The following is a 230,686-nucleotide window of genomic DNA, read 5'->3' on the forward strand; positions in this document are numbered from 1 at the left end:
CAGGCATAGAGTTGGAGGTGTTAATGTCGGGCAGAAGTATAGTTCCGAACGACCGACATGACGCCACCGGTAAATGCGCTCTATTGCCTGCGCATTCTAGCCGATAAGAAAATCAGCCTTATCGCGACCTTCAAGCCAGCTGGGCGCCCTGCCTCGACCAGTCCAAGTCTTACCGGAGACTGGGTCCCTGTATTTAGCGGGAACCGCGCCGCGTGGCTTTGACTCTGCTTTGACTCGTCCCAGGTCAGCGGCGGTAATGCCATGGGTTTGCATCAGTTCCTGAATTTTTTTCTTGGCTTCACTGAGCTCTTGTTGACGAGCAGCTTCAGCTTGCTTTTCCAATTCCTGAATTTGCGCTTTTAATTCAGCATACGTAGGCATCTATTAGCCTCATCCACATAAAAAGAAGAACCGGAATTTGCCACATAAAACCATATTCCTGCCCGACTATTCACACGTTCGGTGTCTCCATCTAACTGCGGTCGTGAGATAAGGACGGAACCTTGATACGTCGAGCCCCCTCTGCGGTTTCCGCTCGCTTTTCCTTTCAAAAACTGTCATGGCTTCATTCCTTCCCCGACGGCCGTTTAACCTGAAGATGTGGCATGCTTGCTATCTTGAGGACATCATTGGAGCAGGCATGGCAAGATTAGGTTTTGATAGACGCACAGGGCTTGTCTATGAAGGCATGGATGGTCCAACTCATCCTGTGTGGCCGACTCCGGCTCTATCCCAAGCAACTCTGATTGAGGGGCCAGCCGACTTACAACGTATTCCAAGCGATTTCGACGGTTTAGGCTGGGCCTTCATCGACGGCAGTTTCGACCCCGGCAGTCGAGTGCGCCGAGGGCGATTATTCCAGAAGTTTGGCCCCGTCAGCTGGGAGCCAACTCAGGTTGAAGCCCACCCTGCAATCAACTCTGACTTATTGAAAGCAGCCAACAACGGCGGCCGCGTCAGCAAGGAGCTGAGTGTCTACTACGAGTGCACTGACCTTCTTCAGAGGCGTAATCGTGGTGAAGGTCTCCAGCTCGCGCTGGGCCGGAAAGACGGTCATTCATTGTGGCGCATCCTTCAAACGGAACGAATCGCTTCGGGCGATGTGTTGGTTACGCTTCGAGCAGAGTCCGTGTTTGGTGTAATCTCAGAACTCGATTCTACCCAGATTGCTACCAACAGCTTGCCAGGGGTACAGGCGGCCTTGAACCGTGTCGTCAACTCAGCCTACCGAGAACTGCCGCAGTCAGTGGTTGACCACTGCCGAAATGCCGCGGTCATGCTTATCTCACGATGGATGCAGAAAGTGACTAGTTCTGCCAACCCCATTGAGCAAGACCTCGGTCAATGGATAAACGCAGTAAGACGGCAATTTGGCGAAGGTGAGCGGGTGGCGTTACGAAGCGCTCTTGAGACAATCAACCGGCTACACCCTCGAGGAAAAGACAATGAATCGTTCAAGCATTCATTGCGCCAGATTGACGAGCTTGATGCTGAGTATGCGCTTCATGCCTTGGGCTTCGTGATTCGAGAGGTAAACTGGGGACGATGACCTTGCCGTGGGGTCCGTTGTTGCGAGACGCTTGTTGCCCTGAAAGAAACTTGGGTTGGCCTGCGTCAGGTTGTGCCTGTGTTTGCGTTCGCATCGTCAGAGGAGCACGGTAGAGCTGACCCAGGCCCTCCATCCTGCTAAAATGTCGCGCTGTTTCATACAAAAGGTAGAGGATTTGCGGCTCGTGCCTATACACTACACTCCCGATTCCGCACAACAACATGACGTCTGCCCTTGACTCCTTACGGTTGCTCTCACGGGCTTATACCCGACCAATGTTCGCACAGCTTGCGCGCACGGGCGATACACGTGAGGTCAGCGAGCTTCTTAGTAAGCACGGTCTGGTAGAACAAGATGTTGAAACTCTCCGCCTGGACGAGTTGTTCGAGCGTGGCTGGGACCGGTTAGCCACGAGCTATCGGAACGAGTATGTCTACAAAAACGAACTCGCCACACGACTGGTCTTCAAGCGGCATAGCCCACGTACTGCCGGCTTCCAGGTCGAATTACGGGTCGGCGGCTCAATCGCCGATGTAGTAGTCGCAAATGGCACTACCACCGCGTACGAAATTAAAACTGAGTTTGATACCTCGAGACGCTTGACGTCACAGAGTGCCGACTATCTCAAAGCCTTTGATAAGGTGTACGTCGTCACTCACCCTGCACATGTGTCGCGCTATGAGCGTGAGCTCGACTCACGCGTCGGCCTCATTGTCCTATCGAATCAGCACTCGCTAACCCCCTACCGGGAAGCTGCTTCCAACAAAGACAACGTCGACCACTACACCATTTTTCGTTGCATGCGGCGTGAAGAGTACCTAACCGCTATCGAAACGGCCGTCGGGCCAGTGCCACCAATGCCAAACGGATTGATAGCTGCGCACTGCGAAGAACTGTTTCGTCAGCTTACGACTGAACAAGTGCATAAGTGTTTTGTAAAAGCATTAAAGATTCGTACAACCAACAAAACTGATGTAGACTTTATTACAAAGCTACCTCCGTCTTTACGTGCTTTAGGATACGCTACACCTCTTTCAGGGAGCCAGCGTGCTACGGTTTTAGGACTTCTAGCTAAGCCAGTACAGTTATCCTAGAGACGCATGCGCCCTCGGTGGTAGTTGCCCACTACCTTGGAGGCCGCTATGTATTTCCCTTACGTTTTTGGTCGCGCATCTGAACTCCTCGCGCTGCGTAGCACTAGTCAAAGCTGCTTGTCCTCTGGCCTCGTCGTGCCAATCGTAGAACCGGTAGTTGCGAAACCTGCCGCACTCATCAAGGCAATGACGGAAATCGGACAGCGCGGGCAAAGAGCCGTTATCGTTACCAACCCGTACCAAGGTGAACTCAAAGGCGGAGCCTCTGCAGGATGGCTCACTGTCGTGGACGCAACGTTCGGAGCCTCCCCTACACTCATCCCTGGCTTCATGTGCCGCCCGGGCGTGCCCTACGCAGAAGTTCAGGCATTCTTGACAAAATATGCGAACCGAGATGTCGCCATTCTCTACCTGAACTCTGGCTTGTCCGACGCTGCCGTTAATTCTCTGGCTCAAGTACCAAACGCCGCGTTTCACATTGTCCTGCAAGGGAAAGCGCCGAACTCTCATCTTGCGCTACTGCCTCACGCCAAAACGGTACACGTCACCGACAACTTCAACAAGCAACCCCGCAATGCTGACTACCATGGTCAAGAGCACTTTACCGACCATCATCGCTTGTACAGTCAGTTCGGCACCGGATTCGGCGACTACACTGTGACCGGGGCCGAATTCCAACCGGGCGGAGGCCCGCCAGGTGCCGTTGCTGTTCACCTTACCTACAAGTGCTCCAACGACGGCAATCTTTGGATGCAACACTTCGTCTCTGATGACGTGGACATTGGCGTCGGCACAACCGAAGGCAAATTCCTCCAGGCGGTTTCAAAGTTCGCTGGCCAGTACCACAGCCGCGTCGCCGAGTTCGGCTCTAACGGGGCAATCAACGACTACCTGCAAAATCATAATAATTCGCACTTCCCGGGCCTCGGAAAGAACAAAGAGCGGCAGATTCACCATCACATCGAGCGCGTAAACTACTTCTTATTGACTGGAAACTGATTTCGTTCGATGTGTCTATAGGGGGTGGGAGCACGCGCGCGTAGACGCACTAAGGACTGCATGCATAGGGATGTGGGAGACAGCATGGACGCGTTCCAACCATCTTGAGCGCATGGCGGTAGCAGGTGACACAACGGAAAGGGACCACCCTACGTACAAGCTTTCCTCTTGCGAAGTCGTTGACTAGACGGTTGATGTGTTGCGTACGACTGACAACTTTCGGGCTTTTTCGTTCTCATTCAGGGAAACGGTGCCGAGTGTCCCCAGGTGCTTGTAGTTGTTCGTGTTCTTCAGCTTCGGCGTCTTCTGGCAGATGACGTCGAACTCGTCCTTCAGCGCCATCCACGCCTGGTCGACGGCCTGCGGCGGGGTGTCCCACGATCCTTTGTCGCGTCCCTTGAATCCACGCGTCTTCGGCGACATCCCGTGCGGCACCGAGCGCTCGATGGCGCTGCGCAGCGAGCCCAGGTTGTCGGGCAGGTCGTTCGCGCTCAAGGTCGTCTTGGCGGCCATCATGCCGCAGCCGATATCGACGCCGACGGCGGCCGGGATCACGGCGCCCAGCGTCGGGATCACGCTGCCGATCGTCGAGCCCTTGCCCAGGTGGACGTCGGGCATCGCCGCCATGTGCTTGTAGATGAACGGCATGCGCGCCGTGTTGGCCAGCTGTTGTTTGGCACCTTCCTCGACCGGGACGCCGCGCGTCCACATCTTGACCGGACGGCCGCCGTCCACGTTCAGGACATCGTAGTGTTCGGATTTCATCGTTGCTCTCTCCATGTGTGTCTCGTTTGCTCTACCCCTTCCATTGCAAACGGCGTGCCACCTCCTCGTCGCGTCCTGAAGATGGCGCCAAGACGCTGATTATCCAGAACATTTATTGTTGGCCCGTCGCTGCGGTAGGCCGGACCTTCATGATAAATTTATCCTAATTTATAAAAATTTATATTCATGAAAAAGAAGAACACCGTGGTCATCGGCTTCATCGGCACCCAGCTCGACAACGGCAAGGGCAGCGCGCGCTGGGAGAAATGGCGGCCGACCGTCGCGTTGACCCAGCATGAGGATGTGGTCATCGACCGCCTGGAACTGCTGTACAACGGCGAGCCGACTCCGCTGCTCGACCAGGTCGTGCAGGACATCGGCACCGTATCGCCGGAAACCAGCATCGTGCCGCGCCGGGTGGATATCGACGATCCCTGGGATTTCGAGCAGGTCTACGGCGCCCTGTTCGACTTCGCGCGCGCCTATCCATTCGAGCCCGACCGGGAGGAATACTGGGTTCACATCACGACCGGCACGCACGTGGTCCAGATCTGCATGTTCCTGATGACCGAAGCGCGCTATTTCCCGGGTTGCCTGCTGCAGACGTCGCCACCGCGCCGGCATGCGCCCGGTGCGCCCGGCACGCTGGCGCTGATCGACCTCGACCTGTCGAAATATGACCAGATCGCCCGGCGCTTCTCGCGGGAACAGCAGGATGCCGTGGCGTTCCTGAAATCTGGCATCGCCACCCGCAACGTGCGCTTCAACACGATGATCGACGAGATCGAGCGCGTGGCGATCAAGTCGCGCGCACCGATCCTGTTGATGGGGCCCACCGGCGCCGGCAAATCATTCCTCGCGCGCCGCCTGTACGAGCTCAAGAAGACGCGCCGCCGAGCGGCTGGACGCTTCGTCGAGATCAATTGCGCGACGCTGCATGGCGACGGCGCGGGTTCGACGCTGTTCGGCCACGTCAAGGGCGCTTTCACGGGCGCGATGTCGGAGCGCAGCGGTCTGCTGCGCACGGCCGACAAGGGTGTGCTGTTCCTGGACGAGATCGGCGAACTGGGTCTCGATGAACAGGCCATGCTGCTCAAGGCGATCGAGGAGAAGCGTTTTCTGCCGGTCGGCGGCGACCACGAGGTGCACAGCGACTTCCAGCTGATCGCCGGCACCAATCGAGACCTGGGCCGCGAGGTCGCCCATGGCCGCTTCCGTGAAGACCTGTTTGCCAGGATTAATCTGTGGACGTATGAATTGCCGGGCCTCGTCGAGCGCGGCGAAGACATCGAACCGAACATCGAGTACCTGTTGCGCGAATTCGGCGCCGAACATGGGCAGATGGTCCGCTTCAACAAGGAGGCCCGCGACCGCTACATGCGGTTTGCGATGTCGCAGGAAGCGCGCTGGACGGGGAACTTCCGCGACCTCTCCGCGTCGATCACCCGCATGGCAACGCTGGCCGAGTCCGGCCGGATCAATGACGCCATCGTCGAGGACGAAATCAAGCGCTTGCGGCAGCTCTGGCGGCCCTTCCGCGACGTCGCCCAGGCAGCGACCGATCTCGACGCGCTGCTGGGCACGGACGCGGCGGCGCAGCTCGACCAGTTCGACGCACTGCAACTGCAGGCCGTGGTGGGGATCTGCCGCCAGTCGCAGTCGCTGTCGGACGCGGGCCGCAAGCTGTTCGCCGTCTCGCGCACGGCCAAGCGCCAGCCGAACGATGCTGACCGTCTCAAGAAGTATCTGGCGCGCTTCGGCCTGTCCTGGGACGACGTGCATGCTTGAGGGCAGCATGGCGCGGCGATTTCGCGGCCTGTACCGCCAATGCTGCGTTCTGTCGCAATCGACAGGTTGCCTACGAGGTGTTTGCCTATAGTGATTCCATCAGACCACTATTTGGAGACCCCGAACATGAACAACCTGATCAAGAGCGCCTTCCTCGCCACGACCCTGGCCCTGAGCGCGCATGCCCTGGCCGACGACCTCGTCCGCGAAAACCGCACCGTGGATGCGAACGTATCGAAGGTACGCCTGGGCGGCGTGATCCGCCTGAACCTGCACCAGGGACCGACGCCGTCGCTCGTGGTGTCCGGCGACCGCCGTTATGTGACGAAGGTAACGACCACGCAGCGCGGCGACACGCTCGTGATCGACATGGAAAACAACACCCGTTTCGAAGGCAACAGCAAGAACGAGTTGCGCGCCGATCTTACCGTGCCGAACCTGCGTGAATTCGTGTCGCAGGGCGTTGGATCGAGCGAGGTCTCCGGCTTCAGCGGCGACAAGCTGAAGCTCGCGCTGGACGGCGCCGGCGCCGTGCGCTTCACGGGACAATATCGCGACGTCGACGCGCGCCTGGGCGGCGTCGGCGGTCTCACGCTGAATCCCGGCCAGGCCGACCGCATCGAACTGCACCTGGGCGGCGCCGGCCATATCACCGTGGCCGGCCAGACCAAGGTCTTGCGCGCGCAACTGGGCGGCGTCGGCGGTCTCGACGCTCAACAATTACGCGCAGAAACCGTCGACCTGGATATGACCGGCCTCGGTGGCGCCAGCGTGTACGCGAAAACGGCGGCCAACGTCAATCTGAGCGGCATGGGCTCGGCCACCGTCTACGGCAAGCCGGCCACGCGCAACGCGACGACGAATGGCTTCGGCAAGGTGAGCTGGCAATAAGTCAGCGGATGACCGTGTCGTTCTTGACGGCCTTCACGCCGTTCACGCCACGCGCGATTTCCACGGCTTTCTGGGCGGATTCGCGCGAATCGACAAAGCCGCTCAGTTGCACCGTGCCCTTGAAGGTTTCCACCTGCACCTGGGTCGCCTTGACCGTCGGATCGGCGGCGAAGGCCGCTTTCACCTTGCCGGTGATCACGGAATCGTCGATGTATTCGCCCGTGCCTTCGCGGGTCGGCGTCGGCGCGCAGGCTGCGAGCGACACCAGCAGCGAGGTTGCGAGAACTGACTGGGCAATGGCGGACTGAAAACGAGTGAGCTTCATGGCGATTCTCCCGAGTTATCAAGAATTTTATTATTCCGAATTTCGGTGGAGCCTGTCGCCCGCTACTGTTGTGAAAACGGCACTGTCACGTTCAGGGGGCGTCGGCCCGGCCAGCCTGCGCCATCAGCGGACCCGTCGGCGGTCTTGCGACGATGCGCTGCAGCGGCAAATCGTGGCCGATGACGAGGCGCACGTCGGCGTGCCCTGGGAGGCCGAGCTCGACCGGCTCGCCCGTGCCGACATGCCGGGCCAGGCGTTCCGCCGCCATCCGGAACGCCGGCTGGTACTCGACGCGCGTCTGGCGCACGTCGAATCGTTTTTCATTCGTCAGGCGCACCACTTTCAGTCCCGGATCGCTCAGATGGCGCGATACGAGCCGCGCGAGGCCCTGGCGGCCGTTGCCGTTACTGATCTCGAGCCTGGCGACCGCTTCCGGCGCGAGCGGCTGGGCGGCCACGCCGGCGGCGGGCGCGCTGTGCAGCGCGGCGGCTTTTGCCGGTGTGCGGCGTAATTCGAGGATGCCGTCGTCCCTGCGGATCACTTCGACGGACGCCCATGCGTCGTCGTCGGAGCGCCGGTCGGTCCGGACCGCCTGCTCGATGGCCGGCAGGCGCGTGCCGCCGTTCGCCGTCGCATAATCGGCGCGGAAGTCGTGTTCGCGCAAGGCTTCGGCCTGGCGCAGCATCTGCTCGCCGCGCTCTTCCTGGCCTACCTTGAGCAGCGTCTCGCCCAGGTATTGCCAGGCGCGGTGGTTGAGCGGATCGAGCAGGCAGGCTTTTTCGAGCGCGACCTGGGCCGCGTCGAGGTCGCCGCTGAGCAGGTACGCATAGCCCAGGTTGGAAAACAGGAAAGCGGATGCGGGACCGGATGCCATGGTGACGTCACGGGTCAGATCGCGCCAGATCGGGATCGCGCGCGCGAAATCGCGCTGCTCGGCGTAGGCGATCGCCAGAGCGTTGCGCGCATTGACGTGCCTGGCGTCGACGCGCAGTGCGGCCTGGTAGGCGGCAATTGCGTCGCCGTAGCGGCGCGCGAGGTACAGGTTGCGGCCGTGCAGATAACTGTCGTCCGCCGCCGGGGATGCCGGCGGGCCGGCGTACGGCTGCGGCGGCGGACTGCTGCAGGCCAGCAGCAGCACGCCGCTGCACAACAATGGCAGGTTGTAGAGGCGGGTACGCGCGCGCATGACAATCTCCGTTCGTTCAGTTGGAATGACCGAGGGCGCTGCCGAAGAGCTTGGTAATCTGGATGCCGGCAGGCCCCAGCAGTACCAGCAACAGGGTCGGGAAGATGCAGAAGATGAGGGGAAACAACAGTTTCAACCCGATCTTGGCGGCCGCCTCTTCCGCCACGATGCGGCGCTTGCCGCGCAGCGTTTCCGAATACACGCGCAAGGCGTCGCCGATGCTGGTGCCGAAGCGCTCGGACTGGATCAGCATGGCGACGAGCGAGTCGACGTCGTCCAGCCCCACGCGCAGCGCGAAATTGCGCAACGCTTTTTCCTTGCTGAAGCCGGCGCGCATCTCCATCAGCACCAGTTGCAGTTCCTGGCCCAGCGTGACGCTCTTGATGTGGATCTCGGCGGCGACCTTGACAAACGCGCGCTCGAGGCTCAGGCCCGCCTCCACGCACACGGTGAGCAGGTCGAGCGCGTCGGGAATGTTCTCGAAGATGTCGCGCTTGCGGCGCTTGACGACGCGGTCGAGGATCGTGTTCGGCAGGTAGTAGCCGCACGTCGCCGCGAGCAGCAGCAGGAACAGAACGCCGAGCTCGGCAATGGTGGCGGGCACGAAAGCCAGTACGATGCCGACCAGCGCGGGCAGGCCCAGCGCGAGGGCCGTCTTCGATGCGAAGTACAGCGTCGGCGCCGCCGGGTTGCGCCAGCCGGCGTTCATGAAGCGCGTGCGCAGCGCCGACTTTTCCCAGCCCTCCTCCGGCACCGACAGTTTGGTGAGCGGCTTGGCGGCGCGCGCCACGCGTTCGATCCAGCCGCTGCGTTCCGTCTGGTCCTCGTTCGCACGGCCCATGAAGCTCGCCAGCCGGGCACGCAGTGCGGCGGGCGCGAACAGCACCGCCGCAAGCCACGCGAGGCAGCAGACGACCAAGAAGACGATCAACAGGAACAGCAACTGCGCGCGAGTCATCGATGTCTCCTCAGATGTGGATGCGGATCACCTTCTTCAGCCAGATCACGCCGATGATGATCATGACCAGCGCCGTCCAAAGCATGTTCACGCCCAGCGGATCGGTCCACAGCACCTTGACGTACGTGGGATTCACCAGTACCAGCATGCCCCCCACGGCAAACGGCAGCAGCCCGAGGATCCAGGCCGACATGCGCCCTTCGGCCGACAGGACGCGGACCTGCGCCGCCAGCCGCAGCCGGCCACGGATGATGTGGCCGATGTTGCTGAGGATCTCGGCCAGGTTCCCGCCGGTCTCGCGCTGGATCAGGATGGCGATGACGAGGTAACGCAGGTCGGTCAGTGGGATGCGCGCCGCCATGTTGTGCAACGCTTCGCCCAGCGGCACGCCGTAGTTGATTTCCTCGCGCGCGATGCGGAACTCGCCGCTGAGCGGTTCCGGCAATTCGTTGCCGACGATTTGCAGCACGTTTGAAAACGAGTGCCCCGCACGCAGCGCGCGCGCGATGAAGTCGGCGGCGTCGGGCAGTTGCTCCTCGATGCGCACGAGGCGGCGCATGCGCGCGCGCCGCACCAGCAGCAGCGGCACGTGGACGCACAGCAGGACGATCGCGAGGCGCACCGGCAGCGGCAGCGGCAGCGGCCACTGCATCACGAGGTAGGTGGCCGCCAGCATCGTCGCGACGGAGCACAGCAGGAAGCGCTCGACCGACCACGCGATGCCGGACTGCACCAGGAGCCTGTCGAGGCGGTGCGCGAAGCGGAAGCGCTGCAGCAGGCGGTCGACGAGATCGTGCCGGCCGAAGCGGCGCGACTTCAGGATCGAGATGCGTTCGGCGCTGCGGCCCTGGTTCCCCGACATCAGCTGCAGCCGGCGTGCGATCCGCTGGGCGCTGGCGCCATGCGTGCTCACCCACCATAGATAGACGCCTTCGATGCCGAGGATGACGGCGGCGAACAGGAAGACGATGAATCCGTAGAAGAGGATGTCCATGCGTGACTTTCGCGGCGATGCGGTTCAGGTGAACACGCGGTCGGGATCGAAGGTGTCATCGGGCACCGCGGCGCCGAACATGCGCAGCCGGTCGGCGAAGCGCGGCCGCACGCCGGTGGCGCAGAAATGCCCCTGCACCTTGCCGTCGGCGTCGATGCCCGTCTGCTCGAAGCGGAAGATTTCCTGCATCGAGATGATGTCGCCTTCCATGCCGGTGATTTCCTGCATGCTGACGACCTTGCGCGTGCCGTCGGCCAGGCGCGAGGCCTGCAGGATCACCGTGATGGCGGAAGCGATCTGCTGGCGGATGGCGCGCGGCGTCAGGCTCACGCCGGCCATGCCGACCATGTTTTCCAGCCGCGCCAGGGCGTCGCGCGGCGTGTTCGCGTGGATGGTCGCGAGCGAGCCTTCGTGGCCCGTGTTCATGGCCTGCAGCATGTCCAGCGCTTCCGGTCCGCGCACCTCGCCCAGGATGATGCGGTCCGGGCGCATGCGCAACGAGTTGCGCACGAGCGCGCGCTGCGTCACTTCGCCCTTCCCTTCGATGTTGGGGGGGCGCGTCTCGAGGCGCACGACGTGCGGCTGGCGCAGCTGGAGTTCGGCCGCATCCTCGATCGTCACGATGCGCTCGTTGCCCGGAATGAAGCCGGAGATCAGGTTCAGCATCGTCGTCTTGCCGCTGCCGGTGCCGCCCGAGATCAGGATGTTCACCTTGGCGAGGCCGAGGCTCTCGAGGACCTTGATCATCGGCGGCGTGACGCTTTTATAGTCGAGCAGGTTCTGTACCGTGAGCGGCGTCGCGCCGAAACGCCGGATCGACACCAGCGGCCCGTCGACCGCGAGCGGCGGGATGATCGCGTTGACGCGCGAACCGTCCGGCAGGCGCGCATCGACCATCGGACTCGATTCGTCCACGCGCCGGCCGACGCGCGAGACGATCTTCTCGATGATCTTCATGAGGTGCGCGTTGTCGTGGAACGACACGTCGGTCAGTTCCAGGCGGCCGCGCCGTTCGACGTACACCTTGTCGTAGGTGTTGACGAGGATGTCCGAGATGGTCGGATCGTTCAGCAGCGGTTCGAGCGGGCCGAAGCCGAGCATCTCATGCTGGATATCGAGCACGAGGTGGTGGCGCTCCTGCTGGTTCAGCACGATGCGCTCTTCCTCGATGATGCGCTGGACCAGCAGCGCCAGCTCGTGCTTGAACTGCTCGCTCGTCAGGCGCTTCAGGCGCTCCAGGTCGATCCGGTCGAGGATCATCTGGTGCATCGTTTTCTTCAGTTCCGCATAGGCTTGTTGCGCCGCAGCCGCTACGGGCTGATGCTGGCGCTCCTCGTCCGTCACGGACAGGCGTTCGCGCAGGGACATGGACGGCTCCTCGAAAAGATCAATCGTCTTCGCCGCGCCCGAACAGGCGGTCGAACAGACCCTTCGCCTCGGGAATGCGGCGTGCGGTCACCACTTCGACCAGGTCGGCCAGGCTGCGCGCGGCGGCGCTGCCGCGCGACAGCTGCAGCACCGGAATGCCCTGGTTGACGGAGTCGGTGACGGCGATGTAATCGTTGGGGACGGTGTGCAGTACTTCTGCGCCCAGCGCCGCGTGCAGGTCCGCCAGGCGCAGCTTGCCGCCCTTTTCGTAGCGGTTGACGATCAGGCGGATGTGGTCCGTCAGATAGCCGAGCGAGCGGAAGATGTCGAGCAGGCGCCGGGCGTCGCGGATGTCCGGCAGGGCCAGCTGCAGCACCGGGTAGATGGCGTCGGTGCTGTCGAGAGCGCGCAGCGACACCGCGTCGATCTGGCGCCCGACGTCGAGCAGGATGTAGTCGTAATGCTGGCGTGCGACGCGCAGGATCGTGTCGATGTGTTCGGGTTTCGCCTCGGTCGTCTGGCCCGGGTCGTCGGCGGCCGCCAGCACGCCGAAACCGGGCGCCACGTGGACGAGGCACGATTCCAGGAACGGCCCGTCGATGCGCGCGATCTGCTGGCACACGTCGGACAGCGTCATGGCCGGTCTCTGGTCCGACACGTACAGCGTGGCGTCGCCGAACTGGCGATGCAGGTCGATCAGCAGCACCTTCTTGTCCGCCAGCGTGGCCAGCGCGTAGCCGAAATTGGTGGAGATGAAGGTGGCGCCGCTGCCGCCCTTGCAGGCGATGAAGGCGAGTATCTTCCCGTCGCGCGTCGCGGCCACGCCGGCGCTGGCTGCAATACGGTCGATCGCCTCATGCAGCGCGCGGTGCACCAGCGGCAGTTGCAGCACTTCGCGCACGCCGGCGCGCATGGCGCGGATCAGGAGGTCGGGGTGATGATTGTCGGTCAGCAGCATGAAATGCGCTGCCGAGTAGTGGCGGGTCAGGCGTTCCAGCAGGTCGCCGTCGGCGGCATCCGCATCGCTGATATCGACGATGATCAGGCTCGGACCATCAGGCAGCGGACGATCGAGCGCATCGCGCAGGCTGGCGCGGCTGGCGGCGACATGCAGCGGCGGTACGCGTGCGGCACCCTGGGAGGCGATCTCCGCGTAAAGCTGGGTGTCGCGGCTGATCAGAAAGGCTTTCATCGTGGTCCTTGGGACGGCGTTCGGTCAAAATCATGTCATTGAAAAAGCGCGGACGACTCACTTGCTACCCACCCCGCCGACGACCAGTGCCTTGATCGGTTTCTCCGGTTCCTTGAACGAATTCTCGTAGCGCTCCTGGGCGATGACGGCGGCCTTGCCTTCCATGCCCGTGGCTGGATCCGTATTGGCCGCCGCGGCAGGATCGAGCATCTGCGCCGCCACGTTGGCCCGCACGGCCGTGCCGAAGTGTTCGTTGAAGCGCGGGGTTGTGTCGCACCCGTACAGCAGCATGCCCGACAGCGCCGCACATGCGATTCGCTTGCATCCGATGGCCATCGCTCTCTCCTATTTCAGTTCGAAGCCGCCCGCGCTTTGCGCAGGCGGTGCGGCCGGCGCCGGGGTCGACACGGCCGCCGTTGGCGTCGCCGGCGCCGGCCCTTCCAGGAAGCCGCCGAGCATCACGCCGGCGCGCGACGGCTCGCCCACCTTGTCGGTCGGGAGCGAGTAGCCGTTGCCGGACAGGGGCTTGACGAGGTGGGCGGTGATCACGAACACCAGCTCGGTGCGGTCCTGTTGATAATCCGCGCTGCGGAACAGGGCGCCCAGCACGGGCAGCTCGCCCAGCACCGGCAGTCCTTTCAGGTTGGCGACCAGGTTGCTCTTGATCAGGCCACCGATCGCGAAGCTCTGGCCGTCGTACAGCTGGACCGTGGTGGTGGCGCGGCGCGTCGTCACGACCGGCAGGATCGCAGTGCCGTTGAACCCCGTCGCCGACAGGCCGATACCTTCGCGCGACAGCTCAGACACCTCGGGCGCGACGCGCAGGTTGATGCGTCCGCCGCCCAGTACCGTCGGGGTAAAACGCAGGCCGACGCCGAATTCCTTCTCTTCCAGGGTTACCCGGTTGTTGTCCTGCGCGACCGGGATATAGAATTTACCGCCCACGAGGAACGTGCCTTCCTGGCCGCTGATCGCCATCACGTTCGGCTCGGCCAGCACGCGCACCAGGCCATCCTGCTTCTCGGCCGCGGCGGAGAAGTTTCGGTCGGCACTCTTGCCTACCGTGAGCGCTCCATGGGCCGTGCCAGTGATGAAATTCGACAGCAGCATGGCGCCCCAACTGCCGGAACTGAAGGTCCATCTGGCGCCGCCTTCCAGGCGGTCGAGCAGGCTCTTCGACACTTCGGCGATCTTGACTTCCAGTTGCACCTGCTGGGGCGCGCGCACGCCCAGCATATTGACCACCCGCGCGGTGGCCGCCGCCGCGCCGCCCTGGTTCTGGCTGTCGCGCTGGTTCTGACTCGCGGCGTCTTCCTTGTCGGGCACCGTCAGCCCGCGCAGCGGGCGCCGCACGTAGGCGGTGGCCAGTTCGACGGCACGCGCGGCAGCAACGGCATCGCTCACGGTGCCGGTCAACACGAGCGCATCGGATGCGGCCAGCACCTTGATGTCGTGCTCGTCCGGCATGGCGGTGGCCAGCATCGCCTGCAGGGCCGACGGGTCCATGGCCACGGTGATGTCGAGTACGCTGCACAGGCCGCTCTTGCCCTGGATGATCATGTTGGTCGTACCCACGTCGACGCCGGCGATGTACAGCGTGTCGGGCGCCACCATCAGCGCCTGCACGACGAGCGGATTGCCGACACTGCGGTGCTGGACCGGTTCGGGCAGGCGCATCAGGCTGGACTTGCCGATCTGCAGGGCCAGCTGGGCCGGTTTCGCGGCCTCACCCTTGCAATTGGGCCCGGCCTCGGCACGCAGCGGCGCGGCGCCGGTCGGGTTGTCTGCGGACTGGGCTTTCGATTTGGCGGCCGCCCCTGCGGGTCCGGCGACCGCCAGCGCCAGGCCGGCGACGAACAGGCAGCGAAACAGCGGTGATGGCGTCAAGCATCCGTTCATGGCTTTACCCTGGATGAAGTTCAGAAGCACTCCTGCGACATGCGCAGGCCGTTGAGCACGGTGACGCAATCACGCCGCACCGGCGCCGCCACCTTGACCAACGCCGGCGCGGGACGAGCCGTGGGTGCCGGCTTGGGCGCGGGCTTGCGCGGCGCCGGCGGCGGCGCCTCGGGCAGCAGCGTGAGCTTGGTCGCGCCTTCGGTACTGGCCGACTGCGGATCGACCTGGTTGCGCAGCGCCAGCGACAGCGTGCCCACGCTGCGCGCCAGGTCGAGCTTTTCGGCCTGCTCCGGCGTCACTTCCAGCGTGACCGCGTTGACGACCTTCGGCTTGGTCTCGTCGCGGTTGACTTCCTGGGCGACCGCCAGCACGAGGATCCGCTCCAGCACGATCTTCGAGATGTTCTGCTGGCGGGCATCGGTCCCGGGCGGCATGTCCTTCTGGGTGCTGACGATGATGTCGACGTAGTTGCCCGGCAGCGCGAAGCCCGCCACGCCGATCACGTCGTTCACGCGCACCGTGATCGCACGCTTGCCTTCCGTGATCAGTGCCGACAAGCCGCCGAGCGTGCCGGCCGGCGCCAGCTTGGTCTCGCTGACCGGCTCGCCCATCAGCAGGTTCGTCTTGAGAACGCGGCCGCCGAGTTTCTGCGGATCCGTGAAAGCACCTTTTGGCACGCTGTTGGCGGGCCAGTCGGCCAGCTTGAACATCTCGGGCGTCAGGCGCTGGCCGAGACTGATGTCGGCGGCGGCCACGACGATGCGACCGCTGCTGCTGCCCGGCTGCTTCAGCAGCCAGCGCGATGCGAACACGACGGCCGCGAATCCGAACAGGATCGCGACGGTCATGACGAGGATGGCACGCTTGTTCTTCATTTTTGAATCTCCGTCGCGCAAGCGATGAACATGCTGCGCCAGGCTTGCTCGACCGCCGCAACCGTGAGACGCGCTTCGGTCCCGGCGAAACCGGCGAAATCGGCGACCCGGTCGAGCAGTTCGCCCGGGTAGCAGGCCAGCAGCGCGCGCCCGGATTGCGGGTGCAGCCGCTCGATCAGGTGGTCGACCGCGGTGTCCTCGACATCGATGCGGCGCAGCCGGCACTGGCGGCACAACAGGGCGCGGTAGGCATTTGCCGACCAGGCGCCGATGTCGGCCTTGTAGCCGATACGGCGCAGCGCGGCGTCATCGAAAACGCTGGTCGGGGCCAGGTTGGTTGCGAACACCACGGCGGCATCGAACGGCACCAGTTCCGCCTGGCCGCCCTGCAGCGACAATTGATCAGTCCCGGCATCCAGCGGACCGATGAAGCGGTTCAGCAGCTCGGCCGCGGCGATGCGCTGGCGGCCCATGTCGTCGAGTACCAGCATCCCGTTGTTCGCCTGCAGGTGCGGCGGCGCGTGGTACACGCCCTGCTCCGCGTCATAGCGCAGGTCGAGCATGTCGCGCCCCAGTTCGGCGCCGACGTGGACGAGCGGACGCTGGCACACGGTCCAGCGCGCATCGCAACTGCGCCGTTCTTCCTGCTGGCGCGCGACCGGCGGCGGCGCCACGTGGACGGCGGGATCGTACAGGCGGATCACCTGGCGCCCGGCCATCAGTGCATACGGCACCGCGATAGGGCCCGGCAGCAGGCGCCCGAGCTTGCGCGCCAGCGTCGTCTTGCCGCCGCCGGACGGTCCGTACAACAGCAGCGAACGGCGCGCGTACAGCGCCGCGCCCAGCACGTCGCGCGCGGCCTGCGACAGGCCCTCGTCGCCCAGCGCACCCGCCAGTTGCGCGGGTGTGATGCGCTCCACGTCCGCATGGCGCAACGCCTGGCGTTCGACCACGGCGCGATACGATGCGAGCGTGACAGGAGCCGGGCCGACATAGCCGCAGCGCGCCATCGCGTCGGCGGCGCCGCGCTGGCCATACGCGGTCAGCTGGTATTGCATGTCGATGTCCGACTCGCCGCACCAGGCCACTTCCACCTGCTGTTCCGCGATCAGTGGATTGAGGACCTCGCGCAGCACGCTGATCGACAGCCGCAGCTTGCCGGCCAGATGGGTCAACGGGGTCTTGCCGCCGGCCTGGATTGCCTTGAGCACCAGGTCCGTCACGAAGCGCGGTTCGAGTCCGGTATCGCGCACGGTCTTTGCCTGGCGCGGCAGGACTGGCGCGATCTCCGGACCGCCCGCAGGCGCGAGCTGCGCGGCACGAAATCCCGCCGCGGTATTGTCTGTCGATAGCGTTTCAAACATCGGAACCCCCTTGCCTTGCTTGTTTTCCGAAACAGGTCAGAATGATTCTAGCGACCGGTCTTTTGGCCACCCTTGAGCTTTACCAAGAGCGGGCTCATCCATATTGAGTGACCAGAACGACGATCGTGCCGGCCGCGATGGCCAGCCCGTAGGGCATCGAACCGGCAGTTTGCGGGAGCGTCATGTCGGCTAATTTCGTGCCCGGTACGATGAGTCCGGACAGCAGGTGGCCGATGTTGACGAGGGCCAGTCGCAGGCGACTGCGCAGCAGTATCAGCAAGAGCGCCATCACCCCCCCGGCACACCATGTAAAAACGGCGATCTGGAATGCTTCGGCCGGACCGGTGAAGAAGCCGATCACGGCCATCATCTTGACGTCGCCCGCCGCCATTCCTCGCACCAGGTAGAACGGCAGGAAGATGACCAGGCCCAGCAGCATGCCGCCGACGGCGGACAGCAGGGCCGCGCCCGGTTCGGGGGACAGCAGGTGGAGGAACAGCGCACCGGTCATGCCGGCGAACAGAAGACGGTTCGGGATACGCCGCGTGGCCAGGTCGTTGACGGCGGCAATACTGACCATGAGCAGCAGCAGCGCATCGCGGTATTGGTCGATTTGCATGACGGCTCCCAAAAAAAAGCCCCCCGGGCTCGGGAACCCGGAGGGCTACCACGGCATGACGATTACGGGGTAACCAGCTTGCCTGCGACGTAGGTGAATACCCCTTCCACTTTCTCACCGACGGTTGTTGCCGCAGCAGCCATCGCCACGCCGATCAGGGCGGCGATCAAGCCATACTCGATGGCCGTTACACCGTTCTCGTCAGCAGCGAAGGTTTTGACTGCGGAGATGAAGTTGCTCATGACAAACTCCCATATGGTGGGTTAATAAGAACTGCTACTGGTCGGCGACGCTGGTCAAGTCACCACTTCCAGCTGACTTGCCACGTTCCGTGCCAGTGAGTTCACTATAAGTTTTGATGCCATACGGCAACTTGACCATCAACAACTTTGCTTCACGGAACTATTTTTTGTGCGATGGAATCAAAATCCCTCTAGTCTGGGGGAGCACGTTGCAGTTTGGTTTTGAGAAAATTCACTCAGGCTAAAAAAATTGCATTTGCATAATTGCTTAGAATGCAAAAACGCTATATCCTGTTTCGCTTGCTCTTTGTGAAACGCCTGATACCTGCGAACGCGACGGCAGCTGTGCCCAGCCTGCAGGTCGGTTGATTACATTGCTGAGAACGACATGGATTCGCTTCTGAAACACATGGTGGACATGACCGGCCACCGCGATCACGCGATGCTCGATATTTCCGTGATCTCGGCAGTGCAGGAGCTGGCGGGTGCGGCGCAGACGCGCATACTGGCCATCACGTCCGTGTCGGGACAGCAATACCTACGTGCGCGCGCGACCATCGTGCAGGGCGGTGCGGCGCGCCTGGAAGAATCGCAGGACGGCGTGCTGGGCGAACCGGTGGCCGCCCTCCCCGAACTCAAACGCTGCCTGGCCGAGCACCAAGCGAGCGCGGAAGCGATCACGGCCGACGGCATGCGCGTGCTGTGGCTGCCGATCTGGTTCGGCGACAAGGCCACGACGTGCCTGGAAATCCGCGACGACAAGGCGTTTTCGCACGAGACCGTGTACGTGATCGGTGGCATCGTTGGCGTCTACCGGAATTTCCAGAACCTGCTCGACTACAGCGAGCGCGATTCGCTGACCGGCCTGCTCAACCGCAAGACGTTCGACGACCAGCTGGCGCGCATGCTGCAGAATGCCCACGAACGGGATCCGCGCCTGCCGGGCCAGCCGGAGCGGCGCCAGCACCATGCCCAGGAAAAGCAATGGCTGGCCGTCGTCGACGTCGACCATTTCAAGGCCGTCAACGACAAGTTCGGTCACCTGTACGGCGACGAAGTGCTGATCCTGATCGCAAACCTGCTGCAATCGTCGTTCCGCGCCCAGGACCGCGTGTTCCGCTTCGGCGGCGAAGAGTTCGTCGTGCTGCTGCGCTCGACCACGCTCGACAATGCCTGGAAGATCATCGAGCGCTTCCGCATCAACGTCGAGAGCCATGTCTTCCCGCAGGTGGGACGGGTGACGGTCAGCGTCGGCTTCGTCAGCATCAGCGCATACGATTCGCCTGTGGTCACGCTGGGCCACGCCGACCAGGCGCTGTACTACGCGAAAAGCAATGGGCGCAACCGCGCCTGCCATTACGACGACCTCGTCGCGCACGGCCTGCTGCAGACCGTCGCCTCCAACGACACCGCCGAATTCTTCTGAGGCTCAGGCCACCTGCAGGAAACGCAGCGGGTCGACCTGCCATTTGTCGGGCGATTCGTGGCGCACGATCTTGTCGGCGCCCCCGAAGCCCACGCCACGCGCCAGGTCCACCGTCTCCGGCTTGATATAAGTCTGGCTCTTCGTGCTGTAGAACACGTTGACCTTGGGCGTGAGCAGACTCGTTTCGTGCGGCTCGACGACCACGGCCAGCCGGCCAGATTCCAGCAGGACGAGCGTCCCGACCGGATAAATGCCGACGCAACGCATGAATTCCTGCGTCAGCGCGGGATTGAAATGGAATTTGCTCCACTCGTACATCTTGCGCAGCGCCTCGGCCGCCGGGATGCCCTTGTGGTAGCAGCGATCGGCCGTGATGGCATCGTAGACGTCGACGATCGCGGCCATCTGCGCGAGCTCGCTGATCTCCTGTTCGCCCTGGCGGTCCGGATAACCCGTGCCGTCGCGCCGCTCGTGGTGGTGCAAGGTGATGTCGAGAGGGATCGGACCGATCCCGGACGAACGGCGCAGGATGTCGTAGCCGTCCCTGGGGTGGCGGCGCACGATCTCGAATTCCTCGTCGGTCAGGCGGCCCGGCTTGTTCAGGATGGCGTCCGGCACCAGGGCCTTGCCCGTATCGTGTAGCAGGCCGCCGAGACCGGCCTGGTACGTGGTCGCGGCATCCAGCTTGCGCGAACGGCAGAAGGCAACCAGCAGGGTGCAGACGCTGACCGAGTGCAGGAATGTGTAATCGTCCTTGGTCTTGATGGCGGACAGCCCCAGCAACGCGGATGAATTGCGCAGGATCGAGGCGGTGATGCTCTCGACCATTGGCGACACCTTGTCCATTTCCACCGCCTTGCCCAGGCGCGCATCCTGCATCACGGTCTTGACGAGGCCGGCGGCCTGGCGCCGGATCGCCAGGGCACGGCCGAATTCCTCGGCCAGCGTCGTGCGCAGCGGCGCCACCGGTTTGGCGGCGATCGCGGCAACCTCGGCCTCCGTTGCGGCTTCCGCTTCCGCCACCGTCGGCGCATCGGCCACGTCCAGGCCGCGCGTGCAGTCGATCGTCACGGAGCGGATGCCGGACGTCACGATCTTGCGGATCTCATCCTCGGAGGTGAGGAGGAAGCGGTTGCGGACGAAAGGATGCTCCATCCAGCCGCAATCGAGGTCATGGATGAACATCCCTACGCGCAACCGGGAAGAAGCGACTTTCTTGAGCATGGGCGTCCAGAAGGTGTGTGTTAATCTCGCCGCGACCGACGTCGTTCAAGTATAACAACTTGATCTCGGGAAACTTTTTAATAATAAACTTTTGGTTGCGTTTTGTAGCCATAAAGATACAAGTATTTGCAAGATGGAACTCCGTCAGCTGCGCTATTTCGTTGCCATCGTGGACCATGGGTCGCTGTCGCGTGCCGCACTGGTCCTGCACGTGGCGCAGCCGGCGCTGACCCAGCAATTGCGCCAGCTGGAAGAGGAATTGGGCGTGCAACTGCTGCATCGCTCGGCACAAGGCGTACTCAACACCGACGCCGGCAAAGTGTTCTACGAACATGCACAAGCCATCCTCAAGCAGGTGGCGGATGCGCAGGCCGCCGTCGTGCAATCGGCCGAACGGCCATCGGGCAGCGTCACGCTCGGCCTGCCGCACAGTATTTCGGACGCCCTCGCACTGCCGCTGTTGACGGCCATCCGCCAGCGCTACCCGGAAATCACGCTTCAGCTGACCGAGGAAATCACCGGCAGCCTCGCCGAGCAGTTGCGTGCCGGTCGCATCAACCTGGCCGTGCTGTTCGACGATGGCCAGCTCGGCAGCTTCACCGCCATTCCGCTCGTCGAGGAAGAACTGCGCTTCATCTGCCGCGCCGACGCGACCGCCGCGGCGGGCCATGACAGCCTGACCCTGCGCGATGCGTTGGACACCACCCTGATCCTGCCGGGCCTGCAGCATGGCGTGCGGCCGCGCATCGAAAGCACGGCGCGCGCCGCGGGCCTGGCCACACATGGCGTCATCGAAATCAACTCGATCGCGATCCTGAAATCGGCCATCCTCGCCGGCATGGGCGCCACCATCCTGCCCGTCGCGCCGGTGCTGACGGAGGTCGAACGCGGGGCCATGCGCGCGCTGGCCATCCGCGATCCCGCCATCGCGCGCACCGTCGTCCTGTGCACCTCGCGCAATATCCCGCTCACGAATGCGGCGGCGGCCGTCAGCCGCCTCGTGGTCCAGGTGGCGCACGATCTGTGCGCCGAGGGCCGCTGGATCGGCGCACGGAAAGTGTAGTCCGAGCCATCATTTTTTCTTATGGCTCCATCCCCATTCCGTATTTCCGTATACGTCAACTTGTCTCTACACTTGGTGTAACAGCCGCCAAAGCGGCACCCGGACCCATTCCGGCCAGCGCCTACCCGGCGCGCCTCCGGCACGGGTCCATCTGAAAACACAAAGTTTGGAGACACCATGCCTGACACCGTCCTGGGCCAGGGCGCATCCGCGTCCATCCCTGCCGTGCCCGCCGTTCCCGCCCCCCTCAAAGACGTCAGCCTCGACGACAAGTACACCGCCACCTCCGGCAAGATCTTCCTGTCCGGCATCCAGGCCCTCGTGCGCCTGCCGATGATCCAGAAACTGCGCGACGAGCAGGCCGGCCTGAACACCGCGGGCTTCGTCTCCGGCTACCGCGGCTCGCCGCTGGGCGGCTTGGACGAAAACCTGTGGAAGGCCAAGGGTCACCTGGAAGCGAAATCCATCCAGTTCGTGCCGGGCGTGAACGAGGACCTGGCCGCGACAGCCGTTCTGGGGTACGCAGACCGTGGACCTGATCGGCCCGGCGAAGTACGACGGCGTGTTCGCGATGTGGTACGCGAAAGGTCCGGGCGTGGACCGCTGCGGCGACGTCTTCAAGCACATGAACCATGCCGGCACGGCGCAGAACGGCGGCGTGCTGCTCGTCGCGGGCGACGACCACGGCGCCTATTCGTCGACCCTGCCGCACCAGTCCGACCATATTTTCGCCGCCTGCATGATCCCCGTGCTGTATCCGTCCAACGTGCAGGAATACCTGGACCTGGGCGTGCACGGCTGGGCGATGTCGCGCTTTTCCGGCCTGGCCGTCGCGTTCAAGGCGCTGGCCGACACGGTGGAATCCAGCGCCTCGGTCGACGCCGATCCGTTCCGCGTCGACGTGAAAATCCCGCAGGACTTCGCGATGCCGGAAGGCGGCCTGAATACGAAGCTCTCGTCCATCCCGCTGGGCCAGCAGGCGCGCAATCAGGAAGCCCTGATGCAAGACTACAAGATCTATGCGGCGCTCGCCTATGCGCGTGAAAACAAGCTGAATCGCACGACGATCGACAGCCCGGATGCGAAGCTCGGCATCATCGCGTCGGGTAAATCGTACGTGGACGTGCTGGAAGCGCTGGAAGAACTGGGCATCGACGAAGCGATGGCGGCACAAGTCGGCCTGCGCCTGTTCAAGGTGGCGATGATCTGGCCGCTGGAGCCGGAAGGCGTGCGCGAATTCGCGCAAGGCCTGGACGAGATCCTCGTCGTCGAAGAGAAGCGCCAGGTCGTCGAATACCAGCTCAAGGAACAGCTCTATAACTGGCGCGACGACGTGCGTCCGCGCGTGATCGGCAAGTTCGACGAAAAGGGAGAATGGGTCGCGCCGCGCGGCGAATGGCTGCTGCCGCCGAAGGCCGATTTCTCCGTCGCGCAGGTGGCGCGCGTGATCGCCGGCCGCATCACCCGCCTTGCCCTCGACGACCGCACGCGCGATTTGATCAAGGCCCGCCTCGCTTTCCTCGAAGCGAAGGACGCGGTCTTGAAAAAGGCCGTGACGACGCCGTTCCGCCCCGCTTTCTACTGCTCCGGCTGCCCGCACAACACGTCGACGAAGGTGCCGGAAGGGTCGTTCGCGCTGGCCGGCATCGGCTGCCACGTGATGGCCACGTCGATCTACCCGGAGATGAACAAGCTCACGACGCACATGGGCGGCGAAGGCGCGCCGTGGATCGGCCAGGCCGCGTTCTCCACGGTGCCGCACGTGTTCCAGAACCTGGGCGACGGCACCTATTTCCACTCGGGCTATCTCGCCGTGCGCGCCGCCATCGCGGCCAAGGTCAACATCACCTATAAAATCCTGTACAACGACGCAGTCGCGATGACGGGCGGCCAGCCGGTCGACGGCACCACGTCCGTGCCGCTGATCGCGCGCCAGATGGCGGCCGAAGGCGTCAAGCGCATCGCGCTCGTCACGGAAGACCTGTCGCGTTATGAAGACCGTTCCGCGCTGCCGGCGGAAGTGACGCTGTACGACCGCAGCAGGATGGACGACGTGCAGCGCGAGCTGCGCGAGATCCCCGGGGTGACGGTCCTGATCTACGACCAGACCTGCGCGGCCGAGAAACGGCGGCGCCGAAAAAAGGGCGAGTTCCCGGACGTGGCGAAACGCATGGTGATCAACGAGGCCGTGTGCGAAGGCTGCGGCGATTGCGGCGTGCAGTCGAACTGCGTCTCGATCCTGCCGAAGGAAACGGAATTCGGCCGCAAGCGCGCCATCGACCAGTCGGCGTGCAACAAGGATTATTCGTGCGCCAAGGGCTTCTGCCCGAGCTTCGCCACCGTCGAAGGGGGTACGCTGAAGAAGAACAAGGCCGGCGCCAGCAGGAAGGATGGCGATGATGGCTGGGGTCCGCTGCCGACGCCCGCCCTCCCCTCGATCGCGGCGCCCTACAACATCCTGATCAACGGCATCGGCGGCACCGGCGTCATCACCGTCGGCGCGCTGATGGGCATGGCGGCCCACCTCGAAGGCAAGGGTGCGTCCGTCCTGGACATGACGGGCATGAGCCAGAAGAACGGCTCCGTCACGTCGCACGTGAAGATCGCCGAGACGCCGGAACGCCTGCGCGCCCAGCGCATCGCGACCGGCGAGGCCGACCTCGTGCTGGGTTGCGACATGCTGACGGCCGGCGCGGCCGACGCCATCTCGAAGATGCGCCCGGGCCGCACGATGGTCGTCGTCAACCTGCACGAGCAGCCGACCGGCACCTTCGCCCAGCAGAGAGATTGGGAATTCCCGGCCGACCAGGTCCGTGCGCTGATCGTGGAAGCGGTCGGCGGCGAGGCCGGCGCAGACTTCCTCGACGCGACGAAGCTGGCGACGGCGCTGATGGGCGATTCGATCGCCGCCAACCTGTTCATGCTGGGCTATGCGTGGCAGAAGGGCCTCGTGCCGCTGTCGGAAGCATCGCTGCTGCGTGCCATCGAACTGAACGGCGTCGCCATCGCATCGAACCAGCGCAGCTTCCTGTGGGGGCGCCGCGCCGCCGTCGACCTGCAACGCGTCGAACGCACCGCGATCCCGGCGCAGCCGGTGTTGCTGCAAATGCCGCAGAGCCTCGACAGCGTGATCAGGAAACGCGTCGAATTCCTGACCGGTTACCAGGACGCGGCCTATGCGGCGCAGTACGAAACGCTGGTCGCGCGCGTGCGCGAACGCGAGTCGGCGCTCAAGCTGGGCAACAAGCTCTCGATGGCCGTGGCGAAATCGTATGCCAGGCTGATGGCCTACAAGGACGAGTACGAAGTGGCGCGCCTGTACACGGACGGCCGTTTCGTGGAACAGCTGCAAAGCCAGTTCGACGGCAAGTTCAGCGTGAAATTCAACCTGGCCCCGCCGCTGTTCGCGAAGAAGGATGCCAAGGGCCACCTCGTGAAAGCCGAATTCGGGTCGTGGATGTGGGGTGCGTTCAAGCTGCTCGCGAAGCTGAAAGGACTGCGCGGCACGGCGTTCGACGTGTTCGGCTACACGGCCGAGCGCAAGATGGAGCGCGCCCTCGTCACCGAATACCGTGACATGATCGAGGCGCAGCTGGCGTCGCTGGATGCCGCGAACCACGGCGTCGCCGTCGAGCTGGCGGCACTGCCGGAGCAGATCCGCGGTTTCGGGCACGTCAAGGAACAGGCCGTGGCCGAGTATCGGGCGCGCAGGCAGGAGCTACTTTCCGGCAGCATCAAAAAACGCGCGGCGTAATGCACGGTGGGCTCGGGGAGCCCACCCTACGGCAAGCAAGACGTAGGGTGGGCACCCCGTGCCCACCAAACGCACATCAATGAGCCATTCTTGACGTTTACGTTAACGTCATATACCGTACAAAGAACGTACAAAGAACCCCGGTTCGCTTCCGTTTTCCAAGGAACACCATGAACGACATCACGCCTTCCGCCAAGCTCGACCTGCCGGAGCACGCCAAACTGTCCAACAAAGTCCGCTTCGTCACCGCCGCCTCGCTGTTCGACGGCCACGACGCCTCGATCAACATCATGCGCCGCATCCTGCAGGCGAACGGCGCCGAAGTCGTGCACCTGGGCCATAATCGCTCGGTCGACGAGGTCGTCACCGCGGCGCTGGCCGAGGACGTGCAAGGCATCGCCATCTCCAGCTACCAGGGCGGCCACGTCGAATATTTTAAATACATGATCGACCTGCTGCGCCAGCGCGGCGGCGCCCACATCAAGGTGTTCGGTGGCGGCGGCGGCGTCATCGTCCCGCACGAGATCGAAGAACTGCATGCCTATGGCGTCACGCGCATCTTCTCGCCGGAAGACGGCCAGCGCATGGGCCTCGTCGGCATGATCCGCTCGATGCTGGAAGCGTGCGACGTCGACCTGTCGAGCTATGCGCCGACCACGCTCGAGCCGCTGCAGACGGGTCCGATCGAGCAGCGCCACCGCCCGCTCGCGCAACTGATCACGGCGCTGGAAAACGGCAAGGCGTCCAGCGACCTGCGCAAGCGCATCATGGACACGGCCGAGGGCCTCAAGGTGCCGGTGCTGGGCATCACGGGCACGGGCGGCGCCGGCAAATCGTCGCTGACGGATGAACTGATCCGCCGCATCCGCCTCGACCAGGGCGACCGCCTGAACATTGCCGTGATTTCCATCGACCCGTCGCGCCGCAAATCCGGCGGCGCGCTGCTGGGCGACCGCATCCGCATGAACGCGATCAATCCGTGGAACAAGGATGGGGAAATGCGGACACGCGTGTTCATGCGCTCGCTCGCCACGCGCGAGGCGGGTTCCGAGATTTCGCAGGCGCTGCCCGACGTGATCGCCGCGTGCAAGGTCGCGGGCTTCGATCTCGTCATCGTCGAGACGTCCGGCATCGGCCAGGGCGACGCCGCCATCGTGCCGCACGTGGACGTGTCGATGTACGTGATGACGCCGGAATTCGGCGCCGCGTCGCAGCTCGAGAAGATCGACATGCTGGACTTCGCCGACTTCATCGCCATCAACAAGTTCGACCGCAAGGGCGCCCAGGACGCGCTGCGCGACGTGGCCAAGCAGGTCCAGCGCAACAAGGAATTGTGGAGCAAGTCGCCGGACGAGATGCCCGTCTACGGCACGCAGGCCTCGCGCTTCAACGATGACGGTGTCACCGCGCTGTACCTCGGCCTACTGCCGGCGCTGGCGGAACTCGGCCTGAAGATAGCCACGCCGAAGCTGCCGAAACCCGCCACCAGATACTCGAGCGGCAGGAACGTGATCGTGCCGCCCGCGCGCGCGCGCTACCTGGCCGAGATCGCGGACACCGTGCGCGGCTACCACCGCAACGTCGGCAAGCAGGTCAAGCTCGCGCGCGAGCGCCAGCAGCTGACGGAGACGCAGCGCATGCTGGCCGCCGCCAACCGTGAGGTGGTCCTCGACGACCTGATCACGGAACGCGACAACGCGATGGAAGGCGAGGCGAAGAAGCTGCTCGCGTCCTGGCCGCAGCTGCAAGAGACTTATGCGGGCGACGAGCACGTCGTGAAAATCCGCGACAGGGAAATCCGCACGAACCTCACCTACACGACGCTGTCCGGCAACAAGGTGCGCAAGGTCGCCCTGCCTCGCTTCGAAGACCACGGCGAGATCCTGCGCTTCCTGATGCTGGAAAACGTGCCGGGCGCGTTCCCGTACACGGCCGGCGTGTTCCCCTTCAAACGCGAGGGCGAGGATCCGACGCGCATGTTCGCCGGCGAAGGCGACGCGTTCCGCACGAACCGCCGTTTCAAGCTCGTCTCGCAGGGCATGGACGCGAAACGCCTGTCGACGGCGTTCGACTCCGTCACCCTGTACGGCGCCGACCCGGCGCTGCGGCCGGACATCTACGGCAAGGTCGGCAACTCCGGCGTGTCGATCGCGACGCTCGACGACATGAAGGTGCTGTACGACGGCTTCGACCTGTGCAGCCCTGCTACGTCCGTGTCGATGACGATCAACGGCCCGGCGCCGACCATCCTCGCGATGTTCATGAACACCGCGATCGACCAGCAGCTCGACAGGTTCGAGCGCGACAACGGTCGCAAGCCGAACGCCGACGAAACCGCGACGATCCGTGCCTGGGTGCTGGCCAATGTGCGCGGCACCGTCCAGGCTGACATCCTGAAGGAAGACCAGGGCCAGAACACCTGCATCTTCTCGACCGAGTTCTCGCTGAAGGTCATGGGCGACATCCAGGAGTATTTCGTGCATCACCAGGTGCGCAATTTCTACTCGGTGTCGATCTCGGGCTACCACATCGCGGAAGCGGGCGCGAACCCGATCTCGCAGTTGGCCTTCACCCTGTCGAACGGGTTTACCTTCGTCGAAGCCTACCTCGCGCGCGGCATGCACATCGACGACTTCGCGCCGAACCTATCGTTCTTCTTTTCGAACGGCATGGACCCGGAATACACGGTGCTGGGCCGCGTGGCACGCCGCATCTGGGCCGTCGCGATGCGCGACAAGTACGGCGCGAACGACCGCTCGCAAAAGCTGAAGTACCACGTCCAGACATCGGGCCGCTCGCTGCACGCGCAGGAGATCGACTTCAACGACATCCGCACCACCCTGCAGGCGCTGATCGCGATCTACGACAACTGCAACTCGCTGCACACGAACGCCTACGACGAGGCGATCACGACGCCGACCGACGAATCCGTCCGCCGCGCGCTCGCGATCCAGCTGATCATCAACCGCGAATGGGGCCTGGCCAGGAACGAGAACCCGAACCAGGGCTCGTTCATCCTCGAGGAATTGACGGACCTCGTCGAGGAAGCCGTGCTGCAGGAATTCGAACGCATCGCCGAACGCGGCGGCGTGCTCGGCGCGATGGAAACGGGCTACCAGCGCGGCAAGATCCAGGAAGAGTCGATGCTGTACGAGCACCGCAAGCACGACGGGACACTCCCCATCATCGGCGTCAACACCTTCCGCAATCCGAAGGCGGCACAGGCCCCGGCGACGATCGAACTGGCCCGTTCCACCGACGACGAGAAGCAGTCGCAGCTCACGCGCCTGGAAGACTTCCACCGCCGCCATGCGGACGAGGCACCGGCCGCGCTGGCCGCGCTGCAACAGGCCGCCATCGACAACGAGAACGTGTTTGCCCGCCTGATGGACGCCGTACGCGTCTGCTCATTGGGCCAGATCACGACGGCCTTGTTCGAGGTGGGCGGACAGTATCGCCGCAATATGTAGTCCTGCCCTAGAATGGCTCCGGGGACCATCACCGGAGCCATGTATGCCGATCCAGCCGCAACAACTCGCCGCCCTCATGCGCGAAGTCGAACAGGAAGACCCGATCGACTTCGCGGACCTGCCCTTTCCCGAGGACGACTTGCGTGAACTCGTCGCCAACCACCTGTGCGAGATGGCCGCCTCGATGGAAAACTTCAGTACCGAAGACCGTTTGATGACCCTGCTGGCCGTGTCGGCCAAGCTCGTGCTCGAAAACCTTGTATTGCACGTGCAATTGTTGCGTCGCCATGGCTTGCCCGTCGGCGACAACGTCGAAGCCCTGCTGAGCCGGCTGCGCAAAGGCGAAAACGGCCCAGGATCGTAATATAGTCGTCATATTGTCGAGATATGACGTCAAATGTGACCGACTTCCACCACTTTGGTGGGGGGATTTGCAACACGACGGCAAACTTGTGCGTCTTTGTTAGTATTCCTTCAGGTATTATTGTTGAAGAGGAATCCGCACACCATTGCGGTTACGATACATATCTCGAGGAATGCCAGATGCCGCGTCACCCCAACAAGCTGAAACTTACCGCTGCCATCCTGTCCGGCGCGTTCATGGTCGCCGGGCTGTCCGCCTGCGGCCGCTCCACGCAGTCGACCGAGCAGCTGCTGACTGAAGCCAAGCAGTATCAGCAAAAAGGTGACCTGAAGTCGGCAATGATTCAGCTTAAGAATGCGGTCGAAAAAAGCCCGGAAAACGGCGAGGCGCGCATGGAGCTGGGCAACCTCCAACTCAACATGGGCGATTTCCCCTCGGCCGAGAAGGAATTCCGCAAGGCCCGCTCGAATGGGATCGCCGCCGACCGCGTGCTGCCCCAGCTGGCCAGGGCGATGTCGCAGCAAGGCAAGTTCAAGGAAATCCTCGACGAAGTCACGCCGGAAGTGGCCGCCAAATCGGCGCCGTTGTTGACGCTGCGCGGCGACGCCCTGCTGGCCACCGGCAAGCTCGACGAAGCCAAGCAGGCGTTCGAGCAAGCCCTGGCGCTGAACGCCAATGCCGGCGACGCCCTGCTCGGCCTGGCGCGCTACGCCGTCGCCAAGCAGGACAAGGACGCGGCCGCGCGTTACATCGACGAGGCCGTGGCCAAGGATCCGAAGAATGCGGATGTCTTCATGGCGCGCGGCTCGCTGCTGCGCACGCAGGGCAAGTCCGACGAGGCGCTCGCCGCCTTCGACCAGGCGCTGGCACTGAATCCGCACCATCGCACGGCCCACATCGAGAAAGCCTACGTCAACATCACCCGCGGCAAGTTCGCGGACGCAAAAGCGGAAATCGACGCGGCCGAGAAGAATGCGCCCGGCAATCTGCTCGTGACCTATACCCGCGCACTGTACGAATTCTCGCAAGGTAAGTATTCGGCTGCCCAGGATGCCCTGCAACGCGTACTGAAAGTCGCGCCCGATCACATGCCCAGCGTGCTGCTGGCCGGCGCATCGGAACTGAACCTCGGTGCCTTGCAACAAGCCGACCAGCACCTGCGCAAATACCTGGAATTCAATCCGGACGACGTGTACGCCCGCAAGCTGCTGGCCCAGGCCCAGCTCAAGAGCGCGCAACCGAACGACGCTGCCGCCACGCTCGCGCCGGCACTAAAGAACGCGGCGGACGATCCGCAGGTACTCGCGCTGGCCGGCGAAACCTATATGCAGGTGCGTGACTTCAACAAAGCCAGCGTCTACCTGGAAAAAGCCACGACGCTGGCACCGAAGGCGGCCGGCCTGCGTACCTCGCTCGGCCTGTCCAAGCTGGCCCAGGGCGATCAGGCGCGCGGCCTGTCCGAACTGCAGAAGGCCACGGAGCTCGACCCGAAGTCGGCGCAGGCGACGATGGCGCTGGTCCAGACGGAAATCAGCCTCAAGCATTACGACAAGGCGCTGGCCGCCATCGACGCGCTCGAAAAGCAACAGCCCGACAATCCGCAGGTGCTGACCCTGCGCGGCGCCGTCAACATGGTCAAGGGCGACGTGCCTGCCGCCCGTGCCGCGCTGGACAAGGCCGTGGCCCTGCAACCGACCTTCATCCCGGCCGTCCAGAACCTGGCACGCCTGGACCTCGTCGAGAAGAAACCCGACGCCGCCAAGCAGCGCTACGAAAAAGTCCTGCAGAAGGAACCGAACAACGTCGACGCGATGCGCGCCCTGGGCGAACTGGCGACGATGCAGAATCATCCCGAAGAAGCGACGTCGTGGTTCGAGAAGGCCAGCAATGTGAAGCCGGAAGCCGTCGGCCCGGCGCTCAACCTCGGCCGGCACTATCTGCGTACGGGACAGGCACAAAAAGCGCTGACGCTGGCACGCAAGGTCCAGACCGCCAACCCGACCAATCCCGAATTGGTGGAACTGCTGGGCCAGGCCCAGATCGCCAACAAGGACACGGCTGGGGCGCTGGAAACCTACAGCAAGCTCGTCAACCTGGCCCCGAAATCGGCCGCGCCGCACCTGCGCCTGGCCGGTGTGCACATGCTGATGCAGAACAATAATGCTGCGGCCGACGACCTGAAGCGCGCCATCGACCTGCAACCGAACCTGATCGCCGCCCGTCTCGCCCAGGTCGAGCTCGCCGTGCGCATGGGCCACGGGGACGAAGCGCTGGCCATGGCTCGCCAAATCCAGAAGATCGACGACAAGTCGCCCGTCGGCTACGCCACCGAAGGCGACGTGCTGATGTCGCAAAGGAAGCCGGCGCAGGCATTGCCCGCCTACGACAAGGCGTTCGCGATCGCCAAGGCGCCGGAAATCCTCATGAAATCCCTGCAGGCCATGACGCTGACCGGCAAGGGCAAGGAAGCGCAAGCCCGTGCAGCCCAATTCCTGAAGGACAACCCGAACGACATCCTGGTCGGCATGTACGTCGCCGAGAACCATCTGGTTGCCAAGGATTACAAGGCCGCGATCGCACGCCTGGAAGACATCGTCAAGCGCGCGCCGAACAATGCTGCCGCGCTGAACAACCTGGCGTATGCTTATCAGCAAGTGAAAGATCCGCGCGCACTTGCAACGGCCGAGCAGGCATATAAACTTGCTGAGAACAACGCCGGCATCATGGACACGCTGGGCTGGCTGCTGGTGGAACAGGGCAATACGGGCCGCGGCCTGCCGCTGCTGCAGAAAGCCAGCACCCTGGTGCCGAAGTCGTCGGAAGTGCGCTACCACCTTGCAGTGGGCCTGAGCAAATCGGGCGACAAGGCGGGCGCGCGCAAGGAGCTCGACAAGCTTCTGGCGGACGACAAATCGTTCGCCCAGGCCGATGAAGCGCGCGCATTGCTAAAGGCTTTGTAAGAAGCTAATATACATTAATAAATAAATAATAATCCACGCCCGGCACCGCCAGGGCGTAGGGCGACCAGAACTTCCGTTCGCAGTACGCGAACGTTTTTAAACAATTGGGGAATCCTGCGATGACGACTTTCGACGATTTCAAGGATCCAGAGGGTGGTTCGGCCGCATCCCTATCGGACGCTCATGATTTTGGTGATCGCGATAATATGACGCCCTCGCAATATGAGGATGTTATCGTGAACCACGATTCGTATGGAATCCGGCTTACCGATACTGCGGACGGGCGAAATTCGGCAAGTATGCTGATCAACAAGATGTATGCCTGGCGCGGTTATGCCGGTACCCATCAATTCAGCGACGACCCGAATCGCATTACCCTCACCGCCACCGACAAGGGTGACGTGGTCGGTACGCTCACGATTGGTATCGATTCGCCGATCGGCCTGATGGCGGACCAGATCTTCAAGGAGGAGCTGGACGCGCACCGCAACAAGGGTGCGCGCCTGTGCGAGTTCACGAAGCTGGCGTTCGACCCGTCGGTCCGCTCTAAAACGTCGCTGGCCAACCTGTTTCACCTGGCCGTGATCTATGCCCGCGACATCCACCAGTGCACGGATATCGTCATCGAAGTGAATCCGCGCCATCGCCGTTTTTACGAACGCATGCTCGGCTTCCAGCAAGAGGGCGAACTGAAAGTCAATCCGCGCGTCGAGGCACCGGCCTACCTGCTGCGGGTGAACCTGGAATTCGTGACGGAGCAGATCCAGAAATACGGTGGCACGTTCAGCGCCGATAACAACGTGTCCGAACGTTCGTTTTACCCTTATTTCTTCTCGCCGCGTGAAGAACGAGGCATCATCAACCGCCTCCTGCGCATGGACGAACAACACGCATAAAATGCGCTGTGCGTAGCAGATATCGGTGCTTTCGGCCGTTTTATCGATAAAACCGTTTTTCCTCATCAATGACAAATCCGTTCCGCTATGAACAGGCGTTTTCGCGCAATATCGGCTGGGTAACGCCTGCAGAACAGCAGACCCTGCGCGGCAAGCGTGTCGCCATTGCCGGCGGCGGCGGGGTCGGCGGCGTACACCTGCTCACCCTCGCTCGCCTGGGCGTGGCGAAGTTTCATATCGCCGACTTCGACACCTTCGACATCGTCAACTTCAACCGCCAGGTCGGCGCCATGATGTCGACGGTCGGCCAACCGAAGGCCGAAGTCCTGGCCCGCATGGCCAAGGACATCAATCCCGAAATCGACGTCAAGATCTTTCCTGACGGCGTCAACCAGGGCAATCTCGACCAATTCCTGGACGGCGTCGACCTCTACGTCGACGCACTCGACTTCTTTGCCTTCGACGCCCGCCAGCAGACGTTTGCCGCCTGCGCCCGCCTCGGCATCCCGGCCACGACGGCCGCGCCGCTGGGCATGGGTGCCGCCCTGCTGAATTTCATCCCGGGCCAGATGACGTTCGAAGAATATTTCCAATGGGGCGACCTGCCCGAACTGGACAAGGCCATTCGCTTCGTCGTCGGCCTGGCGCCGGCCGGCCTGCACCGCCCGTACCTCGTCGTGCCGGACGCCGTCAATTTCGCCGAGCGCCGCGGTCCCTCCACGTTCATGGCCTGCCAGCTATGCGCCGGCATCGTCGCCACCGAGGCGCTGAAGATCCTGCTGGGACGCGGCAAGGTCCTGGCCGCGCCGCACGGCGTGCAGTTCGACGCCTATCGTAACAAGCTGGCCCACACCTGGCGCCCGGGCGGCAACGGCAACCCGTTCCACCGCCTGATGATCGCCGTCGCCAAGCGTCAGATGACGCGCCAGCTCGCCGGGAAAGCGGTACAGGCATGAACCAGACCCTCCGCGACATCCTCGACCTGGCGCGCTGGGCGCCGAGCGGCGACAACACGCAGGTGTGGCGTTTCGAAGTGCTCGGCCCCGACCACGTGGCCGTGCACTTCCACGATACGCGCGAGGATACCGTGTACGACTTCCGCGGCCGCCCGAGCCAGATCTCGCACGGCACCCTGCTGGAAACGATGGCGATCGCCGCCACCGCCCACGGGCTGCGCGCCGAGATCACCCGGCGTCCGGACGACCAGGACCACCTGCCCGTGTTCGACGTACGCTTCGTGGCCGATCCCGCTGTGAAGCCGAGTCCGCTGCTGGGCGCCATCACGACCCGCAGCGTGCAGCGCCGCGCGATGAGCACGCGCCCCCTGCTGCCCGAGGAAAAACGTGCCCTCGAGGACAGCGTCGGCCCCGGCTACGAAGTGCGCTGGATCGAAGGCTTCAGCGGCAAACTGGCTGCGGCGCGCCTGATGTTTTCGAACGCCAAGCTGCGCCTGACGATGCCGGAAGCCTACGAGGTACACCGCCGCATCATCCACTGGAACGCACGCCACAGCCCCGACCGCGTGCCCGACCAGGCCCTGGGCGTCGATGCCGCCACCCTGCGCCTGATGAAATGGGCGATGGTCAGCTGGGGCCGCCTGTCGACGATGAACCGGCTGATGGGCACCTGGGCGCCGCGCCTGCAGATGGACCTCGTGCCGGGTCTGCGCTGCGCCGCCCACTTCGTCATCATGGCCAGGCACGCGCCGGAAACGGTCGAGGATCACGTCGCCGCCGGCCGCGCCGTGCAGCGTTTTTGGCTGACGCTGACCCACCTGGGCCTCGCGATGCAGCCGGAGATGACGCCCCTGATCTTTTCCGCCTACGTGCAGCATGGCGAGCCGTTCTCGACCGTCGACAAATTGCACCATTCGGCGCGGCAATTGCAGCAACGTCTGCACAAGCTGATCGGCACCGGCAACGGCCATCCGGTCTTCATGGGCCGGCTCGGCGCAGGTCCGGCGCCCCAGGCCCGTTCGCTGCGCAAGCCGCTCGAAGAACTGATGAAGTAAACCGGCGGCGCGGGATGTCCGCGCCGCCGGCGCCGTCCGCCTGGCACGTTCCCGCAACCATCTTTCTATCGATACCCCTATGGAACGTATCAAAATCCTGTTCTTTGCGGAAGCCGTGACGCTCGCCCACGTCGGCCGCCCCATCGCGCTCGCGCAATCTCTCGATCCCGCACGTTTCGACGTGCACGTCGCGTGCGCGGACGGCTACGAATTCTGCTTCAACGGGACGCAGTTCACCCGCTGGACCATCCACAGCATTCCGAGCCAGCAATTCCTCGACGCGCTCGCGGGCGGCAAGCCGGTGTACAGCACGGCGACGCTCGCCAGCTACGTCGAAGACGACCTGCGCGTGCTCGACGCGGTCCGTCCGGACATCGTCATCGGCGATTTCCGGCTGTCGCTCTCGGTCAGTGCACGGCTGCGCCGGATCCCGTACGTGTCGCTGATGAACGCCTACTGGAGCCCGTACGTCGTGCAGCATTACGCCGTGCCGCACATCCCGCTGACGCGCCTGCTGCCGATCCGCATCGCGAATGCGATCTTCCGCATGGCGCGTCCGGTCGCGTTCGCCTCGCATTCCGTGCCGCTGAACCGCGTACGCCGCCAGTACGGCCTGCCGTCGCTGGGTACCGACTTGCGCAAGGTGTATACGGACGCCGACTACAGCATGTACGCCGACGTCCCCGATCTCTTCCCGCCGAAGAGCCTGCCCCAGCAGCATGCCTACATCGGCCCCATCATCTGGGCGCCGCCGCTGGCCAAGCCGGACTGGTGGGATAAATTGCCGGAAGATAAGCCGATCGTCTACGTCACGCTCGGCAGTTCCGGCCAGGGCCGCCTGCTGCCGCTCGTGCTGGAAGCGCTGGCGCCGCTGCCGGTGACGGTCATCGCCGCCACGGCGGGCACGATCGACGTGGCCAGTGCGCCGACGAATGCGTTCGTTGCCCCTTATCTGCCGGGCGACCTGGCGGCCAAGCGCGCCAGCCTCGTCGTCTGCAACGGCGGCAGCCCGACCAGCCAGCAGGCGTTGGCCGCCGGCGTGCCGGTGCTCGGCATCGCCAGCAATCTCGACCAGTTCCTGAACATGAGCGGCGTCATCAAGGCCGGTGCTGGCGCCCTTCTGCGCGCCGACCGCTTCCGCGCCAAGAAACTGACGCGCCAGGTGCGCGCAATGCTCGACGATCCGGCGCTGAGGGCAGGCGCCCGTCGCGTGGCCGACGCCTTCTCCAACTATCCGGCGGCGCAACGCATGACGGCGTTTCTGGAAGGCGTACAGGCATTCCATCGCCATGCACCGACCACTTACGTGGAGGCCAATTCCGTTGCAACCGAGAATCAAAAAAGTGCGTTAACGAACGCTATTCAGTGACTGTCGGAATTTTTTACAGCAGCCCTCCCCCCGAATCGGGTATTTTTTTGCATTTATTCATAAGTCGTTGATTTAGAACAGCAGAACAACTCCTGGCACGGCATTTGCATTAGGGTTGGCATAAGCCGCATCAATGAACATGCGGTTTAACCGAACAAACCTAACACGCATCCACTTTTGGAGCCTAAATGAAGAATTCGTTCCGCAAACTGATCCCGGTCGCAGCCGCCCTTGGTCTGGTCTTCGCCGCATCGTCGGCACAAGCATTCACCCTGCAAAATGGTGCTGGCGTAACGTACGCATCCAACGTGAATAGCCTGGACTGGAACTCCACCGGCAGCGGCGTTGCCAAAGGCATCGCCAACGGCGTGGCACTGACGCAAGGCAATCCCTTTAATTTCCTGTATCAGGCGAACCTGTCGTCCGTTAATGGCCAGACCACTGGCAACTTCCGCGGCAACCTGGATTCGACCGCGGATGGCGTGGCGAACGACTCGTCGGCTTTCGAGTTCACGATCGTGGCAAAGCTGAGCGAATACGTGAAAACGTCGTCGGCCGATCCGGTCAACAAGACGGTGAGCGCAACCTTCGGCCTGAACAACACCGTCGGCGCCAACAAAGTGGCGATCTTCTACGACACCAAAGCCAACGCCTTCACCAGCGCCGGCACCGGCTTCGACGACGGCGTCATGGTTGCCCTGCTGACCGTCGACCCGGCCAGCACGCTCTCCACGTTCACCACCAACGTCGTCACCGGCAGCGGCCTGGGTTCGACCAAGATGACGGCTTCGATCATGGAAAGCGGCGACTTCATCAACCAGAACTATCTGAAGGGTCTGACGAACGTGAGCTTCAAGTTCGATTCGAACCTGAACCTGCCGGCACTCGACTCGATGACCAGCTCGTTCCACTCTGGCGCCGGCGGCAACACGGACCTGTTCCCGGCGTACGGTGTGACGCCGAACGACCTGGTGTTCAAGGTCGACGGCGCGACCTCCGTCGAGAACGGCCGCGTGCCGGAACCGGCAAGCATCATGCTGCTGGGTATGGGCATGCTGGGCCTGGTCGGCGCCAAGCGCCGCCGCGCTCCGAAGGCCTGATCCGGACAGGCATCGGCATCACGAAAACCGCGGCTACGGCCGCGGTTTTTTATTGTGCGCAACTTTCTTTATGATATGACCGATTTCCTTCACGCATTCTTTCCCAAAAACATCTAAAAACTTTACGCAAGGACACATAAAAAATCGGAATTTTTTACAGTTGGCCTACCCCGGACGCAAGTTTTCGACGTAAGCTTTTGATTTATAAAGAAAAGAAAAGACTGGCACGGGGTTTGCATTAAGTAGGAACAAGCCCGCAGAACGCGGCGCCTATACCGAACAACTTAATAAGCATCCACTTGGAGCCAACATGAAGATTTCGTTCCGCAAATTGATTCCGGTTGCAGCCGCACTCGGTTTCGCATTCGCTGCATCGTCGGCACAAGCATTCACTCTGCAAGACGGTAGCGGCGGTGTCTACGCTACCAACGTGACCAGCCTGGACTGGAACTCGACCGGCAGCGGCGTCGCCAAGGGGATCCCGAGCGCTCAGCAACTGACCGTAGGCAAACAATTCGACTTCCTGTATCAAGCCAACCTGTCCGCCGTCAATGGCAGCACGACCGCCAATTTCCGTGGCAACCTGGACTCGACCGCAGACGGCGCCCCGAACGACTCCTCGGCTTTCGAATTCACGATCGTGGCAAAGCTGAGCGAATTCGTGAAAACGTCCAGCACGGCGGGCACCACGCTGAACGCCAGCTTTGGCCTGAACAACACCCCGGGCGCGAATAAGGTCGCCATCTATTACGACACCCAAGCCAACGCCTTCACCAGCACCGGCACCGGTTTCGATGACGGCATCATGGTTGCCCTGCTGACCGTCGATCCGAACGTCACGCTGTCGACGTTCACCACCGACAGCGCTACCGGCGTCGGCATCGGTTCGACCAAGATGACCGCTGCGATCCTCGAGTCGGGCGACTTCATCAACCAGGACTACCTGGCTGGCCTGACGAGCGTGACGTTCAAATACGACTCGAACCTGAACCTGCCGGCCGGCGACTCGCTGACCAACGGCTTCCACAAAGGTGGCGACGCCCTGTTCCCGGACTACAGCGTGACGACGGACGACCTGGTGTTCAAGGTCGACGGCGCCTTCTCGGTCGAAAACGGCCGCGTGCCGGAACCGGCAAGCATCATGCTGCTGGGTATGGGCATGCTGGGCCTGGTCGGCGCCAAGCGCCGCCGCGCTCCGAAGGCCTGATCCGGACAGGCATCGGCACCATGCAAAACCGCGGCCTCGGCCGTAATGCCGTTCAGTTAAGACTGAACGGCATTTTTATTTAATCGTTGTAAACGCCGGGCATCGCTGTTAACCTTCGTCGCCATGTTCGACGACACTCTGCATTTTCTGGCAAATCATCTTGAGGCTCCCGACTGGGCAAGGTTGGGGGAGCATTTGCCATACGAATGGATCGAGCAGGCCGTCATGAGCACGGAAGCGACGAGTATCCGGCATCGTCGCCTGCCTGCCGAGCAGGTTGTATGGCTGATGGTGGCACTGGCTTTGTATCGGCACAAATCGATCAGCGAAGTGCTGGATGATCTTGGTTTGGCGCTACCGGACGCGCAGACGCCGTTCGTCAGCAAAAGCGCTGCGGCCCAAGCGCGCCAGCGCGTCGGACCTGAGCCCTTGAAGTGGCTATTCGAGCGCTCGGCAAGGCATTGGGTGACGCAGGACAGGATGGCTTACCTGTTCAAAGGACTGCAGCTGTTCGCCATGGACGGGACGACCTTGCGCACGCACGACACTGCGGAAAATCGCAACCACTTTGGCGCCCAGAGCTACGCCAGCGATACGGTCGCCAGCTATCCGCAAGTGCGCGGTGTCACCCTCACGTCGCTGCCCACGCACCTGGTGCATAGTGCCGCGTTCGGCCCATACTCGACCAATGAAATGCTGTACGCAAAGCAGCTTATCGAGGCTATTCCGGATGAATCGCTGACGGTCTTCGATCGAGGCTTTCTCTCGGCCGAAATCTTGTGCGGCCTGACAGGCAGCGGCGCCGAACGGCACTACATCATTCCAGCCAAATCGAACACCAAGTGGGAAGCGCTCGAAGCCGAAAGCGACGATATGTTGGTGCGCATGCGTGTGTCGCCCCAGGCCAGGGCCAAGTGCGCAGAATTGCCCGAGTTCTGGGAAGCGCGCGCGATCACCGTCGTCGACGCACAGGCCCGCAAACGCATCCTGCTGACCTCGCTGCGCGACCGTCGTCGCTACAAGCCAAGCGATATCGCCGCCTGTTACGACAAGCGCTGGGGGATTGAAACGAGCTACCGGGAGCTCAAGCAAACGATGCTCGGCACGGCACTGACGCTGCGCTCGAAAACAACGGATGGCGTATATCAGGAAATCTGGGGAACGCTTATTGCCTACAACCTGATCCGGCTCGAGATCGCCAAGGCTGCGCTGGCGGTGAAGTGCGAGCCGACCGAGGTCAGCTTCATCCGGGCATTCCACCTGATCCAATTCGAACTACACTGGGCCGGCGTCACGAGATCGTATGGAAAATTGCCTGCGTCGATGAGACACTTGCGGGAAAGGCTGGTTAGCCTCCTGAAAGACGAACGGCCCGGCCGCAAATGCGACCGGGCCGTCAAGGCAACGCCAAAGCGTTATGCCGTCCGGAAGGTCAAGAAGCTAGCTTAACTGAACGGCATTACGGCCTCGGCCGCGGTTTTTTTATGGGCGGACGGGTCAGGCTGCCTGTGTGTCGCTCTTCCCGCTGAGGAACGCTTTATGAAACAGATGCCGGGCCAGCAGCAGCGGCGGCATGCGCAGCCAGTTCCCGCGCACGTACAAGGCAAAGCGCGCCGCGTCGCTGAATGCGTCCGCGCAGCTTGCATGCAGCGGCAGCAGCGCGCGCGCGAACAAACGGTCCATCAGCCACAGCAGGGCCGCGTTCGGTCCCTCGGATGCCACCGCCGCCTGCACGGCCGGCGGGACGACGGTACCGAGCAGGCGCGGACAATACCGCAGCGCATAGAACAGCGGCCGCCCAAGCTCGAGCTCGCGAGCTCGCGCCGGCAACGTCTCCCAGAACCCGGGCGCCTGGCCGAACTGCGTCAGCAGGCGGTGCAGGTCGACGAGGTCGCGCAAGCCCTTGTCGAATTCGCCGTCGAAGAACAGGTGCACGGCGCTGTGCAGGACCATGTCGGCCGGCGACAACGTGGCCAGATGCGGTTCGCCCGGGATCGGACGAGCGCTCGCGCGCAACCTGGCCGGATCCGGGCGCACAGGGGCCGTTTCCGGCAGGATCGCGTGGTGCACGTCGATCGAGTTGCCGCGCCGGGCGTGCTGCATCGGCGGCAACTCGTGCATCCATTCCCGGTAGTAGCGCTGGTCGTAGGCATCGTGGTGCGTGGTGATCCAGCCATGCATCATCAGCGCCGCCTCGACCTCGGGCAGCCGCGCCTTCGGCACGAGAATGTCGATGTCGGAAAACAGGCGGCCGCGGCCGGCGTCCAGGCCCGCCATCGCGTATGCGGCGCCCTTGAGCAGGATCAGCGGCAGTCCCAGCCCGTCGAGCGCCCGGCCGATCTGGCGGACTTCGTAGCGGGCCGCCCTGGCATGTCCGGCGGCGCCCACGCGCGTCCACTCCAGGTGCGCGCGCGGTGCGGCGGGAACGGCATCGAGCAGGCCGGCATCTTCCAGCAGGACGAGCAGATACGCGTCGAGGTTGGCGGCGTCGGCCTGGCGCAGCAGCAGGTCCCAGCCGGCGTCGTCCAGTCCTTGCACGGTGCCCGGATCGCGCAACACGCGTATCAGCAGCGGCGTCATGCGTCCCCCAGCACCAGGCGTTCGAACAACGCCATCGCCTCGGGCAGGCTGCTGTAGCGGAACGTGTAGGCGTCGCTGGCGTCGATCAGCCCGCCGAGGGCCGTAAAGCCGCGCGCACCCAGCACCTGGTAGTTGAAACAGTTGTCGGCCACCTGCATGAAGGCGCGCGCCTTCGGCAGCGGATCCAATGCGATGGCGGCACCGGCCTCCCAGCGCGGGAACACGATGCATGCCGGGCGCGCGGGTTCGAGGGCGCGGGCGATGCTTGCTCCCGGCGCCTTCAGGTGGGCGATCGTTCCCTTGGTCGTTTCTTCCACGGGCCGGCTCAGTACGGCGTCCGGACGGAACGCACGGATGATGTCGATCGACGTATTCTTGAGGCTGACCGGGCGCGGCAGCGGCACGAGAACGCCGTCGTCGAGGCGCACGAGCGTCATCTCGTCCGACAGCAGCCGCCAGCCGTGGCCCAGCAGCGCGGCCGTCAGCGTGCTCTTGCCGGAGCCGGGCGGTGCCGGCAGGATGATGGCGCGGCCATGTTTCTCGAGCACGGCCGCGTGGACGATCAGGTAGCCGTGGGCGCGGTGGGAGACGCACCAGTTCATGGTCCATTCCAGCATCGGATACGCCTGCGCCAGCGGCAGGGGCTGGAACGGCGTGGTGCCGTCATAGGCGAAATGTACCTGCGACTTGTACCAGCGGCGCAAGCCGCCCGAACGCCGCAGTTCGAGGTGGAAGTCGACGAAGCCGCCCACAGGCTCGACGGGGTAATCCGCATACATCAGCGCGACGCTGTCGATCAAGGGCGCCACGTCGCTGCGGATGCTGTTGGTGAAGGGGCCGGTGCGCAACACGAGGCCGTCACCGGACAGGCGTGCCGCCAGTTCGGCGCGCGACAGCGAACCGACCGTCAGCATGGCTCGATCAGGTCCAGCCCGGCAAGCGCTGCCAGCATCTCGTCGATCAGGGAAACGAGGTCGTCGTCGCCGGCATCGAAGCGGTCGGCCAGGCGGCCGGCCAGCCCGACCGCATCGGCGGGCTCGTCACGCAGGGCGAACAACAGGTCGAGCGCGGCGCCATCCAGCAGGTGGGTATTGCCCGACAAGTCGTTGTACAGCACGGCTTCCCCATCCCATTCCCGGCAGGCCAGCGCCTGGCCAGGCATCAGACGCCACATGCGTTTCGCCGCTCTTATACGTCGTAAGGCGAGGGAGCGTGAATCGAGCTGAGGTAGTGTGCGACCTCGGCGGTGCCCCAGTACACGCTCGCCGTCGGGCTGAACCGGCCCGTGGACTGCAGCTCGTTCCACATGGTCTGCAGGTCTTCAACCTTCAGGAAGCCCACGTAACCCTGCAGGATATTAAGATAGGCAGTGACCAGGTGCATGCCAACGCGGTTGGTATCGAACGACTGGGGATTCAGCATATCCGACAGCTTGGCGCAGCCATAAGAACCCGGTTCATAATATTTGGCGCCAGACGTTTTCTTTGCGTAATAAGTATCCGTATAACGCGTCGGACAGGAGCCGCCACTGGTCACCGAAAAAACCCTGGAAAACATGAGATCGCGCGAGACTGGCCAGCCGCACTTGGGAGCCAGCCAGTAATCCGGCCCCATACCGCTGCACGCGGGCGCGGTATTGCCATAATGACTCGTCGACAAGCCGTCCGACAGCGAGCCCGAAGGCGATCTGCAGACCATCGACGCCATCGCCGATTTGCTTTCCAGCGTCGCAAGTACCCCCGCGCCCATGCCGGCTTTGGCCAGGCGACGGCGTGCCGCGCCCCGTTTGGTCAAGGACGGCGCCGGTTCGATCTTGTCGTTATCTTGATGTTCGGTAGCCACGTGCGTTCCCCAAAATGTTGTCGCTCACTGAGGGCGACCAGTACCTGATCAAGCAAGTTTTACGCCAACGTGGTTCCTGGAAGAAAAACTTACATTAAATCAGGTGCTTATTTTGGCGCCATACCACCCAGCAACCACTATTGTATGTTGGAACACTGGGTGGTGTAAAAAATATCGACGACTGATGTTATCAGAAGAAGCTTTCCGGGATGACGAGGACGTCGCCCGGACGCATCGGCACGTTGGCCGAGATGTCGCCATCCTTGATCAGGTCGTCCAGGCGGACGTTGAAGCGTTGTTGTTTGCCGTCCACGTTACGGATCAGGCTGGCGCGATTGCCCGCCGCGAATTCGGTGGTGCCGCCGACGGCGATCATCACGTCCATCAGGCTCATGTCGCGGCGATATGGCAGCGCCTGCGGCTTGGTCGCCTGGCCGATCACACGGATCTGTTCGGAGTAATTGCCGATGAAGTTCGTGACGACGACGGTGACGACCGGTTGCTGGATGTACTTGGCCAGGGCTTTTTCGATGTCACGCGCAAGCGCGGTCGACGTCTTGCCGGCAGCCGGCAGGTCCTCGACGAGCGGCGTCGTGATCTTGCCGTCCGGACGGACCGGCACCGACATCGACACTTCCGGGTTGCGCCAGACGATGATGTTGACGGCATCGCCCGGCCCGATCAGATATTGGGAATCGGTCACCTGCGTCTCGATCGGCTGTTGGCCACCACGCGTTGCGCAACCGCCCAGCGCCAGCACGCATGCAGCGGCGAGCACGATCGCCGAATATTTCCCCAGGTTCGCCTTGTACTTGCCCACGTCAGATCCCTTTCGGTAAAGCCATTGTTATAAAGCCATTAACAGATTGGTATTGTATAGCATAGTGCCAAATGAACAGACGCCGCACAATATAAATTGTTCATGGTCATGACGTGCTTGCGGCTTTTCTGCCTATTTTTTTCGCAACAAGTCCCGGACATGGTTCACCGGAATCGCATACGTGATCCCGCTCGGCGCCGAGATCGCCGTCTCCTTCAATCCCTTGACGAACACGGCATTGATCACGCCGAGCACCTTGCCGGTGGCGGGATCGTAGACGGGACTGCCGCTGTTGCCCGGATACGCCGTCCCGTCGAGCTGGAAGATATTGAAGGGTTCGCGTTGCAGTGCGGCGATCTGGCGCGGGTCGAGGCTGCGCGCGCCGAGCGACGGGCGGACGATGGGCGTGATCGCCGCGAGCGTCGCCCGGTGCGTGGCTGCATGCAGGCCCAAGGCCATGGCCAACGGAAAACCCGTCAATGCCAGTTCCTGGCCTTCCTGGACCGTATCCGAATCGCCCAGCTCGAGCGCAGGCAGCGGTGTGCCGGACAGGCGCAGGTGGGCCAGGTCGTGTTCATTGTCACGCGCCACCAGTTCGGCCGGGCGGAAGCGCACGCCTTCTCCGTCCGGCAAGACGATGCCGAGCTGTACCATTTTGCCGTCGGCCGGCGTGGCCGGTACGACGTGGGCATTGGTAATGACGTCCAGGCCGTCCCCGACGACGAAACCGGTACCGTTGAAGACGGTCGACGGGCTGCGGGTCCGCTCGAACGTACCGATACCGACGACCGAGCGTTTAATGACCGGCACGATGGGCCGCAGGTCGGTCGCCATCGACTGGCCAGGCAACACGCCTGCCGCCAACGCGCCTGCCGCCAGTAACGCCGTCAATCCGCGGCGGCGTGACCAGAATCTATTACGAAACGGCATCAACCGTGCACCCCCTTTTGCAATTTAGACATTACAATAAAGCGTTAGAATTTGAAAAATTGCTGAAACGTAAGTCTACGCGATGCGATCGCTCACCGTGCGCTCTCAGCGTTGAAGGCGTACAACGGTTTAACGATTTTTTATTAAATCCATGCTAATAATTCACGGATATTAAGCAAAAAAACCCACGGTCCTCAGCTTGCTCGGTGGCATTTGCGTTGCAGATGAGGCACTCCCGAATGAGCTCACCATATTTTTCTCGCGTGTAATTGCAATTGCTCGGGGTACAAGCGATCATGCGAGATGTTTGATTATTTTTTAGGCCCCTCTTCCCCACGGGTAACGGGCCGTTCATGGCGAGACTGACGAGATGGCAGAGATCACAGCCGTACTTCTAAACTTCCTCAAGGCGATTGGCAAATACCGTTGGCATGCCGTCGTCATCACCTGGGTTGTCGCATTGATCGGCTGGGCGGTGGTATTGCGCCTGCCCAATCAGTACGAAGCGTCGGCACGCGTGTATGTCGACACGCAAAGTATTCTGAAGCCACTGCTTTCGAATATGACGACCGTGCCCAACCTGGAGCAACAGGTCACGTTCATGCGCCGCACGCTGATCAGCCGCCCGAACGTCGAGCGCTTGATGCGCATGGTCGACCTCGACGTCAAGGCCAAGGACAGCAAGGAACACGACAAGATCGTCGATGAACTGATATCGCAGATCAAGATCACCGGCACGGAGCGCGACGACATTTATACGCTGACGTATATGTCCGACAATCCGAAACTGGGCAAGGACGTCGTGTCGTCCCTGCTCACCATCTTCGTCGAGGGCAGCTTCAGCGGCAAGAAACAGGATTCCGAAAAGGCGGTCCAGTTCATCGACGACCAGATCAAGACGTACGAGGAAAAACTGGCCGCGGCCGAAAATTCGCTGAAAGAGTTCAAGCTCAAGAACCTCGGCATGCTGCCGGGTGGCGGCAGCGGTACCGGCGACTTCGGCGGGCAGCTGCAAACGGCGACCGACCAGCTGAGCCAGGCCCGGCTGGAACTGGCCGAAGCGGAACAGGCGCGCAATGCGATCCGCCGCCAGATCGACGGCGAACCGGCCAAGCCGGGCACCGTGACGGTCGACCCGGCCCTCGTGGATCCGGAACTGGAATCGCGCATCGCACTGGCCCAGAAGAACCTGGACAACCTGCGCCTGCAATACACGGAACAGCATCCGGACGTGATCGCCAACCGCCGCCTGCTCGAGCAGCTGATGGCGCAGAAGGCCGATCTCGCCAAGAACAAGAAGCGCAGTCTCGACCCGGGCGCCAGCTACAGCCCGATGCTGCAGCAGCTGAACGTGTCGCTGTCGCAGGCCGAGGCCCGCGTGGCGTCGATGCGCGCCCGCGTCGCGGAATACGAGAATCGCGTGGCACGCCTGCGTAACCAGAGCACGACGGCGCCGGAAATCGAAGCGCAGTTCGCCCAGCTGAACCGCGACTACAACGTCAACCGCGAAAACTACCAGAAACTGGTCGAACGCCGCGAGTCGGCGCGCCTGTCGGGCGACCTGTCGTCCGCCACCGACATGCTGCAGTTCCGCGTGATCGATCCGCCGACCGTGCCGAACCACCCGAGTGGCCCGAACCGCCTGCGCCTGTTCTCGCTGGTGTTCGTCGGCGCCCTCGTCGCCGGCCTGGCCGTCGCGTTCCTGATGAGCCAACTGCGTCCGACCTTCCTGAGCCAGAGCACGCTGCGCGACGTGACCGGCCTGCCGGTGCTGGGTTCGATCGGCATGAACTGGACGCCGGAACAGACCGTCAAGCGCAAGCGCCGCCTCGTCGCTCTCGCGAGCTCGGTCCTGCTGCTGTTCGGCGCCTATGGCGTCGGGATGGCTGCCATCCTGGTCCGTCCCACGCTTTAAGATTAAGGAGTACACCGTGAGCATCATCGAAAAAGCGGCCAGCCGGATCGACCTGCAGCGCAACGCGCCCGCCGTCGCCAAGACGCCGGAAACGGCCACCGTCGACGTCGTCGAGGCGGACGCGCCTGTCGTAGCGCCCACTGTGCCGGCGCACGCGGCACCGGCTGCAGAAGCCGCCGCGGCCCAGGCAAGCGCAGCCGCCGCTGAAGCGCCTCCGGCGCAAAAATTCTCGACCCGCCGCGTGGAGCTGGACCTGAACCGCATGCGCGACCTGGGCATGGTCACCGCCGCCAGCGGCCGCACGCGCCTGCTGGAAGACTTCCGCGTCATCAAGCGTCCGCTGCTGCAGCGCGCCTTCGCCGAACGCGCGGAAGGCGAGAAGCCGGGCAACCTGATCATGGTGACGAGCTCGCTGCCGGGCGAAGGCAAGACCTATTGCGCGATCAACCTGGCGATGAGCATCGCGATGGAACTCGACCATACGGTGCTGCTCGTCGACGCCGACGTCGCGCGCCCGTCGGTGCTGCGCTCGCTCGGCCTGCCGGCGCACCGCGGCCTGATGGACATCCTGCTGGACGACAAGATCGACATGGCCGACGTCATGCTGCGCACCAACGTCGACACGCTGTCGATCCTGCCGGCCGGCACCAGCACCCCGCGCGCGACCGAGTTGCTGGCCAGCTCGGCCATGAGCTCGCTGGTGGACGAGATCGCCCACCGCTATCCGGACCGCGTCGTGATCTTCGACTCGCCGCCTCTGCTGCTGACGAGCGAATCGCGCGTGCTGGCCTCGCACATGGGCCAGATCGTCATGGTGGTCGAAGCCCAGACGACGACCCAGCACGCGGTCAAGGAAGCACTGCACCAGCTGGAAGGCTATCAAAACGTCAATCTCATCTATAACAAGACCAGGGAGTTCCCCGGCATCGAAGAAACGTATGACTATCACTACGGCTAATTTGTCCGTCCACCGGCCGGTCAAATGGCCACGCAGCGCCACCCTCCGGCTCACGCCGCTTGCAGTGGCGGCACTGTTGCTGTCGAACCAGGCGTGGGCACAATGGCGGGTCACCCCCACGATCCAGTTGCGCGAAACGTATTCCGACAACGCGAGCAACCAGGCGGACGATCAGGCCCACGGCAGCTTCATCAGCGAAGCGGCGCCCAGCCTGAGCATCACCGGCACCGGTCCGCGCCTGAAGGTCGCGGCGAGCGCGGAATGGCGCAAGTTCGCCTATAGCAACGACGACATCGGCAACACGCGCAACAGCGACCGCCGCTACCAGGCCACGGCCAATGCCATCGCCGTCAAGGACTGGCTGTACGTGGACACCAGCGCGAGCGGCTCGCGCCAGGCCGTGTCGGCGTTCGGCCCGCTGCCGAACAATTCGTACACGGCCAACAACGGCACGGACATCCGCACCTGGAGCATCAGCCCTTACGTGCGCCACCAGTTCGGCACGACGGCCACCCTGAACGCCCGCTACCAGCGCGATTCGGTCGAAGGCGGCACCGGCAGCGGTTTCGGCAACAGCCTGGCCAGCACGGGTGCGTTCGACGTGACCAGCGGTCCCGCATTCCCCGACCTCGGCTGGAACGTGCATTATTCGCACCAGGACATGAGCGCGCAGCGCACGGGCAAGACGACCAACGAGAACAGCCTCGCCGGCCTGCAGTACCGCGCCACGTCGCACCTGAGCCTGACCTCCAGCGTCGGCTACGACAAGTACGAATACCGCGCGCTCTCCGAAAAGACGCGCGGCCGCAGCTGGTCCGCCGGTTTCATCTGGCAACCGTCGACCCGCACGCGCATCGCGGCCACGGTCGGCCACCGTTACTTCGGCAACACGGGTTCGCTCGACGCCAGCTACCGCACGCCGCACACCGTGTGGACGGTGACCTATGCCGACATCGTCACGACGTCGCGCCAGCAATTCCTGCTGCCGGCCGCGGTCGATACGGCCGCCATGCTGGACCAGATGCTTGTCAGCCGCTATCCCGATCCGGTGCAGCGCCAGCAGATCGTGCAGGCCTATATCGCGCAGGCGGGCCTGCCGCCCACGCTGCCCAGCGCAGTCCCCTACCTGAGCAACCGCTACATGCGCAACAAGCGCCTGCAGGGCGGCGCCACGCTCCGCGGGGCGCGCAGCACGCTGCTGTTCACCGTGTTCAAGGAACGCATGAACGCCCTGTCGCTGCAGCAGGAAGACAGCACCCTGCTGCCGTCGCAGCTGAGCACCCTGAACGAGGACACGGACCAGAAAGGCGCCAGCGCGAGCGCCGACTACAAGCTGTCCTCGCGCACGTCGGCCCACGCGAGCCTGTACGGCGTGAACGTCAAGTCGCTGCGCACCGGCGTCACCAACGACATCCGCCAGGTGAGCATGGGACTGAGCAGCCGCTTCGACACCAAGACCACCGGATCGCTCGACCTGCGCCACTCGAAAGGCCGCGCCGGCGTATTCGACAACCGCGACTACCACGAGAACGCGATCGTGGCGACGCTTACCGTCCAGTATTGAGCCCGCGGAGGCATACGATGTACGAGTCTTTTTACGGATTATCCGCCAAACCTTTCCAGCTGCGCCCGGACCCGCATTTCTTCTTCGGCAGCAAAGGCCACAAGCGCGCCATGGCCTACCTCGAGTACGGCCTGTCGCAGGGCGAGGGCTTCATCGTCATCACCGGTGAAGTCGGCGCGGGCAAGACGACGCTCGTGCGCAACCTGTTCAACCGGCTGCCGTCCGACCAGATCGTGGCCGCCCACATCGTCAACACGCACCTCGATCCGGACGACACGCTGCGCATGGTCGTCTCGGCCTTCGGCCTGCCGTACGAGGGCGCCAGCAAGACGGACCTGCTCACGCGCCTGGAAAAATTCCTGTGCGACGTCGACCACCAGGGCAAGCGCGCCCTGCTCGTGATCGACGAAGCCCAGAACCTGTCCGCGCGCACGGTCGAAGAGCTGCGCATGCTGTCGAACTTCCAGACCGACGACAAATCGCTGCTGCAGACCTTCCTGCTCGGCCAGCCCGAATTCCGCGCCACCCTGCACAGTCCCGGCATGCAGCAGCTGCGCCAGCGCGTGATCGCCAGCTACCACCTGGGCCCGATGGATGCGCAGGAAACCCGCGCCTATGTCGAGCACCGCCTGACCACCGTCGGCTGGAAGGGCGACCCGGCGTTCGACGATGGCGCGCACGACGCGATCTATGCCTACAGCGGCGGCATCCCGCGCAAGGTCAACACGCTGATGGACCGCGTGCTGCTGATGGGCTTCCTGGAAGAGATGCACACGTTCGGCGAGCCGGACATCAATACCGTCGTCAAGGACATCAGCGAAGAATTCCAGGTGCCAGATCCGGCCGGCGCTCCGGCGGTCGGCACGCCGGCACCGGACACGCTGCCGGGCCACCTGCCCGACGACGATGGCGACGCGGACTACAAGACCGGACTGCGCACCATCGACCAGCGCATCGGCGAGCGCCGCGCCAGCAGCGTCGAAGTGCTCGACGAACGCATGATGCGCCTGGAGAAATCGATCGTTTCCGTGCTGTCGATCCTGAAGAAGATCGTCGCCACGCCCCACGGGGCGGTAACCCACCCTATGGATAATCAAGAATGAACATGGTCGAACTCGCCCCGCGGCCCGTGCCGGCCCCGGGACAACGCATCCGCAATGCGATGACCTGCGACGTCGAGGATTACTTCCAGGTCTCCGCGTTCGCCCCCTACATCGATCGCGCCAGCTGGCCGACGCGCGAATGCCGCGTCGAAGCCAACATGGATCGCATCCTCGGACTGTTCGAACGCCACGGCGTGCGCGCCACCTTCTTCACGCTGGGCTGGATCGCCGAGCGCTATCCGCAGGTGGTGAAACGCATCGTCGCCGCCGGCCACGAACTGGCCAGCCACGGCTACGGCCACCTGCGTGCCTCGGACCAGACCCGCGCCGAATTCGCCAACGACATCCGCTCGGCGAAAGCGCTGCTGGAAGACATCGGCGGCCAGGCCGTGCTGGGCTACCGCGCGCCCAGCTTCTCGATCGGCCGCGACAACCTGTGGGCGCTCGACGAGCTGCTCGACGCCGGCTACCGCTACAGCTCCAGCATCTACCCGGTCGTGCACGACCATTACGGCATGCCGGAAGCGCCGCGCTTCGCGTTCTACCCGAACGGCACCGACGGCCTGCTGGAAATCCCGATCACGACCGTGCAGATGATGGGCCGTAACCTGCCGGCCGGCGGCGGCGGCTACTTCCGCCTGCTGCCGTACGCGCTGTCGCGCTGGATGATGGCCAAGGTCAACCGCGAGGATGGCCAGCCCGCCCTGTTCTACTTCCACCCGTGGGAAGTCGACCCCGGCCAGCCGCGTCCCGAAGGCCTCGGCGCCAAGGCCCGCTTCCGCCATTACATCAACATCGACCGGATGGAACGCCGTATCGAATCCCTCGCGCGCGACTTCGCGTGGGACCGCATGGACAACATCTTCCTGAACCGCCCATGAACTCCATCATCGAAGCCGCACAGGCCAAACGGGCCGCTCCCGTCATGGCCTCCTTGCCCATGACCCTGCACGTGCTGCAGCCGCACGAATACGGCCGCTGGGACGCCTTCGTGCGCGCCTGCCCGGACGCCACCTTCTTCCACCTGTCCGGCTGGCAGAAGGTCATCGAAGGCTCGTTCGGCATCAAGACCTGGTTTTATTACGTGCAGCAGGACGGCCAGATCCTCGGCGTCCTCCCCCTCGCGGAAATCAGGAGCCGCCTGTTCGGCCACTCGCTGGGCGCGATGCCGTTCTGCGTGTACGGCGGCCCGGCCGCGACGAACGATGCGGCGCGCGCCATGCTCGACCAGGCCGCGCACGAACTCGCGCAGAAGCTCGGCGTCGGCCACCTGGAATACCGCGGCATGCAGCGCTTCCACCCGGACGACGCCAGCTGGCACACGAAGGAGTTGTACGTCACGTTCCGCAAGGAGATCACGGGCGACGACGAGGCCAACCTGAACGCCATCCCGCGCAAGCAGCGCGCGATGGTCCGCAAGGGCATCAAGCTGGGCCTGCGCGGCGAGGTCGACAGCAACGTCGACCGCATGTTCGAAGCCTATGCCCACAGCGTGCACCGCCTGGGCACGCCGGTGTTCCCGAAAAAATACTTCGCCATGCTGCAGGAAGTCTTCGGCGACGAGTGCGAAGTGCGCACCATCGTCACGGACGACAACCGCCTCGTGGCCGCCGTGCTGTCGTTCTACTGGCGCGACGAAGTCGTGCCCTATTACGGCGGCGGCATGGACCTCGCGCGCGAAGTGGCCGGCAACGACTTCATGTACTGGAACCTGATGCAGGCAGCAAGCGCGCGCGGCTGCCGGCTGTTCGACTTCGGCCGCAGCAAGCTGGGCACCGGCGCCTACGATTTTAAAAAGAACTGGGGCTTCACGGCGCAGCACCTGCCGTACGAGTACAAGCTGTACGGCGCGACCGCGCTGCCGGACAACAATCCGCTGAACCCGAAATACCAGCTGTTCATCAAGATGTGGAAGAAGCTGCCGCTGCCGGTGGCGAACTTCATGGGCCCCTACATCGTCCGTAACCTGGGGTAAGCGATGGAAGACCTGCTGCTGCTGATCCACCGGATCCCGTATCCGCCCAACAAGGGCGACAAGATCCGCTCGTACCACCTGCTCAAGCACCTGGCCCGGCACTACCACGTGCACCTGGCCACGTTCGTGGACGACCCCGACGACTGGCAGTACGTGCCGCATGTCGAGGCGCTGTGCGCCAGCAGCCATTTCGCCGGCATGAAGCCCCTGGTGGCGCGCGTGCGCAGCCTGCAGGCGCTGCTGAAGAACCGCTCGCTGTCGCTCGAATACTACCGCGACGCCTCGCTCGCGCGCTGGGTCGACGCCACCGTGGCGAAACACAAGATCGAGCGCGTGCTCGTGTTCTCGTCGGCGATGGCGCAGTACGCCGACCCGTACCGCTCGGCGCGCCGCGTCGTCGACTTCTGCGACGTCGACTCGGACAAGTGGAGACAGTACGCCGAACAGAAATCGTGGCCGATGAACTGGCTGTACCGCTACGAGGCGCGCCAGCTGCTGGCGTACGAACGCCGCGTGGCGCGCGACTACGACGCGTCGCTGTTCGTCTCGGCGCCGGAGGCGGACCTGTTCCGCCAGCTGGCGCCGGAAAGCACCGCCAAGATCGGCCACTTCAGCAACGGCGTCGACACCGACTACTTCTCGCCCGAGCAGCCGCATGCAAATCCGTACGCGCCGGACGAGCGCGCCCTCGTGTTCACCGGTGCGATGGATTACTGGCCGAACGTGGATGCCGTGCAGTGGTTCGCGGCCGACGTCTTCCCGCGACTGCGCGAACGCTTCGGCGACGTGAAGTTCTACATCGTCGGCTCGCGCCCGGCGCCGGCCGTGCAGGAACTGGCCAGGCTGCCGGGCGTCGTCGTGACGGGCACCGTGCCGGACGTGCGGCCGTATATCGCGCATGCCGCCGTGTCGGTGGCACCGCTGCGGATCGCGCGCGGCATCCAGAACAAGGTGCTGGAAGCGATGGCGATGGCGACGCCGGTCGTCGTGTCGCCGCAGGCGCTGGAAGGCATCGACGCCGTGCCGGGCAGCGAACTGGTACTGGCCGAGGATGCCGGCGCCTTCGTCGACGCCGTGAGCACCCTGCTGGCCGGCCAGGACAGCGCGGCCGCCGCGATCGGCGCCGCCGCCCGCGCCAAGGTCCAGCGCCGCTACAGCTGGTCCAGCAACCTGGCCTGTATTGGAGAGAGTCTCGAATGTTCCTGAAACCGCCGCCCGGCGTGATCAACGCCACTTCCGCTCCCATCTCGCGCCAGGGCACGGCGCTGATCGCGCTGGCCCTGCTCGCGCCGTTCCTGCTGTACCTGGGCACCGTGCGCTCGATCGTCTCGGTGTGGAACAGTTCCGAAACCTTCGCCCACGGCTACGTGATCCTGCCGATCAGCCTGTGGCTCATCTGGCGCCGGCGCGAGAATTTCAGCCTGTACCCGCCGCAGCCCTGGCCGCCCGCGCTGCTCCTGCTGGGCGTCCTCGGCGCCGGCTGGCTCGCGGCCCAGCTGGGCGAGGTGCAGGTCGTGTCGCAATACTCGTTCGTCGCGATGTTCCCCGTCGCCGCGCTGGCCCTGTTCGGCCCGCGCCTGGCCGGCTCGCTCGCCTTCCCCCTGCTGTTCCTGCTGTTCGCGGTGCCGTTCGGCGAAATCTTCGTGGGCCCGCTGATCCAGTTCACGGCCGACTTCACGGTGTGGGCCGTGCGCGCCACCGGCATCCCCGTGCTGCGCAGCGGCACGCGCTTCGAACTGCCGACCGGCAGCTGGTCCGTGGTGGAAGCCTGCAGCGGCGTGCGCTACCTGATTTCCTCGATCACGCTGGGCTGCCTGTACGCCTATCTCACCTACCGGTCCGCGCTCCGGCGCGCGTTGTTCATCGGCCTGTCGGTCATCGTCCCGGTCATCGCCAACGGCCTGCGCGCCTACATGATCGTGATGATCGGCCACCTGTCCGGCATGGAGCTGGCGACCGGCGTCGACCACATCATCTACGGCTGGCTGTTCTTCGGTCTCGTCATGTTCGTCATGTTCTGGATCGGCAGCTTCTGGCGCGAAGACACCGTCGCCACGCCGGCTTCCGCCTCCGCGACCGCGGCCACGTCCGCATCCGCGCCGCGCGCCGCCGGCACGCCACGCCGCCTGCCGGCGATGGTGATCGGCGTGCTGCTCGTGTGCGCGTTCTGGCCCGCGCTGGCGCTGGTGGGCGAGCGCGCCAACCACAACCCGGCCCCCGTGCGCCTGGCCGACGTCGCCGTGACGGCGCCGGCCGCGGCCGACTTCGCGGACTGGAAGCCCTTCTACATGGAACCGGATGCGCGTTTCCACCGCGCCTACCAGGCCGGCGGCGTGCCCGTCAGCCTGACCGTCCTGTACTACCGCAACCAGAACCCGGACAAGAACCTGATCAGCTCCATGAACCGCCTGAACGGCTACGAGGATGCCTGGCACGAGGTCGAAGGCACGTCGCGTGCCGAGACCGTCGCCGGCACGCCGGTCACGCTGCACGAAGGCATCCTGCGCACGCCGCAGAGCGCGATCATGGTCTGGTCGTTCAAATGGGTCGGCGGTCATTACACGGGCAGCGACCCAGTCGGCAAGCTGTGGCAGGCCGCGAACAAGGCGATGCTGCGCGGCGACGACGGCGCCGCCGTGATGCTCGCCGTCCCGTACGAGAACGACAAGGAGCGGGCACGCGCCGCGCTGCACCGCTTCCTGGCCGAACAGGGCCCGGCACTGGACCAGGCACTGAACGCGACCCGCACCCGCCAATAACACAACGCGACAACCAGAACGGAAAACGACCATGCGTGTACTGCACGTCCTCGACCACTCGATCCCGCTGCACAGCGGCTATACCTTCCGCACCCGTTCGATCCTGCGCGAACAACGCGCGCTCGGCTGGGAAACCTTCCACGTCACCGGCGCCAAGCAGAATTCCGGCGACATGCTGGAAGAAACCGTCGACGGCCTGCACTTCTACCGCACGCCGGAATCGAAGGGCGCGCTGGCGAAGATGCCCGTGCTGAACCAGGTGAACGTGATCGACGGCCTGGCCAAGCGCCTGGCCGAGATCATCCCGCTCGTGAAACCGGACGTCCTGCACGCGCACTCGCCGTCGCTGAACGCGATCGCCGCGCTGCGCGCCGGAAAGCGCTTCAACATCCCCGTCGTGTACGAAGTGCGCGCGTTCTGGGAAGACGCCGCCGTCGACCACGGCACCAGCACGGAGAACGGCCTGCGCTACCGCCTCACACGCGCGCTCGAGACCTATGCGCTGAAGCAGGCCGACGCCGTCACCACGATCTGCGAAGGCCTGCGCAAGGATATCGTCGCGCGCGGCGTCCCGGCCGACAAGGTCACGGTGATCCCGAATGCGGTCGACATCGAGAAATTCTCGATGGGCGGCACGCCCGACTTCGGACTGAAGGAACAGCTGGGCCTCGCCGGCTCGCGCCTGATCGGCTTCATCGGCTCGTTCTACGCCTACGAAGGCCTGGACGTGCTGCTGCGCGCCGTGCCGACGCTCGTCGCGCGCATGCCGGACCTGCGCGTGCTGCTCGTCGGCGGCGGCCCGCAGGATGCGCAATTGCGCCAGATGGCGAAAGACCTGAACATCGCCGACAAAATCGTGTTCACGGGCCGCGTGCCGCACGACCAGGTCAACAAGTACTACGACCTGCTCGACGTGCTCGTGTACCCGCGCCTGTCGATGCGCCTGACGGACCTCGTCACGCCGCTCAAGCCGCTGGAAGCGATGGCGCAGGGCCGCATCCTGGCCGCCTCCGACGTCGGCGGCCACCTCGAGCTGATCGCCGACGGCAAGACCGGCGTGCTGTTCCGCGCCGACGATCCGGACTCGCTGGCCGACAAGGTCGGCGCGCTGCTCGCCGCGCAGGACACGTGGCCGCAGCTGCGCCAGGCCGGCCGCCACTACGTCGAGACGGAACGCAACTGGAAAGCCAGCGTGGGCCGCTACCCCGCCATCTACGGTCGCCTGACGAAGAAGGCGCTGGCGGCATGATGGAACTGCGACGATGAATGCACCGGCTCCTGCACTCACCCCGGCCGGCGTCGACACCCGGCCGCTGGTCGTGCACCTCGTGTATTCGCTCGGCGTGGGCGGCCTGGAGACGCTGCTCGTCGACTGCATCAACCGCATGCCGGCGTGGCGCCACGCCGTCGTCTGCCTGACGACCTACACGTCGTTCGCCGACCGCATCGCCCGCCGCGACGTCGAACTGCACGCGCTCGGCAAGCCGCCGGGCCTCGGCCTCGGCACGCACCTGACGTTCTGGCGCCTGATGCGGCGCCTGCGCCCCACCGTGCTGCACACGTACAACCTGGCCGCGCTGGAATACGCGTTCACGGCGACGCTGGCCGGCGTCCCCGTGCGCATCCACGCGGAACACGGCCGCGACGCGAGCGACCCGCACGGCCTGAACCCGAAGCACAACTTCCTGCGCCGCCGCCTGGTGCCGTTCGTCGACCGCTTCATTCCCGTCTCCGAAGACCTGAACCGCTGGCTCGGCGACGTCGTGCGCATCCCCACCGCGAAGACGCTGTTCATCAAGAACGGCGTCGACACGGACAAGTATGCGCCCGGCGGCACGCCCGCGGCGGACGCGCCCTTCAGCGCGGACGACATCGTGATCGGCACCGTCGCGCGCGTGCAGGACGTCAAGAACCACCGCGCCCTCGTCGACGCGTTCGCGCGGCTGCGCAATCAGCTGCCTCGACTCGCGCCGCGCCTGAAGCTGGCGATCGTCGGCGACGGCCCGCTGCTGGCGGCCGTGCGCGAACAGGTCGCGCAGCTCGGTCTCGACGGCGCCGTGTGGCTGCCCGGCGCACGCGCCGACATCGCCGCGGTGCTGCACACGTTCTCGATCTTCGCCCTGCCCTCGCTGGCGGAAGGCACGCCCGTCTCGATGCTGGAAGCGATGGCATGCGGCCTGCCCGTCGTCGCCTCGCGCGTCGGCGGCATTCCGGAAGTCGTCGACGAAGGGGTGCAGGGCCTGCTGGTGCCGGTCGGCGACGTCGACGCATTGACGGCCGCGCTGGCGCGCTACGCCCAGGATGCCGACCTGCGTACCACCCACGGCGTTGCTGCCCGCGCGCGCGTGGAAGACCGTTTCAGCCTGCGCGCCATGGTGGCCGCGTACGGCGCGCTGTACGACGGACTTTGCCGAAACAAGGCACACTGACGCGTTACCGTTTCACCCTCTACAAGCAAGAAAGCCAACACCATGTGCGGAATAGTCGGAATCTTTGACACCCAGGGCAACCGGGAGATCGACCGCGAAGCGCTGCGGCGCATGAACGAAAGCCAGCACCATCGCGGTCCCGACGAAGGCGAGCTGTATCTGGAAAAAGCCCTGGGCATGGGCCACCGCCGCCTGTCCGTGATCGACGTGGCCACGGGCCAGCAGCCGTTCCTGAACGCCGCACGCGACGTGGCCCTCGTGTTCAACGGAGAAATCTACAACTACCGGCTGCTCCGCGACGAACTGGTCGCGCTGGGCCACGTGTTCCGCACGAAGTCGGACACGGAAGTCGTCATGAACGCGTGGATCGCATGGGGCGAGGACTGCGTGCGCCGGCTGCGCGGCATGTTCGCGTTCGCCGTATGGGACCGCAGGAAGCAGACGCTGTTCCTCGCGCGCGACCACGTGGGCGTGAAGCCGATGTTCTATTCGCTGCTGCCCAGCGGCCTGTTTGTGTTCGGCTCGGAACTGAAGTCGATCATGACCTTCCCCGAACTGTCGCGCAAGCTGAACCCGCGCGCCGTCGAGGATTACTTCGCCTACGGCTACGTGCCGGAGCCGAACACGATCTTCCACAACGCCTATAAACTCAGTCCCGGCCATTCGATCCTGCTGAAGGTCGGCGACCGTGCCGTGCAGCCGAAGCGCTGGTGGGATCTGTCGTTCAACGTCGCGCCGGCGCGGCCGGAAGCGGACGTCGAGGCGGAGCTGATCGACCGCGTGCGCGAAGCGGTGAAGAGCCAGATGGAAGCGGAGGTGCCGCTGGGCGCCTTCCTGTCCGGCGGCGTCGATTCCAGCGCCGTGGTCGCGATGATGGCCGGCGAGCGTGACGGCACGGTCAGCGAAGGCGTGACGACGTGCTCGATCGGCTTCGACGATCCGGAATTCGACGAGACCCAGTATGCGATGCAGGTGGCGCAGCGCTACCGCACGCACCACCACGCGCAGATCGTCGACAAGGACGACTACGGCCTGATCGACACGCTCGCGCATTTGTACGACGAACCGTTCGCCGACAGCTCCGCGATCCCGACCTACCGCGTGTGCCAGCTGGCGCGCCACCACGTGACGGTGGCGCTGTCGGGCGATGGCGGCGACGAGAACTTCGCGGGCTACCGCCGCTACCGCTTCGCGATGGCCGAGCACAGCGTGCGCTCGAAGGTGCCGGAAGCGATCAGGAAGCCGCTGTTCGGCACCCTGGGCAGCCTGTACCCGAAGGCCGACTGGGCACCGCGCGTGTTCCGCGCCAAGACGACGTTCGAGTCCATTGCGCGCGACCTGGTGGAGGGCTACTTCCACGGCGTGTCGCGCCTGCCGGACCGCCAGCGCGACCTGCTGTTCTCGGATACGTTCCGAAGCGACCTGCAAGGCTACCGCGCGATCGACGTGATGCGCGCGCACGCCAAGGAGGCGCCGACCGACGATCCGCTGTCGCTGATCCAGTACCTCGACTTCAAGACCTGGCTGCCGGGTGACATCCTGACGAAGGTCGACCGCGCCAGCATGGCCCACTCGCTGGAAGTGCGCGTGCCGCTGCTCGACCACGAATTCTGCGAATACGCGGCGACGCTGCCCCCGAGCCTGAAACTGCGCGGCGGCGAAGGCAAGTACATCCTGAAAAAATCGCTGGAACCGCACCTGCCGCACGACATCATGTACCGCGCCAAGAAGGGCTTCTCGATCCCGCTGGCGGCCTGGCTGCGCGGCCCGCTGCGCGACGCCGTGCGCGAGGCCGTGCTGGGCGCGCGCCTGGTCGATACCGGCATCTTCAACCGGCGCTACCTGGAAAAGCTGGTGGCCGAGCACCACGCCGGCACGGCCGATCACAGCGTGGCGTTGTGGTCGCTGATGATGTTCGACGCGTTCCTGCGGGTCAGCGCAGGGACATGAGGACGTAACATGCGCGACGTCATCCTTCTCATGGCGATGCTGGCCAGCATCCCGTTCGCACTCAAGCGCCCTATCGTGGGCGTGCTGGTGTATGCAGTCTTCAGCCTGATGAATCCACACAGGCTGACCTATGGCTTCGCCGGTACGTTTCCGTTCGCGATGATCATGGCGGTGGTCACGCTGCTGTCCGCCCTGTTTTCGAAAGAACAGAAAAAACTCCCGTTCACGCCGGTCGTCGTCCAGCTGACGATCGTGATCTTCTGGGTCACGCTGACGGCCGTGTTCGCGCTCAACCAGGCCGGTGCCTGGGATGAGTGGAATACCGTCATGAAGACGATGCTGATCGTCCTCCTGACGATTGCCGTCACCCGTACCGTCAACGACGCGAAGGCGCTGATCCTGACCGTCGCCGCGGCACTGGGCTTCTGGGGTTTCAAGGGCGGACTCTGGACCATCATGACGGGCGGCCATAATGGCCTGATCGGCCCGCAAGGCACCTATATCGGCGACAACAACACCCTGGCGCTGGCCATGGTGACAAGCATTCCGCTGATCGTAGCAGTGTCCTCGTTCGCGCCGACCAAATGGACGAAGCGCGCTGCCATCGCCGTCGCGATCCTTACCGGCGTCTCCGTCATCGGTTCGTATTCACGCGGCGCGCTGCTGGGCGGTACGGCGATGGCGCTGTTCCTGTGGCTGAAATCAACGTCGAAGGTCAAGACCGGCATGCTATTCGCACTGGCGATTCCGCTGCTCCTCGTCGCAATGCCGTCCGCCTGGATGGACCGGATGCATTCCATCGACAACTACAAGGAAGACGCCTCCGCGCTTGGCCGCATCAACTCCTGGGGCTTCGCGATCAACGTCGCCAACCACCTGCCGCTCGGCGGCGGCTTTGCCACGTTCACGCCGCAGATCTTCCAGCTGTACGCACCCGATCCCACTGTGTTCTTTGTCGCCCACAGTATCTACTTCCAGGTACTGGGGGAGCACGGCTACTTCGGCCTGATCCTGTACCTGCTGATGTTCTTCTTCGCGTGGCGCACCGGTTCGCGCATCGTGAAAAAGTGCGGCAAGGATCCGGAGCTCGCCTGGGCCGCTACGACCGCCCGGATGTGCCAGGTCAGCATCATCGGCTACATGACGGCGGGCGCGTTCCTCGCGATGGCCTATTACGACCTGCCGTACTATGTCCTGGCGATCCTCGTGTGCCTCGAGAAGGTGTTGTTCATCGCACCGCAGCCGGACAACACGCCGCCGCTGCGCCTGCCCTTCCTGTCGCGCCGCAAGGCGCAGGCGGGCGCCGGGAAGCTGGCGACGCCGGCCCCAACGCCCCGCAAGCGCTAGACCAGCACTTCCAGCGGCGCCGGGTGTCCCAGGAAGGCGCCCGGACTGGCCGTGGGGCCGTAGGCGCCCGACTGGAACACGACGATCAGGTCGCCGACCTGCGCATGCGCCAGCTCCATGCGGTCGGCCAGGATGTCGAGCGGGGTGCACAGCGGCCCCGTCACGCTGGCCGGGCCGCTGTCCACGGCCGCCATGCGGTTGCCCACGGCGACCGGATAATTCTTGCGGATGACCTGCCCCAGGTTGCCGGATGCGGCCAGGTGGTGGTGCATGCCGCCGTCCGTCACGAGGAAGACTTCGCCGCGCGAGACCTTGCGGTCGACGACGCGCGCCACGTACACGCCGCATTCGCCGACGAGGTAGCGCCCCAGTTCCAGCGCCAGCCGCGCCTGCGGCAGCGCCGCGGTCAGTTTTTCGACCTCGGGCGCCAGGCGCGCCGCGATCGGCGCCACGTCGAGCCGTTCCTCGCCCGGAAAATACGGGATGCCGAAGCCGCCGCCGATGTTCACCTGGCGCACGGGAACGGGCGCCGCCTCGGCCAGGCGCAGCGCGAGCGCGATGCTGCGCGCCTGCGCGTCGATGATGGCGTCGGCGCGCAGGCTCTGCGAACCGGCGAAGATGTGAAAGCCCTGGAAGTCGACATTCAGCGTCCCCGCCAGGCGCAGCACGCGCGGCACCTCTTCGGCGTCGATGCCGAACGGCTTGGCGCCGCCGCCCATCTTCATGCCGGAGGATTTCAGTTCAAAGTCGGGGTTCACGCGCAGCGCGATGCGCGGCGCGATGCCGAACGCGTCGCCGATGCGCGCGAGGGCGATCAGTTCGCGCTCCGATTCCACGTTCACGCAGACGCCGGCCGCGACGGCCTGCGCCAGCTCGTCCTCCTGCTTGGCCGGACCCGCGAAGCTGATGCGCGCCGGCGCCATGCCCGCATCCAGCGCCGTTTTCAGCTCGCCGCCGGACGCGACGTCGAGACCGTCGACGAGGCCCGCCATGTGCTGCACGAGCGCCGGCATCGGATTGGCCTTGATCGAGTAGTGCAGCAGGACGCCCTGCGGCAGCTGGGCGCGCAGGTCGCGCACGCGCTGCGTGCACAAGGCGCGGTCGTAGGCGAAGAACGGCGTGCGGCCCACGCGCTGCGCGAGCCGGGTCAGCGGAATGCCGCCGACCTGCAGGACGTCGTCGACGACGGGAAAGTGGATCTGCGGTGCGTGACGCGGTTTGTCGCGGTTACTGTCTGTCATGAGGCTTCGTTCGTGTGCAGGGTTTGGCGCAGCAAATTGCGGTCGATCTTGCCGTTCGGGTTGCGCGGCAGCGGGCCGGCGCGCAGGTCGATGCGGGCCGGGACCATGTAGGCCGGCAGGCGGCGCTTGCATTCGGCCAGCAGGGCGGCTCCGTCGATGGCCCCCTCCTCCACCGGCACGGCGATCACGGCGATCGCCTGGCCCAGTTGCGGATGGTCGATGCCGAAGGCGGCCACCTCGGCGACGAGGCCGGTCGCGTGCAGCACGGATTCGATCTCGGTGGGGCTGATGCGGTAGCCGGACACCTTGATCATGTCGTCGCTGCGGCCGATGAAATACAGGTAACCGTCGGCGTCGCGGCGCACCGTGTCGCCCGACCACACCGCGAGTTCCGGCACGGGCAGGCCCGGATCCTGGCCGGGCGCAGGGCGGAACCGCTGCGCCGTGCGCGCCGGGTCGTTCCAGTAGCCCAGCGCGACGAGTGCGCCGCGGTGCACGAGTTCACCCGGCTCGTCGGCATCGCAAGGCGTGCCGTCCGGGCGCACGACGAGGATCTCGGCGTTCGGGATCGCGCGGCCGATCGAATCGGGACGGCGCGCGACTTCCTCCGGCGGCAGGTACGTGGAGCGGAACGCTTCCGTCAAGCCGTACATCAGGAAGATCCGCGTGTCAGGCAGGATCTCGCGCAACGCCTGCACCGTCGGCACCGGCATGGCGCCGCCGGAATTCGTGATGAAGCGCAGCGTGCAACCGGCGGGCCATGCGAGGCGCGCCAGCGCGATCCACAGCGGCGGCACGGCGGCGAGGCCCGTGATGCGCTCGCGCGCAACCATCGTCACGATGTCCTTCGGGAACAGGTAGTTCATCAGCACGACACAGGCGCCGCGCAGGAAGGCCGTCGTCAGTTGCGACAGGCCGTAGTCGAAACTGAGCGGCAGCACGGCAAGCAGGCGGTCGTCGCTGCGCAGGTCCAGGTAGCTGGCCACGCTCTGCGCGCCCGCGACCATGTTCCGGTGCGACAGTACGACGCCCTTCGGCTGGCCCGTGCTGCCGGATGTGTACAGGATCGCGGCGACGTCGGTGTCGATGCGCCGGTGCGGCACGGCGTCCGCGCCGGCGCGTGTCGGCCACGCCAGCACCGGCAATGCTGCCGATGCTGACGCGGCGTCGCCGTCGGCCAGCAGCACGGCACGCAGGTCCGGACAACGATCCAGGACGGGTGCCAGCTGCGCGAGGCGTTCGGCCGTCGTGGCCAGCAGGCGCACGTTGCAGTCGGCGAGGATGTACGCGACCTGCTCGGGCTTGAGCAGCGGATTGACGGGCACGAAGACGCAGCCGGCGGCTGCGGCGCCGAACATGGCGGCCACGTTCTCGATACGCTTTTCCATGTACACGGCCACGCGCGCGCCGGGTTCCAGGCGTGCGTCCAGCAGCAGCGCGGCGACGGCGCGCACGTCATCGGCCAGCTGCGCATAGCTGCAGCGCCTGTCGCCGTACGCGAGCGCTTCGGCGGCGGGCGTGTGCGCCGCAGTCTCGAACAGGGAGTCGTGGATCAGGTGGTTCATCAAAGCCATGGGGTCTGCCAGCAGGCGTGATCGGGCAAATGCCAATCTTACCAGTTCGACCTACCGAGTCGTAGAGGAAGCGCTCGCATGAACCGCGCGTCACGGCAAGGGCAAACGGCCAGCGTCAGCAGGAACAGTCGTGCAGTCTTGTGCCCGAGCGTCGCTTGAAGCCGCATCAAAGCCGTCTTGCAGACCCCAGGTGTGTTGTTGTAAAGCCTCTCCCTGCACGTCTTGTCTACGGCACGCCCCTGATATGTTGTTAGGAATATGCGCCGTTATCCTATAGGACTAGACTTACATTTTCCCTACTGTTAGCATCTTTATATTCGTCCTTAGCAAACTGCAAAGAACGAGCCCGGACCGATATGCCCGCATCGCAGCCTCTCCTGTCCTGCCGAACCTCCTGACCGTCGAAAAACGCCTGCTACGTTCCGACGAGGTGTTCTGCGCGTGGTTGGCACCTGGAATCCGGTCACTTTGACCGCAGGGGCTGACCGGACTGATCGACGTAACGTAAAAAAATCGGTGATGTCTGCTGTCTTAGTCGGCAGTGCGATAGACAAGCAGCGCTCAAGACCCTGCAATTCCAAACACGAACTGAATATCGCTGAATCAGCAAGTCATCATCACGCAATCGGTTGTGCGGGGAAATTTCGAAACACTTTGACGTCGATAACTCAAGACGAACTGCATATGAAAATGCAAAGAAACTCCGAGCTCGCTACACCAGACACCAATGCAATGATTGCACGGGCTGCACCGTTGGTGGTCGACCTGGACGGCACGTTGACGCCGACCGACACACTTGTCGAGAGTGTCCTTCAGCTGATCAAACAGGCTCCGCTGAACCTCTTCCTGCTGCCCTTCTGGTTGTTGCGAGGAATAGCCTATTTCAAGGCAAAAGTCGCTGGTGCGACCACTTTTTCTGCGCGAAATCTGCCATATCGTGATGACCTCCTGCGCTTTCTTACCGAACAAAAGGCCGACGGGCGCCAGCTTGTGCTGGCCACGGCAGCCCATCAATCGATTGCCCACGCGGTCGCTACCCATATCGGGCTGTTCGATCTGGTGATCGCTTCAGACGCCAACTGCAATCTCAAGGGCGAACGTAAACTGGCGGCGATACGCGAACAGGTAGGTCACGCCTTTGTGTACGCCGGCGACAGCAAGGTCGATTTGCCGATCTGGCGTAGCGCCCATGCCGCCATACTGGTCGACGTCGGCGACAGCGTGTCGCATGCAGTCAGACAATCCGTTCCGACGGAACGGGAATTCCGCGCGGCGAAATCGCCACTGAAAACGTGGGCCAAGGCTTTGCGCGTGCATCAATGGCTGAAAAATCTGCTCATCTTCGTGCCGCTGTTGACTGCATTTTCGTTCTCAAGCACTGCGGCCGTGCTGACGGTTTTGTTGGCGTTTCTGTCGTTTTCGTTCGCTGCGTCCGCAACCTACATCGTCAACGATCTTTCGGACCTGAGCAGCGACCGCGCTCACGTCCGCAAGCGCGCGCGCCCGTTTGCCTCCTGTGCGATCAGAATCGTCGACGGCATCGGGGCCGCCATTGCGCTGATGAGCGGCGCATTCTTGCTCTCCACATTCGTGTCGCCAAGCTTTTCGCTGGTCCTGCTGACGTATGTGGTCATTACGACGGCCTATACGTGGCGCCTCAAAGAGTACGTTTTGCTCGATGTCCTGACATTGGCCGTTTTATATACCGTACGCATCGTTGCCGGTGCATTGGCCATCGGAGCCCCGATGAGCCCATGGCTACTCGCCTTTTCCGTATTCATATTCTTCAGCCTGGCGTTGGTCAAGCGCTGTTCGGAACTCGTTTCGCTTCGCTCCGCGGACATCGAAGCTGCCAAAGGGCGCGATTACCGGACTACCGATCTCGTCGTACTGTGGCCGCTGGGCGTTGCCGCAGCAATGTCGTCCGTCGTCATTTTCTGCCTGTTCGTTTCGGCGTCGGTAACGCGGGAACGCTACGCCACGCCCGAAGTGTTGTGGGTTGTCGCCCTGGGTCTGATTTACTGGCTGACACGACTGTGGATAAAGACGGCGCGCGGCGAAATGCATGACGATCCCATCGTCTACGCGCTCAAGAACCGCGGCAGTTGTCTGACCATCGCGATCTGCGTTGGCGCAATGGTGTTCGGGCATTTTGTCGAGATTTTGCCAAACTAATAGCACGATGCAGGAATTGTCATGAATATCCTCCTGATCGCCATTGGCAGCATAGCCCTGTCGGTAATGGCACAGTTTTCGTTGAAGGCCGGAATGTCGAGCGCAGTTGTTCGTGCAGCCTTGTCGAATGCCGACTACGTCCAGTCCGGCATTGCCATCTCGACCAATAAATTCGTCCTATTGGGATTCCTTTTGTATGGCGTCGGTGCGGTCGTGTGGCTGGCAGTTCTCTCAAGCTGGGAAGTCAGCAAAGCGTATCCTCTCGTTGGACTCGGGTTCGCGCTCTCGCTGATCATCGGCGTCTTTCTCGGCGAACAAGTCAGCGTCCCGCGCGTATGCGGCGCGCTGCTGATCTGTACTGGCGTTTTTGTGGTAAGCCGAAGCTGAGTTAACGACTCAAATTCCCTTGGGTCGAAATCACGAATTGGGACATTGAATCATGGCTCCCAACAAGAGTTTTAATTCACGTTATTTCTGGACGCGCATCTGCTTCGCGCTTGGCCTTCTTTTGCCGACCCTTGAATTACACAGCATTCCCGGTCGCACTGGGTCAAATTTCCGCATTTTTTATAACGCGGCGCTTCGATTCGGCAACAGCGCCATGAGCTTTACCTGTCCAATTCTATAAGGACGCTTCACGGCTTCCCTGTATCCGTCGCCTGCGGTTGATGTTTTTCGTGCCGTTTTTCCCAGTCGCCGACGGACTGGAGTTACAGAGTTCTCCTGTATCTGCCCGGATTTGCATCCATGCCAATCTGGGCCAACCTCAGCGAGACTAGCGATAAAGCCGTCATCATCTCGAACCTGGGGAAATAGACTGGTGTTGCTGTCCTTGGCAGCATTCTACGCCCAACTCAATTTGTCTCTCAGCACAAGACGCTTGCGCAAATAAGTACGATCGTTATCGAGGTCCTATAAATCAATCACCAGATAGGTTGCCGAGGCGGCGAACGAGAAAGCGGTGAAAGTGGGTAGGACTGAAAACACCTTCTCGATGTCAAAGAAGCTGAAACCGGTCAACAAAGGCACAAAGAGAAGCAAATTTTTTGCCCACTGGTGCATGCGCAACGCATGCATCCACTCCGCCCGCACAGTTGCGTCACGAACGAACTCGCGCTCAACCGAGGTCAAGTTGCGCACTTGAGAGCTAACGTTGGACGAGGTGCCGGCCAAAACTGCTCCTCTGGCCTGCGCCCATATTGGCAGATCCGCCTTGCAATCGCCGGCATAGACGAAATCCTCTGGATAATGATCTCGAATCGCAGCAAGCGTCTCTATACCTTTAAGGTTTGTCTGCTCGGCAGACGCAATAACAGTATCGAATATACCGAGACGACGTGCCTTCTCAGCATGAGGCACTCAATTAGAGGCTCGCGCAGAGGCAATTGCGTTAATGAAAACTGCGCACGCTCCGCAATTCTGGATTTCAACACAGCATGGCCTATTAGAAGCCAGAAGGCATGACAAGTGCACTGAATGGACATTGTTCAATCAGCCGCACGGCAGATTCAGCTGGTATAGCAGTTGGCGTGTCAGCAGCGGTTGTAAACTGATACAGGCAGCGATTGAAAACTGATACACCGATTTGAGAAGATGGCCGCTTTGCGGAGCGGCCTTGAAACCCAAAGAGGTGTACGTGGAAGTCAAGCTACTGAAGAAGCATGGGTTGAGCCTTCGGCAGATTGCCGCTGAAGTCGGCTGCGCAGTGAACACGGTGCGCCGGCATCTGGCTCTGGAGGCCGTGCCGAAGTACGAGCGCAAGGTCAAGCGCCAGACGAAGCTGGCGCAATTCGAGCGGTATCTGAGGGATCGGCAGCAGGCCGCCCAGCCCGATACGATTCCAGCCACGGTGCTGTACCGTGAGATCGCAGCGCGCGGCTACGAAGGCGGCATGAGCCAGCTGCGCGCCTTCATGCGCACGCTGCGCCCGACGCCGCCGGTAGATCCGGTGGTGCGTTTCGAGACGGCGATGGGCGAGCAGCTGCAGGTGGACTGGGTCGAGTTCCGCAAGGGCAGCGCGCCGCTGTATGCATTTTGCGCCACGCTCGGCTTTAGCCGGGCCAGCTATGTGGAGTTCGTCAGCAACATGAAGGTGGAAACCCTGATCGCTTGCCACGAGCGCGCTTTCGCTGCCTTCGGTGGCGTGACGCGGCGGGTCCTGTACGACAACATGAAGACGGTGGTACTGGAGCGCGACGCTTACGGCGAAGGCGAGCACCGCTTCCATGCCGGCTTCCTGGACTATGCCAGGCATAGCGGCTTTGTGATCAAGCTGTGCCAGCCGTACCGTGCCAAGACCAAGGGCAAGGTCGAACGCTTCAACGGTTATCTGCGCCGTTCGTTCTACGTGCCGCTGGTGAGCCGGCTGGCGCAGAGCGGCCAGAAGCTTGATGTCGTAACGGCCAACGTGGAAGTGGCTCACTGGTTGCAAGAAGTGGCCAATGCACGCATCCACGGCACCACCGGGGAGCCGCCAGCCGCGGCGTTGAAGCGGGAGTCGGAGCACCTGCAGCCACTGCCAGCACCGTGGCGGGCAGACATTGCGGCAGCCCGGCCGCAACCGGCAGTAACGGCGCCTGCGGCACCACGGCCGGCGGCAGTGGTGGAGCGGATCGCGCAACCTTCTCCGGTACAGCATCCGCTGCAGGTCTACGACGCGCTGCTGATGCGGGTATCGGAAGGAGTGGTGGCATGAATCTGCAGCATGAGCGGATCGCGGCGCTGTGCGAGAGCCTGAACCTGCCGTTCGTGGCGCAGGGCTACAGCGCCGCAACCCAGAAGGCAGCCAAGCAGGGAACGGCCTACAGCGACTTCCTGGAAGGCTTGCTGAGGGAGGAAGTAGCTGGACGCAATGTGCGCAAGCAAAGCACGCTGACCCGGCTGGCCGGATTCCCGGCAGTGAAGACGCTGGATGAGTTCAACTACGACTTTGCCAAGGGCGTCAAACGCAGCCAGGTCGAGGAGTTGGCCGGCCTGGGCTTCGTCGAACGGCATGAAAACGTGGTACTGGTCGGCCCCAGCGGCGTGGGCAAGACGCACTTGGCAATGGCCCTCGGTTACAAGGCCACGCAGGCCGGCATCAAGACGCGCTTCACGACGGCAGCCGACCTGTTGCTGGCGTTGACGACGGCGCACACGCAGAACAATCTGAAGGCGGTGATGCACCGCGCGATCAAGGCATATCGGCTCCTGATCATCGACGAGATCGGCTACTTGCCGATGAACCGGGAACAGGCCAATTTGTTCTTCCAGGTGATCGCGGCCATGTACGAGCGCAGCAGCCTGGTCGTGACCAGCAACCTGCCGTTCGGGCAATGGGACACGACCTTCGCGCAGGACACGACGCTGACTGCGGCCCTGCTCGACCGGTTGCTGCACCATGCGCATATCGTGCCGATTGCAGGGGAAAGCTATCGCTTGAAACACCAGCGACAGGCCGGAATGATGAGGGGGAACGACGTTGCAGAACTGGGCTGAACACGGACGGTGTTCGGCGACGGCGGTGTATCAGTTTTAAATCGCTGGCATGACGAAATCTGTATCAGTTTTCAATCGCCGTTGACATGGCGTTAATGTACCGTCAATATCGACCACTAAAGGACGGTCGTCGTGTCATTGCCCTCGTAAGTCCGCGTCAGAGTGACGAGCAATGATTACTTGTTGTATAGCGTAAGGAAGTCATCGTAAATCTTGCAAATTGAACGAAAATATACGAAAGCTTGCAGAAGTTTATTGCTACCAGGTTGCATCAAACATCGGCCGTCGATAATGGTTTTTTATCACCCTCCTCAGCCTGATCCATTGCAAGACCCCGGTCCAATGGCTGCTCTACCGTACTAGCGATGAGCACGACAAATCCAACAAAGAGAAGACTCAGGTTACGCATCTCTCCAGGTGCACAAAACAGCAGAAATAAGGGAAAATTGACGATGGCCGCGATTAAAAGATGGGCTCGAACCTTCGCCGGAGAGGTCGGCCATCCCCGAAGAATTACAGCAACGATGACAAACAACGTTCCAATGAAAGCACCGCTTGGCCCAACAAAACCATAGGTTACCTCCAATTGCGCGTATGTAGTTGGCAACAAATATTTATGGAGATTGTCGAAAAATTGGAAATGTGCAGCGCCGCCCCCAGCATCGAGGTACACCCACTTCACTATTGCATTTACCAATCCCGAGATGCCGACTGCCCCTGCCAGGATCAAAATAGCGGCTTTTTTTGACGAACGCGCACGAAGGAAAGGGTAAAGAGTCGGCAGAAAAAAGAAGAACGCCTCTTTATTCAATGTCGCGGGAATTGCCATCAAACAGAGGAGCAACAATTGATTACGCAACGCTAAAAGCACTGCCGCGCTAAAAAAGAACATCTCTGCGTAATCATAGAAATACCCACCGATAGTCTGAATAAATGGGAAAGCAAGCACAAATATGACCGGTATCGACGTCGCTGTCTGCATGCTAAACTTTAGCTCAAGCAGTACCTCACGCAAAACAAACAAGCTTGCGAGACAAAGTCCGAGACATAAGTGCATTACAACAATGTAACGAAAAGCATAACTGGGTTTTACAGATGAAGTCGCTCTGGTAAACGTCCGATAGGGGCCAAGTTTGTCAACCGCATACGCTTTTACATTGGCAGGAACAATACGGTCTACAACATTTGCGACCGTCGGCAACAATATACGATAAGCGAACGGCTTGATTGCAGTGTTATCAAATACCTGCTCGATACCGTACGTAGGCGCAGAGTCGCGCAGCGCCCATTTCCCAATAAATCCCGACATGCTCGCAGTTGCAGCTATCCAGTACAGGACCAGAAGAAGGGTATATGAAACCCAGCGGGAATTGATGGCTAATCGAGTCTTATACATATCGATGAATACGTCGCCTAAACTGGTTTGCATGAGCCGCAGGCCTGATTACCACGCTCATGGCTGAAAAATACCGTCTCGAACCCGGCCAAATGGCCATCACAATGTGACGTAGAATCTCTACGCCAAGTTAACAGATCGACCGACACTTGCAAAAATAAAAACGATTTATTGTAACATGGCACCTCTACTTTCAAGCAAAAATAAGTTTACGCTGCCCCCTCAAATCAAACATCGGCCCTAGCCATTCGACAATATAAGAACGTTAAAAAATAATGTAAAATTAGCTGATTTTGAAAAATATTTGACATTAATGAATATTAGATTGTTACAAATTTTTTGCCCGACATTCGAAGGCTAGATCTTTAGGATCAGAAAATCGACAGTACCTTTATAAGATGCTTAAAAAGAGGCCCGAGAGTGCCGCAAAAGTTGACGTTGTTGCGCTATTTATAAGGCGGGAGAGAGGTAAAGACGCCACTCGCATTGAAGCGCTGGTCTTCGGAATACCCTGTCCGCTGAAGCCCGGCTGGCCAAGCAGATACGCCGCGATGGAAATTACCGATGCAATGAGCGAGGTATGGGCCCGTGTTGCAGTCGCGAAGGAGTCGACAGCAAACAGAGCACGCCGCCGGTTGGAGCGCGTTTATAAGATCGTCGCCACGGCGAGTCTGTGCAGAGCAGTCAATTGGATCGATTGGCGCCGATAGCACATCCACGATGTCGCCTATTCGCGGTTTCGCGCTAAGTCAGGCCGGAACTACGTGTTGGCAGGTGCGGCATGATGAACATGCTGCGCAGATGTCTCATAGGGTCTGATCGTGCATGACTTTAAACTCTTCTTCCATCTCGGAGCACTTTTGCGCTGACGTGTCCTTCTCGGAGGCCGAGTTTAATGTTTTCTGCCAAGCCCAGCATGAGTCAATGAGGGCCCTTTGCTGGGCGGTATGCTGTACCTCAGGCGGCGATTCGATAACCAGATCGAGTCCGCAAAGAAGCACGGCAAGCACTGCGGGTACGCAAATGTTTTGTACGTTCGTTCTTAGACGCGTACCTGTGCACGAGGGGCACTCAGTTGCGTCTTTCGCATTGGCGCTGCAATGCTTGCACGAGATGAGTTCCATGCTGCACATACATGTTGGTGAAATGCACTAATTTCTCATGTGAATGATCTGATGTCAATATTTAAGATAAGTATCTGAAGTAGAGCAGGATTTTTATAGTCGTCCTGTCACATCTCTGCTTTCGCAGCTAGAAATGGCAACCGAGATCGAGGCGTTTCAATTCCCAAATCTCAGGGCAAGTGGCAACAGACAAAGAGGATTCGCAAGGCATCGTAGCCGCCCAGGACCAGATCGGCCACTCGACGGCCGCGATGACGAAACACTATGTTCGCTATCGAAAAGGCAAGCTAGTGAAGCCGGCAAACTAACGAAAATTCTTTCGCAAAGCGGAGCATGTTAAGCACCTTTCATAGGGAGATATGAGCCAAATATCCTACGGTTTGCGGAAAGAGAAATGAGGATAAGGGATTGAATTAAAAGGTTTTGGACGTGGACTTTACAGTCTTGGGTGCGATAGTCGAGCCCGACAACCAAACACGTTCGCGCCTCTACCGCGGTCTCGGATGCGCGACGGCCATGAGGTCGCTCTGTTCGAGCAAGGAATGTGCGTTGATGGCACCACCATGGGCGTAGCCGGAGGATGAGCCTGAACGCATCAATGACCTACCAGCTCGCGCGATAAGCGGACTTGAGGTGTTCGCACGTTGCGGATGAAAGCCTGTCCTGCGTGGAGGTAACGAGGGCGTGTGCTAGCCGCGGTGATGCTCGAGCAGGTCGGTTGCCGCAGCGCGATTCGCCCGACAGCGCGCCCACGTCTCATGAACATGCATGTATTTCCGGCGCGGAAACCTGCGGTGATCAATCCTTATGCTGGCTTGGGGGCTCGGCATAGTTTTGCATGCTCATCGCCGCCGAGTGGCTTGACGAGCCCATCACAACCGGAAGAGGCCAGGCAAGCAGACCGACACCCCATCGAACACTGCCGGATCGTGCAACTCAAACCATCCACAGACCTGCCGACAAGGCACCGCAAACATGCGAGCGGATGGAACCCGATTAGCTCGAAAGATACGAAAAAACCTCATAGAGGCATCAGGAAGCATGATATCGCAAACTGACACAATAAGAACGTTTATATTGCAAACTTAATAACTAATGACATTCCTTCGACAAAACCGGTATCGTACGCAGTCTTGACCAGCCGGCGCTGCCGGTCACGTTGACCCGCAACGGCAGAATAATGGAAAACAAAGCAACTTTTTCTCACTCGTCGAACGTGTTGCAACCGAATCTGTCGGTGTATCTGGACCTGCTCAGGTATTTTGCCGCGTTGATGGTCTATCTCTTCCACGCTGGCCACTTCTCCCACTACAAACTCCCGTTCTTCGGCACCTATGGCGGCCTGGGCGTCGCCGTGTTTTTCGTACTGTCCGGGTTCGTGATCGCGTTTTCTTCGACCGGCAAACGCCGGGACATCGTCGATTATTTCATTGCACGCTTCGCCCGCCTGTGGTCGGTCGCTCTGCCGGCAATTCTCCTCACCCTCGTCCTCGATACGGTGGGTCAATGGCTTGCGTTGTCGGCATATGCGCCGATGCAGCCGTATCCGGCCTACAAATGGATTGCGGCGTCCGGCATCACAGCGCTGTTCCTCAACGAAATCTGGTTCCTGGATATCTGGCTGGGAACGAACGGGCCGTTCTGGTCTTTGTCGTATGAATTTTGGTACTACGCGATTTTTGCGACGCTGATCTATTTCCGTGGATGGCAGCGCGTTGCCATGGCAGGTCTCGTGATGTGTATTGCCGGGCCCGGCATCATCATCGCCTTCCCGGTATGGCTGCTCGGCGTAGGTCTGTTCCATTTACTGCGCAAACACGTGTCAGCGGACAGGACTCGGCTGGGCCTTGGTGCTCTGCTTGTCTCCATCGTATGCCTCACCCTTTACGTCATGATGGGTGGATCGAAGATCTTTACCGCTCTCCCGATCGCTTACCCGCTGGCCAATCTGAAGTCATGGGGCATCAATTTCTGGCCGCAGAGCTATGTCGTGGGCTTCCTCATCGCACTGAACATCTACGGCTTCGCCCGCATGCAACGGGTTTTCAGGAGCCCTTCCGAATCAACGGTACGCCTCGTCCGTACGACGGCGGAAACGAGCTTCGGCCTGTACCTCTTCCATTATCCTTTGATGTACTTCTGCAAGGCCCTCCTGGCTGTCGCCCAGGTCCCCCAAGGCATGTTCTACGTTCTGGCCATCTATATCGCTCCATTCGTTGCGGCGACATGGTTGTCCCTGAAATGCGAACCCCTGAAGTTTGTCTTGTCCAGGATCCTGAAAACGTTATTGAAAAAGGATAAGGCACAGTCGGCACACGGCAAGGACGTCCCCATCGTCCCGGACTATCCCATGGCCGCACCGCTGGCGACCAGCGACCACGAGCGACGCCTCGACATCTGACAGGTCGGCCTTCTTTCACCCCACCTCATTGACCTGTACCAGGCATGCATCTGCATGCACCCCGCATGTGTCGATATTTCGCTTTTAAATACATTTCAGCAAATTTGTTGTTTTCACACCGCACTCTCTTCATTTCATAACCGTAACTTGTGTATTTACACCGGCGTATATATGCTGAATTTAAGCAAATTTCCCTGGTGTCAATATGCGTACCCAAGTGTCCATCACCGTTGACACCGAGTTCAGCATCGCGGGCGCGTTTCGCGATCAGACGGTGTGCCCGGTCGCAGAGCAGCGGGTCTGGTGCGTGAGCGGTTACAAATCGCATGGCCTGGGCTATATGCTCGACTGCTTCGCGCAGTACGGGATCACGGCGACCTTTTTCGTCGAGGTTCTGAACCGGCATTACTTCCATCGCGACCCCATGCGCGACATCGCCGAAAAACTGCATTTGGCAGGACACGACGTGCAGTTGCACCTGCATCCATGCTGGACCGTCTTCCGGCACGAAGACTGGCGCGAACGCGCGCGCGTGCGCACGCGGCCCGGCATCGACGCCTTTTATGGCCGCGCCGAAGACGAATCGCTCAAACTGATGGAGTACGGGCTCGAGACGTTCCACACGTGGGGATTGCCGGCGCCGACGGTGTTCCGCAGCGGGAGCCTGCACCATGACGACGCGCTGTATCGCGCCCAGGCCCGCGCGGGGATTCCTTACAGTTCCCATGTCGGCGTGGCCGTGTTCGACAGCGGCGACGAGAACTATCGCCTGTACAGCGGACGCCACGAACGCCATGGCGTGATCGAATGTCCGATCCTGACCTTCCGCGACTGGAAGGTGCCCGGCAAGACCCACCTCAAAAGCCTGACGATCACGGGCAGCAATTTTGCCGAGACGCGCATGCTGCTGGAGCAGGCGCACCGCGAAGGCGTCGAGCAGGTCGTGATCCTCACCCATCCGTTCGAGTACGTGTATACCTCGGACCAGCAGATGTCCCGGATGCGCCGCCATCGCGTCAACCAGCGCCGCCTGGCCCGGCTCTGCAAATTCCTGAGCGAGAACACCGACCGGTTCGCGACGGATGGCCTGGCCGCCGCCGCCGCCATGCCGATGCGCGCCGAATCGTCGCGTAACGTCCTGCTCAAGGGAAGCCTGCTGAAGGCCGTGCCGCGCATGGTCGAGCAGGCCGTCTACGACAACTACGCCATGTGGCGCCTGAAGCACCAGGACGCCAGCGCCGTGGTCGACGTCGAGGCCTGCGCCTGAGATTCCAGGGCCGTGCCGGGGGCACGGAAACGGGGCCGCATGTTATATTAAATGCATGACGTCAACAGCTCCCGTCCGCCGCGCCATTCCTCCCGTTCCCGTGCTGTCGCTTGCCGCATTCTCGGGCGGGCGCCGCGGCGCGCTGCCGTCGCTGCTGGACGGGGCGGACGCGCGCCTCGTCACGAGCGGCCGCGTCGCCATCGGCCTCGCCTTGCGCGCGCTCGGCGTGGGTGACGGCGACGTCGTGCTGGTGCCCGCCTATCACAGCCCGTCGATGGTCCCGCCCGCGCATTGGTGCGGCGCCGAGGTCGCGTTCTACCGCGTGCGGCCGGACACGGCGCCGGACCTGGCCGACATCGAAGCGCACGTCGCCAGGGGACGGGTCAAGGCGATCCTCGCCACGCATTTCTTCGGCATCCCGCACGACCTCACGCTGCTCCGCGCGCTCTGCGACCGGCACGGCATCGGCCTCGTCGAAGATTGCGCCCATTGCTTCTTCGGTGCGCGCGACGGTGTCGCGGTGGGGAGCGTGGGAGACTACGCGATCGGCAGCACGATGAAATTCTTCCCGATCTACGAAGGCGGCTGCCTGGTCTCGCGCCGGCACCGGCTGGACGTGGCCCTGCACGGCGCCGGCGCCGGCTTCGAAATGAAGGCCGCGCTGAACGCGCTCGAAACGGCGTTCGCCTACGGCCGCCTGCCCGTGCTGCGGATGCTGCTCGCGCTGCCGCTGCGCGCGAAAAGCGCGCTGTGGGGTGCATTGAAATCCCGCGGCGGCAAAAGCGCCAACAAGAGCGGCGGCACGACGGCGCCCGCGCTGGCGCCGTCATCGTCGGACAGCAGCTTCGAGTTCGATCCGCGCTGGGCCGACAAGCGCTCGTCCTGGTTTTCGCGCGCGGTGCTGCGCGCGGTGTCGCCCGCGCGCATCGTCGCGCGGCGGCGGCGCAACTACCTCGACCTGCAGCGCGCGCTGGACGGCGTGCCCGGCTGCCGCCCGCTTTATTCAAGCCTGCCCGACGGCGCCTGTCCGTGGATGTTCCCGTTGCTCGTCGACCGGCCGCAGGCCGTGTTCGACGCCTTGCTGCGCGCCGGCGTGCCGATGACGCGCTTCGGCGCGACGCTGTGGGCCGGCGTCGACGTGAGCGTGTGCGCCAACAGCGCGGACCTGGGCCGGCGCCTGATCGCCTTCCCGTGCCACCAGGCGCTCGACGACGGCGAACGCGCGTGGCTGCACGCGCAGGTGCGCCAGGCGCTGGAAACCTGCGCGGCGGTGCCCGCATGAACTGGACTGTCGTCCCTGCGCGCGACTTCGCGCGGCACGCCCCCCGCTGGCAGCGCCTGCACGCGGCCGGCGCCGCATCGCCGCTGCTCGCTGCCGATTTCGTGCAGCCGCTGCTCGACGTGTTCGGCACGGGCCACGAGCTGCTCGCCTGGCACGGCCGGGGCGATGATACGGACGCGATGACGATCGTGACCCCCGGCCGCCCCGGCGTGTGGAACACGTTCCAGCCCGCGCAGGCGCCCGTCGGCCTGTGGCTGCAGCGCGATACCCGTCCCGCCGACGGCCTGCTCGCGGATCTGCTGCGCGCCCTGCCCGGTCCCGCGCTGATGCTGGGCCTCACGCAGTGCGACCCGATGCTGACGGCACGCCCGGCCGGGCCGCACAGCTTCGACTACATCGAGACGGCACGGATCACGCTGCAGGGGTCCTTCGACGACTACTGGAACGCGCGCGGCAAGAACCTGCGCAACAACCTGAAAAAGCAGCGCAACCGCCTGCGCCAGGACGGCATCGCGACGCGCCTGGAGACCGTGCGCGATCCCGCGCTGATGGCCGCTGCCGTCGCCGACTACGGCCGGCTGGAGACGAGCGGCTGGAAGGCGTCCGAAGGCACCGCCGTCGCGGCCGACAACGACCAGGGCCGCTTCTACCGCGCGATGCTGGAAGCGTTCGCGCGGCGCGATGCGGCCAGCGTCTACCGCTACTGGTTCGACGGCCCGGATGGCCCGCGCCTGGCCGCGATGGACCTGTGCGTCGAAGGCGGCGGCTGCATCGTGATCCTCAAGACGGCCTATGACGAAGCACTCGGTCCGCAGCTGTCGCCGGCCCTGCTGATGCGCGAGGAAGCGACGCGCGGCCTGTTCGACGAAGGCCGGTTCGAGCGCATCGAATTCTATGGACGGGTGATGGAATGGCACACCCGCTGGACCGACGAGATCCGCACGATGTATCACTTGAACGGCTACCGCTGGCCGTGGCTCGGCCGCCTGCATGCGCTGGCGGCACGCCGCGCGGATGACGTCAGCGCTGCGCCGCCAGCGCCTGCCGCAACTGCGACAGGCTCATGAACTCGCCGCCGACGCGGTCGCGGAACCACGCGCAGTAATCGTACACCGTCGTGATCAGGCGCTCGAGGTCCGCCTCGCAGCGCACGTACGGCGTGTGGCCCGGCATCATCGACGGGCTGTGGTACGTCAGCGAAAAGACCTGGCAGCCGCCGGCCAGCAACGCCTTGGTCAGGCGGCGCATCTCGGCGCCGGACGCCACTTCGGGGCTCAGGCGCACGCGCTCGAGCGCGCGCGAGCGCGCCAGCACGCCGCCCAGGCGCAGGCGCCGTGCCCAGCGGCGCTGGGCGAGGTCGTACAGGCGCGGCCCGACGTGGCGCAGCCAGCCGCAGTAGCCGGTCGTGACCGGCAATTCGAGCAGTTCGCGCCGCCCCGCCTGGAACCAGAACGGGTGCTCGTCGAACGTGCGGAAATCCGGGCCGCCGTCTTCCGTGAACGCGCTGTAGGGGACGACGCTCGCATCGACTTCGTAGCCGAGCGACGCGATCGACTCGGCCGTGTGCGGACCGAGGCCGTAGCGGCCGGCCTTGAATGCGAGCGGCTGGCGGCCGAACGCGTCGGCGATGGTTTCGGTCAGGAGGCGCAGCTTGTCGTATTCGAGCTGGCGCGGCAGGTTGCCGCCATACGAATTGAAATCCGACAGCGCTTCTTCGTACGGGGGCGAGACCCACGGGTGCAGGTGGGCGCCGATCTCGCAGCGCTTCGCATCGAGCAGGCGGCGCAGCGTCGCGACCGCGCCGGGCGTCGTGGCGACCGGCCAGTCGACCATGTAAGTGGGCAGGATGCCGAACTCGTCGAACACGCGCGCATGCATCAGCGGCTGGCTGGCGATCGAGGTCGTCCCGATCGCGCTGCGATTGAACGGCTGGTCCCAGGCGAATTCGCCCTCGGTGTCGACGATCACGAGCAGGACTGGACGCTGTCCGGGTGCCAGTTGTGCCGGCACATGCTGAGCTTTTGTTAACATTACTTGCGTTCTTGCGTCCCATGCCCCCGACGTTGCCACGATAAGTATGGCCGTCGGGCGTTCTTGTTGATGCCGCTAAAAATGTTGCAATCCTAGCACAACAGCTTATTGTTAAGTATCAACCGTGCGGCAATCGGAACCTGGCTGAACAAGATGATTTCATTACAACACCTGCGTAAGAATATGGCAGCTCAGGCGGCGCCCGCTGCTACACTTGCGGTCGTGGCCGCTGTACAGACAATCAACGAAAGAATCGGAATCCATGGTGCCCGCAAAAAACGAAAATCCGGTATCCGATTTCAAATTCGATGCGCTGACGTCCCTCCGGGGTATCGCTGCCCTGTGCACGGTGCTGGCGCACCTGATCGTCATCTGGGGCGACGTGTTCCCCGCTTTACAGCAGGGATCCCTGTTCCGCGATTTTGCCCTGCACACCTACCTGTTCGTGGATTTCTTTTTCGTCCTGAGCGGTTTCGTGATGAGCCATGCGTACGGCAGGCATTTCGCGGATGCCGTCAGGCCCGGCAGCTACATGCGGTTCCTGCGCGCGCGGTTCGCGCGCGTCTATCCGCTGCACCTGCTGTTGCTGCTCGTGTATGTCGGCCTGGCCACCATCGGGATCAAGCAGGCCCAGGAAAATCCTGACTGGTCGATTACCGCCCACCTGCTGCTGCTGCACGCGATGGGATTCTTCAACCACACGACGTGGAACCAGCCTTCGTGGTCCATCAGCGTCGAGTGGTGGACGTATATCGTGTTCCCGTTTGCGATTCCGCTGGCCCGCCGTTATTTCTCGAAAACCGCGGCGATGCTCGCCCTGCCGGTCATCCTCGGGCTGTTCGCATTCCTGGCCATGCATTTCGGCAGCGCGAACCTGACGGTCGGTTTCGCATTCTTCCGCTGCCTGATCGGATTTTGCGCCGGCGCGTGCCTGTATACGATCGTCCGGCACCGGCGCATGGCATCGTTCGCCGACGCTGCCGCCAACGGCGCGCTGGCCGCGGTGTTCCTGGTCCTGCTGTTCGTACCGTCGCCGTATGCCGACATGCTCGCCTTCGTGGGCTTTTGCGCGCTCGTGGTCGCGGCCAGCGTGGGAACCGGCGGCGGCCACTGGCTGCATCATCCGGTCCTGGTCTGGATCGGCGACATCTCGTATTCGATCTATCTGTGGCACAGCCTGCTGCTGCACGTGTTTGCAAAAGCCCTGGGCGCGGCCGCCCGGGCGCTGCCGTTCTTCCACAACCACCCGGTCCTGTTCTTCGTCGCCGCGCTCGTGCTGTTCGAAGCCGCCATCCTGTTGCTGGCGCACATGAGCTACCGGTTCTTTGAATTGCCGCTGAGGAACTTCTTGGGGCCAAAGAAGCATGCCGAGGCGCGCACGTTACAAGTGTTGCATTTTAGATAGCTTATCAATAGGCTATAATTTCGCGCCGGTTGTTGTCAAAGTGAAACTAAAGCCGGCCGAACAAAATTGCCGGAGAACAGGGTGGCCGCAGCGGACAAGCCAGGAATCGTATTCACCATGCGTTATCCCGACGATACGGGGTACGTATGGAATTTCACCGCCGCCGTGCGCGACCGGGCAAGTGCCGACCTGCGTGAACGGGCGAACGTGTACATGGCGTTTCCCAAGCTGACCGGCAATCCCAGCTACCAGCCGAAGAATTTGCAACCGGTCGAACTGGATTGCTACGATACATCGCCGGCCGGACGGGCCGCGATCGAACAATTCGTGCGCACCCATAATGTAAAAGTCATGGTGTTCATGAGCGCGCTGTCGAACACCGTGTGCCTTGACCTGCTGCGCCGCCTGGGCGTGCGCACGATCAATACGGAAAACGACAGTTTCGACCCGCGCCAGCGGGACGGCGCTATCAAGAAAGTGGCGAAATTCCTGCTGCGGCGCGTGCTGCGCCTGCAGCAGCACGACCTGCACCTCGCCAATTCCGTCGCCCAGGAACACTTCCTGCTGAATTACCAGAAGCTTCCGCGCGACAAGGTGGTCCTGATGCGCAATTCGGTCGATTCGGTGAAGTTTCATCCAGGCGACCGCAACGAAGCACGCGCGCAGCTGGGCCTGGACCCCGATCGCTTCTGGATCCTGGCCGTTTCGCAGGCGCGCCCGGAAAAACGCGTGGACCGGCTGCTGCAAGTGGTGCGCGACGTCATCGACGCGCGCCCGGCCAAGCGCATCGGCTTCATCTACGTGGGCGACGGTCCGCCGGCCGCGCAATGGAAACAGCTTGCGCAGGAACTCGGCCTCGCCGATGTATGCGTGTTCGCCGGCCGCCAGAACGACCTCGTGCCGTACTACCGCGCCGCCGACCTGCTCGTGCACGCGGCCGAGCGCGAAAGCTTCGGCAATGCGATCGTCGAGGCCATGGCATGCGGCATCCCCGTCGTCGCCAGCGCGGCATTGGGCCCGAAGGAAACGATCCTCGACGGCAAGACCGGCGCCGTGATCGGCCTGGACGATTTCGCGGGTTTCACCCAGGCCGTGCTGCGCTATGTCGACGATCCGGAAATGACAAAAATGCATGGTAACTACGCGCGTGCGCACGTCGATACCGCATATAATGTTGTGCGTCAAAGCAAGGAGTTCGCTGCACACATTGCGCGGTTCCTATGATTGCCCAGCAAACGCAACCGCTTTGAATTCGATCAGCAGAAAAGGGAGTCCCGAGGAATGTCTTTAGTCGAGAGGGTGGTCCAGCGCGTCAGGCGAGACTATTTCCGATGGCAGTACCAGAAAGTCGCACGCCAGATCCTGGACACCCGCCCCGTCAAGCGCGGCGACCTGCCCTTCACGCTGCTGTCGATGGTGCACCAGCGCGACGTCCATTCCTACCTGGTCGCGGTCAAGTCGTTTACCCATTTCCTGAATCCGTCGCGCATCGTGGTCGTGTGCGATCCGTCGATCGACGAGACCGACCGCGCCGTGCTGAAGCACCACCTGCCGCACGTGATCCTGCGCGAAGCGGGCGAATTCACGCATCCGGACATTCCGCGCGGCGGCACCTGGGAGCGCCTGTTCGCGATTTCCGGCTATGCGCTGGACAGCTACGTCGTCCAGCTCGATGCCGATACGCTGACCATGCAGCCGATCCCGGAGGTGCTGCAGGCCATCCAGACCGGCGCCGGCTTCGTGCTCGGCGAAATCCCGGACACGCCGATCCGCCCGCTGGACGCGGTACGCGCCCACGCGCTGCCGAAGGTGAAGCCGGGCGCGCACATCCAGACCCTGTCGGAAGCCGAGATGGCCAACGTCGGCCTGCCGGGCGATGCCCGCTACGTGCGCGGCTGCTCCGGCTTCACGGGGTTCCCGCCGTCGACGACGATGCGCGACAACCTGCTCGACTTCTCGCGCCGCATGACGGGCAAGCTGGGCGAGGACTGGAAACGCTGGGGTACCGAACAGGTGACCTCGAACTACCTGGTGGCGAACGCGTTCGCCGCGAAATCGCTGCCGTTCCCGAAATACGGCACGCCCGACTGCGCCACGGCGGAGACGGCGTTCTTCCACTTCATCGGACCGATGCGCTTCATCAATAACAAGTACAAGACGACGTCGCGCCAGGCCATCCACCTGATCTCCAACGCGCCGGCCTGATACCCGGCGCGTTTTTCTCTCCCCGGTTGCGTTGTCATGGCAGATTTGCGTCGTTCGCTGGTCATTAATTTCTTCGCGACGTCGGGCACCAAGGTCCTGCAGTTCATCGTCAGCATCCTGCTGGCGCGGATCCTGAGCCCGAGCGAGATCGGCATCTATTCGATGACGGTCGTGTTCGTGAATTTCGCCCAGGTGTTCCGCGACTTCGGCGTCAGCTATTACCTGCAGCGCGAACCGGATCTCGACAACGACAAGATCCGCTCGGCGACCGGCGTCGTGTTCACGACGTCGTGGGTCATCGCCGCCGCCCTGTTCGCGGCCAGCGGCTGGCTCGGCACGTGGTTCAAGGAACCGGGCATCGTGCCGGTGATGCGCGTGCTGGCCATCGGCTTCGTGTTCATCCCATTCGGCACCGTCACGGGCGCCCTGCTCGCCCGTCACTACGAGGCCGAGAAACAGGCCGTCGTCCACGTCGTCGGCACCGTATGCTTCTGCGCCAGCACGCTGATCCTCGGCGAGATGGGCCACGGCGCCATGTCGATGGCCTGGGGTAACCTGATCAACATCGTCGCCTGCGGCATCGCCTACGTGCCGCTGCGCCCGAAAGGCATGCCGTGGCTGCCGGGCTTCCGCCACTGGAAGAGCGTGGCGCACTTCGGCGTCGGCTCGCTCGTGACGAACTGCGCGACGACGCTGAACAACTCGATTCCCGATATCCTGCTCGGCAAACTGGGCTCGGCGCGCCACGTGGGCCTGCTGAGCCGGGCGAACTCCACGGTGTCGATCTTCAGCTACGTGGCTGGTTCGACGATGAACTACGGCGCCGTCCCGTATCTGGCCCAGACGTATCACAAGGGCGAATCGCTGGCGCCGATCCTCGCCCGTTCCACCTTGCTGCTGACGGGCGTCGGCTGGACCGCGCTGGCGCTGACGGCCGTGCTGGGCCAGGACGTCGTCGTCGCGCTGTACGGCGCCAAATGGATCGAGTGCGTGCCGGCGATCCTGCCGCTCGTGCTGGCCGCCGTCGTGACGCTCGCCTTCAACTACATCCCGATGGCGGTGACCGCGATCGGCAAGCCGTACCTGAGCGCGTTCCCGGTCGTCGTCACCCTGGCGACCCGCATCCTGTTCGGCGTGCTGCTGTTCGACGGCAGCCTGAACGGATTCGCCTGGGCGCTGTTCTTCGCAACGGTCGCCAGCGCCCCCGTCACCGCGATCCAGCAGAGCCGGTATTTCGGCCTCACGACCGCGATGATGTTGCGCGCCCTGCTGCCCAGCGCCGTCGTGGCGGCGGGCACCGGCGCGGTCGCCTGGCTGCTGGCGGCGCTGCTGCCGGCGTCCATCCCGGCCATGGCGCGGCTGCTCGTGATGATGCTGCCGCTGGCCCTGGCCTGGTACCTCCTGCTGCGCGCCACGCGCCACGAACTGGTGGGCGAAGTGCACCGCCTGGCCGCACCGTTGAAAGCCCGGCTGGCCCTGTTGCGCCCGAATGTATAATCGACCGCTCGCCCTCTCGTGGCGTGGCGCTTACTGAACCGAATGACCATCATGACGTATCTCGACGAAGTCAAAGCGACCCTGATCGACGTGCTGAGCCTGGGCGATGCCGGCCAGCGCCTCAATGCCGACTCCCCCCTGCTGGGCAGCCTGCCCGAACTCGACTCGATGGCCGTCGTCAGCCTGATCGGCGCCCTCGAAGAGCGCTTCGGCATCGCCATCGACGACGACGACCTGAGCGCCAGCACCTTCGAAACCCTGGGCAGCCTGGCCGGCTTCGTGGCCGCGAAACGCGCCGAATGACACCGGACCGGGCCGAGGTGGACACGGAACCGTTCTTCCTCGGCAGCGGCGCGGACCGGCGCTTCTGCCTGTTCCACCGGCCCGCGGGCCCCTGCCGCGGCGCCGTCCTGTACGTGCCGCCGTTCGCCGAAGAACTCAACCGCACCCGCCGCATGGCCGCCCTCGGCGCGCGCCGCCTGGCCGCGCACGGGGTTGGCGTGCTGCAGATCGATTTGCTCGGCACCGGCGACAGCGCCGGCGACTTCGCGGACGCCCGCTGGGACCTGTGGAAGCAGGACCTGGACACGGGCGCCGCCTGGCTGCGCGCGCGCGTCGACGCCCCGCTCACGCTGTGGGGCCTGCGCCTCGGCGCCCTGCTTGCGCTCGACTTTGCGCTCGACCATGCGCGCACATCGGACGTCCCGCTCGCGCCCATGCTGCTGTGGCAGCCGGTGGCCGCGGGATCCACGTACCTGACCCAGTTCCTGCGCCTGCGCACCGCGAACGCGATGCTGGGAGAAGACGCGGCCGCGCAGAGCGGCACGAAGGCGCTGCGCGCCGCGCTGCAGGCCGGGGAAACGCTGGAAATCGCGGGCTACGATCTCACGCCCGAACTGGCGCGCGCCATCGACGCCCTGCCCGCGCCCGACGCGATGCTGCCGCCCGTGCCCGTGCACTGGTTCGAGGTGCTCGGCGCACCTGGGCAGGCGCCGGGACCGGCCGCGGCGCGCGTCAAGGCGGCCTGGGAAGCACGCGGCACACAACTGCACGTGCACACGGTCACGGGCGCGCCGTTCTGGGCCACGACCGCCATCTCGACCTGTCCGGCCCTGCTCGACGCGACCGTCGACGCCACCCTGGAGCGCGCCCATGTCGTATGACGAACGCGCCCTGTCGTTCCGCTGCGGCGACGCGGCGCTGGTCGGGATCGCGTCCGTGCCGGCGCAGGCGTGTACGCGCGGCGTGCTGATCGTCGTCGGCGGTCCGCAATACCGCATCGGCAGCCACCGCCAGTTCGCCCTGCTGGCGCGCCATCTCGCCGCCCACGGCATCGCCGCGATGCGCTTCGATTACCGCGGCATGGGCGACAGCGACGGCGAGGAACGCGATTTCGAAGCGATCCAGGACGACATCCGCGCCGCGCTCGACGCGTTCGTCGAAGCCGTGCCTGGTCTCACCGACATCGTGCTGTGGGGCCTGTGCGACGGCGCGTCGGCGGCCGCGATGTATGCGCCGGGCGATGCGCGCGTGCGCGGCCTCGTGCTGCTGAACCCCTGGGTGCGCACGGACGACAGCGTCGCCCGCACGACGTTGAAACACCATTACCGCGACCGCCTGCGCAACCCGGAATTCTGGCGCAAGCTGGCGCGCGGACAGTTCGATTACGCGGGCTCGCTGTCGTCGATGCTGAAACTCGTGCGCACCGCGCTTTCAAGCCGACCGGCGGGGCGCCCGGCGTCGGAAGACGAACCGGCCCCGCTGCCCGAGCGCATGCGCCAGGGCCTGCACGGGTTCAAGGGCGACACCCTGCTCGTGATCGGCGGCGCCGACCTGACGGGCCGCGAATTCTGCGACGTGGCCGGTTCGACGCCGGCCTGGAAACGCCTGCTGGCCACGCCACGCGTGACGTGGCGCCGCCTCGAGGAGGCCGACCACACGTTCTCGCGCCGCGCGTGGCGCGACCAGGTGGCCGAGTGGACCCGCGAATGGGTCAAGGCGTTGCCAGGCACGCCGTAAAGCGGGCGAAGGCCCCGTACACGGCAGGCGCGCCGCGGCGCGTGCCGCACAGGTCGAGCGCGTCCGCCGGCCGTTCTCCCTCATCCGCCTCGGCGCGCAGCGGCGCGTCGGCGCGCCAGGCGAAATCGCCGGTCTCGGGTGCGCGGAACAGGCCGCGCACGGGATGGCTGCCCAGGTAGGCGCGCCACAGCGGCGCCTCACGATTGTCGCCCAGGTGCACGATGCCGCCGTCGCGCGCGCGGATCGGACCGTCGACGAGGTTCCCGTCCACCTGGGCACTGCTGGCCGGGTAGCGCACGTCGATGCCGGTCGTGTCGACGAGCGTGTTGTCGAAGACCTTGCTCCCCGCCGCTTTGTTCAGGTAGATGCCCGCATCGGAACAGCCGACGATCAGGTTGGCGCGCAGGGTGCCGCCCTCCTGTTCCGTGATGCAGCGGCCGTCGCGGCAGAATTCGTGCCCCGTGCCGCCGCCGCCCAGCGACAGGCCCACGCGCTGTCCCGGCAGGCCACGCAGCATCTGTTCGCACCACACGACGTTACGCTCGAAGACGTTGTTCCTGCCGCCGCCCTTGGCGAACGCGCCGTAGCTGACCTGGTTGCCGTCGCGCTTGGCGAAGTCGGTGATCAGGTTCGCGCGCAGCGTCCAGCCGCTGGCCGCCACGAGGTCGACGGGCGTCACCGGATTGGCGGTCGCGCGCGCGCGCGTGGCGGTGAGGGTCGTGTGTTCGATCAGGCCGTCGTCCGGAAAGCGGCCGCCGGCGCCGTTGATCTTGATGTGCGCGTTGAAGTCGCGGATCGTGTTGTTGACGCTCGCGAAGTGGTGGCCGTTGCCGATGACGTGGAAGGCGTGTTCGCAGTCGTCGTCGGCCCGGCACACGCCGTCGATGTTCAGGTTTTCGAAGCGCCAGTACGGCGCGCCGACGACGAAGCCCTCGAGCGTCTCGAGTTCGATGTGCACGGTGCCCGGCTGCGCCGCGCGCACGACGATGGGCGCATCGGCCCGGCCGGGGCGCGGTACGTCGATGCTCTTGCCCTGGAACCGGTAGGTGCCCGGCGCCAGCGTGATGACGTCGCCCGGAGACGCCTGCAGGAGCGCCGCGCGCAAGGCCTCGGGCGTGGCGACCTGGATGCCGGCGCCGTCCTGCCCGACGGGCCGCGGCTGGGCGCCGGCGGCGAGCGCCAGCCGCGCAGGCGGCGCGGCGGCGCTGCCACGGTCGAGCGAGGTCAGGATGGCGGCGACGCGGCGGCCCGTGTTCTCGATGAGCGGATTGTGGCCGCTGCTGCGTTTTTCGATGTACGGCGCGAGCGTGCGCGGCGCGCGTCCGACGTGGTCGATGGCGGCCAGCAGCACGCCGCCCGCGACGACGGCAAGTACACCCGCCGCGAGCAGGCCGCGGCGCGCCAGCCTGGCCGCCGTCACGCGCTGGCCTTGATGCCGTGGCGTCCCATCAGGTCGTACAAGGTGGGCCGGCTGACGCCCAGCATCTCGGACGCCTTGACGATATTCCCGTCGGTGCGCGCGAGCGCGCGGGCGATGGCCTTGTACTCGGCTTCGTCGCGCACCTGGCGCAGGTTCAACGGCTCTTCCTCGGCACCCGTGTCGGGCAGGCCGAGATCGTCGGCGACGATGGTGTTTCCGTCGGCCATGATGACGGCGCGCTTGATGCAGTTTTCCATCTCGCGCACGTTGCCGGGCCACTGGTAGGCTTCGATCGCGGCCAGCGCGTCCGGCGCGAAGTGCAGCGACGCGCGCGATTCCTGCGCGCAGAACTTGTTCTTGAAGTGATGGGCCAGCAGCGCCGCATCGCCCTCGCGCTGGCGCAGCGGCGGGATCGTCACGACGATTTCGGACAGGCGGTAATACAGGTCTTCGCGGAAGCGGCCCTGCGCGCACAAGTCCTTCAGCTTCTGGTGCGTCGCGCAGACGATGCGCACGTCGACGGGGATCTCGTCATGGCCGCCGATACGCTCGATCACGCGCTCCTGCAGGAAGCGCAGCAGCTTGGCCTGCAGCGCCATCGGCAGGTCGCCGACTTCGTCGAGGAAGAACGTGCCGCCGTGGGCCAGCTCCACCTTGCCCTTGGTCTGCTTGGCGGCGCCCGTGAAGGCGCCCTTCTCGTAGCCGAACAACTCGCTCTCGAGCAGGTTTTCCGGAATCGCCGCGCAGTTGATCGCCATGAAGCGCTCCTTCGCGCGCGGCGACAGCGCATGGATGGCGCGTGCCAGCACCTCCTTGCCGGTACCGGATTCGCCCAGCAGCATGACGGACGCGGACGTCGGCGCCACCTTCTCGATGGTGCGGCAGACTTTCGACATGCCCGGGTCGCGCGAGATCACGCCGGCCAGCGGCGAGTCGGCCTGCGACTGCTGCATGCGGCGGTTTTCCTCCTGCAGGTTGTGCAGGAAGAAGGCGCGCTGGATCACGAGGTTCAACACTTCCGGATCGACCGGCTTCTGGTGGAAATCGTAGGCGCCCATGCCGATCGCCTTGACGGCGTTGGCATGGTCCTGGTTGCCCGTCAGGACGATCACGCGCGTGTCCGGCGCCAGCGCCAGGATCTGCTGCAAGGTGGCCAGGCCTTCGGTGGAGCCGTCCGGATCGGGCGGCAGGCCGAGGTCCATCGTGCAGACGGCCGGCTCGTGGCGGCGGATCTGCGCCAGCGCCGCCTCGCGGTCGCCGGCCACCACCACGTCGTACGCGTCCAGGCTCCAGCGCAGCTGTTTCTGCAGGCCTGGATCGTCTTCGATGATCAACAGCTTGGGTTTTTGTTGGGTCATGGTGTCTTCTTTCAGGCGATCGTCGCGGCGGCCGCGACGCGGTGCAGCGGCAGGACGACCTTGAACGTGGTACCGAGTCGGGGTTGGCTGGTCACGTCCAGCGTCCCGCCCAGCTCGGTGATGTATTCGCGGCTTTCGAACACGCCGATGCCCATGCCGGCCGACTTGGTGGAGTCGAATGGCTTGAACAGGCGCTCGCGGATGAATTCTTCGGTCATGCCTTCGCCGGTGTCCGTGATCTCGACCTCGACGGCGTCTTCGCGTCCGCCGGCCGGCAGGGCCACGCGGACCATCACGTTGCCGTCGCGCGGCGTCGCCTCGATCGCGTTCTGGATCAGGTGGCCCAGCACGCGCTCCAGGCGCTCGCGGTCGGCCAGCACGCACAGGCCCGCCTGCTCGACGAGCAGTTGCGGATGCGGCTCGAACGCGCTCTTGAGGGCCAGCGCCTGGCGCACGACGTCATCGACGGCCAGCGGCTGCGGCTTGTCGGCATTCTCGCTGCGCGACAGCTTCTGCAGCAGCAGCTTCATTTTCTGCACGGAGTGGTTCAGCGTCTCCAGCATGTCGCGCTGGAATTCGGGGTTGTCCTTGTGCTTCTCCGCGTTCGCGTTCATCAGCGACAGCTGGGCGACGAGGTTCTTCAGGTCGTGCACGACGAACGTCGACATGCGGTTGAACGACTCGAACTGGCGCGCCACCATCAGCGCGTTGGCGGCGTCTTCCTGCGCGAGGTAGCTGGCGGCCTGGCTGCCGGCGATCTCCAGCAGGTCGATGATTTCCCAGTTCAGTTTCACCGGACTGCGCGCGCGCTGCAGCACGACGAAGCCGAACAGTTTTTCCTGCAGCATCAGCGGCACGACGAGCCAGCGGCGCGGCGAGTCCAGCAGCCAGCCGGGCAAGGCGAGACCTTCGTATTTGTCGGGGCGCTCGACGTATTCGTCGACGTCGACGACCCACTGCGTGCTTTCCAGGAAGCGGCAGAACGGCGCGTTGGCCGGCTCGCTCACGTGGGTGTCGACCGTCGGCCAGCCCGCCATCGCCGTGAAGCGGCCGCCGGCATCGCGCTGCCACAAGGTGCCGCCGGGGCTTTCGACGAGCACGGCCAGCGCCTGGATCGCGCGCTCGCCCAGGTTCGGGCCGCGCTCGGACAGCGTGCGCGTAAAGCGCATCCACTCTTCGCGGTAATCGTAGTTGTAGCGGTAGAAGTGCTTGCTGATCGAGACCTTCAGCCAGGAGCGCGCCGTGCCGGAGAACAGGATCACGCCCAGCAGGGAGATGGCGCCGAACAGGAAGCCCGTCTGCATCACCGTGCCCCAGCTGCCGCCCACGTAGCGCAGGTAGTAGCCGACCGTGCCCATGGCCAGCAGGTAGATCGCGGAACCGAACAGCGCGGCCGAATGGAAGACGACGCGGCGCGACACGGCGAACGACGTCGTCCACGACTTGCGCCGCGTGATCGACAGCGCGATCAGCGGCACCGTCAGCGCGTTGACGAAGCCGCGCGCCGTCCACAGGTCCGCGCTCAGTTTGCGGAACAGCAGCGCATTGCTGTACATGTAGAAGTCGTAGGCGAACATGCCGCCGATGCCCAGGCAGGCGAACTTGATCGCCCAGCGCTCTTCGATGGTCTTGTTGCGGTAGACCTGCTCGACGAGCAGCATGCCGTACACGGACAGGCCGACATAGCCGATCAGGAGCGGCAGCCCGAGCACGGGCAGGAGGTCGTTGTCCCAGTGGGCGACGCCGACGCCGGTCAGCAGCAGCAGATAGACGTAGCCCGCCGCCAGCAGTCCCGCGCGCGGCGCGGGGAAGCGGCCGAGGATCAGGCGCGCCGGCTGGCCGTCCGCGTCGCTGCGCCAGTCGCCGAGCAGGGCCACGAGGAACAGCGACCAGGTGCCGTCGCGCAGCACCTCGAGCGCGGCCGTGCCCGTGTTCCACAGGATCTCCCGGGCGGCATCCACGCCCAGCGCCGCGGCCCACGCGGCCGTCGCCAGGCAGGCGGCGCTCAGCGTGCCGCGCTGGACGCGGCCGTGCCAGCCCGACAGGACCGACAGGCCCAGTGCGAGGAAGCCGATGGCGGCCAGTGCGTAGCAGGAAGCAGCGATATTGATCACGTTACTGGGCACGATGCGGCCGCAGGGAACATCAGCGTCCGCTGCGGAACAGGACGACCTTCAGGGTGTCGATCAGGATCAGGACGTCCAGGAACAGGCTGTTGTTCTTCACGTAGTACAGATCGTACTGCAGCTTCTGCAGCGCGTCCTCGGCCGAAGAACCGTAGCCGTAGCGTACCTGGGCCCAGCCGGTGATGCCCGGCTTGACGCTGTGGCGCACGTTGTAATACGGGACCACTTCGATCAGCTGGTCGACGAAGTACTGGCGCTCCGGGCGCGGCCCCACGAACGACATGTCGCCCTTGAGCACGTTGAGCACCTGCGGCAGCTCGTCGATACGCGTCTTGCGCATGAAATTGCCGACGCGCGTGATGCGCGGGTCGTTCTGCTGCGCCCATTGCGGCTTGCCGCCCTTTTCCGCGTCGGTGCGCATGCTGCGGAATTTGTGGACGAAGAACACGGCGCCATCCTTGCCGACCCGTTCCTGGGAATAGAACACGGGACCGCCGTCTTCCAGCTTGACGGCCAGCGCCGCCAGCAGCATCAGCGGAAGCGTCAGCACCATGATGATCAGGCTGCAGACGATGTCGAAGCTGCGCTTCATGAACGTGCGCACGAAGCTCTGGTCGAAGCCGCCGCCGAACACGAGCCACGACGGCTGCAGCGAATCGACGCGGATCTGGCAGGTCTCGCGCTCGAAGAAGGTGGCGGCGTCGGTGACCTTGAAGCCCTGCAGCTTGCACTCGAGCAGATCCTTGATGGGGAAGCCGCCGCGGCGGTTCTGCACGGAGACGACGATTTCCTCGACGTTGTACTGGCGCGCCAGCGCGACGAGCGATTCGCCCTCGCGCGACTTCAGCAGGCTGGTCCCCGGCACGCACAATTCCTCGGTCGGCGTCGGCACGAAGCCGGCGATGTTGTAGCGGTGGTAGCTGGTGCTCTGCATCGCCAGGTCGCTGCATTCCTTGGCGAGCGGGCCGCTGCCCAGGAACAGGATGCGGGTTTCCAGGAAGCGCAGCTCGGACGACTTGAAGAACACCATGCGCGCCAGGAAGATGCCGCCCGCGGCGATGCCGAACACGAGCGCCATGATGCCGCGGCCGAAATACAGGTCGGGCGCCACGTAGAACACCAGCGTCAGGATCAGGAAGCCCATCAGGAACGAGGGCATCAGCTTCATGAAGAACGGATGGCGCAGGCCTTCGTTGAAGTCGAGCTGGTACATGCCCATGGCGCTCATGCTGAAGATGATCGCGGCGGTGAATGCGATGGCGGATGTAAAGAAGTGATGGTCGAGGTTGGGCAGGGACGCGTTCTGTCCAAGTTCCATGAACCGCACCGTCGCGCCGATGTAGGCTGCGCCAAGCAGCACCAACACTTCGACGAACAGAAGGACGAATACGATCTTCGACACATAGTGATTAGAAATCCTAAGCACAATTGCCTCCGGTGTAGCTGTTATTGCTGATTTGCACAACCAATAGTCGAGCCGGGATACGCGTGCGCGTTCCCAAAAGTTCTTGACTCAGGGAAATAAAACAAGGCCGGAAATAGCCTGGAACTGTCATTGTCATCATCACATGCAAAACGGCAAGGCTCGGGGGTCCAAGCGGCCTGCCCTCGGCACGACCCATCGAATAGTCACGGCATCCGCAGCTGCGGATGCCGGCGATACATTACAAACGCCAGAGGCAGTAGCCAGCCTCGCGGATCCCGTTCGGATCGAACTGGGCCTTGACGTCGACGAAGCAGCCGCCGTCGTTCAGCTTGGACTGGAAATCCGTCAGCGAACGCGCCAGCACTTCCTTGTGCGGCACCGCAACGATGAGGGCATCGCCCTTCGGCAGGTCTTCCCAGCGCTCCAGTGCGATGCCGTATTCATGCTGCGCTTCGTCCGCTTCGGCCACCGGGTCGTGCACGTGCACTTCGACACCGTAAGACTGTAGCTCGTACACAATGTCCGCGACTTTGGAATTGCGCAGGTCCGGGCAATTTTCCTTGAACGTCAGGCCGATCACGTTGACTTTCGAACCCTTGACGTGGAAGCCCGCCGAGATCATCGATTTGACGGTCTTTTCGGCCACGAACTTGGCCATGCCGTCGTTGATGCGGCGCCCCGCCAGGATCACCTGCGGGTGGTAGCCGATCATCTCGGCCTTGTGCGTCAGGTAGTAGGGGTCGACGCCGATGCAGTGGCCGCCCACCAGGCCCGGGCGGAACGGCAGGAAGTTCCATTTCGTGCCGGCGGCCTTCAGCACTTCCAGCGTATCGATGCCGATCTTGTCGAAGATAATCGCCAGTTCGTTCATCAGCGCGATGTTCAGGTCGCGCTGGGTGTTTTCGATGACCTTGGCCGCTTCCGCGACCTTCAGGCTGGACGCGCGATGCACGCCGGCCTTGACGACGGTCTCGTACATGGCCGCCACGCGTTCCAGCGTCTCCGCGTCGTCGCCGGACACCACTTTCATCACGTTGGTCAGCGTGTGTTCCTTGTCGCCCGGGTTGATGCGCTCGGGCGAGAAGCCGACGTGGAAGCCATCCTTCCACTTCATGCCGGAGAATTTTTCCAGGACGGGGATGCAGACTTCCTCGGTCGCGCCCGGATACACGGTCGATTCATAGATGACGATCGCACCGCGCTTCATGTGCTTGCCGACGGTCTCGCTGGCGCTGATCAGCGGCGCGAAATCGGGCACGTGGGCGATGTCGACGGGGGTCGGAACGCCGATCAGGATGTAATCGGCCTTGGCCAGCGCGGCCGGGTCGGTAGTGACGCTCAGGTGGCGCGCCGAACGCAATTGCTCAGTCGACACCTCACCGGCGGGATCGACAAATTTCTTGTAGCTCTCGACCTTTGTCGTCGACAAATCGAAACCGATCGTCGGGCCGAGCTTGCCGAACTCGACAGCCAGCGGCAAACCTACGTAACCCAATCCCACTACTGCGATGACCTCGTCTGGCTTCATATTGATTCCGTTCCGCTTGGTTGCTATTACGATAACTTTGAGTCAGCACGGAAAAACGTCTGCCCGCTCGACGAGTCAACTCGCCTTGCCGACAACGGCGCCTTGTGCCATCGTCGTTTGCAGACCAACGTTCACATCGTGGGAGCCCATCGAATTTTCACGAATCCTCACCGCCGTGCTGATGAGATAATAACATTTTATCGATTACAAGTTAGCAACAAGACATACCGTGCGCATGAATCGAAACGTTCCGAGAACAGCAGAATAAGTGGCTGCGGTCTAAACAGGCAAGCAATACCTTGTCCTTACGTCCCGGAGTGTTGTAAGCGCGGTTATTGAGCGCTCGTAACTTGTCGTAATGTTATGTCTTTCGGGTAGGCGGTGACATTGCCGGCGTCGAGATCGAGGAAGGCGGCGCGGCCGGTCCTGCTGCGCTCGCGGTTGGCGGCGATGGCCGCCTTGTCGATGCCGGCCAGCAGACGGATCTTGGCCAGCTGCAGCTTAACGTCCTGCATGTTCACGCGCGCCAGCGCATAGCCGAGGTGGGCGAACACGGACACCCATTCGCGGCCGAAGGAGAAATGCGTGTTCGGGTTCGAGCTGCGCGCGATGACTTCGCGCCGGAAGGTTTCGCCCGATTCGAAGAATTTGCTGGGCGGGCGCTGTTCGCGGTCGTGATAGATGCGCGACGTGGGCAGGACGCCCAGTTTCAGTTTGTGGAACTGCAGGCGCTGCGTGTAATTGTCATCCTCGCCGTAGTGGAAGAACGACGGGCTGAAGCCGCCCACCTGTTCCAGGCATGCGCGCGTCACCAGCCACGCGGCGGCATTCACGAAGCCGACGTCGTACACGTCCTTCATGCGGCCGAGGAAGAGATCCGAGTACAAGCCTCGGCATTTGTTCGGCGCGATGTAGTTCGAAAAGCCGTAATCGAGACCGTCGCCGGCGCCGTTCAGGTGCATCGGGCTGATGACGCCATAGGCGGGATGCCGCTGGTGCGCCTCGACGAGTTTTTGCACCGCGTCCGGATCGATCCAGGCATCCTGGTTGAGCAGGAAGACATAGTCCGCGCCGCGCTGGTACGCCATTTCCATGCCAATGTTGTTGGCCTTGCCAAACCCGTGGTTCGTTCCGGTAGCGACGACCTCCACTTCCGGATATTCGGCCGCGATGCGCGCCAGCGTGTCGTCCTTGGATCCGTTGTCGATGACGATCGTGTGCAGCGGCACGGTCGACTTGCGCAGGCTGGAAAAGCACGGGGTCACCCACTTGGATCCGTTGTAGGTCACTATCACCACAAAAACCTTGGCGCTCATCGTCGTCCTCTTTGAAATGGCTGGAAAATCGGCTGCAGTGTCGGATGTTGACACATTTGCAGCAAATCCGGAAGGAAACGGGCACTACGGTGTGCGGGGAGACAGGAAGGCATGGCGCGGCTGGTGAGAATCGAACCTACGACCCTTGGCTTCGGAGGCCCCAAAATAGCCATAGATAAGCACTATATTTATTCGAGACATTATCTTTATTGGCACAATCTTGGCACACTAACAGCTCAGCTAGAACTTTCGAACGACAAATGCCAGCCCATCCGCGATGTTGCCATAACGTTGGCCAACTGGGTCAATAGGCAACTTTATCTTGCGTGCCAAGTAGTAGCAGCGCCGGGGGCACCATCACGCCCCCATAGCTGCGGAGCCGGCGGCGTGTCGACCGTGACTACTACAAGTCCTGGATATTCAGCTAGACCACCACACGCCAAATCCCGACGTTTCGGCCGCTGGTCGCTATGGTCCCGGCTCCCTCCAGGAAAGCTACACCGGCGAGTTTACGGTGACGACGAACACTTGCATAGGCGGAAAGTGAAGCACCACGACATGCCACCGTTGAGTAGTTTGGTAAGTCATCTCCCGTAATCAATGCCGGCATTTTCGGCAGTTGGCCCTGGTCTTTGCCGGGGCCAAGGCTTCACTGGGTCCGAAACGATGATGATCTCTTGCATTCGAAGCTATACGGTATTGGCCGCTGTGTTCGCCACGTTGCTCTCAACTGCTGCTGCCGCTGCTGCCACGGCGCCGCGCGCATGGCTAGTCAGCAAAGGCAATACACAAGCCGTGCTAGTCGGCGAGTCTCACGTCGGTACCCCGGTTGAGAACGATCACTACTTTGAGACCGTCGTGAAACCGAGTTACGCGGTGGCTGAGGTGGCCGTAATGGAGACTTATTTCGGCCCGGACCAGCTCCGGAACGGATCGTTCGCGCTCGGCGCTCCGTGCTTTGACGATCCGAAGGGTTTGCACACGCAGCGCTTGCATCTTGCCTTTGACGCTCTGATTAAGGCGACACGGGATAGCCATCTTGACGTGCCAAACTGGCTCGAAAGCTGGGCGCTTGTGCCGGAATACCTGACTTTGACATTGTTGGACACGTTTACAACGGCGTCGCTTGGGCCAGCATATGACGTCAGTGAAACAGGCATTTCCTTCCGCTTGCGTGGCAAGGGCACGACATCGAAAAAGACGATTGGCCTAGATACGCTCGGGGACCGGCGAACGCACTTCTGCAGCGCGAGTGCCGTTGACCGAGCAGATTTCGTTGCTGATAAAGCCCTGCAGGTTTCGCGCCTGCTGCGCCTGAAGCAATCGGATCCGTTGTACGGCTCCCTTGGCAAACTAGCAGTCGTCGCCGGGGAGGTTACTGACGAAAAGGTCCGCTGCGTCGACCGCCCGACGCCCTGTGCCATTGATCCGGTTTCTCCTGGCGATCGGATCTTGCAGGACAAGGGACTGGAGACAAACTATAGTTCGGGTACGTTTGAGATCATGATCAAGCAACGTACCCATGCCTGGGTTCCCCTCATCGCCAAAACCATTTCCGAACACCACAGAACTTTCGTCATCGTCGGTGCGCTGCACCTTCCCGACCTACGAGTTGGCACCCGGGTCGAGCCTGGTTTGATCAGTCTGCTGCGCCAGCAAGGCTTTTCGGTCACCCGCATCTGCGGGGCCAGTGACATCAGTGCGACATTCCTATCGCCTTCCTGGTTCGACCGCGTGCGCTCCGCGCTGGGTAGCTTATGAAGACCCATATTACAGACCGAAGCGAGCGAGTTCGGCTTGCCCTGCCTTGCCATGCACGGCTTGTGCGCAATGCCACCATGCTGGAACGGGCAGCGCGGCCACTGAGTCTGCCTAGATGTGCCGTGACTTGTTTCGAAACGTACGAGACGCCGGCACAAATTTGGCACATTCAATATGCCAAGAATGAATTCAATGCACGACACTGCTGCGTATCGCAGCACGTAAATGATTGAATTTTATAGGGGTTGTGGCGCGGCTGGCGGGGATCGAACCCACGACCCTTGGCTTCGGAGGCCAATACTCTATCCACTGAGCTACAGCCGCGCTGGAGGAGGCGATGCGAAGGATACAGTCTTTCCCGGGCGTCGTCTATGGCAACGCGCCGCTCCAGTGGGAAATTGCGTTTCCACCAAGTGTCTTTGGGTCTATAATCGCCCGGCGGCATTGCATATAAATAAGTATTCCACGTATTCCGCAGGGCAGAAGCAGGTTTTTTTAATTTGTATTAAGGAAATCATGAGCGACGCGCACAACGAACACCAATCCTTTATCCGGACCCCCAAGCAACTGATCATCGCAGTGGCTGGTTTTTTCCTGGTCATCGTCATCGGCATCATCCTGCTGGTGATCTTTGCCACCAACAAGCCCCTGGGCGGCGCCGGGTCCGAAAGCCAGAGTGCGCAAGCCGTCGCGACGCGCGTGCGCCCGGTGGCCGAGGAAGGGTTTGCGTTCAAGGACGTGAACGCGCCCAAGATGCTGCAATCGGGCCAGGCCGTGTATAACGCCACCTGCGTCGCCTGCCATGGCTCGGGCGCAGCAGGTGCGCCGAAGGCTGGCGACGCAAGTGCCTGGAGCGCCCGTATCGCCCAGGGCTACGACACCCTCGTCCAGCACGCCGTGCAAGGCATCCGCGCCATGCCGGCCAAGGGCGGCAATCCCGATCTCGACGACATCGAAGTCGCCCGCGCCGTGGTCTACATGACCAACCAGTCGGGCGCCAAGTTCAAGGAGCCGGAAGCCCCGGCGGCAGGCGCCCAGGCGCCGGCCCAGGCCGCAGCCGCACCGGCCGCCGCCGCACCCGCCCCGGCCCAGCCGGCAGCAACGCCGGGCACCCCGCCTACCGCAGGCGCGATCGCGACGCCAGCCGTCGCCGGCAACAACGAAGCCGGCAAGGCCCTGTTCAATACGGCCTGCACGGCCTGCCATACCGCGGGCATCGCCGGCGCACCCAAGGTCGGCGACAAGGCCGCGTGGGCACCGCGCATCGCGCAAGGCACGAATACCCTGTACGAGCATGCCATCAAGGGCTTCCAGGGCAAGGCCGGCGTGATGCCGCCGAAGGGCGGTTCCACAGCGCCCGACGCCGACGTGAAAGCCGCCGTGGACTATATGGTCGCGGCCGCGAAATAAGCCGAAAAAAACCGTCCTGCGGGACGGTTTTTTCATGAACGAGACAAGAAATGAACGTGTCACCGTCGTACACCCCCGTCATCCGCCTGTCCCTCGCCGCGGCACTGCTGGCCACGGCCGGCGCCGCGGGCGCCGCCACGCTGTCGGTGGGTCCGGGCAAGACTTATGTCGCGCCATGCGCGGCCTTCGCCGCCGCCAGGGATGGCGACACCATCGAGATCGTCGGCGACTGGACGTACAGCGGCGACACCTGTGCGATCGCCCGCAGCAACCTGACCATCCGCGGCGTGCAGGGCCGGCCTGTCATCGACGCGGCCGGACGCCAGTTCGGCAACAAGGGCACCTGGGTCGTCACCGGCAACAACATCACGGTCGAGAACGTGGAGATGCTGGGCTCGAAAGTCATGGACGGCAACGGCGCGGCGCTGCGGCTGGAAGGCACGAATTTCACGCTGCGCCAGGCCTTCATCCACGACAATGAAAACGGCATCCTGATGGGTGCGAACCGCAACAGCAACGTCGTCATCGAGCACAGCGAATTCGGCCACAACGGCCACGGCGACGGCCAGACGCACAACCTGTACATCGGCAACGCCAAAAGCCTGACCTTCCGCTACAACTATTCGCACGACGCGAACATCGGGCACAACCTCAAGTCGCGCGCGATGTTCAACATGATCGCGTACAACCGCTTCTCGAGCACGCCCCCGGGCAAGCCCGGCAGCACGGCGAGCGGCAAGCCGTCGTACGAAATCGACCTGCCGAACGCCGGTACGTCCTACATCATCGGCAACGTGATCGAGCAGCCGGCCATCAACGACAATCCGAACATCGTGGCGTATGGCGAAGAAGGGGCGACGAATCCCGGCCAGGATCTGTATGTCATCAATAACACCTTCCTGAACGACTTCAGCAGCGGCACGTTCCTGTTCATCAGCGGCAAGGTATCGACCCCTGCCCTGATCCAGAACAATCTCTTCGCCGGTCCCGGCACCGTGAGCACGCAGGGCAGCGCCGTGCAGAAAGACAACCGCCGCATGGACAAACCGGGCTTCATCGACCGCGCCGGCTTCACGCTGCGGCCGTTGGTCAACGAGGTCGTCCTGAAAGCGGGGCCGGCGGCGGATCCGTGGACGAGCGGCGCCGGCGGCCGCTGACGCTTATACGCAACATTTCGCCTCCGTAAGCGTTTTTTCCGCTGACTTTTCTCAAAAAAGTGAAAACGGCCGCGTTGTGCCTAAACGCTAAGACCTCTTATAAATTTTTAACTATTGGTCTCTGGTTACCGAAACTCGTGCGTTTCATAGGGAGAATAAAAGTTGGGTTGAGGAAACACAAACACCGAAAGACCGAATAAAATGTTCAACAAGTCATCAAGGTGGAATTTTTGGCATGCCTAATGCTGAACGACGCGGCGAACATTTTGTTCCAGGTCTTTTTAATTGACCAACTATTGTTACACGCCGTTACAAAGGGTGGGTCGTAAACCTCGTATTCTGCATCTTGCCCTTGGGAATTACTTCCCGCACAGAAACTTTACGAGGAATCTCATGCACACTTTGCGTAACCATTCACTCCTGGCTGCCACCATTCTGATGGCCTTCGCAGGTGTGACCTCCGCTTCCGCAGCCACGCTGTCCGTCGGCCCCGGCAAGACCTATGCCAAACCCTGCGCCGCCATCGCGGTCGCCAAGGACGGCGACGTCATCGAAATCACCGGCAATACCACGTACAGCGGCGACGCCTGCAGCATCAACCGCCACAACCTGACCATCCGCGGCGTCAACGGCCGTCCGAAGATCGACGCCGCCGGCAAGAACGCGGCCGACAAGGGTATCTGGGTCGTCAACGGCAACAACCTGACGGTCGACAACGTCGAGATGTACGGCGCGAAGGTCATGGACGGCAACGGCGCCGCGTTCCGCCTGCAGGGCGCGGGTTTTACGCTGCGTAATTCGTTCATCCACGACAACGAGAACGGCATCCTGGCGAATGCCAACCTGAACAGCGACATCCTGATCGAATACACGGAATTCGGCCACAACGGCCGCGGCGACGGCCAGACGCACAACCTGTACATCGGCCACGTGAAGAGCCTCACGTTCCGCTACAGCTATTCGCATGATGCGAACGTCGGCCACAACCTGAAGTCGCGCGCGGATACCAACATGATCGCGTACAGCCGCTTCTCGAGCACGCCGCCGGGCGAAACGGGCAGCACCGCCACCGGCCAGCCGTCGTACGAGATCGACCTGCCGAACGCCGGTACGTCCTACATCATCGGTAACGTCATCGTCCAGCCGGCCGCCAACCAGAACCCGGCCATCGTGGCCTACGGTGAAGAAGGCGCGATCAACGCCGGCAGTGACCTGTACGTCATCAACAACACGATCCTGAACGAGTACGGCGACGGCACGTTCCTGTTCGTCAGCGGCAAGGTCCCGACCCCGGCGGTGGTCCAGAACAATATCTTCGGCGGCATCGGTACCCTCAGCTCCCAGGCGAGCTCCATCGTGAAGAACAACTACCGTTCGGTCTCCCCGGGTTTCGTCGACCGTGCCAAATGGGACCTGCATCCGACCGCCAGCGCGCTGGTGATCAATGCCGGTACGGATCCGGGCAAGTCGGCCAAGGGCGTGTCGCTGACCCCGGTCGCACAATATAAAGCCACTGCATCCGGTGAAGCACGTCCGGTGGCCGGCCAGCTGGACATCGGCGCCTATGAAGTGACGGGCGACGCTGCGAACACCACGCCCGTGACCTGGACCGCCTGCGGCAACGAAGGCTCGACCTGCTCGTTCAGCGGTACGCGTGAAGTCCGCTTCGGTGCCAACGGCATCTATACGTCGAAAGTGGTCACCGGCTCGACCGCGTGCACGAGCGCCGTGTTCGGCGATCCGATCCGCGGCGTCGCCAAGACCTGCAGCTATTCCAGCGCACTCTCGACCGTGACGGCGACCGTGGCCACGGGCCCGTCGTGGATCCCGTGCTCCGGCGAAGGCGGCACCTGCGTGTTCAGCGGCACCCGCGAAGTCCGCTTCGGCGCCGGTACCTCGTTCTCGACCAAGACGTTCACGGGTTCCATCTACTGCGCGAATACCGTGTTCGGCGACCCGGCAAAAGGCCAGCTGAAGACCTGCAGCTACTCCAGCAACACGATCACGACCTCGGGCACCTCGACCACGACCCCGGCCCCGACCGCACCTGCCGCCAACGATACCGGCTGGACGGCGTGCGCGGCCGAAGGCGGTACCTGCTCGGTCACGGGTACCCACCAGGTCCGCTACGGCGCCAACGGCTACTATGTGACCAAGACCGTGACGGGTCCGGTTGCCTGCTCGAACGCCGTCTTCGGTGACCCGGCTTACAGGATTGCCAAGTCCTGCAGCTACAAGTAATTCGCGGGGCCTGTCCCCTTCCGAAAAACGCGGCTTCGTGCCGCGTTTTTTGTTTTGGAACGAACGGATCAGCGCCCGTTTGTGGCGTCAAAGTCGCATTAATAGTCCGCAATTACTTCAGATACAACTTTTACTCATAAAATAGTTTCTAGGACTGAACTTTTTCTGTACAGTCCACGAACAGGCTGGTCACCAGCACAAATTTTTTCGAAAAAAAATGCGGCGTGAACGCAACATCGACTTGATTTCGAAAATTTTTTTTCGTAGCCATTCCATCAACGGGTGTCAGCTCGGCACTTGCCAGTCAGATATGCATATTGTCGCTCTGGCTCTGTCGATAAATTTTCCACCGGAAATTACATTCCATAGGGAAAAACCGTAGAAGGTCGTTTCAGGCTTCCTTGTTCTTGCACTGGATGCTAGAAAATGCGATCACAAAATGTTCTTTTGCTCTACTAAATAAGGCTAAAAGGAACAATAATTAGCCTCTTTTCAGGATTGCCGTTCAGCTATTTTCGGTTACACTTCGTTACAAACCGTCGATCTCAAACCTCGTATTCTGCAACTTTCCAGCAGGCACAACTGCTGACAGGCAATCGCTTACAAGGACATCGACATGCAACAAACCGCATCGCGCAACACCCAATTCTCTGCATCGCACCTGGCTGCTGCCGTCCTGATGGCGTTCGCAGGTGTGACCACTGCATCCGCAGCGACGCTGTCGGTTGGCCCGGGCAAGACCTACGCCAAGCCGTGCGCCGCGATCGCCGCCGCCAAGGATGGCGACGTCATCGAAATCACCGGCAACACCACGTATAGCGGCGATGTCTGCTACATCCTGCGCCACAACCTGACCATCCGCGGCGTCAACGGCCGTCCGAAGATCGATGCGGCCGGCAAGAACGCCGGTGGCAAAGCCATCTGGGTCGTCGACGGCAACAACCTGACCGTGGATAACGTCGAAATGTACGGCGCTAAAGTGCCCGACGCGAACGGCGCCGCGTTCCGCCTCGAAGCGGCCGGTTTCACGCTGCGTAACTCGTTCCTCCACGATAACCAGAACGGTATCCTGGCGAACGCCAACGCGAACAGCGACGTCGTGATCGAGAACACCGAATTCGGCCACAACGGCGCAGGCGACGGTCAGTCGCACAACCTGTACATCGGCCACGTGAAGAGCCTGACGTTCCGCTACAACTTCTCGCACGACGCCAACGTCGGCCACAACCTGAAGTCGCGTGCGGACACCAACCTGATCGCGTACAACCGCTTCTCGAGCCTGAACCCGGGCGAGACGGGCAGCACCGCCGCCGGCAAGCCGTCGTACGAGATCGACCTGCCGAACGCCGGTACGTCCTACATCATCGGCAACATCATCCAGCAACCGGCCTCGAACTCGAACCCGGCGATGCTGGCCTACGGTGAAGAAGGCGCGGTCAACGCCGGCAGCGACCTCTACGTCATCAACAACACGTTCCTGAACGACATGGGCAGCGGCGGTACGTTCATGTTCATCAGCGGCAAGGTGCCGACCCCGGCCGTAGTCCAGAACAACATCTATGCCGGCGTGGGCACGTTCAGCACGCAGGCATCGACGATCGACAAGACGAACTACCGTTCGGCATCGCCGAGCTTCGCGAACCGCGCCGCGTACGACCTGCATCCGGTCGGCAGCGCGCTCGTGATCGATGCCGGTTCGGACCCGGGCGTGTCGGCCAAGGGCGTGTCGCTGAAGGCTGTCGCGCAGTACAAGGCTGTCGCCGCGGGCGAAGCCCGTCCGGTGGTCGGCCAGATCGACATCGGCGCGTACGAATCGCTCACCGCGCCGACCACGACGACCACGTCCTGGACCGCTTGCGGCAACGAAGGCTCGACCTGCTCGTTCAGCGGCACCCGTGAAGTCCGCTTCGGCGCGAACGGTGTGTACACGTCGAAAATGATCACCGCGTCGACCCCGTGCACGACCGCCGTGTTCGGCGATCCGATCCGCGGCGTTGTCAAGTCGTGCAGCTACGCCGGCACGACCACGGCGGCCGCGCCGGTGACCGGCACGCCGACCTTCACGGCCTGCGCCACCGAAAACGGCACCTGCTCGTTCACCGGCAAGCGTGAAGTCCGCTACGGCACCAGCACGATCTACACCTCGAAGGTCGTGACCGGTCCGGTCAAGTGCACCAACGCCGTGTTCGGCGACCCGGCACGCGGCCAGGTCAAGTCGTGCTCCTACTCGAGCGTGACGCAGTAATCGCTTTACCCGCACCATGAAGAAGGCCGCTTCGAGCGGCCTTTTTTTATTGCACCGCGCGCCGCTCGGCGAACACCGCGCGCTTGGAGATCACGAAGTTGAACATCAGCGCCACCGCCGACCCGGCCACCACGCCGAGGAACAGGTTCAGCGTGCTGTGGTCGGTGAACCAGAGCCAGGTCTGGTAGACGGCCACGTTGATGAAGCCGCCCACGCCGGTGAACGCCAGATACTGCAGCCACTCGCGCACGGAGCCGGCGTCCTGCTTCACGAACGTGAAATGGCGGTTGACCTTCCACGTGACCGTGGCGGCCACGAGAAACGACACGACGCGCCCGCTCGTGGGGCCGAGGCCCAGGCCCTTGACGACGGCGTACAGGACGCCGAAGTCGGTGACGAAACCCAGCGCGCCGACGAGGCAGAAACGGAAGAACTGCTTCAAGCCTTTTTCTCGCGCGTGGCCCCGACCGACGGCACGGTCAGGTAGGCCAGGCGCTTCATTTCGCGCCGGCCATGGGTGACGGTGTCGAGCACGAGGCCGCACGTGAGCGCCAGGAAGGCCAGCAGCATCATGCTGGCGGCCAGCACGGCGGTCGGCAGGCGCGGCACCAGGCCCGTCTCGAGATAGGTCACGAGCACGGGGATCGACACGCCGATCGACACCAGCGCGAGCAGCGCGAACAGGATCGTGAAGAACAGCAGCGGCCGCTCGTTCTTGAACAGCTTCGTGATCATCAGCAGGATGCGGAAACCGTCGCGGTAGGTCGACAGCTTGCTGGTGGAGCCTTCCAGGCGCGCGCCGTACGGCGTGTCCAGTTCGCCGATCGGCATGCGCAGCTGCAGCGCGTGCACGGTCAGCTCGGTCTCGGTCTCGAAGCCGTTCGACAGCGCCGGGAACGATTTCACGTAGCGCCGCGAGAACACGCGGTAGCCCGACAGGATGTCGGTGAAGCGGTTGCCGAACAGGTGCGCGACGAAGCCCGTGAACAGGGCATTGCCGAAACGGTGGCCGGCGCGGTAGGCGGCTTCCTCCGAGTCGACGCGGCAGCCGACGACCATGTCCAGGTTTTCCTCGACGAGCTTGGCGATCAGCGCCGGGGCGCTCGCGGCGTCGTAGGTGATGTCGCCGTCGCACATCAGGTAAATGTCGGCATCGATGTCGGCGAACATGCGGCGCACGACGTTGCCCTTGCCCTGCAGCGTCTCGGCGCGCACGATGGCGCCCGCGGCCGCTGCCACTTCGGACGTGCGGTCCTTGGAATTGTTGTCGTAGACGTAAATCCGCGCCTGCGGAAGTTCGCGCCGGAAGCCTTCGACGACGGCGCCGATGGCGGCCTCCTCGTTATAACAAGGCAGGATCACTGCGATGTCGAGGCCGGCATACGCGGCGCGGGCCGCTTCGATCGGCAATACATTGGTTTTCAGTGTGGAAGGCATGCTGCGTCCTCGCTGCGGATACTGTTGTGTGACGGGTGAACTGGGATTACTGCAATTTGGTGAGCGCCGTCGCCTTGGCCGGCAGGCCCATGTTGCGGACGGCCGCGATGTCGGGCCGGGCCGGGGCGACGGCGTCGTAGACTTCGGTGACGCCCGACCGGTACTGGTGCGGCAGGGCCTGGCCGAGCCGGAAGCCGGAATCGGCGCGCGCCAGTGCCTCGCGCACCTGGGCACTGTGCGGATAGGCGTCCTTGCCGCCCTCGCGCACGATGACGACGTGCTGGACGCCCAGCCGGTGCAGTTCGGCCAGCACGTCCGCGGTGTCGTGGTACTTGAGGGTATAGGTGGTGCCCATGAAATTCGAGTCGGCCAGCAGCTTCGATGCGCGCACGACGTAGCCGCGCAGCGCGCTGTCGTGCACGGCCATGTCGGCGATGAACCAGCCTTCGGTGGAGGCGCTGCCGTCGATGACGGTCAGCACGGGTTTGGCGGCGGCCAGGCGGTCGGTCACGGCGGCGATGCCGGTATCGGCCTTCGGCGCGCGCTGGACCAGGTGCACGACGCCCGGCACGGCCATCACGACGGCCAGCGCGGCGAGCGCCGGTGCGGGCGTGCCCGCGCGCAGAAGGGAGGGCAAATGAGCCAGCAGGCGCACGGCGCCGAGCACGGCCAGCACGACGACGGCCGGCAGCGCGGGCGCCATGTAGCGTTCGACGATGTCGACCGGCACCAGCGACTGCAGCAGCAGGGTCGCCAGCAGCAGGCTGATCACGGCGCTGACGATCGTCCAGCGTGCCGGATCGGCGCGGCGTGCGCGGAACTCGGCCACGATGGCGTACAGGGCCAACAGGCCGCCGACCGGCGTCACGTTCCGCCCCAGGGCCTGCAGGTTGTACAGCAATGCCTTCGTCGCATACGGCAGGCCGGCCTGGTAATTAAAACCGTCGGCGGCGATCTTGGCCGTCAGCATGTACCAAGGCACGACGATGGCGGCCGCCAGCGCGGCGGCGACGTACAGCCGCACCGACAGCAGCAATTTCCAGTTGGCCGTCAGCAGGATGTGGAAGACGGGAACGAACACGACGAGCCAGCCGTTGCCCTTGACGAGCACGGCCGTTGCGGCGAGCAGCGCGAACCCGAGCGCGCTGCCCCAGCCGGGACGCACGCTGAACACGATCCAGACGGCGGTGGCGGCGACCAGGCAGGCGGTCAGCGGCTGGTCCGCCATGAACATCACGTGGCCTTCGAGCACCAGCGGCGTCACCGCGTAGACGAGCGCCCCGGCCAGCGCGGCGCGGCGATCGGCCAGCATGGACAGCGCCGCGGCGACGCCGATCGCCGGCAGTGCGGCGAACAGGACGTTGACGGCGAAGATTACCGGCAAGGTCGGCGGCAGCACGAGGAACACGAGACCGAGGATGCCGTAATAGGCCGGCGGCCAGTGCCCGATCGAGATTTTCGGATAATGGACGTAGAAATCGGTGGCCGCGCCCATCGGATTGCTGCCGAAATGGCGGGCAATGTAATCGGAGACAAAATACCCGTTGAGGAAGTGCGACGGTTCATCCGCCCCGGAAAAACCGGACTGGTACGACTTCGCCATGAACACGGCCAGCGCGCCGACGAGGACGGCGCACAAATAAGCCAGGCAAAGGAACCGGGACGAGGGTTTCTGGAAAACCGCTTGCATGAATGTCGGGGAAAGGTCAACGATGGGACAGCGTCGCGAACTTTAGCATATTTGCAAGCTTTAAGAGCATCAAGTTGTAACCATGTTGTATTTGCGACCGCTAACAACGACAACGCCATCCCCGGGACTGCGGGATGGCGTTGGGGCCGGAATTACCAGATGATGACGCGCTCCTGCGGCGCCAGGTACATCTTGTCGCCCTGCTTGACCTTGAAGGCGTCGTAGAAGCCCGGCTGGTTGCGCAGCGTGCCGTTGGCGCGGAACTGGCCCGGCGAGTGCGGGTCGGTCTTCACCTGCACGATCTGCTGCTGCTCACGCATCTTGGTGCGCCACACCTGGGCCCAGCCCATGTACAGGCGCTGTTCGCCCGTCAGGCCGTCGATCACGGGCGCTTTCTTGCCCTTCAGCGAGATCTTGTAGGCTTTATAAGCGATCGCGAGACCCGAGTTGTCGGCGATGTTCTCGCCCAGCGTCAGTTCGCCGTTCACGTGGTAGCCCTTGATCGGCTCGAACTGGTTGTACTGGTTGACCAGCATCTTGGTCTTGGCCTCGAAGTTCTTGTGATCGGCCGCAGTCCACCAGTCGCGCAGGTTGCCGTCGCCGTCGTACTGGGCGCCCTGGTCGTCGAAGCCGTGGCTGATCTCGTGGCCGATCACGGCGCCGATGCCGCCGTAGTTCACGGCATCATCCGCATTCGCGTCGAAGAATGGCGGCTGCAGGATCGCGGCCGGGAAGACGATCTCGTTCATCTCCGGGTTGTAGTACGCGTTGATGGTCTGCGGCGTCATGCCCCACTCGTCGCGGTCGATCGGCTTGCCCAGCTTGTTCAGCTCGCGGTTGTACTCGACGTCGCGCGAACGCATCACGTTGCCCACCAGGTCGTCACGCGACACGACCAGGGCCGAGTAATCCTTCCACTTGTTCGGGTAGCCGATCTTCGGCGTGAACTTGGCGAGCTTGGCCTGCGCTTCCTTCTTGGTCGCCGGCGACATCCAGTCCAGCTTGTCGATGCTCTGCTTGTAGGCGACCAGCAGGTTCTTGACCAGCGCTTCCATGCGCGCCTTGCGCTCCGGCGGGAAGTACTCGGCCACGTACAGCTTGCCCAGCGACTCGCCCTGCGAACGCTCGATCGCGCCCACGCCACGCTTCCAGCGCGGTTCCATCTCCTTCACCCCCGACAGCGTCTTGCCGTAGAAGTCGAAGCGCTCGTCGACGAAGGCCTTGTTCAGGTAGTTCGCGTACGCGTCCACCAGGTGCATCGTCAGGTAGGCCTTCCAGGTGTCCAGCGAGGTCTTGTTGGAGATCTCGGCGAAGCCTTTCAGGTAGGTCGGCTGGCTGACGATCACATAGGTCGTCTTGCCGGCGATGCCGGTGGCCTGCAGGTAGCCGTTCCAGTCGTAGTCCGGCGCGACCTTGCCCATGTCGGCCAGCGGCACCTTGTTGTAGGCCTTGATCGGGTCGCGCAGTTCGACCTTGGTCCACTGCACCTTGGCCAGTTCCGTCTCGAAGTCGACGATGGCCTTCGCGTTGGCGGCGGCGTTCTTGTCGCCGGCCAGCGCCAGCGTCTTCTCGACGTGCGTCAGGTACTTGGCCTTCGCGTCGGCCAGCTTGGCGTCGTCCGCCTTCAGGTAGTAGTCGCGGTCCGGCATGCCGAGGCCACTTTGATAGATGTCGGCGACGTACTTGGTCGAATCCTTGTTGTCCTGGTGGATGCCGAAATCGTACGGCACGTTCACGCCGATCTTGCCCAGGTGCGCCAGCAGCGCGGGCAGCTCGGACTTGTCCTTCAGCGCCGCGATCTTCGCCAGTTCGCCGTTCAGCGGGGTGATGCCGAGCTGCTCGAGCTTCGCTTCGTCCATGAAGCTGGCGTAGTAATCGCCGATGCGCTGGGCGTCGGTGCCCTTGGCCGGGTTGCCGGCGGCGGCTTTCTCGATGATGCCGCGCAGCTGCGGCAACGTGTCGTCGCGCAGCTTGGCGAACGAGCCCCAGCTCGATTTGTCGGCCGGGATCTCGACCGTCTTCATCCACTTGCCGTTCAGGTATTCGTAGAAATCGTCCTGCGGGCGCACGGCCGGATCGATGTATTCGGTGGCGACGCCGGCGGCCAGGGTCTGGCCCTTCTTGATGGCCGTGTTCTTGGCGGCGGCGCCTTCCGCCGCATGGCCGGCGTTGGCAAGCAGCGCCAGGGTCAGGGCGCTCAACAGGGTGTGCTTCTTCATCATCTCTTCATCTCCCTCGGGTTGTTATGGGTGGGATGGTGGGTTGCCAGCGGGGGTACCGCCGGCTTCGATTATCGCTGATGGCGATCCGTTTTGTTACCAAATCGTGACGCGCTGCTCCGGCGGCAGGTACATCTTGTCGCCTTCCTTCACGCCGAATGCCTCGTAGAACGCGGCCTGGTTGCGCAGCGTGCCGTTGGCGCGGAACTGGCCCGGCGAGTGCGGGTCGGTCTTCACCTGCACGATCTGCTGCGCCTCGCGCATCTTCGAGCGCCACACCTGGGCCCAGCCCATGAAGAAGCGCTGGTCGCCCGTGAGGCCGTCGATGACGGGGGCCTGCTGGCCGTGCAGCGAGATTTTATAAGCCTTGTACGCGATGGCAAGGCCCGAGTTGTCGCCGATGTTCTCGCCCAGCGTGAGGGCGCCGTTGACGTGGTAGCCCGCCAGTGGCTCGAAAGAGTCGTACTGCTTCACCAGCATGTCAGTCTTGGCCTTGAAGCGCGCCTGGTCGTCCGCCGTCCACCAGTTGCGCAGATTGCCCTCGCCGTCCGACTGGCTGCCCTTGTCGTCGAAGCCGTGGCCGATCTCGTGGCCGATCACGGCGCCGATGCCGCCGTAGTTGACGGCGTCGTCCGCGCTCGCATCGAAGAACGGCGGCTGCAGGATCGCGGCCGGGAACACGATCTCGTTCATGCGCGAGTTGTAGTACGCGTTCACCGTCTGCGGCGTCATGCCCCACTCTTCGCGGTCGATCGGCTTGCCCAGCTTGTCGATGTTGCGGTTGTAGGCGAAGGTCGCGGCGCGCATCACGTTGCCGACCAGGTCATCCTTCCTGACGCTCAGGCGGGTGTAATCGCGCCACTTGTTCGGATAGCCGATCTTCGGCGTGAACTTCGCCAGCTTGGCCTGGGCTTCCTTTTTGGTCTCCGGGCCCATCCAGTCCAGCTGGTCGATCGATTCCCGGTACGCGGCGAGGACGTTCTTGACGAGTTCCTCCATGCGCGCCTTGCGCTCCGGCGGGAAGTATTTCGCCACGTATTCGCGGCCGAGCGCCTCGCCCAGAGCGCCCTCGACGACGGACACGCCGATCTTCCAGCGCGGGCGGTTGACGTCCGCGCCGGTCAGCGTCTTGCCGTAGAAATCGAAGTCCGCGTCGACGAACGCCTTCGACAGGTAAGGCGCGTATTCGCGCAGCAGCTGCCACTGGAAATACGCCTTGACCGTCTCGATGTCGGTGTCGGCGAGGAGCTTGTCGAAGGCCTGCAGGTAGGTCGGCTGGCCGACGATCACGTAATCGACCTTGTTGCCCACGCCGGCGGCGCCCAGCGCGGTCTTCCAGTCATAGCCCGGCGTCAGCGCGGTGAGCTGCGCCACGTCCATCTTGTTGTAGTTCTTGTTCGGATCGCGCAGTTCGACCTTCGTCCACTGCGCCTTCGCCAGTGCCGTCTCGAACGCGACGATGGCCTTCGCCTTCGCGTCCGCCTCCTTGTCGCCGGCGAGCGCCAGGATCTTCGCGACGTGCTGTTCGTACTTCGCCTTGGCCGCGGCCATCTTCGCGTCGTCCGCCTTCAGGTAGTAGTCGCGGTCCGGCATGCCGAGGCCGCCCTGGCGGATGTAGGTGGCGTACTTCGTCGACGCTTTCGCGTCCTGCGCCACGCCGATGCCGTACGGCGTCGCGACGCCGATTTTAATGAGGTGCGCGATCAGGTCCGGCACGCCCTTCTTGTCCTTCAGCGTGCGGATGCGCTGCAGTTCGCCCGTCAGCGGCTTGTAGCCCTGCGTCTCCAGCTTCTTCTCGTCCATGAAACTCGTGTACAGGTCGGCGATCTTTTGCGCGTCCGTGCCGGCCTTCTTGTGCGGGTCCTTCTGGTCCGCTTCGATGATGCCGAGAAGCTGCGGCTGCGTGTCCTCGCGCAGCTTCATGAAGGTGCCCCAGCTCGAGCGGTCGGCGGGGATTTCGGTCGTCTTGAGCCACTTGCCGTTCAGGTAAGTGAAGAAATCGTCCTGCACGCGTACGCTCGGGTCGATGTATTGCGTGTCGATGCCGGCGCGGTCCGCCGCGGATGCGAAGGTGGCCAGCATGGAGAGGGTCAGGGTACTGAGAAGGTAACGTTTCACGAGGGGTCCTTGTGTGCTGCGGTGTGGCTTGTGGCCATCCGCGAATGTAACACGGCCCAGTGTGCCGATACACCGGGCCGCCGTCGCCGCGCTCTGCACGAGAATCGCCGGCGGCGGGCTCTTGAGGACTTCGCTGGTGCTCATGACTATCGTTGTTATCGGTTGCGCGGCGGCACCAATTTTAGCGGGGAAGGATAGTCGAATCAGCGACGGGCGCCGGATTTTTACTTAACGATACATTGTATGTACGCCTCAACCGCCGAGATTGATCGACGCGCCGCCGGGGCCGCCCATGCCGCCGCCCATGCCGCCACGCCCGTGGCCGCCCATGCCGCCCGGACGGCCGCCGCCGCGCTCCCCGCCACGTTCGCCGCCGCGTTCGGTGCCCGAACGCCCCTCCGGCACCACGCGCATCAACTGCTCGCCCATGAACGTCGCGACCTGGGCGCGCTGCTTGTCGTCGAGCGCATCGTTCACTTCCAGCCACGCTTCGCGCAGCTGCTTGTCCTCGGTATTGGTCGCCGCGGCTTCCGCCTCGACGGCCCGGTTCAGGTCGCGCAATTCGACCTCCGGCTTCGCGAGCAGCGTCTTCGCCTGTTCCTGCAGCGCCTCGCGGCGGCGCTGGCGCTCGCGCAGGATGGAGCGCGAACGGCCTTCCACCTGGTTCCACAAGGTCTGCTGGTTCGGGGTCAGGTTCAGGGATTTCTTTACGTCGGCGGACATGAACAGCAGGTCCTCGACGCGCATGTCCATCAGCGGGACGGCGAACGAAGGGACGGCGCTGCCGATGGCGAGCGCGCACAGGACAGCGCGGGCGAACCGGGTCGTGATCATCTTTGGGCTCCGGGCAGAAAAAAGCCCACGGTGGGGGAACCGTGGGCAAAGACCACTTCAAGAGTGGAGAGAGAGAGAGAAAAACTGATAAGAACTATATGCTCCGCCCCCCACCCTGTCCGGGCACTTTACAAATGCTTACGCCGTGTTTGCCGGGAGATACAAGGATTAACAAGAACCCCGAGGTCGTATTTACGGCGCGTACTTACAGCGGCAGGTGCCGGCTCCACCCATCGGCCATCGCCCGCGCGAGATCCGCATGATTCGCGTGCCGGCTGGCGCGGTCGCGCTCGCGGCAAAAGGCCTCGTCGCGGTTGAACAGCGACGCCGCCAGGCCGCGGCCGGCCAGCGTGATGCCCGCCGTTTTCTGGAAGCGCAGCGCGGTGAACGCTTGCAGGGCCTGGCCCACATCGCCCGGATGTGCGTCGATGCAGTTCGCCAGGTGCCACGCGTCTTCCAGCGCCTGGCACGCGCCCTGGCCGGACGTGGGCAGGGCCGCGTGGGCCGCGTCGCCGATCATGACCAGGTTGTCCCGGTGCCAGGTCGGCACGGGATCGTGGTCGTGCACGTAGATCTTGTTGATGCGCGCGGCGGGCGTGGTGGCGACGATGCGCCGTACCGGTTCCGGCCAGTCCGAGAAGAGGCGCTGCAGCTCGTCCCGATAAGCGTCCGGATCGCGCGTGCCGATCATGGCCTGCGCCGCGCCGCCGGCCCAATACGCCTTGTCGCGCGCGACGGGCACGATGCCGAAGCGTTCGCCCGTGCCCCAATAGTCCGAGATCGTGTCCACGTCGAACTCCCCCTCGCAGACGCCGATCCAGTTGATGAAGCCCTGGTAGATGGGCGCATTGCCGCCCGTGACGTAGCGGCGGGCGCACGATGCCATGCGGCCGTCGGCGCCGACGATCAGGTCCGCCGTCAAGGTCGTTCCGTCGTCGAAGTGGACGACCGCACCCGGTTCGATGCGCGCGACGTTGCGGCCATACCGGACGGCGACGCCCAGCGCCTGCAGCCGCGCCGACAGGATGCGCTGGAAATCGCTCCTGAGGATGGACAGGCTGGGATAGCCCATCCGCGCGTCGATCAGGCCGATATCCAGCGCGCCGAGGTCCGCGCCGGCACGCGACAGGCGGCGCATCGCACGCGGGCGGCCGGCGACGGCCGCCATGTCGTCCAGGAGGCCTAGTTGATCCAGCACGAAGGCGGCATTCGGCCACACGACGATCCCCGCGCCGATGTTCGCATCGCCGGCGCGCCGTTCGTGGACGGTGACGTCGTGGCCTTTCAGCTTGAGAGCGATCGCGCTGGCGACACCCGCCACGCCACCGCCGAGAATGGCTATGTGCATGTGAATAAAAAAGGCTGCCGCGGCAGCCTTTTCAACGAGGATCGAACGCAGGTCAGGTGTTGAGCTGCTCGGCGTCGCCCAGTTTGTCCTTGTACGAATCGAAGATCTTGACCAGCGCGTCGCGCATGGAGACCTGCGGCTTCCAGCCCAGTTCCGAGACCGTGTTCTCGATCTTCGGCACGCGGTTCTGCACGTCCTGGTAGCCGGTGCCGTAATAGGCGCCCGAGCTCGTTTCGACCAGCTTCACCTGCTTGGCCGTCTCGCGGTATTCCGGATACTCGGCAGCCAGGTCCAGCATCATGCCGGCCAGTTCGCGGATCGAATAATTGTTGACCGGGTTGCCCACGTTGAAGATCTTGCCGGTGGCCTTGCCGTCCTTGTTCTCGATGATGCGCATCAGCGCGTCGATGCCGTCGTCGACATAGGTGAACGAACGCTTCTGCTGGCCGCCGTCGACCAGCTGGATCGGTTCGCCGCGCACGATGTGGCCCAGGAACTGGGTCAGCACGCGCGAGGAGCCCTCTTTCGGCGTGTGGATCGAATCCAGGCCGGCGCCGATCCAGTTGAACGGACGGAACAGCGTGAAGTTCAGGCCTTCCATGCCGTAGCCCCAGATCACCCGGTCCATCAGCTGCTTGGCGCAGGCGTAGATCCAGCGCGGCTTGTTGATCGGGCCGTAGACCAGTTCCGAGTTCTCCGGATCGAATTCCGAGTCCGGGCTCATGCCGTAGACTTCCGACGTCGACGGGAAAATCAGATGTTTCTTGTACTTGGCGGCCGAGCGGACGATCGGCAGGTTCGCCTCGAAGTCCAGTTCGAAGACGCGCAGCGGCTCCTTCACGTACGTCGACGGCGTCGCGATCGCCACCAGCGGCAGGATCACGTCGCACTTCTTGACGTGGTACTCGACCCACTCCTTGTTGATGGTGATGTCGCCTTCAAAAAAGTGCATGCGCGGATGGTCCAGCAGATGCGCGATCCGCTCGGAGTTCATGTCCATGCCATACACTTCCCAATCGGTCGTCTCCAGGATGCGCTTGGAGAGATGGTGGCCGATAAAACCGTTGACGCCGAGGATGAGGACTTTTTTCATTTCAGGTAGGAAACATTTTCACGTATCGCCCGATTATACCACCGCGCAAATTCACGCAAACCCGCCTCCAGTGACGTCGTGGGTTTGTAGCCGACCCAATCCTGCAGCTTGCTGGTATCGGCGTGCGTGGCCGGCACGTCGCCCGGCTGCATCGGCTGGAAGTCCAGCGTCGCCTTGACATCGAGCGCGCCTTCCAGCGTGCGAATGAAGTCCAGCACCTGCACCGGCGTCTGGTTGCCGATGTTGAAAATGGCGTGCGGCGGCTTGCCTTCCGGTTTGGTCGGCTTGAACAGCAGACGGACGACGCCTTCGACGATGTCGTCGATATAGGTGAAGTCGCGGTACAGCTTGCCTTCGGCGAACACGGGGATCGCCTCGCCCGCCAGCATCTTGCGCGCGAAGCTGAAATAGGCCATGTCCGGGCGGCCCCACGGTCCATACACCGTGAAGAAGCGCAGGCCCGTCGTCGGAATGCCGTACAGATGGCTGTACGAATGGGCCATCAGCTCGTTCGACTTCTTCGTCGCGGCATACAGCGACACGGGCGCGTCAGTGACGTCATCCTCGCTGAACGGCGTCTTGGCGTTGGCGCCGTAGACGCTGCTGCTGCTCGCGTACAGCAGATGCTCAACCTTGTGGTTGCGGCACGCTTCCAGCATGTGGCCGAACGCGACGAGATTCGCCTGTACGTACGCGGCCGGGTTCTTCAGCGAATAGCGCACGCCGGCCTGGGCGGCCAGGTGCACGACGAGTGCCGGTTTCACGCGCTCGAACAGCGCGGCCACCTGCTCGCCGTCGCTCAGTTCGACGGTCTCGCACGGCACGCCGGCCGGTTTCAACAGCGCCTCGACACGGTGGTGCTTCAGCGCCGGGTCGTAGTAATCGTTGAAGTTGTCGCAGCCGACCACGGTGTGGCCCATGGCGGTCAGGCGCACCGCCACCGCGCTGCCGATGAAGCCGGCGGCGCCGGTGACGAGGATCGTTCCCTTGTTGCTCACTGCTTCCGTCATTGCTCGACTTTCCCCGAACGGCGGCCGATGCCTTCATAGACCAGGCCGGCGGCGGCGAAGGCGTCCGGATCGTAGATGTTACGACCGTCGAACACGGCCTTCAGTTTCAGGTTCTCGGCCAGGAACGGCAGGTCCGGCGCGCGGAATTCCTTCCATTCCGTGACCAGCACGAGCACGTCCGCGCCTTCGACGGCCTGTTTGGCCGACTCGACGATGCGCAGACGGGTATTGCACTGGTCTTCGCCATGCTCGGCCACCAGGACGCGCTTCGCCTCGGTGCTGGCGACCGGGTCGTAGGCGACCACGTTGGCGCCCGCGTCGAACAGCGACTTGACCAGGATGCGGCTCGGCGCTTCGCGCATGTCGTCCGTATTCGGCTTGAACGACAGGCCCCACAGGGCGATCGTCTTGCCGTTCAGGTTGTTTGCGCCGCCGAAGAAGCGCACCAGCTTCGTGAACAGCACGTTCTTCTGTTCTTCGTTGACCTTCTCGGTTGCGGTCAGCAGGTGCAGCTGCTTGTCATGGTCGGATGCCGTCTTGATCAGCGCCTTGACGTCTTTCGGGAAGCAGGAACCGCCATAGCCCATGCCGGCGTACAGGAAGTCCGGACCGATGCGCGGGTCCATGCCGATGCCCAGGCGCACGGCCTCGATGTCGGCGCCCAGCAGTTCGGACAGGTTGGCCAGCTCGTTCATGAAGCTGATGCGGGTGGCCAGCATCGCGTTCGCCGCGTACTTCGTCAGCTCGGCGCTGCGGATGTCCATCTCGACGAATTTCTCGTGGTTGCGGCTGAACGGCGCGTACAGCTGGCGCATCTGCTTGCCGGCTTCGGCGTCGTCGAAACCGACCACGATGCGGTCCGGCTTCATGAAGTCGTCGATGGCGGCGCCTTCTTTCAGGAATTCGGGGTTGCTGACGACATGGAACGCGACGTTCACACCGCGTTTCTCCAGTTCGCCCGCGATGGCGCGTTTCACTTTTTCAGCGGTGCCGACGGGCACGGTCGACTTGTCGACGATCACGGCCGGCTTCGTCAGGCGCTCGCCGATGCTGCGCGCGGCCGACAGGATGTGGGTCAGGTCGGCGCTGCCGTCTTCGTCCGGCGGCGTACCGACGGCCAGGAAGATGATGTCGGCGTGGCTGACGGCATCGTCGTAGTTCGACGAGAACAGCAGGCGGCCGGCGGCGGCGTTGCGCTGGACGAGGTTGTCCAGGCCAGGTTCGTGGATCGGGATGATCCCGTCCTTCAACATCGTGATCTTGCGCGTATCGACGTCCAGGCACAGCACGGTGTTGCCGACGTCGGCGAAGCAGGCGCCAGACACCAGTCCGACGTAACCAGTCCCGATAACTGAAATTTTCATGATCTTCTACAGATTGAGGTAAGGGACCATGGGACGCCCGCGCTGCATGCCGGTTCGCCTCATGAGGGAGTGGGCCGGAGGACTTGCCGCCGGGTTAATAACTAGACGAATTTATCACAGATTTCTGGCGAGCACGCTACACGTTTGCTTTTTTGCTATTAAACTGGAGGACGTTCCGTTAGAAAAGCCAAGTAATTGCAATCTATTACATAATAGATGCTACGCTCTGCTATTCCGCCCTGCGCACATCGTCGATGAAGCTCCTTACATTCAGTTCCCTCTTCCCGAACACGGTCAAACCCAGCCACGGCATCTTTGTCGAGACAAGATTGCGTTACCTGCTCGCCAGCGGCCAGGTCGAATCGAAAGTCGTCGCGCCCGTGCCCTGGTTCCCGTCGCAGCACCCGCGTTTCGGCGACTACGCGGCGTTTTCCAAGGTGCCGGCGCGCGAAACCCGCTACGACATCGAGGTCACGCACCCCCGCTACCTCGTCATTCCGAAGGTCGGGATGACGGCGGCGCCGTGGCTGATGGCCCAGGCCTGCAAGAAAGAGATCGGGCGCATCATCGACGAGGGCTATGACTTCGACGTCATCGACGCGCATTATTTCTATCCGGACGGCGTCGCTGCGGTGATGCTGGGCAAGTACTTCAACAAGCCCGTCGTCATTACGGCCCGCGGTACCGACATTAACCTGATTCCGCAGTTCACGCTGCCGAGAAAGCAGCTCATGTGGGCGGCAAACAACGCGGCCGGCATGATCACGGTGTGCCAGGCACTGCGCGAAGAGATGATCGGTCTCGGCATTCCGGGCGACCGCATCGTCTCGCTGCGCAACGGCGTCGACCTGCAGCGCTTCGTGCCGATGGACCGCGCGGCCGCGCGCGCCCAGCTGGGCATCGACGGCTTCACCGTCATTTCCGTCGGCGTGCTCGACCCGCGCAAGGCGCACGACCTGACCATCGGCGCGCTGCCGATGCTGCCGGACGTGAAACTGCTCATTGCCGGCATCGGCCCGGAGCGCAAGAAGCTGGAAGCGCTGGCCGCCAGCCTGGGCGTGACCGACCGCGTCAAATTCCTCGGCGCCGTCGCGCAGACCGAGCTCAAGCATTACTACAACGCGGCCGATGCGATGATCCTCGCGTCCAGCCGCGAAGGCTGGGCCAACGTGCTGCTCGAGTCGATGGCCTGCGGCACCCCGGTCGTTGCATCCAACGTGTGGGGCACGCCGGAAGTCGTGGCCAGGCCGGAAGCCGGCGTGCTGATGAAGGAACGCACGGCGAAAGGCATCGCCGAGGCGCTGACGGAACTGCGCCGCAGCTGCCCGGACCACGCCGCCACCCGCCGCTATGCCGAGGGTTTCAGCTGGGACGACACGACCAACGGGCAACTGACGTTGTTTTCGCGCATCATCAACAGCCGCGGCAGCTTGCCGGCGGGCAAGCGCGCCGTCGCCTGACGGGACTCCCGCGCATCCCGGCGTCGCACCGGGGCCGCGGGAGGGTTATACTGGACCGCAGTCTCCTTTCGCTCATCGCCCATGCGCTCCAGCTTCAAGAACGTTGCCCTGGTCACCCTCGGTGTGATCCTCGGGGTCGGCGTCACGATGCAATATTCGGCCCTGGCCCACAAGCCGGTGGACGGCATGCCCATCGAGGGCCTGCACCAGCTGGCGCATGCCTACAACACGATCAAGGCCGACTACGTCGAGCCCGTCGAAGACCGCAAGCTCCTCACGCAGGCCGTCTCCGGCATGGTGGGCGCGCTCGACCCGCACTCGGCCTACCTGGACCGCAAGGCCTACCGCGAACTGCGCGAAGGGACCGAAGGCAAATTCGTCGGCCTGGGCATCGAGATCAACCAGAGCGAAGAAGGCTATGTCCGCATCGTCACCCCGATCGAGGACGCCCCGGCCGCCCGCGCCGGTATCCAGGCGGGCGATTTGATCACACACGTCGACGGCGCGGCGGTGAAGGACATGGACCTCGACGAGGCCATCAAGCGCATGCGCGGCGAGCCGCACACGAAGGTCGTGCTCACGGTGCTGCGCAAGAACGCCCCGGCGCCGCTGTCGTTCACGATCGTGCGCGACGAGATCGTGCAGAAGAGCGTGAAGGGCAAGATCGTCGCGCCCGGCTACGCGTGGGTGCGCGTGTCGCAGTTCCAGGAACCGACTGTCGAGGATCTCGCGAATAAACTGGCCGCGCTCGCGCGCGAGGAGCCGAACCTGAAAGGTCTCGTGCTCGACCTGCGCAACGACCCGGGCGGCCTGCTGCAGGGCGCGATTGGAGTCTCCGCCGCGTTCCTGCCGAAGAATGCCGAGATCGTCTCGACGAACGGCCAGCTGGACGATTCGAAGGCCCGCTTCTACGGCAGCCCCGAGTACTACCTGCTCAGCCGCGGCAACGATCCGCTCGACAAGGTGCCGGACCTGTATAAAACGATTCCGATGGTCGTCCTCGTGAACACGGGTTCGGCATCGGCATCGGAAATCGTCGCGGCTGCGCTGCAGGACCATAAACGCGCCGCCATCGTCGGCAGCCAGAACGTTCGGCAAGGGTTCGGTGCAGACGATCCGCCCGCTGGCCGGCGACACCGCGGTGAAACTGACGACCGCACGCTATTACACGCCCAGCGGCCGCTCGATCCAGGCGCGCGGCATCGTGCCCGACGTCCCCGTCGACGAGAACGCCGACGGCGACGGCCTGAACGCCCTGCGCATGCGCGAGGCCGACCTGCAGCACCACCTCAAGAACGACACCAGCCGCGCGGGCGAGGAAGCGACGAACCACGACGACATCGAGGAGCAGATGCGGATCCTCGCCGCCGAACGCACCCGCAAGCCGCTGGAATTCGGCAGCGCGGACGATTTTCAGTTGACCCAGGCGCTGCACCATCTGCAAGGGCTGCCCGTACAGTTATCCAAACGCGCCACGCCGCCCGCCTCGCTTGCCCAACAGGCTCACTGATTCCGCACAACGCCTGTACGGACGGGCTTCCTGTGGAATGGAGCCTCGGTTCCCACCCTCAGTACGATTGTGTAGAATCGCCTGATTCAGGGAGTGTTGCCTCCCGTTATAGTCTATGAAAGCTAGTCAAACATGAAACCTGTCGTCATCAGCGGCACCGGCCTGTTCACGCCACCGAATTCGATTTCCAACGATGAGCTGGTGACGGCGTTCAACCAGTACGTCGAGCTGTTCAACGCGGAGCACGCCGGGAAGATCGCGGCCGGCGAGGTTACCGCACTGGAACCGTCCAGCAGCGCCTTCATCGAAAAAGCGTCGGGCATCAAGTCGCGCTACGTGATGGAAAAGGCCGGCATCCTCGACCCCACGCACATGACGCCGCGCATCAAGGAGCGCGCCGACGAGGAACTGTCGCTGCAGGCCGAGATCTGCGTCGCCGCCGCCCGCGAAGCCCTCGCGCGCGCGGGCCGCACGCCGGCCGACATCGACATGGTCCTGGTCGCCGCCAGCAACATGCAGCGCGCCTACCCGGCGATGGCTGTCGAGGTGCAGGAAGCGCTCGGCATCGACGGCTACGGCTTCGACATGAACGTGGCCTGCTCGTCCGCCACGTTCGCGATCCAGACCGCCGCCGCCGCCGTCCAGACGGGCCAGGCGCGCGCCGTGCTCGTACTCGATCCGGAAATCACGAGCGCCCACCTGAACTTCCGCGACCGCGACAGCCATTTCATCTTCGGCGACGCGTGCACCGCGATGGTCATCGAATCGGCCGACACGGCCACGAGCGCCCACCAGTTCGAGATCCTCGATTCGAAACTCAAGACGAAGTTCTCGAACAATATCCGCAACAACTACGGCTTCATGAACCGTTTCGACGAAGACGGTATCGGCCAGCCCGATAAACTGTTCCGCCAGCAGGGCCGCAAGGTGTTCAAGGAAGTGTGCCCGATGGCGGCCGCGATGATCCGCGACACCGTCGAGCACGCGGGCCTGAAGATCGAGGACATCTCCCGCTTCTGGCTGCACCAGGCGAACCTGAGCATGAACCAGCTGATCGTGCGCACCCTGCTGGGCCGCGACGCCACGCCGGACGAAGCGCCGGTGATCCTCGACCGCTACGCGAACACATCGTCGGCCGGCTCGATCATCGCGTTCCACTCGCACCAGGACGACCTGCCCAGCGGCGCCAACGGTGTCATCTGTTCTTTCGGCGCCGGCTATTCGATCGGCTGCGTCGTCGTGCGTAAAAGGTAGTTCCAGTCCTACAAAGGTGCGCTCCCTCTTCCTCTGGAACAGCGCGTTCCCCGCGCGCATGATCCTCCTGTCAGCGCATCAGCATGCGCAGCCCACAGGAGGATCAAATGACCAAACAAAAGGGACCGGACGCCACGCGCGCCCGCGGCATCGCCAAGGAAAAAATCGTTCCCGTCGCGGAAGGCAGCCAGCAGCCGCGCGCACCGGGCTGGGTGGCGCCGGGCGGGGCCAACGTCCAGTCGGCGAATATCGAACAGCAGGGCGCATCCCTGCGCGCGCGCGGCTCGCTGCAGGGCGGCCTCAACGAGAACGTGGGCAGCCAGCGCGGCGGTCCCGGCGCCCAGCAGGCCGGCTGGAGCGCCCGCCAGAGCGCCCAGCGCATGCAGGCGCGCGGCGAAGAAGACCGCCTGAACGCATCGCGCCAGTCGGGCTACGGCGGCATGGAACAGCAGCAGAAAGGCGGCTCGCTGGAAGCGGCGGCGGGTTCCCGGCAAAGCGGCCTCGACACGCCGCGCGAGGGTGACCAGACAGCGCAGCCGGCGTCGGATTACCGCAGCAAGAAGAGTAAAAAGGGCAGCAGCGGCGCCGGGCAATAAGCGTCGTTACGCCTGGCCTTCCGCCTGTATCGGCGCGGCGGCGGCGTTCGTGCGGCGCTCGCCGTTCAGCCAGCGCCGCACTGGATCTTCGTACAGGTAGAACGCCACGACGCCGACCAGGACGCCGATCACACCCGCCAGCTGGCGCTGCAACAGGTGGTTCTGGTACGCCACGTACGCCAGCTGCTGCCAGACGTACAGCGAAAACGAGCAAATCCCGAACCAGCGCAGCACGCCCACGGACAGCGTGTTGCGCAGCAGCGCCGGCGCCGTCCCGGCATAATTGATGGACACGGCCAGCAGCAGCGGCCCGAGCGTGATCGCGAGGATCGGCAGATCCGTCCAGGAGAAGCATACGGCGCCGAGCGCCAACGTCATGGGAGCGATCCAGGACGCGCCCGTGTGCAGCGCCGGCACCTCGTGCCGCCACGCGCGCAGCGTGGCGGACGCGATCAGGCCCAGCGCCGCACATTCCGACCGAGCGAACCACGGCGACGCGCCGCCGGGTGGATACACCGTGTAGTAGAGGTTCAGGCCGAGGCACACGAGCGTGCTGAGTGCCAGCAGCCAGGTCCGCTTGACGCCGGCCGCCCCGGCCACGAGGGCCAGCAGCGCCAGGTAAATATAGCTGTGCTCTTCGACGTTCAGCGACCAGAAATGCCCGATCTGCCAGGCGCCCGACCAGATACTGACGTTGGCCGGATAATAGGTGCGGGCAAACAGCAGCGTCGAGACCAGTTCGTCGGCCGGCACCTCGTACTGCTTCTGGTACCACGCCGCGCCTGCGAGCGCGAACGCCGCAGCGACGTACAGCCAGTACGTCGGCATGATGCGGCTGATTCGGCGTTTAAAGAAACGGCCCAGCGGCACGTTCTTAACGAACAGGAGTTCCCCCATCAGGTAGCCGGACAGCGCGAAGAACAGCGCCACGCCTAACCTGCCCCCGCCACCGAGGCCGAAGTGCGATTGGAGGACGAGCACGATCGCAAGGCCGCGCCAACCGTCGAGGTACGGAATTGTTTTGGTGGATGTGGACATTGTCAGGCCGAAACAAAGGGATCAGCTTGGCAACTTACCACCTATTTGACAATATGTTAACTTAAATTCTTTCCAATAGTTGCAAATGCGCTACGCCTACAGCCGCGCCGCCAGCTCCGCCCCTTCGCGGATCGCCCGCTTCGCATCCAGTTCGGCCGCCAATGCCGCGCCGCCGATCTTGTGGAATGCGGGCCCGCCCTGCTGCCCTTCCGGCGGCATCAGTTCCGCCAGGCTTTCCTGCCCGGCGCAGATCACCACATTGTCCACTTCCAGCAATTTCGCCTGCCCGCCCACGGTGATGTGCAGGCCCGCGTCGTCGATGCGGTCGTATTGCACGCCCGCCAGCATCGCGACGCCGTTGCGTGCCAGCGTGGCGCGGTGCACCCAGCCCGACGTCTTGCCCAGGCCCGCGCCCGGACGCGTCGACTTGCGCTGCAGGAGCCAGATGCTGCGCGCGGGCGTCACGCCATGCGGCTTCACGAGGCCGCCCGGCGCGGCCACGTCCAGGTCGACGCCCCATTCGCCGGCCCAGTCCGCGACGGGCTGCGGGCGCGGCGCGTTGGCGTCGTGGACCAGGAACTCCGCCGTGTCGAAGCCGATGCCGCCGGCGCCGATGATCGCCACGCGCGGGCCGACGGGCGCGCGGTCGCGCAGCACGTCCAGGTAGGACAGCACCTTCGGATGCGCTATGCCCTCGATGCGGGGACGGCGCATCGTGACACCGGTCGCCACGATCACGTCGTCATAGCCGGCCGCGACGAGTTCCTCGCGCGTGACGCGCTGGCCGAGCCGCAGTTCCACGCCCGTCAGCGCCAGCTGGCGGCCGAAATAGCGGATGGTTTCCGCGAATTCTTCCTTGCCGGGGATGCGCATGGCGATGTTGAACTGGCCGCCGATCCGCTCAAGCGCATCGAACAGCGTGACGGCATGGCCGCGCTGCGCCGCCACCGTCGCGGCGGACAATCCCGCCGGCCCGGCGCCGACGACGGCGATGCGCTTGCGCTGGCGTGTCGGCGTGTACACCAGTTCCGTCTCGTGGCATGCGCGCGGGTTCACGAGACAGGTCGCGCGCTTGTTGGCGAACGTGTGGTCCAGGCACGCCTGGTTGCAGGCGATGCACGTGTTGATGCGGTCCGCGTGGCCCGCCGCGGCCTTGTTCACCCAATCGGGATCGGCCAGGAACGGCCGCGCCATCGACACCAAGTCCGCGCTGCCCTCGGCCAGCAGCTGCTCCGCGTCGGCCGGCATGTTGATGCGGTTCGACGCGACGACAGGAATCCTGACGGCATCCCGCAGCCGCGCCGCAACCGACGCAAAGGCAGCGCGCGGCACCGACGTGACGATGGTCGGGATGCGTGCCTCGTGCCAGCCGTAACCCGTGTTGAGGATCGTGGCGCCGGCGTTCTCCAGCGCCTGCGCCACCTGCACGACTTCGTCCCACGTGTTACCGCCGTCGACGAGGTCCAGCACGGAGTGACGGACCATCACGATGAACTCGCGCCCGACGGCCGCGCGGATGCGGCGCACGATCTCCACCGGCAGGCGCATGCGGTTCTCGATGCTGCCGCCCCACGCGTCCGTGCGGCGGTTCGTGCGCGCACACAGGAACTGGTTGATCAGGTAGCCCTCGCTGCCCATCACCTCGACGCCGTCGTAGCCGGCGCGTTTGGCAAGCGTCGCGCAGCGGACATAGGCCGCGATGGTCGATTCGATGCCGCGTGCCGTCAGCGCGCGCGGGCGGAACGGGGAAATCGGCGACTTGACGTTCGAGGCGGAGACGACGAGCGGCTGGTAGCCGTAGCGGCCCGCATGCAGGATCTGCAGCAGGATCTTGCCGCCCTCTTCGTGCACGGCGCGCGTGACGCGGCGGTGATTCAGGACGTCGGCGCGGAAGTTCAGCGTGCCGCCGAACGGCAGCAGCCAGCCCTGGCGGTTCGGCGAGATGCCGCCGGTGACGATCAGGCCCGCGCCGCCGCGCGCACGCTCGCGGTAGAACGCGGCCAATTTGCCGTAGTTCCAGAAGCGGTCTTCGAGCCCCGTGTGCATCGACCCCATGATCACGCGGTTCTTCAGCGTCGTGAAGCCGAGGTCGAGGGGAGACAGCAGGTGGGGATAAGCGGTGTCGGGGAGCGGGGCGGTCATGGGCACGACGTGAGTGATGATCCCGGCATTACACCGGGATTTCGTCGAGCCGTGGTTCTAATCGCGACACGCGCGAACGTCAGGCCGGATAACTCTCCGGCGTGCGCAGTTCGGCGAACTGCTCGATGCTGCCGATGCGCACGCTGACAGGGTTCAGGCTGGTATGCGGCGCCAGGGAGCGCCACGCGAACTTCCACTCCTTTTCGCGCGCGTCGGAAATCGGGCGGGAAAAGGCCGAGCCCAGGCGCGAGCGGATGCCGTATTCGACCTGGCCGTCGATGCCGGCCCAGTTGGGCAAGGCGCGCTGGACGGCGCGGTGCAGGCGCTCGCCGAATTCTTCCGTGTTGTGGATGACGAGGCAGCTGTCGGCCGGGCCGAGGACGTCGAACAGGCTCCGGTTCCACGCCGTGGAAAACGACAGGGTCAGGAAGCCGTTCTCGGGCTGGAGCTTGAACTGGCCGGTGGACAGCGCCAGTTCCAGTTCGGCGCGCAGGCCGTAGCGATGCAGGGTGGGGGGACGTTGATAGTCGTTCATGATGGTCTCGATTCGTAAAAACTAGTCCGGCCGGACCGGAACGTCGTGGCGGTGGATGCGCATGTAGCGGAACGAGACGGACACTTCGCGCAGCAGGAAAATGAAGCTGGCAATCAGGGCGACCATGGCCACCACGAACATGCCGGCGATGTAGCGGTCGAGCGGCAGATTGGTGGTATCGCCGAGGAACAGGCAGGCGATGATCACGCAGATCAGGAAGCCGCAGCCGGTGCTGGCCGTGATCGCATAATTGATCAGCCGCCAGCGCTGGTACAACACGTCGAGCTCCTCGCTGCAATCCGGATCCGGCCCCTTGCGCAGTTCGATCTTGAGGTCGCGGGTACGGTCGATGATGCGCGCGAGGCGGTTCATCAGTACCGTCAGCTTGGTCGCCACGCCGGTCAGCAGGAACACGGGCGCGATCGACAGCTGGATGACATGGCCGATGTCGTTGGTCTGGATATTCATGCGGGTAGCTTGTCGTTATTGTAAGAAGCTGGGGACAGTGTAGCAGGCGGCGGCCTCGGTCCAAATCGACGCCGTTTCAATCGAAACGGCCGTGTCGCTTGAACTGTTCCGTGGCGGCGACGAGGGCACGGGCGATGCCCGCTTCCAGCGCGCCGTGGCCGGCGTCCGGGATCATGCGCAGGCGCGACCCGGCCCAGGCCTGGTGCAGGCGGTACGCGGACAGCGGCGGGCAGATCACGTCGTAGCGCCCCTGCACGATCACGGCCGGCAGGTGGGAGATACGGCCGACGTCGCGCAGCAGCTGGTCGGGCTCGAGGAAGCCGCCGTGCGCCATGTAGTGCGATTCGAGCCGGCCCACGCCCAGGTCGAGCGTGTCGGACGCGTGCTCTTCTTCCTGCGGCAGCAGGAACACGCGGCGGCCCTCGAAGCGGCTCCATGCGCGCGCGGCGGGCCAGTACTGCTGCGGATCGTCGCACAGCAGGCGCTTCGTGTACGCGGTCAAGAGGTCGCCCCGTTCCTCGACGGGAATCGGCGCGATGAATTCGTCGTACAGCTCCGGATAGAACCACTGCACGCCGTACAGGAAGAATTCGATCTCGGCCGGCGTGCACAGGAAAATCCCGCGCAGGACGAAGCCGAGGCAGCGCTCCGGGTGCGCCTGCCCGTAGGCCAGCGCCAAGGTCGAGCCCCACGAGCCGCCGAACACGAGCCAGCGCTCGATGCCGAACATGGCGCGCAAGCGTTCGATGTCCTCGATGAGCAGCTGCGTCGTGTTGTTGCGCCACTCGCCCAGCGGCGTCGACTTGCCGGCGCCGCGCTGGTCGAACAGGATCACGCGGTAGGTGCTCGGGTCGAAGAAGCGGCGGTGCTGCGGCGACAGGCCCGCGCCCGGACCGCCGTGCAGGAACACGACGGGAATGCCGTTCGGGTTGCCCACTTCTTCCCAATAGATCGTGTGCAGGTCGTCCACGGCCAGCATGCCGTGACGGTGCGGGAGGATGGGCGGGAACAGCGACGGCGGGGTGGCGGGCATGATCGGTCAGCGAAAAAACGACAACCGATTGTAGCCTACCGCCCGGCCATTCTAGAAGAAAGTGTTGAGCGCGAAGCGTACCGCGTAGTCGTCGTCCACGGCCAGCAGCAGCGGCCAGCGGTCGAAGGTCGTGCACGGATGCGAGATGCCGCAGCCGACCAGGTCCCCCACCGCGAGCATGTCGCGCACGGGGCCTTCCGGCAGGCGCAGGTACGCGTGCTGGTCGTTCATCTTGACGATCTCGCAGCCGTCCGGCAACGCGTGCGCGGCGCCGGGACCGGGCCGGTGGTGCCACAGCGGCACCGGCAGGCCGGCATCGTGCGACGCGTCGCGCTTGCCCATCGTGAGGATCGCGAGGCCCGGTTCGGGGCGCGACTGCACGACGCTCCAGATCTCCAGCGCCGGCCGCAGGCCCGCTTCCGGCTCGACGCCTTCGCGCGCGTCGAGTGCGGCGATGTGGCGCTGGTACATGCCGTGGTCGCTCGTCAGGTAGCAGCCGCTGCGCAGCACGGACACGAGCGGCAGCGACAGGCCGTGCAGCTCCTGGAAGCCGCGCGCGACGAGGTCGAAGTACGACGAGCCGCCCGCCGTCACGAGGATCTCGCGCGTGCCGAACAGGCCTTCGTCGTCGGCCTCGCGCACGAGCGCGCACAGGCGCGCGACGAAGCTGGACACGGCGCGCAGGTCGGCATCGTGGTCGTCCGACACCAGCAAGCCTTCATAGCCTTCGAAGCCGGCCAGCACGAGGCCCGGCGCGCGCTCGATGGCCCGCGCCACCGTCAGCGCTTCCTCGGGCGTGCGGCAGCCGGCGCGCTTGCCGGACAGGCCCAGTTCGACGAGCACGGACAAGGGTCGCGTGAGCGGGTGATTTTCGACTTCCTCGGCCAGGCGCGCCACGCCCGCGAGCGAATCGGCCAGCACGACGCATTCGAAGCCGGGATCCTCGTGCAGCAGCTGCAGCACCATGCGCACGTCGCTGCGCGCGACGAGCTGGTTCGCGACCAGCACACGGCGCACGCCGAAGCGGTGCGCGACCCGCACCTGCACGGCGTTCGCCAAGGTGATGCCCCAGGCGCCGTTCGCGAGCTGGGCGCCGAACAACTGCGGGCACATCGTCGTCTTGCCGTGCGGCGCGATGCGCACGCCGTGGCGCTCGCAGAAATCGCGCATCCATTCGAGGTTGTGGCGCAGCGCGGACGTTTTCAGTACCGCGACGGGAAAACTCGTGTCGCCATGCAGCACGTTCCAGCCCTGCACGCCGATCGCACCCTGGCGCAGCGGCGCCGTCAACGGCAAGCCCTTCACGCCGGGCTGCAGCATCTGTTCTTCGAGACTGGACAAGGCCAGCGCGCCGTGCGGCAATGCGTTCATGGTGTTTCCCTTCGCAACTCGTCCTCGAGATCGACGCGCAGCAGGCCCGGCGTCGGCATCACGCCTTTCGAACCGGGCGTGCGGAAGATGCCGGGCAGGAGGCCATCCTGCTGCAGCTGGGGCAGCAGCTCGGACAGCAGCTCGTCCAGCGAAAAGGCCTGGGGTTCATAGCCTTCCCATTCGAATTCCGCGCACAGCCGGGCGAATTCCTCGTCCGGCCACATCGCGAACACGAGCGTGCCGTCGTCCTTGTTTGCGAGCGCCCAGCCGTTGCGGTACAGGCCCCACACGGTGCCCGACGCGGCCACCCGCTTGACGAAATATTCATAGCGCTGCGGCGCCGGCAGGCGCACCACGGCCTTCACTTGTTCAGCATCGATCATTCAATTATCCCACGCGCGCCCGGCGGCGGCCGTCGGGACGAGCATACGACATCTGCCCTCCACCGCGGCGCGCAGGCCAACACCGGGGTCAGAGCCCGTTTTTTGGAAATTGCCCAAAATCGGGCTCTGACCCCGGTGTTTAGACGCGAAAAAAAACACCGCCCGGAGGCGGTGTCGATGCGTCGCAAGCGAGGCCGCTTACTGCATGTGCTGGCCGCCGTTGATGGCGATGTTGGCGCCGGTGACGAAGGCGGCTTCGTCCGACGACAGGTACGCGACCAGGCCAGCCACTTCTTCCGGCTTGCCCAGGCGGCCCATCGGGATCTGCGGCAGGATCTTCGATTCCAGCACTTCGGCCGGGATGTCGGTGACCATCTTGGTGCCGATGTAGCCCGGCGAGATGGTGTTCACGGTGACGCCCTTGCGCGCCACTTCCAGCGCCAGGGCCTTCGTGAACCCGTGGATGCCGGCCTTGGCCGCCGAGTAGTTGGTCTGGCCGAACGCGCCCTTCTGGCCATTGACGGACGAGATGTTGATGATGCGGCCCCAGCCGCGCTCGACCATGCCGTCGGCGACGGGCTTGGTCATGTTGAACACGGAATCCAGGTTGGTCTTCATGACCGCATCCCAGTTGACCTTGTCCATCTTCTTGAAGGTCATGTCGCGCGTGATACCGGCGTTGTTGACCAGCACGTCGACGGGGCCGACGTCCTGCACGACCTTGGCCACGCAGGCCTGGGCGGAGTCGTAATCGGACACGTCGCATTCATACGCCTTGAAGTCATGGCCCTGTTCGCGCATCGCAGCAAGCCAGCCTTCCGCTTTCTTGCTGCCCGGCGAGTACGTCGTCACAACCTTGTAGCCGAGCGCCGCCAGCTTGATGCAGATCGCTTCACCCAGGCCGCCCATGCCGCCGGTCACTAATGCCACTCTAGCCATTGTCTTCTCCTAGTTTTTGCACACACTTGTTAACTACGGATACCGGCACGGCGCCCCAGCAGTGGCCAGTGGCGCCGTGCGGGTGTTTAATCGCGCTCGACTGCCAAGGCAACGCCCATGCCGCCGCCGATGCACAGGGCAGCGAGGCCCTTCTTGGCGTCGCGGCGGACCATTTCGTGCAGCAGGCTCACCAGCACGCGCGCGCCCGAGGCGCCGATCGGGTGGCCCAGCGCGATCGCGCCGCCGTTGACGTTGATCTTCGACGTGTCCCAGCCCATCTGCTTGTTGACGGCGACAGCCTGGGCGGCGAAGGCTTCGTTGATTTCCATCAGGTCGACTTCTTCGTGCTTCCAGCCGGCCTTTTCCAGCGCCTGGCGGGCGGCGTCGACGGGGCCCATGCCCATGATGGCCGGGTCCAGGCCGGCCGACGAATACGCCTTGATGCGGGCGATCGGGGTCAGGCCCAGTTCCTTCGCTTTCGAGGCCGACATCATGATCACGGCGGCGGCGCCGTCGTTCAGACCGGAGGCGTTGCCGGCGGTGACGGTGCCCTCCTTGTTGAAGGCAGGACGCAGGCTGGACAGGCCTTCCAGCGTGGCGCCGTGCTTCGGATACTCGTCGGTATCGAACACGGTGGTGCCCTTCTTGGAGGCGATCTCGATCGGGATGATCTCGTCCTTGAACTTGCCGGCCTTTTGCGCGGCTTCCGCCTTCAGCTGCGACTGCAACGCGAATTCGTCCTGTTCCTGGCGCGAGATTTCGTACTTGCGCGCGACGTTCTCGGCCGTCACGCCCATGTGGTACTGGTTGTAGACATCCCACAGGCCGTCGACGATCATCGTGTCGGTCAGCTTGGCATCGCCCATGCGGAAGCCGTCGCGCGAACCGTTCAGCACGTGCGGCGAGGCGCTCATGTTTTCCTGGCCGCCGGCGATCACGATCGAGGCGTCGCCGCACTTGATGGCCTGGGCCGCCAGGTGGGTGGCGCGCAGGCCGGAGCCGCACACCATGTTCAGGGTGAACGCCGGCACCTTGTCCGGCAGGCCGCTCTTGATGACCGCCTGGCGCGCCGGGTTCTGGCCGACGCCGGCCGTCAGGACCTGGCCCATGATGACTTCGCTGACCGCGGCCGGATCGATGCCGGTCTTCGTCAGCAGGTGCTTGATGACCTGGGCGCCTAGCTCGGCAGCCGGAATTTTTGAGAGCGTGCCACCGAACTTGCCGATTGCAGTACGGCCTGCGGCCACGATTACGACATCTTCCATATCAATCTCCGGTATCCCGGCCCCAGCGGCCGGGGTTCAATGAGTGGACAGCCCTGCTGTCGGCCTTTTTCTGCCCAGGCCTGGAAGAATTCGAACACCAGCACAACGCGCGCTTGAGGAATCACAATCTCCGCTCAAGCTTGGACAGAAAGCCAACAATATTAGTGACCTCGCTTAAATCTTGTTTAAGCAAAATCAATCTTATCAGCTTATTCATCGGAAAAAACAGCCTTTTTATTGATTTTGCTTAAGGTTGAGCATCTTTCTCAGACATTATTTTTGTTCAGGAAACAGGAGTTTCCAGTCATCCAAACCCGCCCAAAACCCTTTTCCGTTGAGTGAAATTTCACAGTAGAATGCACGGGCTAAGCCAACCACATTGATTTATGCCCAAAAGCTCGAGCTCCCTGCCCATCGAAATCAAGATCTCCACGGTCGTGGCCATTTCGACCATCCTGCACTCGGCCGATCCGATCGCGATCGATGCCGCGCTGAAGCAGATGACCGGGGGTGTGTCGGATTTTTTCGAGGATGAATTTGCCGTCATCGACGTCGCCGGCATCGCCGACGACGCCGCGCACATCGATTGGGAGGCGCTGGTCGCGCTGCTCAAGAAATACCGCCTGAACGCCGTCGCCGTGCGCGGCGCGCCGGCCGCGCTGCACGACGTGATCCGCGCCCACGACCTGTTCCTGGACGACGGCACCAGCGGCTTGCAGACGAGCGCCGGCCGCGAACGGGAAATGCCCGCGGCACCGGTCGAAACGGCAGAGCCCGCTGCCGAACCCGCACCATCGCCCGCGCCGGCCCCTGCGGCACCAGTGCACGCGATGATCGTCGACACACCGGTCCGTGCCGGCCAGCGCATCTACGCGCGCGGCACCGACCTGATCGTGACCGCCGTCGTGAACAATGGCGCCGAGCTCATCGCCGACGGCAGCATCCACGTGTACGCGCCGCTGCACGGCCGCGCGCTGGCGGGGGCGTCGGGCAATGCGGGCGCGCGCATCTTCGCGCTGCAGTTACAGCCAGAACTGGTGTCGATCGCGGGCGTTTACCGGACGTTCGACGAAGGTTTCCCGGCAGAGGTCGCACGCCAGCCGGCACAAATCCGTTTGGTCGGCGACCGAATCGATATATCATCGCTGGGTTCGGCGACCCGCAATTAAAGCGCGCCCCTGTACCAGCACTGACCAGATACTGAAAAGGACACAATTTTTTCATGGCAAGAATTATCGTTGTAACGTCCGGTAAGGGTGGTGTGGGCAAGACCACCTCGAGCGCAAGCTTCTCGACCGGCCTCGCACTGCGCGGCCACAAGACCGTCGTCATCGATTTCGACGTCGGCCTGCGCAATCTCGACCTGATCATGGGTTGCGAACGCCGCGTCGTGTACGACCTGATCAACGTCATCAACGGCGAAGCGAGCCTGACCCAGGCCCTGATCAAGGACAAGCACTGCGACAACCTGTTCATCCTGCCGGCTTCGCAGACGCGCGACAAGGACGCGCTGTCGGAAGAAGGCGTGGAAAACGTGCTGAACGAGCTGGTCAAGATGGAATTCGAGTTCATCATCTGCGACTCGCCGGCCGGCATCGAGCACGGCGCCCTGATGGCACTGACGTTCGCCGACGAAGCGCTGATCGTCACCAATCCGGAAGTCTCGTCCGTGCGCGACTCCGACCGCATCCTCGGCATCCTGCAAGCCAAGTCGCGCCGCGCCCAGAGCGGCGGCGAACCGGTCAAGGAACACCTCTTGATCACCCGCTACTCGCCGCGCCGCGTGGAAAACGACGAAATGCTGTCGTACCAGGACGTGCAGGAAATCCTGCGCATCCCCCTGCTCGGCATCATTCCGGAATCGGAAGCCGTGCTGCACGCGTCGAACCAGGGCAACCCGGCCATCCACTTCAAGGAGACGGACGTGGCCCAGGCCTACCAGGACGTCGTGTCCCGCTTCCTGGGCGAAGACATCCCGCTGCGCTTCACCAGTTACGAAAAGCCGGGCTTCCTGCAGCGCCTGTTCGGAGCGAAGTGATATGCCTCTGCTCTCATTCCTGTTCCCCAAGAATCAGAAAAGCGCGACGGCGGCCAAGGAAAGGCTGCAGATCATCATCGCGCGCGAACGCAGCGGCCGCGGCGGCCCGGATTTCCTCCCCGCCCTGCACCGCGAGCTGATCGAAGTGATCTCCAAGTACACCAAGGTCAACGCCGAGGACATCAAGATTTCCCTCGACCGCCAGGGCAACCTGGAAGTGCTCGACGTCAACGTCGTCCTGCCGGACGCCTGACCCCGTTCTTTCTGCCGCGCCGGGGTGATCATGCCGGCGCGGCGGCCACCTCGCGCACGACGCGCGTGCAGGCATCGATGTGCTGGTAGCCCATCTGCCTGAATAACGCAAAGCCGATCGCGGCCGACGCGACCTGCCCCGCCAGCGGCACGATCTTCGCCGCCGACTTGGCCGCCAGCTTGGCGCCCGACTTCTGCAACAGCTTCAGCACCAGTTCCTTCGTCACGATCTTGCCCACGAGCGTACTGCCGATGGCCGCCACGGCCTGGTAAGTGGCGATGCGCATGCGCGGCTGCAGCCGGTCGATCTGCTCCGGCGACAGGCCGAACGCCCGGTTGATCTCTTCCACCATGACGGCAAAGCTGGACAGGTCCGCGACGATGTCCACGCCCGGCACCGGGATCACGGATACGCCTGCCGAAATGGCCGCGCGCTTGCGCACGAGGCCGCGGCAGCGTTCGCGCACGCGTTCGATGTCCTCGCTGGAGACCGGCAACAGGGCCAATTCGTCGCCCTGACTCTTCTTCTTGAACATGTTAGCTCCTCAACCACAATGTTGACGTCAGTGTAACCGGGAGTTTGTCTACGGCCTGACACAACTATGACGCAATTTCCCAACGAAAATGTGAATTTATCTGAGGCATCAGTAGCTTTGCGTTTTAAAAGTCTGATATATTTAGTGACATTGTAGGAATGTTCCTACAGTGATGTCCTTCAGTCCCACAAGCCGAGACAGCCTGAAAATCATGAGAATATCCGTACTGGACAACGACACGACCCAGGCAGAACTCATCTGCCAAGTTCTGAACGGAGCTGGGCACAGCTGTCAAGCCTTCGACAGTGGTAAAGAATTGCTGGGGCAACTCCGCAAGGACAGCACCGACCTGCTGATCGTCGACTGGCAAGTGACCGACGTCCCGGCGGCGGAACTCCTGCGCCGCGCCAAGGAAAAACTGGCGCCGAATACCCCGACGATGTTCCTGGCCGGCAGCTCGGCCGAAGACGACATCGTGGCCGGCGTCACGGCCGGTGCCGACGACTACCTCGTCAAGCCGCTGCGCCGCGGCGAGCTGGTCGCACGCACCCAGGCCCTGCTGCGCCGGGCGTACCCGTCGCAGAATGGTGCCGAACAGTTACAGTTCGGTCCGTACGTGTTCGAGACCCGCCCGGGCCGCCTGATGATGGACGGCGAACAGATCGACGTCACGCACAAGGAATTCAACCTGGCGCTGCTGTTTTTCCGCAACCTGGGCCGTCCGCTGTCGCGTGCGTACATCCACGAATCGATCTGGGTGCGCGAAACGGCCGTGCCGTCGCGTACGATGGACACCCACGTTTCGCGCGTCCGCAACAAACTGCGCCTGCGTCCGGAGAACGGTTTCCGCCTCGTGCCGGTCTATAGCTACGGCTACAGGCTGGAAAAGCTGGGCGCGTGAAACCCTGACGCTGTAGGGGTATAATGGGCGCGCTGCCCAATTTTTGATCACCCATGCAACTGCTCGCCGTCGGCCTCAATCACACCACAGCACCGGTCTCGCTGCGCGAGCAACTGGCGCTGGCGCCTGAGCAGCTGGGCGATGCGGTGCAGGCGGCGCGCGGCTGGTTCTCGAAGTTCAATACTCGCGGCGAAGACGAAGCGGCGCTGCTCTCCACGTGCAACCGCACCGAGATGTACGCCGCCAGCTGCGCACCCGACCCGCTCGACGCGTCCGCGCGCTTTCTCGCGGATTACCACGACCTGAATTTCGCCGACCTGCGCCCGCATTTGTACATGCTGCCGCAGCACGACGCCGTGCGCCACGCGTTCCGCGTCGCCTCCGGCCTCGATTCGATGGTGCTGGGCGAGGCCCAGATCCTCGGCCAGATGAAGGATGCCGTGCGCGTCGCCGACGAAGCGGGCGGCCTCGGTACCTATCTGCACCAGCTGTTCCAGCGCAGCTTCGCCGTCGCGAAGGAAGTGCGATCGACGACCGAGATCGGCGCGCACAGCGTGTCGATGGCCGCCGCCGCCGTGCGCCTGTCGGAACGCATCTTCGATCGCGTCAGCGAGCAGAACGTGCTGTTCATCGGCGCCGGCGAGATGATCGAGCTGTGCGCCACGCACTTCGCCGCCCACAATCCGAAGTCGATCACGATCGCCAACCGCACGCTGTCGCGCGGCGAGGCGCTGGCCGCGCGCTTCAACGGCAGCGCGATCGGCCTCGCCGACCTCTCTGAACGCCTGGCGCAGTTCGACATCGTCATCGCCTCCACCGGCTCCACCTTGCCGCTGATCGGCAAGGGCCTCGTCGAACGCGCAATCAAAGCGCGCCGGCACCGGCCGATGTTCATGGTCGACCTGGCCGTCCCGCGCGACATCGAACCGGAAGTGGGCCGCCTGAACGACGTGTTCCTGTACACGGTCGACGACCTGGCCGAGGTGGTGCGCACCGGCGTCGAAAGCCGCCAGGCGGCCGTCGCGCAGGCCGAGGCCATCATCGAGACGCGCGTGCAGTCGTTCATGCACTGGATCGGCGACCGCGCCGTGGTGCCCGTCATCCGCGACATGCACGAATCGAGCGAAGCGATGCGCCTGGCCGAACTGGAACGGGCGCGCAAGCTGCTCGCCAGGGGCGAAGACATCGAGACGGTGCTCGACGCCCTGTCGAAGGGCCTCACCGCGAAATTCCTGCATGGCCCGCAACAGGCCCTGCACCGCGCCCAGGGCGACGAACGCGCCCGCCTCGCGAGTTTGCTGCCCCAGCTGTTCCGCGGCCGCCGTTAGCGGCCCGCACTCCTTCGTCGTACCCGCGTGCCGCTTCCCGCGGCTTGTCCGCTGTCATTCCGATAAGAACACTATGAAACCATCCATGCTGGCCAAGCTGGACCAACTGGCCAACCGCCTCGTCGAACTGGACGAACTCCTGATGTCCGAAGGCGCCACCGCGAACATGGACAGCTTCCGCAAGCTGAACCGCGAACACGCCGAACTGAGTCCGCTGGTGGCCGTCTATCGCCAGTACCAGACCGCGCAGGCCGACATCGACGCCGCGCAGGAGATGCTCGCCGACCCGGACATGAAGGAATTCGCGCAGGACGAGATCGACGCGGCGAAGGCGCGCATGGCGGAACTGGACCTCGAGTTGCAGAAGATGCTGCTGCCGAAGGACGAGAACGACGAGCGCAACATCTTCCTCGAGATCCGCGCCGGCACGGGCGGCGACGAATCCGCGCTGTTCGCGGGCGACCTGCTGCGCATGTACACGCGCTACGCGGAGCGCAACCGCTGGCAGGTGGAGATGGTGTCGGAATCGCCGTCCGACCTGGGCGGCTACCGCGAAGTCATCGTGCGCATCGTCGGCCAGGGCGCCTACTCGAAACTGAAATTCGAGTCCGGCGGCCACCGCGTGCAGCGCGTACCGGCGACGGAGACGCAGGGCCGCATCCACACCTCCGCCTGCACCGTCGCCGTGATGCCGGAGGCGGACGAAGTGGAGGACGTGCAGATCAATCCGGCCGACCTGCGCATCGACACCTACCGCGCTTCGGGCGCCGGCGGCCAGCACATCAACAAGACGGATTCCGCCGTCCGCCTGACGCACCTGCCGACCGGCATCGTCGTCGAATGCCAGGACGACCGCAGCCAGCACAAGAACAAGGCGCAGGCAATGAAAGTCCTCGCCGCGCGCATCAAGGACGTGCAATTGCGCGAGCAGCAGAGCAAAGAAGCGGCAACCCGTAAAAGCCTGATCGGCTCGGGCGACCGCAGCGAGCGTATCCGCACCTACAACTTCCCGCAGGGCCGCCTGACCGACCACCGCATCAACCTGACGCTCTATAAACTGGACATGATCATGGACGGCGACCTGGCCGAACTGACGAACGCCCTGTCGGCCGAGCACCAGGCCGAACAACTGGCGGCGCTGGGGGATTGATCAACAACAAACCGGGGTCAGAGCCCGTTTTTGGGAAATTTCCAAAAATCGGGCTCTGACCCCGGTGTTAAGACCGGTATAAGTTGCTAGACTGAAAATATCCTTTTCGACTTCAACCAGGAAGCCCATGTCCTCGTCCCGCAATCTCCTGCTCGCCATCGCCGCCGTCAGCATCGCCCTGATCGGCGCGGCCCTGTATCTCCAGCACGTGAAGGGCCTGCTGCCCTGCCCGCTGTGCGTGATCCAGCGCTACCTGTACCTCGGCATCGCGGTATTCAGCCTGATCGGGGCCTTCGCCAACAAGATCAAGGCCGGCGCCGGGCTTGCACTGCTGTGCGCGCTGGGCGGCCTCGGCTATGTCGGCAAGCATCTGTACGTGCTGGCCCACCCGGGCTTTTCTTGCGGCATCGATCCGATGCAGACGACGCTCAACAAGATCCCGACCGCGACCCTGCTGCCCGGCCTGTTCCGCGCCGACGGCCTGTGCGAAGCGGCGCAGGAGACCGTGTTCGGCCTGAACGTGCCGCAGTGGTCGGCCGTGTGGTTCACGATCCTCACGCTGGCCCTGGTCTGGGTGCTGGTGCGGCGCGCGCGCTGATGATCATCCAGCCCGGCGCCACCATCGCGGCCGTGCAGGCGGGCCTGCCGCTCGACCCGCTGGAAAACCGCATCCTCCTGTGCGAGGCGACGGGTCTGTCGCGCGTCCAGCTGATCACGCAGGGCGACCGCGCCCTCACGCCGGACGAAGCGTCCCGCCTGGACGATCTCGTGGCGCGCCGGCTGCGCGGCGAACCGATCGCCTACATCGTCGGCCGGCGCGAATTCTTCGGCCTGGCGTTTCGGGTCGGCCCCGCCGTGCTGATTCCCCGCCCGGACACGGAACTGCTCGTCGACCTGTCACTCGAGCGCCTGCCGGACAACGCACCGCGCCTGCTCGACATGGGAACCGGAAGCGGCGCGATCGCCGTCGCCGTCGCGCACACGCGGCCGGATGCCGACGTCACCGCGCTGGACGTCAGCCCGGACGCATTGGCCGTCGCCCAGGCGAATGCGGCCGCCAACGGCGCGCGCGTGCGCTTCCTCGAGAGCAGCTGGTTCGACGCGCTCGCCGCCGGGGAAACCTTCGACGTCATCGCCTCCAACCCGCCCTATATCGCGGCCGGCGACGAGCACCTGGTCCAGGGCGATCTGCGCTTCGAACCGGTCGGCGCGCTGACGGACCATGCCGACGGCTTGGCCGCGCTGCGCATCATCATCCAGGGCAGCCCGCGCCACCTCGCGCCGGGCGGCTGGCTGCTGCTCGAGCACGGCTATGACCAGGCCGCCGCCGTGCGCGCGCTGCTGGCGGACGCCGGTTTCACGAACGTGCAAAGCTGGCGGGACCTGGCCGGGATCGAGCGCGTGAGCGGCGGCCGGTTCGGCTGAACGTCTCCCCGGCGCGCTCCGGACGCCCCGTTTGTTACAATTTCGGGTCCACCACCCGGAAGCCAACACGATGCGTCGACTGTTCGCGACCCTCATCCTGCTGGGCCCCCTCGTTGCGTTCGCGGCGGATGCCGCCGATCCGGCGCAAGCGCTGTTCGAGCGCGACTGGCAATGGCGCCTCAAGCACCGGCCCGAATTCGCCACGAGCGTCGGCGACCACCGCTACGACGCGCTGCTGGCCGACACCTCGCTCGCGGAGCAAACGGCCACCATCGAGCACGCGCGCCGCATGCTCGACCTCGCGCGCGAGATCGACCGCGCGCAGCTGGCCGGCCAGGACCGCCTCTCCTGGGACCTGTTCACGGGCGACCAGGAACGCATCCTCGCGCGCGCCGCATTCGTCGCGTTCGACCCGCAGCCGGTCAGCGCGCAGGACGGCCTGCAGATCCGCTTCCCGCAGCTGGTCGCGCAGATGCCGTTCGTGACGGAAGACGACTACCGCAACTACATCGCGCGCCTGAATGCCCTGCCGCGCCACGTCGACGGCATCATCGAGCAGATGCGCGAGGGGATGCGTACCGGCTGGACGGCACCGAAGGCCATCATGGCCGGCCTGCCCGCGCAGTTGCGGGCCATGCGCGAGCACGTGCAGGATGGCGCCCTCGGCGCGCCGTTCCAGCGCCTGCCCGCGACCATCGCCGAGGAGACGCGCGTGCAACTCGCGGCGGACGGCGCGGCCGCCCTGCGCACGGCGGCGGGCGCGCTGCAAAAGCTGGAAGACTTCGTGCGCACCGACTACCTGCCGGCCGCGCGCACGACCATCGGCGCATCCGGCCTGCCCGGCGGCGCGGCGTGGTACGCGTATCTCGTGAAGACGGCGACCACCACCACGCTGGCGCCGGCCGAGATCCACGCGCTGGGTATCAAGGAAGTGGCACGCCTGCGCGCCGAGATGGAAGCGACGGCCGCGCGCACGGGCTTCAAGGGGAGTTATCCGCAATTCGTCGCGTTCGTGCGCAGCGATCCGCGCCTGTTCCCGACCAGTGCCGACGCGCTGCTGGACCGCTACCGCCGCACCATCGCGCGCGTCCAGGCCCAGTTATCCACGCAGTTCGGCACGATCCCGCAGGAAGAACTGGCCGTCAAACCCGTGCAGCAGGCGGGGGCCGACACGCAGGGCGGCGCGTATTACGAAGCGGGCACGCTGGACCGGGTCGCGGCCCTCGCCGTCAACACGAGCCGCCTGGACACGCGGCCGCTATGGGAAGTCGAGACGCTCGCCCTGCACGAGGGCATCCCCGGCCACCACCTGCAGGTCGCGCGCGCCCACGCCATCGACGGCCTGCCGGCATTCCGCCGCCACGCCTGGTATCCCGCGTTCGGCGAGGGCTGGGCGCTGTATGCCGAGGGCCTGGGGCCGGTACTGGGCCTGATGCGCGATCCGTTCTCGCAATTCGGCCGCCTGGCCGACGAGCAGCTGCGCGCCGCGCGGCTCGTCGTCGACACGGGCATCCACGCGCTGGGCTGGCCGCGCCAGCAGGCCGTCGACTGGCTGAACGCGAACACGGCCAATCCGCCGTCCGACAACGAGGTCGAAGTCGACCGCATGATCGCCCAGCCGGGCCAGGCGCTGGCGTATAAAATCGGCCAGCTGCGCATCGCCGCGCTGCGCGCGCGGGCGCAGGCGGCGCTGGGCCCGCGCTTCGACGTCCGCGCCTTCCACGACGCCGTGCTGGACAACGGCGCCGTGCCGCTGGACGTGCTGGAGAAGCGCATCGACCGCTGGATCGCGGCGCAGAATGTCCCGGAACCTGACCTGGTGAATTAACTAAAATGTCATATTGAGGGCTGACCGGCGCGGTTGGCCGATTTCGGTTACTCTCTGCGTCTCATGGCAGTATAAGAAAGGAATCCTCGTGTCGAACCAACTGACCCGCCGCCTGGCCCTGCTGGACGACGATGCCCACCGCGGCCTGCTCCTGCAAGGCCTGCGCGGCATCGAACGCGAGACGCTGCGCGTCGACGGCCAGGGCCACCTGGCAAGGACTGCGCATCCGGTAAAACTCGGCTCGGCCCTGACCCATCCGCAGATCACGACGGATTACGCGGAAGCGCTGCTCGAATTCATCACACCGGCCGAACACGACATCGGCCTGGCCCTGCACCGCCTGGACGCGATCCACCGCTACGCCTATTCCAAGCTGGACGGCGAACTGCTGTGGAGCCAGTCGATGCCGTGCGAGCTGCCGGCCGAGGAAGACATCGAGATCGCCTGGTACGGCAAGTCGAACATCGGCATGCTCAAGCACGTGTACCGCCGCGGCCTGGCCCTGCGCTACGGCAAGGCCATGCAATGCATCGCGGGCATCCACTACAACTATTCGCTGCCGGAAGAACTGTGGCAGCTGCTGGCGGAACACGAGGGCATCACGGAAGAACGCCGCAACGCGCTGCGCGACTTCCAGTCCGAAAGCTATATCTCGACCATCCGCAACTTCCGCCGCTACAGCTGGCTGCTGATGTACCTGTTCGGCGCCTCGCCGACCCTGTCGAAGGGCTTCCTGCGCGGCCGCGAACACAATCTCGAGACGCTGTCGGACGACACCTTGTTCCTGCCGTACGCGACGAGCCTGCGCATGAGCGACCTGGGTTACCAGAACGACGCGCAATCCGGCCTGCGCCCGCACGAGAACAGCCTGGAAAGCTACGTCACCTCGCTGATGGACGCCGTCAAGCGTCCGTATCCGCCCTACGCGGAGATCGGCACGAAGAAGGATGGCGAATGGGTCCAGCTGTCGACCAACATCCTGCAGATCGAGAACGAATACTATTCGACGATCCGCCCGAAGCGCGTGATCCGCACGGGCGAGCGCCCGGTGCAGGCGCTGTGCGCGCGCGGCGTGCAATACATCGAGGTGCGCTGCCTGGACGTCGACCCGTTCGAACCGGTCGGCATCGCACTCGAGACCGGGCGCTTCCTCGACGCCTTCCTGCTGTTCTGCGCCCTCGAAGAAAGCCCGATGATCAACGCGATGGAAGGCCAGGTCCACGCGCGCAACTTCGCGCGCACCGTGAAGGAAGGCCGCCGTCCGGGCCTCACGCTCACACGCAACGACCACGAAGTGCTGCTGAAGGATTGGGCGGAAGAGCTGCTGGAACGCATCCGCCCCATCGCGGAACTGCTGGACCACGAGCACAATTACAAGGGCGCCCACATGGACGCGCTGAACGCGCAGAAGGCCAAGGTCGCGGATCCGGAAAAGACCCCGTCCGCGCGCGTGCTGCAGGAAGTGCGCGCGCTCGGCTCGTTCGCGCAGTTCGGCCTGCGCCAGAGCGAACTGCACGCCGAGGCGTTCCGCACCGAACCGCTGATGCCGGCCGAGACGGGCCTGTTCGACGAGATGGCGCGGGCATCGCTGGCCGAGCAGGCGCAGATCGAGGCGACGGATACCGGCTCCTTCGACGACTTCGTGGCGGCGTATAACAGTAGTACACTGTGCCGTAACAGCTAACACGCGAGCTTGGACATTTACGCATGCACGTCGCCCCCGCGCAGGCGGGGGCCCAATTTGCACGCGTTACGGTAACGCAAGCAGAACTTGGGTTCCCGCCTGCGCGGGAACGACGTCTCACGCTGAATCGGGGCTCTTCTTGCTCACCTTTTTCAACGAACACCACGCCCAGCACGCCCCCGCATCGGAACCGCCCCAGCGCATCGACGTCGTGGCGAACGAGTTCACGCGGCGCGGCCTGGGCCGCATCGTCACCCCGCATGGCGTGCCCCTGACGTCGCTGGAACGCATCCACACGCCCCGCTACCTGCACTTCCTGCGCAGCGCGTGGAACGAATGGCTTTCACTCGACCCGCGCAACGCCGAGCGCGATCTCGTCCCCTCCGTGTGGCCAGGGCAAGGCATGCGCCGCGACGTCGAACCGGACAGTTTCACGGGCCGTCTCGGCCTGTACGCGTTCGACAGTACGACGCCGCTGGCGGCCGGCACGTGGACCGCCGCGAAGACGGGCGCCGACTGCGCGATCAATGCGGCGCACGCGCTGCGCCTGGGCGAGCGGAGCACGTTCGCGCTCACGCGGCCGCCCGGCCATCACGCCGGCGCCGACTACTGCGGCGGCTTCTGCTTCCTGAACAATGCCGCGCTGGCGGCCCAGCACCTGCTCGACGACGGCCTGCAGCGCGTGGCCATCCTCGACCTCGACTACCACCACGGCAACGGCACGCAGGACATCTTTTATCGCCGCAAGGACGTGCTGGTCGCGTCGATCCACGCCGACCCGCGCACGGACTACCCGTACTATGCGGGCCACCCCGACGAGACGGGCGCCGGCGCGGGCCTCGGCTTCAACCTGAACGTGCCGCTGCCGCGCGGAACGGCGGCAGCGCAGTGGTTCCTCGCGCTGGAAACGGCCTGCGTCAGGATGGCGGGCTTTTCTCCGCAGGCGCTCGTCGTCTCGCTGGGCGTCGACGGTTTCAGCGGCGACCCGCGCTCGCACTTCGGCCTCGCCAGCGGCGACTTCCTGCGCATCGGCGAGCGCATCGGCTTTCTTGGCCTGCCGACCGTCTTCGTGTTCGAAGGCGGCTCGGTCGTGCCCGAACTCGGCATCAACGTGGTCAACGTGCTCGAAGGTTTCGAGACGGCGGCCTGACAAGGAAACGACAATGATCGAATGGCAGTGGAGCGGTTTCGCCCACCTGACGGCGGCCGAACTGTACGAGATGCTGGCACTGCGCCAGCAGGTGTTCGTGCTCGAGCAGGCGTGCCTGTACCCGGACATCGACGGCCTCGATCCGGGCGCGCATCACCTGCTCGGCTGGCGCACCCTCGACGGCAGGCGCGAACTGGCCGCCACCCTGCGCTGCCTGGCGCCGGGCGCGAAATACGAGGAGATGTCGCTGGGCCGCGTCGTCACCAGCCCGTCCACGCGCGGCACGGGCCTGGGCCGCGAACTGGTCGCGCAAGGCATCGCGTGCGCGGAACGGCTGCATCCCGGCCACGCGATCCGCATCGGCGCGCAGGCCCACCTGGAAGCGTTCTATGGGAGCTTCGGCTTCGTCACGGTGTCCGCGCCGTACGACGAGGACGGCATCATGCACATCGACATGGTGCGCCCCGCTTCCATCATTTGAGCAGGCCGGATTTCGTCGGATCCGGCATGCGGATCGCGACGAGGCAGGCCAGCGCGCACATGACGCTCACGTACCAGTAGAAATACGGCTCGTGGCCAGCCTGCTTGAACCACAGGGCCACGTATTCCGCCGAGCCGCCGAAGATCGCGTTGGCGACCGCATACGACAGGCCCACGCCCAGCGCGCGCACTTCGACGGGGAACATCTCGGCCTTGATCAGGCCACCGATCGACGTGTACAGGCTGATGATCGCCAGCGCGCACACGATCAGCGCGCCGGCAGTCAGCGGGCTCGAGACGTTACGCAATGCCATCATGATCGGCGTCGTGAACACGGCGGCGAGCGCGCCGAAGGCGATCATCGACGTGCGCCGGCCGATGCGGTCGGACAGCGCGCCGAACGCCGGCTGCAGCAGCATGTAGACCAGCAGGCAGACGGTCATGATGCGGCTGGCCGTCTCCGTGCTCATGCCGGCCGTGTTGACGAGGTATTTCTGCATGTACGTCGTGAACGCGTAGAAGATCAGCGAGCCGCCCGCCGTAAAGCCCAGCACCGTGACGAACGCGCGCCGGTGGTGCTTCAGCAGCGACGCGACGCTGCCCGCGGCCTCGCTCTTGCGCTCGCTGGCGGTGGTGGTCTCGTGCAGCGAACGGCGCAGGTACAGCGACACGAGGGCGGCGCAGGCACCGACGACGAACGGGATGCGCCAGCCCCAGGCCTTCAGTTCGTCATGCGTGAGCAGCAATTGCAGGATGCCCAGCACGAGCAGCGCCGCGAGCTGGCCGCCGATCAGGGTCACGTACTGGAACGACGCGAAGAATCCCTTGCGCCCCGGCTCCGCCACCTCGCTCATGTAGGTGGCGCTGGTGCCATACTCTCCGCCCACGGACAGGCCCTGGAACAGGCGCGCCACCAGCAGCAGCATGGGCGCCGCCGTGCCGATGCTGGCATAGGTCGGCAGCGCGGCGATCATCAGCGAGCCGCCGCACATCATGAGCACGGAAATCATCATCGCATTGCGCCGGCCGTAGCGGTCGGCGATGCGGCCGAACAGCCAGCCGCCGATCGGGCGCATCAGGAAGCCCGCCGCGAAGATGCCGGCCGTGTTCAGGAGCTGGGTCGTCGGATTGCCTTTCGGGAAGAAGGCGGACGAGAAATACAGGGCGCAGAACGAATAGATGTAGAAGTCGAACCACTCCACCAGGTTGCCGGACGACGCGCCGACGATGGCGAACACGCGCTGGCGCGATGTGAGATGTTCGATGGCATGCGGGTCCGCTGTATCCGTCGTGGTCATTGCTATCCTCCGGGTCCGGACCCAGCATAGCAGTTCCTCAATTTTTACGGCGCCACAACAGCACCGGGATGCCTGCAAGCAGCAAAAACGCCGCTGCCGGCTCCGGCACGGGCGAGAGCAGGACCGGCGCGCAATACCCGAAGTCGTTGCAGCTGTTGGCCACGATCTGGCCGGCGTCGTTGATGCCGACGGCGTCCGTCAGCACCTGGATGCCGAGGCCGTCCGTCACGTTGTTCAGGTCGACCAGGCTGCCGTCGGCATACACGAACGCGTGCGAGAAACCGTCCCCGACGAAGCTGGAATAACCGACCACCATGCCGGCCGCGTTGATGGCGTGGGCTTCGCCGAAGTCGCCGCCGAAGGAACCGAGGTCGTGCATCACGCCGTCGCTGTACAGGAACGGATGCCAGACGGCCGCGGCGCCGATGAGGCTGTAGCCCGCCACCTGGCCGGCATCGTTCACCGCCTCGGCCCAGCTGAAGCCGCCGCCCAGCGTGCCGAGGTCCTGCATGGTGCCGTCGTGGTACAGGAATGCGTGGGCGCCGTCGTCCGGGAATCCCGGGCCCGGCTGGGAGCCGCCGACGATCATGCCCGCGCCGTTGATACCCCGCGCCCGCGCATCCGCCCCGCCCAGCGTGCCGATGTCGGTCAGCGTGCCGCCGCTGTACAGGAACGCGCGGCTGTTGCCGGACGCATCCGTGGAATCGCCCACGACCTGGCCCGCGGCGTTGATGCCGTACGCGATGCTCTCGCCGCCGTACAGCGTGCCGGTGCTCCGGATGTCGCCGTTGCGGTAGATGAAGCCGCGCGTAAAGTCGCCGGACAGCGAGGCGCCGACCACGGCGCCGCCGTTGGTGGCGGTCGCCCAGGCAGACTGGCCGCCCAGCGTCGGCAGGAACGTCGTCGTGCCGTCCTGCCACACGAAGGCGCGTTGCTGGTTGTCGGGATTGATGCCGCTGCCGACGACGCTGCCGTCGTTGCCGATGCCGTAGGCCGTGAAGTTTTCGGGCAGGAAGGTCGCGGTATAGAGCGGGTCGGCCAGCACGGCCGGTGCCGCCACTGCCAGGGATACGCCGAGCATCAGCGCCGGCTTCACGCGGCGCCGGCGCGCGCGCCAGGCCAGCAGGCCGAGCCCGGCGGCCAGCATTGCCCAGGTGGCCGGCTCGGGCACGGCCGACACGAGGTCCAGGCGCACGTCCGCGCACGTGCCGAGGCGGCAGGCACGGCCCAGGATCTGGCCCGCGTCGTTGATGTCGGTGGCGTCGATGATCTCCCAGCCGTTCGCGCCCGTCACGAGCGTGTTCAGGTCGACCATGTGCCCGTCGAGATAGATGAAGGCGTGGTAGCCCCAGCCGACGTCCGTGATGAGGTCCGACGCGCCGACGATGACGCCCGCATTGTTCAGCGCCCGCGCATAGCCCCAGTCGCCGCCCAGCGAACCGAGGTCGACCATGTGTCCGTCACGGTACGCGAAGGGCCGCGTCAGCGCGCCGTTGTCCAGGACGACGTCCGTTTCCGACCAGCCCACCGCGAGCCCGGCGTCGTTGACGTCGTAGGCTTCGCTGCGCATGCCGCCCAGCGTGCCGAGGTCGAGCATCATGCCGCCCTGGTAGAGATAGGCGTGGCGGTCCGGGTTGAAGGTGCTGGAGGGAAGCGTGGCCGTGCCGGCCACCGTGCCGGACGCGTTGATGGCTGCGGCATAGCTCCAGTCGCCACCGAACGTGCCGATCAGGTGGACGCCCCCGCTGTCATACAGGAAACCGCGCTGTGCCTCGCCGATGTAGGGCTGGGCATTGCCCGCGACCATGCCGGCGTCGTTGATGCCTCTCGCGTTCGAATACGCGTACATGTCGGGCAGGCTCGCGGCCACCGGCACCACGCTGCCGCCCACATACGCGAACGCGCTGCCGTTGTACGGGCTATTGCGTGACCCGGCGATGTCGCCATGGTTATTGATCGCAAGACCGTAGCTGTCTGGCAGCACGCTGCCCAGGCTCGTGACGGTCCCGCCGGACAGGATGGCGGCCGCACCGCCGGACGTACCGACGATCTGGCCTGCGTTGTTGAGCGCGGACGGCGCGAAACCCGCCGGCAGGAAATCAAATGTATAGAGCGGATCGGCCCACGCGTGCGCGCTGGCGAAGAACGGCAACAACAGGGCGAACAGGCAACGGCGTATCGACATGGCAGGCTCCGGATGACATTCAGGCGTGCCAACGATACGGCCCGACGCGCCGCGCGGAACTGAGCCAGATCAGTCGTGCGCGGAACGCGTTCAGAACGTGATGACGAAGCGCGCGCCGCGGCTCACCGGGCGCGCGTAACGTACCGTGCCGCCATTGCCATGTACCAATTGACGCACCATCGCGAGACCAATGCCGCCGCCCTGTTTGCGCGTCGTGAAGAAGGGCGTGAAGATGTGCGCGGCCAGCGCGTCCGGCACGCCGGGACCGTCGTCGTCGACCTCGATGCGCAGGCGCGCACCGCGCACCAGGCGGGCGGCAACGCGCGCGCGGCCGCCCGCACCCGTCGCCTCGAACGCGTTCTTGAGCAGGTTGATCAGCGCCTGCTCGAGCTGGCCCGGGTCGGCCATCAGTTCCAGCGACGCCGGCTCCACCGAGAACGCGACGTCGCCGCCGCGCTCCCGCCAGGCCGGCCCCACCAGCGCATCGAGCCGCGCGAACAGGGCGGCCAGCGGCACCCGCTCCGGCCGCGCATCCGGCACGTTGGACAGGCTGCGGTAGCTGGCGACGAAACCGGCCAGGCTGTCGGCGCGGCGGCCGATGGCGTCGAGCGCCGTGCCGAGGTCCGCCGCCATGTCGGGCAGCAGCGCGGGCCGTGCTTCCTCGACCAGGTCGCGCGCCGTGCGCGACAGCGACGCCACCGGCGTCAGCGAATTCATGATCTCGTGCGTGAGCACGTGCACCAGCCGGCGCCAGGCGTTCAAGGCTTCGGCTTCCAGTTCGCTTTCGACCGGCATCAGCGCGGCGAGACGCTGCGGACGGCCATGCAGGGTCAGCATCGACACCGTCGCCAGCGCGCGTTCGGTGCCGCGCTCGGTCTCGAATTGCAGCAAGGTGCGGTCGCCGTGCGGTTGCCGCGCCAGCTGGCGGTACAGGGCGGCGCCATCGGTGGCGCGGCCCGGCGCGACCAGCTTGCGCGCGTTCGCGTTCAGCGGCTGCACGTGCTCGTCCCCGTCGATGCCGAACAGCGCGACCGGCGCGTGTTCCAGGCGCGCTTCCAGGGCCAGCGCGTTGTCGACGAGGCTTTGCTGCTCGACGTTCAGCACGGGGCGCGGTTCAGGCGCGGGCTGCCGGCGCAGCGCGGCCAGCGCGGCCAGGCTGCGCCACAGGACCAGCACCGCGACCACGGCCGCCAGGCCGCACAGCACGAGGACACGCGGCGCATCGCCCGCGCGGCCGGCGCCGAACGCCAGCGCCGCGAGGCCGGCCGCCGCCAGCAGCGCGGCCATCTTCGCGCGCGCTTCAGATGCCATGCTTGCCCAGCTTGCGGTACAACGCGGCGCGGCTGACGCCCAGCATGCGCGCGGCGAGGCTGATGTTGCCCCTGGCCTTGTCCAGCGCGGCGGCGATGGTGTCGCGTTCCAGTGCGCCCAGCCTGAAGTCCTGAGCCTTCTCCACCTGGACGGGCGCAGGCGGCGCGGCCGGCGCGAGGCCGAAATCCTCGTAGCGGTAGTCGGCGCCGCCACCCAGGATCACGGCGCGCTCGCACGCGTGGCGCAGCGCGCGCACGTTGCCGGGCCAGTCCCACGCGCACAGGCGGTCCAGCGCGGCCGGCGCCAGCTCGCGCACGGGCCGCTGGTACTGGCCCTCGTACAGCGACAGGTAGTGGTGCAGCAGCGCGGGAATGTCGTCGCGCCGGGCGCGCAGGGGCGGCACGCGGATCACGATGGTGTTCAGGCGGAACAGCAGGTCGGCGCGGAACACGGCCGGATCGAACAGGCGGTCTTCCGTCAGGTTGGTTGCGCTGACGATGCGCACGTCGACCGGTTCGGGGCGGTCGGCGCCGATCGGCGTCACCTCGCGCCGTTCGAGCGCCGTCAGCAGCCTGGCCTGCGCGGGCAGCGGCATGTTGCCGATCTCGTCGAGGAACAGCGTGCCGCCGCGCGCGGCCTGGAAGCGGCCGGCGCGGTCGCTCTTCGCGTCGGTGAACGCGCCCTTGCGGTGGCCGAACAACTCGCTCTCGCACGTCGCCTCGGGCAGCGCGCCCATGTCCACGGCGAGGAACGTCCCGGCGGCGCGGCGCGACGCCTGGTGGAGGGCGCGCGCGACGAGCTCCTTGCCGACGCCGTTCTCGCCCAGCACCATCACGTTCGCTTCGGTGGGCGCGACACCGGCGATCATCGCCTTCACCTCGCGCATCGGCGCGGAGTCTCCCATCAGGGCCGACGCGCCGGGCACGTTCGCGGCCGCGCGGCGCGCCAGCGCGGCATCGACGGCGGCGGCGAGGCGCGCGTTGTCCCAGGGCTTGGTGATGAAGTCGACGGCGCCGCGCTTCAGCGCTTCGACCGCGAGCGGCACGTCGGCATATGCGGTCAGCGCGATCACGGCGGGCGGCCGCGCCAGCGTGCGCAGGCGGTCGAGCACCGCGAGCCCTTCGGCGCCGTCGACGCGGCCCGGCGTGAAATTCAGGTCGAGCAAGACGACGTCCGGCACGCCGTCCGCCAGCAGCGCCTCCAGCCGCGCCGGATCGTCGAGCGTGCTCACCGCGCCATGGCGGCGGCGCAGCAGCATCTGCGCGGCGCAGGCGACATCGCGGTCGTCGTCGAGGATCAGGAGGCGGGTGCGGGATTCAACCATCGGGCCATTCTAGCAGCGCGCATCGGGGCGTTGTACTGCCCGGCGGTCACCTGTCCGGAAGCGCACAGGGGTACCTGTCCGGATCCGGACAGTCGCGCGACAAAACCCCTTTCGGCAGGGGCAAAACGGTCGTGGCACGGGGCTTGCAAACAATGCCGGCATGACCCATCCATCTCCCCACCTCGTCACCGGCGCCGCCATGGACGTGCGCGTTCCGGTCCGGCGCGGCCGTTTCGTTCTGCGCGCCGGCGCGCTGCTGGCCGCCCTCTCCCTGGCCGCCTTCGCCGCGTGGCAGGCCTTGCCGCACGGGCTGCAGGTGGCAGCGCGCGACGTGCGCATCGCCCGCGTCGCGCCGGGCGTCTTCCGCGACGAGATCGTCGTGCGCGCCAGTGCCGAACCATTCAGCGCCATCGTGCTCGACTCGGTCGAATCCGGCCGCGTCGAGGAAGTGATCGCGCACGACGGCCAGCACGTGGCGAAAGGCGATTTGCTGTTCCGCCTGTCGAACCCGCAGCGCAACCTGGAACTGCTGGCGCGCCAGACCGAGTACGCGCAGCAGATCTCGAACCTCGCGACCCTGCGCGTGGCGCAGGAAGCCAGCCGCACCGACCACCAGCGCCGCCTGGCGGACCTGGAATTCGCGCTGGAGCAGGCGCGCAAGCAGCATGCGCGCAACGCCAGCCTGGCCGCGCGCGGCTTCCTGTCCACGGCCGCGCTGGAGGATGCCGCCGACAAGCTCGCGCAGCAGCGCCGCCTGCTGGACGACGAGCGGGCCAGCAGCGCCGCCGAGGAACAGGTGCGCGGTCGCGTGCTGCAGCAGATCGAAGGCGTGATCGCGGGCCTGCAGGCGGGCCTGAAGCTCGTGAACGCGACCGTCGACGCGCTGGCCGTGCGCGCGCCGGCCGCCGGCGTGCTGACCGATTTCCGCCTGCTCGTCGGCGAAACGGTGCGCCCCGACCAGCGCATCGGCCGCATCGACGATCCGCAGCGCTTCAAGCTCGTGGCACAGGTCGACGAGTTCTATCTCAGCCGCGTCACGACCGGACGCCCGGGCCTCGTGGTCCAGGAAGGCGCCAGGTATCCGCTGCGCGTCGCCACGATCTACCCGCAGGTCAAGGACGGCCGCTTCACCGTCGAGATTGTGTTTACGGGCGCGCAGCCGCCCGTGATCAGTCCCGGCCAGGGCCTGGATGCACGGCTGACGCTGGGCGAGCCGGCCCGGGCCCTGCTGCTGCCCCAGGGCACTTACGCCGGCGACGGCGGCGGCGCCTGGGTGTTCGTGGCGGCGCCGGACGGCCGCCATGCCGAACGGCGCACCGTGCGCCTGGGGCGCCGCAACGACACGCAGGTGGAAGTCCTGTCCGGACTGGCCGCCGGCGAGGACGTCATCGTGTCCGGCTACACGTCGTTCGGCAAGGCCGGGCGGCTGGAATTGACGAAGTGACGCGCACCCTCCAACATCACATCAACCACGAAAGAACGACATGCTCCGACTATCAGGCGTCAGCAAGATCCACACGGCGGGCGAAGTCCGCACCACGGCCCTCGACCGCATCGACCTCGAGATCGCCGCCGGCGAATACGTGGCCATCACGGGGCCGTCCGGCTGCGGCAAGTCCACGCTGCTGTCCGTCCTCGGGCTGCTCGACGTGCCGACGTCCGGAGAATACTGGTTCGAGGGCCGTAACGTGGCCGGCTGGAGCGAGGCGAAGCTGAATGCGCTGCGGCGCGGGAAGATTGGGTTCATTTTCCAGAGCTTCAACCTGATCGAGGAATTGACCGTATTCGAGAACGTCGAACTCGCGCTCGAATACACGGGCACGCCCGCGGCCGAACGCCGGCGGCGCGTGCGCGACATGCTCGACCGGCTGGGCGTGGCGCACCGCGCCGGACACCGGCCGTCGCAGCTGTCGGGCGGCCAGCAGCAGCGCGTGGCGATCGCGCGCGCCCTCGTGGCCGGGCCGGCCATGCTGCTGGCGGACGAACCGACCGGCAACCTCGACACCGCGCACGGCGACGACGTCATGCGCCTCCTACGGAACATCAACGCCGAGGGCACGACGGTCGTGATGGTCACGCACTCGCCCGCGCACGCGGCGCAGGCGTCGCGCACGCTGCGCCTGCTCGACGGCCGCATCGTCGTCGACGCGCTGCTGGCGGCATGAGGAGGCCACGATGAATTTGCGCGATTTCCGCATCGGCTGGCGCCTGCTCGTCAAGGAGCCGGCCTATTCCGCAGTGGTGGTGCTCGGCCTCGCGGTCGGTATCGCCGTGTGTTTTTTGCTGCTCGGCTACGTGCGCCACTCGTTTTCGTACGACGAGCACGTGCCCGAACGCGAGCGCGTGTTCCAGTTGCAGCAGAAATGGAACCTGGCCCTGCTCGGCAACGGATGGGGCACCGACACCAGCCTGCCCGCGCTCGCGGCGGCGAAGGCGAGCGGGCAACCGGTGCTCGGCACCGCCTTCCTCAGCGTCGGTCTCAGTGTGCGCGTGGACGGCCGGGCCCTTGGTATCGGCGTCACCCTGGTCGATCAAGACTTCGAGAAGATCGTCGCGCCGCGCGTGCTGGCGGGCGACCTGCACGCGGCCCTCACGCGGCCGGAAGCGCTGGCACTGACCGCGGACACCGCATTGAAGCTGTTTGGGCGCGCGGACGCGGTCGGGCGTACGCTGCAGGGCGACGGCCGCACGTACGTGGTGGCGGCCATCGTGGCCGACCCGCCCGCCGCCGCCACGATGTCGTTCGGCGCCCTGGCCGGCAGGGACAGCGTGATCATGCCGGCCGACGTGCGCGCCTCCGTCAGCGGCACGTGGGGCCGTTCGGCCGGCCGGGTCTACCTCAAGCTGCTGCCCGGGGCCGATGCGGGCGCGGTCATCGACGCCCTGCGGCGCGGCCTGCGCGCGTCGTCGCTCGTGCAGCGCGATTACGCCCAGCAGGTCGCGGCGCTGGGCGGACGCGACCTGATCGATTACCGGCTGCAGCCGATCGCCGACGTGTATCTCGCGCCTGACCTGAACGACCTGTTCGCCCCGCACGGCAACCGCCAAGGCGTGATCGGGCTGGGCGCCGTCGCCGTCCTGGTACTGCTGCTGGCCGCAACCAATTACGTCAACCTGGCCACCGTGCGCACGCTGGCGCGCCAGCGCGAGATCGCCATGCGCAAGGTGCTGGGCGCCTCGGCGCAGGCCGTGGCACGCCAGTTCCTGGCGGAGTCGGTGCTGGTCTGCCTGATCGCCACCGTCCTCGGCCTGTTGCTGGCGTGGCTGCTGCTGCCGGTCTTTTCCGACCTCGTGCAGCGCAGGCTGGACGGCATGTTCGATCCGGCGCCGCTGGCGGCGACGCTGGCGCTGGGCGTGCTCCTCGGCCTGGCCGCCGGCGCCTACCCGACGTGGTCGGCGCTGCGCGTGCGCGCCACCGCCGCCCTGGCCGGACGCGGCGCGGCCGAGACGGCGCGCGGCCTCTGGATCCGGCGCACGTTGACCACGCTGCAGTTCGGCGTCGCCATCGGCCTGACCGCCACGACGCTCACCGTCGCCTGGCAGACGCGCTACGCCAGCACGCTCGATCCAGGCTTCGATACGGCGCCGCTGCTGATGTTCCCGGCCGAAAACGACCTGCGCGACCCGCGCACGCGCGCCCTGCGCGACGCCGTCGCGCGCCTGCCGGGTGTCGTGGGCGTGGCGGTCTCGCACCTGCCGTTCAGCGTCGGTCACAACATCACCTCGCTGCGCCGCGCCGGCGGCACGGCCACCGACATCAACGTGTACGACGTCGATCCGAACTTCTTCGACGTCTACCGGGTAAAGCCCGTGGCCGGGCGCCTGTATTCGCCCGCGTTCGACAAGGTAAACGACGACGACCGCGTGGTGATCAACGTGGCGGCGGCTCGTCAGCTCGGCTTTCCGACGCCGCGCGATGCAGTCGGGCAGGTGGTGACGTTCAGCGCGGGCAGCCGGCCGATGCAGATCGTGGGCGTGGCGCCGGACCTGCGCCAGCGCTCGGCACGCGACGGCCAGCAGCCGAGCGTGTTCTTCCTGCGCGACCGCGTGGGCGGATTCACGGTAAGGTGCAGCGGCGACGTCGATGCGGTCCGGCGCGCCATCGAGGCCCTGTGGCCGCGTTACTTCCCCAACGAGCCTCTGGATGTCGTGCGCATCTCGACGCTGATGACCGACATCTTCTATGCCGACGACCTGCGTCTCGCCAAGCTGCTGGCGGCCGCCAGCGCGATCGCGACGGCGATCGCCGCCTTCGGCATCTATGTGCTGGCCGCGTACAGCGTGCGCCGGCGCGAAAAGGAAATCGTGCTGCGCAAGCTGTATGGGGCCGGCCACGCGGCGATCGCCAGACTGGTGGCGCGCGAGTTCGCCGCGCTGGTCGGTGCCGGCGCAGTGCTGGGATTACCGTTCGCGTGGGTGGCGATCCAGCGCTGGCTGGGCGGGTTCACCGAGCGTGCGCCGATCGGCGGCTGGACGCTCGCCGCCGCGCTGCTGGTGGCGGGCGTCGTGGCGCTGGTGTCGACCCTGCGCCACGCGCTGGCGGCGATGCGGATCCGCCCCGCTAGCGCGCTGCGCGAATGAATCAGCAGGCCGCGCTGCCGCAGACTTTTACCAGTTCGACTTCGAACACGAGGCCAGTGTTGCCCGGGATAGCGCCCGGCACGCCGCCCGCGCCGTAACCCAGGCTGCTCGGGATCAGGATCGTGCGCTTGCCGCCGACCTTCATGCCCTGCACGCCCTGGCCGAAGCCGGGAATCACGGATTCATTGGTGTTCACGGCGCCGATGACGAAGGTGAACGGCTTGCCGGGCAACGACGCGTCGAACTTGGCGCCCTTGAAGTCGGCCGCGGCGGCGCTGTACAGCCAGCCCGTGTAGTTGACCTGCACGCGCGCGCCGTTGACGGCTTCGGCACCGGTACCGATCGCGATGTCGGTCTTGGTCAGCGCGGCGGGATTGTTGACGACGGGAGGGGTGGTGCTGCCCGAATCGCCACCGCCGCCGCATGCGGACAGGCTCAGGATGGCGGCGAAGGCGGCGGCCAGTGGGAAGGACAGTTTCATGGGACTCCTACGGGACAGGTTGGTTATCGGATGGAAACCCGAACCTTACCAACCTGCCCTGCAAGCGTCTGTGGGGGATTTGTATGCCTTTGTAATCCGCTCAGATTTCGACCTGGGTGCCAAGTTCGATGACGCGGTTGCTCGGGATCTGATAATAATCCGCGGCCGTGCGGGCGTTGCGCTGCATCGCCACGTACAGGTGCTCCCTCCACGGCATCATGCCCTGCCCCGGCACCGAGATCACGGTCTGGCGCGCGATGAAGAACGACGTCTCCATCATCTCGAATTCGAGGCCGCAGGCGGCGCACAGGCGCAGGATGTCCGGGATGTCCGCTTCGTCCTTGAAGCCGTAGGTCACGTTCAGCTGGTAGCAGTTGTGGCCCAGCGGGACGACCTCGACCTGCTCGCTCTCGGGCACGTACGGCTCCTCGCGGATGCGCACCGTGAGGAACACGACGCGCTCGTGCAGCACCTTGTTGTGCAGGAGGTTGTGCAGCAGCGCGTGCGGCACGCCGTCGGTTTCGCCGCGCAGGAAGATGGCGGTGCCGGACACGCGGTCGGGCGGCGCGACGAACAGCGACTGCAGGAAGTCGTCGAGCGGGATCGCGTGCTTTTCCAGGTTCTCGAACACGAGTTCGCGGCCGCGCTTCCACGTCAGCATCGTCGTCAGCAGGATCGCGCCGAGCAGCAGCGGGAACCAGCCACCGTGCAGCAGTTTCAGGGTGCTGGCCGAAAACAGCATGATGTCCATCGCCATGAAGAAGCCGGTGGCGCCGAAGCACAGCCACAGCGGCAGGTGCCAGCGGTAGCGGATCACGAAGAACGTCAGGATCGTCGTCGCGAACATGGTCGCCGTCACCGCGATGCCGTAGGCGCCGGCCAGCTTGTCCGACGAACCGAAGCCGACGACCGCCAGCAGCACGACGATCAGCTGCAGCCAGTTCACGGCCGGGATGTAGATCTGGCCGATCTCACTTTCCGACGTGTGCATCACGCGCATGCGCGGCAGCAGGCCCAGTGCGATGGCCTGGCGCGTCATCGAGAACGTGCCGGAGATCGTGGCCTGCGACGCGATCACGGTCGCCATCGTCGACAGCAGCACGAGCGGCAGCACGCTCCAGCTGCCCAGCTGGTGGAAAAACGGGTTCTCGAGCGCTTCCGGATGCGTGATCAACAGGCCGCCCTGGCCCAGGTAGTTCACGGCGAGCGCGGGGAACACGACCATGAACCACGCGAAGCGGATCGGCTTCTTGCCGAAGTGGCCCATGTCCGCGTACAGCGCCTCGGCGCCGGTGAACGCCAGCACGACGGCGCCCAGCGCGACGAACGCGATCATGCGCTCGCGCAGCATGAACTCGAACGCATGCAGTGGGTTCAGCGCGTGCAGGATCACCGGGGCCTGCACGATATTGATGACGCCCATCACGGCCAGCGCGGCGAACCACACGACCATGACGGGGCCGAACCAGCGGCCGATGCCGGCCGTGCCGTGGCGCTGCACGCTGTACAACCCCACCAGCACGACGATCGTCAGCGGCACGACATATTTTTCCAGGCCGGGCGTGGCCACTTCGAGACCTTCGATCGCGCCCAGCACGGAGATTGCCGGCGTGATCACGCTGTCGCCGTAGAACATCGTGGCGCCGAACACGCCCAGCACCATCAGCACGTAATGCCAGCGCGACGTGCGCGTGACGGAATTCAGCGCGAGCGCCATCAGGGCCATGATGCCGCCCTCGCCGCGGTTGTCCGCGCGCAGCACCAGCGTGACGTATTTGAGCGAGACGATCATCGTCAGGCCCCAGAAGATCAGGGACACGATGCCCAGCAGGTTCGGCGTGGTCAGGGCCAGGCCGTGGACGGGATCGAAGATGGTCTTGAGCGTGTACAGCGGACTGGTGCCGATGTCGCCGTAGACGATACCGACCGCCGCCAGCGTCAGCCCTGCCAGGCTGCTTTTCTTATGTTCTGCCGTCAAGGTTTCACCGTTTTGTTGTTCTGGTGCGTTGCACAATAGAATAATTGACAAGGAAAGACAAGAGCGCATCCTTTTGCCCTGCCGCTATTTTCTCAAAGTCTGCATCAATGGAAGCGGGCCGAGCGCACGCCTCGGTTGCCGCACACGGCGGGCCCGCCAGCAAGGCTGCGCCCGTTCAAGGATAATGTCAGACCATTCACCCGTATCACGCCTCCCCATGAACACCGGCATCCTGTCCGCCGCCCTCGCCTTCCTGTGCTGGGGCCTGTTTCCGCTGTATTTCCACGCCATCGACGAAGTGCCGCCGCTGCAGATCCTCGCGCACCGCATGCTGTGGTCGCTGCTGTTCCTCGTGATCGTGCTCGCCGTGCGCCGCCAGTGGGCCTGGCTGAACCTCGTACGCCAGCCGCGCGTGTTCGGCAGCTTCGTCGCGTCCGCCCTGCTGCTCAGCGTCAACTGGCTCATCTACATTTGGGCCGTGAACAACGGCCACGTCATCGAGGCCAGCCTCGGCTATTTCATCAATCCGCTCGTCAACATCATGTTCGGTTCGATACTGCTGAAGGAACGCCTGCGGCACACGCAATGGATGGCGATCGGCGTGGCGGCGCTGGGCGTCGCCTGGCTGACGTGGCAGGCCGGCAACGTGCCCTGGGTCGCGCTGGCGCTGGCCGTATCGTTCGGCGGCTACGGCCTGCTGCGCAAGACGGCCGCGCTGGGCGCGCTGGAGGGCCTGTCGTTCGAGACGATGGTGCTGTTCCCGCTCGCGGCCGCCTACGTCGTCTGGCTCAGCGTGCACGGCCAGAACACCTTCATCAACACGGACTCGAACACGACGCGCCTGCTGCTCGTCGCGGCCGGGCCGATCACGGCGATCCCGCTGCTGCTGTTCGCGGCGGGCGCGAGAAAAATCCCGCTGTCGATCGTCGGCTTGCTGCAATACATGTCGCCCACCCTGCAATTCCTGCTGGGCGTGTGGCTGTTCCACGAAGCATTTACTGCCGACCGCCTCGTCGGCTTCGTGCTGATCTGGCTTGCACTGGCCCTGTTCGCGGCCGAAGGCTTGCTGAATCGCCCACAGCGGGTGGCCAAAGAGGCTTGAGCTGGCGCAAACCGGGGTCAGAGCCCGAATTCTGGCAATTTCCTGAAATCGGGCTCTGACCCCGGTGTTTTACAGTATCCTGTCGTCCTTATTTTACGAGATAGAAGTACATTACTAATGGCCAATTACGTCTACACCATGAACCGCGTGGGCAAGATCGTCCCACCGAAACGCCAGATCCTGAAGGACATTTCGCTGTCGTTCTTCCCGGGCGCGAAGATCGGCGTGCTGGGCCTGAACGGCTCGGGCAAATCGACCCTGCTGAAGATCATGGCCGGCATCGACACCGACATCCAGGGCGAAGCGCGCCCGATGCCGGGCCTGAACATCGGCTACCTGCCGCAGGAACCGCAGCTCGATCCGGAAAAAACCGTGCGCCAGGAAGTGGAAAGCGGCCTGGGCGAAGCGTTCGAGGCACAGGCGAAACTGGAAGCCGTGTACGCGGCGTATGCCGAGGAAGACGCCGATTTCGACGCGCTGGCCAAGGAGCAGGAGCGCCTGGAATCGATCATCGCCGCCTCCGACGGCGGCAACCTGAACCTGCAGCTGGAAATGGCCGCCGACGCGCTGCGCCTGCCGCCGTGGGATGCGAAGATCGGCGTGCTGTCCGGCGGCGAGAAGCGCCGCGTGGCGCTGTGCAAGCTGCTGCTGTCCAAGCCGGACATGCTGCTGCTCGATGAACCGACCAACCACCTGGACGCCGAATCCGTCGAATGGCTGGAGCAGTTCCTGCTGCGCTTCCCCGGCACCGTCGTCGGCATCACCCACGACCGCTACTTCCTCGACAACGCCGCCGAATGGATCCTGGAACTGGACCGCGGCCACGGCATCCCCTGGAAGGGCAATTACTCGTCCTGGCTGGAGCAGAAGGAAGCCCGCCTGAAGCAGGAAGAAGCGACGGAATCCGCGCGCCAGAAAGCGCTGGCGAAAGAACTGGAATGGGCGCGCCAGAATCCGAAGGCACGCCAGGCCAAGTCGAAGGCGCGTCTCGCCCGCTTCAACGAACTGTCCGAATACGAATACCAGAAGCGCAACGAGACGCAGGAGATCTTCATCCCCGTCGCGGAACGCCTCGGCAACGAAGTCATCGAGTTCAAGAACGTCTCGAAAGCGTTCGGCGACCGCCTGCTGATCGACAACCTGTCGTTTACCGTGCCGCCGGGCGCGATCGTCGGCATCATCGGCCCGAACGGCGCCGGTAAGTCGACGCTGTTCCGCATGATCGCGGGCATCGAGCAGCCGGACAGCGGCGAAGTCGTCATCGGCAAGACCGCGAAGGTCTCGCTCGTCGACCAGTCGCGCGACAGCCTCGCCGCCAACAAGACCGTGTTCGAAGACGTGTCCGGCGGTGCCGACATGTTGTCCGTCGGCCGCTTCGAGATGCCGTCGCGCGCGTATCTCGGCCGCTTCAACTTCAAGGGCGCGGACCAGCAGAAGCTCGTCGGCAACCTGTCCGGCGGTGAACGCGGCCGCCTGCACCTGGCCAAGACGCTGCTCAAGGGCGGCAACGTGCTGCTGCTGGACGAACCGTCGAACGACCTGGACGTCGAAACCCTGCGCGCGCTGGAAGACGCGCTGCTGGAATTCGCGGGCAGCGTGATGGTCATCTCGCACGACCGCTGGTTCCTCGACCGCATCGCCACCCACATCCTCGCGTTCGAAGGCGAGTCGCAGGTCACCTTCTTCAACGGTAACTACCAGGAGTACGAAGCCGACAAGAAGAAGCGCCTCGGCGAAGAAGGCGCCAAGCCGAAGCGGATCCGCTACAAGCCGCTCACCAGCTAAGCTTACTCCTCCAGAAAGCGCTGGGCATCCAGCGCCGCCATGCACCCGCTGGCGGCGCTGGTGATCGCCTGCCGGTAGACGTGGTCCTGCACGTCGCCGGCCGCGAACACGCCGGGCACGCTCGTGGCGGTCGCCAGGCCGTTGCGTCCCGCGCGCGTCACGATGTACCCGTTCTCCATCTCCAGCTGACCCGCGAAGAGGCCCGTATTCGGCTGGTGGCCGATGGCCACGAACACGCCGTGCACGGGCAGCACGCGGATGCCGCCGCGCTCGCCGCGCAGGCGCAGCGTGTGCACCCCGGCCGCATCGCCCAGCACCTCGTCCAGCGTGTGGTTCCACAGGACGTCCACCTTGCCCTCTTCCACGCGCGCCAGCAGGCGCTCGACGAGGATCGCTTCCGCGCGCAGGTGGTCGCGGCGGTGCACCACCGTCACCCTGGACGCGATGTTCGACAAATACAGCGCCTCTTCCACGGCCGTGTTGCCGCCGCCGATCACGGCGACCTCCTTCCCGCGATAAAAGAAGCCGTCGCAGGTGGCGCAGGCCGAGACGCCGCGCCCCATGAAGGCCTGCTCCGACGGCAGGCCCAGGTAGCGCGCGGACGCGCCGGTGGCGATGATCAGCGCGTCGCACGTGTACTCGCCCTGGTCGCCGGACAGGCGCAGCGGACGCTCGTGCAGGTGCGCCGTGTGGATGTGGTCGAAGACGATCTGCGTCTCGAAGCGCCGTGCGTGCAATTCGAAGCGGCGCATCAGATCGGGGCCCTGGACGCCGTCCGGGTCGGCGGGCCAGTTTTCGACGTCGGTCGTCGTCATCAGTTGTCCGCCCTGCGCGACGCCGGTGACGAGCAGCGGGTTCAGGTTGGCGCGCGCCGCGTACACGGCGGCGGAATAGCCTGCCGGGCCGGAACCCAGAATCAGGACCTTGGCATGTTTTTTCATGATGTCAGGAGGCGAGGTGGCGGGACAGGTGCTCGGCGAACCGTTCGGGCGCCATGAACCCGATGACGCGGCTCTCCGGCACTTCCTTGCCCTGCTTGAACAGGATGATGCCGGGTGGCCCGAACAGGCCGAATTTCTTCATCAGCGCGCGGTCTTCGTCGTTGTTGGCGGTGACGTCGACCTGCAGCAGGCGCACCTGCTTCATCTGCGCTTCCACCTTCGGTTCGGAGAAAGTAAACCGCTCCATCTCCTTGCACGACACGCACCAGTCGGCATAAAAGTCCAGCATCACGGGCGTGGGGGACGACGCGAGCGCCCGATCCAGTTCGGCCAGCGTGCGGATGCGCTCGAACTTCTGTTCCTTGCCCTCGGCCGCGGCGGCGACCTGCGTGCCGCGCAGGTGCGCCAGCGGCTGCAGCACGTCCTGGCCCGCGCTGGCGGCGCCCACCAGTTCGAACAGGCCGCCCGTCAGCAGCACGAGGCCCAGCGTCTTGCCGGCATAACGGCCCAGGCCCGCACCGGCGGCGATGGGTTCGAACACGCGCAGGAACACGGCGCACAGCACGGCGAACGCGCCCCACAGCAGCATCGCGACGGTGATCGGGAACACGGGCGTCACCATCCAGATCGCGACCGCCAGCAGCAGCAGGCCGAACACGCGCTTGACGTGGTTCATCCACGCGCCGGCGCGCGGCAGCAGGCTGCCCGCCGAGACGCCCGTCAGCAGCAGCGGCACGCTCATCCCGGCCGCCATCGAGAACAGCGCCCAGCCGCCCGTCCACACGTTTTTCGTCTGGCTGATGTACAGCAGTGCACCCGCCAGCGGACCGGCCACGCAGGGCCCCACGATCAGTGCGGACAAGGCGCCCATCACGAACACGCCGGCGAAGCGCCCGCCGCTCATGCTGCCGCTCGTCGTGCTCAAGCGGCTTTGCAGGCTGCTGGGCAGCTGCAGCTGGTAGACGTCGAACATCGACAGCGCCAGCAGCACGAGCAGCGCGCCGAACGTCAGCAGCACCCACGGCTTCTGCAGCGCGCCGGCGAGACCTTCACCGGCCAGGCCCGCCGCGACACCGAGCGCCGTGTAGACGAGCGCCATGCCCAGGCTGTACGCCAGCGCGAGGATAAAACCTTTACTGCGCGAGACGTTGCCCTCGCCGACGATGATCGACGACAGGATCGGCACCATCGGCAGCACGCACGGCGTGAACGACAGCAGCAGGCCGAACGCGAGGAACGCGAGGCCGATGCGCCAGGCGCTGCCCGATTGCAGCGTGCGCTGGGCCAGCGAGCTGTCGTCTTCGTGCGCGGGCGGTGGAGCGATCACGGCGTCGGCTGCGGCAGGCTTCAATGCGCCCGGCGCCGCCGGGTCCACCGCGAACGCGACTTCGGCGGGCGGATAGCACAGGCCCGCATCCGCGCAGCCCTGGTAGCCCACGCGCAGCACGAACGGTGCTTTCGCATCCGCTTTCACCGGCAGGTCCGCTGCAAGCTGCCCCGCATACGTCTCCATCTCCTTGTTGAAATTGCTGTCGAACTTGCGCACGCCGTCCGGCAGCGCGGGCTGGCCGACCTGCGGCGCCGTGAACACGAGGCGGTCGCGGTACAGGTGGTAGCCGGGCGCGATGGCCCAGGTGACGTGCACGATGCCGCCTGCGCGCAGTTCGGCGCTCGGCTTGAACGCCTGTTCCGGCGGCAGGAAGTCGTCGGCGGCAAGCGCCGGCCGGCCCAGCGTACTGGCCAGCAGGACCAGCGCGGCCATCCATCGAAAGAGCTGCTTCATGATGCGTAATCTCCTGAAATACTGTGGTGATGCGCTTGTCCCGTGCCGTCGATGGCGAAGTATGCGAGCCCGCTGGCGGCGAGGAAGGACAGGCCGTCGTCCTCTTTCAGCATGGCGATGGTCGACACGCTGCCGCCCAGGACGGCCAGCGGCGCCAGCACGCTCACCGAGCGCCAATGCGACACGGGCATCCCGGTGCGCGGGTTCAATACGTGGCAATAGCGCTTGCCGTCGACGTCGAAAAACCGTTCGTAGTCGCCGCTCGTCGTCAGCGCACCATGGCTCACGGCGATGCTGGCGACGGTGCCATCTAGCTTGCGCGGGTCCTGGATACCGATGCTCCACAGGCGTCCATCGGGTTGCGGGCCGATGAAGCGCATGTCGCCGCCGAGGTTCACGTAGCCGTGCCGCACGCCCCGTTCCTGCAGCAGCGCGCAGGCGCGGTCGGCCGCGTATTCCTTGCCGAAGCCGCCGAAGTCGATCTCCATGCCGGCGCGCGGCAGGAAGACGGCGCCGTCTTCACGCTGCACGGCCGTCCAGTCCACCAGCGCCAGCAGCGGCGCCAGTTCGCGGGCGTGCGGCACGCGCGGCTGGCGGAAGTCCCAGGCGCGGCGCAGCACGCCGGACGTGATGTCGAACAGTCCGCCGCTGGCGCGGTGCAGGTGATCGGCGTAGTCGAGCAGCTGCGCCGTCTCCTCGTCGCACTCCACGCGGTAGCGGCCCGCCGCGGCGTTGATGCGGCTGACGATACTGTCGGCGCGGTAGCGCGAGTACGTGCGCTCGATGCGCCGCACCTCGGCGATCGCCGCCAGCGCCAGCTCTTCTGCCCCATGTCCGTCCGGCGCGGCCAACCTGATTTCACAACGGCTGGCCATCGCATCGAACGGAAAGCGGACCACCGCGTCTACCATCGCCGCGTCAATCCGACCTGGAAGATGCGGGCGTGCAGCGGCGCGAGGCCCGGACTACCGTCGTGGAACAAACGCCAGTTGCCGCGCTGCTCATAGCCTTCGACCTTGACGTCGACCGTCCACAGCTTGCCGATCTCGCGCTGGACCTTCAGCCCCGCCGTGACGGCGCCGAACCCGGACAGGCGCTGGTCCGGCGACGACAGGCGGCCCGGATCCGCACTCGCAAAGCCGGGCGGGAACGGCGGGCCGAGCGTGCCGTCGTACACGGGGTCGTAATAGAAGTAAGCTGCGCTCTGCGTGTAGAGGCGCAGTTCCGGCACGATGCTCCAGCCGCCGCCGAGCGGCTGCACGTATTCTCCGGACAGCGTGTGCGCGCGGATGCGGAACGAGTCGCTGTAGTAGCGGTAGGACAGGCGCGACGTGCCACCCGTGCTGTCGACGTAGTGGTTCCAGCGCAGCAGCGCCGTGTTCTGGCGGCGCGAACGGGGCCGGTTATCGAACAATTTATACGGATCGTTGAAGTAACCGTCACCGTTCGTGCGGGTGAGCGTGATTTGTCCGATGTCGTTCGGCGTCAGCACGCGCGTCACACCCGCGAGGATGCTGACCGTGCGCTTGTGCTCATCGACGACGACGTGATTCACCGGATCGATGCGGTCGCGACTACCCGCGACGCCGAACGCCCACGTCGTGTTGTTGTCCTCGCTGGACACGGTGCCGTTCAGCGACAGCGCGCGCGACACGTAATCGTGCTCCGTCGAATACGCGGCGCCGGCCGTCAGCGTACCGCGCCGGAAGTAGCGCGTGACGGCGACATCGCCCGCCTTTCTCTCGTCCTGCATGTGCGAAGCGCCGGAGACGGCCGTGTGGTAGCGCGGCGAGGCGCCGGACACGTCGTCGGCCGTCAGCGTGCCTTCGATGGACCAGTCGCTCGCAACGGGCGCCGTCACCGCGATCGACGGCGAATGAGCACGGATGCGATCGAGGCCGCTCTGGCGGTCGGCGTAGTCGAGATAGCGCAGGCTGATGCTGCCGCCCTGCGGCGGCTCGTCGGCCAGCGCCTGCACGCCGGGCAGCAGCAGCGCGGCGGCGAGCAGCGAGGCCGCCAGGTCCTGGGGAGCTTGCTTGGATGTCGTCATGGAGTCTCCTCAGTTACAGCCGCAGCCGCCGCCACCCACGCCCGCGCCGCCGGCTGCGGCTTCGCGGCTCGTGTAAACGTGATCGGCATACCGCGCTTCGAGCTTGTCGCCGCCGAACGTCATCTCCGGCTTGGCCAGTTTTCCTTTTTCCCAGGGTTGCACGGTGGCGCATCCGGTCAGCGCCAGCAGCGCCGGCGCGATCAGCAAATAGAAAAAGCGCGCCTTCATTGCGCACCTCCCAGGGCTTTCTTGATCACCTGTTCGAGCGCCGCGCGGTCGGCCTCCTTGAAGCCCGCGTGCTCATATAAAACCTTGCCGTCCGGTCCGATCAGGACGCTGCTCGGCATGCCCTTGATGCCGTAGGCGCGCGGCGTGGCGCCGGCCGGATCGAACGCGATCGCGAAGCGGGCCGGCGTCTCGGCGAGGAAGCGGCGCGCGTCGTCCGTCTTCGCGTCGAGGTTCACGCCGACGACCTGCAGCCCGCGCGCGCCGTACTTCGCCTGCATCTCGTTCATCCACGGGAAGGACTGGCGGCACGGGCCGCACCACGAGGCCCAGAAATCCACGTACACGAGCTTGCCCTGGTACTTCGCCAGCTGCACCGTGCCGTCCTTGCCCGGCAGCTCGAACGCCGGCGCCGCGGCGCCCTTGTCGAGTGCGGAGGCGGTCGACGCCTCCAGTGCGGCGGCCAGCACGACCGCCATGCGCAATACGCGCGTCGTCCGGATGCCCATCATTTCACCTCCTTCTTGCCGAAACGACGCCATCCCAGCACGCCGAACGACAGCACGACCAGCAGCGCCAGCACCGGATCGTTGCCATCCTTGATCGAGGAGCAGCCGCCGCCACCGGCGTTCTGCGGCGCCTGCACGGTCTGCACGTTGCCCTTGCCGGTCAGCGCGACGTTCCACGCGCCGCCGCCGTCGGCCGTCACCGCGAGGCTGCCGGCGGCATCGCCCGCACCCACTGGCGTGAAGCGCACGACGAGGTCGCAGCTCGCGCCCGGCTGCAGGGTGAACGGCACGGCCGCGCAGGCGCCCGTATCCGCCTGCAGCGCATACGGGCCGGTGAACGTGGCGGCCGTCACGGTGGCCGCGTTGGCGCCGGTATTGGCCAGCGTGATGCGGTGCGTGGGCGAGGTGCCGTTGACGTCGGCCGCGCCGAAATCGAAGGATTGCGGGTTCACGGTCAGCATCGGCACGGGCACGGCGACGCCGGTGCCACCGAGTGCGACCGTGAACTGGTTGCCCGCGTCCGTCATCAGGACGAGGGTCGCGGCGCGCTGGCCGGCGGCCGTCGGTTTGAAGCCGACGTCGATCGTGCAGCTGGCCGACGCCGCAACCGACACGTTGGTGGCGCAGGTGCCGCCGAGGACGAAGTCGGACGCCTGCGCGCCATCCAGCACGAGCGATGCGACCTTCAGCGCGGCCGTGCCGCCGTTCGACAGGGTGATCGTGTGGGTCGCGGCGCTCTTGCCGACCTGCGTATCCGCGAAGGCGACGGGGCCCGCTTCCGACAGCGCCGGTTTCGCCGCCGGCGCCGTGGTGCCGGTACCGCTGATCGACACCTGCAGCGGCGCCGCATTCGACGTCACGGCCAGCGTGGCCGCGGCGGTGCCGGATGCCGTCGGCGCGAAGGCCAGGGTCACGGTGCAGTTGGCGCCGACGTTCAGGGTCGTGCCGCACGTTTTGCTCGCGATGGTGACGGTGGACGCGCCCGAGACGGCGATGCCGTTCAAGGTAAGCGCCACGTTGCCCGTGTTGGCGAGGGTGACGGTCTGCGTCGCGGCCGGCGCCCCGATCGTCTGTGTGCCGAACGCCACAGCCGATGGATTGGCCTTGACGGCCGGTGCGGGCGCGGCGACGGTGCCGGACAATGCCACGGTCACGGCGCCGTTCGACGCGTTCGAGCCCAGCGACAGGTTGCCGCTGAACGCGCCGTTCGTCGACGAATTCGCGGTCACGGTCACGGTGCAGCTGCCGCCGGCCGGGACGGCCGTGCCGGTCGCGCACGTGCCGCCCAGCGTGAACACGCCCGCGTTGGCGCCGCCGACGGCGATGCTGGAGAAAGTCAGCGCGGCCTGGCCCGTGTTGTTGACGATGATGCTCTTCGCGGGCGACGCGACGCCGGCGACGAGGGCGCCGAAGTCGATCGCGTTGGCCGACAGCGCGACGGTCGCCTGCGCGACGGCGTTGCCGGTACCGGAGAGGGCCACGGTGCTGGAGCCGCCCGTCGCGTTGTGCGCGATGACGAGCGATGCGCCGCGTGCGCCGGAGGCGGTGGGTTTGAAGGTGACCTGCACGGTGCAGTTGGCGCCCGCCGCCAGCGACGTGCCGTTGGCGCAGGTGCCGCCGCTGATGGCGTAGTCGCCCGCGGCCGCGCCGGACAGGGTCAACGTACCCACGTTCAGGGCTGCGTTGCCCGTGTTGGACAAGGTGGTGGCGAGCGGCGATGCCGACTGCCCGATGGTGCTGGCCGCAAAGCTCAGCGAGGCCGGATTGACGGCAGCCGCCGGTGCGGCGGTCACGGTCGGGTTGCCGATGAAGGCGGCGAGGTCCGCGATTTCCGCCGTCGTGAATTTGCCGTTGAACAGCGTGCCCATGCCGCCCTTGTTGGCGCTGAAGGCGCTGCTGATCACGCTTGGGTTGTTCGCCGCGGCGAGGATGCCGTTGACGTTGGCGGCGGGCGACGGCCCGTGGCACGACGCGCAAGACGTGCCGCCGCTGGTTGGCCCGTTCAGGTACAGGTTCTTGCCGTTCAGTGCATCGGCCGCGTGCACGGCCGGGACGAACGCGAGGACGGCGAGAACGGTATAAACACTTCTTTGCAGCCCGGTCATAGTGACTCCCAGATTCGTTCAAAGGGCACAGCCACCAAGGGCCAGTGCATTCATCCCGCAGTGCGCCAGCGCGCACCAGCGCCAGTCGCGGACGCGCTGGTAGAGCAGCGCCAGCGCCAGTCCCGGTGGCAGCACGAGCGCCGCCGCGTGCCAGCCGGCGCCCACATGCAGCAGCGCGAACGCGGCCGCCGACAAAGCTACCGGTATCGGTACCGATGCAAACGCCGCGCGCCGGATCAGCCACTCCTGCAAGCCGGCACGCACCACCCACTCCTCCAGTACGGGCGCCAGCAACAGCAGTCGCGCCAGGGCGGCGGCGTCGGGCGCAACGAGCTGGCCGGTGCAGACCAGGTGCTGGGACAGCAGGGCAATAGGTGGCATGTCAGGTTGTTACTGCGGAAATCGTCCGGTTAATACCGGCCGTTGTGAAAAGGTTCAGTCCGTTTGAAAAAAAATTCGCTGGACGAACCAATGAGCACCATTGCGGTGTCAAAACGCCATGTTTGCCACATCCGCCACACGGTTTAATGCGCGGAAATGGATCGTCATCAAAGAGACATCGTGGGTAGAATCGTTGTGGTTGAGGCTCTTCAACTCGTGCGCGTTTGCGCCAGATCGACACGGCATGGCTGCGCCGCTTGGCAGACTACGTTCATGACACATTACCGCGACAACCGGGTCCCGGGCGGGACCTTTTTCTTTACGGTGCGTTTGTTGGATCGAGACAGCACCTTACTTACGGACCATTTCTCGGCTTTCGGCGAAGCGATGCGCCAGGCGCGCATCCGCAAACCGTTCCACGTCGATGCCTGGGTCGTGCTGCCGAACCACGCGCACGCCATCTGGACCCTGCCGCCGGGCGACCACGACTGCGCGTCGCGCTGGCGCGCCGTCAAGATCGCCTTTTCCAAGGCCTTGCATAAAGCCTGCCTGCCGGGCGGCGCCAAGGGCAAGGGCGATGGCGGCACGGGCGACGGCACCATCTGGGAACGTCACTATCGCGACTACCGCGTGGGCGACGACGAGGAATACGCCAGCCTCGTCGACTACGTGCACGGCAACCCGATGCGCCACGGCCTCTGCCAACACCCATCGGAATGGCCGTGGTCGTCGCTGCACCGTTTTATTTCGGCCGGATTCACGCCGCCCGCGCTGCCGCTGGCGCTGCCGCCGTGGATGCGGCCGGCAGGCCAGCCCGGACACATCGCGCGTCCGTAGCGGGCGAAAAAAAGGCCTGCATGTGCAGGCCTTTCTACCTTGGGAGTAAAGCTGGGGACGCTTAGAAGCTGTAGCGCGCACCCACGGTCCAAGCGTCGGCCTTGGCGCCGAAATCCTTGCTCTTGCCGTAGCGCTCGTACTCTGCGGTCAGGGCAACCTGCTGGTTCAGGTTGTACTGCACGCCGACCGCGCCGTAGGCACCGGTGTCGGTGTTCTTCATGTTCAGCGCGGCGGTTTCCAGCTTGCGCTCGCTGTGCTGCAGGCCCAGCTTGCCGTACACGGAGAACTGGTCGTTGACCGGGTAGTTGTACTTGCCGGCGACATAGTAGCTGTTGCCCTTGGTGCGGCCGCTGCCGTTGACGCCGTTGGCGGTGTAGTTGAAATCCGAGTTGCGGAAATCGGTGTAGCCGGCTTCGACGCCCCAGTTCTGGTCGAATTCATAGCCGCCGAAGATCTTGCCCGAGGCCTTGTAGCCGTCGCTGTCGAAATTCGTCAGGCCGCCGACCGACGAATTCACGTGGTCCGCCGTGGCGATGCCGACGCCGACGTAGGCGCGCGGTTGGGTCTGGGTGGTCTGGGCTTGGGCCGCGCCGACGGCGGCAGTGGTGGCGATCAGTGCAACGATGAGCTTTTTCATGTTACGGATTCCCTTTGCGTTGTTTGACTGGTTCGCGATTCGATCGTGAATCGTGATGTGGTCAAGATAGCACCGCGCATTGGTGAAGTCCGTGCTGAACTCGTAAGACTTGTAATCGAATGTAACTTAATGACCCTAAATTCAGTAGTGCTTTAACGAAAATTGGACAGAGATAATAACGATTTAGCTCACGTAACGAAAAGTTAGATTGATGCGTGGTCCAACCAGTTTGGCCGTCTTGTTGATACCGTGCTGCCAGTTCGCCTGCAGGTTCCCCGCCATCAACAGCAGGCTGCCATCCGTCAGGTCCAGTTTGACGGTGCGTTTGCTGCGCTTGTGGCGCAGGATGAATGTGCGGGAGGCGCCGTAGCTGAGCGAGGCGATGACCGGCTGCGGTCCCAGTTCCGGCTCGTCGTCGCTGTGCATGCCCATGCTGTCCGCGCCGTCGCGGTAGTGATTCAGCAGGACGCTGTTGTAGCGCCGTCCCGTCGCCTGCTCGACCGCGGCGCGCAGCGTTTCCAGCAGCGGCGTCAGCGGCAGCGGATGCAGGGTCAGGCCCGAATAGGTATAGCTGGCTTCGCCATACCAGGCCGTCAGGCGGGGTTGCAGATAGCGCTTGCCATACACGACGACGGTGTCGGCACGCCATGATGTCTCGGCAAGCAGGCGCGCCAGGATCTCGGCATTGCCGATCGGCATAGGAAGCTGGGCCAGCATGGACAACTCGCCATCCTCGATCGGGATGGGGATCAAATCCATGCTTGTGGAAAACAAATCCATTCGACAATATTGCTATGATGAGAGGATCTCATCGACCAGGCATTTTCTCATGAACAAACGCCAGTTCCTCGGCGCCGCGGCGGTCGCGGGCGCCCTTCCGATCGCCGGCCACGCGGCGCAACCGTCCGGCCGCGGCCCTGCCCTGCTGACAGTCACTGGAGACATTTCGCACAGCAATCGCGGGCCGCTCGACCCGGCGCTGGACCAGATGATGCACAAGCACCAGGTCACGTTCGCGAAAGCCTGGGCGTTCGATTACGCCAGCCTGCTGGCCCTGCCGCCCGTGACGATCCGCCCGACCCTGGAGTACGACGGCAAACCGCACACGCTGCGCGGCCCGCTACTGACGGACGTGCTGGCGCGCGCCGGCGCAACGGTGGGCGACAGGACGATCCTGGTCTTGCGCGCGGTGGATGGCTACAACGTGGAACTGCCGGTCACGCAGGCGCGTGCGCGGCGCTTCATCGTGGCCACGCACATCGATGGCAATCCGATGCCGCTGGGAGGACTTGGGCCGCTATGGGCCGTGTACGACGCCGACCGGGTGGCCGAGATGGCGGCACTGCCGCTGCCGCAGCGCTTTGCCGCCTGCCCGTGGGCGCTGTACCACGTGGAGGTGAAAGCCTGATCAGGCGTAGGCTTCGGCCAGGCTCATCACGCGCGGCGTGACCTTGATGCCGACGTTGCCGAACAGGGTGTCGAGCGCGGCCAGGTTGGCCGTGCATTCCTCGGTCTTCCAACCGTTGAACAGGTCGGTGCCGTTCTTCTGGAAATGCAGGTCGAGGACTTTGCCCTTGTCCTTGTGGACATAGGTCTGTTGGTAAGTGCTCTCGAAGCCGAGCTCGGCCAGGGCCGTCAGCACGGCCCGCGGCGGATTGTCCGGATCGGTGGCCATGAATACGCCGAATGTCTTACCCGGCGGCTTCGCTGCCACGTCGACTTCATAAATGCCCGGTGCCTTGGTGACACTCGTACTTTTCAGGAACAGCATGCTGTCGTCCTCCACGCATGACGGCGGCGCCGTCATCCAATAAATTAAAATCAGACACAGCTTATTGCAGTATGGGAACTTTGTCGACGAATGGTTTTCGAGATTTTGCTCTAGTGCAACAGGTCAGGCGGACAATAGTCCGATGACACTGCCCGCAACGAGGGCACCGCATGCCAGCATGCCGACGATGAAGCCGATCTCGCGCTTGGCCGGATCGCGGTAATAGCCGAGCGCATACAGAATCCGTCCGACGCACCACAGCAGCCCGCCCGCGGCCGCCCAGCGGTCGCCCAGATAGTGGCCGCACAGCCATAGCGGCGCCAGCACCAGCGGCAATTGTTCCAGCGTGTTCGCCTGCACCCGCTGCGCGCTCTGGAACGGCAGCGGCCCCTCCATCATTGGGGCGGGCACGTTGTACTTGTTCCTGGCCCAGCCGGCCATGACGCCGGTCCAGAAATACACGCCCAGTGCGGCCAGCGTGGCCCATGCGGTCAACATCATGTGGTCTCCAACAAAAAAGCCCATCTGTTTGGGCAGACAGGCTTTTTACAACATGACGCACAACGGCGCAATCACGCCGGTCCAGGTTTTCAGCTTCGGCGGCGGCGCACACCCAGCGCCAGCACACCGGCACCGACCAATGCAAGCGATGCGGGCTCCGGTACGTACGCGCCATTGACCCGGATCGCCGGCACGTTATAGTAACTTTCGAAACGTCCCAGTGCTTCACCGTCGAGTGAACGGTAGATCCCCTGATCCCAGGATTCGTCACGGTTGTAATAATAAAAATTCTGGTTGGATTCACCGTCGAACGAGAACTCGATCAGGTAATTCCAGTATTCGTTGATCACGACGTCGGGAACGTTGAAGTCGATCCACGCGAGCCCGTTGGTGGTGACCACCGAACTGCCGGATGCGAGCGTGTCGAGCTTCGAGATGTCGTTGCCCAACGAGTCGATCGTATATATGCCCCAATGCAATTCGGTGTTGGCCAGGTCCACATAGACGCCGACGCTCGATATCGTTTCCTGGGTCGTCACCCGGAAACCGATACCGCGCCCCATGGACCACCCGTCGTTCGAATGCGTCGAACCGATGTACCCCGTCGGGTCGTTAGGCGGGATAAAAGTGATCGGCGCAGCCGCCACCAGACTGCTCGCCACGAACATCGTGCTCGCTACACCGGCTTTCCAGAATTTGTTAAACATGGATTTGCCCTCCCCTCGTGTTTTAGCGCGAGAGGAGACGCAAAAACAATGCCCGAATTTTTTCTTTCGAAAATACAGGGCGTTACGCCATCAAGGGAAAATCCCGACAGTAAATTGTAAATTCCGTCGAAAAAATACGTGACATGGCGTCACATACGGCGAGGCTTGCGCCGCGCCAGATCCCACGTCGCGGAGGCGAGGGCGTCGTACAGTGCGCCCGTCGGACCGTCCCAGGCCGCGACGGCCGCGTGCTGGCGCGCCACGGTCGCCGCATCGCCGCGCGCGATGGGTCCGGACAGCGCCGCTTCCGGCCCCAGCCGCAGCACATTCGACAGCGTTTCGGTCGCGAGCGGCCGCGCCAGTTCGCGTGCCACGTCGGCCGGGATGCCGGCGGCCTCGTAGGCGCGCAGCGCGGCATCCATCACGGTCACCAGGTAGTTCGACGCGAACACGGCGGCCGCGTGATACACGGTCTTGGCGGCGGGGTCGATCCGCACGGGCCGCGCACCGATCGCCTCGAAGGCGGGCAGCAGGACCGCCAGCGCGGCGGCATCGCCTTCCACGCCGCAGAACGTGCCGTCGAACGCCGCCGCGACCGCGGCCGGATCGGCGAAGCTGCGCACCGGATGCACGCTGGCGACGAGCGCCCCCGCCTGGCGCAGCGCCTCCAGCGCCGTGGACGCCTTGGCGCCGCTGCAATGAAACACGACGGCGCCGGCCATTGGCGCGGATTGCGCCAGCGCGGCGGCGACATCGGCGATGGCATCGTCCGCCACGGCCAGCATCCACACGTCGGCCGGCCGCAACGTGCCATCGCCATTGGCCGGCGTACCGGCGCCGATGAATGCGACGGCGTCGCGCGCGCTGTCAGGGCCGCGCGTTTTGACGTCCTGCACGGCGAACACGCCGCGCGCAACAAACAGGCGGCCGAGGGCGCGGCCCACGTGGCCGGCGCCGACGATGTTCAGGGTCGTCATCATTGACTGGACTCAGAAACGGGACTTAGAAACGGGAGCCCGGCTGGCGCAGGAATTCGACTTCTTCCGGCGTCGACGCGCGCCCGAGGATCTCGTTACGGTGCGGGAAGCGGCCGAAGCGCGCGATCACGCCGCGGTGGCGGTGCGCGTAATCGAGCATCTCGTCGAAGCCCGGATGTTCGGCCGCCAGCACGCCGAACAGTTCGACGGCGCACTCCTGCATGTACGCGTCCTCGGCGTGCTCGAACGGCATGTAGGCGAAGGCGCGCTGCAGCGGGGTCAGCTCGCGGTCGGCGCCACTGTCGACGAGAGATTTCGCGGCCGCCAGCGCCAGGGCATCGCCGGCGAAGGACAGGGGCGTGTTGCGATGGGCGTTGCGGGTGAACTGGTCGAGCACGAGGATGCGTGCGAGGGTGCCCTGCGGTCCCTGCGCATCCCATTCGCGCAGGCCGCCGGCCAGCGCCTGTTCGATGGCGGCGCCGAAGCGGTCGCGGATGACGGCATCGAATTCGTCCTTCTTGACGAACCATTCGCGGCGCGGCTTTCCGGCGTCAAGGCTGCCCGGTGCGCCGAACCAGAAATCGAGAACGTCCTGGGGTGTCATTCATGTCCCTTCATATCAATTGCGTGCGTGCGAAAGCTGGAAGCCGTCCACGCCTTCGAACGTACACAGCTCGCTGGCCAGCAGCGACAGCGGCGCGCCCGGCTTGCCGGGCAATTCCAGCGCGACGAAATGCCACTCCTGGCAGCCCTTCTCGCTGGAGATCGTGAGCGAGCCGCCGGCGATCTCGTAGCCGCGCTCCAGCGCCGCATGGCGCAGCGTCTCTTCCTGCGGATAGACGCCGGGCTTGAAGTGCAGCGTGACGGCCACCGCATGGCGCGACGGCAGCAGGCCCACGGCCTTGTTCAGGTAGATCATGATCATCGCGGAGAAGAACGCGAGACCCATCGCGGCCATGTAGAACCCGAGGCCCACGAGGATGCCGATCACGGACGACGACCAGATCGACGCCGCCGTCGTCAGGCCGCTGATGTTGAAGCCCGAACGCATGATGACGCCGGCGCCGAGGAAACCGATGCCCGTCACGACGCCCTGGATCACGCGCGTGGGATCCACCAGTGCCACGGACGACCCGTGCCCGCCGAACCAGTGGCTCGGATAGCCGGCGACGATCGTCAGCGCGCACGACGCCATGCACACGAGGCCATACGTGCGCATGCCGGCCGCGCGGCCGTGGTACGAACGCTCGTAGCCGACCATGAGGCCCAGCAGCAGCGCACCCGCCAGGTTCAGGAGGATCAGCGCGTTCGTGGCCAGTTCGGCCTGCGACCAGTACGCGCCGACCAGCTCCGGCAGCGTGAGGGCCAGGTCGTTCGATGCGGGAGCCGTCAAGGCTTTTTCCTGACCAGCTGTTTTTCGAATTCGACGTCGTGCTTGCTGATGCGCTTGACCTCTTGCGGACCGAGGCCGTTGACGAACGCCACGAACTCGTCGAGCTCGAGCGGCGCGCACAGCGGCGGCGCGCCCGGCTTTTCGGACAGGAAGAACAGGCCGTCGCCGGTGCGCGCCATCGAATACGACGTCACGCCGGTGCGCCGCTTGAGCCGGTCGACGGCGGCACTGGCGCGGGTGGAACGTGCTCCTGCCATGTCAGATCTCCTTGGTACGCAGTTCGAGCCAGTCGCGCGCGGCGCCGGTCACGTGCGGCAGCAGGCGCGCGCGCACGCTGCGGTGGTAGTCGTTGAGCCACGCGACCTCGTCGCCGCGCATCAGCGCCAGGTCGATGCAGCGCGTGTCGATGGGGCACAGGGTCAAGGTCTCGAAGCCGAGGAATTCGCCTTGAGGATCAATGGCTCCATCGCCCACCACGCGCGTCAGCACGAGGTTCTCGATGCGGATGCCCCACTGGCCGGGGCGGTAGATGCCCGGCTCGTTCGACGTGATCATGCCCGGTTCCATGGCCGTATGCGGCTCCGGCGGCGCCGACGGCGAGATCACCTGCGGCCCCTCGTGCACGTTGAGGAAGTAGCCGACGCCATGGCCGGTGCCGTGGCCGTAATCGATTCCAGCCGCCCAGATCGGCGCGCGCGCGAGCGCATCGAGCATCGGCCCTTTCGTCCCGCGCGGGAAGCGCGCGACGGACAGCGCGATCATCCCTTTCAGCACCAGCGTGAAGTCGCGCTTTTGCGCGGCGGACGGCGTGCCGACGGGGACGACGCGCGTGATGTCCGTCGTGCCGCCCAGGTACTGGCCACCGGAGTCGATCAGCAGCAGGCCGTCGCCCTCGATCACGGCGCAGTCGTCTTCGGACGCACGGTAGTGCATGATCGCGCCGTTCGCATTGAAGCCGGCGATGGTGCCGAAGCTGGGGCTGACGAAGTGCGGACGGCGGGCGCGGGCCGCCGTGATCCGCTCGTCGATGTGGACTTCGTTCAGCGGCGTGCGGTTCGGATCGGCCAGCGTCTGCTCGAGCCATGCGAAAAATTCGCACAGGGCGGCGCCGTCCTGTTCCATCGTGTCGCGCACGTGGTCCATCTCGGCATCGAGCTTGCGCGATTTCGCCAGGGTCGTCGGGTTGATGGCTTCCACCACGCGCACGTGCGCCGGCACGGCTGCGCGCATGCCGGCCGTGATGCGGCGCGGGTCGACCAGCAGCGTGCTGTCGGGCGGCAGCGCCGCCAGCGCCTGCCGCGCCCCCTCGTACGGCGCCACGCGCACACCATCCTGTTCCAGGCGCGCACGCAGGCTTCCATCGATCTTGCCGTCGGCGACGAACAACGTGGCGCCCATCGCTTCCACGAGCGCGTGCGCGAGAAACACGGGATTGAAGCTGACGTCGGCGCCGCGCAGGTTGAACAGGTAGGCGATGTCGTCGAGCGTGGAAATGAAGTGACGTTCGGCGCCCAGCCTCGCCATCGCGTTGCGCGTCGCATGCAGTTTATCGGCGCGATCGAGCACCGCGAAGGGCGCCACATGTTCGTAGACCGGCTCGGGCGGCAGGCCCGGGCGGTCATCCCAGATCTCGTCCAGCAGGTCGAGGTCCGTGCGCAGTTTCACACCGCGGGCGGCCAGCGCATCGCCCAGCAGGCGCGCGACGGCGAGGCCCAGCACGCGCGCGTCCACGGCCACGGTCTGGCCTGCGTCGAGGGTGTCGGCCAGCCAGTCGATGTGCAGCAGGCTCGCGCCGGACGGGATCTTCATCAGCCGGATGGCCGTGCCGGCCAGTTCGTTCTCGGCCTGCGTGTAGTAGCGGCCGTCCGTCCACACGCCGGCGAAGTCGTGCGTGGCGATGAACGTGCCGACGGACCCGGTGAACCCGGACAGCCATTCGCGGCCCTTCCAGCGGCCGGGCAGGTATTCGGACAGGTGCGGATCGGCGGACGGTACGATGAAGGCATCGACCTGGTGGCGCGCCATCGCGGCGCGCAGCTTCTCGAGGCGCTCGGCGCGCACACGGGTGGAGTCAGGTGCTGGCATGGTGGCTCGGTTGTCGGGTGATGTGTTTATCAAGCCGGTATGATACGCCCTCTGAAGCATACCGCCGACCCGCGCCGCCGGAAATCGCGCGCAAGCGCAAACTGACGGATAATCGCACACCCAGGGATCAATCCGATCCTGCAACCGACCCTGAAATATCATGCAAGACTTTCACTACAACCGCGCCCGCGCGCTGCTGGCCAATGCCGAGGAAATCGTCAGCGCGGACACCGTCCAGGCGGCCGTACGCAACGTCGCCGAAGTGCTGAACCAGCGTTTCGACAATGACGACACGGGGGAATTTCCCCTGGTGCTGGGCGTCATGGGCGGCGCGGTGGTGTTCACCGGCAACCTGCTCCCGCAACTCACGTTCCCGCTCGAATTCGACTACATCCACGTCACCCGTTACGGCGACCTGGACCGTGGCGGCGAAGTCGTGTGGAAAGTCATCCCGCGCCAGGACGTCAAGGACCGCACGATCATCATCGTCGACGACATCCTCGACGAAGGCGAGACGCTTGCCCACGTGAAGCAGCGCCTGCTGGACATGGGCGCGGCCGAGGTGATCCTGGCCGTGTTTGCGGACAAGGAACTCGGTAAAGTGAAACCGGTGCAGGCGGACATCGTCGGCCTGACGGTGCCGAACCAGTTCGTCGTCGGCTTCGGCATGGACGCGCACGGGTATTGGCGCAATTTGCCGGGGTTGTGGGTGATTCGCGACGCGGATAAAGTGCTGGGATAAGCACCAACGTACCCTCAATCAGCGTCGTCCCCGCGCAGGCGGGGATCCAATTTTGCATGCGTACCGGTAGCGCGTAAAACTTGGCCCCCTGCCTTCGCAGGGGCGACGTGCTCAAGCTAACTCAGCCCTTCAGCCCCAGCCGCTCCCTTGCCGCCTGATACTGCTGCGTCAGGCGCTCCACCATCTCGGCGACCGTCGGCACGTCGTCCATCAGCCCGACGCCCTGCCCCGCGCCCCAGATATCGCGCCACGCCTTGGCGCTGCCGGAACCAAAACTCATCTTGCTCTTGTCCGACACCGGCAGGTTGTCCGGATCCAGCCCGGCCGCCACGATCGATTTTTTCAGGTAGTTGCCGTGCACGCCCGTGAACAGATTCGTGTAGACGACGTCGGCCGCCGTCGATTCCACGATCGCGCTGCGGTAGGCGTCGGTGACGTTCGATTCGCGCGTGGCCAGCCAGCGCGAGCCGATGTAGGCGAAGTCGGCGCCCATCGCCTGCGCGGCGAGGATGGCGTCGCCCGTCGCGATGGAACCCGACAGCGCGATCGGGCCGTCGAAGAATTTGCGCACTTCGCCGACCAGCGCGAACGGCGACAGCGCGCCCGCATGGCCGCCGGCGCCGGCCGCGACGAGGATCAGGCCGTCGACGCCCGCTTCCAGCGCCTTTTCCGCGTGGCGGATCGAAACCACGTCGTGCATGACGATGCCGCCATAGGCGTGCACGGCGTCCAGCATCTCTTTCGGCGGCGCGCGCAGCGACGAGATGATGATCGGCACCTGGTGCTTCACGCACACGGCCACGTCGTGTTCCAGGCGGTCGTTCGACTGGTGCACGATCTGGTTGACGGCGATCGGGCCCACCTTCCGGTCCGGGTGCAATTCCTGGTAATCCGCCAGCTCGCGCTGCAGGTCCGTCAGCCACGTGTCGAGCAGCTCGGCCGGACGCGCGTTCAGCGCGGGAAAGGAACCGACGATGCCCGCCTTGCACTGCGCGGCCACCAGCGCGGGACCGCTGGCGATGAACATCGGCGACGCGATGACGGGGAGGGACAGGTTTTGCAGGACGGGAGGCAGCGCCATGGGTTTCTCGCGATAGTTGATCGGACCCGTCGATTATGGATTAGAAAAGCACGATCGTGCTAGATTCCGAGCTCTAAATTTGCAGCGCCGGCATCAATCGAACGGAATCTGTTCTTCGCGCCGGCGGATCGCCGCCCACACGGCGCGCTTGGTGTCGTCGTCGGCGCGGCTCCACGCGACGATCTCGTCGATGGTGCGCAGGCAGCCCTCGCACAGGCCCGTCACGGGCGACATCTTGCACACATTGATGCATGGGGACGGCACGGGCGTCTGTTGTTCCGGCAAAAGACGTGTCTCGTTCATGCTGCGGCCTGTGCAACTGTCGGTATTGTGTCGCGCCACTTGGAGCGCTGACTGGTCTGGGATATAGGACACATGGTGCGCAGATTAACCTACCGGGACGAATCGCGCTTGACCGACGAGCCCACCCGCGTAGACTGGGGCTCTTCCGTTGCGCGTTGCGCTTACCCCATCTGTAAGGTTCGCGCAAGCTTTGCCATCAAGACTGAACCCTCGATCGATGCCTCAGCCACGCGCCGGCGCATTGCCGACACACCCCACAAGGAGTGCCGATGTCCCTGAATCACAAGTTCCTGGCGCAAATGCGCGCTGCAACCCGATCCCTGATGCGCCGCGGTCCGTCCGTTGCCCGCACCGTCATCCGGGAATCCGTCAAGAATGCCACCGCCGTGCAGACCGCGGCGGTCAAAAGCGTGGAATCCATCACGCCGCCGGCCTCGAATTATCCGACCTACGACGCCTTTTCCGACATGCTGGCCGACCTGTCGCGCCTGGGCCAGAGTGCGAATCCGTTCAATGTGCCCCCGCTGTCGACCGGCGCGGCCGCGATCGGCCTGCCCGGCCATTTCATCGACGCCAGTTATTCGAACGACGCGGGCACCCGCGACTACAAACTATATATCCCGAGCACGTATGCCGGACAGCCGGCGCCGCTGCTCGTGATGCTGCACGGCTGCTCGCAGCATCCCGACGACTTCGCGCTCGGCACGGGCATGAACGCCCTCGCCGAGGAATATGGCTGCCTCGTCGCCTATCCGGCCCAGTCGCAGCAGGCCAACGCGACACGCTGCTGGAACTGGTTCAGCGCCGCGGACCAGCAGCGCGGCCAGGGCGAGCCATCCATCATCGCCGGGCTCACGCAGGACATCATGGCGCGCTACGTGATCGATCCGAAACACGTCTACGTCGCGGGCCTGTCCGCGGGCGGCGCGATGGCGGCCATCATGGGCACGCTGTATCCGGACCTGTACGCGGCCGTCGGTGTCCACTCCGGCCTGCCGTTCGCGGCGGCGCACGACCTGCCGTCGGCGATGGCCGCGATGAAGGGCGATTTCCGCACCGGCCACAAGCCGGGTAAATCGTTGCCGATCATCGTGTTCCACGGCGACCGCGACACGACCGTGCATCCGGCCAACGGCCACGAACTGATCAACCAGCGCCGGCGCCATCCATCGGAAGACGTCGTCGTCGAACCGGGCAACGTGCCAGATGGCCACGCCTATACGCGCACCGTGCACCGCCGGCCCGACGGCAGCATCCACGCGGAACACTGGGAGATCCACGGTTCCGGCCACGCCTGGTCGGGCGGCGATACGCGCGGCAGCTATACGGATGGCAAAGGCCCGAACGCGAGCCGCGAAATGATGCGGTTCTTCCGGACGGCACGCTGACGCTTATTGACCCGGTGTACCCGGCGCCTTGTCGGTTCGTTGCGCGATATGCTGTTCGAGGCAGGCCGGACACCAGCACCCGGCCGCTGCGCCGGGCACCGGCAGCGGGACCACGGGCGGCAGCTTCGTGCACCAGCACGGTGCGCCAGCGGTACCATCCGCCATCGCGCAACCGAATTCGGCGCCGCATTGTGAACAAGTGCTCATGCAAAGGTGACATCGTGTATCCAGATGTAATGCACCTTAACGGCCGGTGCCGGAAAATACAACATAGAACTTCTATAATGGCCACTGCGGTAGGCTATTGCCTGTAAAATCTCGCAAATTCTTTTCCGGACCCCCAATGAACGCAACGCTGAGCAATCTGACGGGCGACGACCAGAACAACGACCTGACTGCGGTCTCGCCGCAGATCAAGGCACAGATCCTGGCCGAAGCGCTCCCCTACATCCGTAATTTCCACGGCAAGACGATCGTCATCAAGTACGGCGGCAACGCGATGACCGACGAGCGCCTGAAGCACGGCTTCGCGCGCGACGTGATCCTGCTGAAGCTGGTCGGCATGAATCCGGTCGTGGTGCACGGCGGCGGTCCGCAGATCGACAACGCCCTGAAGAAAATCGGCAAGCAGGGCACCTTCGTGCAAGGCATGCGCATCACCGACGAAGAAACCATGGAAGTGGTGGAGTGGGTGCTCGGCGGCGAAGTCCAGCAGGACATCGTCATGCTGATCAACCACTACGGCGGCCAGGCCGTGGGCCTGACCGGCAAGGACGGCGGCCTGATCCGCGCACGCAGGATGGCCATGCCGGACAAGGAAAAGCCGGGCGAGTTCCTCGACATCGGTTTCGTCGGCGAAATCGAAGCGATCAATCCGGCCGTCGTGAAAGCGCTGCAGGACGACGCCTTCATCCCGATCATCTCGCCGATCGGTTTCGGCCAGGACGGCCAGGCCTACAACATCAACGCCGACGTCGTCGCCGGCAAGATCGCGGAAATCCTGAAAGCCGAAAAGCTGATCATGATGACCAATATCGCCGGCGTGCAGGACAAGAGCGGCAACCTGGTCACCGACCTGTCGGCACGCGAGATCGACGAGATGTTCGCGGACGGCACGATTTCCGGCGGCATGCTGCCGAAAATCTCGTCGGCGCTGGACGCCGCCAAGTCGGGCGTGAACACCGTGCACATCATCGATGGCCGCATCGAGCACTCTTTGTTGCTGGAAGTCTTGACCGAACAGGCTTTTGGCACTATGATCCGCTCGCACTGAATTTCTGTGGCGTTTGAATGGCGCCACAAAAATCACTGCCCTTGTAGCTCAGTGGTAGAGCACTCCCTTGGTAAGGGAGAGGCCACGTGTTCAATCCACGTCAAGGGCACCAGGATTTGTCCAGATTCCCGCCTGTTTTGGTATCCCCGATGCCTGACGTAACGGATAAGACAAGCATCTTGTCCACGCTGCGCGTTTGCGCGGCAGGAATGCAGGACACTCGCGGCGCGATGACAAGCGTCAGGATGCGAGAGAGCAGTAAAAGCTGGAGCGGTAGTTCAGTTGGTTAGAATACCGGCCTGTCACGCCGGGGGTCGCGGGTTCGAGCCCCGTCCGCTCCGCCAGAATTAAGAAAAAGGGTCCGATTTTTCGGACCCTTTTTCGTTCTATCAGAGTGCCTCCCCTGCGGGAGGCACGGTTTGGGGCTCGAAGGGTTTCGCTTGCAAGCGAAACCGCGGCCCGCGGAACGTGGGCGAGCCCCGTCCGCTCCGCCAGAATTAAGAAAAAGGGTCCGATTTTTCGGACCCTTTTTCGTTCTATCAGAGTGCCTCCCCTGCGGGAGGCACGGTTTGGGGCTCGAAGGGTTTCGCCTGCAAGCGAAACCGCGGCCCGCGGAACGTGGGCGAGCCCCGTCCGCTCCGCCAGAATTAAGAAAAAGGGTCCGATTTTTCGGACCCTTTTTTGTTAATAGACCCGTTCGATCGTCACCCCGCTTTGTTCAAGCAAAGCCGGCACACTCCCCGTCCCCAATAAATGCAGCACGCCGATCGCGGCCACGGTCCGGTCTTCCGCACGCAGCAATTGCAGCAGGCGCTCGGCCAGCCCGACGTTCCTCTCCTTCAGCAGCACCTGGGTCACGAAGCGGCCTGACACGCTCCGGTCCATCTCGCACCGCTCCGCCATCCGGTCGAGCGCCTGCCGGTCCGCGGTACTCCAGGCCCGCACGACTTCCCGGGCCTCCGTGCGCTGGGCGCCGGATTCGATCGTGTCCATCATCTCTTCCAGAAACCGCCAGCGGTCCGGCATCGGCAGGCGGTCCAGCTGCGCCAATTGGCCGCCCAGCGATTCCAGCGCCAGCACCCGGACGTGGTGCCGGCGCGCCTGGCGGGCCAGCCACGCATCGCTCGACAGGTCGGCCCGGTACCCCTGGCGCGTATATTCGGCCAGAGTCAGCATCGTCGCCAGCAGCACCGGTTTGAAGCTCAACATCGACGACGCGTCGAGGCCCCCCTGCTGCAACAGCCTGTCGAGACGCCGCCTCTGCCCGGGCGGCAGGCTGTCGTAGGCGGCATTGCCGGGCGCGAGCATGCCGTACGTGCGCACCGCGTCCTGCAGGTCGGCACGCGGCTGGTCGGGATCGATCTCGAGCGCCAGCGTCGATGCCTCGGCCAGCGCGCCCGTGAGGCGGTCTTCGAGTGGATAGAAGTCCGGCAGGCCGACGTGCAAGGTGCCGAACAGATGCATCACGTGGCCGTCCAGCGTGAGCCGGAACAGCGCACCGCGGTCGGTCGCATGGGCCAGCGGCGTGGCCAGCAGGCATACCAGAATCAGGTGGAAGAAGCGGCGCATACGCATCCTCGCGGAAGTCATCCTTGACCCATTCTGGATCGGCCCGACAGCCGGGCATGCGATCTGGATCAGAGGAAGAAACGCGCTGCGTCATGCCGATATAATCTGAACTCCCTTGTCCGTTCCATTCACACCGTGTCCAAGCTCCCCTCACCTGTCTGGCTGTTCGACCTCGACAACACGCTGCACGACGCATCGCACGCGATCTTTCCGGCGATCAGCGCCAACATGAACACGTACATCGCGCGCGTGCTCGGCGACGGCGTCACGCCCGCGAGCCAGGAAGCCGTCGACGCGGCCCGCGTCGGCTACTGGAAACGCTACGGCGCGACGCTGCTGGGCATGATCCGCCACCACCGCGTCGACGCGGCCGACTTCCTGCGCCAGACGCACGACATCGGCGCCCTGCACGAGCTGGTGCGCTACGAGCGCGGCCTGGAGCGCCTGCTGCGCCGCCTGCCGGGACGCAAGATCCTGCTGACGAACGCGCCGACCGCGTATTCGACGGGCGTCGTGCGCCACATCGGCCTGCAGCGCCAGTTCGCCCACCACGTCTCGATCGAGGACATGCGCGTGCACGGCCGGCTGCATCCCAAGCCATCGAAGCTGATGCTGCGCCGCCTGCTGCGGCGCCACGGCGTGTCGGCGGGGCGCTGCATCCTCGTCGAGGACACGCTCATCAACCTCAAGCGCGCCAAGCAGCTCGGCCTGCGCACGGCCTGGGTCACGCAATACCTGCGCTACAGCGATCCGATCGGCAAAGCCCCCCTGCCGAAGATGGTCAAACGCCCCGGTTACGTCGATGTCAAAGTAAAATCCGTTCTTCGGCTGCCCGCGCACCTGCGCCGGCTCGCCCCCAGACATCACACGGAGAACCTCTAACAACATGGCAAGCACCAAGCCGGGCCAACGCAAGCAGCAGATCCTCCAGGCCCTGGCGGCCATGCTCGAACACCCGAAAGGCGAGAAGATCACCACGGCGGCGCTGGCCGCCCGGCTGTCGGTGTCGGAAGCGGCCCTGTACCGCCATTTCGCCAGCAAGGCGCAGATGTTCGAGGGCCTGATCGAATTCATCGAGGGCACCGTGTTCACCCTGTTCAACCAGGTCGCCGAACGCGAGGACAATGGCGTCGCGCAGGCGCATGCGATGCTGCAGATCCTGCTGTCGTTCTCCGCCAGCAATCCGGGCATGACGCGCGTGCTGATCGGCGATGCCCTCGTCGGCGAGGACGACCGCCTGGTCCTGCGCATGAACCAGTTCTACGACAAGGTCGAGCTGGCGTTCAAACAGGCGCTGCGCGTGGCCAGCACGCAGGGCCACGGCCGCGAGGAAGACGTGGCCGCGCGCGCCGGGATGCTCGTCGCGTACGTGACGGGACGCTGGCACCGCTACGCCAAGAGCGGTTTCAAGCAGCACCCTGTCGAGAACAGCCCGCTGCAGCTGGCCCTCCTCCTCGCCGCCTGATATCGATCGCCATGAGCGCCATGGACGCCACCGTGTTCGCCCTGCTCGACGACGCGAGCCCCGAAGGCCATGCGCAGGCGCGCTCGCGCCTGTACGAGGGCTATGCGGGCGTGCTGGCATGCCAGCACATGGAAGACTGGCCGCGCCTGCTGGACGGCGTCCAGGACGCCCTCGCGCGCGGCCTGCACGCCGTGCCGGTGCTGACCTATGAACTGGGCGAGCAGTTGCTCGGCATCGCGGCACCGCGCGAGCTGCACGCGCCGCTGGCCCAGGTGCTTCTATTCGAACGCTACACGATGCTGGACGCGGCCCAGGTCGACGCCTGGCTCGCCGCAGACGAAGCCAGTGGCCCGGCCGGCATCGGCGCCGTGCGCGCCAACGTCGACGAGGCCACGTTCGCCCAGGCCATCGACCGCATCCGCGACTACATCGCGGCCGGCGACACCTACCAGGTCAACTACACGTACCGTCTCCGCTTCGACGCCTTCGGCGACATCAGGCAGCTGTACGCGCGCCTGCGCGCACGCCAGCCGGTGCCCTACGGCGCCCTCGTCTCACTGCCGGATGGCCGCGCGGTGCTGTCGCTGTCGCCGGAACTGTTCGTGCGCCATGACGCGGGCCGCCTGCTGGCGCGCCCGATGAAGGGCACGGCGCCCGCGGACCTGCACGACGATGTCGTGAACGCCGTGCGCGCGCAGCAGCTGGCCGCCGATCCGAAGAACCGCGCCGAGAACCTCATGATCGTCGACCTGCTGCGCAACGACCTGGGACGCATCGCGCGCACCGGCAGCGTGGGCGTGCCCGCGCTGTTCGAGGTGAAGCGCTACAGCAGCGTGCTGCAGATGACGTCCACCGTGCAGGCCCAGCTCGCGCCGGGCACCACGTTGCAGGACATCTTCACGGCCCTGTATCCCTGCGGCTCGATCACGGGCGCGCCCAAGCGCCGCACGATGGAAATCATCCGCGAACTGGAGCCGGCCGCGCGCGGCATCTACACGGGCGCGATCGGCTGGATCGACCCGCCCGCGGGCAGCGGGTTCGGGACGCCGCAGCATGCGCGGTTCGGCGATTTCTGTTTATCCGTCCCGATCCGCACGCTGACCCTGCTGCCGGAACAGAACGGCGTGCGGCACGGAGAGCTCGGTGTGGGCGCGGGCATCGTGTACGACAGCGACGCGGGCGCCGAGTTTGCCGAATGCCGGCTCAAGGCCGGCTTCCTCACGGGCCTGCCGAACGACTTCGAGATCTTCGAGACCATCCACGCCACGCGCGCGGACGGGTGCCGTCACCTGGAACGCCACCTTGCGCGCCTGGGTGCATCGGCCGCGTATTTCGGCCATCCGTTCAAGCCGGACCTGGCGCGTGCAGCCGCGGTGGAAGCCTGTGCCGCGCTGCCGGACGACGCCCCGCACCGCGTGCGGCTCGCGCTGCGTCCCGACGGCGAGATCGTCGTGCAGACCGGGGCGCTGGCGCCCTTGCAGGAACCGGTCGCCGTGCTGCTGGCGGACGCGCCCACGCGCGCGCACGACGTCTTCCTGCGCCATAAGACGAGCATCCGCAGCCGCTACGACGCCGCTTGGCGCGCGGCGGAAAGCGCGGGCGCCTTCGACACGCTGTTCTTCAACGAACGCGGCGAACTGACGGAGGGCGGCCGCAGCAACGTGTTCGTGAAGATCGGCGGCCGCTGGTACACACCGCCGCTGTCGTCCGGCGTGCTGCCCGGCGTGATGCGCGGCGTGCTGCTGGACGATCCGGCCTGGGGCGCGATCGAATGCCCGCTCACGCGCGAAAGCCTCGCGCGTGCGCAGGAAATCGTCGTCTGCAATGCGCTGCGCGGGCCGCTGCGCGCCGTATTACGCAAGTAAAAAGGGCCAGCACGAGGCCGGCCAAAACCGGCCAGTTACGGCCGGCACGCTTTTGGAGGAAGCGGGGATTCGGTGCTGCCGGCGTTCAGGCGGGGAGGTGCATCGTGGGACTCTTCTTCATGTGGATTCGATGAAGACAGTCTATTAAGCCACCTCAACAAAATCGTTGATGTGCATCAAAATGCCCACGATGGGATGATTGGCGGCCTCAGCCTTTGAGTGCCTGCTCGATCTTGCCGACGAGGGTAGGATCTTCCGGCGTCACCTTGCTCGGGAAGTAGTCGATGACTTTGCCGTTGCGGTCGATCAGGTATTTGTTGAAGTTCCACTTGGGCTGGTTGCCCGTCGCCTTGATCAACTCCGAATACAGCGGATTGGCTTTATCTCCGGAGACGACGGTGCTGGTGAACATCGGGAACTTCACGCCGTACGTGTTGTAGCAAAGGTCGGCGATCTTCTTCGCGTCCGCGTCTTCCTGTTTAAAGTCGTTCGACGGGAAGCCCAACACGACGAGGCCGCGCGGCGCGTACTTCGCGTACAGCTTTTCCAGGCCTTCGTACTGCTTGGTGAAACCGCAGTAGCTGGCCGTGTTCACCACCAGCACGACCTTGCCGCTGAACTGGCACAGGTCCTGCGGCGCTTCGTCCTGCAGGCGGTTGAAGGTGTGCTTCAGCACGGCGGGGCAGCTGGCCGGATGGGCCGCCGGCTGGGCGGCCGGGGTCTGCGCCAGCGCGGGTGCCGCCGTCATCGCGGAGAACGTCGCGGCGGCGCCGAGGGAAAGCAGCAAAGCGGTGGACTTGAGCATGGTCGGAAATCGCACGGGTTGGTGGATCTTCATTCTATGCCAATCGGCGCGGACCGGCAGGCTCAGGGGTCGATCTTCACCTTGGACATGTCCGCCTTCGGCGCCGGCCATTCGAGCTTCATGCCCTGCATCGTTTCCAGCATCAGGTGCGCGATGATCAGGTTGCGGTGTGTCTTCGAATCGGCCGGCACGATGTACCACGGCGCGTGGTCGCAGTCCGTCGCGTTGATCGCGTCGGCGTAGGCGCCCTGGTAGACGTCCCATTTCTCGCGCGCGGTGAGGTCGGCCGGGTCGAACTTCCAGTGTTTCTCCGGGTCGTCCAGGCGCGCCTGCAGGCGCTCGCGCTGCTCGTCTTTCGAGATGTGCAGGAAGACCTTCATGACCGTCGTCCCCGTCTCCGCCAGCATGCGTTCGAAGTCGCGGATGTGGGCGTAGCGGCGCTCGAGGTCCTTCCCGTCCAGCGTGCCGAGAATGCGCGGCACGAGCACGTCCTCGTAATGGCTGCGGTTGAAGATCCCGATTTCTCCCTTGGCCGGCACGCGCGCGTGCACGCGCCAGAGGAAATCGTGGGCTTTTTCCTTCTCGGTCGGGGCCACGAAGCCGGTGGCGTGCAGGCCCATCGGATTGATCTGCGAGAACAGCGCGCGCACGGTGCCATCCTTGCCGGAGGTATCCATGCCCTGCAGGATCAGCAGCAGCTTCCGGTCGCGCGCGGCGTACAGCTTTTCCTGCAGCTTGGCCACTTCGGCCGTCAGCTCGGCAGTAAGCGCTCGCTCGCGCTCCTTGAGTTCGCCATTCTTGAGCTTGCCCTTCTTGTCGTCGCGCAGCGGGGTGGCGCCGGCATCCTTGTCGCGCAGTTCCAGGTTTTTCGGCGCGCGGAAGCGTTCCAGCATGCTCATGCGGCCTGTTCTCCCAGCTTGCGGTGTTCGATCAGCATGCAGTGGTTCATCACCACGTCGAGGCCGGCGGCACGGGCCAGGTCGGCGGCGACCTGGTTCTCGATGCCGAGCTGCATCCACAAGCAGCTGGCGCGCACGTCGATGGCGTCCTTGGCGATCGGCGGAATCTCTTCCGATTTGCGGAAGCAATCGACGATGTCGATGCGCGTGCCGGACGACGCCAGCGCGTCGGCCGCCTCCTGCAAGGTGGCGTAGACGGTCTCGCCGAGGATCACCTGGCCGGCGTAGGCGGGATTGACGGGGATGATGCGGTAGCCCTGCTCCTGCAGGTAGCTGGCGACTTCCAGGCTGGCGCGTTCGGGCTTGTTCGAGAGCCCGACGACGGCCACGGTCCGGGCTGCGCGGAGGATTTGTTCGATGGTTCGCATGCTAAGCCTGAGTTTGTCTTGTCGTTGACACTAGCTTATCAGGTTTGCATCATCAGACGGCGCCGCTTACACCGGGGTCAGAGCCCGATTTTGGGCAACAGCCTGGGAGCAATTTCCCAAAACCGGGCTCTGACCCCGGTTTTGGGCAATAAAAAAGGCAGCCGGGGCTGCCTTTCTTTTGAGCGCTCGAAAGACGAGCGATCAGCGTCCTTTATGACGCAGCTTGGCGATGGCCGCCAGCTGGGCGACCGCCGCCGCCAGTTCGGCTTGCGCCTTGGCGTAGTCGATCGCCGAGTCCTTGTTGACCATCAGCTCTTCGGCCTTGCGCTTGGCTTCCTGGGCTTTCGCTTCGTCCAGGTCGGCACCGCGGATCGCGGTGTCGGCGAGGACGGTCACGCCTTTCGGCTGGACTTCCAGGATGCCGCCGGCAACGAACACGAACTCTTCGTCGCTGCGGCCCGCCACCTTGATGCGCACGGCACCCGGGCGGATGCGCGTGATCAAGGGGGTGTGCATCGGGTAGATACCCAGCTCACCCGCTTCACCCGGCAACGCGACGAATTCCGCTTCGCCCGAAAAGATCTGCTCTTCGGCCGAGACGACGTCAACGTGAATGGTATTTGCCATAAGTGTCCTTTGAAGAGGCTAGCTCTTAAGCAGCCAGCTTCTTGGCCTTTTCGATCGCTTCTTCGATGGTGCCGACCATGTAGAACGCCTGCTCCGGCAGGTGGTCCAGCTCGCCCGACGCGATCATCTTGAAGCCCTTGATCGTGTCTTTCAGCGAGACGTACTTGCCCGGTGCGCCGGTGAACACTTCAGCGACGTGGAACGGCTGCGACAGGAAACGCTGCATCTTGCGCGCGCGTGCGACGACCAGCTTGTCTTCCGGTGCCAGTTCGTCCATGCCCAGAATCGCGATGATGTCACGCAGTTCCTTGTAGCGCTGCAGGGTGCCCTGCACGGCGCGCGCGGTCGTGTAGTGCTCTTCGCCGACGACCAGCGGATCCAACTGGCGCGAGGTCGAGTCCAGCGGGTCGACTGCCGGGTAGATACCCAGCGAGGCGATGTCACGCGACAGAACGACGGTCGAGTCCAGGTGGGCGAAGGTCGTGGCAGGCGACGGGTCGGTCAAGTCGTCCGCAGGGACGTACACGGCCTGGATCGACGTGATCGAACCGGTCTTGGTCGACGTGATGCGCTCTTGCAGGCGGCCCATTTCTTCGGCCAGCGTCGGCTGATAGCCCACGGCGGACGGCATACGGCCCAGCAGTGCCGACACTTCGGTACCGGCCAGCGTGTAACGGTAGATGTTGTCGACGAAGAACAGAACGTCCTTGCCTTCGTCACGGAACGCTTCCGCCATCGTCAGGCCGGTCAGCGCGACGCGCAGACGGTTGCCCGGCGGTTCGTTCATCTGGCCGTAGACCATCGCGACCTTCGAGTTGCCCAGGTTGTCCAGATCGACGACCTTGGCATCGGCCATTTCGTGGTAGAAGTCGTTACCTTCACGGGTACGCTCGCCCACGCCGGCGAACACGGACAGACCCGAGTGCGCTTTAGCGATGTTGTTGATCAGTTCCATCATGTTCACGGTCTTGCCGACGCCGGCGCCGCCGAACAGGCCGACTTTACCGCCTTTGGCGAACGGGCAGACCAGGTCGATCACCTTGATGCCGGTTTCCAGCAGGTCTTGCGACGGCGACAGCTCGTCGTAGGCCGGGGCGGTGCGGTGGATCGACGCGGTGCGTTCCTGGCTGACCGGACCGCGCTCGTCGATCGGGTTGCCCAGCACGTCCATGATGCGGCCCAGCGTGGCCGGACCAACCGGGACCATGATCGGGTTGCCGGTGTTCTGGATGGTCATGCCGCGACGCAGGCCTTCCGAGCTGCCCAGCGCGATGGTGCGGACGATGCCGTCGCCCAGCTGCTGCTGCACTTCCAGCGTCAGTTCGGAGCCTTCCATTTTCAGTGCGTCATACACCTTCGGCATGGCGTCGCGCGGGAATTCCACGTCAACCACCGCGCCGATACACTGAACGATTTTGCCATCAGCCATTTTCGTTCCTTCAGATATAGTTTTAATGTCGTTTCGTGAGGTCGCTACGTCGCTCAGCTGCTGATCGCAGCTGCGCCCGACACGATCTCGGAGAGTTCTTTGGTAATCGCCGCCTGGCGGGTCTTGTTGTAGACCAGCTTCAGCTCGCCGATGACGTTACCCGCGTTGTCGGTCGCGGCCTTCATCGCCACCATACGCGCCGATTGCTCGGACGCCAGGTTCTCGGCCACCGCCTGGTAGATCAGCGCTTCCACGTAACGGACCAGCAGCTCGTCGATCACGACTTGCGCGTCCGGCTCGTAGATGTAGTCCCACGAGTGGGCGCCGCTGTCCGCTTCCAGGTGACCGGCCGGCAGCGGGAGCAGCTGCTCGATGACCGGTTCCTGGCGCATGGTGTTGATGAACTTGGTGTAGCACAGGTACACCGCGTCCAGCTGACCATCCTGGTAAGCGTCGAGCATGACCTTGATCGGGCCGATCAGCTTTTCCAGGTGCGGGGTGTCGCCGATCTGGGTGACGCTCGACACGACCTTCACGCCGACACGGTTCAGGAAACCCAGACCTTTATTGCCGATTGCAACGGCTTCAATGCGTTTGCCCGCGCTTTCCAGCTCGCGGGACTTCTGCGTCACCTGGCGCAGCACGTTGGTGTTCATGCCGCCGCACAGACCCTTGTCGGTCGTGACGACGATGAAGCCGACGGCTTTCGCCTCGACGTCCTTGGCTTGCGCCATGAACGCGTGGGTGTACTCCGGGTTCGCAGTGGCGAGGTTGGCCGTGATGTTACGGACCTTCTCGCTGTAGGGACGGGCGGCGCGCATCCGGTCCTGCGCCTTGCGCATCTTGGACGCGGCGACCATTTCCATCGCCTTGGTGATCTTCTTCGTATTTTCTACGCTCTTGATCTTGCCTCGTATCTCTTTGCCTGCTGCCATGAGCCCTTACTCCTTAAGGGGACGGGGATTGCTCCCCGTCCCGAGATCCATCAATAAGCCGGTCTTAGAACGACTTCTTGAAATCGGCGACGGCGGCGGCCAGCGCTGCTTCGCTGTCCTTGTCCAGTGCCTTGGTCTCTTCGATCTTCGACAGCAGCGCGCCGTGGCTCGACTTCAGGAAGCCGTGCAGGCCCGCTTCGAAGTCCAGCACGCGCTTGACGTCGATACTGTCGAAGTAGCCCTTGTTCACTGCAAACAGCGAGGCGGCCATCAGCGAGATCGGCAGCGGCGAGTACTGCTTCTGCTTCAGCAGTTCGGTCACGCGCGCACCGCGGTCCAGCTGCTTGCGGGTCGACTCGTCCAGGTCCGATGCGAACTGTGCGAACGCGGCCAGTTCACGGTACTGCGCCAGGTCGGTACGGATACCGCCGGACAGGCCCTTGATGATCTTGGTCTGGGCTGCGCCACCGACGCGCGACACCGAGATACCCGCGTTGATCGCCGGACGGATACCCGCGTTGAACAGCGAGGTTTCCAGGAAGATCTGACCGTCGGTAATCGAGATCACGTTGGTCGGCACGAATGCCGAGACGTCGCCCGCTTGCGTTTCGATGATCGGCAGTGCGGTCAGCGAACCGGTCTTGCCCTTGACGGCACCGTTCGTGAACTTCTCGACGTAGTCGGCGTTGACGCGTGCGGCACGCTCCAGCAGACGCGAGTGCAGGTAGAACACGTCGCCAGGATATGCTTCGCGGCCCGGCGGGCGGCGCAGCAACAGCGAAATTTGACGATAAGCGACTGCCTGCTTCGACAGGTCATCATAGACGATCAGCGCGTCTTCGCCGCGGTCGCGGAAGTATTCGCCCATCGCGCAGCCCGAGTAGGCCGAGATGTATTGCATTGCTGCCGATTCCGACGCCGACGCGGCGACGACGATCGTGTATTCCATCGCGCCGTGCTCTTCCAGCGAGCGCACGATGTTCTTGATGGTCGAAGCCTTCTGGCCGATTGCGACGTACACGCAGGTGACGCCCTGGCCCTTCTGGTTGATGATCGAGTCGACTGCGACAGCCGATTTACCGGTCTGGCGGTCGCCGATGATCAGCTCGCGCTGGCCACGGCCGATCGGCACCATCGCGTCGATCGACTTGATACCGGTCTGCAGCGGCTGCGACACGGATTCACGGGCGATCACGCCCGGGGCGATCTTTTCGATCGGCGAGGTCAGCTTGGCGTCGATCGGACCCTTGCCGTCGATCGGCTGGCCCAGTGCGTTGACGACGCGGCCGCGCAGTTCCGGACCGACCGGCACTTCCAGGATGCGGCCCGTGGTCTTGACGGTGTCGCCTTCCGAGATGTTCTCGTAGGCACCCAGGATCACGGCGCCGACCGAGTCGCGCTCGAGGTTCATGGCGAGGCCGAAGGTGTTGCCCGGGAATTCCAGCATCTCGCCCTGCATCACGTCCGACAGACCATGGATGCGGCAGATACCGTCGGCGACGGAGATCACCGTGCCTTGGTTACGAACATCAGCCTGACCTTCGAGGCCCTGGATGCGGCTCTTGATCAGTTCGCTGATTTCAGACGAATTAAGTTGCATGAGTGCTAACTCCTAATAGTTTCTTGATGCGTAGGGCAAGTCCTGGACGCGGCGACGGTGCTTGTCTAGCGATTCTCAGGCGACCAGCGCGTTGTGCATCTGCTGCAGCTTCGCGCGGACCGAGGTATCGAGCACTTCATCGCCGACGACCACGCGCACGCCACCGATCAGCGACGGATCGACCACGACCGTGGGGTTCAGCTTGCGGCCAAATTTCTTTTCCAGCGTGGCGACCAGCGGGTTGAGCTGGTCGGCCGAAAGTTCAAACGCGCTGTGGATCGTCGCGTCGGCGGCGCCTTCCTGTGCATTCTTGAGCACAGCAAACTGGGCACCGATTTCCGGCAGCAGGGCAACGCGGCCGTTCTCGGCCAGCATTGCGATAAAGTTCTTCGCTTCAGGGCTCAAAGGCGACTTGACCATCGACGCGATCGCATCGGCAAGCTGTGCGTGCGTGACGATCGGATTGGCAGCAAAAGCCTGCACATCCGGATTGGCACCGATCTGCGCCAGTTCCGCGACGGTGGCCGACCAGGCGACCATGTCGCCCTGCTGGGCGACGCGGAACAGGGCTTCGGCGTAAGGGCGGGCGACGGTTGCGAGTTCAGCCATGATCAGAGCTCGGTCGACAGGCGGTTCAGCAGGTCGGCGTGGGCCGCTGCATTGACTTCGCGCTTCAGGATCTGCTCGGCACCGGCGACGGCAAGGGTAGCCACCTGGCCACGCAGTTCTTCGCGCGCGCGGGTGATTTGCTGTTCCGCGTCGGCCTTGGCACCTTCGATGATGCGTGCGGCTTCGACGGATGCCTGCTGCTTGGCTTCTTCGATGATCGCTGCGGCGCGCTTTTCGGCGTCGGCGATACGCTTGGTGCTTTCGTCACGCGTTGCAGCCAGTTCGGCGGCGATGCGCTTTTCTGCGGCGGCCATTTCGGCCTTGCCACGGTCGGCGGCTGCCAGACCATTCGCGATCCTCTCGGCGCGCTCGTCGAGCGCTTTCATCAGCGGCGGCCACACGAATTTCATGGTGACGAACGCCAGGATGAAGAAGACCACGAACTGGGCAAACAAAGTTGCGTTCAAGTTCACGGTAGGTTCCTTCTCACAAAAACGGATGCCGAACCGTGCTGTCGGTTCGGCGCTTCAGATCACTTATCGTGGGAAGCTCTTAGCTGGTGAACGGCTTGGCGAACACGAACAGCATGGCGATACCAACGCCGATCAGGAATGCCGCGTCGATCAGACCAGCCAGCAGGAACATCTTGGTCTGCAGAGTGTTCATCAGTTCAGGCTGACGTGCCGAGGCTTCCAGGTACTTGCCGCCCATGATCGCGATACCGATACATGCGCCGATAGCACCCAGGCCGATGATCAGACCGCAAGCCAGTGCAACGAAAGAAACGTCAGTCATGAGATTTACTCCAAAAGTTAATTTAAAAAATTGAAAAATTACAACTTCTTTACTACCACTATCTTGGTCGTTCTTGCGATCGTGCCGATCAGTGGCCTTCGTGGGCCTGACCGATGTACACCAGCGTCAGCATCATGAAAATGAATGCCTGCAGCACGACGATCAGGATGTGGAAGATTGCCCAGATCGAACCTGCAATGACGTGGCCGACGAAGCCGAACACGGTTGCCGTGGAGCCGAGCAGTGCAATCAACAGGAACAGCAGCTCACCGGCGTACATGTTGCCGAACAGTCGCATACCGAGCGACACGGTTTTTGCTGCGTATTCGATGATGTTCAACAGGAAGTTGAACGGAGCCATCCAGATGCCGAACGGAGCGGCGAACAATTCGTGGATCCAGCCACCCAGGCCCTTGATCTTGACGCTGTAATACAGCATCAGCGCGAGCACGCCGAGGGACATGCCGAGAGTGCCGTTCAGGTCGGCGGTCGGCACGACGCGGAAATGCGGTTCGCCCATGTCCAGGGCGCGGAAGATGCTGGCAAACAGGTCGACCGGCAGGAAGTCCATCGAGTTCATCAGCACGACCCAGACGAACACGGTCAGTGCCAGCGGGGCGATGAAGGTACGGTCGCCGTGGACGATGGCTTTCGACTGGTCTTCGACCATTTCGACGATCATTTCGACGAACGCCTGGAAGCGGCCAGGCACACCGGAGGTAGCGCGACGCGCTGCCAGCCACATCAGCGTGAGACCGATCACGCCCATTGCGACCGACCACAGGATCGTGTCGAGGTTCCACACGCTGAAATCAACCACGAAGGATTGATGGCCCTGCGTCAGGTGACCCAGGTGGTGTTTGATGTATTCGCTCGCGTTTGGCGCATGCTCCGCCGCGGTTTCTACCGTACTCGTCATTGTTTATGCCCAAATAATAAAATGATGTAACTTTTCAGCGCCACGATGAACCCGCCCAACAGGGCCAGCCAGTTCAGGCCGTGATACAGCCGCACCGTTGCGAACAATAGCGCGAGCGTTAAAGCAATCTTTACAAATTCCCAGATGAAAAATGTGGCGGGGTTTGGACCGCCCATTTTTTGTGAACTGGCGAACAGGCGAAACGCCATGATGCCATTGGGCACGACACAACACATCCCGCCAAGTACCGCCGAAAACATCGCAGCCCACCCCCCAAGCAGTCCGGCGATTACGCCGGCCACAAGTGTTGCCAGGATTTGCAGGGAGACCAAGCGCAGCATTTTTCTGTTCTTTTCGCGCCAGCCGTGGTGGAACCGTGTAACGGTATGGTAATTACATGAATCAGCGGGATTATAAGGTGTTATCGGAGCCATAGTCAAACTCTTCGCTCCGCGCGCCTGCTTATATCGGGTGTAAAAACGACAAAATAAATTACCTGGAAACTGTTAAATTTTCTACGAAATGTTGTGTATTTGCGACTGTTGAGCGAGGTAAACCGATAGTTTCGGCCATGCATATACCGGCGGGCACGGCCTGGTAGCGCGACCAAGGGCATGCTCACCGACGTGCTCGATTTGCACCGCGGCAGTGAGGACGCTGTGCGCTGGGAGTGCGTGGCGCGTCGCCGTGGTGCATCCGTTGTGGATAAAAGAATGCCGGGCGCGCAGCCCGGCATCGGTGCGGGGAGGGTCGGCGTCAGGCGCGCAGGCGCGCGAGCACGGTGTCGAGGACGTCGAGGTCGGCGAAGTCGATGATCATCTGTCCCCGGCCCTTCGGGCCCATCTTGAACACGACGGGCGTCGCCAGACGGTCGGACAGTTCTTCCTCGAGGCGCACGATGTCGCCCGACTTTTCCTTCTGGCGCGCGGCAGCCGGCGGCGCGTTCTGCTCTTCCAGCGCGCGCGCGACCAGCTTTTCCGTCTCGCGCACGGACATGCGCTTGGCGATCACCTGGTTCGCCAGCGCGATCTGGCCGGCCGCGTCGACGGCCAGCAGCGCGCGTGCATGACCCATGTCGATGTCGCCCGCCATCAGCATCGTCTGCACGGGTTGCGCCAGGTTCACGAGGCGCAGCAGGTTCGACACGGCACTGCGCGAGCGGCCGACGGCCTGCGCCGCCTGCTCGTGGGTAAAACTGAATTCCGAGATCAGGCGCGCGATGCCCTGCGCTTCTTCCAGCGGGTTCAGGTCTTCGCGCTGGATGTTTTCGATCAGCGCCATCGCGGCGGCGTTCTGGTCGTCCACTTCGCGCACGAGGACGGGGATCTCGTCCAGGCCTGCCAGCTGGGCCGCGCGGAAGCGGCGTTCGCCGGCGATGATCTCGTAGCGCGCGCCGGCCGGAGACTGGTCGATCGGCCGCACGAGCACCGGCTGCATGATGCCCTGGGATTTGATCGACGAGGCCAGCTCGGCCAGCGAACCGTCGTCCATGCGCGTGCGCGGCTGGTATTTGCCTGCCTGGATCTGACCGACCGGCAGCAGGGACGGCGCACCGCTTGGCGCGGCCGGCGTCTCGGGAGCGTCTCCACCCAGCAGCGCGTCGAGACCGCGGCCGAGTCCTTTGAGTTTTTTGGTTGCCATGACTTATGCTGGTTCTGGTTACATTGTCTTGATGCGTTCGACCATTTCGGCGCCGAAGGCAATATAAGCCTGCGCGCCTTTCGAGGACGGATCGAACGTGACGCCCGGGATGCCGTACGACGGCGCTTCCGCCAGGCGCACGTTGCGCGGGATGATTGTCTTGAACACCTTGTCGCCGAAGTGCTGCTCGAGCTGGGCCGACACCTGCTGCGACAGGGTCATGCGCGGATCGAACATCACGCGCAGCAGGCCGATGATGCGCAGATCATGGTTCAGGTTCGCATGCACCTTCTTGATCGTGTTCACGAGATCCGACAGGCCCTCAAGAGCGTAGTACTCGCACTGCATCGGGATGATGACGCCGTGCGCGGACACGAGGCCGTTCAGGGTCAGCATCGACAGCGCGGGCGGGCAGTCGATCAGGATGAAGTCGTAGTCGGCGTCGACCTTCGCCAGCGCTTCCTTCAGGCGGCGCTCGCGGTTTTCCAGTTCGACCATCTCCACTTCGGCACCGGCCAGTTCGCGGTTGGCGGGCAGCACGTCGAAGCGCCCTGCTTCGCTGCGCAGGCGCGCCGTGGCCACGTCGGCCTCGCCCAGCAGCACCTCATAGATGGACGAGGTCAGCCCCGCCTTGTTGATGCCCGCGCCCATGGTGGCATTGCCCTGCGGGTCGAGGTCGACCAGCAGCACGCGCTGGTCAAGCTTGGCGAGACCGGCGGACAGGTTCACGCTGGTGGTGGTCTTGCCGACCCCGCCCTTCTGGTTTGCTACGCAAAAAATTTTCGCCATGTATGCCTTTATCAGTCATACGGTTAATATCATTAAAACGGTTTATACGATTTATATAATATTAACGGTATAAACTGTTTATACAGTTTATATGATTATGCTTCGACGGGATTGTTTCACGTGGAACGTTCGATGAATACCAGGTGGCGCTCGGCGCCTAGTCTCGGTACGTCCAGCGGTTCCACCTTGCCGACCTTCCACTCTGCCGGCAGGCGTTCCTGTTCGTCTTTCGGCGCCACCCCTTTCAAGGCGATGTAGCGTCCGCCGTCTGCCAGCAGGTGCGAGGACCAGTTGACGAAATCCGACAGGTCGGCAAAAGCACGCGAGGTGATGACGTCGAATTTGTCGTTCACCTGCAGTTGCTCCACCCGCGCCGTGTACACCGTGACGTTGGCCAGGCCCAGTTCCGCCTTCACCTGCGTAAGAAACGCCGTTTTTTTGTGGACCGTGTCGATCATCGACACTTTCATGTCTGGCCGCACGATTGCCAGCACGATGCCGGGCAGACCACCGCCCGAACCCACGTCCAGCACATTCTGCGCGGTCGCGAAGGCCGGTACGGCGGCCAGCGAGTCCAGCAGATGGTGCGTGACCATCTGCATCGGGTCGCGCAGCGACGTCAGGTTGTAGACCGCATTCCACTTGAACATCAGGGCCAGGTAATTCATCAGCTTGTCCTGCTGGGCCGGATTCACGTCGAGACCCATCGCGGCGATCCCCTCGCCCAGCACGGCGGACAAGGCCGCTCGATCGAAATTCTTCATGCGGCCGATTCCTCGTTCGGGACACTCCCAAAACCCTTGGCGCCGCGCTTTTTCAGGTGAACGAGCAGCAAGGAAATAGCCGCCGGCGTCACACCAGAAATGCGCGAGGCCTGGCCCAGCGTTTCCGGCCGCTGCTTATCGAGCTTCTGGCGCACTTCGATCGACAACGCCGCGATCTCGAGATAGTTCAGGTTCTCGGGCAATTTCAGGTTTTCATAGTGATCGTGGCGTTCGACTTCGCGCGCCTGACGGTCGATGTACCCCGAATACTTCAGCTGGATCTCGACCTGCTCCTTCACGGCCGGATCTTCCACACCCGGGCCGCCCAGCGCCTGGCCATCGACGCCCTGCAGGGTCACCAGCTTGTCGTACTCGACACCCGGACGGCGCAGCAGGTCCGCCAAGTTGTATTCGCGCTCAATCGCTTGACCGATCACGCGTTCGGACTCGGCCGCGGCAAGGATGCGCGGATTCACCCACGTCGCGCGCAGGCGCTCCAGTTCGCGTGCGACGGCTTCGCGCTTGCGCTCGAACGCTTCCCACTGCGCATCGCCGACGACGCCCAGCTTGCGGCCGATCTCCGTCAAGCGCATGTCCGCATTGTCTTCGCGCAGCGACAAACGGTATTCGGCGCGGCTCGTGAACATGCGGTATGGCTCCGCGACGCCCTGCGTCGTGAGGTCGTCGACCAGCACGCCGAGATAGGCTTCCGAACGCGACGGCGTCCAAGCGTCGCGGCCCTGCGTCTGCAGCGCCGCATTGATACCGGCGAGCATGCCCTGGGCCGCCGCTTCTTCGTAGCCGGTGGTGCCGTTGATCTGGCCCGCGAAGAACAGGCCCTGGATGGCCTTCGTCTCCAGCGACGCCTTCAGGCCGCGCGGGTCGAAATAATCGTATTCAATCGCGTAGCCGGGACGCAGGATGAACGCGTTTTCCAGGCCGCGCATCGAGCGCACCAGGGCCAGCTGCACGTCGAACGGGAGGCTCGTCGAGATACCGTTCGGGTAGAACTCGTTGGTGGTCAGACCTTCCGGCTCGAGGAAGATCTGGTGCGACTCCTTCGATGCGAAGCGGTGGATCTTGTCTTCGATCGACGGGCAATAGCGCGGGCCGACGCCCTCGATCACGCCCGTGTACATCGGGCTGCGGTCGAGGCCGTTACGGATGATGTCGTGCGTCTGCGCATTCGTGTGCGTGACCCAGCACGGCAACTGCTTGGGGTGCATCGCGGCATTGCCCATGTACGAAAACACGGGGACCGGATCGAGGTCGCCCGGCTGTTCCGTCATCACGGAGAAGTCGATGCTACGACCGTCGATGCGCGGCGGCGTGCCCGTTTTCAGGCGGCCCTGCGGCAGCTTCAATTCCTTCAGGCGCGACGACAGCGACACGGCAGGCGGATCGCCCGCGCGGCCGGCCGAATAATTTTGCAGACCGACGTGGATCTTACCGTCAAGGAAAGTACCTGCGGTCAGCACGACGGCGCGGGCACGGAAGCGCAGGCCAATCTGTGTGACGGCGCCAATGACGCGCTCGCCTTCGACCATCAGGTCGTCGACGGCCTGCTGGAACAGCCACAAATTCGGCTGGTTTTCCAGGCGCGAGCGGATCGCCTGCTTGTACAGCATGCGGTCGGCCTGGGCACGCGTGGCACGCACGGCCGGGCCTTTCGAGGAGTTCAGGATACGGAATTGGATACCGGCTTCGTCGGTGGCGATGGCCATCGCGCCGCCCATGGCGTCCACTTCCTTGACGAGGTGGCCCTTGCCGATGCCGCCGATGGACGGGTTGCAAGACATCGCGCCCAGGGTTTCGATGTTATGAGTGAGCAACAGGGTCTTTTGGCCCATGCGCGCAGACGCAAGCGCCGCTTCGGTGCCGGCATGGCCGCCGCCAACGACGATCACGTCGAATTCAGTCGGAAATAGCATGATGGAGTGTGTTGCGAGGAGGATTAAGAAGGGATTATAGATTCTTTTTTCCATGCGGCTTCGGCTCGGCCGCGAAAACGACGATTTGTTTCACGTGAAACAGCGCCGTGTTAGGCTTTTCGCCACACTCACTCGACCTTGCCGCCATGCCGAAACGCCGTCCTCTCGCCTGTCTTTTGCTCGCCGCCGGCGCCACCGTCAGCGCGTATCCACACTAGGATCTGCCGTCGACCACGTTCAGCCACAAGGACTGGGAACTTGTCTGTGACAACACGAGAACCTGTCGCGCAGCCGGCTACAATGAAGAAGACGACGGTCCGAACGCGACCATCCTGTTGACGCGCGCTGCTGGACCGCACCGGCCGGTCAAGGTCGAGCTGCAGCTGGCGGAAGATGAACGCCAGCCAGCCCCCGACCAGCTTGCGATGAGCATCGACGGCCGCGCCGTCGGTATGGCCCGCATCGAACCGACATCGTCCACGCTCACGCTGACCGATGCGCAAATGCCTGCACTACTGCCGGCCCTGCTGAAGGACGGGCGCATCGCCTGGTCCGGCCAGGGCACGACATGGACTATCTCGACGGCGGGCTCTAATGCCGTGCTGCTCAAGATGGACGAATTCCAGGGCAGGCTCGATACGCTTGGCGTGTTGGTGCCGAAGGGCAGCAAACCAGAATCAAATGTTCTGCCACCATTGCGCGCGCCAGAAATCGAGGCGGGGCCGGTCAGCCAGGACAAGAACCCCATCAAGCTTACCCCGGCGCAGACCCGCGAGATCAAAACCGCATTGCGCCAGACCGTGAAGGAAGGCGATCGCGAGCTGCTGGACGCGGCGTCCGAATCGGCGGGCAAGCTCGAGGTGCGTCCGCTCGCGAAGGACAAACTGCTCGCGTCGCACACCTGCTGGATCGCCGCGTACAACACGGGCGAGGGCTACTGGGTCGTCAATAAGAAGCCGCCCTACTCGGCCGTCCCCGTCACCACGTCCGCCACGGATTACGATGACGGCGTCATTACCTCGTTCCAGAAAGGACGTGGCATTGCCGACTGCGTGGCAACCGCGACCTGGACATGGGACGGCCGCGCATTCGCCCAGACCTCCGACAAAACTTCCGGCATGTGCCGCCAGTTCACGCCCGGTGGCGCATGGGATTTACCGACACTCGTGACGAACGTCCGAAAGTCGCGTTGACTGTTCCACGTGAAACAATCACCAGCCCAGCCGCTTGAACGTGTCGAACGCTGTCTTTACGATCAGCAGCCCGACGACGACGAGGAACAGCTTGCGCACGAAGCCGCTGCCATGCTTCAGCGCCAGCCTGGTCCCGACCAGTGAGCCGGCGATCTGGCACACGGCCATCAGCAGGCCAAGCTGCCACAGCAGGTGGCCGCTGTAGCCGAACCAGAGCAACGCCGAGATATTGCAGGCAACGTTGACGATCTTCGCCGCCGCCGACGCGCTGAGGAAGTCGAACCCGAAGAAGCGGACGAACAGGAAGATCAGGAAGCTGCCGGTGCCGGGACCAAAGAAGCCGTCATAGAAACCGATGGCGGCGCCGACACCCATCGCCAGCAGCCGCTCCTTCATGCCGCTGTGGGCCGGCGCATGGACGGCGCCCAGGTCCTTCTTCTTGTACGTGTACACGGCCACCGCGACGAGGATCAGCGGCAGCAGACTCCGGACGAAATCGCCCGGCACGCGGGTCACCGTCCACGCACCGATGAACGACAGCGCGAATGCGGCGAGGGCCGCCGGCGCCGCCGTGCTCCAGGCGACCGTCACGCGTCGCGAGTATTTGACGGCCGCGACTGCCGTGCCAAACATCGCGGCCAGCTTGTTCGTGCCCAGTAGCGTTGCCGGTACCTCACGGGGGAACATGGCGAACATCGCCGGGATCTGGATCAGTCCGCCCCCACCGACGACAGCATCCACGAGACCGGCAACGAAGGCCGCGACGGCCAGCAGGGCAAAATCGAACATGATGAATCACGCGTAAAAGCGCTATTGTAGTCCGACACCCTTGTTGCGACGCAACAAACTCAGACGGCCGCCGCCCGCCCCTCTTCCAGGAATTGCAGCAGCAGGCGGTTGACCTCGTCGGCCGCCGTCAGCTGCAGCCAGTGATCCGCGCCGCGAATGCGCTCGAAACGGAATTCGCCGTCGACGTAGTGCGCGGAGTCGCGCATCTGCTTTTCGCCCAGGGCCGGGTCGCGGTCGCTCCACAAGCCCATCACGGGCACTTTCACCTGACGGTGTCCGCGCGGCAGGGCGAGACTCAGGTTGGCGCGGTAATAGTTCAGGGCGGCCGTCAGGCGCCCCGGCGGGGACAGGTCGCGCTTCCAGTGGTCGGCCTGGCCGGGCTCGTCCGTGAACTGGCGCATGATGAACCAGTCGGCGGCGCGCAACGTATGCTCGGCGATGCCCGGCATGATGAAGCCGAGGATATACGTCATGCGCAAGCGCTGCAGGATGCCGGCACGCGCGATGGCGTACGGGTGAACGGTGGACATCGCCACGTAGCGGTGCACGCGCTCCGGCGCCAGCGCCGCGATCTGCCAGCCGATGATGCCGCCCCAGTCATGGCCGACGAGGAAGACCTTGTCGATGTGAAGGGCGTCGAGCAGGCCCAGCACGTCGCCGCGCAGCTTGTCCATCGTGTAGTCGAAGACGCCGCCCGGCGCGTCGCTGCGGCCGTAGCCGCGCAGGTCCGGGGCCAGCACGCGGAAGCCCGCGGCGGCCAGGACGGGGACCTGCTTGCGCCAGACGATGTGGGTGTCGGGAAAACCGTGCAGCAGCAGCACCGCCGGTCCCTGCCCCGTCGTCGTCGTGTGGATGCGGATGCCGTTCACGTCCAGCATGAGGGATTCGTCGATCACGTGCGTCTCCTTGAAACCGGAGCGTGGAGCGCCGCCGCGATCTCGCCGACGATACCCCGGCGGAACAACAACACGCAGGCAACAAAGATGAGGCCGGTGACGATGCCCACCGATTCTCCGAGTGATGCGAACCATTCTACATGCGTCTTCTCGGCCAGGAAGTTCCCCAGGTCGCCCAGCTTGTTTTCCAGTGCGACGATCAGGAAAGCGCCCAAAATCGGCCCGGCCAGGGTGCCCATGCCGCCGACCAGGGTCATCAGGATGACGAGGCCGGACATCGTCCAGTGCACGTCCGTCAGCGTTTCGAAGCCGAGCACGACGGTCTTCGTCGCGCCCGCCAGGCCGGCCAGTGCGGCCGACAGCACGAACGCGACGAGCTTGTAACGATCGACGTCGTAACCCAGGGAAATGGCGCGCGCCTCGTTTTCCTTGATCGCCTTCAGCACTTGCCCGAACGGCGAATGCACCGTGCGCACGATCAGGGCAAAGCCGGCGACGCAGATCGCCAGCACGACGTAGTACAAGGTCAGGTCGTTGCCGAGGTCGACGCTGCCCAGCAGCTTGCCGCGCGGGACGCCCTGCAGCCCGTCCTCGCCATGCGTGAACGGCGCGCGCAGCGCCGCGAAATACACCATCTGCGCGAGCGCCAGCGTGATCATCGAAAAATAGATGCCCTGGCGCCGGATGGCCAGCAGCCCCATGACGACACCCAGCGCCGCGGCCGCCAGCACGCCCAGCACGAGCGCCGCCTCGAACGGCAAGCCGAGCACCGCCAGCGCGTGGCCCGTGACGTAGCCGGCGCCGCCGAAGAAGGCCGCATGGCCGAACGACAGCAAGCCGGTGTAGCCGATCAGGAGGTTGAAGGCGCAGGCGAACAGCCCGAAGCACAGCAGCTTCATCAGGAAGACCGGGTAGCCCACGAACGGTGCCGCCAGCGCCACCACCAATGCGAGGCCGTAGCCGAGTGTTCTGTTCATGGTCATCGCCTCATTTTTCTTTGCCGAACAGGCCGGCCGGACGCAGCAGCAGCACGATCACCATCACGACGAACACGACCACTTCCGACGCTTCAGGATAAAACACGCGCGTCAGCCCTTCGACGACGCCCAGCGCCAGGCCCGTGACGATGGAGCCGAGGATGGACCCCATCCCGCCGATCACGACGACGGCAAACACGACGATGATGAGATTGGAGCCCATCAGCGGCGTGACGTTGATGACGGGCGCCGCCAGCACGCCGGCAAAACCCGCCAGCGCGACGCCGAAGCCGTAGGTCAATGTCACCATCAACGGCACGTTGACGCCGAACGCTTCGACCAGTTTCGGGTTCTCCGTGCCTGCGCGCAGGTAGGCGCCCAGCCGCGTTTTTTCGATCGTGAACCACGTCGCCAGGCACACGACGAGCGAGGCGAACACGACCCAGGCGCGGTAGTTCGGCAGGATCATGAAGCCGAGATCGGTGGCGCCGGACAGCGTTTCCGGCACGTCGAGGGTCTGGCCGGACACGCCGAAGAACGAGCGGAACACGCCTTCCAGCAGCAACGTGATGCCGAAGGTCAGCAGCAGGCCGTACAGGTGATCGAACTGGTAGAGCCAGCGCAGCATCGTCTTTTCGAACAGGATGCCGAACGCGCCGACGATGAGTGGCGCCAGCACGAGCATCGCCCAGTAATTCAGCCCGAACGACGTGACGCCGATGTACGCGGCGAACGCGCCCATCATGTACAGCGCGCCGTGCGAGAAATTGATCACGTTGAGCAGGCCGAAGATGACGGCCAGGCCCAGCGACAGCATCGCGTAGAACGAACCGTTCACCAGGCCCAGCAGCAGCTGGCTCATCATCGCCTGCAGGGGGACGCCGAAAATTTCCATATGACGCGCTTACGCCCGGCTCACTTCCACGCCGCGCACTTGGTCTCGGCCTTGGTCGTGTATGCCTGGGCACCCGGGATCGTGGCCACGACCTTGTAGTAATCCCATGGCGCCTTCGACTCGGCCGGCGTTTTCACCTGCATCAGGTACATGTCGTGCACCATGCGGCCGTCCGGACGGATCTCGCCATTCTTCGTGAACATGTCGTTGATCTTGGTCTTTTTCAGCTGGGCCATGACCTTGTTGCCATCGTCGGTGCCGATCGCCTTGACGGCGTTCAGGTAGTTCATCGCGGCGGAATAATCCGCCGCCTGCAGCGACGACGGCTCCTTCTTCATCTTCGCGAAGTATTTTTTCGCCCACGCACGGGTGTCGTTGTTCATGTCCCAGTACCACGCGTCCGTCAGGTAGAGTCCTTGCGTCGTCTGCAGCCCGAGGGTGTGGATATCGTTGATGAACACCAGGAGACCCGCGATCTTCATCTTGCTCGTCAGGCCGAATTCCTTCGCGGCCTTGACCGAGTTGATGAAGTCGCCGCCGGCATTCGCCAGCCCCAGCACTTGCGCTTTCGACGACTGGGCCTGTAGCAGGAACGACGAAAAATCGGACGCGCCCAGCGGATGCTTCACACTGCCCAGCACGGTGCCGCCATTGGCCTTGACGACGTCGGTCGTGTCCTTTTCCAGCGACTGGCCGAACGCGTAGTCGGCCGTCAGGAAATACCAGCTCTTGCCGCCCTGCTTCACGATCGTGGCGCCCGTGCCGCGGGCGAGCGCGACCGTGTCGTACGCGTAGTGCACGGTGTACGGCGAGCACTGTTCGTTGGTCAGTTGCGCACTGCCGGAACCGATCGCGATGAAGACTTTTTTCTTTTCCGCCGCGACCTTGGCCATGGCGAGGGCCGCACCGGAATTCGTGCCGCCGATCAGCATGTCGACGCCCTGCTGGTCGAACCATTCGCGCGCCTTGCTGGCGGCGATGTCCGGCTTGTTCTGGTGGTCGGCGACGACGAACTGGATTTTTTTACCGTTGATGGCGCCGCCCGCATCGGCGATCGCCATGCGCACGGCTTCGGCGCCGCCATTGCCGTCGATGTCGGAATACACGCCCGATAAATCCGTGATCATGCCGATTTTGACGGTGTCGCCCGAGATCTGGGCCAGCGCCGGCATGGACAAACCGGCCGCGAAGGTGGCGGCGGCAAAGGCAATCGCTGTTTTCATGTGGTCTCCGTTGTCAATGATCAAACGCCCAGCAGCTCGGTCAATGCCGGCATGCTGGCCTGCAGCTCCGCGGCCGCGATCGTCGTGACGATGCGGCCGTGTTCCATGACGTAAAACCGGTCCGCCAGCGGTGCCGCGAACCGGAAATTCTGTTCCACCATGACGATCGTGTAGCCCTTCGCCTTGAGGGTCGTGATCATCTTCGCCAGCGCCTGCACGATCACGGGGGCGAGCCCTTCCGAGATCTCGTCCAGCAGCAACAGGCGCGCGCCCGTGCGCAGGATGCGCGCGACGGCCAGCATCTGCTGCTCGCCGCCGGACAGCCGCGTGCCCTGGCTGTGGCGCCGTTCATACAAATTTGGGAACATCTCGTAGATCTCGGCGACGCTCATGCCAGGCTCGCGGCCGGCCAGCTTCGGCGGCAACATCAGGTTTTCCTCGGCCGACAGCGACGCGAAAATGCCGCGCTCTTCCGGGCAGTAACCGATGCCGAGGTGGGCGATGCGGTGCGTGGGCAGGCGGATCGCCTCGACGCCATTGACCTTGATCGACCCGGTGCGCGCGCCCGTCAGGCCCATGATGGCGCGCAAGGTGGTCGTACGGCCCGCGCCGTTGCGGCCCAGCAGGGTGACGACTTCGCCCGGCTGCACGGTCAGGCTGACGCCGTGCAAAATGTGCGATTCGCCATACCAGGCGTGCAGGTTCTCGATCTCCAGTGCGGGCGTCATCCGTGTGCTCCCGCCAGGTTATTGTCGGCGCTGCCCATGTACGCTTCGATGACCTGCGGATTGCGCGATACGTCCGCGTAACTGCCTTCCGCCAGCACGGCGCCCCGCTGCAGCACGGAGATGCGGTCGCAGATGCCGGACACGACGTTCATATTGTGTTCCACCATCAGGATTGTGCGGCCGCTCGCCACTTTCTTGATCAATGCCGTCACGCGGTGCACGTCTTCGTGGCCCATGCCTTGCGTCGGTTCGTCCAGCAGCATGAGTTCCGGCTCCATGCCGAGCGTCGTCGCGATCTCGAGCGCGCGCTTGCGGCCGTACGGCAGGTCCGCCGTGACGGTGTCGGCAAAGTTTTCCAGATCCACTTCGGCCAGCAAGGCCATGGCGCGATCGTTGAGCTGGTTCAGCGTTTTTTCGCTGCGCCAGAAATAAAAACTGGTGCCGAGGGCGCGCTGCAGGCCGATGCGCACGTTTTCCAGCACGGTGAGGTGAGGAAAAACGGCCGAGATCTGGAACGAGCGGATGATGCCCATGCGCGCGATCTGCGCCGGTTTTAGCGAGGTGATGTCGGTGCCGTTGAACAGGATACGGCCGGCGGACGGAGAAAGAAATTTCGTCAGCAGGTTGAAGCACGTCGTCTTGCCGGCGCCATTGGGTCCGATGAGCGCGTGGATATGGCCGCGCTGCACCTGCAGACTCACCTGGTTGACCGCCGTAAAACCCTTGAATTCCTTCGTCAGATCACGTGTTTCCAGAATGACGTCTGGCATTGCGTCTCCCCGCTTTCGTCCATTCAAGCTTTACAAATCATACACACTTTTGGAACTCGTCAAGATACAGCACGCGGCAGGCGGATCGCCCTGCGCTACGTCATGACGGCGCGCAAACCCGTTGTGCAAAAACGCACTATGACCACGTGCTGTCGATCAGCGCAGCCGCCTTTTCGGCAATCATCAGGGTCGGGGAATTCGTGTTGCCGGAGGTGATCGTCGGCATGATGGACGCGTCGACGACGCGCAACCCTCGGACGCCTTTGACCCGCAATGTGCTGTCGACGACGGCGAGCGGATCGTCCATTTTCCCCATGCGGCAGGTGCCGACGGGATGGAAAATCGTCGTGCCGATGAGGCTGGCTGCTTCCGCCAGTTCTTCCTCCGTGCGGTAGTGCGGGCCCGGCTTGAATTCTTCCGGGCGGTATTGCGCCAGTGCGGGCGCCGCGACGATGCGCCGGGTCAGCGCCAGCGCGTCGGCCGCCACCTTGCGGTCTTCCGGCGTGCTGAGATAGTTCGGCGATATTTTCGGCGGCGCGTAACTGTCGTTCGCCGCCAGCCGGACGTGCCCCCGCGCCGTCGGCCGCAGGTTGCACACGCTCGCCGTGAATGCGGGAAAACCGTGCAGCGGATCGCCGAATTTTTCCAGGGACAGCGGCTGCACGTGGTATTCCAGGTTCGGCGTCGCCTGGCCGGGATCGGACCTGGCGAACGCACCCAGCTGCGACGGCGCCATCGACATCGGCCCGCTCTGAAACAGCAGATATTGCACACCGATTTTCATCTTGCCGTACCACGACGCGGCGCTCGTGTTGAGCGAGCGGGCGCCCGTGATGCGGTAGACCATGCGCAGCTGCAAATGATCCTGCAAATTTTCGCCGACGCCGGGCGCATCGACGACGGGGTTGATCCCATGCCGATGCAGCAAAGCCGCCGGCCCGATGCCGGACAATTGCAGGATATGCGGCGAGCCGATGGCACCGGCGGCAAGCAGGGTTTCGCGCCGCGCCGTCGCCGTGAATGCCCGGCCGCCGCCCGTGAATTGCACGCCGCGGCAGACGACGCCCTGCTCCGCCTGCCCGATCAACAGCTTTTCGACGTGACAACCCGTCATGATCGTCAGGTTCGGCCGCGTGGAAGCCGGCCGGAGAAACGCTTTCGCCGTATTCAGCCGGATGCCGCGCCGCTGGTTGACTTCGAAATAGGCACAACCCGCGTTGTCGCCGCCGTTGAAATCGTCGACTTTCGGGATGCCCGTCTGGTGGGCCGCTTCGCGGAACGCGTCGAGGATCTCCCAGGACAGCCGCTGGCGCTCCACCCGCCATTCGCCGCCGCTGCCGTGGATGGCGCTGGTACCGCCGTGATGGTCTTCGCTCGCCTTGAAAATGGGCAGGACATGATCCCAGCGCCAGGAGGGATCGCCCGTGATGGCGGCCCAGCGGTCGTAGTCCTCGGCCTGGCCGCGCATGTAGATCATGCCGTTGATCGACGAACTGCCGCCCAGCACTTTACCGCGCGGGTAGATCAGCGCGCGCCCTGCCAGGCCGGGATCGGCTTCCGTTTTATACAACCAGTCCGTGCGCGGGTTGCCGATGCAGTACAGGTAGCCGACGGGGATGTGGATCCACAGGTAATCGTCCTTGCCGCCCGCCTCGATCAGCAGCACCTGCACGTCGGACCTGCGGGTCAGGCGATTGGCCAGCACACAGCCGGCGGTACCGGCCCCGACAATGATGACATCGAATTCCCCTGCGGACTCCATGGACCCTCGCATCGTGATTCGGTTGAACAAGCTTACCAGATGATCAAGCTCAACAAGGGGTCCCTGGGCTGTGGATAAGCGTATGAATATCCACAGGTACGAAATGTGAGGAAGATCGGTTTTTCGCACAGTCGGGATTTTTATCCAGTTTTGCCACAAGGCACATACAAGACCAGCCCACCGTCTTATGCGAACCGTAAACGTTTGATGTTGTGGAAAAAACCCGGCTTATCCACAGAAGAGTGGCACCGTTAACTATTACTATTATTCTGTATACAAGCTTCTGGTTGTAAACCTGACGAGCCGCCTTGAAAGCTGCGGCCCTGTCGAAAAAAATTTCTCGTCGCCGATCTCGACATCGTTCTGCTCAACAAAAAAAATCGACCGACTCCGGATGCGTTCATGACCACAACACCTGCCCGACGTCGACCAGGCCAGCTACCCGCGACACCCAAACGCCCTGTTTCCGGGCCTTTTGTGGATAAGCTGCTGAATATCCACAGGATCGAATGTGCGGAACTGCCACGAAAGTCGATCTCGAATTTTTTCTCCAGTTTTGGTCCTCGACAGAAACAAGGTTTGTTCGACCGCTTTCGACGCACGTAAACCCTTGAGCTTGTGGAAAAAATCCCGTTTATCCACAGTTCAGCCGGCGTTTACTATTATTACTATCCTTTCTTTCTATCCAAGTTAACTAAAGAAGGACAACTCGCCCGGCAGCGATCGACGGCGAAGCAGACACGACGCGAACGCTCTTCTGTCTGCAAAAAAAAAGAACTGAACGCCACCGCATCCAAAAAATGCTGACGTAACGACTGCTCGACTGCCGTTTGTCTACAGGAAGAACACGATGCCGAGGTCGCATCCGGAACAGCGTTCGCAGCCCGCGAACGTCCCGCCGGTAGACAAAACCAGCTCGACTGTGGAAAAGGCGCTGCATATCCACAGGATCGGATGTGCAGAACGGCCGTTTTTTCTGCTCGCCTGGTTTTTGTCCAACATCGGTTCAGCATCGATACAATGCTTGTCCAGCCGCTTCGTGAGCACGTAAACCGTTGACGCTGTAGACAAATTCCTTCTTATCCACAGGAAGGAAGGCGTTTACTATCACTACCATTTTTTATATATATCTTTGTTTTATTAATACAAAGACAGAGCGAACAGCGGGAACAAGCCGCCAAAACCGTCCGTCAACCCATCTAAAAACCAGGCTGAACCATGCGATTAGGGATCATCAGTGCGTTGCACGAAGAACAGCAGGGGCTCGTAGAGGCCATGGAAGGGGCCTACAAGCTCACGCACGGCATGCGCGAGTACTTCCTCGGACGACTGTGGGAAATCGACGCTGTGTGCGTTTTATCGCGTATAGGCAAGGTTGCAGCGGCACTGACGACCGCAACGCTTGTGGAGAAGTTCGGTGTTACCCACATCCTCTTTACGGGCGTGGCTGGCGCTGGAGACGCTTCGATCCGTGTCGGCGACATCGTCGTGGCCGAATCGCTCGTCCAGCACGACATGGATGCGAGCCCTTTGTTCCCCCGCTACGAAGTGCCGTTGACGGGTTTGACGCACTTCCTGTCCGACCACCACATGGCGTTGCAGCTGGCGGATGCGGCGCACCGCTTCCTGGAAGACGACTTCGCGCTTGCCGTCGACCCCGGGGAAAGGGCCGTATTCGCGCTCAGCGGGCCGCGGCTGCATCGAGGCCTGATCGCCAGCGCCGACCAGTTCGTGAGCGACAAGGACCGTCTGGACGCGTTGAATGAGGCATTGCCGGGTCTGCTGGCGGTGGAGATGGAAGGCGCCGCGGTTGCGCAGGCCTGTTTTGAGCTAGGCATCCCGTTCGGCGTGATCCGGACGATTTCCGACAACGCCAACGAACACGCGGCCACGGATTTCATGCGTTTCGTGAAATTCGTGGCCGCGCGGTATGCTTTTTACATCGTCAGGCAGTTTTGCCTGGGTTGGCAACATCAGGCCAACAGGGTATCCGCCGGCACGTAGTCATAGCCGAGATCCTTCGCGACGGCCGCATAGGTCACCTTGCCTTCGCAGACATTCAAACCGTTCTTGAGGTGCGGATCGTCGCGCATGGCCTGCCGCCAGCCCTTCGTCGCCAACGCGACGGCATGACCGATCGTCGCGTTGTTCAGCGCAAATGTCGACGTGCGGGCCACTGCGCCCGGCATGTTCGCCACGCAATAGTGAACAACGCCGTCCACGACAAAGGTCGGATCGGCGTGCGTGGTCGGATGCGACGTCTCGAAACAGCCGCCCTGGTCGATCGCCACGTCGACGACGACAGCCCCTTTTTTCATTTTTGACACCATGTCGCGCGTGACGAGCTTCGGCGCCGCGGCACCGGGCACGAGCACGCCACCGATGACGAGGTCGGCCGACAGCACCGCTTCCTCGATCGCGTGCGCGTTCGAATACAGGGTCGAGATCCGGTTGCCGTAGACGAGGTCGAGCTGCCGCAGGCGGTCGACGTTCTTGTCGAGCACGGTGACACGTGCGCCGATACCGGCCGCCATCTGCAACGCATTCGTGCCGACGACGCCGGCGCCGATGATGACGATATGGCCCGCCGCCACGCCCGGCACGCCGCCCAGCAGGATGCCGGCGCCGCCCTTCGATTTTTCCAGGTGGCTGGCGCCGGCCTGGATCGACATCCGCCCCGCCACCTCGCTCATCGGCGCCAGCAACGGCAGGCCGCCGCCCGGGCCCGTGATGGTTTCGTACGCGATGCACACGGCGCCGGATTGCACGAGGGCCGCCGTCTGCTCCGGATCCGGCGCCAGGTGCAGATACGTGTACAGGATCTGTCCCGGACGCAGCATCGCGCATTCCTGCGGCTGCGGTTCCTTCACTTTCACGACCATGTCGGCCTGCGCGAAGATTTCTTGCGCCGACGGGACGATCGTGGCGCCGGCAGCCGCGTATTGCTCGTCCGTCAACCCGATGCCGGCACCGGCGCCGGTCTGCACGATGACCCGATGCCCGCGCGCGACCAGTTCGTGCACGCTGGGGGGCGTCAGGCCCACCCGGAATTCATTGTTTTTGATTTCTTTTGGTACGCCTATCAACATGTCTGCCTCCAGGTTAAACCTACGAAAAACATCTCCAAAAACAAAACGCCGCGGCGCAGGTTAGAAACCTGCTACCGCGGCGTCGCAGCCATCAGGACCCGGATTACAAACCGAGCGTCATCAGGCTTGCGTTACCTCCTGCCGCGGTCGTGTTGACGCACAAGGCGCGTTCCGCCACCAGCCGCCACAACGCCACCGGTTCGCCCGCACGGGTGTCGACGATGCCGACGATCGCCCCCGGACGGGCCGCCAGCCGCGCCTGCAGATCCCCGGGGAGACCCTGCTCGACGAGGGCCATGGCGAACTCGCTGCCATCCAGCTCCTGCGCGTTGATGAAGCGCACGCGTTCCTTGACGGCGATCGGCAACGCGGGCAGCGTTTCCGCCAGCACGAGCGCGCGGTTGCCCGTCGCGAACGCGGCCGCCAACTGGTTCAGCAGGCTCGCCGTGCCGTTCGGCGCGCACAGGACGGTGCCGCGCGGAACGAAATCGAGCTGGTTGCGCTCGCCCGTCGGGCCCGGCAAGTCGATGCGCACGCCGTCCAGCGTCGTTTCCATGTAACCGTTTGCCAGGTTCGCGATGTCGCCGTGGCCGTTCGCGCACGCCCAGGCAAGCAGGCCGTCCAGCGCGTTATTGCTGCGGCGTGCGTGACGCAGCAGCGGCGCCGCATCCTGTTGCAGGCGCTTCAGGTACAACGGACCGCCGGCCTTCGGACCGGTGCCGGATTTCCCCTCGCCACCGAACGGCTGGACGCCGACGACGGCGCCCACGATATTGCGGTTCACGTAGATGTTGCCGACGTGGGCCCGCGTCGTGATGAATTCGATCGTCTCGTCGATGCGCGAATGCACGCCGAGCGTGAGGCCGTAGCCGGTCGCGTTGATCGTGTCGACGACCTTGTCCAGCTCGGAACGGCGCCAGCGCACGATGTGCAGCACGGGGCCGAAGACTTCGCGCTTCAGTTCGCTCATCGAGCCGATCTCGAGCACGGTCGGCGGCACGAACGTCCCCTGCGACAGCAACACGTCCGGCAAGACCAGCGAGAAATGCTGCTTCGCCGTCGCCTTCATGCGCTCGATGTGGCCGAGCAGGTTTTGCTGGGCTTCCTTGTCGATGACGGGGCCGATGTCGGTGGACAGGCGGTCCGGCACGCCCACGCGCAATTCCTGCATGGCGCCCTTGAGCATCTTGATCGTTTTATCGGCAATGTCTTCCTGCAGGAACAGCACCCGAAGGGCGGAGCAGCGCTGGCCGGCGCTGTCGAACGCGGAACTGAGCACATCCTGCACGACCTGCTCCGGCAGTGCGGAAGAATCGACGACCAACGCGTTCTGGCCGCCCGTCTCGGCGATCAGCGGGATGTCGGCGCCTTCCTGTGCGGAACGTGCGGCCAACGTACGGTTGATCAATTGCGCAACCTCCGTCGAGCCCGTAAAAATGACGGCTTTTACACGCGCATCGGAGGTCAATGCGGCGCCGACGGTCTCGCCACGGCCCGGCAACAGCTGCAGCGCGGCTGTCGGCACACCCGCTTCGTGGAACAATTGCACGGCGCGGTGGGCGATCAGCGGCGTCTGCTCGGCCGGCTTTGCCAGCACGACATTGCCGGCGGCCAGCGCGGCGGCGACCTGGCCCGTGAAAATCGCGAGCGGGAAGTTCCAGGGGCTGATGCACGTCACCGGTCCCAGCGCGCGGGCTTGCGGGGCATTGCGGATCTCAGCCGCGTAATAGCGCAGGAAATCGACGGCTTCGCGCACTTCCGCGATCGCGTTCGGCAGAGACTTGCCCGCTTCGCGCACGGCCAGGGCCATCAGTTCGCCGCGGTATTGCTCGAACAGATCGCCGACGCGGGCGATGATGTCGGCGCGACCGGCATTGCCCATGCCTTCCCAGGCCGGTTTCGCGTTCACGGCGGCCTGCAGCGCGGTATCGACGTCGGCGGTGGTCGCTTCCGTCACCTGGCCGACGATGTCCGCCGACTGCGCGGGATTCACGATGTTCAGCGCACCGGCCGCTGCGACGGGACCGTCGACGAGCGGTGCGGCCACGTAATGGCGCGGTGTACCGAGGTCTGCGGCCAGTTCGGCCAGCACGTGTTCATTTGCCAGGTCGAGCCCGGTGGAGTTGCGGCGGCCGTCAGGGAACAGAGTCAGCGGCAGCGGAATGCGCGGGTGCGGCAGGCAGTGCGCGGCGCGTGCGGCTTCGAACGGATCGGCCAGCAGGGTGTCGATGGGCACGCTCTCGTCGACGATCTGGTTCACGAACGACGAATTCGCGCCGTTTTCCAGCAGGCGGCGCACGAGGTAGGCGAGCAGTGTCTCGTGCGAACCGACCGGCGCGTAGATCCGGCAAGCTTTACCGAGGTTCTCTTTGCCGACGACCTGGTCGTACAGCGTTTCTCCCATGCCGTGCAGGCACTGGAATTCGTAATCGGTGACGTTGTCGGCCTTCGCCCACGTGTAGATCACGGACAGCGAATGTGCATTGTGCGTGGCGAACTGGGCGTAGATCACGTCCGTCGCGGCGAGCAGCTTGCGCGCGCACGTGAGGTAAGACACGTCCGTGTAGATCTTGCGCGTGTACACCGGATAGCCCGGCAGGCCGTCGACCTGGGCGCGCTTGATTTCCGCATCCCAGTACGCGCCCTTGACGAGGCGGACCATGAATTTGCGGCCGCTGCGGCGGGCCAGGTCCACGACGAAATCGATCACGAACGGGCAGCGCTTCTGGTACGCCTGCACGACCAGGCCGATGCCTTCGAAGCCGGCCAAGGATGGATCGAAAGCAAGAGCTTCCAGCATGTCCAGCGAGATTTCCAGGCGGTCCGCTTCCTCGGCGTCGATATTGATGCCGATGTCGTATTCCTTGGCGAGCAGCACGAGGTTGCGCACGCGCGGCAGCAGTTCGCCCATCACGCGGGCATATTGCGCGCGGCTGTAGCGCGGATGCAGGGCCGACAGCTTGATCGAGATGCCCGGACCGTCCTTGATGCCGCGGCCATTGGAGGCCTTGCCGATCGCGTGGATGGCCGCTTCGTATGAGGCATAGTAATTGTCGGCGTCGGATTCCGTCAGCGCCGCTTCGCCCAGCATGTCGTAGGAATAGCGGTAACCGCGGGTTTCGTTTTCGACGCTGTTCTTCAAGGCTTCGGCTATGGTCTGGCCGGTGACGAACTGGTTGCCCAGCATACGCATCGCGAGGTCGACGCCCTTGCGGATCAGCGGTTCGCCGCCTTTGGCGATCATGCGGGTCAGCGCGGCGCCGAGGCCCTTCTCGCTGCTGGACGACACGAGCTTGCCGGTGACGAGCAGGCCCCACGTGGCGGCGTTCACGAACAGCGACGGCGATTCGCCCAGGTGCTTTTTCCAGTCGCCCTTGCTGATCTTGTCGGCGATCAGGCGGTCGGCCGTTTCCGTGTCGGGGATGCGCAGCAGCGCTTCGGCCAGGCACATCAGTGCGACGCCTTCTTCCGACGACAGCGAGAATTCGTGCATCAGCGCATCCACGCCCGACGAGCGCGTACGTTTTTCGCGCACGGCCGACACGAGGCGGTGCGCCAGCATGTAGGCGTCGCCGTTGGCGCTGGCACCCTGGGCCAGCAGCCATTCCACTGCGCTGGTCTCGTCACGGCGGTAGGCGGCGGTGATCGCGGCACGCAGCGGCGTCTGTTCGCGGCGGGTTTCGGCCTGCAGGGCGTCGAAAGGGACGTAGGTGGAAGCCGGGAAGGCGGCAATGTTCATGAACGGTCAGGAAAAAATGGATGAGGACGGGCACCGGCAAACGCCGGTCTGGAGTGCGGATCAATGATTCGATTGTAGAAGGAAATCTTCTGGATTAATTCTGTTTTTACAGAAGACTAGCAATAGATAGTTTTTGGTGAGAGAATTTCACCAAATAATATTTATAGTGGAGAGAGAACACATGCTGGACAAGATCAGCAAGAAAATCCTGGCCGAACTACAGAGCGATGGGCGTATCAGCAACGTCGAGCTCGCCGCACGGGTCAACCTGTCGCCCGCCGCCTGCCTCGAGCGGGTGCGCAAGCTGCACGAGTCCGGTTACATCATGGGCTATACGGCCCAGCTGAATCCGCAGCTGCTGGACGTGTCGCTGCTGGTGTTCATCGAAGTGGTGCTGGACCGCACGACCCCGGAAGTCTTCGACGCGTTCAAGCAGAGCGTGCAATTGATTCCCGAAGTGCTCGAATGCCACATGGTGGCCGGCGGGTTCGATTACCTCGTCAAGGCGCGCGTGAAAGACATGGCAGCTTACCGCGAATTCCTCGGCAAGACACTGCTGCAGAAAGGCGTGCGCGAGACGCACACGTATGCGGTGATGGAAGAAGTCAAGAATACGACCAAGCTGCCCATCAAATGAAAAACGCCCTGGCAGGCAGGGCGTTTGTATCTTCAGGCAATCTTTTCCATCTTTTCCGACGTTTCCGACTTCTGCGGAAGCATTTTTTGCGCCGAGGCGGACAGGTTTTCCAGGTTCTTGCGCAGCCAGCGGTGGGCCGGGCTGCGGCCGTCGCGTTCGTGCCACAGCATGTCCAGGTGCACGGCCGGCAGCTGGAACGGCAGCTCGCGCCAGATCAATTGTTCGGCCGCACCGGTCGACGCGATCAGGTGCTTCGGCAACACCGTCACCAGATCCGAGTTCGCGACCACGCGGCCGGCCGTGAAGAACTGGTTCACGGTCAGCAGGATGCGGCGCTCGCGGCCGAGCTGCGCCAGCGCTTCGTCGACGAGGCCGTGGGCGCGGCCCGAGAAGCTCACCAGCAGGTGGTTCGCCTTGCAATAATCGTCGAGGGAGAGCGTGCCCTGTGCGAGCGGGTGATTCTTGCGCATCACGACGACGTATTCTCCCGAATACAGGCGCTCGTGGCGGATCGGCGAACCCGTTTCGTACGACAGCTGGGCCGCGACGCCGGGGAAGAAGCCGACGGCCAGGTCGATGTCGCCGCGCAGCAGCATCGGCCGCGGTTCGCGCGTGGTCAGCGGCACCATGCGGATGTTGACGCCCGGCGCCTCTTTTTCGATCGACCGCACCAGAGAAGGCAGCCACAGGGCGGCAGTGGCGTCGGCCATCGCCATGCGGAACGTCGCCTGGGCCTTGGAAACGTCGAAGGTTTCCGGCATCACGGCCGCTTCCAGCGCGGCCAGCGCCTGGCGCACGGCGGGCCACAGCGCTTCCGCGCGCGGCGTCGGTTTCACACCGTAGGCCGTGCGGATCAGCAATTCGTCGCCGAGGCTTTCGCGCAGGCGTTTGATGGCGTTCGAGACGGCCGGCTGGGTCATCGCGAGGTGACCGGCGGCGCGTGTCAGGTTTTGCTCGGTCATGACGGCGTCGAAGACGCGGAGCAGGTTCAGATCAAGCGTGAGGAAGCTCATGGGACTCCGTTCAGGACGGGCAATAAATGGTTTGTCGGTACGGTAAGTGTACCCGATTTCCATTCACGATCAATATAATAGCTATTACCAAGTGTAATTAGATTTATATGTTGCGTTGCACTATAGTGACATCGAACGAATAGATCAGCTTGCTACTTAGTCTTCCCATGTCCTTCTCCGACACCCTTTTCCAGACCCCGGTGCTGGCTCTGCCCTTCACCCACCTGCTCTTGTGCATGGTCCAGCTGACCCTGCTGGGCGGCGTGTTGATGTTCTTCCGCCCCCTGCTGGTCGGCATCGTACGCGCGCTGGTATTGGTGGTGCGCCCGCGCCCAACGAAGGGCGAACTGGCGGCACGCAGGCAGCGTGCGCAGGCCGCAGCGGTGGGATCGCACTGATCCTTACAGTCTAGTCTACACAGCTTCATTCCCGAAAGCGGCGCCCGGATAACCGGGCGCCGCTTTTTTTTCGCCCCTACTCTTACCCGTCGCCGGTAACTCGTGGTCGCTCGAGTTGTCAGGCGTTTTTTTGGTGATTTAATTTAACAATTGGTCGTCGAATGGATGGTGTATCAAAAAATCGATGATTCATGAATCGATGAGTTGATGATGAGTTGGAAGAAGATGGCATCGTATTGATGAGATATGAAGAATTTCGCTGAATTGGTCGTGTAGCAGTCGCGTGCCGCATCATAAGGATGAGATAGAGATGAATTCAATGTAGTTGCTGAGTCATCCTTGCAAAATAAGAGAAGTTCATGATTGGTCATTTTGTATGGATGAGTTAAGGTAACTTCGATACTGTCGAATGGATGCGCCGCCAGAGGCATCGACGCGCCGGCCGGCACCCCACCTCATCCAGAAATCCGGGTGGTGCGCAGTCAAAAAACGAGGGACGAAAAAAACGCGGCCGCCGGTTGCCCGGGGCCGCGTTTCGAAGAAAAACGAGCGGATTACTTGGCGTCGCCCAGCAGCGCCGGCTTGAGCGAGCGGTCGACAGGCTTGTCGCCCAGCCAGATGCGCAGGATCGCGTTGTAGAAGTTGACGTCAGGGATCGGGCCGCCCAGCTTTTTGCCGTTCAGCTCGGCCTGGGTGCCGGTGCCCGGGATCCAGTCCAGGTGCAGCACGTCGCCCTTCTTGAGGCCGTCGACGGACGCGAACAGCTCGCCCATCTTGCTGATCTGGGCCACGATGCGCTGTTTTTCCGCCTTGTCGATGTTCTCGTTCAGGCCATCCATGAAGGCCTTGCCGAAATCCTCGGACGAGATGTCGCGCGCCATCTGCAGGGTCACGCGGCGCGGGCCCTCTTCCTTCAGGATCTCGGCCGTGTTGTTCTTCTTCTCCGGCAGGTACAGGCCGGCCGCGTACACCTTGACGATGAATTTGGTGCGCATGCCGGCGCCGTTCAGTTTCAGGTCCTTGCCGGCGACCTTCGTCATGTCGTCGAACTTGTAGCCGTTCACGTCGACGACGGCGGCGATGGCCGGCAGGCTGGCGGCCAGGGTCAGAATGGCGCCTGCGAGCAAGCCCTTGATGGCAAATTTACGGGTAGTCATGGTTGTCTCCTTGGTGGGAAAGCTATCGTTGTAAACATCGTGGCCGCCGTTCAGGCCGCGGCCAGCGCCAGGGTAGGTTCGACATTCTGCAGCTTGAACACGCTGACGGCGCGCGCCAGGCGCTGCGCCTGTTCCTGCATCGATGCGGCGGCGGCGGCGGCCTGCTCGACGAGGGCGGCGTTCTGCTGGGTCGTCTCGTCCATCGCGACGATCGTCTGGCTGACCTGGGCGATCCCGGCGCTCTGCTCGAGGCTGGCAGCGCTGATTTCACCCATGATGTCGGTGACGCGGCGCACGCTTTCGACGACCTCTGCCATCGTCACGCCGGCCTGCTCGACGAGCGTGCTGCCTTCCTGCACCTTGTCCACGGAATCGCCGATCAGCAGCTTGATTTCCTTGGCGGCCGCGGCCGAGCGCTGTGCCAGGCTGCGTACTTCGGAGGCCACGACGGCAAAGCCGCGTCCCTGCTCGCCCGCACGCGCGGCCTCGACCGCCGCATTCAGGGCGAGGATATTCGTCTGGAACGCGATACCGTCGATCACGCCGATGATGTCGACGATCTTTTTCGACGACGCCGTGATCGAGCCCATCGTCTCGATGACGTGCGCGACGACGGAACCGCCACGCGCCGCCACTTCCGACGCCTGGGCCGCCAGTTGATTCGCCTGGCGCGCATTGTCCGCGTTCTGTTGCACGGTACCGGTCAGCGCCCGCATCGAGCTCGACGTTTGCGCCAAGGACGTGGCTTGGGATTCCGTGCGCGTCGACAGGTCCTGGTTGCCGCTGGCAATTTCACCGGACGCGCAGGACATCGATTCCGTGCTCGTGCGCACTTCGCCGACGATGCGGATCAGGCTGGCGTTCATGTGGCGCAGCGCTTCCATCATCTGGCCCGCCTCGTCGCGGCTGTCGACGGCGATGTCGCTCGTGAGATCACCGTCGGCGACGCGGCGGGCGATCTCCACCACCTGGCCCAGCGGCCGGGTGATGCTGCGCGTGGCCAGCCACGCGACGCCCAACGACAGCCCGGCCGCGGCCGTCGTCAGCGCCAGAATGAGCATCTGCGTGCGCTGTGTGACGGCGGCCGTGTCGGCGCCGGCCTGGTGCATCGCGGCGTTTTGCCAGGCGACGAATTTGTCGAGTTGTTCGAAATAGCGGGTTTGCTGGGGGCGCAGCGAGAACATGAATTTCATCATCGCCTCGTCCTTGCGGTCTTCGTCGACGAGCTTGATGAATGCCATTTGCGCCGGCAGGAATTTGTTCTGGATGGTGGCCAGCGCTTTCAGGATGTCGGCGGCCTCGGCATCGCCCGTGCTCCTGGCCAGCTCGGCGACCTGGGCCGTGGCGCTGGCGCTTCTCGCTTCCGTGTTCGCCAGCTCTTTCTTGATCTGGTCCGGATCGGTCATGATGAGGACGTTGAGCATGCTGCGCGTCGCTTCGCTCACGTCTTCCTTGATGTGGTTGGCCGCGACGGTATTCGCGTAACGCACGTTGACCAGGGTCTCCATTTCCTTGTTCAGGCTGGCAATCCTGACGTATGACAGCCCCGCCAGCAGCACCAGCAAGGCAATCACGACCCCGAACCCGATGGCCAGACGCTGGCCGATACTCATATTTCTAATCATTATTGTGAGTCTCTCCGTCCAAAAAAAAGAATGGCCGTGCTAATTTTGCAAGATAAATATAGCACCGATGTGTTTGGCGAAATTAGAGACTCAAAACTATTTCAATGCTGCAAGAGCACAATCCCGGCCTCGGGAGACATGTCCGCGAACGACGAGGCGGCTTTGTTGCGCACCAATGCAGTGCGCGGAAAGTGTTGTGTTTTGGAACGTGAATAATGATTGTATGCGTAATGAATGAATTTATTACGCACGCAATCATTGGATGAGGCGTAGCGAATGGCGGAGCGCCAAAAGAAAAGCCGGCGCAGGCCGGCTTGTGCGATCAGGCCGCTTTGGCCTTGTCTGCGGTCAGGCGTTCGTATTTCGCCTGGAGCTGTTCGCGCGTTTCGCGCCATTCGGGATTGAACGGAATGCAGGCGACCGGGCACACCTGCTGGCATTGCGGCTCATCGAAATGGCCGACGCATTCCGTGCATTTATGCGGATCGATCTGGTAAAACTCCGCGCCCATCGAGATCGCGTCATTCGGGCACTCGGGCTCGCACACGTCGCAATTGATGCAGTCGTCGGTAATCAGTAATGCCATGACTAATAAGACCTCAGGCTTTCGGTGCGGCCGCCATGTCGGCGATTTTCTTTTGCAGCCAGCGGTCGACCGAGGGGAACACGAATTTGGATACGTCGCCGCCCAGCATCGCGATCTCGCGCACGATGGTGCCGGAGATGAACTGGTACTGGTCGGACGGCGTCAGGAACAGGGTTTCGACGTCGGGCAGCAGGTAGCGGTTCATGCCCGCCATCTGGAACTCGTATTCGAAGTCGGACACGGCGCGCAGGCCGCGCACGATCACCCGTGCATCGTGCTGGCGAACGAAATCCTTGAGCAGGCCGGAAAAACTTTCGACCTTCACGTTCGGATAATGGCCCAGCACTTCGTTGGCGATTTCCAGGCGCTCGGTGAGCGAGAAGAAGGGGCGCTTGTTCTTGCTGTCGGCGACCCCGACCACCAGGGTGTCGAACAGACCCGATGCGCGACGCACCAAATCCTCGTGGCCGCGCGTGAGCGGATCGAAAGTTCCTGGATAAACGGCTACAACCATTGCGGCTCCCTGGAGAATGCACCTGAATAGACGCGCATTATGCCTGAAATTTCGGCAACCGCCCGGGAAGGGGGCCCATTTTGCTTATTGTTTAAGCAGTTTTGCCCAGAAAAGCGGTGTTTTAACGCAACTTTAACAAATGGTAGTGCACCATCCCGGCCTTGTCGGCGCGGACCAGCTGCCAGGGCTGCAGCCATTCGGGGACGTCCTCGGCCGCCTCATCCGTCTCCGGGAACGGCAGGCGCTCGCCCGATTCGGCATACACGAGACCGCCTTCGTTCAGCAGTTGCGCGCAGAGCGGCAAGGCCTGGACCAGGAAATCCTGCTGGTAGGGCGGATCGAGGAAGATCACGTCGAAGCGTTGGCCGCGCTGGATGAAGTCGCGCGCCACGGCCAGGGCATCGGCGCGCAGGACGCGCACGTTGTTCGCCTTGAGCTTGTCCTTGACCAGTTCGAGCTGGCGCACGACGGGGCCGACGGTGTCGATCATCGTGACGGACCGCGCGCCGCGGCTGGCCGCCTCGAAACCGAGGGCGCCGCTGCCGGCGAACAGGTCGAGGCAGTCGGCGCGGTCCCAGTCGCCCGTCATCTGGTGATTGATCCAGTTGAAGACGGTTTCGCGGACGCGGTCGGGCGTGGGACGCAAGCCAAATGCGTCGAGAACGGGAAGTGGGGTGCGCTTCCAGGCGCCGCCGATGATGCGGACCTGCTGCGGCGGGCCCGGGCGGCGGGCGTAGGTAGGGGCGGACTTCTTTTTTTGCATGGGGCGGAATATAGCATCTTATTTCCCGCTAGCCAGCGCGTTGAAGTCGTTGATCCAGCCCTGCATGCGTTTCTGCGCATGGGCTTTCTGGTCCGGCGTCGTCAGGCGGATCGCCGTCAGGATGAATTTCGACGTGTTGTCGACATAGGCGTCGAAGAATGCCTTGCGCTCCGGCGCATCCATGCGGTCGAACAAGTCGCGCAGCAGGTCGTGGATCGCCGACATCGTCTGTTCCTTGTTCAGCTTGTCCCGCTGAATACGCTGCAGCAGCGCGATGATTTTTTTCTGGCGCAGTACGCGTTCCTGCAGCCAGATCTCGTTGTCGAGTGGGCGTGCATCGGACGCCTTGCGGAGTGCCGCTTCCTGGTCGCGGCTGAAACTGCCGAACCATAATTCAAGCTGTTCCAGCGCCTTTTTATAGCGGGCTTTATGCTGGTCCTCGACGCTGCCGCTCATGAATTTCCTGCGGAAGTCTTCGTTATTTTTCGCGAACTTCTTTTCCATCTGCGCGATCTGGTCAGGCTTGATCGACATCGCCAGGTCGGCCAGATCCGGCAGCGCTTTAAAGGCCAGCAATTCCGTTCTCGCCTTGACGTCGCGGTAGTCGGACAGCAATTCGTCCTGCGTGACATTGCCGTCGCCGAGCTGGCGCTGCATCTTGGTCAGCAGGCCGGCGTAATCGCGCAGCTGAGTCGTGCGGTGCCACTGGAACAGCTTGTCGATATCTTTCTTGACCCAGTCGGACTGGTCGCTGTCGAGATCGAGATACGCGTTCAACCACCAGTACAGCAGCGTGTCACCGTGGTTATAGGTGAACCGGATCGTGCTGCACGCACTCAGCAGCGCCACGAAGGCAATCAGGAACAGCATGCGTGCCCGCAGGAACACGGTAGGGGGCGTGTTAAACTTTTTCATCTTTTTTAACTCGTTTTGAGAACGGCCTATGAACGTAGTCATCCTCGCCGCCGGCATGGGAAAGCGCATGCAATCCGCACTGCCGAAAGTCTTGCATCCACTGGCCGGCAAGCCGCTGTTGCAGCATGTTATCGATACGGCGCGCAGCCTGGACCCGAGTAAATTATGCGTGATTTACGGGCACGGCGGCGCAGCGGTGCCGAGTGCGGTTCAAGCCTGGTCGGGCCAGGGCGGCGTCGCGATCGACACGGCCCTGCAGGAACCGCAGCTGGGCACCGGCCACGCCGTGATGCAGGCCCTGCCGCAGATCGACGAGAACGCGCCGACGCTCGTCCTGTACGGCGACGTGCCGCTTACGACGGCCGCCTCGCTGCGCCGCCTGATCGAAGCCGCCGGCGACGACAAGCTGGCGATCCTCACGGTCGAACAGGCGAACCCGTTCGGCCTCGGCCGTATCGTCCGTGAGAACGGCAACATCGTGCGCATCGTCGAAGAGAAGGATGCGAATGAACCCGAGCGTGCCATCAAGGAAATCAACAGCGGCATCATGGTCATCCCCACCCGCCACCTGACGTCCTGGCTCGGCTCGCTGAAGAACAACAATGCACAGGGCGAATATTACCTCACCGACATCGTCGCCCAGGCTGTCGCGGCCGGCGTACCGGTCGTGTCGGCCCAGCCGTCCGCCGAATGGGAAGTGGCCGGCGTGAACAGCAAGGTGCAACTGGCCGAGCTCGAGCGCCGTCACCAGCTGAACATCGCCATCGCCCTCCTCGAACAGGGCGTGACCCTGATGGATCCGGCGCGTATCGACGTGCGCGGCGAACTCGTCTGCGGACGCGACGTCACCATCGACGTCGGCTGCGTGTTCGAGGGCCGCGTGGTCATCGGCGACGGTGTGACGATCGGCGCCCACAGCGTGTTCGTGAACGCGACCGTCGCCGCGGGCGCCCAGATCAAGCCGTTCTGCCACCTGGAAGACGCCGTCGTTGGCGAAAAATCGATCATCGGCCCGTATGCGCGTTTGCGTCCGGGTACCGAGCTGGGCGAGGACGTCCATGTGGGCAATTTCGTGGAGATCAAGAACAGCAAGGTCGCCGCGCACAGCAAGGCGAACCACCTCGCTTATGTGGGCGATGCCGACGTCGGTTCGCGCGTGAACATCGGCGCGGGCGCGATCACGTGCAATTACGATGGTGCCAATAAATTCCGCACGATCATCGAAGACGAAGCGTTCATCGGCAGCGACAGCCAGCTGGTGGCCCCGGTCACGGTCGGCAAGGGCGCGACGATCGGCGCCGGCACCACGCTGACCAAGAATGCGCCGGCCGGCAAGTTGACGATCTCGCGTCCGAAGCAGTTGACGATCGAGAACTGGACGCGCCCGGTCAAGGTCAAGAAATAAGTTTGTCCACCGCATACGCACAGGCAATCCACGGCAAAAACACAGGGTAATCACAGCCTGATCCACTGCCTGTGCACAGGGATGTCAACTGCCCGTCCACAACATCATCCACAAAGTCATCCACAGGCCCACCGCGTTGTCCCGGCGGGCCTGATCGTTTCAGAAACCCAGTGAAATGCGCATGTGGCGGGAGATGGCGCCGCTGGCTTGCCGATGCGCCAGGAATAAGCGCACAGAGTTATCCACAGGTCGTCAGACGCCGATACGCGTTTCGAACTTGCTGCGGAATGTGGAGAAGTAGGCTTTGACGTTGCGCACATTGCTGTGCGTGGTGAACAGGCGGTGCGCCAGGGCGTGATACGCCGGCATGTCGGCCACCTGCACGACGAGCACGAAATCCGGCCCGGGTGACACGCGGTAGCACTGCAGCACGGCAGCCTCGTCCGCCACCACTTGCTCGAACTCCGCCATGCGGTCGGCGGCCTGCACGTCCAGCGTGATCTCGACGATGGCGGAGAGACGCGCGCCGACCTTGTCCGGCGCGACGATCGCAACTTGCCGCTCGATAACACCGTTCTCCCTGAGCTGTTTGACACGGCGCAGGCAAGTCGGCGGCGAGATGTGTACCAATTCCGCCAATTCTGCATTGGTCTGCGAAGCATCAACCTGCAGGATGTTCAGGATGCGACGATCCAGATCGTCAAGGTTTGGGCCCTCTTGCGCCATATAAGTAAAATCTTTCGAGAAAAATGAAAGGATATTTCATGTCGAATGTGTCGTGAAATTATCTATCAAAACGAGGCACACTTAGAAAGCATATTTCGTTTCCTCTACTCTACAGTGCATGCATTCATCGATTTCGGAGGTTTCCCATGTGTGGCATCGTCGGCGCAGTCGCCCAACGCAACATCACCCCAGTGCTCATCGAAGGCCTGAAGCGTCTCGAATACCGCGGCTATGATTCCTGCGGCGTGGCGCTGCACGTGGACGGCCGCCTGGCGCGCTCGCGCAGCACGTCGCGCGTGGCCGATCTGGAAGCGCAAATCCAGGAAACCCACCTGCAAGGCTTCACGGGCATCGCCCACACCCGCTGGGCGACGCACGGCGCGCCGGCCACCAAGAACGCGCACCCGCACTTCTCGCCGAACAGCGACGACGCGCGCATCGCCCTCGTCCACAACGGCATCATCGAGAACCACGACGAGCTGCGCGCCGAGCTGACCGGCCTGGGCTACGTATTCCAGAGCCAGACCGACACCGAGGTCATCGCCCACCTGGTCGACCACATGTACAACGGCGACCTGTTCGACACCGTGCAGCAGGCCGTCAAGCGCCTGCACGGCGCCTACGCGATCGCCGTGTTCTGCCGCGAAGAGCCGCACCGCGTCGTGGCCGCCCGCCAGGGCTCGCCGCTGATCGTCGGCCTGGGCAAAGGCGAAAACTTCGTCGCCTCCGACGCGATGGCGCTGGCCGGCACCACCGACCAGATCATCTACCTGGAAGAAGGCGACGTCGTCGACCTGCAACTGGCCCGCTACTGGATCGTCGATGCCGAAGGCCGTCCGGCCGAGCGCGAAGTCAAGACCGTGCACGCCCACACCGGCGCCGCCGAGCTGGGCCCGTACCGCCACTACATGCAGAAGGAAATCTTCGAACAGCCGCGCGTCGTCGGCGACACGTTGGAAGGCGTGACGGGCATCATGCCGGAACTGTTCGGCGACCAGGCTTTCCGCGTGTTCAAGGAAATCGACCGCGTGCTGATCCTGGCCTGCGGCACCAGCTACTACGCGGGCCTGACGGCCAAGTACTGGATCGAGTCGGTGGCCAAGCTGCCGGTGAACGTCGAGATCGCCAGCGAATACCGCTACCGCGACAGCGTCCCGCACCCGAACACCCTCGTCGTGACGATCTCGCAGTCCGGCGAAACGGCCGACACGCTGGCCGCGCTGAAGCATGCGCGCAGCCTCGGCATGACGAACACGCTGACGATCTGCAACGTCTCCACGAGCGCAATGGTGCGCGAGTGCAAGCTGGCGTACATCACCCGCGCCGGCGTCGAAGTGGGCGTCGCGTCGACGAAGGCCTTCACGACCCAGCTGGCCGCACTGTTCCTGCTGACCCTGACCCTGGCCCAGGTGAATGGCCGCCTGACCGACGAGCAGGAAGCGAACTACCTGAAGCAGATGCGCCACCTGCCGGTCGCGCTGTCGTCCGTGCTGGCGCTGGAGCCGCAGGTGATCGCGTGGGCCGAGGAATTCGCCCGCAAGGAAAACGCCCTCTTCCTGGGCCGCGGCATCCACTACCCGATCGCCCTGGAAGGCGCGCTGAAGCTGAAGGAAATTTCGTACATCCACGCCGAAGCCTACCCGGCCGGCGAACTGAAGCACGGCCCGCTGGCGCTGGTGACGGAAGAGATGCCGGTGGTGACGATCGCCCCGAACGACGCGCTGCTGGAAAAGCTGAAGTCGAACATGCAGGAAGTCCGCGCGCGCGGCGGCCAGCTGTACGTGTTCGCCGACGTCGACACCCAGATCACGTCGGGTGAAGGCGTGCACGTGATCCGCCTGCCGGAACACTACGGCCTGCTGTCGCCGATCCTGCACGTGGCGGCGCTGCAGCTGCTGGCGTATCACACGGCGCTGGCGCGTGGTACCGATGTGGATAAGCCGCGGAATCTGGCGAAGTCGGTGACGGTCGAGTAAGGGGTACGTCGCGCAAATGAAAGTGTAGGCGGAAATAGAAGCGTGCGTTTCGTGCTACATAAAAGCTTGCGTTTCGGGGGGCTAAACTCCCCGGAACCCGCGCTACGCTTGGCCGGAAACGCTTTTATTTACCGCGACATTAGGGCGCGTCAGACTGCAGCCTAGAGCAATGCCTCCGACTGATTTCGCTTAGGCAAGATGACTTCGTGGCGTTGCATCCTGGCGCAAATATCGTGTTTTCGAGCTGGCAAACACTTCGCATCTGACGAGTGCATCCCCTCGCCTCAACCCCTTCGCCGAATCGCGATGTCCCGTTCCGGTTGTACCTCGCGGCAGTATCCGTCAAACAATCCGTGCGATTGCTTGGCAGCGGCTGAGCCTAACTATCGAGTCTTCTCGGGCACTCACCACTCCGCAGTGCTTTCCGAATTATCTACGGTGACTCGCTCTCCAATTCGGACCTGAAGTCCGACGACTGCACAGTAAACGAGCAACTGTTTGAAGCTCAGTTCATCTGCATGCTTTTCCAGATAAGAGATGCGGTTCTGACTCAGGTTGAGGCGCGACCCAACTTGGGCTTGTGTGAGCTTGCGACCCTTGCGCGCTGAAACCAGCAACTGCCCCAAATGAGCCGGAGTGAGAACCGTAACCGATGGCGGAGTAGAAGACATCAGAGTATCCGTTATGCAGATACTTTGATTTTAGCTGAATATCGGATAAATTTGAAATAGCTGATATGCGGATTTTGGCTCGTCCGTATGGCTGCGGTCGAAGTCTGTCAGAGCGGTTGCCCATCGTGGAAGTTAGGCTAAAAAACCAGTGAAATTTCGCTAAAACTTCGACGAAAGTTTCCCCTCGGCAGCACTACGACAGCCATCCTGCCATACATATAGAGCTCCAGCGCCTACGGCGCAATTGAGTCGATAAGTGCCCAGCTCCCCCAATCAAGACCCAGGCTTCGGCCGAATGTACATGGGATTTGCCACTCCGCTCTACACCGCGTCTCGGTAGCATGATGTCCTGCAAACTGCGGCCAGTTCATCGTCTCGAGCACGCCCGTCAATGCATGTCGATGAACGCCGCGAAGCCATGGCAGCTTCAAGGCCCAGAACATTTAGTGCGCGCATATATAGTATGTGTTCACGAAGCACTACAGAGTGCCAGGTGCATGCCCCTAACATCATGAACAGGTGCAACATTTCTTACTTTTAAGATACTATTCGCAAGAAATGGGCTCGGACGTGTCGATTGTCGAAGAGCGGCGAAATAAACAACTATGTATAAATAATGACAACTTCCACTGGCGCGGCAAATAGTCAGACAACACCGGGCACAACCAGTTTTACTGAAAGCGTTAGCGCCGCAGACACGAGCATCGGCTTTGAATATCAGTACTATTATTACCTAGACCGCTTGATAAATCTGCGGACTGGAGAATCCGCTGGTTTAGAGGTAAAAGATGACGTGCACACTGACCTAGCGGACGGTTTCTGCATTCTTGTCCAGCTCAAGCACACTGTCAAAACCAACGCCGCCGGCTCGCCAATCGCATTGGCAGAGCTCAGCTTAGACCTATGGAAGACACTGTATAACTGGGCGCGAATCATTACCGATGATACGCAACAACGGGACACAGTACCCGAACAACTGAAATTCATCGGCAATACTGAATTCCACCTTGTGACGAACAAGTCACAATCAAAAACGAATAAGTTTCTGGAAACTGTTATCGAGTTCCAGGACTCAAAAAAAACGTTCACTGAACTCCGCGACGCGATTGAGAAATTAAGCACCACGAACGCCACTCTTCAGTCCTATATACAGACAGTTTTAGACTTAGACGACGATGTCCTTGCCGCGTTCTTTAAGAATATCCGATTTGAGCTGGAACTCGACGATATCATTGCACGAGTAAAAAAATCAATCCGTGAAAAGTTCATTGACGATGAAATGGTCGATAGCGTGTTCGAGCGCCTAGACTCTAACATTCGCTCAGAAAATTTTAAAAATGTCAAAGCTGG

At 64.0% G+C, this 230,686-nt stretch carries 198 protein-coding genes, 3 tRNA genes and 3 pseudogenes (1 of these 204 only partly in view); 88 read left to right on the plus strand and 116 right to left on the minus strand.

Going from position 1 to position 230,686, the window contains the following annotated elements:
• Positions 1-96 precede the first annotated feature (96 nt).
• The gene (locus ACL58G_RS03545) at positions 97-381 is read right to left on the minus strand and encodes an H-NS histone family protein (RefSeq protein ID WP_440965201.1); all 285 of its coding nucleotides are present in this window, start codon (positions 379-381) and stop codon (positions 97-99) included.
• 178 nt (positions 382-559) lie between these two features.
• Here ACL58G_RS03545 and ACL58G_RS03550 point away from each other — a divergent pair, with 178 nt between their 5' ends.
• The 3 genes from ACL58G_RS03550 to ACL58G_RS03560 all read left to right on the plus strand — a co-directional run bounded on the left by ACL58G_RS03550 (position 560) and on the right by ACL58G_RS03560 (position 3,642).
• The gene (locus ACL58G_RS03550; protein ID WP_440965203.1) at positions 560-1,549 is read left to right on the plus strand and encodes a hypothetical protein; all 990 of its coding nucleotides are present in this window, start codon (positions 560-562) and stop codon (positions 1,547-1,549) included.
• 275 nt (positions 1,550-1,824) lie between these two features.
• On the plus strand, positions 1,825-2,643 hold the full coding sequence (locus tag ACL58G_RS03555) for a sce7726 family protein (RefSeq protein ID WP_440965205.1): 819 nt from the start codon (positions 1,825-1,827) through the stop codon (positions 2,641-2,643).
• 48 nt (positions 2,644-2,691) lie between these two features.
• Positions 2,692-3,642, plus strand: coding sequence for a sce7725 family protein (locus ACL58G_RS03560; protein ID WP_440965207.1), 951 nt, complete (start codon positions 2,692-2,694; stop codon positions 3,640-3,642).
• Positions 3,643-3,891: 249 nt separating this feature from the next.
• On the opposite strand, the pseudogene ACL58G_RS03565 reads toward ACL58G_RS03560, so the two are convergent.
• Positions 3,892-4,407: pseudogene (locus ACL58G_RS03565) on the minus strand (RtcB family protein); the annotation flags it as partial.
• A 186-nt stretch (positions 4,408-4,593) separates the two neighbouring features.
• Between ACL58G_RS03565 and rtcR the strand changes: the two are divergent.
• Together rtcR and ACL58G_RS03575 are read left to right on the plus strand one after the other, a co-directional pair.
• Positions 4,594-6,195, plus strand: coding sequence for an RNA repair transcriptional activator RtcR (rtcR, locus tag ACL58G_RS03570; protein WP_440965209.1), 1,602 nt, complete (start codon positions 4,594-4,596; stop codon positions 6,193-6,195).
• 126 nt (positions 6,196-6,321) lie between these two features.
• Entirely contained in the window at positions 6,322-7,086 is a 765-nt protein-coding gene (locus ACL58G_RS03575; RefSeq protein WP_440965211.1) for a GIN domain-containing protein, read from the plus strand.
• A 1-nt stretch (position 7,087) separates the two neighbouring features.
• Here the strand turns inward: ACL58G_RS03575 and ACL58G_RS03580 are convergent, their stop codons facing one another.
• The 12 genes from ACL58G_RS03580 to ACL58G_RS03635 form a co-directional block, all read right to left on the minus strand.
• The gene (locus ACL58G_RS03580; RefSeq protein WP_413336863.1) at positions 7,088-7,411 is read right to left on the minus strand and encodes a BON domain-containing protein; all 324 of its coding nucleotides are present in this window, start codon (positions 7,409-7,411) and stop codon (positions 7,088-7,090) included.
• A gap of 91 nt (positions 7,412-7,502) precedes the next feature.
• Entirely contained in the window at positions 7,503-8,597 is a 1,095-nt protein-coding gene (locus tag ACL58G_RS03585) for a LytR C-terminal domain-containing protein (protein WP_440965212.1), read from the minus strand.
• A gap of 16 nt (positions 8,598-8,613) precedes the next feature.
• On the minus strand, positions 8,614-9,555 hold the full coding sequence (locus ACL58G_RS03590) for a type II secretion system F family protein (RefSeq protein ID WP_440965214.1): 942 nt from the start codon (positions 9,553-9,555) through the stop codon (positions 8,614-8,616).
• Positions 9,556-9,565: 10 nt separating this feature from the next.
• Positions 9,566-10,549, minus strand: a complete 984-nt coding sequence (locus ACL58G_RS03595; protein ID WP_440965216.1) for a type II secretion system F family protein — start codon at positions 10,547-10,549, stop codon at positions 9,566-9,568.
• 24 nt (positions 10,550-10,573) lie between these two features.
• On the minus strand, positions 10,574-11,917 hold the full coding sequence (locus ACL58G_RS03600) for a CpaF family protein (protein ID WP_440965217.1): 1,344 nt from the start codon (positions 11,915-11,917) through the stop codon (positions 10,574-10,576).
• 19 nt (positions 11,918-11,936) lie between these two features.
• Positions 11,937-13,109, minus strand: a complete 1,173-nt coding sequence (locus ACL58G_RS03605) for an AAA family ATPase (RefSeq protein ID WP_413336858.1) — start codon at positions 13,107-13,109, stop codon at positions 11,937-11,939.
• A gap of 57 nt (positions 13,110-13,166) precedes the next feature.
• Entirely contained in the window at positions 13,167-13,445 is a 279-nt protein-coding gene (locus tag ACL58G_RS03610; protein WP_413380550.1) for a hypothetical protein, read from the minus strand.
• A 9-nt stretch (positions 13,446-13,454) separates the two neighbouring features.
• Positions 13,455-15,008, minus strand: coding sequence for a type II and III secretion system protein family protein (locus tag ACL58G_RS03615; protein WP_440965219.1), 1,554 nt, complete (start codon positions 15,006-15,008; stop codon positions 13,455-13,457).
• A gap of 20 nt (positions 15,009-15,028) precedes the next feature.
• Entirely contained in the window at positions 15,029-15,883 is an 855-nt protein-coding gene (gene cpaB, locus ACL58G_RS03620; RefSeq protein ID WP_440965221.1) for a Flp pilus assembly protein CpaB, read from the minus strand.
• Positions 15,880-17,247: an ATP-binding protein gene (locus ACL58G_RS03625; RefSeq protein WP_440965223.1), complete on the minus strand. Its 1,368-nt coding sequence runs from the start codon at positions 17,245-17,247 to the stop codon at positions 15,880-15,882. The genes cpaB and ACL58G_RS03625 overlap by 4 nt, the downstream gene beginning before the upstream one ends.
• 94 nt (positions 17,248-17,341) lie before the next feature.
• Positions 17,342-17,866, minus strand: coding sequence for an A24 family peptidase (locus tag ACL58G_RS03630; RefSeq protein WP_413380558.1), 525 nt, complete (start codon positions 17,864-17,866; stop codon positions 17,342-17,344).
• Between the two features lie 62 nt (positions 17,867-17,928).
• Positions 17,929-18,108, minus strand: a complete 180-nt coding sequence (locus tag ACL58G_RS03635; RefSeq protein ID WP_056134270.1) for a Flp family type IVb pilin — start codon at positions 18,106-18,108, stop codon at positions 17,929-17,931.
• A 388-nt stretch (positions 18,109-18,496) separates the two neighbouring features.
• Here ACL58G_RS03635 and ACL58G_RS03640 point away from each other — a divergent pair, with 388 nt between their 5' ends.
• On the plus strand, positions 18,497-19,534 hold the full coding sequence (locus tag ACL58G_RS03640; RefSeq protein ID WP_440965226.1) for a GGDEF domain-containing protein: 1,038 nt from the start codon (positions 18,497-18,499) through the stop codon (positions 19,532-19,534).
• 3 nt (positions 19,535-19,537) lie between these two features.
• On the opposite strand, the gene ACL58G_RS03645 is transcribed toward ACL58G_RS03640, so the two are convergent.
• Positions 19,538-20,758 (minus strand): HD-GYP domain-containing protein, encoded by a 1,221-nt coding sequence (locus tag ACL58G_RS03645; protein WP_440965227.1) that lies wholly within the window; start codon positions 20,756-20,758, stop codon positions 19,538-19,540.
• Between the two features lie 133 nt (positions 20,759-20,891).
• Between ACL58G_RS03645 and ACL58G_RS03650 the strand changes: the two genes are divergently transcribed.
• The 12 genes and pseudogenes from ACL58G_RS03650 to ACL58G_RS03705 all read left to right on the plus strand — a co-directional run bounded on the left by ACL58G_RS03650 (position 20,892) and on the right by ACL58G_RS03705 (position 40,401).
• Complete coding sequence (locus tag ACL58G_RS03650) at positions 20,892-21,821, plus strand: LysR substrate-binding domain-containing protein (protein WP_413380564.1); 930 nt, start codon at positions 20,892-20,894, stop codon at positions 21,819-21,821.
• Between the two features lie 177 nt (positions 21,822-21,998).
• A pseudogene (locus ACL58G_RS03655) lies at positions 21,999-25,575 on the plus strand (indolepyruvate ferredoxin oxidoreductase family protein).
• Between the two features lie 170 nt (positions 25,576-25,745).
• A complete protein-coding gene (gene icmF, locus ACL58G_RS03660) occupies positions 25,746-29,045 on the plus strand; it encodes a fused isobutyryl-CoA mutase/GTPase IcmF (protein WP_440965229.1) in 3,300 nt (1,099 codons plus the stop codon).
• A 43-nt stretch (positions 29,046-29,088) separates the two neighbouring features.
• A complete protein-coding gene (locus ACL58G_RS03665) occupies positions 29,089-29,409 on the plus strand; it encodes a hypothetical protein (RefSeq protein ID WP_413380570.1) in 321 nt (106 codons plus the stop codon).
• Between the two features lie 179 nt (positions 29,410-29,588).
• Positions 29,589-32,369: an XrtA/PEP-CTERM system TPR-repeat protein PrsT gene (prsT, locus tag ACL58G_RS03670; protein ID WP_413380572.1), complete on the plus strand. Its 2,781-nt coding sequence runs from the start codon at positions 29,589-29,591 to the stop codon at positions 32,367-32,369.
• A 119-nt stretch (positions 32,370-32,488) separates the two neighbouring features.
• Positions 32,489-33,265: an N-acyl amino acid synthase FeeM domain-containing protein gene (locus tag ACL58G_RS03675; protein WP_413337325.1), complete on the plus strand. Its 777-nt coding sequence runs from the start codon at positions 32,489-32,491 to the stop codon at positions 33,263-33,265.
• Positions 33,266-33,333: 68 nt separating this feature from the next.
• Positions 33,334-34,221, plus strand: coding sequence for a ThiF family adenylyltransferase (locus tag ACL58G_RS03680; RefSeq protein ID WP_413380574.1), 888 nt, complete (start codon positions 33,334-33,336; stop codon positions 34,219-34,221).
• Positions 34,218-35,276 carry a molybdopterin biosynthesis protein MoeY gene (locus tag ACL58G_RS03685; protein WP_440965233.1) on the plus strand — a complete coding sequence of 353 codons (1,059 nt, stop codon included), beginning with the start codon at positions 34,218-34,220 and terminating at the stop codon, positions 35,274-35,276. The genes ACL58G_RS03680 and ACL58G_RS03685 overlap by 4 nt, the downstream gene beginning before the upstream one ends.
• 79 nt (positions 35,277-35,355) lie before the next feature.
• Positions 35,356-36,645, plus strand: coding sequence for a glycosyltransferase (locus tag ACL58G_RS03690; protein WP_413380576.1), 1,290 nt, complete (start codon positions 35,356-35,358; stop codon positions 36,643-36,645).
• A 188-nt stretch (positions 36,646-36,833) separates the two neighbouring features.
• The gene (locus ACL58G_RS03695; protein WP_413380578.1) at positions 36,834-37,745 is read left to right on the plus strand and encodes a PEP-CTERM sorting domain-containing protein; all 912 of its coding nucleotides are present in this window, start codon (positions 36,834-36,836) and stop codon (positions 37,743-37,745) included.
• Positions 37,746-38,055: 310 nt separating this feature from the next.
• Positions 38,056-38,952: a PEP-CTERM sorting domain-containing protein gene (locus ACL58G_RS03700; RefSeq protein ID WP_413380580.1), complete on the plus strand. Its 897-nt coding sequence runs from the start codon at positions 38,056-38,058 to the stop codon at positions 38,950-38,952.
• Between the two features lie 123 nt (positions 38,953-39,075).
• Positions 39,076-40,401: an IS4 family transposase gene (locus ACL58G_RS03705; protein WP_440963779.1), complete on the plus strand. Its 1,326-nt coding sequence runs from the start codon at positions 39,076-39,078 to the stop codon at positions 40,399-40,401.
• A 48-nt stretch (positions 40,402-40,449) separates the two neighbouring features.
• On the opposite strand, the gene ACL58G_RS03710 is transcribed toward ACL58G_RS03705, so the two are convergent.
• The 6 genes from ACL58G_RS03710 to ACL58G_RS03735 all read right to left on the minus strand — a co-directional run bounded on the left by ACL58G_RS03710 (position 40,450) and on the right by ACL58G_RS03735 (position 45,028).
• Entirely contained in the window at positions 40,450-41,532 is a 1,083-nt protein-coding gene (locus tag ACL58G_RS03710; protein ID WP_413380584.1) for a nucleotidyltransferase domain-containing protein, read from the minus strand.
• A complete protein-coding gene (locus tag ACL58G_RS03715) occupies positions 41,529-42,446 on the minus strand; it encodes an HprK-related kinase A (protein ID WP_440965235.1) in 918 nt (305 codons plus the stop codon). Before ACL58G_RS03715 ends, ACL58G_RS03710 begins: the two co-directional genes overlap by 4 nt.
• Positions 42,440-42,706, minus strand: a complete 267-nt coding sequence (locus ACL58G_RS03720; RefSeq protein ID WP_413380588.1) for an HPr-rel-A system PqqD family peptide chaperone — start codon at positions 42,704-42,706, stop codon at positions 42,440-42,442. Before ACL58G_RS03720 ends, ACL58G_RS03715 begins: the two co-directional genes overlap by 7 nt.
• A 14-nt stretch (positions 42,707-42,720) precedes the next feature.
• Positions 42,721-43,374 carry a hypothetical protein gene (locus ACL58G_RS03725; RefSeq protein ID WP_413380590.1) on the minus strand — a complete coding sequence of 218 codons (654 nt, stop codon included), beginning with the start codon at positions 43,372-43,374 and terminating at the stop codon, positions 42,721-42,723.
• Positions 43,375-43,564: 190 nt separating this feature from the next.
• The gene (locus ACL58G_RS03730; protein ID WP_056134225.1) at positions 43,565-44,194 is read right to left on the minus strand and encodes an XrtA/PEP-CTERM system exopolysaccharide export protein; all 630 of its coding nucleotides are present in this window, start codon (positions 44,192-44,194) and stop codon (positions 43,565-43,567) included.
• Positions 44,195-44,326: 132 nt separating this feature from the next.
• Positions 44,327-45,028 (minus strand): S1C family serine protease, encoded by a 702-nt coding sequence (locus ACL58G_RS03735; protein WP_413380592.1) that lies wholly within the window; start codon positions 45,026-45,028, stop codon positions 44,327-44,329.
• Positions 45,029-45,494: 466 nt separating this feature from the next.
• Here ACL58G_RS03735 and ACL58G_RS03740 point away from each other — a divergent pair, with 466 nt between their 5' ends.
• From ACL58G_RS03740 to ACL58G_RS03795, 12 genes are read left to right on the plus strand one after another with little or no spacing between them, the layout of a single operon-like run.
• A complete protein-coding gene (locus ACL58G_RS03740) occupies positions 45,495-47,039 on the plus strand; it encodes an XrtA system polysaccharide chain length determinant (protein WP_413337315.1) in 1,545 nt (514 codons plus the stop codon).
• Between the two features lie 16 nt (positions 47,040-47,055).
• Entirely contained in the window at positions 47,056-47,997 is a 942-nt protein-coding gene (locus ACL58G_RS03745) for an XrtA-associated tyrosine autokinase (RefSeq protein ID WP_413337314.1), read from the plus strand.
• Positions 47,978-49,561: a TIGR03016 family PEP-CTERM system-associated outer membrane protein gene (locus ACL58G_RS03750; protein WP_413337313.1), complete on the plus strand. Its 1,584-nt coding sequence runs from the start codon at positions 47,978-47,980 to the stop codon at positions 49,559-49,561. Before ACL58G_RS03745 ends, ACL58G_RS03750 begins: the two co-directional genes overlap by 20 nt.
• Positions 49,562-49,578: 17 nt before the next feature.
• Positions 49,579-50,664: an XrtA/PEP-CTERM system-associated ATPase gene (locus tag ACL58G_RS03755; RefSeq protein ID WP_440965239.1), complete on the plus strand. Its 1,086-nt coding sequence runs from the start codon at positions 49,579-49,581 to the stop codon at positions 50,662-50,664.
• Entirely contained in the window at positions 50,661-51,545 is an 885-nt protein-coding gene (locus ACL58G_RS03760) for an XrtA system polysaccharide deacetylase (protein WP_413337311.1), read from the plus strand. Before ACL58G_RS03755 ends, ACL58G_RS03760 begins: the two co-directional genes overlap by 4 nt.
• Entirely contained in the window at positions 51,542-52,639 is a 1,098-nt protein-coding gene (locus ACL58G_RS03765) for a FemAB family XrtA/PEP-CTERM system-associated protein (RefSeq protein WP_413380598.1), read from the plus strand. The genes ACL58G_RS03760 and ACL58G_RS03765 overlap by 4 nt, the downstream gene beginning before the upstream one ends.
• 3 nt (positions 52,640-52,642) lie before the next feature.
• Positions 52,643-53,845, plus strand: coding sequence for a TIGR03087 family PEP-CTERM/XrtA system glycosyltransferase (locus ACL58G_RS03770; RefSeq protein WP_440965242.1), 1,203 nt, complete (start codon positions 52,643-52,645; stop codon positions 53,843-53,845).
• On the plus strand, positions 53,836-55,398 hold the full coding sequence (gene xrtA, locus ACL58G_RS03775) for an exosortase A (protein WP_440965243.1): 1,563 nt from the start codon (positions 53,836-53,838) through the stop codon (positions 55,396-55,398). The genes ACL58G_RS03770 and xrtA overlap by 10 nt, the downstream gene beginning before the upstream one ends.
• 31 nt (positions 55,399-55,429) lie before the next feature.
• The gene (locus tag ACL58G_RS03780; RefSeq protein ID WP_440965245.1) at positions 55,430-56,647 is read left to right on the plus strand and encodes a TIGR04063 family PEP-CTERM/XrtA system glycosyltransferase; all 1,218 of its coding nucleotides are present in this window, start codon (positions 55,430-55,432) and stop codon (positions 56,645-56,647) included.
• Between the two features lie 13 nt (positions 56,648-56,660).
• Positions 56,661-57,827, plus strand: coding sequence for a TIGR03088 family PEP-CTERM/XrtA system glycosyltransferase (locus ACL58G_RS03785; protein WP_440965246.1), 1,167 nt, complete (start codon positions 56,661-56,663; stop codon positions 57,825-57,827).
• A gap of 42 nt (positions 57,828-57,869) precedes the next feature.
• A complete protein-coding gene (locus ACL58G_RS03790) occupies positions 57,870-59,777 on the plus strand; it encodes an XrtA/PEP-CTERM system amidotransferase (RefSeq protein ID WP_440965248.1) in 1,908 nt (635 codons plus the stop codon).
• A gap of 9 nt (positions 59,778-59,786) precedes the next feature.
• On the plus strand, positions 59,787-61,124 hold the full coding sequence (locus tag ACL58G_RS03795) for a putative O-glycosylation ligase, exosortase A system-associated (RefSeq protein ID WP_440965250.1): 1,338 nt from the start codon (positions 59,787-59,789) through the stop codon (positions 61,122-61,124).
• Here the strand turns inward: ACL58G_RS03795 and ACL58G_RS03800 are convergent.
• Together ACL58G_RS03800 and ACL58G_RS03805 are read right to left on the minus strand one after the other, a co-directional pair.
• On the minus strand, positions 61,121-62,365 hold the full coding sequence (locus ACL58G_RS03800; protein WP_440965252.1) for a pyridoxal-dependent decarboxylase, exosortase A system-associated: 1,245 nt from the start codon (positions 62,363-62,365) through the stop codon (positions 61,121-61,123). The genes ACL58G_RS03795 and ACL58G_RS03800 overlap by 4 nt on opposite strands.
• Positions 62,362-63,930 carry an acyl-CoA ligase (AMP-forming), exosortase A system-associated gene (locus ACL58G_RS03805; RefSeq protein ID WP_440967948.1) on the minus strand — a complete coding sequence of 523 codons (1,569 nt, stop codon included), beginning with the start codon at positions 63,928-63,930 and terminating at the stop codon, positions 62,362-62,364. The genes ACL58G_RS03800 and ACL58G_RS03805 overlap by 4 nt, the downstream gene beginning before the upstream one ends.
• 450 nt (positions 63,931-64,380) lie before the next feature.
• Here ACL58G_RS03805 and ACL58G_RS03810 point away from each other — a divergent pair, with 450 nt between their 5' ends.
• Positions 64,381-66,114 carry a UbiA family prenyltransferase gene (locus ACL58G_RS03810; RefSeq protein ID WP_440965254.1) on the plus strand — a complete coding sequence of 578 codons (1,734 nt, stop codon included), beginning with the start codon at positions 64,381-64,383 and terminating at the stop codon, positions 66,112-66,114.
• A gap of 21 nt (positions 66,115-66,135) precedes the next feature.
• The gene (locus ACL58G_RS03815; protein WP_440965256.1) at positions 66,136-66,501 is read left to right on the plus strand and encodes a hypothetical protein; all 366 of its coding nucleotides are present in this window, start codon (positions 66,136-66,138) and stop codon (positions 66,499-66,501) included.
• Positions 66,502-67,026: 525 nt separating this feature from the next.
• Here ACL58G_RS03815 and ACL58G_RS03820 read toward each other — a convergent pair.
• A complete protein-coding gene (locus ACL58G_RS03820; RefSeq protein WP_413380616.1) occupies positions 67,027-67,473 on the minus strand; it encodes a hypothetical protein in 447 nt (148 codons plus the stop codon).
• A 256-nt stretch (positions 67,474-67,729) separates the two neighbouring features.
• Here ACL58G_RS03820 and istA point away from each other — a divergent pair, with 256 nt between their 5' ends.
• Complete coding sequence (gene istA / locus ACL58G_RS03825; RefSeq protein WP_440962794.1) at positions 67,730-68,809, plus strand: IS21 family transposase; 1,080 nt, start codon at positions 67,730-67,732, stop codon at positions 68,807-68,809.
• Positions 68,806-69,591, plus strand: a complete 786-nt coding sequence (istB, locus tag ACL58G_RS03830; protein ID WP_413382469.1) for an IS21-like element helper ATPase IstB — start codon at positions 68,806-68,808, stop codon at positions 69,589-69,591. The genes istA and istB overlap by 4 nt, the downstream gene beginning before the upstream one ends.
• Before the next feature lie 271 nt (positions 69,592-69,862).
• On the opposite strand, the gene ACL58G_RS03835 is transcribed toward istB, so the two are convergent.
• Positions 69,863-71,020: a hypothetical protein gene (locus ACL58G_RS03835; RefSeq protein ID WP_413380618.1), complete on the minus strand. Its 1,158-nt coding sequence runs from the start codon at positions 71,018-71,020 to the stop codon at positions 69,863-69,865.
• Positions 71,021-73,291: 2,271 nt separating this feature from the next.
• Between ACL58G_RS03835 and ACL58G_RS03840 the strand changes: the two genes are divergently transcribed.
• From ACL58G_RS03840 to ACL58G_RS03855, 4 genes are all read left to right on the plus strand, one after another.
• The gene (locus tag ACL58G_RS03840) at positions 73,292-74,512 is read left to right on the plus strand and encodes an acyltransferase family protein (protein WP_440965258.1); all 1,221 of its coding nucleotides are present in this window, start codon (positions 73,292-73,294) and stop codon (positions 74,510-74,512) included.
• Between the two features lie 217 nt (positions 74,513-74,729).
• On the plus strand, positions 74,730-75,779 hold the full coding sequence (locus ACL58G_RS03845; protein ID WP_440965260.1) for a hypothetical protein: 1,050 nt from the start codon (positions 74,730-74,732) through the stop codon (positions 75,777-75,779).
• A gap of 55 nt (positions 75,780-75,834) precedes the next feature.
• Positions 75,835-77,061: an aminotransferase class I/II-fold pyridoxal phosphate-dependent enzyme gene (locus tag ACL58G_RS03850; protein WP_440965262.1), complete on the plus strand. Its 1,227-nt coding sequence runs from the start codon at positions 75,835-75,837 to the stop codon at positions 77,059-77,061.
• Entirely contained in the window at positions 77,058-78,128 is a 1,071-nt protein-coding gene (locus tag ACL58G_RS03855) for a GNAT family N-acetyltransferase (protein ID WP_440965264.1), read from the plus strand. Before ACL58G_RS03850 ends, ACL58G_RS03855 begins: the two co-directional genes overlap by 4 nt.
• On the opposite strand, the gene ACL58G_RS03860 is transcribed toward ACL58G_RS03855, so the two are convergent.
• On the minus strand, positions 78,082-79,092 hold the full coding sequence (locus ACL58G_RS03860) for a polysaccharide deacetylase family protein (protein ID WP_440965266.1): 1,011 nt from the start codon (positions 79,090-79,092) through the stop codon (positions 78,082-78,084). The two genes, ACL58G_RS03855 and ACL58G_RS03860, sit on opposite strands and share 47 nt — an antisense overlap.
• A gap of 262 nt (positions 79,093-79,354) precedes the next feature.
• Here ACL58G_RS03860 and ACL58G_RS03865 point away from each other — a divergent pair, with 262 nt between their 5' ends.
• From ACL58G_RS03865 to ACL58G_RS03895, 7 genes are all read left to right on the plus strand, one after another.
• Positions 79,355-80,497: an acyltransferase family protein gene (locus ACL58G_RS03865; protein WP_440965267.1), complete on the plus strand. Its 1,143-nt coding sequence runs from the start codon at positions 79,355-79,357 to the stop codon at positions 80,495-80,497.
• Between the two features lie 117 nt (positions 80,498-80,614).
• Positions 80,615-81,721: a glycosyltransferase family 4 protein gene (locus tag ACL58G_RS03870; RefSeq protein ID WP_440965269.1), complete on the plus strand. Its 1,107-nt coding sequence runs from the start codon at positions 80,615-80,617 to the stop codon at positions 81,719-81,721.
• A 57-nt stretch (positions 81,722-81,778) separates the two neighbouring features.
• Positions 81,779-82,702 carry a hypothetical protein gene (locus ACL58G_RS03875; RefSeq protein WP_413380636.1) on the plus strand — a complete coding sequence of 308 codons (924 nt, stop codon included), beginning with the start codon at positions 81,779-81,781 and terminating at the stop codon, positions 82,700-82,702.
• A 36-nt stretch (positions 82,703-82,738) separates the two neighbouring features.
• Positions 82,739-84,199 (plus strand): oligosaccharide flippase family protein, encoded by a 1,461-nt coding sequence (locus ACL58G_RS03880; protein ID WP_413380638.1) that lies wholly within the window; start codon positions 82,739-82,741, stop codon positions 84,197-84,199.
• A gap of 51 nt (positions 84,200-84,250) precedes the next feature.
• Positions 84,251-84,502 carry an acyl carrier protein gene (locus ACL58G_RS03885; protein WP_413385930.1) on the plus strand — a complete coding sequence of 84 codons (252 nt, stop codon included), beginning with the start codon at positions 84,251-84,253 and terminating at the stop codon, positions 84,500-84,502.
• Complete coding sequence (locus ACL58G_RS03890; RefSeq protein WP_440965271.1) at positions 84,499-85,362, plus strand: hydrolase 2, exosortase A system-associated; 864 nt, start codon at positions 84,499-84,501, stop codon at positions 85,360-85,362. Before ACL58G_RS03885 ends, ACL58G_RS03890 begins: the two co-directional genes overlap by 4 nt.
• A complete protein-coding gene (locus tag ACL58G_RS03895; RefSeq protein WP_440965273.1) occupies positions 85,352-86,218 on the plus strand; it encodes a hydrolase 1, exosortase A system-associated in 867 nt (288 codons plus the stop codon). Before ACL58G_RS03890 ends, ACL58G_RS03895 begins: the two co-directional genes overlap by 11 nt.
• Here ACL58G_RS03895 and ACL58G_RS03900 read toward each other — a convergent pair.
• The 6 genes from ACL58G_RS03900 to ACL58G_RS03925 all read right to left on the minus strand — a co-directional run bounded on the left by ACL58G_RS03900 (position 86,193) and on the right by ACL58G_RS03925 (position 95,392).
• Positions 86,193-87,638 (minus strand): right-handed parallel beta-helix repeat-containing protein, encoded by a 1,446-nt coding sequence (locus ACL58G_RS03900; protein WP_440965275.1) that lies wholly within the window; start codon positions 87,636-87,638, stop codon positions 86,193-86,195. The genes ACL58G_RS03895 and ACL58G_RS03900 overlap by 26 nt on opposite strands.
• Positions 87,635-88,996 (minus strand): PEP-CTERM-box response regulator transcription factor, encoded by a 1,362-nt coding sequence (prsR, locus tag ACL58G_RS03905; RefSeq protein ID WP_413341112.1) that lies wholly within the window; start codon positions 88,994-88,996, stop codon positions 87,635-87,637. The genes ACL58G_RS03900 and prsR overlap by 4 nt, the downstream gene beginning before the upstream one ends.
• A gap of 11 nt (positions 88,997-89,007) precedes the next feature.
• The gene (prsK, locus tag ACL58G_RS03910) at positions 89,008-91,110 is read right to left on the minus strand and encodes an XrtA/PEP-CTERM system histidine kinase PrsK (RefSeq protein ID WP_440965277.1); all 2,103 of its coding nucleotides are present in this window, start codon (positions 91,108-91,110) and stop codon (positions 89,008-89,010) included.
• 31 nt (positions 91,111-91,141) lie between these two features.
• Complete coding sequence (locus tag ACL58G_RS03915) at positions 91,142-92,524, minus strand: TIGR03013 family XrtA/PEP-CTERM system glycosyltransferase (RefSeq protein WP_440965279.1); 1,383 nt, start codon at positions 92,522-92,524, stop codon at positions 91,142-91,144.
• A 262-nt stretch (positions 92,525-92,786) separates the two neighbouring features.
• Positions 92,787-94,076, minus strand: a complete 1,290-nt coding sequence (locus ACL58G_RS03920; protein WP_413341117.1) for a nucleotide sugar dehydrogenase — start codon at positions 94,074-94,076, stop codon at positions 92,787-92,789.
• Between the two features lie 332 nt (positions 94,077-94,408).
• Positions 94,409-95,392, minus strand: a complete 984-nt coding sequence (locus ACL58G_RS03925; protein ID WP_440965281.1) for a glycosyltransferase family 2 protein — start codon at positions 95,390-95,392, stop codon at positions 94,409-94,411.
• 666 nt (positions 95,393-96,058) lie between these two features.
• Between ACL58G_RS03925 and ACL58G_RS03930 the strand changes: the two genes are divergently transcribed.
• A complete protein-coding gene (locus tag ACL58G_RS03930; protein ID WP_440965283.1) occupies positions 96,059-97,153 on the plus strand; it encodes a TraB/GumN family protein in 1,095 nt (364 codons plus the stop codon).
• Between the two features lie 248 nt (positions 97,154-97,401).
• On the opposite strand, the gene ACL58G_RS03935 is transcribed toward ACL58G_RS03930, so the two are convergent.
• A tRNA-Arg gene (locus ACL58G_RS03935) sits at positions 97,402-97,477 on the minus strand.
• A 192-nt stretch (positions 97,478-97,669) separates the two neighbouring features.
• Here ACL58G_RS03935 and ACL58G_RS03940 point away from each other — a divergent pair.
• The 4 genes from ACL58G_RS03940 to ACL58G_RS03955 all read left to right on the plus strand — a co-directional run bounded on the left by ACL58G_RS03940 (position 97,670) and on the right by ACL58G_RS03955 (position 104,206).
• Positions 97,670-98,563, plus strand: coding sequence for a c-type cytochrome (locus tag ACL58G_RS03940; RefSeq protein ID WP_440965285.1), 894 nt, complete (start codon positions 97,670-97,672; stop codon positions 98,561-98,563).
• A 50-nt stretch (positions 98,564-98,613) separates the two neighbouring features.
• A complete protein-coding gene (locus ACL58G_RS03945; RefSeq protein WP_440965287.1) occupies positions 98,614-99,720 on the plus strand; it encodes a hypothetical protein in 1,107 nt (368 codons plus the stop codon).
• Between the two features lie 393 nt (positions 99,721-100,113).
• Entirely contained in the window at positions 100,114-101,961 is a 1,848-nt protein-coding gene (locus tag ACL58G_RS03950; RefSeq protein WP_440965289.1) for a hypothetical protein, read from the plus strand.
• A gap of 616 nt (positions 101,962-102,577) precedes the next feature.
• On the plus strand, positions 102,578-104,206 hold the full coding sequence (locus ACL58G_RS03955) for a hypothetical protein (protein ID WP_440965290.1): 1,629 nt from the start codon (positions 102,578-102,580) through the stop codon (positions 104,204-104,206).
• Between the two features lie 46 nt (positions 104,207-104,252).
• Here the strand turns inward: ACL58G_RS03955 and ACL58G_RS03960 are convergent, their stop codons facing one another.
• The 10 genes from ACL58G_RS03960 to ACL58G_RS04005 form a co-directional block, all read right to left on the minus strand.
• Positions 104,253-104,648, minus strand: a complete 396-nt coding sequence (locus ACL58G_RS03960) for a GtrA family protein (RefSeq protein WP_440965292.1) — start codon at positions 104,646-104,648, stop codon at positions 104,253-104,255.
• A complete protein-coding gene (locus ACL58G_RS03965; protein ID WP_413337637.1) occupies positions 104,645-105,643 on the minus strand; it encodes a glycosyltransferase family 2 protein in 999 nt (332 codons plus the stop codon). Before ACL58G_RS03965 ends, ACL58G_RS03960 begins: the two co-directional genes overlap by 4 nt.
• Positions 105,644-105,689: 46 nt before the next feature.
• Positions 105,690-107,333: an ArnT family glycosyltransferase gene (locus ACL58G_RS03970; protein ID WP_440965294.1), complete on the minus strand. Its 1,644-nt coding sequence runs from the start codon at positions 107,331-107,333 to the stop codon at positions 105,690-105,692.
• 152 nt (positions 107,334-107,485) lie between these two features.
• Positions 107,486-109,552: a M13 family metallopeptidase gene (locus ACL58G_RS03975; RefSeq protein WP_413337648.1), complete on the minus strand. Its 2,067-nt coding sequence runs from the start codon at positions 109,550-109,552 to the stop codon at positions 107,486-107,488.
• Positions 109,553-109,648: 96 nt separating this feature from the next.
• Positions 109,649-111,670: a M13 family metallopeptidase gene (locus ACL58G_RS03980; protein WP_440965296.1), complete on the minus strand. Its 2,022-nt coding sequence runs from the start codon at positions 111,668-111,670 to the stop codon at positions 109,649-109,651.
• Between the two features lie 252 nt (positions 111,671-111,922).
• Positions 111,923-112,504 carry a hypothetical protein gene (locus ACL58G_RS03985; RefSeq protein ID WP_413337640.1) on the minus strand — a complete coding sequence of 194 codons (582 nt, stop codon included), beginning with the start codon at positions 112,502-112,504 and terminating at the stop codon, positions 111,923-111,925.
• 205 nt (positions 112,505-112,709) lie between these two features.
• Positions 112,710-113,852: an FAD-dependent monooxygenase gene (locus ACL58G_RS03990; RefSeq protein WP_413380693.1), complete on the minus strand. Its 1,143-nt coding sequence runs from the start codon at positions 113,850-113,852 to the stop codon at positions 112,710-112,712.
• 52 nt (positions 113,853-113,904) lie between these two features.
• A complete protein-coding gene (locus tag ACL58G_RS03995) occupies positions 113,905-114,945 on the minus strand; it encodes a bifunctional UDP-4-keto-pentose/UDP-xylose synthase (RefSeq protein ID WP_056134049.1) in 1,041 nt (346 codons plus the stop codon).
• Positions 114,942-115,955, minus strand: a complete 1,014-nt coding sequence (locus ACL58G_RS04000) for an NAD-dependent epimerase/dehydratase family protein (protein ID WP_413380695.1) — start codon at positions 115,953-115,955, stop codon at positions 114,942-114,944. The genes ACL58G_RS03995 and ACL58G_RS04000 overlap by 4 nt, the downstream gene beginning before the upstream one ends.
• The gene (locus ACL58G_RS04005) at positions 115,952-117,319 is read right to left on the minus strand and encodes a UDP-glucose dehydrogenase family protein (RefSeq protein WP_440965299.1); all 1,368 of its coding nucleotides are present in this window, start codon (positions 117,317-117,319) and stop codon (positions 115,952-115,954) included. Before ACL58G_RS04005 ends, ACL58G_RS04000 begins: the two co-directional genes overlap by 4 nt.
• Positions 117,320-117,573: 254 nt before the next feature.
• Here ACL58G_RS04005 and ACL58G_RS04010 point away from each other — a divergent pair, with 254 nt between their 5' ends.
• The 4 genes and pseudogenes from ACL58G_RS04010 to ACL58G_RS04025 all read left to right on the plus strand — a co-directional run bounded on the left by ACL58G_RS04010 (position 117,574) and on the right by ACL58G_RS04025 (position 122,139).
• On the plus strand, positions 117,574-118,779 hold the full coding sequence (locus tag ACL58G_RS04010; protein ID WP_440965301.1) for a glycosyltransferase family 4 protein: 1,206 nt from the start codon (positions 117,574-117,576) through the stop codon (positions 118,777-118,779).
• Between the two features lie 81 nt (positions 118,780-118,860).
• Positions 118,861-120,289 (plus strand): annotated as a pseudogene (locus ACL58G_RS04015) (S41 family peptidase).
• Positions 120,290-120,421: 132 nt separating this feature from the next.
• A complete protein-coding gene (locus ACL58G_RS04020) occupies positions 120,422-121,543 on the plus strand; it encodes a beta-ketoacyl-ACP synthase III (RefSeq protein ID WP_440965302.1) in 1,122 nt (373 codons plus the stop codon).
• A 107-nt stretch (positions 121,544-121,650) separates the two neighbouring features.
• Positions 121,651-122,139, plus strand: a complete 489-nt coding sequence (locus tag ACL58G_RS04025; protein ID WP_440965304.1) for a hypothetical protein — start codon at positions 121,651-121,653, stop codon at positions 122,137-122,139.
• A 6-nt stretch (positions 122,140-122,145) separates the two neighbouring features.
• Here ACL58G_RS04025 and ACL58G_RS04030 read toward each other — a convergent pair whose 3' ends face one another.
• The 9 genes from ACL58G_RS04030 to ACL58G_RS04070 all read right to left on the minus strand — a co-directional run bounded on the left by ACL58G_RS04030 (position 122,146) and on the right by ACL58G_RS04070 (position 131,313).
• Positions 122,146-123,177 (minus strand): acyltransferase family protein, encoded by a 1,032-nt coding sequence (locus ACL58G_RS04030; RefSeq protein ID WP_440965306.1) that lies wholly within the window; start codon positions 123,175-123,177, stop codon positions 122,146-122,148.
• Between the two features lie 96 nt (positions 123,178-123,273).
• Positions 123,274-125,319, minus strand: coding sequence for an oxidoreductase (locus ACL58G_RS04035; RefSeq protein WP_440965308.1), 2,046 nt, complete (start codon positions 125,317-125,319; stop codon positions 123,274-123,276).
• 79 nt (positions 125,320-125,398) lie between these two features.
• Positions 125,399-125,854 (minus strand): hypothetical protein, encoded by a 456-nt coding sequence (locus ACL58G_RS04040; protein ID WP_413380709.1) that lies wholly within the window; start codon positions 125,852-125,854, stop codon positions 125,399-125,401.
• A 21-nt stretch (positions 125,855-125,875) separates the two neighbouring features.
• Positions 125,876-126,322: a DUF2721 domain-containing protein gene (locus ACL58G_RS04045; protein ID WP_413380711.1), complete on the minus strand. Its 447-nt coding sequence runs from the start codon at positions 126,320-126,322 to the stop codon at positions 125,876-125,878.
• A gap of 76 nt (positions 126,323-126,398) precedes the next feature.
• Positions 126,399-127,355 (minus strand): prolyl aminopeptidase, encoded by a 957-nt coding sequence (pip, locus tag ACL58G_RS04050; RefSeq protein WP_440965310.1) that lies wholly within the window; start codon positions 127,353-127,355, stop codon positions 126,399-126,401.
• Between the two features lie 51 nt (positions 127,356-127,406).
• Positions 127,407-128,726, minus strand: a complete 1,320-nt coding sequence (locus ACL58G_RS04055) for an amino acid deaminase (protein WP_440965311.1) — start codon at positions 128,724-128,726, stop codon at positions 127,407-127,409.
• The gene (locus tag ACL58G_RS04060) at positions 128,723-129,109 is read right to left on the minus strand and encodes a DUF2750 domain-containing protein (RefSeq protein WP_413343407.1); all 387 of its coding nucleotides are present in this window, start codon (positions 129,107-129,109) and stop codon (positions 128,723-128,725) included. Before ACL58G_RS04060 ends, ACL58G_RS04055 begins: the two co-directional genes overlap by 4 nt.
• Positions 129,110-129,307: 198 nt before the next feature.
• Positions 129,308-130,048, minus strand: a complete 741-nt coding sequence (phbB, locus tag ACL58G_RS04065; RefSeq protein WP_413380718.1) for an acetoacetyl-CoA reductase — start codon at positions 130,046-130,048, stop codon at positions 129,308-129,310.
• A gap of 86 nt (positions 130,049-130,134) precedes the next feature.
• A complete protein-coding gene (locus tag ACL58G_RS04070) occupies positions 130,135-131,313 on the minus strand; it encodes an acetyl-CoA C-acetyltransferase (RefSeq protein ID WP_413380720.1) in 1,179 nt (392 codons plus the stop codon).
• 386 nt (positions 131,314-131,699) lie between these two features.
• On the opposite strand from ACL58G_RS04070, the gene minC reads away from it, so the two are divergent.
• From minC to minE, 3 genes are read left to right on the plus strand one after another with little or no spacing between them, the layout of a single operon-like run.
• Complete coding sequence (minC, locus tag ACL58G_RS04075; RefSeq protein ID WP_440965314.1) at positions 131,700-132,482, plus strand: septum site-determining protein MinC; 783 nt, start codon at positions 131,700-131,702, stop codon at positions 132,480-132,482.
• 53 nt (positions 132,483-132,535) lie between these two features.
• Complete coding sequence (gene minD, locus ACL58G_RS04080; protein ID WP_413380724.1) at positions 132,536-133,351, plus strand: septum site-determining protein MinD; 816 nt, start codon at positions 132,536-132,538, stop codon at positions 133,349-133,351.
• Between the two features lies 1 nt (position 133,352).
• On the plus strand, positions 133,353-133,604 hold the full coding sequence (gene minE / locus ACL58G_RS04085; RefSeq protein ID WP_036231293.1) for a cell division topological specificity factor MinE: 252 nt from the start codon (positions 133,353-133,355) through the stop codon (positions 133,602-133,604).
• A gap of 28 nt (positions 133,605-133,632) precedes the next feature.
• Here minE and ACL58G_RS04090 read toward each other — a convergent pair whose 3' ends face one another.
• Positions 133,633-134,139: a hypothetical protein gene (locus ACL58G_RS04090; RefSeq protein WP_413341954.1), complete on the minus strand. Its 507-nt coding sequence runs from the start codon at positions 134,137-134,139 to the stop codon at positions 133,633-133,635.
• Positions 134,140-134,350: 211 nt separating this feature from the next.
• On the opposite strand from ACL58G_RS04090, the gene ACL58G_RS04095 reads away from it, so the two are divergent.
• The 9 genes from ACL58G_RS04095 to ACL58G_RS04135 all read left to right on the plus strand — a co-directional run bounded on the left by ACL58G_RS04095 (position 134,351) and on the right by ACL58G_RS04135 (position 144,086).
• The gene (locus tag ACL58G_RS04095; RefSeq protein WP_056133996.1) at positions 134,351-135,040 is read left to right on the plus strand and encodes a response regulator transcription factor; all 690 of its coding nucleotides are present in this window, start codon (positions 134,351-134,353) and stop codon (positions 135,038-135,040) included.
• A 53-nt stretch (positions 135,041-135,093) separates the two neighbouring features.
• Complete coding sequence (hemA, locus tag ACL58G_RS04100) at positions 135,094-136,368, plus strand: glutamyl-tRNA reductase (RefSeq protein ID WP_413380726.1); 1,275 nt, start codon at positions 135,094-135,096, stop codon at positions 136,366-136,368.
• A gap of 73 nt (positions 136,369-136,441) precedes the next feature.
• Positions 136,442-137,518 (plus strand): peptide chain release factor 1, encoded by a 1,077-nt coding sequence (gene prfA, locus ACL58G_RS04105; RefSeq protein WP_056133989.1) that lies wholly within the window; start codon positions 136,442-136,444, stop codon positions 137,516-137,518.
• A gap of 127 nt (positions 137,519-137,645) precedes the next feature.
• On the plus strand, positions 137,646-138,116 hold the full coding sequence (locus ACL58G_RS04110) for a disulfide bond formation protein B (RefSeq protein ID WP_413380728.1): 471 nt from the start codon (positions 137,646-137,648) through the stop codon (positions 138,114-138,116).
• Positions 138,116-138,943: a peptide chain release factor N(5)-glutamine methyltransferase gene (prmC, locus tag ACL58G_RS04115; RefSeq protein WP_440965318.1), complete on the plus strand. Its 828-nt coding sequence runs from the start codon at positions 138,116-138,118 to the stop codon at positions 138,941-138,943. The genes ACL58G_RS04110 and prmC overlap by 1 nt, the downstream gene beginning before the upstream one ends.
• Before the next feature lie 70 nt (positions 138,944-139,013).
• Complete coding sequence (locus ACL58G_RS04120; RefSeq protein ID WP_440965320.1) at positions 139,014-140,771, plus strand: DUF885 domain-containing protein; 1,758 nt, start codon at positions 139,014-139,016, stop codon at positions 140,769-140,771.
• A gap of 88 nt (positions 140,772-140,859) precedes the next feature.
• On the plus strand, positions 140,860-142,455 hold the full coding sequence (gene gshA, locus ACL58G_RS04125) for a glutamate--cysteine ligase (protein ID WP_413380734.1): 1,596 nt from the start codon (positions 140,860-140,862) through the stop codon (positions 142,453-142,455).
• A 139-nt stretch (positions 142,456-142,594) separates the two neighbouring features.
• Positions 142,595-143,605, plus strand: coding sequence for a histone deacetylase family protein (locus tag ACL58G_RS04130; protein WP_413380736.1), 1,011 nt, complete (start codon positions 142,595-142,597; stop codon positions 143,603-143,605).
• Between the two features lie 13 nt (positions 143,606-143,618).
• Complete coding sequence (locus tag ACL58G_RS04135; RefSeq protein ID WP_413380738.1) at positions 143,619-144,086, plus strand: GNAT family N-acetyltransferase; 468 nt, start codon at positions 143,619-143,621, stop codon at positions 144,084-144,086.
• Here ACL58G_RS04135 and ACL58G_RS04140 read toward each other — a convergent pair.
• The 4 genes from ACL58G_RS04140 to ACL58G_RS04155 form a co-directional block, all read right to left on the minus strand.
• On the minus strand, positions 144,079-145,383 hold the full coding sequence (locus ACL58G_RS04140; RefSeq protein ID WP_413340918.1) for an MFS family transporter: 1,305 nt from the start codon (positions 145,381-145,383) through the stop codon (positions 144,079-144,081). The genes ACL58G_RS04135 and ACL58G_RS04140 overlap by 8 nt on opposite strands.
• Positions 145,384-145,420: 37 nt before the next feature.
• The gene (locus tag ACL58G_RS04145) at positions 145,421-147,568 is read right to left on the minus strand and encodes a PEP-CTERM sorting domain-containing protein (protein WP_440965323.1); all 2,148 of its coding nucleotides are present in this window, start codon (positions 147,566-147,568) and stop codon (positions 145,421-145,423) included.
• Positions 147,569-147,658: 90 nt separating this feature from the next.
• Positions 147,659-148,879, minus strand: a complete 1,221-nt coding sequence (locus ACL58G_RS04150) for a sensor histidine kinase (RefSeq protein WP_440965324.1) — start codon at positions 148,877-148,879, stop codon at positions 147,659-147,661.
• Positions 148,869-150,203, minus strand: coding sequence for a sigma-54-dependent transcriptional regulator (locus tag ACL58G_RS04155; protein ID WP_440965326.1), 1,335 nt, complete (start codon positions 150,201-150,203; stop codon positions 148,869-148,871). Before ACL58G_RS04155 ends, ACL58G_RS04150 begins: the two co-directional genes overlap by 11 nt.
• A 160-nt stretch (positions 150,204-150,363) precedes the next feature.
• Between ACL58G_RS04155 and ACL58G_RS04160 the strand changes: the two genes are divergently transcribed.
• From ACL58G_RS04160 to ACL58G_RS04170, 3 genes are read left to right on the plus strand one after another with little or no spacing between them, the layout of a single operon-like run.
• Complete coding sequence (locus ACL58G_RS04160; protein ID WP_440965328.1) at positions 150,364-151,647, plus strand: efflux RND transporter periplasmic adaptor subunit; 1,284 nt, start codon at positions 150,364-150,366, stop codon at positions 151,645-151,647.
• A 40-nt stretch (positions 151,648-151,687) separates the two neighbouring features.
• Positions 151,688-152,368 (plus strand): ABC transporter ATP-binding protein, encoded by a 681-nt coding sequence (locus tag ACL58G_RS04165; RefSeq protein WP_440965330.1) that lies wholly within the window; start codon positions 151,688-151,690, stop codon positions 152,366-152,368.
• A gap of 10 nt (positions 152,369-152,378) precedes the next feature.
• On the plus strand, positions 152,379-154,784 hold the full coding sequence (locus tag ACL58G_RS04170) for an ABC transporter permease (RefSeq protein WP_440965332.1): 2,406 nt from the start codon (positions 152,379-152,381) through the stop codon (positions 154,782-154,784).
• Between the two features lies 1 nt (position 154,785).
• On the opposite strand, the gene ACL58G_RS04175 is transcribed toward ACL58G_RS04170, so the two are convergent.
• Together ACL58G_RS04175 and ACL58G_RS04180 are read right to left on the minus strand one after the other, a co-directional pair.
• Positions 154,786-155,265 carry an FKBP-type peptidyl-prolyl cis-trans isomerase gene (locus tag ACL58G_RS04175; RefSeq protein WP_413340273.1) on the minus strand — a complete coding sequence of 160 codons (480 nt, stop codon included), beginning with the start codon at positions 155,263-155,265 and terminating at the stop codon, positions 154,786-154,788.
• Positions 155,266-155,365: 100 nt separating this feature from the next.
• Positions 155,366-157,243, minus strand: coding sequence for a potassium transporter Kup (locus tag ACL58G_RS04180; protein WP_413340275.1), 1,878 nt, complete (start codon positions 157,241-157,243; stop codon positions 155,366-155,368).
• Positions 157,244-157,460: 217 nt separating this feature from the next.
• Between ACL58G_RS04180 and rarD the strand changes: the two genes are divergently transcribed.
• On the plus strand, positions 157,461-158,345 hold the full coding sequence (gene rarD, locus ACL58G_RS04185; protein WP_440965334.1) for an EamA family transporter RarD: 885 nt from the start codon (positions 157,461-157,463) through the stop codon (positions 158,343-158,345).
• Between the two features lie 117 nt (positions 158,346-158,462).
• Entirely contained in the window at positions 158,463-160,130 is a 1,668-nt protein-coding gene (gene ettA / locus ACL58G_RS04190; RefSeq protein ID WP_056133951.1) for an energy-dependent translational throttle protein EttA, read from the plus strand.
• 2 nt (positions 160,131-160,132) lie between these two features.
• Here ettA and trxB read toward each other — a convergent pair whose 3' ends face one another.
• Genes trxB through mrtJ form a run of 8 tightly spaced genes read right to left on the minus strand, consistent with a single transcriptional unit; the run spans position 160,133 to position 168,124 of the window.
• Positions 160,133-161,071, minus strand: coding sequence for a thioredoxin-disulfide reductase (gene trxB / locus ACL58G_RS04195; RefSeq protein ID WP_440965336.1), 939 nt, complete (start codon positions 161,069-161,071; stop codon positions 160,133-160,135).
• A gap of 4 nt (positions 161,072-161,075) precedes the next feature.
• A complete protein-coding gene (gene dsbD / locus ACL58G_RS04200; RefSeq protein ID WP_440965337.1) occupies positions 161,076-162,854 on the minus strand; it encodes a protein-disulfide reductase DsbD in 1,779 nt (592 codons plus the stop codon).
• On the minus strand, positions 162,851-163,765 hold the full coding sequence (locus tag ACL58G_RS04205) for an FAD:protein FMN transferase (RefSeq protein WP_440965339.1): 915 nt from the start codon (positions 163,763-163,765) through the stop codon (positions 162,851-162,853). The genes dsbD and ACL58G_RS04205 overlap by 4 nt, the downstream gene beginning before the upstream one ends.
• Positions 163,759-164,904, minus strand: coding sequence for a DUF3570 domain-containing protein (locus tag ACL58G_RS04210; RefSeq protein ID WP_413380760.1), 1,146 nt, complete (start codon positions 164,902-164,904; stop codon positions 163,759-163,761). The genes ACL58G_RS04205 and ACL58G_RS04210 overlap by 7 nt, the downstream gene beginning before the upstream one ends.
• Positions 164,905-164,913: 9 nt before the next feature.
• Entirely contained in the window at positions 164,914-165,132 is a 219-nt protein-coding gene (locus ACL58G_RS04215) for a DUF4266 domain-containing protein (protein WP_413380762.1), read from the minus strand.
• Complete coding sequence (locus tag ACL58G_RS04220) at positions 165,129-165,641, minus strand: TlpA family protein disulfide reductase (RefSeq protein ID WP_413380764.1); 513 nt, start codon at positions 165,639-165,641, stop codon at positions 165,129-165,131. The genes ACL58G_RS04215 and ACL58G_RS04220 overlap by 4 nt, the downstream gene beginning before the upstream one ends.
• Positions 165,638-167,743: a choice-of-anchor D domain-containing protein gene (locus tag ACL58G_RS04225; protein WP_440965342.1), complete on the minus strand. Its 2,106-nt coding sequence runs from the start codon at positions 167,741-167,743 to the stop codon at positions 165,638-165,640. Before ACL58G_RS04225 ends, ACL58G_RS04220 begins: the two co-directional genes overlap by 4 nt.
• Before the next feature lie 18 nt (positions 167,744-167,761).
• Positions 167,762-168,124 carry a JDVT-CTERM system glutamic-type intramembrane protease MrtJ gene (gene mrtJ, locus ACL58G_RS04230; protein ID WP_413337011.1) on the minus strand — a complete coding sequence of 121 codons (363 nt, stop codon included), beginning with the start codon at positions 168,122-168,124 and terminating at the stop codon, positions 167,762-167,764.
• A 273-nt stretch (positions 168,125-168,397) separates the two neighbouring features.
• Here mrtJ and ACL58G_RS04235 point away from each other — a divergent pair, with 273 nt between their 5' ends.
• Positions 168,398-168,961 (plus strand): REP-associated tyrosine transposase, encoded by a 564-nt coding sequence (locus ACL58G_RS04235; RefSeq protein ID WP_413380770.1) that lies wholly within the window; start codon positions 168,398-168,400, stop codon positions 168,959-168,961.
• Between the two features lie 61 nt (positions 168,962-169,022).
• Here the strand turns inward: ACL58G_RS04235 and ACL58G_RS04240 are convergent, their stop codons facing one another.
• A complete protein-coding gene (locus ACL58G_RS04240; protein ID WP_413337009.1) occupies positions 169,023-169,598 on the minus strand; it encodes a porin family protein in 576 nt (191 codons plus the stop codon).
• 183 nt (positions 169,599-169,781) lie between these two features.
• Positions 169,782-170,357: an alpha-ketoglutarate-dependent dioxygenase AlkB family protein gene (locus ACL58G_RS04245; RefSeq protein WP_413380772.1), complete on the minus strand. Its 576-nt coding sequence runs from the start codon at positions 170,355-170,357 to the stop codon at positions 169,782-169,784.
• A 70-nt stretch (positions 170,358-170,427) separates the two neighbouring features.
• On the opposite strand from ACL58G_RS04245, the gene ACL58G_RS04250 reads away from it, so the two are divergent.
• Positions 170,428-171,006, plus strand: a complete 579-nt coding sequence (locus ACL58G_RS04250) for a molybdopterin-dependent oxidoreductase (RefSeq protein ID WP_440965345.1) — start codon at positions 170,428-170,430, stop codon at positions 171,004-171,006.
• Here the strand turns inward: ACL58G_RS04250 and ACL58G_RS04255 are convergent, their stop codons facing one another.
• From ACL58G_RS04255 to ACL58G_RS04290, 8 genes are all read right to left on the minus strand, one after another.
• Complete coding sequence (locus tag ACL58G_RS04255) at positions 171,007-171,369, minus strand: hypothetical protein (RefSeq protein ID WP_413337006.1); 363 nt, start codon at positions 171,367-171,369, stop codon at positions 171,007-171,009.
• Between the two features lie 123 nt (positions 171,370-171,492).
• Positions 171,493-171,870, minus strand: a complete 378-nt coding sequence (locus ACL58G_RS04260; protein ID WP_440965347.1) for an MAPEG family protein — start codon at positions 171,868-171,870, stop codon at positions 171,493-171,495.
• Positions 171,871-171,959: 89 nt separating this feature from the next.
• The gene (locus ACL58G_RS04265) at positions 171,960-172,577 is read right to left on the minus strand and encodes a PEP-CTERM sorting domain-containing protein (RefSeq protein WP_440965348.1); all 618 of its coding nucleotides are present in this window, start codon (positions 172,575-172,577) and stop codon (positions 171,960-171,962) included.
• Between the two features lie 149 nt (positions 172,578-172,726).
• Positions 172,727-173,557 carry a Rossmann-like and DUF2520 domain-containing protein gene (locus tag ACL58G_RS04270; RefSeq protein ID WP_440965350.1) on the minus strand — a complete coding sequence of 277 codons (831 nt, stop codon included), beginning with the start codon at positions 173,555-173,557 and terminating at the stop codon, positions 172,727-172,729.
• 22 nt (positions 173,558-173,579) lie between these two features.
• Complete coding sequence (locus ACL58G_RS04275; protein ID WP_440965351.1) at positions 173,580-174,158, minus strand: DUF924 family protein; 579 nt, start codon at positions 174,156-174,158, stop codon at positions 173,580-173,582.
• 15 nt (positions 174,159-174,173) lie between these two features.
• On the minus strand, positions 174,174-174,947 hold the full coding sequence (locus ACL58G_RS04280; RefSeq protein WP_440965353.1) for an MgtC/SapB family protein: 774 nt from the start codon (positions 174,945-174,947) through the stop codon (positions 174,174-174,176).
• Positions 174,944-175,204, minus strand: a complete 261-nt coding sequence (locus ACL58G_RS04285; RefSeq protein WP_258817532.1) for a hypothetical protein — start codon at positions 175,202-175,204, stop codon at positions 174,944-174,946. The genes ACL58G_RS04280 and ACL58G_RS04285 overlap by 4 nt, the downstream gene beginning before the upstream one ends.
• A 1-nt stretch (position 175,205) precedes the next feature.
• Positions 175,206-177,032 (minus strand): aminopeptidase P family protein, encoded by a 1,827-nt coding sequence (locus ACL58G_RS04290; protein ID WP_440965356.1) that lies wholly within the window; start codon positions 177,030-177,032, stop codon positions 175,206-175,208.
• Between the two features lie 160 nt (positions 177,033-177,192).
• On the opposite strand from ACL58G_RS04290, the gene ACL58G_RS04295 reads away from it, so the two are divergent.
• The gene (locus ACL58G_RS04295) at positions 177,193-177,774 is read left to right on the plus strand and encodes a hypoxanthine-guanine phosphoribosyltransferase (RefSeq protein WP_413380786.1); all 582 of its coding nucleotides are present in this window, start codon (positions 177,193-177,195) and stop codon (positions 177,772-177,774) included.
• A 121-nt stretch (positions 177,775-177,895) separates the two neighbouring features.
• On the opposite strand, the gene ACL58G_RS04300 is transcribed toward ACL58G_RS04295, so the two are convergent.
• A complete protein-coding gene (locus ACL58G_RS04300) occupies positions 177,896-178,855 on the minus strand; it encodes an NAD(P)H-dependent flavin oxidoreductase (protein ID WP_440965359.1) in 960 nt (319 codons plus the stop codon).
• Between the two features lie 93 nt (positions 178,856-178,948).
• On the minus strand, positions 178,949-179,158 hold the full coding sequence (locus ACL58G_RS04305; RefSeq protein ID WP_413380788.1) for a DUF1289 domain-containing protein: 210 nt from the start codon (positions 179,156-179,158) through the stop codon (positions 178,949-178,951).
• Between the two features lie 269 nt (positions 179,159-179,427).
• Here ACL58G_RS04305 and ACL58G_RS04310 point away from each other — a divergent pair, with 269 nt between their 5' ends.
• Positions 179,428-180,546, plus strand: coding sequence for an extracellular catalytic domain type 1 short-chain-length polyhydroxyalkanoate depolymerase (locus tag ACL58G_RS04310; RefSeq protein ID WP_440965361.1), 1,119 nt, complete (start codon positions 179,428-179,430; stop codon positions 180,544-180,546).
• A gap of 3 nt (positions 180,547-180,549) precedes the next feature.
• Here ACL58G_RS04310 and ACL58G_RS04315 read toward each other — a convergent pair whose 3' ends face one another.
• Entirely contained in the window at positions 180,550-180,753 is a 204-nt protein-coding gene (locus tag ACL58G_RS04315) for a cysteine-rich CWC family protein (RefSeq protein ID WP_440965363.1), read from the minus strand.
• Between the two features lie 136 nt (positions 180,754-180,889).
• Here ACL58G_RS04315 and argB point away from each other — a divergent pair, with 136 nt between their 5' ends.
• From argB to ACL58G_RS04330, 3 genes are all read left to right on the plus strand, one after another.
• A complete protein-coding gene (argB, locus tag ACL58G_RS04320; protein WP_413336994.1) occupies positions 180,890-181,819 on the plus strand; it encodes an acetylglutamate kinase in 930 nt (309 codons plus the stop codon).
• Between the two features lie 37 nt (positions 181,820-181,856).
• Positions 181,857-181,931: transfer RNA gene (locus ACL58G_RS04325), tRNA-Thr, on the plus strand.
• Positions 181,932-182,086: 155 nt separating this feature from the next.
• Positions 182,087-182,163, plus strand: a tRNA-Asp gene (locus tag ACL58G_RS04330).
• 340 nt (positions 182,164-182,503) lie between these two features.
• Here the strand turns inward: ACL58G_RS04330 and ACL58G_RS04335 are convergent.
• The gene (locus tag ACL58G_RS04335; RefSeq protein WP_440965365.1) at positions 182,504-183,388 is read right to left on the minus strand and encodes a TraB/GumN family protein; all 885 of its coding nucleotides are present in this window, start codon (positions 183,386-183,388) and stop codon (positions 182,504-182,506) included.
• Between the two features lie 126 nt (positions 183,389-183,514).
• Here ACL58G_RS04335 and ACL58G_RS04340 point away from each other — a divergent pair, with 126 nt between their 5' ends.
• From ACL58G_RS04340 to ACL58G_RS04350, 3 genes are read left to right on the plus strand one after another with little or no spacing between them, the layout of a single operon-like run.
• Complete coding sequence (locus tag ACL58G_RS04340) at positions 183,515-184,270, plus strand: HAD-IA family hydrolase (RefSeq protein ID WP_440967951.1); 756 nt, start codon at positions 183,515-183,517, stop codon at positions 184,268-184,270.
• 4 nt (positions 184,271-184,274) lie between these two features.
• Positions 184,275-184,853: a nucleoid occlusion factor SlmA gene (gene slmA / locus ACL58G_RS04345; protein ID WP_413336992.1), complete on the plus strand. Its 579-nt coding sequence runs from the start codon at positions 184,275-184,277 to the stop codon at positions 184,851-184,853.
• A gap of 20 nt (positions 184,854-184,873) precedes the next feature.
• A complete protein-coding gene (locus tag ACL58G_RS04350; RefSeq protein WP_440967953.1) occupies positions 184,874-186,718 on the plus strand; it encodes a chorismate-binding protein in 1,845 nt (614 codons plus the stop codon).
• A 208-nt stretch (positions 186,719-186,926) separates the two neighbouring features.
• Here ACL58G_RS04350 and ACL58G_RS04355 read toward each other — a convergent pair whose 3' ends face one another.
• The 16 genes from ACL58G_RS04355 to mnmG form a co-directional block, all read right to left on the minus strand.
• Positions 186,927-187,523 carry a glutathione peroxidase gene (locus ACL58G_RS04355; protein ID WP_440965367.1) on the minus strand — a complete coding sequence of 199 codons (597 nt, stop codon included), beginning with the start codon at positions 187,521-187,523 and terminating at the stop codon, positions 186,927-186,929.
• 62 nt (positions 187,524-187,585) lie between these two features.
• Entirely contained in the window at positions 187,586-188,422 is an 837-nt protein-coding gene (locus tag ACL58G_RS04360; RefSeq protein WP_440965369.1) for a PPK2 family polyphosphate kinase, read from the minus strand.
• Complete coding sequence (locus ACL58G_RS04365) at positions 188,419-188,850, minus strand: CoA-binding protein (protein WP_413336989.1); 432 nt, start codon at positions 188,848-188,850, stop codon at positions 188,419-188,421. Before ACL58G_RS04365 ends, ACL58G_RS04360 begins: the two co-directional genes overlap by 4 nt.
• 201 nt (positions 188,851-189,051) lie before the next feature.
• On the minus strand, positions 189,052-189,477 hold the full coding sequence (locus ACL58G_RS04370; RefSeq protein ID WP_036237213.1) for a F0F1 ATP synthase subunit epsilon: 426 nt from the start codon (positions 189,475-189,477) through the stop codon (positions 189,052-189,054).
• Positions 189,478-189,502: 25 nt separating this feature from the next.
• Entirely contained in the window at positions 189,503-190,906 is a 1,404-nt protein-coding gene (gene atpD, locus ACL58G_RS04375; protein ID WP_105378643.1) for a F0F1 ATP synthase subunit beta, read from the minus strand.
• A gap of 53 nt (positions 190,907-190,959) precedes the next feature.
• Positions 190,960-191,841, minus strand: coding sequence for a F0F1 ATP synthase subunit gamma (atpG, locus tag ACL58G_RS04380; protein ID WP_056133854.1), 882 nt, complete (start codon positions 191,839-191,841; stop codon positions 190,960-190,962).
• A gap of 64 nt (positions 191,842-191,905) precedes the next feature.
• Complete coding sequence (atpA, locus tag ACL58G_RS04385; protein ID WP_413336987.1) at positions 191,906-193,441, minus strand: F0F1 ATP synthase subunit alpha; 1,536 nt, start codon at positions 193,439-193,441, stop codon at positions 191,906-191,908.
• A 75-nt stretch (positions 193,442-193,516) separates the two neighbouring features.
• Complete coding sequence (locus tag ACL58G_RS04390; RefSeq protein WP_440965373.1) at positions 193,517-194,050, minus strand: F0F1 ATP synthase subunit delta; 534 nt, start codon at positions 194,048-194,050, stop codon at positions 193,517-193,519.
• 2 nt (positions 194,051-194,052) lie between these two features.
• Positions 194,053-194,523, minus strand: a complete 471-nt coding sequence (locus tag ACL58G_RS04395) for a F0F1 ATP synthase subunit B (RefSeq protein WP_413380804.1) — start codon at positions 194,521-194,523, stop codon at positions 194,053-194,055.
• Positions 194,524-194,602: 79 nt separating this feature from the next.
• A complete protein-coding gene (gene atpE, locus ACL58G_RS04400) occupies positions 194,603-194,845 on the minus strand; it encodes a F0F1 ATP synthase subunit C (RefSeq protein WP_091665119.1) in 243 nt (80 codons plus the stop codon).
• 88 nt (positions 194,846-194,933) lie between these two features.
• The gene (atpB, locus tag ACL58G_RS04405; protein WP_413380806.1) at positions 194,934-195,764 is read right to left on the minus strand and encodes a F0F1 ATP synthase subunit A; all 831 of its coding nucleotides are present in this window, start codon (positions 195,762-195,764) and stop codon (positions 194,934-194,936) included.
• Positions 195,761-196,105, minus strand: a complete 345-nt coding sequence (locus tag ACL58G_RS04410; protein WP_440965375.1) for an ATP synthase subunit I — start codon at positions 196,103-196,105, stop codon at positions 195,761-195,763. Before ACL58G_RS04410 ends, atpB begins: the two co-directional genes overlap by 4 nt.
• A gap of 415 nt (positions 196,106-196,520) precedes the next feature.
• On the minus strand, positions 196,521-197,405 hold the full coding sequence (locus tag ACL58G_RS04415) for a ParB/RepB/Spo0J family partition protein (protein ID WP_440965376.1): 885 nt from the start codon (positions 197,403-197,405) through the stop codon (positions 196,521-196,523).
• An 18-nt stretch (positions 197,406-197,423) separates the two neighbouring features.
• Positions 197,424-198,194, minus strand: a complete 771-nt coding sequence (locus ACL58G_RS04420; protein WP_036237197.1) for a ParA family protein — start codon at positions 198,192-198,194, stop codon at positions 197,424-197,426.
• A gap of 116 nt (positions 198,195-198,310) precedes the next feature.
• Complete coding sequence (rsmG, locus tag ACL58G_RS04425) at positions 198,311-198,958, minus strand: 16S rRNA (guanine(527)-N(7))-methyltransferase RsmG (RefSeq protein ID WP_413380812.1); 648 nt, start codon at positions 198,956-198,958, stop codon at positions 198,311-198,313.
• Positions 198,955-200,889: a tRNA uridine-5-carboxymethylaminomethyl(34) synthesis enzyme MnmG gene (gene mnmG, locus ACL58G_RS04430; protein ID WP_440965379.1), complete on the minus strand. Its 1,935-nt coding sequence runs from the start codon at positions 200,887-200,889 to the stop codon at positions 198,955-198,957. The genes rsmG and mnmG overlap by 4 nt, the downstream gene beginning before the upstream one ends.
• A 221-nt stretch (positions 200,890-201,110) precedes the next feature.
• On the opposite strand from mnmG, the gene ACL58G_RS04435 reads away from it, so the two are divergent.
• Complete coding sequence (locus ACL58G_RS04435) at positions 201,111-202,082, plus strand: DUF1176 domain-containing protein (RefSeq protein ID WP_440967955.1); 972 nt, start codon at positions 201,111-201,113, stop codon at positions 202,080-202,082.
• 18 nt (positions 202,083-202,100) lie between these two features.
• On the opposite strand, the gene ACL58G_RS04440 is transcribed toward ACL58G_RS04435, so the two are convergent.
• From ACL58G_RS04440 to ACL58G_RS04475, 8 genes are all read right to left on the minus strand, one after another.
• Complete coding sequence (locus tag ACL58G_RS04440) at positions 202,101-202,871, minus strand: sulfite exporter TauE/SafE family protein (RefSeq protein ID WP_413380816.1); 771 nt, start codon at positions 202,869-202,871, stop codon at positions 202,101-202,103.
• 59 nt (positions 202,872-202,930) lie between these two features.
• Positions 202,931-203,767 (minus strand): alpha/beta fold hydrolase, encoded by an 837-nt coding sequence (locus ACL58G_RS04445; protein WP_440965381.1) that lies wholly within the window; start codon positions 203,765-203,767, stop codon positions 202,931-202,933.
• Positions 203,764-204,744 carry a branched-chain amino acid ABC transporter permease gene (locus ACL58G_RS04450; protein WP_413380820.1) on the minus strand — a complete coding sequence of 327 codons (981 nt, stop codon included), beginning with the start codon at positions 204,742-204,744 and terminating at the stop codon, positions 203,764-203,766. Before ACL58G_RS04450 ends, ACL58G_RS04445 begins: the two co-directional genes overlap by 4 nt.
• A 10-nt stretch (positions 204,745-204,754) precedes the next feature.
• Positions 204,755-205,639 (minus strand): branched-chain amino acid ABC transporter permease, encoded by an 885-nt coding sequence (locus ACL58G_RS04455; protein WP_440965383.1) that lies wholly within the window; start codon positions 205,637-205,639, stop codon positions 204,755-204,757.
• Positions 205,640-205,659: 20 nt separating this feature from the next.
• The gene (locus ACL58G_RS04460) at positions 205,660-206,862 is read right to left on the minus strand and encodes an ABC transporter substrate-binding protein (protein WP_440965385.1); all 1,203 of its coding nucleotides are present in this window, start codon (positions 206,860-206,862) and stop codon (positions 205,660-205,662) included.
• A gap of 20 nt (positions 206,863-206,882) precedes the next feature.
• Complete coding sequence (locus ACL58G_RS04465; RefSeq protein ID WP_440965387.1) at positions 206,883-207,590, minus strand: ABC transporter ATP-binding protein; 708 nt, start codon at positions 207,588-207,590, stop codon at positions 206,883-206,885.
• Complete coding sequence (locus ACL58G_RS04470; RefSeq protein ID WP_413380827.1) at positions 207,587-208,360, minus strand: ABC transporter ATP-binding protein; 774 nt, start codon at positions 208,358-208,360, stop codon at positions 207,587-207,589. Before ACL58G_RS04470 ends, ACL58G_RS04465 begins: the two co-directional genes overlap by 4 nt.
• A 136-nt stretch (positions 208,361-208,496) precedes the next feature.
• Positions 208,497-210,122 (minus strand): GMC family oxidoreductase, encoded by a 1,626-nt coding sequence (locus ACL58G_RS04475; protein WP_413380829.1) that lies wholly within the window; start codon positions 210,120-210,122, stop codon positions 208,497-208,499.
• Between the two features lie 1,218 nt (positions 210,123-211,340).
• Here ACL58G_RS04475 and ACL58G_RS04480 point away from each other — a divergent pair.
• Entirely contained in the window at positions 211,341-212,126 is a 786-nt protein-coding gene (locus ACL58G_RS04480) for a 5'-methylthioadenosine/adenosylhomocysteine nucleosidase (RefSeq protein WP_413380831.1), read from the plus strand.
• Here ACL58G_RS04480 and ald read toward each other — a convergent pair.
• Positions 212,096-213,211, minus strand: a complete 1,116-nt coding sequence (ald, locus tag ACL58G_RS04485; RefSeq protein WP_413380833.1) for an alanine dehydrogenase — start codon at positions 213,209-213,211, stop codon at positions 212,096-212,098. The two genes, ACL58G_RS04480 and ald, sit on opposite strands and share 31 nt — an antisense overlap.
• Positions 213,212-213,314: 103 nt before the next feature.
• Entirely contained in the window at positions 213,315-216,950 is a 3,636-nt protein-coding gene (gene putA, locus ACL58G_RS04490) for a trifunctional transcriptional regulator/proline dehydrogenase/L-glutamate gamma-semialdehyde dehydrogenase (protein ID WP_413380835.1), read from the minus strand.
• A gap of 181 nt (positions 216,951-217,131) precedes the next feature.
• Here putA and ACL58G_RS04495 point away from each other — a divergent pair, with 181 nt between their 5' ends.
• Positions 217,132-217,587 carry an Lrp/AsnC ligand binding domain-containing protein gene (locus ACL58G_RS04495; protein ID WP_036171419.1) on the plus strand — a complete coding sequence of 152 codons (456 nt, stop codon included), beginning with the start codon at positions 217,132-217,134 and terminating at the stop codon, positions 217,585-217,587.
• Positions 217,588-217,619: 32 nt separating this feature from the next.
• Here the strand turns inward: ACL58G_RS04495 and ACL58G_RS04500 are convergent, their stop codons facing one another.
• Positions 217,620-218,600 (minus strand): LysR family transcriptional regulator, encoded by a 981-nt coding sequence (locus ACL58G_RS04500; RefSeq protein ID WP_056133791.1) that lies wholly within the window; start codon positions 218,598-218,600, stop codon positions 217,620-217,622.
• Between the two features lie 167 nt (positions 218,601-218,767).
• Here ACL58G_RS04500 and ACL58G_RS04505 point away from each other — a divergent pair, with 167 nt between their 5' ends.
• The gene (locus tag ACL58G_RS04505; protein WP_056133788.1) at positions 218,768-218,998 is read left to right on the plus strand and encodes a hypothetical protein; all 231 of its coding nucleotides are present in this window, start codon (positions 218,768-218,770) and stop codon (positions 218,996-218,998) included.
• A gap of 554 nt (positions 218,999-219,552) precedes the next feature.
• Here the strand turns inward: ACL58G_RS04505 and ACL58G_RS04510 are convergent.
• The 6 genes from ACL58G_RS04510 to ACL58G_RS04535 form a co-directional block, all read right to left on the minus strand.
• Positions 219,553-220,155, minus strand: a complete 603-nt coding sequence (locus tag ACL58G_RS04510; RefSeq protein WP_056133785.1) for a chalcone isomerase family protein — start codon at positions 220,153-220,155, stop codon at positions 219,553-219,555.
• 50 nt (positions 220,156-220,205) lie between these two features.
• The gene (locus ACL58G_RS04515; protein ID WP_440965392.1) at positions 220,206-221,768 is read right to left on the minus strand and encodes a methyl-accepting chemotaxis protein; all 1,563 of its coding nucleotides are present in this window, start codon (positions 221,766-221,768) and stop codon (positions 220,206-220,208) included.
• A 334-nt stretch (positions 221,769-222,102) separates the two neighbouring features.
• The gene (locus ACL58G_RS04520; protein ID WP_413338704.1) at positions 222,103-222,366 is read right to left on the minus strand and encodes a YfhL family 4Fe-4S dicluster ferredoxin; all 264 of its coding nucleotides are present in this window, start codon (positions 222,364-222,366) and stop codon (positions 222,103-222,105) included.
• 13 nt (positions 222,367-222,379) lie between these two features.
• Positions 222,380-222,880 carry a pantetheine-phosphate adenylyltransferase gene (gene coaD / locus ACL58G_RS04525; protein WP_440965395.1) on the minus strand — a complete coding sequence of 167 codons (501 nt, stop codon included), beginning with the start codon at positions 222,878-222,880 and terminating at the stop codon, positions 222,380-222,382.
• A 121-nt stretch (positions 222,881-223,001) separates the two neighbouring features.
• The gene (rsmD, locus tag ACL58G_RS04530; protein WP_440965397.1) at positions 223,002-223,643 is read right to left on the minus strand and encodes a 16S rRNA (guanine(966)-N(2))-methyltransferase RsmD; all 642 of its coding nucleotides are present in this window, start codon (positions 223,641-223,643) and stop codon (positions 223,002-223,004) included.
• An 18-nt stretch (positions 223,644-223,661) separates the two neighbouring features.
• Positions 223,662-224,558, minus strand: coding sequence for a DUF6279 family lipoprotein (locus tag ACL58G_RS04535; protein WP_440965399.1), 897 nt, complete (start codon positions 224,556-224,558; stop codon positions 223,662-223,664).
• A 28-nt stretch (positions 224,559-224,586) separates the two neighbouring features.
• Here ACL58G_RS04535 and glmU point away from each other — a divergent pair, with 28 nt between their 5' ends.
• Complete coding sequence (glmU, locus tag ACL58G_RS04540; protein ID WP_440965401.1) at positions 224,587-225,963, plus strand: bifunctional UDP-N-acetylglucosamine diphosphorylase/glucosamine-1-phosphate N-acetyltransferase GlmU; 1,377 nt, start codon at positions 224,587-224,589, stop codon at positions 225,961-225,963.
• A 252-nt stretch (positions 225,964-226,215) separates the two neighbouring features.
• Here glmU and ACL58G_RS04545 read toward each other — a convergent pair whose 3' ends face one another.
• The gene (locus ACL58G_RS04545; RefSeq protein WP_413380847.1) at positions 226,216-226,689 is read right to left on the minus strand and encodes an Lrp/AsnC family transcriptional regulator; all 474 of its coding nucleotides are present in this window, start codon (positions 226,687-226,689) and stop codon (positions 226,216-226,218) included.
• Positions 226,690-226,835: 146 nt separating this feature from the next.
• Between ACL58G_RS04545 and glmS the strand changes: the two genes are divergently transcribed.
• On the plus strand, positions 226,836-228,665 hold the full coding sequence (gene glmS / locus ACL58G_RS04550; RefSeq protein WP_413338694.1) for a glutamine--fructose-6-phosphate transaminase (isomerizing): 1,830 nt from the start codon (positions 226,836-226,838) through the stop codon (positions 228,663-228,665).
• Positions 228,666-229,069: 404 nt separating this feature from the next.
• Here glmS and ACL58G_RS04555 read toward each other — a convergent pair whose 3' ends face one another.
• Complete coding sequence (locus ACL58G_RS04555) at positions 229,070-229,336, minus strand: helix-turn-helix domain-containing protein (RefSeq protein ID WP_440965404.1); 267 nt, start codon at positions 229,334-229,336, stop codon at positions 229,070-229,072.
• 616 nt (positions 229,337-229,952) lie between these two features.
• Here ACL58G_RS04555 and ACL58G_RS04560 point away from each other — a divergent pair.
• Positions 229,953-230,686 carry the 5' portion of a hypothetical protein gene (locus tag ACL58G_RS04560; protein WP_440965406.1) on the plus strand. The gene runs 508 nt beyond the window's last position, so 734 of the gene's 1,242 nt are visible here — the first part of the coding sequence; the start codon lies at positions 229,953-229,955; the stop codon falls past the right edge of the window.

The organism is Massilia sp. GER05 (assembly GCF_052056005.1).
Taxonomy (GTDB): Bacteria; Pseudomonadota; Gammaproteobacteria; order Burkholderiales; family Burkholderiaceae_D; genus Telluria; species Telluria orientalis.

Bases quoted from the DNA above. Each gene is read 5' to 3' on its own strand.
- ACL58G_RS04275 (WP_440965351.1), bottom strand. From the start codon at position 174,158: ATGACACCCCAGGACGTTCTCGATTTCTGGTTCGGCGCACCGGGCAGC.
- minD (WP_413380724.1), top strand. From the start codon at position 132,536: ATGGCAAGAATTATCGTTGTAACGTCCGGTAAGGGTGGTGTGGGCAAG.
- minC (WP_440965314.1), top strand. From the start codon at position 131,700: ATGCCCAAAAGCTCGAGCTCCCTGCCCATCGAAATCAAGATCTCCACG.
- ACL58G_RS04165 (WP_440965330.1), top strand. From the start codon at position 151,688: ATGCTCCGACTATCAGGCGTCAGCAAGATCCACACGGCGGGCGAAGTC.
- ACL58G_RS03885 (WP_413385930.1), top strand. From the start codon at position 84,251: ATGACGTATCTCGACGAAGTCAAAGCGACCCTGATCGACGTGCTGAGC.
- ACL58G_RS04270 (WP_440965350.1), bottom strand. From the start codon at position 173,557: ATGATGACGACCCTGAACATCGTCGGCGCCGGCCACGTGGGCCGCGCC.
- rtcR (WP_440965209.1), top strand. From the start codon at position 4,594: ATGAAAAAGAAGAACACCGTGGTCATCGGCTTCATCGGCACCCAGCTC.
- ACL58G_RS03550 (WP_440965203.1), top strand. From the start codon at position 560: ATGGCTTCATTCCTTCCCCGACGGCCGTTTAACCTGAAGATGTGGCAT.
- ACL58G_RS04265 (WP_440965348.1), bottom strand. From the start codon at position 172,577: ATGTTTAACAAATTCTGGAAAGCCGGTGTAGCGAGCACGATGTTCGTG.
- ACL58G_RS03675 (WP_413337325.1), top strand. From the start codon at position 32,489: ATGACGACTTTCGACGATTTCAAGGATCCAGAGGGTGGTTCGGCCGCA.
- ACL58G_RS04255 (WP_413337006.1), bottom strand. From the start codon at position 171,369: ATGCTGTTCCTGAAAAGTACGAGTGTCACCAAGGCACCGGGCATTTAT.
- ACL58G_RS03940 (WP_440965285.1), top strand. From the start codon at position 97,670: ATGAGCGACGCGCACAACGAACACCAATCCTTTATCCGGACCCCCAAG.
- phbB (WP_413380718.1), bottom strand. From the start codon at position 130,048: ATGGCTAGAGTGGCATTAGTGACCGGCGGCATGGGCGGCCTGGGTGAA.
- ACL58G_RS03790 (WP_440965248.1), top strand. From the start codon at position 57,870: ATGTGCGGAATAGTCGGAATCTTTGACACCCAGGGCAACCGGGAGATC.
- glmU (WP_440965401.1), top strand. From the start codon at position 224,587: ATGAACGTAGTCATCCTCGCCGCCGGCATGGGAAAGCGCATGCAATCC.
- atpA (WP_413336987.1), bottom strand. From the start codon at position 193,441: ATGCAACTTAATTCGTCTGAAATCAGCGAACTGATCAAGAGCCGCATC.
- ACL58G_RS03625 (WP_440965223.1), bottom strand. From the start codon at position 17,247: ATGTTTGAAACGCTATCGACAGACAATACCGCGGCGGGATTTCGTGCC.
- ACL58G_RS03755 (WP_440965239.1), top strand. From the start codon at position 49,579: ATGTACGAGTCTTTTTACGGATTATCCGCCAAACCTTTCCAGCTGCGC.
- rsmG (WP_413380812.1), bottom strand. From the start codon at position 198,958: ATGAAGAATTTCGATCGAGCGGCCTTGTCCGCCGTGCTGGGCGAGGGG.
- ACL58G_RS03575 (WP_440965211.1), top strand. From the start codon at position 6,322: ATGAACAACCTGATCAAGAGCGCCTTCCTCGCCACGACCCTGGCCCTG.
- argB (WP_413336994.1), top strand. From the start codon at position 180,890: ATGAACGCAACGCTGAGCAATCTGACGGGCGACGACCAGAACAACGAC.
- ACL58G_RS04095 (WP_056133996.1), top strand. From the start codon at position 134,351: ATGAGAATATCCGTACTGGACAACGACACGACCCAGGCAGAACTCATC.
- ACL58G_RS03780 (WP_440965245.1), top strand. From the start codon at position 55,430: ATGCGTGTACTGCACGTCCTCGACCACTCGATCCCGCTGCACAGCGGC.
- ACL58G_RS03650 (WP_413380564.1), top strand. From the start codon at position 20,892: ATGGAACTCCGTCAGCTGCGCTATTTCGTTGCCATCGTGGACCATGGG.
- ACL58G_RS03610 (WP_413380550.1), bottom strand. From the start codon at position 13,445: ATGGCCATCGGATGCAAGCGAATCGCATGTGCGGCGCTGTCGGGCATG.
- ACL58G_RS03875 (WP_413380636.1), top strand. From the start codon at position 81,779: ATGTCTTTAGTCGAGAGGGTGGTCCAGCGCGTCAGGCGAGACTATTTC.
- hemA (WP_413380726.1), top strand. From the start codon at position 135,094: ATGCAACTGCTCGCCGTCGGCCTCAATCACACCACAGCACCGGTCTCG.
- ACL58G_RS04170 (WP_440965332.1), top strand. From the start codon at position 152,379: ATGAATTTGCGCGATTTCCGCATCGGCTGGCGCCTGCTCGTCAAGGAG.
- ACL58G_RS04010 (WP_440965301.1), top strand. From the start codon at position 117,574: ATGAAGCTCCTTACATTCAGTTCCCTCTTCCCGAACACGGTCAAACCC.
- ACL58G_RS03770 (WP_440965242.1), top strand. From the start codon at position 52,643: ATGGAAGACCTGCTGCTGCTGATCCACCGGATCCCGTATCCGCCCAAC.
- icmF (WP_440965229.1), top strand. From the start codon at position 25,746: ATGAACGACATCACGCCTTCCGCCAAGCTCGACCTGCCGGAGCACGCC.
- ACL58G_RS03635 (WP_056134270.1), bottom strand. From the start codon at position 18,108: ATGAGCAACTTCATCTCCGCAGTCAAAACCTTCGCTGCTGACGAGAAC.
- ACL58G_RS03860 (WP_440965266.1), bottom strand. From the start codon at position 79,092: ATGTTAACAAAAGCTCAGCATGTGCCGGCACAACTGGCACCCGGACAG.
- ACL58G_RS03740 (WP_413337315.1), top strand. From the start codon at position 45,495: ATGGCAGAGATCACAGCCGTACTTCTAAACTTCCTCAAGGCGATTGGC.
- ACL58G_RS04305 (WP_413380788.1), bottom strand. From the start codon at position 179,158: ATGAACGAGACACGTCTTTTGCCGGAACAACAGACGCCCGTGCCGTCC.
- ACL58G_RS03865 (WP_440965267.1), top strand. From the start codon at position 79,355: ATGGTGCCCGCAAAAAACGAAAATCCGGTATCCGATTTCAAATTCGAT.
- ACL58G_RS04480 (WP_413380831.1), top strand. From the start codon at position 211,341: ATGCGATTAGGGATCATCAGTGCGTTGCACGAAGAACAGCAGGGGCTC.
- ACL58G_RS04315 (WP_440965363.1), bottom strand. From the start codon at position 180,753: ATGAGCACTTGTTCACAATGCGGCGCCGAATTCGGTTGCGCGATGGCG.
- ACL58G_RS03615 (WP_440965219.1), bottom strand. From the start codon at position 15,008: ATGAACGGATGCTTGACGCCATCACCGCTGTTTCGCTGCCTGTTCGTC.
- ACL58G_RS04415 (WP_440965376.1), bottom strand. From the start codon at position 197,405: ATGGCAACCAAAAAACTCAAAGGACTCGGCCGCGGTCTCGACGCGCTG.
- ACL58G_RS04500 (WP_056133791.1), bottom strand. From the start codon at position 218,600: ATGAGCTTCCTCACGCTTGATCTGAACCTGCTCCGCGTCTTCGACGCC.
- ACL58G_RS04310 (WP_440965361.1), top strand. From the start codon at position 179,428: ATGTCCCTGAATCACAAGTTCCTGGCGCAAATGCGCGCTGCAACCCGA.
- ACL58G_RS04090 (WP_413341954.1), bottom strand. From the start codon at position 134,139: ATGTTCAAGAAGAAGAGTCAGGGCGACGAATTGGCCCTGTTGCCGGTC.
- ACL58G_RS03870 (WP_440965269.1), top strand. From the start codon at position 80,615: ATGCGTTATCCCGACGATACGGGGTACGTATGGAATTTCACCGCCGCC.
- ACL58G_RS04245 (WP_413380772.1), bottom strand. From the start codon at position 170,357: ATGGATTTGATCCCCATCCCGATCGAGGATGGCGAGTTGTCCATGCTG.
- ACL58G_RS03925 (WP_440965281.1), bottom strand. From the start codon at position 95,392: ATGAGCGCCAAGGTTTTTGTGGTGATAGTGACCTACAACGGATCCAAG.
- ACL58G_RS04145 (WP_440965323.1), bottom strand. From the start codon at position 147,568: ATGTCGATACGCCGTTGCCTGTTCGCCCTGTTGTTGCCGTTCTTCGCC.
- ACL58G_RS04465 (WP_440965387.1), bottom strand. From the start codon at position 207,590: ATGACGCCCGCACTGGAGATCGAGAACCTGCACGCCTGGTATGGCGAA.
- ACL58G_RS03990 (WP_413380693.1), bottom strand. From the start codon at position 113,852: ATGCACATAGCCATTCTCGGCGGTGGCGTGGCGGGTGTCGCCAGCGCG.
- ACL58G_RS03605 (WP_413336858.1), bottom strand. From the start codon at position 13,109: ATGAAAGCCTTTCTGATCAGCCGCGACACCCAGCTTTACGCGGAGATC.
- ACL58G_RS03945 (WP_440965287.1), top strand. From the start codon at position 98,614: ATGAACGTGTCACCGTCGTACACCCCCGTCATCCGCCTGTCCCTCGCC.
- ACL58G_RS04070 (WP_413380720.1), bottom strand. From the start codon at position 131,313: ATGGAAGATGTCGTAATCGTGGCCGCAGGCCGTACTGCAATCGGCAAG.
- ACL58G_RS03815 (WP_440965256.1), top strand. From the start codon at position 66,136: ATGAATATCCTCCTGATCGCCATTGGCAGCATAGCCCTGTCGGTAATG.
- prsT (WP_413380572.1), top strand. From the start codon at position 29,589: ATGCCGCGTCACCCCAACAAGCTGAAACTTACCGCTGCCATCCTGTCC.
- ACL58G_RS03690 (WP_413380576.1), top strand. From the start codon at position 35,356: ATGGAACGTATCAAAATCCTGTTCTTTGCGGAAGCCGTGACGCTCGCC.
- ACL58G_RS04510 (WP_056133785.1), bottom strand. From the start codon at position 220,155: ATGACTACCCGTAAATTTGCCATCAAGGGCTTGCTCGCAGGCGCCATT.
- ACL58G_RS03595 (WP_440965216.1), bottom strand. From the start codon at position 10,549: ATGGACATCCTCTTCTACGGATTCATCGTCTTCCTGTTCGCCGCCGTC.
- ACL58G_RS03855 (WP_440965264.1), top strand. From the start codon at position 77,058: ATGAACTGGACTGTCGTCCCTGCGCGCGACTTCGCGCGGCACGCCCCC.
- prsR (WP_413341112.1), bottom strand. From the start codon at position 88,996: ATGACCCAACAAAAACCCAAGCTGTTGATCATCGAAGACGATCCAGGC.
- ACL58G_RS04350 (WP_440967953.1), top strand. From the start codon at position 184,874: ATGGACGCCACCGTGTTCGCCCTGCTCGACGACGCGAGCCCCGAAGGC.
- ACL58G_RS04555 (WP_440965404.1), bottom strand. From the start codon at position 229,336: ATGTCTTCTACTCCGCCATCGGTTACGGTTCTCACTCCGGCTCATTTG.
- ACL58G_RS04410 (WP_440965375.1), bottom strand. From the start codon at position 196,105: ATGCTGCGCTTGGTCTCCCTGCAAATCCTGGCAACACTTGTGGCCGGC.
- ACL58G_RS03630 (WP_413380558.1), bottom strand. From the start codon at position 17,866: ATGCAAATCGACCAATACCGCGATGCGCTGCTGCTGCTCATGGTCAGT.
- ACL58G_RS04235 (WP_413380770.1), top strand. From the start codon at position 168,398: ATGACACATTACCGCGACAACCGGGTCCCGGGCGGGACCTTTTTCTTT.
- ACL58G_RS04160 (WP_440965328.1), top strand. From the start codon at position 150,364: ATGACCCATCCATCTCCCCACCTCGTCACCGGCGCCGCCATGGACGTG.
- ettA (WP_056133951.1), top strand. From the start codon at position 158,463: ATGGCCAATTACGTCTACACCATGAACCGCGTGGGCAAGATCGTCCCA.
- ACL58G_RS03600 (WP_440965217.1), bottom strand. From the start codon at position 11,917: ATGTCCCTGCGCGAACGCCTGTCCGTGACGGACGAGGAGCGCCAGCAT.
- putA (WP_413380835.1), bottom strand. From the start codon at position 216,950: ATGAACATTGCCGCCTTCCCGGCTTCCACCTACGTCCCTTTCGACGCC.
- ACL58G_RS04030 (WP_440965306.1), bottom strand. From the start codon at position 123,177: ATGTCCACATCCACCAAAACAATTCCGTACCTCGACGGTTGGCGCGGC.
- ACL58G_RS03640 (WP_440965226.1), top strand. From the start codon at position 18,497: ATGGATTCGCTTCTGAAACACATGGTGGACATGACCGGCCACCGCGAT.
- ACL58G_RS04470 (WP_413380827.1), bottom strand. From the start codon at position 208,360: ATGCCAGACGTCATTCTGGAAACACGTGATCTGACGAAGGAATTCAAG.
- mnmG (WP_440965379.1), bottom strand. From the start codon at position 200,889: ATGCTATTTCCGACTGAATTCGACGTGATCGTCGTTGGCGGCGGCCAT.
- ACL58G_RS03545 (WP_440965201.1), bottom strand. From the start codon at position 381: ATGCCTACGTATGCTGAATTAAAAGCGCAAATTCAGGAATTGGAAAAG.
- mrtJ (WP_413337011.1), bottom strand. From the start codon at position 168,124: ATGCCACCTATTGCCCTGCTGTCCCAGCACCTGGTCTGCACCGGCCAG.
- ACL58G_RS04240 (WP_413337009.1), bottom strand. From the start codon at position 169,598: ATGAAAAAGCTCATCGTTGCACTGATCGCCACCACTGCCGCCGTCGGC.
- ACL58G_RS03785 (WP_440965246.1), top strand. From the start codon at position 56,661: ATGAATGCACCGGCTCCTGCACTCACCCCGGCCGGCGTCGACACCCGG.
- ACL58G_RS04060 (WP_413343407.1), bottom strand. From the start codon at position 129,109: ATGATCGATGCTGAACAAGTGAAGGCCGTGGTGCGCCTGCCGGCGCCG.
- ACL58G_RS03760 (WP_413337311.1), top strand. From the start codon at position 50,661: ATGAACATGGTCGAACTCGCCCCGCGGCCCGTGCCGGCCCCGGGACAA.
- ACL58G_RS04295 (WP_413380786.1), top strand. From the start codon at position 177,193: ATGCAAGACTTTCACTACAACCGCGCCCGCGCGCTGCTGGCCAATGCC.
- ACL58G_RS03555 (WP_440965205.1), top strand. From the start codon at position 1,825: ATGTTCGCACAGCTTGCGCGCACGGGCGATACACGTGAGGTCAGCGAG.
- ACL58G_RS04000 (WP_413380695.1), bottom strand. From the start codon at position 115,955: ATGACGGAAGCAGTGAGCAACAAGGGAACGATCCTCGTCACCGGCGCC.
- ACL58G_RS03995 (WP_056134049.1), bottom strand. From the start codon at position 114,945: ATGAAAAAAGTCCTCATCCTCGGCGTCAACGGTTTTATCGGCCACCAT.
- ACL58G_RS03665 (WP_413380570.1), top strand. From the start codon at position 29,089: ATGCCGATCCAGCCGCAACAACTCGCCGCCCTCATGCGCGAAGTCGAA.
- ACL58G_RS04520 (WP_413338704.1), bottom strand. From the start codon at position 222,366: ATGGCATTACTGATTACCGACGACTGCATCAATTGCGACGTGTGCGAG.
- ACL58G_RS04460 (WP_440965385.1), bottom strand. From the start codon at position 206,862: ATGAAAACAGCGATTGCCTTTGCCGCCGCCACCTTCGCGGCCGGTTTG.
- ACL58G_RS04515 (WP_440965392.1), bottom strand. From the start codon at position 221,768: ATGAGTATCGGCCAGCGTCTGGCCATCGGGTTCGGGGTCGTGATTGCC.
- ACL58G_RS04365 (WP_413336989.1), bottom strand. From the start codon at position 188,850: ATGCGAACCATCGAACAAATCCTCCGCGCAGCCCGGACCGTGGCCGTC.
- ACL58G_RS04040 (WP_413380709.1), bottom strand. From the start codon at position 125,854: ATGAACGACTATCAACGTCCCCCCACCCTGCATCGCTACGGCCTGCGC.
- ACL58G_RS04150 (WP_440965324.1), bottom strand. From the start codon at position 148,879: ATGGCATCTGAAGCGCGCGCGAAGATGGCCGCGCTGCTGGCGGCGGCC.
- ACL58G_RS03985 (WP_413337640.1), bottom strand. From the start codon at position 112,504: ATGATCACGACCCGGTTCGCCCGCGCTGTCCTGTGCGCGCTCGCCATC.
- ACL58G_RS03840 (WP_440965258.1), top strand. From the start codon at position 73,292: ATGGAAAACAAAGCAACTTTTTCTCACTCGTCGAACGTGTTGCAACCG.
- ACL58G_RS03880 (WP_413380638.1), top strand. From the start codon at position 82,739: ATGGCAGATTTGCGTCGTTCGCTGGTCATTAATTTCTTCGCGACGTCG.
- ACL58G_RS03715 (WP_440965235.1), bottom strand. From the start codon at position 42,446: ATGCTGACGGTCGGTTCGCTGTCGCGCGCCGAACTGGCGGCACGCCTG.
- ACL58G_RS04135 (WP_413380738.1), top strand. From the start codon at position 143,619: ATGATCGAATGGCAGTGGAGCGGTTTCGCCCACCTGACGGCGGCCGAA.
- ACL58G_RS04335 (WP_440965365.1), bottom strand. From the start codon at position 183,388: ATGCGCCGCTTCTTCCACCTGATTCTGGTATGCCTGCTGGCCACGCCG.
- ACL58G_RS04495 (WP_036171419.1), top strand. From the start codon at position 217,132: ATGCTGGACAAGATCAGCAAGAAAATCCTGGCCGAACTACAGAGCGAT.
- ACL58G_RS04545 (WP_413380847.1), bottom strand. From the start codon at position 226,689: ATGGCGCAAGAGGGCCCAAACCTTGACGATCTGGATCGTCGCATCCTG.
- ACL58G_RS04175 (WP_413340273.1), bottom strand. From the start codon at position 155,265: ATGAAACTGTCCTTCCCACTGGCCGCCGCCTTCGCCGCCATCCTGAGC.
- glmS (WP_413338694.1), top strand. From the start codon at position 226,836: ATGTGTGGCATCGTCGGCGCAGTCGCCCAACGCAACATCACCCCAGTG.
- ACL58G_RS03765 (WP_413380598.1), top strand. From the start codon at position 51,542: ATGAACTCCATCATCGAAGCCGCACAGGCCAAACGGGCCGCTCCCGTC.
- ACL58G_RS03950 (WP_440965289.1), top strand. From the start codon at position 100,114: ATGCACACTTTGCGTAACCATTCACTCCTGGCTGCCACCATTCTGATG.
- ACL58G_RS03895 (WP_440965273.1), top strand. From the start codon at position 85,352: ATGTCGTATGACGAACGCGCCCTGTCGTTCCGCTGCGGCGACGCGGCG.
- ACL58G_RS04455 (WP_440965383.1), bottom strand. From the start codon at position 205,639: ATGGAAATTTTCGGCGTCCCCCTGCAGGCGATGATGAGCCAGCTGCTG.
- atpB (WP_413380806.1), bottom strand. From the start codon at position 195,764: ATGACGAGTACGGTAGAAACCGCGGCGGAGCATGCGCCAAACGCGAGC.
- ACL58G_RS04025 (WP_440965304.1), top strand. From the start codon at position 121,651: ATGACCAAACAAAAGGGACCGGACGCCACGCGCGCCCGCGGCATCGCC.
- istB (WP_413382469.1), top strand. From the start codon at position 68,806: ATGAATCTGCAGCATGAGCGGATCGCGGCGCTGTGCGAGAGCCTGAAC.
- ACL58G_RS04225 (WP_440965342.1), bottom strand. From the start codon at position 167,743: ATGACCGGGCTGCAAAGAAGTGTTTATACCGTTCTCGCCGTCCTCGCG.
- ACL58G_RS03800 (WP_440965252.1), bottom strand. From the start codon at position 62,365: ATGACAGACAGTAACCGCGACAAACCGCGTCACGCACCGCAGATCCAC.
- ACL58G_RS04450 (WP_413380820.1), bottom strand. From the start codon at position 204,744: ATGAACAGAACACTCGGCTACGGCCTCGCATTGGTGGTGGCGCTGGCG.
- ACL58G_RS03695 (WP_413380578.1), top strand. From the start codon at position 36,834: ATGAAGAATTCGTTCCGCAAACTGATCCCGGTCGCAGCCGCCCTTGGT.
- ACL58G_RS03805 (WP_440967948.1), bottom strand. From the start codon at position 63,930: ATGAACCACCTGATCCACGACTCCCTGTTCGAGACTGCGGCGCACACG.
- ACL58G_RS03955 (WP_440965290.1), top strand. From the start codon at position 102,578: ATGCAACAAACCGCATCGCGCAACACCCAATTCTCTGCATCGCACCTG.
- atpD (WP_105378643.1), bottom strand. From the start codon at position 190,906: ATGGCTGATGGCAAAATCGTTCAGTGTATCGGCGCGGTGGTTGACGTG.
- dsbD (WP_440965337.1), bottom strand. From the start codon at position 162,854: ATGAAGCAGCTCTTTCGATGGATGGCCGCGCTGGTCCTGCTGGCCAGT.
- coaD (WP_440965395.1), bottom strand. From the start codon at position 222,880: ATGGTTGTAGCCGTTTATCCAGGAACTTTCGATCCGCTCACGCGCGGC.
- ACL58G_RS03835 (WP_413380618.1), bottom strand. From the start codon at position 71,020: ATGCAAACCAGTTTAGGCGACGTATTCATCGATATGTATAAGACTCGA.
- atpG (WP_056133854.1), bottom strand. From the start codon at position 191,841: ATGGCAGCAGGCAAAGAGATACGAGGCAAGATCAAGAGCGTAGAAAAT.
- ACL58G_RS03795 (WP_440965250.1), top strand. From the start codon at position 59,787: ATGCGCGACGTCATCCTTCTCATGGCGATGCTGGCCAGCATCCCGTTC.
- ACL58G_RS03850 (WP_440965262.1), top strand. From the start codon at position 75,835: ATGACGTCAACAGCTCCCGTCCGCCGCGCCATTCCTCCCGTTCCCGTG.
- ACL58G_RS04020 (WP_440965302.1), top strand. From the start codon at position 120,422: ATGAAACCTGTCGTCATCAGCGGCACCGGCCTGTTCACGCCACCGAAT.
- cpaB (WP_440965221.1), bottom strand. From the start codon at position 15,883: ATGAAGAACAAGCGTGCCATCCTCGTCATGACCGTCGCGATCCTGTTC.
- ACL58G_RS03580 (WP_413336863.1), bottom strand. From the start codon at position 7,411: ATGAAGCTCACTCGTTTTCAGTCCGCCATTGCCCAGTCAGTTCTCGCA.
- ACL58G_RS03890 (WP_440965271.1), top strand. From the start codon at position 84,499: ATGACACCGGACCGGGCCGAGGTGGACACGGAACCGTTCTTCCTCGGC.
- ACL58G_RS04505 (WP_056133788.1), top strand. From the start codon at position 218,768: ATGTCCTTCTCCGACACCCTTTTCCAGACCCCGGTGCTGGCTCTGCCC.
- ACL58G_RS03585 (WP_440965212.1), bottom strand. From the start codon at position 8,597: ATGCGCGCGCGTACCCGCCTCTACAACCTGCCATTGTTGTGCAGCGGC.
- ACL58G_RS03735 (WP_413380592.1), bottom strand. From the start codon at position 45,028: ATGGCGACCGACCTGCGGCCCATCGTGCCGGTCATTAAACGCTCGGTC.
- ACL58G_RS04285 (WP_258817532.1), bottom strand. From the start codon at position 175,204: ATGGCAGGAGCACGTTCCACCCGCGCCAGTGCCGCCGTCGACCGGCTC.
- ACL58G_RS03645 (WP_440965227.1), bottom strand. From the start codon at position 20,758: ATGCTCAAGAAAGTCGCTTCTTCCCGGTTGCGCGTAGGGATGTTCATC.
- ACL58G_RS03975 (WP_413337648.1), bottom strand. From the start codon at position 109,552: ATGAAGAAGCACACCCTGTTGAGCGCCCTGACCCTGGCGCTGCTTGCC.
- ACL58G_RS04370 (WP_036237213.1), bottom strand. From the start codon at position 189,477: ATGGCAAATACCATTCACGTTGACGTCGTCTCGGCCGAAGAGCAGATC.
- ACL58G_RS04110 (WP_413380728.1), top strand. From the start codon at position 137,646: ATGTCCTCGTCCCGCAATCTCCTGCTCGCCATCGCCGCCGTCAGCATC.
- rarD (WP_440965334.1), top strand. From the start codon at position 157,461: ATGAACACCGGCATCCTGTCCGCCGCCCTCGCCTTCCTGTGCTGGGGC.
- ACL58G_RS04215 (WP_413380762.1), bottom strand. From the start codon at position 165,132: ATGAAGGCGCGCTTTTTCTATTTGCTGATCGCGCCGGCGCTGCTGGCG.
- trxB (WP_440965336.1), bottom strand. From the start codon at position 161,071: ATGAAAAAACATGCCAAGGTCCTGATTCTGGGTTCCGGCCCGGCAGGC.
- ACL58G_RS03970 (WP_440965294.1), bottom strand. From the start codon at position 107,333: ATGCAAGCGGTTTTCCAGAAACCCTCGTCCCGGTTCCTTTGCCTGGCT.
- ACL58G_RS04360 (WP_440965369.1), bottom strand. From the start codon at position 188,422: ATGAGCATGCTGGAACGCTTCCGCGCGCCGAAAAACCTGGAACTGCGC.
- ACL58G_RS04260 (WP_440965347.1), bottom strand. From the start codon at position 171,870: ATGATGTTGACCGCATGGGCCACGCTGGCCGCACTGGGCGTGTATTTC.
- ACL58G_RS03705 (WP_440963779.1), top strand. From the start codon at position 39,076: ATGTTCGACGACACTCTGCATTTTCTGGCAAATCATCTTGAGGCTCCC.
- ACL58G_RS04420 (WP_036237197.1), bottom strand. From the start codon at position 198,194: ATGGCGAAAATTTTTTGCGTAGCAAACCAGAAGGGCGGGGTCGGCAAG.
- ACL58G_RS03710 (WP_413380584.1), bottom strand. From the start codon at position 41,532: ATGACGCCGCTGCTGATACGCGTGTTGCGCGATCCGGGCACCGTGCAA.
- ACL58G_RS04390 (WP_440965373.1), bottom strand. From the start codon at position 194,050: ATGGCTGAACTCGCAACCGTCGCCCGCCCTTACGCCGAAGCCCTGTTC.
- minE (WP_036231293.1), top strand. From the start codon at position 133,353: ATGCCTCTGCTCTCATTCCTGTTCCCCAAGAATCAGAAAAGCGCGACG.
- ACL58G_RS04155 (WP_440965326.1), bottom strand. From the start codon at position 150,203: ATGGTTGAATCCCGCACCCGCCTCCTGATCCTCGACGACGACCGCGAT.
- ACL58G_RS03965 (WP_413337637.1), bottom strand. From the start codon at position 105,643: ATGCCTTCCACACTGAAAACCAATGTATTGCCGATCGAAGCGGCCCGC.
- prfA (WP_056133989.1), top strand. From the start codon at position 136,442: ATGAAACCATCCATGCTGGCCAAGCTGGACCAACTGGCCAACCGCCTC.
- ald (WP_413380833.1), bottom strand. From the start codon at position 213,211: ATGTTGATAGGCGTACCAAAAGAAATCAAAAACAATGAATTCCGGGTG.
- ACL58G_RS03680 (WP_413380574.1), top strand. From the start codon at position 33,334: ATGACAAATCCGTTCCGCTATGAACAGGCGTTTTCGCGCAATATCGGC.
- ACL58G_RS04120 (WP_440965320.1), top strand. From the start codon at position 139,014: ATGCGTCGACTGTTCGCGACCCTCATCCTGCTGGGCCCCCTCGTTGCG.
- ACL58G_RS04005 (WP_440965299.1), bottom strand. From the start codon at position 117,319: ATGAAAATTTCAGTTATCGGGACTGGTTACGTCGGACTGGTGTCTGGC.
- ACL58G_RS04055 (WP_440965311.1), bottom strand. From the start codon at position 128,726: ATGAACGCATTGCCGCACGGCGCGCTGGCCTTGTCCAGTCTCGAAGAA.
- ACL58G_RS04205 (WP_440965339.1), bottom strand. From the start codon at position 163,765: ATGGTAGACGCGGTGGTCCGCTTTCCGTTCGATGCGATGGCCAGCCGT.
- ACL58G_RS03720 (WP_413380588.1), bottom strand. From the start codon at position 42,706: ATGTGGCGTCTGATGCCTGGCCAGGCGCTGGCCTGCCGGGAATGGGAT.
- ACL58G_RS04290 (WP_440965356.1), bottom strand. From the start codon at position 177,032: ATGCCAGCACCTGACTCCACCCGTGTGCGCGCCGAGCGCCTCGAGAAG.
- ACL58G_RS04355 (WP_440965367.1), bottom strand. From the start codon at position 187,523: ATGCTCAAGTCCACCGCTTTGCTGCTTTCCCTCGGCGCCGCCGCGACG.
- ACL58G_RS04220 (WP_413380764.1), bottom strand. From the start codon at position 165,641: ATGATGGGCATCCGGACGACGCGCGTATTGCGCATGGCGGTCGTGCTG.
- ACL58G_RS03930 (WP_440965283.1), top strand. From the start codon at position 96,059: ATGATGATCTCTTGCATTCGAAGCTATACGGTATTGGCCGCTGTGTTC.
- ACL58G_RS04250 (WP_440965345.1), top strand. From the start codon at position 170,428: ATGAACAAACGCCAGTTCCTCGGCGCCGCGGCGGTCGCGGGCGCCCTT.
- ACL58G_RS04300 (WP_440965359.1), bottom strand. From the start codon at position 178,855: ATGGCGCTGCCTCCCGTCCTGCAAAACCTGTCCCTCCCCGTCATCGCG.
- ACL58G_RS04035 (WP_440965308.1), bottom strand. From the start codon at position 125,319: ATGACCGCCCCGCTCCCCGACACCGCTTATCCCCACCTGCTGTCTCCC.
- ACL58G_RS03700 (WP_413380580.1), top strand. From the start codon at position 38,056: ATGAAGATTTCGTTCCGCAAATTGATTCCGGTTGCAGCCGCACTCGGT.
- xrtA (WP_440965243.1), top strand. From the start codon at position 53,836: ATGTTCCTGAAACCGCCGCCCGGCGTGATCAACGCCACTTCCGCTCCC.
- ACL58G_RS04045 (WP_413380711.1), bottom strand. From the start codon at position 126,322: ATGAATATCCAGACCAACGACATCGGCCATGTCATCCAGCTGTCGATC.
- ACL58G_RS03590 (WP_440965214.1), bottom strand. From the start codon at position 9,555: ATGACTCGCGCGCAGTTGCTGTTCCTGTTGATCGTCTTCTTGGTCGTC.
- rsmD (WP_440965397.1), bottom strand. From the start codon at position 223,643: ATGCAAAAAAAGAAGTCCGCCCCTACCTACGCCCGCCGCCCGGGCCCG.
- ACL58G_RS04440 (WP_413380816.1), bottom strand. From the start codon at position 202,871: ATGTTCGATTTTGCCCTGCTGGCCGTCGCGGCCTTCGTTGCCGGTCTC.
- prmC (WP_440965318.1), top strand. From the start codon at position 138,116: ATGATCATCCAGCCCGGCGCCACCATCGCGGCCGTGCAGGCGGGCCTG.
- atpE (WP_091665119.1), bottom strand. From the start codon at position 194,845: ATGACTGACGTTTCTTTCGTTGCACTGGCTTGCGGTCTGATCATCGGC.
- ACL58G_RS03685 (WP_440965233.1), top strand. From the start codon at position 34,218: ATGAACCAGACCCTCCGCGACATCCTCGACCTGGCGCGCTGGGCGCCG.
- slmA (WP_413336992.1), top strand. From the start codon at position 184,275: ATGGCAAGCACCAAGCCGGGCCAACGCAAGCAGCAGATCCTCCAGGCC.
- ACL58G_RS03560 (WP_440965207.1), top strand. From the start codon at position 2,692: ATGTATTTCCCTTACGTTTTTGGTCGCGCATCTGAACTCCTCGCGCTG.
- pip (WP_440965310.1), bottom strand. From the start codon at position 127,355: ATGCCCGCCACCCCGCCGTCGCTGTTCCCGCCCATCCTCCCGCACCGT.
- ACL58G_RS03750 (WP_413337313.1), top strand. From the start codon at position 47,978: ATGACTATCACTACGGCTAATTTGTCCGTCCACCGGCCGGTCAAATGG.
- ACL58G_RS04210 (WP_413380760.1), bottom strand. From the start codon at position 164,904: ATGACGACATCCAAGCAAGCTCCCCAGGACCTGGCGGCCTCGCTGCTC.
- ACL58G_RS04140 (WP_413340918.1), bottom strand. From the start codon at position 145,383: ATGACCACGACGGATACAGCGGACCCGCATGCCATCGAACATCTCACA.
- ACL58G_RS04475 (WP_413380829.1), bottom strand. From the start codon at position 210,122: ATGGAGTCCGCAGGGGAATTCGATGTCATCATTGTCGGGGCCGGTACC.
- ACL58G_RS04535 (WP_440965399.1), bottom strand. From the start codon at position 224,558: ATGAAAAAGTTTAACACGCCCCCTACCGTGTTCCTGCGGGCACGCATG.
- ACL58G_RS03920 (WP_413341117.1), bottom strand. From the start codon at position 94,076: ATGAAGCCAGACGAGGTCATCGCAGTAGTGGGATTGGGTTACGTAGGT.